Here is a 228,570-nt window from a genome sequence, read left to right as displayed (position 1 = left end):
ACTACTGGGTCACCGTGAACACCAACACCGGTGAAACGAAGTTCGCCAGGACCTACGCCGAACACCGCGTGTACCAGAACGAATTCCGTTCCTGGTGCGCCGCGAACACGGACGTGTGCAAGTGACCGCGGCGCGCCGCGCGGCGGTGCTCGGCCACCCGATCTCCCATTCACGTTCCCCGCTGCTGCACTCGAGCGCCTACCGCGCCCTGGGCGTGGACATCGCCTACACCGCGATCGACACCCTCCCCGGGCAGGCCGAGGCCTTCGCCCGGCGGCTGCGCACCGAACCGGGCTGGGTCGGGGTCTCGGTGACCATGCCGCTGAAGGACGCGCTGATCCCGCACCTCGACGAGCTTTCCGAGCGCGTGCAGCGGCTCGGGGCACTGAACACCGTGGTGGTCCAGCACCGTGACGGGGCCGTTCACCTCTACGGGCACAACACCGACGTCGACGGGATCGTGGGGGCGATGGCCGGGGTGCTCCCCGCGCGCCGCCCCGGCGACACGCCTGCTCCCGGTCGCCGCGCCGCGATCCTGGGTGCCGGGAACACGGCGCTGGCCGCGCTGGAGTCCTGCGCCGAGCTCGGGCTCACCCAGGTGGACCTCGTGGTGCGCAAACCGCTGCGCGCCGTCGCCGCCCTGGACCTGGCCCAAACCCTGGGACTGGACTGCGAGGCGATCGACAGCACCGTCGCCGGTCAGCGGCTGGCGCACTACCAGGCGGTCATCTCCACGCTACCGGCGCACGCCGCCGACGGGCTGGTGGCCCCCCTGGGCCTGGACCCGGAACACAGCCCGGACCCCGGCCTCGCGGCGCCCGGCATGCTGGCTCCCGGCGCCGTGCTGCTGGATGTCGCCTACGACCCCTGGCCCTCGGTGCTTGCCACCGCCTGGGAACGCGCCGGCGGCACCGTGGTCTCCGGGCTCTCGATGCTGCTCTACCAGGGAGTGGAGCAGGTCAAGCTCTTTTCCGGTGTCCAGCATGCGGACTGGGAGCACGTCACAAATGTGATGTGCGACGCAGTGGGGCTCTCCCGGCCCTGATCACGGCCCCGGGACATGGCAAGATGGAGTGCATGTTGCGTTGGTTGACGGCGGGCGAATCACACGGCCCCGCATTGGTTGGAATTATCGAGGGACTGCCCGCGGGCATTGCCATCTCTTCACAGGACGTGCGCGATGCCCTGGCACGCCGCCGCCTCGGCTATGGCCGCGGTGCCCGGATGAAGTTCGAGCAGGATGCGGTGTCCTTCATCGGCGGTGTCCGCCACGGACTCACCCAGGGCGGCCCGGTGGCCATCGAGGTCGGCAACACCGAGTGGCCCAAGTGGGAAAAGGTCATGAACCCCGACGAGGTGGACCCCGAGGAACTGGCATCGATGGCGCGCAACGCGCCGCTGACCCGCCCGCGCCCCGGGCATGCGGACTTCACCGGCATGCAGAAATACGGGTTCGACGACGCCCGCCCGGTCCTGGAGCGCGCCTCCGCCCGCGAAACCGCCGCCCGCGTCGCCCTGGGCTCGGTGGCCGCAAACTTCCTGGCCCAGCTCGGCGTCCAGCTGGTCTCCCACACCGTGTCGGTCGGCACCGTCTCCTCCCCGGAGCATTCGCCGCTGCCGCGCGCCGCCGACGTGCGCGCGCTGGATGCCGACCCGCTGCGCTGCTTCGATTCGGAGACCTCCGAGGCCATGGTCGCCGAGGTCGACGCCGCCCACAAGGAGGGCGAGACCCTCGGCGGCATCGTCGAGGTGCTGGCCTACAACCTGCCCCCCGGGCTGGGCTCCTACGTGCACTGGGACCGCCGCCTCGACGCGCGCCTGGCCGGTGCGCTGATGGGCATCCAGGCCATCAAGGGCGTGGAGGTGGGAGACGGCTTCCTCACCGCCTCGCGCCGCGGCTCCGCCGCCCACGACGAGATCGTCCGCGGCGAGGACGGCGTCATCGACCGCTCCGGCAACAAGGCCGGCGGCATCGAGGGCGGCATGAGCATCGGGGACGTGCTGCGCGTGCGCGCGGCCATGAAGCCGATCGCCACCGTCCCGCGCGCCCTGCGCACCATCGACACCGCCACCGGCGAGGAAACCACCGCGCACCACCAGCGCTCGGACGTCTGTGCGGTCCCGGCCGCCGGCGTCGTCGCCGAGGCCATGGTCGCCCTGGTGCTGGCCCAGGCCATGCTGGAGAAGTTCGGCGGCGACTCGATCGCCGAGGTCAAGCGCAACGTGGAAAACTACCTCGGGGCCATCCCGCAGAACCTGGGGTCGGTCCGCACCCCATGAGCACGCCGATCTTCCTGATCGGGCCGATGGCCAGCGGCAAGAGCGCGGTCGGGGCGATCCTGGCGAGCCTGCTGGGTACCACCCTGATCGACACCGACGCCCGCGTCGTGGCGGCCCACGGCACGATCCCCGAGATCTTCGCCGCCCACGGCGAGGCGGGATTCCGCCGCTTCGAGTCCCAGGCGCTGGCCGAGGCCGTGCGCCCGCACGCCAAGGCGGCGCCCGATGCCGACCCGGCCGGGCCCTGCGCCCCGGCGGTCGTAGCCACCGGGGGAGGCTCGGTGCTCGCGCCCGGGAACCGGGAGCTGATCGCCACGGGCTTCTCGGTGTACCTGCTCACCGATGCGGCCACCGTCGGCCCGCGCATCGGCGCCGACACCACCCGTCCGCTGCTCGGCGCCACCCCGCTGGAATCGTGGAGCCGGATCTTCGCCGAACGCAGCGAACTCTACGAGGCGACAGCGACGCTGTGCATCGACACCCGGGGGAGGACCGCGGCACAAATCGCCGAGGCGATCCTCACCGCATACCGTGATGCCGGACACTGAAACCCCAACTCGGACACCCAAACGCGTAGGCTTAAGCCAAGCAACGGGCGCATCCACGCGCCCACTGCACGGCTAATTGGTCACCGGCGAAGAATCGGTTGACGCGTATTCACCCACGCGCCCAAGCCCCCAACCGCACCGACCCCGGTCGGTGCAGGGGGCCCGGCGCGCCACGCAGCACATGGAGGATCCAACGATGAACCCCGCACCCACGACGATCAACGTCACCGGATCGGCTCCTGCCGAGAACTACCAGGTGATCGTCGGCAACGGCCTGCTTGGGCGACTGCCCGGCCTGCTGGGCCAGCGCGTCAAGAAGGTGCTGATCATCCACCCGCGGGCGCTGCGCGCCACCGGCGACATCGTCAAGGCCGACCTCGAGGCCGCCGGCTACGCCGCGATGGTCGCCGAGATCCCCGATGCCGAAGAGGGCAAGCACATCGAGGTCGCTTCCTTCTGCTGGCAGGTGCTGGGCAAGAACGACTTCACCCGCTCGGATGCCATCGTGGCCGTGGGCGGCGGGGCCGTAACCGACCTGGCCGGCTTCGTGGCCGCCACCTGGCTGCGCGGCACCAAGGTCATCCACATCCCCACCTCGCTGCTGGGCATGGTCGACGCCGCCGTGGGCGGCAAGACCGGCATCAACACCGCCGAGGGCAAGAACCTCGTCGGCGCCTTCCACCCGCCGGCCGGGGTGCTGGTGGACCTGGACACGCTGTCCACGCTGCCGAAGAACGAGCTGGTCACCGGCTTGGCCGAGGTCGTGAAGTGCGGCTTCATCGCCGACGAACGCATCCTCGAGCTCATCGAGGAAGACCCTGCCGACGCCACCGACGCCACCTCCGCCCGCCTGCGCGAGCTGATCGAGCGCGCCATCGCCGTCAAGGCCAAGGTCGTCTCGTCCGACCTGCGCGAATCCGGCGAACGCGAATACCTGAACTACGGGCACACCCTGGCCCACGCCATCGAGCTGGTCGAGCGCTACTCGATGCGCCACGGCGCCGCGGTGTCCATCGGCATGGCCTTCGCCGCCGAGCTGGGCCGCAGCGTGGGACGCACCTCGGATGCGGTCGCCGACCGCCACCTGGCCATCCTGACGTCCCTGGGACTGCCCACCACCTATCGCGGGGACCGCTGGCAGGCCCTGCTCGACGGGATGCGCCGGGACAAGAAGACCCGCGGCGACCTGTTGCGCTTCGTGGTGCTCGACGGGGTCGGCAGCCCGCGCATGCTCGAGGTGCCCGACACTTCCCTCTTGTTCGCCGCCTACCAGGAGATTGCACAATGATCACCGCACCGGATTGGGACCTGACCCACACCCAGGCACTGCTGCAGGTACCCGTCGGGGGACTGGACAGCGCCCCGCGCCAAAACATCGAATCGGGCATCCCCGGGGTGCGCTTGAACCCGTCGCTGATGCGCCACGAGATTTCCGATGCGGCCCTGGCCGAGGAAACCCTGCGCACCGGCTCCGCCGCCTGGCAGGTCGTGGTGCTGCTGGCCAAGGGCGAGCTGCGCGCCGCCAGCGAACTGGTCGCCGAGACCCGCCTGAGCGACCCGCAGGACTTCGCCATGCGCGTGCTCGACACCTCGCTGACCCGTGCCGCGGGCGACGCGCCGCGGGCCATCAACCGCCTGCGCGCGCTGCTGACCGAGTTCAAGGACACCGAGCACGAGGCCATCCTGCAGCAGCACCTGGGCTTCGCCTACGTGGAATCCGGGGACCTGCTGGCCGCGGCCAACCGCTTCCGCAAGGCCCTTGACCTGCGCACCGCCGCGGGGGCCGACACCCACCTGGTCGAATCCTCGCGCGCCTGCCTGGCCTCGGTGCTCGAGCACACCGGAACCGGGACCGCTCAGCCGGCCCACCAGCACCCCGCGCCGTAGCACCGGCCCCGCCGGAGCACCCCAGGTGCGCCGGCCGGGCGCCGACGTCCGGCAGATCACCATCGGGTGTTACCCGGGCAACCGCCCCGGTGCGCTAAACTGAATCTTGGATTTTTGACAACACGCCCGGGGTTGCCGCTTTGCGGCGGCTGGGGCCCGCCGACGCGACTCCGCGCCGGGCGAGCCGGCGGCGACATACGGAAGAAGAGTAGATCGTGGCATCAACCACCGACATCAAGAACGGACAGGTCCTCAAGATCGAGGGCCAGCTCTGGACCATCATCGATTTCCAGCACGTCAAGCCCGGCAAGGGCGGCGCATTCGTGCGCACCAAGATGCGCAACGTCATCACCGGGCGCGTCCTGGAGAAGACCTACAACGCCGGCGCCAAGATCGAGACGGCCACCGTTGACCGCCGCGACTACCAGTACCTGTACCAGGACGGCGAAGACTTCGTGTTCATGGACCTGAGCGACTACGACCAGATCACCGTCGCCGGTGCCACCGTGGGAGACGCCGCCGGCTACATGCTCGAAAGCCAGAACGCCACCATCGCCATGCACGAGGGCTCCCCGCTGTACGTCGAGCTGCCCCCGTCGGTTGTCCTGGAAATCACCTACACCGAGCCGGGCCTGCAGGGCGACCGCTCCTCGGCGGGCACCAAGCCGGCCACGCTGGAGACCGGCAAGGAGATCCAGGTGCCGCTGTTCGTCGAGCAGAACACCAAGGTCAAGGTCGACACCCGCACCGGCGATTACCTGGGGCGTGTCTCCTAGTGAGCGCCCGCGCCAAGGCCCGCCGCCGGGCACTTGACATCCTTTTTGAAGCCGAACAACGCGATGTCTCGCCGCTGGCGGCCATGCGTTTGCGCCGTGAAGCCACGGACATCACCATCAACGAATACACCGTGACCCTCATCGAGGGCGTCATGGGCGAGCTGGACAGGATCGACGAGATCCTCTCCTCCTACTCCAAGGGCTGGACCCTGGAGCGCATGCCCACGGTGGACCGCACCGCGCTGCGCATCGGCGCCTGGGAGCTGTTGTTCAACGACGACGTTCCCGACGGCGTTGCCGTCGCCGAGGCGGTCTCGCTGGTCCGCGAGCTGTCCACCGACGAGTCCCCGGAATTCGTCAACGGACTGCTCGGACGCATCCAGCAGATGAAGCCGACGCTGCTGGCCTAGCGGCCCGCGCATCGCACCTCTCCGCCGGCCGGCGGGAACCCGCACTTTTCGGGCTCCCGCCGGCCGCGGTGCGTTAACCGCCGAACGTGCCCGCTGCCGGCCCGGCAGGGCGCTTTTCTCCCCTCCCCGTGGCCGCGGGGCGGCAAGCTTCGGCGTGGGGGCCGCCGCCGCGCCCGTGAATCGTGCCACACTGTGTGCTTGGGTCGCAGAATCCGACAGCCACGTGGTTTCTGTTCCCCGTGTCACTCGCGCCCACCTAAGAACAGAGGAGAACACGTTGAATTGGCTCGACCGCTCCCGCTCCATCGCCCCGCCCGGCTTCAACCGCTGGCTGATCCCGCCCGCCGCCCTGGCCGTGCACCTGTGTATCGGCCAGGCCTACGCCACCAGCGTGTACAAGTCCGCGCTGATCGGCCACTTCGGCCTCTCGCAGACCGCCATCGGGATCATCTTCTCCATCGCGATCGTGATGCTCGGCCTCTCGGCGGCCATCATGGGCACCTGGGTCGAACGCAGCGGGCCGCGCAAGTCGATGTTTGTCGCCGCCTCCTTCTGGGGCGCCGGCTTCCTGGTCGGCGCGGCCGGCATCTTCACCTCGCAGCTCTGGCTGGTGTACCTGGGCTACGGGTTCATCGGCGGCATCGGCCTGGGCATCGGCTACATCTCCCCGGTGTCCACGCTGATGAAGTGGTTCCCGGACCGCCCCGGCATGGCCACCGGCATGGCGATCATGGGCTTCGGCGGGGGCGCACTGATCGCCTCCCCGATGTCCAGCGCGCTGCTGAAGTTCTTCGACGGATTTGACCCGGCCGTCGACGGTGCGGACTGGATCGCCTCCGGTACCTCGGTCGGCAAGCTCTTCCTCACCCTGGGTATCGTGTACTTCGCGGTGATGATGTACGGGGTGCTGAACATCCGCGTGCCGGCCCCCGGCTGGATGCCGCGCGGCTGGGACCCCTCGAAGGCCAAGGTCTCGGCGATGGTCACCACCGCCCACGTCTCGGCGGCCAACGCGATCAAGACCCGCAGCTTCTGGTTGGTGTGGGCCGTGCTGTTCCTCAACGTCACCGCGGGCATCGGCATCCTGGAACAGGCCTCCCCGATGATCCAGGACTTCTTCCGCGGCGCCGACGGGAACTCCGCGGTCAACGCCGCGGTGGCCGCCGGTTTCGTGGGCATGCTCTCGATCGGCAACATGGCCGGGCGCTTCATCTGGTCCAGCACCTCGGATGTGATCGGCCGCAAGCGGATCTACATGGTCTACCTCGGTGCCGGCGCGCTCTTCTACGTGGTGCTGGCCTTCTTCGGAGGCAGCTCGATGCTGCTCTTCGTGGCGATGGCCGTGGTCATCATCAGCTTCTACGGCGGTTCCTTCGCCACCGCGCCGGCCTACCTCAAGGACCTCTTCGGCACCTTCCAGGTCGGCGCGATCCACGGTCGCCTGCTGACCGCCTGGTCCGCCGCCGGCATTGCCGGGCCGTTGATCGTCAACGGGCTGTTGGACGCCCAGGGCAAGCCCGGGACGATGAACGCGCACAACTACCTGCCGGTGCTGCTGACCATGGTGGGGTTGCTGGTCATCGGCTTCGTCGCCAGCACGCTCATCCGCCCGGTCGACGCGAAGTACCACGAGCCGGAGGAAGAACTCGCTTCCGCCAGGAAAGGATCCTAGATGCCAGCGCAACCACATGACGCAGTGAACCCCGCAGGCGGCACCGACGTCCCGGTGAATCCCGCCACCGGTCGGCTGGCTTTCGGCTGGCTGCTGGTCGGCATCCCGCTGGCCTACGGGGTCATCACCACCCTGTCGCGGGTCGGCCAGCTCTTCCAGTAGAACCGGCGGCCGCCGGGCAAGGCATCGGGCGTTCGGCGTGTTGCACCGCGACACGCCGAACGCCCGACCCATGAGTGGCGGTCGGCCTCCCGGCGGGACCCGCACACCCCGGCGGCCCGGCACCGGCCGACACCGGCCGGCACTGACCCGGCCGCCCCGGGCTCAGGCCACGTTCAGCAGCTGCGCCCGCTGCAGGTGCGACTTGTGCAGCAACGCCAGCTCACGAGCGAAATCGGTGCCCGTGGGGTGTCCGGCCGCGATCCGCTGGCGCACCGCGGCCAGGTTCATCGCGGTGGCGGTGAACTCCTTCATCTGCCGGCGGCGCCCGATGCCCGCCGCCCAGCGCCGGGCATCGCGCCGGCCCGCACGGGTGGCAAACATCGCCACCTCCGCGGCGGTGAACCAGCCGCTGGCCCGGTACTCGTCCAGGCGCTGCTCGGTCAGCTTCCGCTCCCCGCGCTGCAGCAGCACCACGGCCACGATCGAGGCGACGAACAAGGGCACCTGCAGCACGAAGTAGAAGCTCAGGAAGTTGTCGAAGAAGATCCCGACCCCGCCGTTCCACAGGAAGTGGCCGACCATCGCCGGAAGCAGGCCCAGCACCAGGTACAGCGGCCAGCGCCCGCGTTTGCCGCGCGCGGCACAGAGCCCCAGTGCGAAACCCGTCCATGCGGTGAACATCACATGCGCGAAGGGCGAGAACAGCCCGCGCAGCACGAAGACCGAGACCAGCTCGCCCGGGGCCGCCGGGTCGACGTAGCTGGAGGCGAAGTACAAGATGTTCTCGGTGAACGCGAACCCGGCACCGACGATGCCGCCGTACACGATCCCGTCAATGGGACCGTCGAAATGCGAGCGGTTGATCCAGAAGATCAGCAGCACCCCGGCGCCCTTGGCCAGCTCCTCCACGATGGGGGCCTGCACCACCGCGCCGAAGAGGTCAAGGTCAAGGCGTCCGGCGGGGTCGAAGAACAACTCCATGAACACGTCCCCGACCAGCAGGGACCCGGCCACCGAGGCCCCGGCGCCCCAGAACAGCCCCAGCGCCAGCAGTGCGCGCGGCTCCGGGTCCCAGCGGTCCACCCAGCGCAGCCCCAGCAGGCACAGCGCCAGGGGCACCATGGCCAGGGCGCCAAGCCACAGCACCGTGCCGGAACCAAAGACCCCGGCCAGGAAGAAGCCCACACCCAGCAGCACCACGGTGCAGGCCAGCAGCGCCAGGGTCACCGCCGTGGACCCGGAACGGTGCCGGCGCCCCGGCGGGGAACCGAAGGGCGCCGGAGCGGACCCGGGCACACCGGGCACGCCCGGGAAAGCGGGGGAGCCGGCGGAGGCCCAGGGATCCTGCGGGGCCGAGTGCGGGGACGATTGCGGGGGGTGTGAGGTAACGCGCATGACTCAAATCCTACGTGCGGCACGGCCTGTGATAATTTTGATCCAGCAAGCAACCTTTAAATTCCGTCCAGTGAGGCGGGGAAGGAGGCCGCACATGAGCAACGAGCAGAACCATGCCCGTGCCACAGCGCCCGTCAGTGCCCGGATAGTCCTCTCCAGCGAGGACATCGACCGCGTTCTCACCCGCATCGCCCACGAGATCATCGAGGCGAACAAGGGTGTGGAGGACCTGGTGCTGCTGGGCATCCCGTCCCGCGGCTTCCCGCTGGCCCAACGCCTCGCGCAGCGCATCGCCGCCACCACCCCGGGCCTTGACCCCGCCTCCATCACCGGACAGCTCGACGTCACGATGTACCGCGACGACCTGCGCCGCTCCACCACCCGCACCCCGGTGCCCACCCGCCTTCCGGCCTCCGGCATCGACGACAAGGTCGTGGTGCTGGTGGACGACGTGCTCTACTCCGGACGCACCATCCGCGCCGCCCTGGACGCCATCGCCGATTTGGGCCGCCCGCGCATCGTCCGCCTGGCGGTCCTGGTGGACCGCGGCCACCGCGAACTTCCCATCCGCGCCGACCACGTCGGCAAGAACCTGCCCACCGCCACCACCGAGAAGGTGCGCGTGCACCTGGCCGAGGTCGACGGGGAAAACAACAACGAGGTCGTCATCGAGGCCCACGCATGAAGCACCTGCTCTCCACCCTTGACCTGTCGCGCGCCGACGCCATCCGGATCCTGGACATCGCCGAGGAAATGGCCGCCGTGGGCACCCGCGAGGTCAAGAAGCTCCCGGCGCTGCGCGGACGGACCGTGGTGAACCTCTTCTTCGAGGACTCCACCCGCACCCGCATCTCCTTCGAGGCCGCCGCCAAGCGGCTGAGCGCGGACGTCATCAACTTCTCCGCCAAGGGCTCCTCGGTCTCCAAGGGCGAATCGCTCAAGGACACCGCCCAGACCCTGCAGGCCATCGGCGCCGACGCGGTGGTCATCCGGCACGGCGCCTCCGGGGCCCCGGCCCGCCTGGCCGCCACCGACTGGATCGACGCACCGGTGGTCAACGCCGGGGACGGCACCCACGAGCACCCCACCCAGGCGCTGCTGGACGCGTTCACGCTGCGCACCCACTGGTCCGCGCTGCACGGGCACACCTCGCTGGGTTCCGACCTTTCCGGGATGCGCGTGGCCATCGTCGGGGACATCCTGCACTCGCGGGTCGCCCGCTCCAACCTCTGGCTGTTGCGCACCCTGGGCGCCGAGGTGACCATGGTCGCCCCGCCCACGCTGCTGCCGCACGGCTCACACGCATGGCCGTGCACCATCAGCTACGACCTGGACGCCACGCTGGCCTCCGGCACCGACGCGGTGATGATGCTGCGCGTGCAGGGCGAACGCATGCACGACTCCTACTTCCCCAACACCCGCGAGTACTCGCGGCTCTGGGGCTTCGACGACGCGCGGCTCGCGGCACTGGATGCCCGCGACACCGGCGAAACCATCATCATGCACCCCGGCCCGATGAACCGCGGCCTGGAAATCTCCTCCGCCGCGGCCGACTCGCCCCGCTCCACCGTGCTGGCCCAGGTGGCCAACGGCGTGGCGGTGCGCATGGCCGTGCTGTACCTACTGCTATCGGGGGACCAGCAGCGTCCCGCCCCCTCGGACGCCACCCGTCCGGCCGGCCTGTAAAGAAACGGGAGTCAATCCTCATGAGCACCAACACCAGCTACCTGATCCGCGGCGCCAAGCCGCTGGGCAACCAGGAAACCGACATCCTCATCCACGAGGGCACCATCGCCGCCCTGGGCGCCGACGCCGCCACCCACCCGGCCGCAGCGCACGCCACGGTCATCGAGGCCGCCGGCCAGATCGCCCTGCCGGGCATGGTCGATTTGCACACCCACCTGCGCGAACCGGGCCGCGAAGACGCCGAGACCGTGGAGACCGGCACCCGGGCCGCGGCGCTGGGCGGATTCACCGCCGTGCACGCCATGGCCAACTCCAACCCCGTGGCGGACACCGCCGGGGTCGTCGAGCAGGTCTGGTCGCTGGGCAGGCGCTCGGGCTGGGTCGACGTGCGCCCGGTCGGCGCGGTCACCGTCGGGCTGGCCGGCACGCAGATGTCCGAGATCGGCGCGATGGCCGACTCCCGCGCCCAGGTCCGCGTCTTCTCTGACGACGGCATCTGCGTCTTCGACCCGCTGCTGATGCGCCGCGCGCTGGAATACGTGAAGGCCTTCGACGGCGTCGTCGCCCAGCACGCCCAGGAGCCGCGCCTGACCGAGGGCGCCCAGATGAACGAGGGGGAGGTCTCCGCGGTCCTCGGACTGGCCGGCTGGCCCGCCGTCGCCGAGGAATCGATCATCGCCCGCGACGTGCTGTTGGCCGAACACGTCGGGTCCCGCCTGCACATCTGCCACGTCTCCACCGCCGGTTCCGTGGAGATCATCCGCTGGGCCAAGTCCCGCGGCGTGAACGTCACCGCCGAGGTCACCCCGCACCACCTGCTGCTCACCGACGAACTGGTGCAAAGCTACGACCCGGTCTACAAGGTCAACCCGCCGCTGCGCCGCGCGGCCGACGTGGCGGCGCTGCGCGCCGGCCTGGCCGACGGCACCATCGACATCATCGGCACCGACCACGCCCCGCACCCCTCCGAGGCCAAGGAATGCGAGTGGGCGGCGGCGGCCATGGGCATGACCGGGCTGGAAACCGCGCTCTCGGTGGTGCAGCACACCATGGTCGAGACCGGCATGATCACCTGGGCCGACTTCGCCCGCATCACCTCCACCGCCCCGGCGGCCATCGGCCGCGTCGCGGACCAGGGCCGCGAACTGGCCGTGGGCGAACCGGCGAACATCACGCTGGTGGACGCCGATGCCCGCTGGATCGTGGACCCGTTCGCGATGGCCACCAAGGGGCGGAACTCGCCGTTCAAGGGCCTGGAGCTGCCGGGCAAGGTCACCGCCGTGTTCTTCCACGGGCACCCCACGGTGCTGGGCGGCAAGCTGGCCACCCCGCGCGTCTCCGAGGCCTTCTAGATGGGCCAGTACACCGGCGCCATCCTGATCACCCTGGCGGTCATCGTGCTGGTGGTGGCGCTGATCCTGCTGGGCTGGCGCAACCGCCTGCGCCGGCAATCCGACGTGCCGGCCCCGCCGCGGATCCCGCTGGACGCCGCCGGGGACCCGGAGCTGGGCGACTTCATCGGGGAACCGGCGCAGGGCGTGTACGTGTGCACCACCACCGCCGGGGACTGGCTGGACCGCATCGCCGCCCACCGCCTGGGCATCCGCACCAACGCCGACCTCTCCATCCACCCCGAGGGCGTGCTGCTGGCCCGCCACGGCGCCCCCGACGTGTTCATCCCCGCCGCCGCCATCACCGGGACGACCCGCTCCAGCGGCATGGCCGGGAAATTCGTGGAGAAGGACGGCCTGCTGGTCATCGGCTGGATGCTGGGCACCATGGCCGTGGACACCGGGTTCCGCCCGCGCTACCACGCAGAACTCCCCGGGATCCTGGCGCGCATCGCCGCGCTGGGCACTGCCGGAACAGACAACAACGAAGAACCACCCGCCGAAACAAAGGAAAACCAGTGACAGCAGTACAGGGAACCGAGCAAGCCCTCTTGGTGCTCGAAGACGGACGGGTTTTCCGCGGCCGTAGCTACGGCGCCATCGGAACCGCCTTGGGCGAAGCGGTCTTCTCCACCGGCATGTCCGGCTACCAGGAGACCCTCACCGACCCCTCCTACGCGCGCCAGATCATCGTGCAGACCTTCCCGCACATCGGCAACACCGGCGTGAACGACGAGGACGCCGAGTCCTCCCGCATCTGGGCCGCCGGCTACGTGGTCCGCGAGGCCGCCCGCATCCCCTCGAACTGGCGCGCCCAGCGCACCCTCGACGAGGACCTCGTTGCCGGCGGCATCGTCGGCATCCAGCAGGTGGACACCCGCGCCCTGACCCGCCACCTGCGCGACCGCGGCGCCATGAAGTCGGGCATCTTCTCCGGGGACGCCGCCAAGGCCCCCGTGGAGGAACTTGTGAAGGCGGTCAACGCCCAGCCGTCCATGGAGGGCGCCAACCTCTCCGAGCTGGTTTCCACCAAGGAGGCCTACACCGTGGAGCCGGCCGACCACGGCTACACCGGCGAGGTCCGGTACACCGTCGCGGCCATCGACCTGGGCATCAAGGCGATGACCCCGCAGCGCTTCGCCGAGCGCGGGGTGCGCGTCCACGTGCTCCCGCACGACGCAAGCTTCGAGGACGTCACCGCCACCGGCGCCCACGGCGTGTTCTTCTCCAACGGCCCCGGCGACCCGGCCACCGCCAACGTGCAGGTGGACCTGGTCCGCCAGGTGCTCGAGGCGAGGATCCCGTACTTCGGCATCTGCTTCGGCAACCAGATCCTGGGCCGCGCCCTGGGCTACGGCACCTACAAGCTGCGCTTCGGGCACCGCGGTATCAACCAGCCGGTGCTGGACAAGGCCACCGGCAAGGTGGAGATCACCAGCCAGAACCACGGCTTCGCCGTCGACGCCCCCCGCGAGGGCGCCGCAAACGCCCCGCTGGAGCGCTTCGGCCGCGTCGAGGTGTCCCACATCTCGCTGAACGATTCCGTCGTCGAGGGCCTGAACTGCCTGGACCTGCCGGCCTTCTCGGTGCAGTACCACCCCGAGGCCGCCTCCGGGCCGCACGATGCATCCCACCTGTTCGACAGGTTCATCACCAACATGGCAGCGGCCAAGAACGCCGCCGCAACCACCGCAGATTCCACCCAGGGAGAGAAGTAATGCCGAAGCGCGAAGACCTCAAGTCGGTCCTGGTCATCGGCTCCGGGCCGATCGTCATTGGCCAGGCAGCCGAGTTCGACTACTCCGGCACCCAGGCACTGCGGGTGCTCAAGGAGGAGGGCCTGCGGGTCATCCTGGTCAACTCCAACCCCGCCACCATCATGACCGACCCGGAGTTCGCCGACGCCACCTACGTCGAGCCGATCACCCCGGAGGTCGTGGAGAAGATCATCGCCAAGGAACGCCCCGACGCGATCCTGCCGACCCTGGGCGGCCAGACCGCCCTGAACACCGCCATCGCCCTGGACAAGGCAGGCGTGCTCGAAAAGTACAACGTCGAGCTGATCGGCGCGAACATCGAGGCCATCGAGCTCGGCGAGGACCGCGAGAAATTCAAGGGCGTCGTGGAGCGCTGCGGCGCCGAGTCCGCCAAGTCCGTCATCGTGCACACCATGGAGCAGGCCTTCGCCGCCGTCGAGGAACTGAACTACCCGGTCGTGGTGCGCCCCTCCTTCACCATGGGCGGCCTCGGCTCGGGCATGGCGTACGACGCCGAGGACCTGCGCCGCATCGCCGGGCAGGGCCTGCAGTACTCGCCGACCACCGAGGTGCTCCTGGAGGAGTCGATCCTGGGTTGGAAGGAGTACGAGCTGGAAATGATGCGCGACAAGAACGACAACGTCGTGGTCATCTGCTCCATCGAGAACTTCGACCCCGTGGGCGTGCACACCGGCGACTCGATCACCGTGGCCCCGGCCATGACGCTGACCGACCGCGAGTACCAGCGCCTGCGCGACATCTCCATCGCGGTCATCCGCGAGGTGGGCGTGGACACCGGCGGCTGCAACATCCAGTTCGCCATCGAACCATCCACCGGGCGCATCGTGGTCATCGAGATGAACCCGCGCGTCTCGCGCTCCAGTGCGCTGGCCTCCAAGGCCACCGGATTCGCCATCGCGAAGATCGCCACCAAGCTCTCCCTGGGCTACACGCTGGACGAGATCCCGAACGACATCACGCTCAAGACCCCCGCGGCCTTCGAGCCGGCCCTTGACTACGTCGTGGTGAAGGTCCCGCGCTTCGCCTTCGAGAAGTTCCCGGCCGCCGACGCGACGCTGACCACCACCATGAAGTCCGTCGGCGAGGCCATGGCCATCGGCCGCAACTTCACCGAGGCCCTGCAGAAGGCCCTGCGCTCCCTGGAGCAGAAGGGGTCCGAGATCGCGTTTGACAAGCCCATGGACTTCGAGATCGAGCAGCTGCTCGAGGACTCGGTCAAGGGCTCCACGGACCGCCTGTACAACGTGCAGCGCGCCCTGCTCGGCGGCGCGTCCATCGAGCAGGTCTTCGAGAAGACCGCCATCGACCCGTGGTACCTGGACCAGCTGTCGCTGATCAACGAGACCGCCGCGATGATCCGCTCCAACCCGGATTTGAACGAGGAGGTGCTGCGCGAGGCCAAGCGCCACGGCTTCTCCGACGCGCAGATCGCCAAGCTCACGCACAAGACCGAGGCAGTGGTCCGCGGCATCCGCCACGCGCTGGGCATCCGCCCGGTGTTCAAGACCGTTGACACCTGCGCCGCCGAGTTCGAGGCCTTCACCCCGTACCACTACTCCTCCTACGACGAGGAGACCGAGGTCGCGCTGCACGAAAAGCCCTCGGTGATCATCCTGGGCTCGGGCCCGAACCGCATCGGCCAGGGCATCGAGTTCGACTACTCCTGCGTGCACGCCACCATGGCGCTGCGCAATGCCGGCTACGAGACCGTCATGGTCAACTGCAACCCGGAAACCGTCTCCACCGACTACGACGTGTCCACCCGCCTGTACTTCGAGCCGCTGACGCTCGAAGACGTGCTGGAGGTCATCCACGCGGAGGAATCCACCGGCGGGGTGCTGGGCGTGTTCGTGCAGCTCGGCGGGCAGACCCCGCTGAAGCTCGCGCAGGAGCTTGCCGACGCCGGCGTGCCGATCCTGGGCACTTCCCCGGAGGCCATCGACCTGGCCGAGCACCGCGGCGCCTTCCAGCGCGTGCTGGATGCCGGCGGGCTGATCGCCCCGAAGAACGGCACCGCGGTGTCCTTCGAGGAGGCCAAGCGCATTGCCGACGAAATCGGCTACCCGGTCCTGGTGCGCCCTAGCTACGTGCTGGGCGGCCGCGGCATGGAGATCGTGTACGACGAGGCCAACCTCGCCCGCTACATCACCAACGCCACCGAGATCACCGCCGACCACCCGGTGCTGGTTGACCGGTTCCTCGAGGACGCCATCGAGATCGACGTCGACGCGCTGTTCGACGGCACCGACCTCTACGTCGGCGGCATCATGGAGCACATCGAGGAGGCCGGCATCCACTCCGGGGACTCCGCCTGCGTGCTTCCCCCCATCACCCTGGGCCAGGACGTGCGCGACCGCGTGGTCGAAGCCACCCGCGCCATCGCCGAGGGCGTGGGCGTGCGCGGGCTGATCAACATCCAGTTCGCCCTGGCCTCCGACGTGCTCTACGTCATCGAGGCCAACCCGCGCGCCAGCCGCACCGTCCCGTTCACCTCCAAGGCCACCGGCGTGCAGCTGGCCAAGGCCGCGGCGATGATCGGGGTCGGGGTGTCCATCGCCCACCTGCGCTCGGTGCACCACCTGCTGCCGGAATCCGGCGACGGGGCCAACCTGCCCGAGGGCGCCCCGGTCTCGGTGAAGGAGGCAGTGCTTCCCTTCGCCCGCTTCCGCACCCCGGAGGGCAAGGTCGTCGACTCGCTGCTCGGCCCGGAAATGCGCTCCACCGGCGAGGTCATGGGCATCGACAAGTACTTCGACACCGCCTTCGCCAAGTCGCAGGCCGCGGCCAACTCGCCGCTGCCGACCAAGGGCAAGGTCTTCGTCTCGGTCGCCAACCGCGACAAGCGCTCGATCGTAATCCCGGTCAAGCACCTGGCCGACATCGGCTTCGAGATCGTTTCCACCGGCGGCACCGCCGAGGTGCTGCGCCGCAACGGCATCCCCTCCACCGTGGTCCGCAAGGTCCGCGAGGGCCAGGTCGAGGGCGAGTCCAACATCGTCGATTTGATCACCGACGGGGAGATCAGCCTGATCCTGAACACCCCCTCGGGCGGCGACTCGCGCGGGGACGGCTACGAGATCCGCGCCGCAGCGGTATCCGTGGGCACCCCGATCATCACCACGGTCGCCGAGTTCGGCGCCGCGATCCAGGCCATCGACGCGATGCGCCACTTCGAATGGTCGGTGACCTCGCTGCAGGAGCACGCCAAGACCCTGCGGGCCGCCGGCATCGCCGAGGCCGACGCGGCGGCCGCCGCCAAGGACGGCGCCAATGCCTAGCCCCGAGGCACGGGCCGCCGCCGCGGCCGGGCGCACCGCCTTCGGGCAGCGCCTGGCCGCGGCGATGGCCGCGCACGGTCCGCTGTGCGTGGGCATCGACCCGCACCCGTCCCTGCTGGCCGCCTGGGGCCTGGAGGACGACGTGGCGGGGCTGCGCAGCTTCTCCCTCACCGTCGTGGAGGCCCTGGCCGGGCACGTCGCGGCCCTGAAGCCGCAGGTTGCCCTGTACGAGCGCCACGGATCGCGCGGCATGGCGGTGCTGGAGGAAACCCTGGCGCTGTGCGCCGCCGGGCACGTGCTGTCGATCGCCGACGCCAAGCGCGGGGACATCGGCTCCACCATGGCCGCCTACGCGGACGCCTGGCTGGGGGAGGGCAGCCCGCTGGCCGCCGACGCGGTGACGCTGAGCCCGTACCTGGGCTACGAGTCGCTGCGCCCGGCGCTGGACCTTGCGGCGGCCACCGGCCGCGGAGTGTTCGTGCTGGGCTTGACCTCCAACCCGGAAGGCAAGACCGTGCAGCACGTCGGCGGCGCCGACTCCGTGGCCAAGGGCATCATCGGTGCCGTGGGCGCGGAGAACGCCGGGGCCACCCCGTTCGGTTCCACCGGCCTGGTCATCGGCGCCACCGTGGGTGACGCGCTGGCGGAGCTGGGCATCGACCTGGCCGCCTCCGCCGCACCCATCCTGGCCCCGGGCCTCGGCGCCCAGGGCGCGACGGGCGCGGACATGAAGGCGTCCTTCGGGGCCTTCTGGCCGCAGGTGCTGGGAACCTCGAGCCGCGACGTGCTCAAGGCCGGCCCCGACGCCGACGCCCTGCGGGCCGCCGCCGCCGCCACCCGGGATTCCCTGCTCTAGGCACGGGAAGCGAAACACCGGCAACCGGCTGCTTTCGACGCCCCCGGCGCGACCCTCAAAAGGGGTCGCGCCGGGGGCATCCTTGTCCCGCCCGGGTCGGCACCGGTGGCCCCTGGGCGACCCGCGTTGGCCCGGGCGGGCGCGATCCATGGCCAGGCTCCCGCCCCGGACGCATCGGTGCATGTGGGGCCGGGATCGGACGCGGAGCGGCAATCCCGGGATGATCTTGGTTACACCCGTGGCGCCGCTTTCCCCCCGATGACCCGAATTTTCCCGTTGTTCACGCATTTGTGGTAGCCACAGCGCGATTAACCATTGCATCGAGGCGCTCGATTGGTTATCTTCAGTTCAGGGCTGTTTGCCCTGGTGCTTGACCCTATGGATGGATTGGCGGCAAGAGGCATGGTACTGCGAGAACTCTCAGACGAGGACCGTATTCGCGCACGGGCAAAGGCGTTGGCGGCACGCACGCGACGGGCCGAGATCAAGAACCAATTCGGCGCCGGCAAGCTCAGCATCACCGACCTGTTGGAGCTGGTACCCGACGACGAGGCCATCGGCCGGCTGCGGGTCATGGACCTGCTGGAGTCCGTTCCCGGCGTCGGCGAGATCCGCGCCCACACGCTTATCGATAGACTAGGTATTTCACCCAGCCGGCGCCTGCGCGGGCTGGGGCGCAAACAGCGCATCGCATTGGTGGAACATTTCCAGCAATCGCCCCCCAAAACGAAAGAGTAACGAAGCACACCATGACGGTTAGCCCCCACCCAACGGTCACAGTCCTCGCCGGTCCCACGGCCGTAGGTAAGGGAACGATCTCGACCTACATTCGCGACAACTACCCCCAGGTGTGGCTCTCGGTGTCCGCCACCACGCGCAACCCGCGCCCCGGCGAAGTCGACGGGGTGCACTACTTCTTTGTCGGCCCCGAAAAATTCGGCGAACTGGTCGAAAACGGGGAAATGCTCGAATGGGCCGTCGTGCACGGGCAGAACAGCTACGGCACCATCCGCACCAAGGTCGAGGAGGCGGTGGCCGCGGGAAAGCGGGTGCTGTTGGAGATCGACCTGCAGGGCGCACGCCAGGTGAAGGCCAACCTGCCGGAGGCGAAATTCGTGTTCCTGGCCCCTCCCAGCTGGGACGAATTGGTGCGCCGGCTTGTGGGCCGCGGCACGGAAACGCCCGAGGAGCAGCAGCGCCGGCTGGAAACCGCTAAACTGGAGCTTGCTGCCGAATCCGAATTTGACGTGACCATCGTCAACGACGAGATTTCGCGGGCGGCTGACGAGCTGGTGACCCTCATGGGGTTGACCCCGCACGCACGCTAAAACTTTTGTGTCAGACCCGTTGACCCCTTGGTGCCGCCCGGCACCCGCGGGAGTGAGCGGGTGCAGTACTTATCGTCTTGATCCACCAACTAGTTATTTGGAGGCTTCGTGAACACGAACCTTGAAGGCATCATCAGCCCGTCCATCGACTCGCTGCTGACCACCACCGATTCGAAGTACGCACTGGTGATCAACTCCGCCAAGCGCGCACGCCAGATCAACGCGTACTACGCCCAGCTGCACGAGGGCCTGTTCGAGTACGTCGGCCCGCTGGTCGACACCCGCCTGAACGAGAAGCCGCTGTCCATCGCCCTGCGCGAGATCAACGAGGGCATGCTCAGCGTCACGAAGATCGAGGAAGTCGCCGAGTAGAAACTCGGACACAAACGATTTACGACGCGTAGGCGCCGGCGCACCCCGACACCCGACCCCTCACCGGGCGGCCCGGGCCCGGCGCCACGCACTAGCATCGGTGGTAGCAGTGAAGCGCATTGTCCTAGGTGTATCCGCAGGGATCGCCGCCTACAAGGCAGCTTTGCTGCTACGGCTGTTTAAAGAGGCGGGGCATCACGTCGATGTCATCCCCACCACCGCGTCGCTTCAGTTCGTCGGCGCCGCCACCTGGGAGGCCCTGAGCGGCAACCCGGTGCACACCTCGGTGTTCGAGGCGGTGGACACCGTCAACCACGTGCGCTTCGGCCAGGAGGCCGACCTGGTCGTCATCGCCCCGGCCACCGCCGACGTGTTGGCCCGCGCCGCCGCCGGGATGGCCAACGACCTGCTCACCGGCACGCTGCTGGCCACCGGAGCCCCGGTGGTCATGGCCCCGGCAATGCACACCGAGATGTGGGAGCACCCCGCCACGGTCGCCAACGTCGCGACGCTGCGCTCCCGCGGCGTGCACATCATCGAACCGGCCGTGGGCCGGCTCACCGGCAAGGACTCAGGCGCCGGACGGCTTCCGGACCCCGAGGAGATCTTCGCCGCCGTCTGCGGATACCTGGAAGACGAGGCGCCGTCGCGCGCCTCCGGTTCCGGTCCGCTGGCCGGGAAAATCGTCGCGATATCCGCCGGTGGCACCCGCGAGCCGCTGGACCCGGTGCGCTACCTGGGCAACCGGTCCTCGGGCCGGCAGGGCATCGCCCTGGCCAAGGCCGCCCTCGCGGCCGGGGCCACCGTCCGCTTCATCGCCGCACACATGGACCTGCCCGCGCCCGAGGGCGTGGAGCTGAGCACCGCCTCCACCGCACGGCAGCTGCAGGGCGCCGTCACCGAGGCCGCGCGCGGGGCCGACGTGCTGATCATGAGCGCCGCGGTCGCCGACTTCCGGCCCGCGGAATACGTGGACGCGAAGATCAAGAAGTCCGACGACCATGCCGACCCGGTGATCACCCTGGTCCGCAACCCCGACATCCTGGCGATGCTCATAGCGCAGCGCGCCGCGGAAGGACGCCCCGGGGACCTCCCGCAGCTGGTGGTGGGATTTGCCGCCGAAACCGGCGACGCCGAAGCCGGAGTGCTGGAATACGGGGCCGCCAAGCTGGCACGCAAGGGCTGCGAGATGCTGGTCGTCAACGAGGTCGGGGAGAACCTGACCTTCGGGACCGACGAAAACACCGTGACCATCCTCTTCGCCGACGGTGCACAGCCCGTGCACGCCTCCGGGTCCAAGGACCGGGTCGCGGCCACGGTCATCGACGCCGTCGCCGGCGCGCTGGGCGACGGGTAACCGAGGCCGGCCGGCAGGCCGCGGGGGCCGGCTGCGATCCTTCCCACACCCCGGTCCGTCATCTGCCGCCGGAACGCGTCGCACGGCGCCGCAACCGGTCACGCAGGCGGCCGCAAGCGGGCATGTGACGGGGAGGAACCGCGAATCTGACCCGGGGCCCGGTTACCGGTAGAGTGGCTGGGTGACTTTAGAATCCCCGCAGCTACGCCTCTTCACCTCCGAATCGGTTACGGAGGGCCACCCGGACAAGATCTGTGACCAGATCTCCGACGCCATCCTCGATGCCATGCTGGCCCAGGACCCCAACTCCCGGGTTGCCGTGGAGACCCTGACCACCACCGGGCTGGTGCACGTGGCCGGAGAAGTGACCACCGACGGGTACGTGGAGATCCCGGAGATCGTCCGGCGCACCATCCTGGACATCGGCTACGACTCCTCGGCCAACGGCTTCGACGGCGCGCGCTGCGGGGTCTCGGTGTCCATCGGGCAGCAGTCCCAGGAAATCTCCGACGGCGTCTTCAACTCCCTGGAGGTCCGCGAGGGCACCGCCGTGGACCCCCGCGACGCCCAGGGCGCCGGCGACCAGGGCCTGATGTTCGGCTACGCGTCCGACGAGACCGCCACGCTGATGCCCACCCCGATCCACCTGGCGCACCGGCTCTCCGAGCGCCTCACCGCCGTGCGCAAGGACGGCACGCTCTCGCTGCTGCGCCCCGACGGCAAGACCCAGGTCACCGTCGGCTACGACGGGGACACCCCGGTCTCCGTGGAAACCATCGTGGTCTCCTCCCAGCACGCCGCCGAGTTCTCCCTGGAGGACCTCAAGGACGGCCTGCTGGCCGAGGTCGTCACCCCGGTGCTCGAGGGCACCGGGCTGGACACCTCCAACACCCGCATCATCCTGAACCCCTCGGGACCGTTCATCATCGGCGGCCCGGTCGGGGACGCCGGGCTGACCGGCCGCAAGATCATCGTGGACACCTACGGCGGCTTCGCCCGCCACGGCGGCGGCGCCTTCTCCGGCAAGGACCCCTCGAAGGTCGACCGCTCGGCCGCCTACGCCATGCGCTGGGTCGCCAAGAACGTGGTGGCCGCCGGCCTGGCCCGCCGCGTCGAGGTCCAGGTCGCCTACGCCATCGGCGTGGCGCGCCCGGTGGGCCTGTACGTGGAGACCTTCGGCACCGAGACAGTGGACCCGGCGAAGATCACCGCGGCCATCAACGAGGTCTTCGACCTGCGCCCGCTGGGCATCATCGAGGACCTTGACCTGCTGCGCCCGATCTACCAGAAGACCGCCGCGCACGGCCACTTCGGCCGCGAGGATGCGGACTTCACCTGGGAGAACCTGGACCGCGTTGACGCGCTGAAGGCGTACTTCAACGCCTAGCACCGTTTCGGCCGGGACATCCGCCGGGCATCGGGTGCCGCGCCGGGCAGGGTGCGGCACCCGATGCGTTCCTGGCCGTTCCCCGGCCGCCGGGGTGTCGGCGGTAGTGTGATTCTCAAGGCGTAGAAACGGGAGGTGGGGTGCGTGGACCAGTCACTGCAGCCCTCGCTGCTGGCCGGCTTCGACCTGTCCGCGCCGCTGCCCGGAATCCCGCACATGGCCAGCACGCTCCCGGTCGCCCGGGTGGTGATCGATTCGGCCCTCCCGCACCTGGACAGGCCCTTCGACTACCTGGTCCCCGTTGAACTCGATGCGGCGGCGCAACCCGGGGTCCGGGTGAAGGTGCGCTTCGGCGGGCAGGAGCTTGCCGGATTCCTCGTCGAACGCCTCGAGCACTCCGAGCCCGGGATCAAGCTGCAGCCGCTGCGCGCGGTCGTGTCCCCGGAGGTGGTGCTCTCCGCCGAGGTGCTGGCCGTGGCCCGCGCCGTGGCCGAACGATACGCCGGCGGGGTGTGGGACGTGCTGCGCTCGGCCGTCCCGGCCCGCATGGCACGGGTGGAAACCGAGAAAACCGAGACCGGGGATGGCGAACACGGCGGCGAACCGCCCGTGACCGACCTCGCCATTGACGCGCCTCCCGTGAAAGGCCCGGCCGGCGACCCCGTCGGCGACCCGGCGGCGCCGCTGCTGTCCGAGTACCACGGCGGAGCCGACTACGCCCGGATGCTGCGCACCGGCCAATCCCCGCGCGCCGTGCTCTCCGCGGTGCCCAACCGCCCCGGGGACTGGCCCGGGCTGCTGCTCGAGGCCTCCGAACTGGTCCTGGCCTCCGGGCGCGGGGTGCTGATCGTGGTCCCCGACGCCCGCGACCTGGCCAGGCTCTGCGCCGTGCTCGACGAGCGGCTGGGCGCACACGCCTATGCCCGGCTGACCGCCGAGGACGGCGCCACCCCGCGCTACCGGAACTTCCTGCGCGTGGCCCGCGGGTCCGCGCGGCTGGTGGTCGGTACCCGCAACGCCGCCTTCGCCCCGGTAAAGAACCTCGGCCTGGCGGTCATCTGGGACGACGCGGACAATTCCCACGCCGAGCCGCGCGCCCCCTACCACCACGCCCGCGAGGTGCTGCTGCTGCGCTGCGGCATCGAGAACGCCGGGCTGCTGCTGGCCGCCCCCGGGCGCAGCGCCGAGGCCCAGCGCCTGGTGCGCAGCGGCTGGGCCCACGAACTCGAAGCCGACCGAAAGCTGCTGCGCGCCCACGCGCCGCGGGTCATCGCCGCCTCGGACGAGTTCGAGGCCGAACGCGACCCGCTGCTGCACGCCGCCCGGCTCCCGGCCGCCGCCTGGCGCGAGGCCAAGGCCGCGCTGGCACGCGGGCCGGTGCTGGTGCAGGTCGCCCGCACCGGGTTCATGCCGGCGCTGCGCTGCGAACGCTGCCGCACCCCGGCCCGCTGCACCGCCTGCAACGGGCCGCTGGCCCTGGGCGAAGCCCGCGGGGCCCCGGCCTGCGGCTGGTGCGGGCTGGTCGCCCACGACTGGAACTGCGCGGAGTGCGGATTCATGCGCCTGCGCGCCGCCTCGATCGGGGCTGACCGCACCGCCGAGGAACTGGGCCGGGCCTTCCCGGGCATCAAGGTGGTGGCCGCGACCGGGGCCAAGCCGCTGCACACCGTGTCCGATGCCCCGGCACTGGTGGTCGCGACCCCGGGCGCCGAACCGGTGGCCGCCAACGGGTACGCCGCGGTGCTGCTGCTGGACGGGGACCGGATGATGGCCCGCGAGGGGCTGCGCACCGGCGAGGAGGTGCTCAACCGCTGGATGGGCGCCGCTTCCCTGGCCCGCGGCCGGGATGCCACCGAGGGGCACCCGGGCGGCGGCACCGTGGTGGTGGCCGGGGAGCCGACCGAACCCATGCGCGCGCTGGTGCGCTTTGACGCCGCGGCCTACGCGCAGGCGGAGCTCGATGAGCGCCGCGCCCTGGGACTGCCCCCGGCGGTGCGCACCGCGATGGTCAAGGGGCCGGCGGGAACCGCGGACAAGTTCATGGACGCCCTGGTGCTGGGCGATCAGGTGCGCCGGCACGGTCCGGTGCTGCTGGGGGAGGGCGAGCACCGCTGGCTGCTGTTCTTCTCCTACGCCCAGGGGCCGGCCGTGACCGCGGCGCTGCGTGCGCTGCGCGCCACCTTCAGCGCCGCCAAGGAACCGGTCGTGGCCATCCGCATCGACCCGGACGGGGTCCTCTAGCTCGTCGGGGTCGTCACGTCCTGATGATTCGACTGCCGTGGCCGGTTCCTTCGTCCGTCGCCCGGGTATAGCGTGCGCGGCATCCCGCGCGGCACCCACGGGTGCTCCGCACCCAGGAACTCCTCGATCAGCGCCGCGGCCTCGGGCGCCTTTTCGTAGTGGATCAGGTGCCCCACGTCCCCGATCACCCGCAGCGTGGCGCGCGGGAAGGTGCGGGCCAGGGAACGCTGGGCCGGCACGGAGCCGAGCTCGTCCTGCTCGCCGACCACCAGCAGCGTCGGCTCGTTGATCCGGGCCGCCACCTCGCGCACCGTGGCGGTGACCGATGCCGCATAGGCCTCGCGCAGGGTGGAGCGCGAGGTGAACCCGGAGAAATAGCGCCGGTGCTGGTCAAAGACGTAGTCGCGCATCGCCCGGTCCCTGGACTTGAGCATGGCCAGCGACATCGCATCGGTGACCAGCCGGGAGCGGAGCAGCGCCTCTCCCAGGGTGGCCGGCAGGCGAGCTCCGGCGGCGTAGTAGGCGCCCGCGGCGCGGGACATCAGCGCCTGGCTGCCCTCGAGCGCCGGTTCGCAGATCGGGTTGACCAGCACCAGCTGCCCGAAGGACCCCGGGTGCCGGGCCAGGTAGGCGGCGGCGACGATGGTGCCGAAGGAATGGCCCAGCAAGATGGTCTCCGGACCCAGGTCCAGCTCCCCGCGCAGCGCGCCGATGACCTCGCCGTAGCCGGCCACGTCGTGGCGCGGCCCGCCGGGTTCCGGGGCCCGGCCGGGCGCCGGAACCCCCGGGGCACCGTCCGGCGCGCCGGGGGCCGACACGCGGGAAAACGGGGTGGAGGAGCCGAATCCGGGCAGATCCGGAACAACGATCGTGTGGCCCGGCAGCTGCTCGATGATCCGCGCCAGGCCGTGGTGGTCGCCGCGGAAGCCGTGCACCGCCAGGATGACGCCGTGGCAGGGGGCCGTGGCCGGGTAGGTCCAGCAGGACACCTCCGAACCGTGCACGTGGTGGAGGCTTTTCAGGGCGCGGCGCGGGGTCTGCGGCGGGGAAAGGGGCATGTTCCCAGCCTATCCCGGGCCGCGGGACGGCCGCCGGACACACGCGGGGCCCGCCGCGGTCCGGCCGGGGTTCGGCAACGATTCGCTTACGCTTCACCGCCTGGGCTAGGCACCGGCACCGGAGCCCCGGTAATGTCGAGAAGACCATGTGAAGCACGCTTTACGCCCACTGCAACACCGAAGGATGGCCCCATCGTGGCAGCCACAGCGTCCCACCGATCCGAACTGGCCGCGCTGCGCGCCCGCCCCGGAGCCAAGGTCCTGATCGTGGGCGGCGGCATCAACGGCGTGGCGACCTTCCGCTACCTGGCCATGCAGGGCGTGGACGTGGCGCTGGTGGAACGCGGGGACTACTGCCAGGGCGCCTCGGGCGCCTCCTCGCACATGATCCACGGCGGGATCCGCTACCTGGAAAACGGCGAGTTCCGCCTGGTCCACGAGTCCGTGCGGGAACGGAACCGGCTGCTGGAGATCGCACCGCACTACGTCAAGCCGCTGCGCACCACCATCCCGATCTTCTCCACCTTCTCCGGGATCCTCGCGGCCCCCATGCGCTTCCTCACCCACCGCAGCTCCGGGTCCACCGAGCGCGGCGCGGTGCTGATCAAGGCCGGGCTGGTGCTCTACGACGTCTTTGCCGGGGCCGTGGGGCGCAACACCCCGTGGCACAAGTTCCGCGGCGCCAAGGCCTCGCTGGCGCAGCTGCCGCTGCTGCGCGGTGACGTGAAGTACACGGCCACCTACTTCGACGCCTCGGTGCACAACCCCGAGCGGCTCACCCTGGATGTGCTGCGCGACGGGCTGGAGGCCAACCCCCACGCCCGGGCCAGCAACTACGTCGCGCTGGCCGGGTTCGGCGCCGGCGGCGCCAGGCTGCGCGACGAACTCACCGGGGAGGAATTCGACTTCGACGCCGACGTGCTGGTCAACGCGACCGGCGCCTGGGTGGACCTGACCAACGAGGCCCTCGGCGCCCCCAGCAATTTCATGGGCGGGACCAAGGGCAGCCACATCGTGCTGGACCACCGGGAATTGCTGGAGGCCTGCGGCGGGCGGGAGATCTTCTTTGAGCACTCCGACGGGCGGATCGTGCTGATCTACCCGCTGGGGGACCGGGTGCTGGTGGGCACCACCGACATCGACGCGGACATGGGCGTGCCGGCACGCTGCACGGATGCGGAGGTGGCGTACTTCTTCGACCTCATCCGGCACGTGTTCCCGTCCCTCGAGGTGCGCGAGGAACACATCGTCTACCGGTTCTCCGGCGTGCGCCCGCTGCCGCGCCACGACGACACCGCCCCCGGCTTCGTCTCCCGCGACTACCGCATCGAACGCACGGCGCTGCCCGGCGGCACCACCGAGCTGTCCCTGGTGGGCGGGAAGTGGACGACGTTCCGCGCGCTGGGGGAGACCCTGGGCAAGAAGGTGCTCGCCGAGCTCGGCGTGGCCCCGGGACCGACCACCAGGAACCTGCCCATCGGCGGCGGGCGGAACTACCCCGGCAGCCCCGCCGCGCTCGAGGCCTGGTATGCGGCCCGCGCCCCGCTGGCCGGACGCCGGCGGCTCGAGGTGCTGCTGGAACGCTACGGCACCCGCGCCGACACCGTCCTGGGGTTCATCGGTCCCGATGACCCGACGCTGCCGGGGTGCGACGAACTTTCCGCTGCCGAACTTGCCTACCTGGGCACCCACGAACACCTGGGATCGCTCACCGACGTATTCATCCGGCGGACCTCGCTGGCCTTCCGCGGGCTGGTCACCCAGGAGCTGCTCGAACAGGTCGCCGCGGCCCTGGCCCCCGTGCTTGGCTGGGACCGGAACCAGGCCGCCGCGCAGGTCGCCGAGTGCCGCCGTTTGCTCACCGAGGACCACGGGGCGCACCCGGCGCTGTCCAACGCGTAGGATTCCGCGCAGGGGGGCAGCGTGGCATCGAACACGCTTCGACCCCCCCTGCCCGAGCCCGCCGCACCGCCCCCACCCGACGCTGAAAGGCACCCCCCATGAACCAGTACGTCATCGCGATCGACCAGGGAACCACCAGTTCCCGCGCCATCGTCTTTGACCACGCGGGCACCGTTGCCTCCACCGGGCAACTGGAGCACGCGCAGATCTTCCCGCACCCCGGCTGGGTGGAACACGACGCGCACGAGATCTGGCGGAACGTGCGGGAGGTCATCGCCGTCGCCCTGGCCGGCGGGAACCTGACCCGGCACGACATCGCCGCGGTCGGGATCACCAACCAGCGCGAAACCACCGTGGTGTGGGACCGGCACACCGGCGAACCGGTCTACAACGCGATTGTCTGGCAGGACACCCGCACCCAGGACATCGTCCAGTCATTGGCCGCCGACGGCGGGACGGACAGATACAAGGCACGCACCGGGCTGCCGCTGGCACCCTACTTCTCCGGCACCAAGGTCAAGTGGATCCTGGACAACGTCGACGGGGCACGCGAACGCGCCGAGGCCGGGGACCTGCTCTTTGGCACCACCGACTCCTGGGTCACCTGGAACCTCACCGGCGGAACCCACGGCGGGGTGCACGTCACCGACGTCACCAACGCCTCGCGCACCCTGTTCATGGACCTGGCGACGCTGGCCTGGGACGAGGAGATCCTCGCGGACTTCGGCGTGCCCGCCTCGATGCTGCCGGCCATCAAGTCCTCCTCCGAGGTCTACGGAAAGGTGGCCTCCTCCCAGCTGCTGCGCGAGGTGCCGGTCGCCGGGATCCTGGGCGACCAGCAGGCCGCGACCTTCGGGCAGGCGGCCTTCGGCGCGGGGGAGGCGAAAAACACCTACGGCACCGGCTGCTTTTTGATCTTCAACACCGGGACGGAAATCGTCCGCTCCGGCAACGGGCTGCTGACCACCCTGGGCTACAAGCTCGGCGACGCGGCCCCGGTCTATGCGCTGGAGGGGTCGATCGCCGTGGCCGGCTCCCTGGTCCAGTGGCTGCGCGACAACATCGGCATGATCTCCACCGCCGCCGAGGTCGAAACCCTGGCCGCCGGCGTGCCGGACAACGGCGGGGTGTACATCGTCCCGGCCTTCTCCGGGCTCTTCGCCCCGTACTGGCGCGCCGAGGCCCGCGGCGCCATCGTCGGGCTGACCCGCTTCGCCAACAAGCACCACATCGCCCGCGCCGCGCTGGAAGCCACCGCCTTCCAGGTCCGCGAGGTGCTCGACGCGGTCAACGCGGACGCGGGGGTCCCGCTGACCGAGCTGAAGGTCGACGGCGGGATGGTGGCCAACGATGCGCTGATGCAGTTCCAGGCAGACCTGCTCGGGGTCCCGGTGGTCCGCCCGACGGTCACCGAAACCACTGCCCTGGGCGCGGCCTACGCCGCCGGGCTGGCCGTGGGGTTCTGGAAGGACCTCGGGGAGCTGGAGGGCAACTGGTCCGAGGACAAGCGCTGGGAACCAGCCATGGAGCCGGCCGAACGGGAGCGGCAGATGCGCCTGTGGAAGAAGGCCGTCACCCGCACCTTCGACTGGGTCGACGAGGACGTGCTCTAATCGGCCGCATCGGCAGCGAAACCATGCAGGGCTTCGCCGCAGCGTCTCGGCTGCATAACGTTGTGGGCCAAAACGCCCGCGCGATGCACCCGTGGCTAGGGTGGAAGGAACCTCGGCCCGCCCGCTTCGGTGATCGGGCCCTCCCACGCTTCCGGCCCTGCGGGCCGGAAGCCGAACGGACAGGCGGGCACGGCATGCGGGCATTGGCGCGGATCCTTGGCGGGGCGGGCGCGGGTTTGGCGCTGTTCGCGCTGCTGGGCTACCTGGGAATGCATTTCGACTGGCTCAACAGGGGCGTCCGGATGGATGCGGCCGGGATTCCGGTCCACGTGCTGCTGCCACGCAGCGCCTGGGAGTTCGGCGCCGCCATCGCACTGACCGTGGCCCTGGCCGGATGGGCCGCGGTGCGGCATCTGCGCTCCGCGACGGATCCCGGGGTCGGCGCGGTGGTGGCGGCGGTCGTGGTCCTGGCCGCCTGCATCGTGCTCTTCGGGACCAGCGGGGCGCAGCAGGCCGCACGGCTGGGCCCCGCATTCGGCGTCCAACCCCCGTTGTTCGCCCGGGTGCTGTGGCATGGGGCATCGAACGCGGGCAGCTACGCGGCGATCGGCGTGCTGGGATGCGTCGCACTGCTGTCGCGGCGCCCGGCACCGGCCCGAGCGCTGCACCGCGACGACACGGCGGCCTACCGCCGCCCCGTGCCCTAGGGGGGTCCGGGACACGGACCCGCGCCCGGCACGGTTCGTGCGGTAGAATTGGCGACATGAACGTTGCGCTCTTGCTAACCTAGCCGTACGGGATACTCCCCGTACGGCCGCCCCTTGATTGCCAAGGGGCTTTTGTGTGTCACGGGCATTTGCGCCAGGCACACCCACTCGGCTCAGCTGGCCAAGAGACGTTCCCCCACAGGCGCACGACAAAAGAAGGCGAAACACGATAGTGAGCACTCAGCCCACCGGCACCGAAACCGCGGACAACGATTCCACCGCAGCGGCCTACAGCTTCCAGGACATGGAAGCCAAATGGGCTCCGGTGTGGGACGAACTAGGGGTCTTCACGCCCAAGGACGACGGCAGTGCCGAGCGCCGCTACGTGTTGGACATGTTCCCGTACCCCTCCGGCGACCTGCACATGGGCCACGCCGAGGCCTTCGCCATGGGAGACGTCGTCGCCCGCTACTGGCGCCAGCAGGGATACGACGTCATGCACCCGATCGGCTGGGACTCCTTCGGGCTGCCCGCCGAGAACGCCGCGATCAAGCGCAACGCCCACCCCTCGGAGTGGACCTACGCCAACATCGACACCCAGGCCGCCAGCTTCAAGCGCTATGCGATCTCCGCCGACTGGGATCGCCGCATCCACACCTCGGACCCGGAGTACTACCGCTGGACCCAGTGGCTGTTCACCCGCTTCTACGACAAGGGCCTGGCCTACCGCAAGAACCACCCGGTGAACTGGTGCCCGAAGGACCAGACAGTGCTGGCCAACGAGCAGGTCGTCAACGGCGCCTGCGAACGCTGCGGCACCCCGGTGACCAAGAAGTCGCTGAACCAGTGGTACTTCAAGATCACCGACTACGCCGACCGCCTGCTCGATGACATGGACGCGCTGCACGGGCACTGGCCCGAGCGCGTGCTGGCCATGCAGAAGAACTGGATCGGACGCTCCGAGGGCGCGCACGTCGACTTCATCGTCGAGGCCACCGCCACCCAGGAAGCACACAAGACCACGGTCTTCACCACGCGCCCGGACACCCTGCACGGCGCCACCTTCTTCGTCGTCGCCGCCGACGCCGAGCTGGCCAACGAGCTGGTCACCGCCGAGCACCGCCAGGCGCTGGAGGACTACCAGGAGCAGGTCAAGGCGCTGAGCGAGATCGAACGCCAGGCCACCGAGCGCGAAAAGACCGGCGTGTTCACCGGCCGCTACGCCATCAACCCGCTCAACGGGGAAAAGCTGCCGGTCTGGGCCGCGGACTACGTGCTGGCCGAATACGGCACCGGCGCGATCATGGCCGTGCCCGCGCACGACCAGCGCGACCTGGACTTCGCCCGCACCTTCGACCTGCCGGTGCGCGTGGTCGTTGACACCGGCGCCGAGGATCCGGCCGAAACCGGCATCGCCACCGCCGGTGAAGGCACCCTGGTGAACTCCGGCGAGCTGGACGGCCTGCCCAAGGCCGAGGGTATCGCCCGCGCCATCGAGATCGTCGAGGCCGCGGGCACCGGCGAGAAGTTCGTGAACTTCCGACTGCGCGACTGGCTGCTTTCCCGCCAGCGCTTCTGGGGCACCCCGATCCCGATCATCCACTGCGAGCACTGCGGCGAGGTCCCGGTCCCGGACGACCAGCTGCCGGTGCGCCTGCCCGATGACCTGCGCGGCGAGGCCCTGGCCCCCAAGGGAACCAGCCCGCTGGCCGCCGCCGAGGACTGGGTCAACGTGCCCTGCCCGAAGTGTGCGGCACCGGCCAAGCGCGACACCGACACCATGGACACCTTCGTGGACTCCTCCTGGTACTTCCTGCGCTTTGTCTCCCCGAACTACACCGAGGGTCCCTTCGACCCGCAGGCGGTGCGCGACTGGATGCCGGTCGGGCAGTACGTGGGCGGGGTCGAGCACGCGATCCTGCACCTGCTCTACTCGCGCTTCTTCACCAAGGTCATCTTCGATTTGGGCCTGATCGACGTGCAGGAGCCTTTCTCCGCCCTGCTGAACCAGGGCCAGGTGCTCAACGGCGGCAAGGCCATGAGCAAGTCGCTGGGCAACGGCGTGGATTTGGGCGAGCAGCTGGACAAGTTCGGCGTGGACGCCGTGCGCCTGACCATGATCTTCGCCTCCCCTCCGGAGGACGACGTGGACTGGGCCGACGTGTCCCCGTCGGGTTCGCAGAAGTTCCTGGCCCGCGCCTGGCGCGTGGCCCAGGACGTTGCCAGCGCGCCGGGAGTCGATCCGGCCACCGGCGACAAGGCGCTGCGCTCGGTCACCCACAAGGCGGTGCACGAGGCCGCCGGCATGCTGGACACCGGCAAGTTCAACGTCGTGATCGCCAAGACCATGGAGCTGGTCAACGCGACCCGCAAGGCCATCGACTCCGGCGCCGGCGCAGCCGACCCGGCGGTGCGCGAGGCCGCGGAGGCCGTCGCGATCATCCTCTCGCTCTTCGCACCGTACACGGCCGAAGACATGTGGGCGGCGCTGGGGCACGAGCCCTCGGTCGCCAACGCCGGATGGCCCGTGGTCGACGAGGCGCTGCTGGTTGAAGACACCATCACCGCCGTGGTGCAGATCAAGGGCAAGGTACGGGCCCGGCTGCAGGTCTCGGTGGACATCACCGCCGAGGAACTCGAGGCGCTGGCAATGGCCGACGAGGCAGTGGTGCGCTACCTCGACGGTGCGGCGGTCGCCAAGGTGATCGTGCGCGCGCCGAAGCTGGTCAACGTGGTCCCTGCCTCCTAGGCACCCGCAAGGTAGCCTGTCTTCCATGGACCAATCGCAGCCCGACCACCAACCGCCGCGGCCCCCGGGCCCCGGCGGTTGGATCGGTCGGCTGCGGGGCCGGAGGCAACGCCCCGGCGTTCCGGGGCAGGGCAAGGCCCAAAACGCGGTCCCGGTGCCCGTGGGCGTGGTGACCGACTCGGCCGCCGCGCTGCCCGAGGACTGGGTGGGGCAGCACGCGCGGTTCCTGCGCGTGGTGCCGATGCCGGTGATGGTCGATGACCAGATCTTCTCCGAGGGCACCGACGACGTGCCCACCGAACTGGCCCTGGGCCTGGCCATGGGCAAGTCCGTGCGCACCTCGCGCCCGGCGCCGGGGCAGATGCTGCGCGCCTACCAGGATCTCGCAGCGGCCGGGGTCAAGGAAATCATTTCGATCCACCTTTCCGGCGCGCTGTCCGGGACGGTGGAAGCCGCACGCCTGGCCGCCGAGTCCTCCCCGGTGCCCGTCACCGTCGTCGATACGCTCACCGTGGCCCTGGCCGAGGGATTTGCGGTCATGGACGTGGTGGAGCTGGCCGCCTCCGGAGCGCCGCTGCAGGAATTGCGGGCCGTGGCCGAAAGGGCCGCGGAGAACCACGTGTACTTTGCCGTGCCCTCGCTGGAGCAGCTGCGCCGCGGCGGGCGGATCGGGGCCCTGGCCTCGGTGCTGGGCACGCTGCTGAACGTCAAGCCGATCCTGTCGGTGTCCGACGGGCACATCATCGCCCACGAAAAGGTCCGCACGCATTCGCGCACGCTGGCCCGTCTGGTGGCCATCGCCCGGCAGGAGGCAGCCGAGCGCGGAGCGGAGGTCCGCCTGGCGGTCCACTACTTCGGCAACCAGGAAGCCGCCGAGGAAATCGTGCAGGAACTGGCTGGTGCCTCCGTATTCGAGGTCCTGGCCATCCCGGTGCCCGCGGTGCTTGGCGCCCACACCGGTGCCGGGGTGCTGGCCGTGGCGATTGCCGGCGGCCGGGAACCTGCCGCGCCGGGTCCGGTCCGCCCCGAACCGAAACCCAAACCCAGGCCCAAGCCCGAGCCGAAGTCGCGCAACGAGGCCCCGCGCCGCGAGGCACGCCGCCGCACGGCCGCGGCGCAGGGGCAAGGTGCACCAAGCGCGCACACCCCGCCCTCGGCGCCCGGCCCGGAGCAGCCCGAAACCCGCTAGCACCGGGGCCGGCAGGTCCGGGCCGCAGCCGGAGGATGGGTCCCCGCAACCAGGGGGTTCTCCACAGCCGGGCACCGATCGAGGCGAGCAACAACGAAGCTCGGGTGCAATGTATTGCATGGGCTCTCACGAATGGGCGGATCAATCCGCCAGGACCAACCTGGGCCCGGCCCCCGGGCACTTGCGTGTGCTCATCGGCAGATCCGCGGCGATAGTCCTGATCCTTGGTGCCCTGACGTGGATCTCGGTGTCGCTGCTGTTCAACCCGCCCCCGCGTGCGCCAAGCGGAGCGGAGTCCATCCCCCTGGAAGTGGCGGAGACCGGTAAAGCGGGGCCCGCGGTGGATCCGAGTGTTCAAGACGCCCAGGGTTCCCCGGCCGAGCCGCGGGGGAACCCGGAGATGGAAGAAAACCCGGCGGAACCGAAAGCCTCCGGCACGTCGGGCAATGGCGCCACTGCAGTGGTCCACGTGGTCGGAGCCGTGAAGAATCCCGGGGTGTATTCCCTGCCGCTGGGCTCCAGGGTGCTTGACGCGGTGAAACTGGCCGGCGGTCTGGCGAAGGATGCGGCGCCCGAGGCGATCAACCTGGCTGCACAGATCCGTGACGGCGAACAACTCCGGATCCCGCGCCGTGGCGAGACCGGACAAGTGTCGGCGCCCGGGACCCATGCTTCCGGCGGATCGGACGGCACGGGCGGGCCAGACGCGCCGCCGGGGAAGGTTAATGTAAACACCGCCGATCTAGCACAACTGGAGGAGCTGCCGGGCATCGGCCCGGCACTGGCCGGGAGGATCCTGGAGTTCCGTCAGGCCAACGGGCCCTTCAAGAACCTCGGCGAACTTGATGCCGTCAGCGGCATCGGACCGGCCTTAATGGGGAACCTGCGCGAACACGTGGTCTTTGATTGAGTGTCCCGGGCCGTGGCCGTGTCGGAGGCGGGGTCACCGGGTTCCTTGGGCACTGAAGGACGGGGTGCTGGCCGGAAATTGCGCGCTCAAGCGCAGGGGTGCCCAGCGTGCAGGCAACCCGTTGCAGCGTGCCGCTCGTGGACGGCGGGCGAGTGGAAGGCTGCGCACGCCGCGTCGGGTCAGCCGGCCGATGTTCGGCGGACCGGCAACTCGTGGCCTGTCGCAATGCGGCCGAGGCGATCGGTGCAACGAATCGAGTGGCGGAAAATATCTAGGTCCGGCGCGTGTCAAGACGCTGCCGAACTGATCGGTCGTTGAATCGGTCGATCGCTGCGATGACGGCCAGGGTTGCCGCGGCGCACACCTGGCGCCGTGGGCAGCGGAATCCACGGCTGAGGGGAAACCAATTGACTCGTGGGTTGATAAGGATTCCAGTACCGACCATGACGTCCACCAAGACGGAGCCGGGCCAGATCCCACCAATGAATGCGGCACCGATGCTCGTTCCACCAGGCGTAGCGAGAGAAAAACAGATCAATAAGTTATGGCGGCAGCGCTCGAATTTGCGTTGATGGTTCTTAGCCAGGAATACGTGGCGCTCCTGACTTCGCAGGCTACCCTTCCGGGTGCTTGGCGACCGCCCACGCCGTGAAGGGGCCGTTGCCCATGCGGTTCAACGAGTCGATCTCGACCCCCGCGGCGATCAGCGTGTCATGAATGCATCTGATGACTTCCTCGCCCATGTAGCCTGTGTGCTTGGTTTCCCACCGCAGTTTCCGATTGCCGGCATGAATTTCCAGGTACAGGCCGTTATGGATCGAGCGAAGCACAACTCGGTCAATACCGGAGAACGGGATCACTTCGGGTTCGCGTCGCCAGGTCCTGGTCAATTCCAGCCGATCCGCGTAGAGCGTCTCGGAATGACCGTGTAAAGCAACAGCTAGACACAGGCATCCAAGGGCAACGACTCCGGTGAATATCCGCCCACCGGGAGTTGTCGTCCCCCCATCAATGGCCATCACCGTGAAAAAGATGAACATGCCCGCGAAAAAAATTACTCCACCATTCCCGTTGGAATGGTGCAGCACTCCGTCTTCTTGTTTCATATCCCTTGTAGCTTATTACGGGATCTGTGAACCTGTGGACGGTCGGGCGTTTGGGGATCTTTTTGCCCGCCCATCCTGTTGATATCCCGCGGCGCATGGCCGGCTGTCCCGCGGCCCAGTTCAGGAAATCTGATCCATCGGCTGTGACGCCCTGGCAAGACGTGACGAGATGCGCTGAGCCCGTGCGCGAGAGATCCGCGCCTCCACGCTCGCCGCCACGGCACGGAACCCCGGCATGCATGCACCAACATTGACCGTTGAGCCGGACCGGCCAAGACCCCCGTTCCACCGTGCAGGACAGGCTGCAGGCGTTCCCCACATGCGGGCACCCTATGGAGCACACCTCAACGGGGATCATGTGACTTCGGGGCGTGGGTTCTCGCAAGTGGGGCGATCATGCCGCGGGCCGCAAGCGGAACCCGGCTTCCGCCAGGGGCAAGCGTACGGATGCCTTGCGCGCCCGAATGGCCCGGCGGCCGCAAGCGGAGCCGGATCCCGAGCCCGGTCGGGTTGATCTCCGCGGGTGCTGGGCGTTGGCCGGTGCCTGGGTTGCGGCGCTGGGAGGATTGCAGCTGCACCAGGTGTTCTGTGCGGTGGGTGTGTGACTGTTTCCGCTTGATATAGTTTTCAAGCGTCGTCCATACCAAAGGCTAAGTGCATATCCTTTGGTATGTTTGGGTGGTGACCACAGATAAGCAGCAGTCCGGCGTCTGGCCGGCGACCGGATACGAAGCACGTCCGTGGGTGCGCTCCGGGAACGAAGTAGCCTCACGTAGGGCCAAGCTCCAGGCCCGCGGCGACTACCGGGCCGCCGTCCCGCCGCTCATCGCTGCAACACCGGTTGCACTGCCCGCCGAGACGATCGCCCTGGCCGATGATGCGAGCCAGGAACTCGCCCGATTCGACGCCGAGGCCGGAACGATCGCCGCCCCGTTCGCATCCATCCTGCTGCGCAGCGAGTCTGCTTCCAGCTCGGAAGTGGAGAACCTCACCTCCAGCGCCAAGCAGGTGGCCCTCGCGGAGATCGGCGAGTCGAAGTCCGGGAACGCGCGCTTGGTCTTTGCAAACGTTCGCGCCATGACCGCGGCCATCGCGCTGTCCGACCAACTGGATGAGCACTCGATCATCGCGATGCACGATGCGTTGCTGCGGGACACTGCGCCCGAATATGTCGGCTACTGGCGCAACGAACAAGTATGGATCGGCGGCGGCAGCATTTCGCCGCACACCGCAGCGTTTGTGCCGCCCCACCACACCCGCGTCTCGAGCTTGATGGCCGACGTTGTCGCATTCGCCCGGCGCACAGACGTGCCGGTGCTCATCCAGGCGGCGATTGCCCACGCGCAGTTCGAGACCATCCATCCCTTCCCCGACGGCAACGGCCGGACCGGGCGGGCACTCCTGCAGGGCATGCTCCGCCACGGCGGCCTGACCCGCAATGTCACCGTGCCCGTCTCAGCTGGGCTCCTCCACGACACCGATGCCTACTTCCGCGCGCTGACCGAGTATCGGGCCGGGAACACAAGCGCCATCGTCACCGCCGTGGCCGAGGCATCCTTTGCCGCGATCCGGAACGGACGTGTACTCGTGAGGGACATTCAAGACGCAGCTGCGCGCTGGGACGACTTGGTCGTGGCCCGAAGCGACTCATCCGTGCACAAGGCGAAGAGCTATCTGCTCCGCCAACCCGTGGTGAACGCAAAGACCCTGGCCGGTGAGTTGCAGATCAGCGACGTCGCGGCCCAGAAAGCCATCGACCGGCTGGTCGACGCCGAGGTGCTCACCCAGATCAGCAGCGGCCGACGGAACCGCATCTGGCAGGCGACGGAAATCCTCGCCGCACTCGATGCATTCGGCGCGCGAGCCCGGCGTCGCCGCGGCTGAGAGGCGCAGAAGGGTCCGGGCCTGCGCTTCCGCCTGCTATCGCGGAGAACGCATCGGCTCACGGAGCAGTATTCGTGTGTCGTCCCGCCACCATGGGTTTATGCCACCCAGCACTGGCCCCGCGAGCATGCAACGTCAGGCGTATGGTCGATTGCCATGCGTGGAATTCCCAACCCCTGGTGGTGTCAAGCACTCGCAAGGAGCCGTGCTGAGGGGCGCGGCGGTTGATGATCAGGCGACGATTCCGGTCCGGACGAATTCACTGGTGGCATGGGTCTTGCCCTGGGTAGGTTTGCTACTGCAGGCGATAGCGTCACCAAGAGAGAGCGTGGGTGAACCACGCGGTGGAGCAGCGCCCGACACAACCACCAAAATTGCCCATGGAACCGGCCAGCCCCGGGAGTGCAGGAAGCGACCAGCACCCCTGCTGTCGGCCTCCGGGTTATCGGCCGTGTTTCTCCACAACCGGGCACCGACCCTGAACGCACGGCAGCGGGATCGTGTGCACTGGAGGGCATGGGCTCTTATAAGCGGCGTGAACAAGCCGCTGGAGGAAAGCGGAAGCCGGCCCGCGCCATGGGTGGGCTCGCGGGCCTGATGCAGGCAGCCTTGGCCCGGCGTTCGAATGGGGAGCCGGATCGGGAGCCCGGCCGGGTTGACCTGCGCGGGTGCTGGGCGCTGGCCGGTGCCTGGAGTGCGGCGCTCGGCGGGGTGCAGCTGGGACAGCTGCACCAGGTATTTTGGGCGGTGGGAATGTGGCTGCTTGCGGGTGCCGGACTGCTGGCCTTGTTGCGCCCGCGGCACGGGCGCCTGGGGCCGGCTGTGACGCCCAGCTTTGCGGCTCCCGCCCTCTGCTGTGCCGCAGCGGCTCTGGTGTTCACGCAGCTGGTGCTGACAGGTGCCGGGACCAACCCCGACGCGCTGGAAGACGCGGCCCGCGACGGGTCCCCGGTGCGGATACAGCTGGCGTTCACCGAGGCCCCGCGGGCATCGATGCAAACGGACAGGTTCTCCGAGGATGCCCGGCCGCACCGGCAGTTCACCGTGGACGCGCGTGCCCTGGTGGTTGCCGGCAATGGCCGATGGAGGGTCTCCGGGGTGCCGGTGCGGCTGAGCTGGCCCGAATCGCGGAGCCCGAAGATCCCGCTAGCCGGCGGCAGCACCGTCGAGGTGCTGGCCACCGTTGCCGCCAGCGAACCGGGGGACAGGCAGCACTTCTGGCTCAATGCCGCGGCCGGCCTTGTGCCGGTGGGCACCCCGCCTGCCCCGGGGGTGTTCCAGGCCATGCGGGAACGCTTTGTCTCCGCCGCCGCGGTGTTGCCACAGCCTGCCCGGGCGCTGCTTCCGGGCATGGTGTTCGGGGACCGCAGCGGGATGGACGAGGCGCTGGGCGAGGCGATGAAGGTCGCGGGCCTGTCCCACCTCAGCGCGGTCAGCGGGGCAAACTGTGCCATGGTGCTGGGTTTCGTCATGTCTCTCGGGCGCTTGCTGGGACTCGGACGCCTGCCCACGCTCGGGCTGGGCCTGGCGGCGTTGCTCGGATTCGTATTCCTAGTGGGCTACGAACCCAGTGTCCTGCGCGCGGCGGTGATGGGCACCATCGCGGCGCTCGGCCTGCACGCCTCCCGCGGCAGGAGCGCCCTCGCGGCACTGCTCCTCGCCGTCGTGCTGCTGCTGGCCATCGATCCCTGGCTGGCCGGCGAGCCCGCCTTCCAGCTTTCGGTCCTGGCCACCGCCGGCATCGTGGTCATCGGCCGGCGGATGGCCGCGGGGCTGAACCGGTGGATGCCGGCCATCCTGGCGGAGGGGACAGCGGTTGCGCTGGCCTCGCAGATCGCCTGCCTGCCGGTCCTGGTGGCGCTGAATCCGGCATTCTCGCTGTACTCGGTCCCCGCGAATCTCCTGGTCTCGCCGTTCATCGCCCTCATCACCGTGGCCGGAACGCTGGCCGTGGTGGTCCTGATGTTCTTCCCGCTGGCGGGCATGGAACTGGTGTGGGTGGCCGGGATGCCCACCATGATGGTGGGTCTGGTGGGAACCTGGATCGCCGCGCTGCCCGGGGCGCTGCGTCCGTGGCCGGTCGGGGCGGCAGGCGTCCTGCTTGCGTGGGGAATCGTCCTGGGAACGCTGGTGGCGCTGGGCCACGTGCATCCGTCCACCGGATCGTGGCGATCGCGCATTGCGCTGGCCGCCCAGGGCGTGGTGACCGGGGTGCTGCTGGGCCTGCTGTTGCCGGTCACCGCGCTGGTGCCGGCACCCGTCGGCGATTGGCTGGTGGTTGCCTGCGATGTCGGCCAGGGCGACGGGTTGCTGATCAATGCCGGGGACGCCGGGGCGGTGGTGGTCGACACCGGCAGGACCCCGGAGGACATCGCGGCCTGCCTGCAGCGGATGCGCGTGAGGAATGTGGCCGCATTGTTCATCACCCACCGCCATGCAGACCACGACGGCGGGATTGCCGGGGTGGGCGAGCGGCGGCCCGTGGAGGACCTCTATTACTCGGCGGCCGATGACCCGGCGGATCCGCCCCGGCTCACCGATTCCCGCGGCATCAAGCCGACCGCCAGCCAGCTCGGTTCCGGGGCGACGGGAAGGGCCGGGACCGTGGCCTGGCGGGTCCTGGGCCCGATCCCCGACGGGGTGTTCACGGGGGAGAACGACGCTTCGCTGGTGATCCGTTTCGAGGTCGAGGTGCCCGGCAACCCACGCCGGATCTCCATCCTGGCAACCGGCGACATGGAGGACGAAGCCATGGACCAGCTCATCGACCAGGGGCTGATCGGGCACGCGGACGTGCTCAAGGTCTCGCACCACGGCGCCGAGAACGGCGGGGTGCGCACGGCGTCGATCGTCCGCCCGGCGGTCGCACTGATCAGCGTGGGCAGGGAGAACACCTATGGCCACCCCTCGGACACGGCGCTTCGGGCGCTGGAGGAGAACCACGTGGTGGCGCTGCGCACCGATATCCGCGGGACCATCATCGTGGGCTGGGACGGAAATGGGTTGGCGGTTTCCTCCCTCGGGCCGGGCCCGGCGTCGGGACCGTGATCGACACGAATACCGGACAACCATAGGGGATATGCCGCTTTCCGGGCTTGGGGATAGGATCGATGGGGTTGTTCAAACACTAGGTAAAGGTCGGTCATGGCAGCGCCACGAGGCACATCCAAGAACGCGGGCATTTCATGGCGGTCCGTGGCTCCCGCGCCGCTGGTCCTGTTGCAGGGTTCCGAGGAATTGCTGGCCAGCCGCGCCTTTGATGCCGTGCGTTCGGCCCTGCGTGCCGGTCCCGAGATCGAGCTGGTCCGCTTCGAAGCCAACAGCTACGAACGCGGCGAACTGCTGCTGGCCTCCAGCCCCTCGCTGTTCAGCGAAACCAAGCTCATCGAGGTACGCTCGATGGCCGCGATGAACGAGGATTTCCTCAACGACGCCCTGGCCTACGCGAAGTCCCCGGCGCCCGATACCACCTTGGTCATGCACCATTCCGGGGGAGTGCGCGGGAAGAAGCTGCTGGATGCGCTCAAGGCCGCCGGAGCGGTCCTCGTTGACTGCCAGCCGCTGAAGAAGGATTCCGAGAAGGTCGACTTCGTCACCCAGGAATTCCGGGCGGCCAAGCGCAAGCTCAGTGCCGAGGGTGCCCGCGCCCTGGTTGCCGCACTGGGCAGCGATCTCTCGGAACTGGCTGCCGCCTGCTCCCAGCTGTTGCAGGACACCACCGGGGCCATCGACCAGGACATGGTCGACAAATACTATGGCGGCCGCGTCGAGGCCACCGGGTTCAAGGTTGCCGATGCCGCCTTGGCGGGCCGGGCCGACATCGCCCTGAGCACGCTGCGCCACGCGTTGGCCACGGGGACCGACCCGGTGCCGATCGTCGCGACCCTGGCCATGAAGCTGCGCCAGGTCGCCAAGGTAGCCGGGGCACGCAAGTCCTCAGGCCAGCTGGCCAGCGAGTTGGGCATGCCGCCGTGGCAGGTCCAGCAGGCCCAGGAACAGGCCCGGCATTGGAACGTCGACGACATTGCCCGCTGTATCCGGCTGGTCGCGGAGGCCGATGCCCAGGTCAAGGGCGCGTCGCGCGACCCCGAATACGCCGTGGAGCGGGCCGTGACCCAGATATCGTTGGCAGCACGCCGCTAGGCAGGCCACACGCGGAGCCGCGAAGCCGGACGAGGCTCAGGTCCCGGACCGCGGCAACGGACCGGCTGCCGGGGGTCTCTGGGGCAAGGGACCGAACGGGCGCAGGAACCCCAGCCGGGAGACCAACGCCATGGCGTAGCGGTTCCATAGTCCACAAAAGAACAGGACCGCGGCACTGGCACTCACCATCGCGGCCAGCACATCCGAGGGATAGTGAACCCCAACGTAAAGGCGCGAAAGCGCCAGTCCGACCACCATCACGGCGCCGAGAACCACCGAGAACCGTTCCCGTCGGGTTCCGCGGGCCAGGAACCAGATGGCGAAGGCCAGGCCCACGGCCAGGCTCACGTGCCCCGAGGGGAATGAGTCAAAGCCGGTTTCGGGTGCCAGCGGGTCAGCGAGCAGGGCCGGGTTCGGCCGCGGCCGTTCCACGACGACCTTGACCAGTTGGGCAGAAAGCCAGCCCACGGAGGCGACGGACCCGAAAGCCATCGCATTGACCGGGGCGCGGCGCACGACCAACAGGAACAGGCAGGCCAGCGCCAACAGGACAGTCCCGCCCACGGGGCTGAAAATCCCACTCAGGGCCATGGCCGCCGCGTTGAGCACCCCGTCGTGGTGCCGGCTGAGCTCCTGGTCCGCCACCAATTCCGCACCGGCAAAGCCCGGGATGAAACGGGCACTGAAACCCAGGGCCAGCACCGCGGCGAGAAGCATGCCGGGAACGATGATCCATCGCCGGATCTGCGGCAGGGATTCCAGTCGCAAGGCCGGATGTGTTCGGACGGGTTCCCGTCGCGGTGCGGTGTCATCGCTCATGGATCGGTGGTAACTCGCTTCCGGGGCCGTTGCTGCTCGAGGCGGCCCCCGAACGGGAACCGGACCGAGCCTATCCGGGCCGGCAGGGTGTTTCCTGCAAGCACCGTGGGGAAAGAAGCGGAAATCGGGTTAAGACACAAAAGGCTTCCGTTCCCCTAGATATGGAGGAAAGGAAGCCTTTTGCTTCAGTGACGCAATCCTTAGAGGGCGTTAACCTTCTTGGAGATGGCCGACTTGTGGTTTGCTGCGTTGTTCTTGTGCAGCACACCCTTCGTGGCGGCCTTGTCGATCTTGCGGCCAGCTGCAACCAGCGCGGTTGCTGCTGCATCCTTGTCTTCGGCTGCAACGGCAGTGTTCACTGCGCGGATTGCGGTGCGAAGCTCGGACTTGACGGCAGCGTTACGCTGGCGCGACTTCTCGTTGGTGAGAATGCGCTTCTTCTGGGACTTGATATTAGCCACTGTATTAAACTCTCTTGCTCATCGCTTGTAATGGTCGGTGAGGGATATCTTCCGGGCCATTGACTGAGCGGCGTGGGGATACCTATGGCGACCCGGGAGAAGTGCCCGTCGACCTGCGCGGACACACAAGAAATAATACTAGCAGGTTCGGATGGCCATCACGAGTCGATACGGCCGGCAGGAGTGTGAGCTGCGCCTGACGCGGCGAAGCGGTGTTCACGGGATTCCCCACGCAATGCAGCACCCCGGAAGCGGAAAGCCCGGCGCCCAGCCTGGAAAGGCAGGGCGTCGGGTACACAGCAGTTTTTCCCGGAATCTAGTGCGCAAGCTCCATCAGGTCGCCGATCGATATGCCGGCATCCGGGGCCGGGTGTCCCAGTATTGAGGCCAACACCTCGAAAAGCGCGGACTGCGGATCCGCAACCATCTGATGGGACCGCCACCCGATGTGCTTGTCCGGTCGGACCAGGATGACGCCGTCCTCGTCGATCTCGCGTTGGCGCATCCAATCGCCGTAGAGATCCTGCACCTCAAGGCCCTCGCCGATGACCACGGCCACCAGGTCGATGCCCAGTCCCGCAGCGACCTCGGCCGCAGCGTCGGCCCACGGCTGTCCGGTGATGCCGGTGAAGAGCGTAAACCCGGTGTCCTTGGCGATGTCGTGGGTGGAGAACTTGGCGTCCCGGTCCCCGATCCAGGCGTGTGGCAGGCGCAGGCCCGGATAGGTGGACTTCTGGTGGCGGAGCATCCGGTCTTGGCTGGCTTCGGGGCGTGTGCCGCCGTCGGAAACCACGGCGCTCGACTCGTAGAACTGGCCGATCTCCGCGCCCTGGGCGTTGAACTCGTAGTCCTTGTTGTCCAGGGCGGCACGCCGGGCCTTGCGGCGTGCGGCGCCCTCGGGCGAGTTTTCCTTGCGCATCTTGAGCTTCGCGACGAATTCCTCGTCGGTGGTGGCGTCGGTGACCCCCAGGGCGTCGAAGATCGGCTTGTACTTGGCCGATCCCGCCCAGGGTTCCAGGTCGGTGGGCCGAATTGCGTGGGAGCTTGGCTTTGCCTCGCAGAGCTACTTCACGCGCGCCTTCAAGGCGCCGTTCGGCATTACACCGCTGGCGCTGCGCCAAGAGGCGTTGCGTGGCACCGATATCTACGTGGTGCCCAGCACGATGCACAGGGTTAGTTGCCGGAGAGCTTCCCGGCGACCAGGGCGAAGCGCTTGCTGTCCAGGATTGCGCCCTCCCGGCGGATCCCGGCTTCGCGCAGGCGGATGACCCGGTCGAGCTTAACCTCGCTGGGTCGGCCCTGCCTGTCCCAGGGCCCGGTGCCGATGTCGACATAGTCGCGGTCCCGCACCTGCTCGTTGCTGTGGTCCTTGGATGTCAGCATCAAGGCCAGCAGGTAGCCGTTCTCGCGGCCCACCAGTAGCACTGGGCGGTCCTTGCCCTGGGCATGGTCTTCCTCGTAGGGGATCCAGGCCCAGACGATTTCTCCCGGGTCCGGGCGTCCGTCGGCCTTCGGGGCGTAATGCGCCCGCACGGCTCCCGTGAAGTCGCCGGGGTATCCGCCGAATTCCCAGGTTCCGGATGCCCCGGGCGCAGGGGACGTCGAAGCAGGGCGGTGCGGGGCGGGCCTGCGCGTCGAGGGTGCCGCGGGACGCTTGCCGGTCGGACGGGTGGTGCCGCGTTGCTGCTTCGAGGCACCCTTCAGGGCGGATTCGAGCACGCGGCCCAGGAAGCGAAGGACCGAGTTGGAGTTGAACTTCATGTGCACAAACTACCAGCTGGGTCCCGCACCCGAGTCGCAGTGCGACAGCGTGGCCCCAATCATGGGAGAATGGCCTGTGCGAAGTATTTTGCACCCCACTTAACATTTTCGTCCCCCTTAGCGAGGTCCCTTACGTGTCACCCATGGCCCGCACCGCACCGGTGCCTGCCGCGACTGATCCGGCGATCATCAGAAACTTCTGCATCATCGCCCACATCGACCACGGTAAGTCGACCCTGGCCGACCGGATGTTGCAGCTCACCGGAATCGTCTCCTCACGCGACATGAAGGCCCAGTACCTGGACCGCATGGATATTGAGCGCGAACGCGGCATCACCATCAAGTCCCAGGCCGTACGCATGCCGTGGGAGGTCGATGGCCAGTCCTACGCACTGAACATGATCGACACCCCCGGACACGTCGACTTCACCTACGAGGTTTCGCGTTCGCTGGCAGCCTGCGAAGGTGCGATCCTGCTGGTGGATGCCGCCCAGGGCATCGAGGCCCAGACGCTGGCGAACCTCTACCTGGCCATGGAGAATGACATGACGATCATTCCCGTGCTCAACAAGATCGACCTTCCCTCCGCACAGCCCGAGAAGTACGCGGCGGAGATCTCCAAGCTCATCGGCTGCGACCCGGAGGACATCCTCCAGGTCTCGGGCAAGACCGGCATGGGCGTCGAGGCGCTGCTGGACAAGGTCGTGCGCGACCTGCCCGCCCCGGTGGGCGACCCGGACGCACCGGCCCGCGCGATGATCTTCGATTCGGTCTACGACACCTACCGCGGCGTGGTCACCTATGTCCGCGTGGTCGACGGGAAGATCTCGCCCCGCGAAAAGGTGCAGATGATGTCCACCGGCACCACCTACGAACTGCTGGAAATCGGGGTTTCCTCCCCGGAGCCCAAGCCCAGCAAGGGCCTGGGCGTCGGCGAGGTCGGCTACCTGATCACCGGCGTGAAGGACGTGCGCCAGTCCAAGGTCGGCGACACCGTCACCAACTTCGCCAAGCCGGCCGAAAAGTCCCTGGGCGGCTACCAGGACCCGAAGCCCATGGTCTTCTCCGGCCTGTACCCGATCGACGGGTCGGACTACCCGGCCCTGCGCGATGCCCTGGACAAGCTGCAGCTCAACGACGCGGCACTGACCTACGTCCCGGAAACCTCGGTGGCGCTGGGCTTCGGCTTCCGCGTCGGCTTCCTGGGCCTGTTGCACCTGGAAATCACCCGCGAGCGCCTCGAGGCGGAATTCAACCTCGATTTGATCTCCACCGCGCCGAACGTGGTGTACGAGGTCATGACCGATGACAAGAAGCTGCGCACCGTGACCAACCCGAGCGAATTCCCCGACGGGAAGATCCTCGAGGTCCACGAGCCCATGGTGGCTGCCACGATCCTGGCACCGAACGAATTCGTCGGAGCCATCATGGAATTGTGCCAGTCCCGCCGCGGCGTCATGCGCGGCATGGACTACCTCTCCGAGGAACGCGTGGAGATCCGCTACTGGCTTCCGCTGGCCGAGATCGTCTTCGACTTCTTCGATGTGCTCAAGTCCAAGACCCGCGGCTACGCCTCGCTGGACTGGAAGGCCGACGGCGAACAGGTCTCGGACCTGGTGAAGGTCGACATCCTGCTCCAGGGCGAACAGGTCGATGCGTTTTCCGCCGTCACCCACCGTGACAAGGCCTACGCCTACGGGTTGATGATGACCCAGAAGCTGCGCGAACTGATTCCCCGCCAGCAGTTCGAGGTGCCGATCCAGGCAGCCATCGGCTCGCGCATCATTGCCCGCGAGTCCATCCGCGCCATCCGCAAGGACGTCCTGGCCAAGTGCTACGGCGGCGACATTTCCCGCAAGCGCAAGCTGCTGGAAAAGCAGAAGGCCGGCAAGAAGCGCATGAAGATGGTCGGCCGCGTGGAGGTTCCCCAGGAAGCCTTCATCGTCGCCCTGTCATCCGACGAGCCCAAGAAGAAGTAGCAATGCCTTCTGCCTTGCCCCTCGGGGACCCGGCGCCGTCCAACGGGTTGCTTCCGGCAACCTGCCTCGACGGCGCCGCGGAGCGCACCTTCTCGGTGTACGTCCACATTCCATTCTGTGCCGTGCGCTGCGGCTACTGCGACTTCAACACCTACACGGCGCACGAGCTGGGCTCCGGATCCAGCCAGGACACCTACGCCGAGGCGGTCTCCGCGGAGATCGCCTTCGGCGCGAAGGTCCTGGAGGAATCCGGCGTTCCCCGCCGCGAGGTGTCCACCGTCTTCTTCGGCGGCGGCACCCCCACGCTGCTTCCCGCCAGCGACCTGGTCCGGGTGCTGGCCGAAATCCGCACCCAATGGGATCTGGCTCCCGACGCGGAGATCACCACCGAGGCCAACCCCGACTCGGTCACCCGCGAGTCGCTGCAGGTGCTCAAGGACGGCGGGTTCACCCGTGTGTCGATCGGCATGCAGTCTGCCGTCCCGCACGTGCTGAAGACCCTGGACCGCACGCACAACCCCGAGCGGGTAGGCATGGCGGTGGCCTGGGCCAAGGATGCCGGCCTGCAGGTGAGCGTGGACCTGATCTACGGCACGCCGGGGGAGTCGATCCAGGATTGGCGCACCAGCGTGGAGACCGCGCTGGGCTATGATCCGGACCACATCTCGGCGTACGCACTGATCATCGAGGAGGGCACCCGGCTGGCCGGGCAGATCCGCCGCGGCGAGGTCGCCAACATCGATGACGACGACCACGCCGACAAGTACCTGATCGCCGACGAGCTCTTTGGCGCCGCCGGCTACAACTGGTACGAGGTCAGCAACTGGTCCAAGGACGAATCCACCCGCTGCCTGCACAACCTTGCCTACTGGCGCGGCGGCGACTGGTGGGGAGCGGGCCCCGGTGCGCACTCCCACGTGGGCGGGCTGCGCTGGTGGAACGTCAAGCACCCGGCCGCCTACCAGCAGCGCATCGACGCCGGGACCTCGCCGGCGGCCGGGCGGGAAACCCCTGACGCCGAGGCGCGCTACCTGGAAAAGGCCATGTTGCTGACCCGCATCGTGGATGGCATGGACACCGCCGAGCTGCTGCCCGAGGGCCGCAAGGCCATCGCCGGGCTGATCGCCGACGGGCTGGTCGTTCCCGAGGAAGCGTTTGCGAAGAAGGTCGTGCTGACCCTGCAGGGCCGGTTGCTGGCCGATGCGGTGCTGCGGCGGTTGCTGGACTTCTAGCTCCTGCCCGGCCCGGGAAACAGAAAAGACGGTGCGTGTACCGGACCCATGGGGGCCGGTACACACACCGTCTTTTGCATTTGCTGGTTGGTGGTGGTCCGGTCTAGCGGAAGAGGCGCAGGTTCAGCCCGTAGCGGTAGGGGCGCGACTTGTTCGCGTTGATGCCGGCGCGCACGCCGCTGATGGTCAGGAAGAGCCAGATGGCCACGACGAGGATCGCAAAGACCCAGCCGATGCCGGGGAGCAGCGAGAACAGGTGCAGCACGATCGCCAGGACGGTCAGCGGGAAGGTGAAGTTCAGCGCTTCCTTGGATTCCTGGGCGGTGAACGGGCCGCGGGCGCGGAAGACCGCGTAGATGATCAACGAGGGGATGCATCCCAGGATCGCGCCAAAGTGGGCGATCATGGCCCACTGCCGGTCCTCGGAAGGCGTCAGGGGCAGGGGTGCGGCCGAGGAACCTTCGAATCGATCCGGCTGGCTGTCGCCACCGGGAGCATTTCGTGCCTCGTTTGCCACTGCTGATGTCCTCTTCGTTGCGTTGGGTGAACCGTTGGCCAGTTTATCCTCAAACGGGGATCGCCGATGAACGCGAAATGCCGTTTGGCCCGCATTCGGGGCAACGGGACGCCTTTGTTGTTGATTCGTAACCATCCCCGCATCTCCACGTGCCCGTTCACCGATCCCCGGGTGAGCAACCTCACCCGCGGGACCTGGCCGGTGACCTGCGCGATCCGGTCAGTGGTCCCCGGCGGTGAGGAAGTCGATGACTTCCTCGACCCGGCCCAGCAGTGAGGGCTCCAGGTCCGCATAGGAGCGAACCTGCCCCAGGATGCGTTCCCAGCCCTGGGCCACATCGACCTGCTCGGCGTGCGGCCAGCCCAGTCCCTTGAGGATGCCGGTCTTCCAGTCGGTTCCGCGCGGGACCACCGGCCAGGCGCGGATCTTCAGCACGGAGGGCCGGATGGCCTGCCACACATCGACGTACGGGTGACCGACGATCAGCACGTTGCCCGCGGCCCCCGGAACCCGCATGGCCTCGGCGGCGATCTTTGCCTCCTTGGTTCCCGGAAGCAGGTGGTCGACCAGGACGCCGAGCTTGCGCTGCGGGGAAGGGGCGAAGGCGCGGATGGCGCCGGCCAGATCGTCGACGCCGTGCAGCGGCTCGACCACAATGCCCTCGACGCGCAGGTCGTGGCCCCAGACCTTCTCGACCAGCTGGGCATCGTGCTTGCCTTCGACCCAGATGCGGCTGGCCCGGGCGGTGCGGGCCTTCAGGTCGGTGACCATGCGCGAGCCCGAGGCGCTGCGGGCCGTGCCCAGGGGAACGGCGGGAGCCGCGGCCGGCTCGATGATCTCCACCGGTTCGCCCTCGAGCAGGAAGCCAAAGCCGGCGCGGAACGACTTGGTGCGGCCATGCCGGTCCTCCAGGACCAGCACGCGCATGCCGCCGGACTTCTCGCTTCGTACGACCTCGCCGACCCAGCCGCTCTCGACGTCCTCGAGCAACAGGCCTAGGGCGAGCGGGACCTTGCGCAATACGCGTTTCTTGGGGGCGCTGATGTCCTGGGCGCCCCAGCCGTGGTAGCTCATCGTGTCACTTTCACCTATGGGTTCACAGGTCCTTGGTCCGCTGCGCGCACGGGCCCCGGCCTCGGGACCGGAGCCACGGGCCTGGTGCAATCGGCAGGTGTGTCGAACGCGGCATCGCGGCCAGGGACCAAACCATGCTAACAAGAGGTTCGGAACGTATTAGACTTAGCAGTTGAACGTGTCGAGTGCCAATGCGCGCCCCCGAACCCCGGAACCCGGCCGGGGCGTGTGCAATGCCATCCCTTGACCATGGTGAACCGGCTTGTCAGGAGAGGTGAGAATGACCGAACCGCGTCGGCTCGAGGTCCTTCGAGCCATCGTTGAAGATTATGTGCAGTCGCGCGAACCTGTCGGTTCGCGTGCCCTGCTCGATCGCCACAACCTGGGCGTGTCGGCGGCCACCATCCGCAACGACATGGCTTCCCTGGAGGAAGAGGGGCTGATCGTTGCCCCGCACACCTCCTCCGGGCGGATCCCCACGGAAAAGGGCTACCGGCACTTCGTCGACCAGATCGGCGACATCAAGCCGCTCTCTGCCGCCGAACGCCGCGCCATTGCCGCGCTGCTCGAGGGTTCCCACGACGTCAACGACGTGCTGGAGAACACCGTGCGGCTGCTGGCGAGCATCACCCGGCAGGTAGCCCTGATCCAGGTCCCGCACTTCTCCAACGCCACCGTGCGCCACATCGAGTTGGTCGGGCTCGGTGCCGGGCAGACCCTGGTGGTGCTCATCGCCTCCAGCGGCAAGGTCGAGCAGCGCGTGGTCCTGTTGCCCGGCGCCCTGGGCGATGAAGACCTGGGCCGGTTGCGCCAGGTGCTGCTCTTGGCGCTTGACGCCAAGCCGATTGCCGAGGTTGCCCGGCTTGCCCAGGGCATTCCGGATCTCGTGGAGCCGCGCCTGGCACCGGCGGTGCGCACGGTCAGCGAGGCCCTGGGCGCGCTGGCACGCAATTCCGCGGTGGACAGGATCCTCACTGCGGGCACCGCGAACCTGGCACGCGCCAACATTGATTTCCCGCTGAGCATCACCCCGGTGCTCGAGGCCCTGGAGGAGCAGGTGGTGCTCTTGCGCCTCTTCTCCGAGCTGGAGCAGGACGCCCATGGCATCGCTGTGGGCATCGGGGCCGAGAACCAGTACGGTGCGCTGACCGAGGCCTCGGTCGTCGCCACCGGCTACGGCCCCGGCGAGCAGGCCATGATCGGCGTGCTGGGCCCCACCCGGATGAACTACCCCACCTCGATGGCCGCCGTGCGTGCCGTCGCCCGATACCTGTCACGAATCCTGGCCGGCTGATGCGGGTCGCCAGCAATTTTTTGAAGTACGAAAGGACACAGCGAGCACTGTGAGCACCCATTACGAAGTCCTGGGCGTCAGCAAGGACGCCACCGGCGAGGAAATCAAGAAGGCCTACCGCAAGTTGGCCCGCAAGCTGCACCCGGATGTGAACCCCGGCGAGGATGCCAGCGAGAAATTCAAGCTGGTCACCCGCGCCTACGAGGTGCTCTCGGATGCGGACAAGCGCGCCAACTACGACGCCACCGGCAACGAGAACGGCAACGGCCAGACCGGTTTCGGCGGCGGCGGCGGTTTCGGCGGGGGGTTCGGGGACATCTTCGAGCAGTTCTTCGGCGGCGGCGGCGGGGCGCAGGGCCCGGCCTCGCGCACCCAGCGCGGCCGCGACGCGCTGATCACCGCCACCATCGACCTGGGCGACGCCGTCGCCGGAACGGTCTACCCGCTGGAGATGGAAACGGCCGTGACCTGCTCCACCTGCCAGGGCAGCTGCTGCCGCCCGGGCACCTCCCCGGTCACCTGCACCATCTGCCACGGCGCCGGCCAGATCCAGCGCCCGGTGCGCTCCTTCCTGGGCCAGATGATGACGGTGGAGACCTGTGCCGCCTGCCGCGGCTTCGGCACCACCATCGAAGACCCCTGCATCGACTGCAGCGGCCAGGGCCGGGTCCGCGAGCGCATCTCCAAGCAGCTGAAGATTCCCGCCGGCGTGGCCAGCGGCACCCGCATCCATCTGGCCAACCAGGGCGAGGCGGGTCCCGGCGGCGGCCCCAACGGGGACCTGTACGTCGAGATCGAGGTGCGGCGCCACAAGATCTTCGAACGCGACGGCGTCGACCTGCACGCCCGGATGAACGTCCCGATGACCGCCGCGGCCCTCGGCGCCGACCTGGACCTGGAGACCTTCGACGGTTCCCAGGTCATCGAGGTCGAATCCGGCGCCCAGTCGGGCGACACCGTGCGCCTGCCCGGGCTCGGGGTCCCGCGGCTGCGCGGCGGCAAGCGCGGGGACATCATCGTGCACCTGCACGTCGAGACCCCCACCAAGGTCGACGCGGCGCAGCGCGAGCTGCTCGAACAGCTGGCCAAGCTCCGCGGCGAGGAATTCGCCGAGGGCCGCATGGAAAACAGCGGCGGCATGTTCTCCCGCCTGCGCGGGAAGCTGGGCAACCTGGGCGCATGAGCAACCAGTGCTTCTTCCTTCCCGCCGGTGAGCTTGCCGGTGCGCGCACGGGCACCGAACTGCACCTGGACGGGCCCGAGGGCCACCATGCGGTGACGGTCAAGCGCGTTCGGGCCGGGGAACTGATCGATTTGGTCGACGGGTCCGGGGTGCGCGCCATCGCCGAGGTCACCGACACGCAGAAGTCCGCGCTCGAGGCGATCGTGCGCGCCCTGGAGGTCGAGGCCGCCGCACCGGTGGGCATCACCTTGGTCCAGGCCCTGGCCAAGGGCGACCGCGACCTGCAGGCCGTGGAATCCGCGGTCGAGCTGGGCATCGATGCGGTGCGGCCCTGGCAGTCGGACCGCGCGATCGTGCGCTGGAACGAGGCCAAGGCGGCCAAGGCGCTGGGCAAGTGGGAATCCACGGTGCTGGCGGCGCTGAAGCAATCCCGCCGCACCTTCCTGCCCGAGGTCCGCCCGATGCTCACCAGCTCCGGGCTGGCCCGGGACATCGCCGCGCGCGCCTCCTCCGGGGTGCCGACCCTGGTGGTGATCCTGCACGAAGCCGGAACCGACTCGTTGGCAGCGGTGGTGGCCCAATGGCTTGAAGTCAACCCGCCGGCACCGTCTGCCGGGGCCGGCGCGCGACCGGAAGTCACGCTGGTGGTGGGCCCGGAGGGCGGGATCTCCGATGCCGAGCTTGAGAAGTTCATCGCGGCCGGGGCCAAGGTCGCGCTGCTGGGCAGCCACGTGCTGCGGGCCTCCACCGCCGGCCCTGCCGCGCTGGTGCTGGTGCGCCACCTGCTCGGCCAGCTCTAGGGAGCCGGCTGCCGGCCCGCTCCGACGAAGAAGCAACATGCACAGAGGGATCCCCCTTTTCGGGGGATCCCTTCCGTGCATGTGGTGGGTATCGTTGCCGCGGTCCGGCTACTTGGTGACGGCGAAGTCCTTGGATTCGGTGCCGGCGTGGCGACCGGTGGCGGCGTCGATTCCCCAGGCGGAGAAGGTGTAGTTGCCCGGCGCCAGCACATAGGTGAAGGAGAACTCGTTGTGGCCCAGCGAATCCCCGCCCGTGTGCAGGTCGCCGGAGGCCACGACCTGGTTGTCCTCGGGGGATTCCCCGCGGCGGGTGATCTCCCAGGACTCCCCGCCGGAGAACGATGCGCTGACCCCGTGGAAGGTGACCTGGCCGGCCTTCTCGGTGCCGCCGAACTGCGGGTCGATGATCCACAGCGGGGCGGCCAGGTGGACGTCACGCACGAAGTTGTGGTCGAGCGGGATCTGGCCGAAGGCCTCGTAGCCCGATTCCCCGTCGACCAGGATCCGCACGCTTGGCTCCAGGCCCTCGGCGAGGATTCCGGCATTCGCGGCGGCGGCGGTGGCGGTGTAGACCAGCTGGGCAATGGAACGCTCGGCCAGGCCCGCATCGACTTCCGAGCCGAAGGCCTTGGCCGAAAGGTCCACGGTGATCACGTTGTCGGGGCTGACGGAGGCCCCCACCGCGGCACTGGGTCGCCAGGCACTGAAGTAGCGCGGGTCTGCGGGCTTCTGGGTGAGCATGTAGCGGACCGAATCGGCGATCGGGTCGGCGGCGTCCTTGACCCGGACAAACTCGCGGTACAGGGACACGGTCCCGTCGTTCTCCGCCAACCAGTACACCGGGACGTGGGGGTTGGTGTTCAACGATTCCATTTCCACGCTCGAGAGCGGGGTGGGGGTCTGCACGCTGGTGGCGGCCTTCGGCATCGAGTACTGGTCGGTCGCCGAGCCCAGACCGCAGGCCGCAAGGGTGCCGAGCACCACGGTGAGGCCCAGCACCGCAAGGCGGGTCCGGGAGGAACTACGTGAACAGGACATCTTAATGGGAAAGCTCTCTGGCAAGTTGCTGGGCGGGGGAACCGGTGAAGCCGGATTCGCGAGGGGGAGACCCGCTTCCGGTTCCAACCCAGCTTGGCATAACTTGATGAACGGTAGGCAGCAAAACCCGTCGATCCGCAGGACTGTTGCCTGATTGATATCTGCCAACCGAAGTTGTGCCCGAATCGTTGCACATTTGCTTCAGATACCTTTCGCGCTCAGGTTTCCGGCCCGCTTGCCGCGGGTTCCGGAGCCCCCGCCCGGCTTCGAAGGCACACCGGCCGCCGGTCGGGGCGCGGCCATCCACGATAGGATTGAGCCAGTGCAGGGAACCATGGCAGCGGAAGGACCGCGGGCGCCATTCGCCGGCACGGAATGCGGAGGCTGCAACAGTCGTATGGACCAACAAGTGAGCCAGGAGGACCGGCCCCGGGGAACCGACGCGCTGGTCCAATTCGACAGTTCGGACCAAATGGTCGCCACCCTCGGCGCGCACGACGAATTGCTGCGCGTGATCACCGGGGCCTACCCGCAGGTGGAGCTCCACGCCCGCGGCAACGACCTGCGGGTTTCCGGGGACGCGACCCAGGCCCACAAGGCCCTGCGCGTCATCACCGAGGCCCGCACGCTGGCCGGCAACGGCACCCGCATTTCCGCCCACACCATCGAGCAGCTCGTGCGCATGCTGGAGAGCTCCGGCTCCGAGAACGGATCGTCGGTGCTGGGCCTGAAAATCCTCTCGGGCCGCGGCAAGGCCATCCGCCCCAAGACCGTGAACCAGAAGTCCTACGTCGATGCCATCGACACCAACACCGTGATCTTCGGCATCGGGCCCGCGGGCACCGGCAAGACCTACCTGGCCATGGCCAAGGCGGTCGCCGCGCTGCAGGCCAAGGAGGTCAGCCGCATCATCCTGACCCGCCCGGCCGTCGAGGCGGGGGAGAAGCTGGGCTTTTTGCCCGGCACCCTCACCGACAAGATCGACCCCTACCTGCGTCCGCTCTACGATGCTCTGCACGACATGATCGAACCGGATTCGATGCCCCGGCTGCTGGCCGCCGGCACCATCGAGGTCGCCCCCCTGGCCTACATGCGCGGGCGCACCCTGAACGACGCGTTCATCATCCTCGACGAGGCGCAGAACACCACGCCCGAACAGATGAAGATGTTCCTCACCCGCCTGGGCTTCGGCTCCAAGATCGTGGTCACCGGCGACATCACCCAGGTCGATTTGCCCGGGGGCACCAAGTCCGGGCTGCGCGTGGTCACCGAGATCCTCGAGGGCGTGGACGACATCGCCTTCTGCGAACTCGACGCCACCGACGTGGTCCGCCACCGCCTGGTCGGCGCGATCGTGGGCGCCTACGAGCGCTGGACCGTGCGCCAGGACCCCAACTTCAACCGTTCCAAGGCCCGCGCCAGGCGGCGCGCCGGCGGCGGACGGAACCCCGAACACCCCACAGAGACGAAGCAGCCGGGCACAGCGCCCGCGAACCAGGAGCACGCCCCATGAGCGTAGAGGTCAACAACGAGTCCGCGATTGCCGCGGACCTGGAGCGCATCAGCGCGCTGGGTCGCCACATCCTGGCCGAACTGTACGTGCACCCGGAAACCGACGTGTCGATCATCCTGCTCGACGAGGAGCCGATTAGCGCGCTGCACGTGGAGTGGATGGACCTCGAAGGCCCCACCGACGTGATGAGCTTCCCCATGGACGAGCTGCGCCCCGGCACCCCCGGCTCGCCCACCGCGGCCGGGATGCTTGGGGACATCGTGATCTGCCCGCAGGTTGCCACCACCCAGGCCGCCACCGGGGGACATTCGGTGGAGGACGAGATCCTGCTGCTGGCCACCCACGGCATGCTGCACCTTTTGGGCTTCGACCACGCCGAACCCGATGAAAAAGAAGTCATGTTCTCCCTGCAGCGGGCGCTGCTCGAAGGTTTCCTGGGCCGCCCCGCACCCCGGGAGACGATGGACTAGTGACCGCGACCATTCTCGCGATCTGTGCGCTGGTGTTCATCCTCAGTGCCGCCATGCTCACGGCCGCCGAGTCGGCCTACCTCTATCTCTCGCGCCAGCAGGCCGAGGCGCTGCGCAGCGAATACGGCCAGAAGCACCTGAGCAACATCCTCGCCGAATCGCTGAGCCACACCCACGCCGTGCGCTTCTGGCGCATCTGGTTCGAGACCGCTTCCGCGGTCGCGGTCGCGCTGTTCTACCACGACCTGTTGGACAACATCTGGGTCGTGGGCCTGCTGGCCACCGTCACCATGGCCGCGGTCAGCTTCGTGCTGGTCGGCGTCTCCCCGCGGCGCTACGGGCGTTCCCATGCCGAATCGGTGGTGCGCCACACCGCGCCGCTGGTCCGGTTCCTGCGCGTGCTCCTGGGCCCGATCCCGGCCTGGCTGGTGGGCATCGGCAAGGCCATGAGCCCGCGCTCGGTCGCCGAGGACGAGGGCTTCCTGTCCAAGGAGCGCCTGCGCGACCTGGTGGACCGTGCCACCGAGGGCGACGAACTGGAGGACGATGCGGCGGAAATCATCAACTCGGTCTTCGACATGGAAGACACCTACGTCCGCTCGGTGATGGTCCCGCGCACCGACATGGTCACCATCGACAAGGGCGAGGGGCTCAACGCGGCCATGGACCTGTTCCTGGCCTCGGGCTGCTCGCGCGTCCCGGTGATCGGGGAGGACGCCGATGACATCTTCGGCATCGTCTACCTCAAGGACGTGGCCTACCGGCTGCACCTGAGTCCGGACTCGACCGACAAGGTCGAGGACCTGGCCCGCAAGACCCGCTACGTCCCGGAATCCAAGTCCGTGGCCGAACTGCTGCCCGAGTTGCAGCAGGAATCTACGCACATGGCCATCGTCATCGACGAGTACGGCGGCACCGCCGGACTGGTCACCCTCGAGGACCTCATCGAGGAAATCGTCGGGGAGATCGACGACGAATACGACCGGGCCAAGATCGAGATCGAGGACCTGGGCGACGGCAGCTTCGTGGTGCGCGCCCACACCTCCATCGACGACCTCGGGGAGCTCTTCGACATCGACATCGAGGAAGACGAGGTCGACTCGGTGGGCGGGCTGCTGGGCAAGGTGCTCGAATCGGTGCCGGTGCTCGGATCGCACGCCAGCTTCGAGGGCATCGAGATGAAGGTCCTCTCATTGAGCGGACGACGCAACCGGATCGGCAAGATCCTGGTGCGCAAGGCAGAAGAACAACCCAAGACCGGCGAACACCTCGCCGACAAGGATGCAGGGCATCACAAGGAGCAATCATGAGCCGGAACATCAAGAAGCCACAGATGCTGCCCACCGGAGGCTGGCCCGAGGACTTCCGCGCCGGGTTCACCTCCTTCGTGGGCCGCCCCAACGCGGGCAAGTCGACGCTGACCAACGCGTTGGTGGGCCAGAAGGTCGCCATCACCTCGGCCAAGCCGCAGACCACCCGGCACACCATCCGCGGCATCGTGCACCGCGAGGACGCGCAGCTGATCCTGGTCGACACCCCGGGCCTGCACCGCCCGCGCACCCTGCTGGGCCAGCGCCTCAACGACCTGGTGGCGGACACGCTCTCCGAGGTCGACGCCATCGGCTTCTGCCTGCCGGCCAACGAGAAGATCGGCCCGGGCGACAGGTTCATCGCCACCCAGCTGGCGCAGCTGCAGAAGAAGCCCATCGTCGCGATCGTGACCAAGGCCGACACCGTGGACCGGGCCGCGCTGATGGCGCAGCTGCTCGCGGTCACCCAGCTCGGGGTCGACACCCTGGGCGAGGGCGGCTGGGCGGCGGTCGTGCCGGTCTCGGCCACCAAGGACTTCCAGGTCTCCGAGGTCGCCGACGTGCTGGTCAAGCAGATGCCGCTGTCCCCGCCGCTGTACCCGGACGGGGAGCTGACCGACGAGCCGGAGGCCAAGATGGTCTCCGAGCTGATCCGCGAGGCCGCATTGGAGGGCGTGCGCGACGAGCTTCCGCACTCCCTGGCCGTGGTCGTGGAGGAAATGGTTCCGCGCGAGGGACGCCCCGAGGACAGCCCGTTGCTGGATGTGCGGGTGAACCTCTACGTGGAGCGCCCCAGCCAGAAGGCCATCATCATCGGCAAGGGCGGGGCGCGCCTGCGCGACGTCGGAACCCGTTCGCGCAAGGGGATCGAGGCGCTGCTGGGCACCCGGGTCTACCTGGACCTGCACGTGAAGATCGCCAAGGAATGGCAGCGCGACCCCAAGCAGCTGGGCAAGCTCGGCTTCTAGCCACCCCGGCGGACCCGGGCGCAACGGGTGTCCCGGTTTTCCGGGGCACCCCTTGCTATGTGACACGCACCCGCAACAATTAGGTGACCTGCTTCATGGGCGGGCGGAGGTCGATGTTATGGTGATCTTGTGCATTTCGGACTACTTCTACTAAGCCGCCGCGGCGAGACCCAGACAGGACTCTAACGCGTCCTTCGGCCGACCCCTCGCTGCGGAGTCACCCATTGTCCCGGCCCACTTTCGCACCACCAAGGAAAAGGCCCACCAGAAATGCAAAACATGCAAAAGCCCTCCGGAATGCCCATCCACAAGTATGTGCCGTTCCAGGACCAGATCAACGTCTCGCTGCCCGACCGCACCTGGCCGGACAAGTACATCACCCAGGCCCCGCGCTGGTGCGCAGTCGACCTGCGTGACGGCAACCAGGCGCTGATCGACCCGATGAGCCCCGAGCGCAAGCACAAGATGTTCGACCTGCTCGTGAAGATGGGCTTCAAGGAGATCGAGGTCGGGTTCCCCTCGGCCTCGCAGACCGACTTCGACTTCGTCCGCCAGCTCATCGAGCGCGGCATCCCGGACGACGTGACCATCCAGGTCCTTACCCAGTCCCGCGAACACCTGATCGAGCGCACCTACGAGGCGCTCGAGGGCGCGAAGCAGGCCATCGTGCACCTGTACAACTCCACCTCGGTGCTCCAGCGCCGCGTGGTGTTCAACCAGGACCAGGACGGCATCGTCGACATTGCGCTGACCGGCGCGCGGCTGTGCAAGAAGTACGAGGAACAACTGGTCGGCACCAAGATCACCTACGAATACTCCCCGGAGTCCTTCACCGGCACCGAGCTGGAATTCGCCAAGCGCATCTCCGATGCCGTGGCCGAGGTCCTCGAGGCCTCCCCGGAAAACAAGATGATCCTGAACCTGCCGGCAACCGTGGAAATGGCCACCCCCAACGTGTACGCGGACTCCATCGAGTGGATGCACCGCAATCTGGCCAACCGCGACTCCATCGTGCTCTCCCTGCACCCGCACAATGACCGCGGCACCGGCGTCGCCGCCGCCGAGCTGGGCTACCTGGCCGGCGCCGACCGCATCGAGGGCTGCCTCTTCGGCAACGGGGAGCGCACCGGCAACGTCGACCTGGTCACCCTGGGCATGAACATGTTCGGCCAGGGCATCGACCCGATGCTGGACTTCTCGGACATGGACGAGATCCGCCGCACCGTCGAATACTGCAACCAGCTGCCGGTCCCGGAACGTTCCCCCTACGGCGGGGACCTGGTCTTCACCGCCTTCTCCGGCTCCCACCAGGACGCCATCAAGAAGGGCTTCGAGTCCATGGAGGCCGACGCCAAGGCGGCCGGCAAGACCATCGACGAGATCACCTGGGGCGTGCCCTACCTCCCGGTGGACCCGAAGGACATCGGCCGCTCCTACGAGGCCGTGATCCGCGTGAACTCGCAGTCCGGCAAGGGCGGGGTCGCCTACCTGCTGAAGAACGAGCACTCGCTGGATCTGCCGCGCCGCGCGCAGATTGAGTTCTCCGGGGTCATCCAGCGCAAGACCGACGGGGAGGGCGGGGAAATCTCCTCGGCCGCGATCTGGAACGTGTTCCAGGACGAGTACCTGCCGGTCACCGAGGGCTCGGACCACGAGCCGTGGGGCCGCTTCAAGCTCGGCTCGGCCACCGCTGACACCGCCGAGGACGGAAGCTTCGAGCTGACCACCACGCTGGTCATCGACGGGGTTCCGCACCGCCGCTCGGCCACCGGCAACGGCCCGATCAACGCCCTGGTGAACATCCTGGGCAACGAGGGCGTGGACGTGCGCGTGCTGGACTTCTCCGAGCACGCCCTGTCCGAGGGCGGCAACGCCTCCGCGGCCGCGTACGTCGAGGCGGCCGTGGGCGAGCGCGTGCTCTGGGGCGTGGGCGTTGACACCAACACCACCATGTCCTCGCTCAAGGCGCTGATCTCCGCGGTCAACCGCGCGGTGCGCGACCTGGCATAGGCCCCATCGACGACGCCGGCCCCGGGCGTGCACACGGACACACCTGCCGTGCACGCCCGGGGCCGGCTTTGTCTGGGATCATGTATACGTGTCACGTTCAACTTTCGCAGCCAAGAGCTACCGCACGCGCGGCATTGTCCTGCGCACCCACAAACTGGGCGAGGCCGACCGGATCATCACGCTGCTGAGCCCCGAGCTCGGGGTGGTGCGCGCGGTCGCCAAGGGCGTGCGGCGCACCAGCTCCAAGCTGGGGGCCACCCTGGAACCCTTCATGGAGGTCGAGGCGCAGATCGTCGCCGGACGCTCGCTTCACACCATCATCCAGGCCCAGCTGCGCCACCCCTACGGGCAGGCACTCGTGGCCGACTACTCGGCCTACACCGCCGGCGCGGCCATGCTGGAGACCGCCGAACGGCTCACCGACTCCGAGGCCGATTCCCTCGGCGCGCAATACCGGCTGCTGCACGGGGCCCTGGCCACCCTGGCCCGCGGCGGGCACGAACCGGGCACCGTGCTGGACTCCTACCTGCTTCGGGCCCTGGCCGCGGCGGGCTGGGCGCCGAGCTTCACCCACTGCGTGCGCTGCGGGGCGGTGGGCCCGCACCAGGCCATCAACGTGCCCCTGGGCGGGGTGGTCTGCCACGACTGCCGGCCCGCCGGCTCGATGTCCCCTTCCGCGGCCACCATCACGCTGCTTGCCGCGCTGCTGGAGGGCGACTGGGAAACCGTGGACGCCGCCGATGCGCCCACCCGCGCCCAGGCCGGGACCATCACGGCCAACTACCTCCAATGGCACCTTGAACGAGCCGTCAAATCCCTCAAACTCGTGGAGCGACAATGAGCAAACCCCCCAAGATCACCGGCAAGCCCGGACCCGGCGTCCCGGCCTCCCGCCCGGGCGACGCCCCGATGCCCTACATCCAGCCCGAGCTGATCCCACAGCACGTGGCGATCGTGATGGACGGCAACGGCCGCTGGGCCAACGCGCGCGGCCTGCCCCGCACCGAGGGCCACCGTGCCGGGGAAGCGGCACTGCTGGACGTGATGGCCGGGGCCGTGCAGATGGGCATCAAGTACGTCTCGGTCTACGCCTTCTCCACCGAGAACTGGAAGCGCAGCCCCGAGGAGGTCCGCTTCCTGATGGGCTTCTCCCGCGACGTGCTGCGCCGCCAACGCAACACCCTGGACGGCTGGGGCGTGCGGATCCGCTGGGCCGGACGCGAACCGCGGCTCTGGCGCTCCGTGGTCAACGAGCTCAAGGCCGCCGAGGAACTCACCGCCTTGAACCAGACCTGCCAGCTGACCATGTGCGTGAACTACGGGGGCCGGGCGGAAATCGCCGACGCCGTGAAGGCCATCGCCGAACAGGTCGCCGCCGGAACCCTGAAGCCCTCGCAGGTCACCGAGAAGACCGTGGCCAGGCACCTGGACGAACCCGAGATGCCCGACGTCGACCTGTTCCTGCGCACCAGCGGCGAGCAGCGCACCTCAAACTTCCTGCTCTGGCAGTCCGCCTACGCCGAGATGGTGTTCATCGACGAGCTGTGGCCCGACGTGGACCGCACCACGCTGTGGGATGCGGTGCGCGAATACGCCAGCCGCGACCGGCGCTACGGGGGAGCGGTGGACAAGCCGGTGCCCGCGGCCACGGCCTCGGGCGCCTGACCCATCGCGCCCGTGCCCGGGATCAGGACCGGGCGGCGTCCGCGCGCGCGGCAAGTCCGGGCAGGTAGCCGGAACCCCACCTGTCGATGGCCGCATAGGCGGCGGCCCGCGGTTCGGGCTGGGACGCGAACACATCATGCATGGCCCCGGCGATGAGTGTGTTTGCCACCTCGGAACCCAGACGAAGGGATCGGTCGCGCACCACCTGCACCTCCAGCACCGAGTCGTGGTGAAGCATCGACTCGTCAAAGTTGGTGCCCAGGTGCGAGGTCTTCGAGGTCAGCACGAGCACCGGCACCTTGATGTCCAGGCCCCGTGAGACCTCGCGGTGCCCGGCCATCACCGCGGTGATCCAGCCGGCGGTCACCGGGAAGGCCACGGCCGGACGCCACAGCGGATGCAGGTCCCAGGAACCCTGGGCCTGCCGGCTCATGGAGCGCCAGTAGTTGTCCAGTTCCGGCAGGTGCAGCTTGGCCCGCGGGCGCCGCCGTGCAATGGGCTCGACCACGCCCTGGGCGGCGTAGCGCACCAGGTAGCTGCCCTGCATCTCCAGCCACGGGCTGTTGAGAATCAGTGCCTGGAACGCGTCCGGGTGTCTGTTGACCCAGAGGCTTGCCACCAGCCCTCCGGTCGAATGCGCCACGCAGATCCCCGTTGCGTCCGCGCCTTCCAGCGAACGGATCATGTCCAGGGCCGCGGCCAGGTCCTCGTCGTATTCGCCCAGGGAAGCGGTGAAGCCGGGGTTCAGGTGATGGGGGCGCAGGCTGCGCCCGTAGCGGCGCAGGTCCAACGCATAGAACGCGTAGCCGCGGTCTGTCCAATACCGCGCCAGTTCGGCGTTGTAGAAGTAGTCGCTCCAGCCATGCACCGCCAGCACGAATCCGGAGGTCCCGGGGGCGTCCGTCGCCCGGGCCGGGGATGCGGAGACCGGCCGGGGCCACCACCTCTCCAGGGCCGCGCCGAGCCGGGAGGTCGCGGTGGGGCGCACGTGCGCGGACTGCGGGGCGGGGAGCCGGTGGCGCACCAGCGTGGCACACAATTCGCCCTCCGCATCGGCGCCCAGCGGCAGGGTCGTGTAGCTGAACCCCTCGCCCAGGATGTCGGGTTCCCACGCGCCGGGCCGGGTCGTTGCGCTGAAGTCCGGCCAGGCGGCGCTGGGGTCGTTCTCCGGCTGGGGCACGGACCTGGAACCGAGGGAGGAGGCGTGCGACATGTGTCGAGCATAACGAACTTGAAGTTGTTAGGAAGCGTGGTTGCGGGGAAGACTAGGAACCATGCGCATCTACCCCACGATTTTCCGCCTCGTTTTCACGAAGATGGATCCCGAAAAGGCACACCACTTTTCCTTCGACGCCCTGCGGCTGGCAGAGAAGCTCGGGGTCTCGGGCATCTACCGGAAACTGTGTGCCCCCGACCCGTCGCTGCGCCGCACCGTGATGGGCATCGACTTCCCCTCGCCCTTCGGCCTGGCCGCCGGATTCGACAAGGAAGGCGCGGGCATCCCGGCGCTGGCGGACCTGGGCTTCGGCCACGTGGAGGTCGGCACCATCACCGGTGCCGCGCAGAGCGGCAACGAGAAGCCGCGGCTCTTCCGCCTGGTGGAGGACAAGGCGGTCATCAACCGCATGGGATTCAACAACGACGGGGCGCACGCGGTGGCCCCGCGCATCCGCGCCGCACGCCTGGCACTGGCCGGCCGCTACGGCGCGCGTCGGCCGGTGATCGGCGTGAACATCGGCAAGACCAAGGTCGTCGAGCTCGAGGACGCCATCGAGGACTACCTGGTCTCCACCCGCGAACTGGCCGTCCACGCCGATTACCTGGTGGTCAACGTGTCCTCGCCCAACACCCCGGGGCTGCGCCTGCTCCAGGGCGTGGAGACGCTGCGGCCGCTGCTGGCCGCCGTGGGCGCCGAGGCCGACCGGGTCGCCGGCCGCCACGTGCCGCTGCTGGTCAAGATCGCCCCGGACCTGAACGACGAGGACATCGCCGACGTTGCCACCCTGGCCACCGAGCTGAAGCTGGACGGCATCATCGCCACCAACACCACCATTGCCCGCGAACCGCTGGCCAGCGACGCGTTCAAGGTCGCCGAGCTGGGTGCCGGGGGATTGAGCGGGGCCCCGCTGAAGGCCCGCTCGCTCGCGGTGCTCAAGGTGCTGCGCGAGAAGCTGCCCGACTCCATGGCGATCATCTCCGTCGGCGGGGTGAGCACCGGTGCGGACGTGATCGAGCGCCTTGAGGCCGGTGCCGACCTGGTCCAGGGCTACACCGCGTTCCTCTACGAGGGGCCGTTCTGGGTCCGCGGCATCAACAAGGCCCTGGCCAAGGCGCAGGCCCAGGGCCGGTCGCTGGCCAGGAAGTAGCGTCCAACACCCTCGCGGGCCCGTTGCACCGAACCGTCGGTGCAACGGGCCCGCGGTGTTTGGGGGCACTGTGCCCGGATGGGCACCGGTCGCCCGGCGCCCCCGGCCCGGAGGCAGGGCCGCCATCCGGGCAGCGAAAAGGCGTGTGGCGCTCCGGGCGGGAATCGGTGTTCCCGGGCCGGGCGCCACACGCCTTGGTGTGGTTTCCTGAACGCTGGTGCGTATCCTTAGCGCGGGGCCTCGCCGCGGCGGACCTGCGGCTTGGGCAGGCGCAACTTGCGGAACTGCATGCCGCGCATGACGGCGTAGTACATCACGCCGCGCTCGACGGAACCGAAGCGCGCAACCAGCGCCTTCTTCAGCATCCGGGTCATGATGAACGAATCGATGGCCACCAGGCCCACCAGGATCCACAGGGCGAAAGTCACGTAGACCGTCACCTGCGGGAACTTCGAGAGGCTCAGCGAGACGATCAGGAAGGCGAACACCGCGAACATCAGGTATTCGCCGACCATGAAGCGGCGGTCCACGAAGTCGCGGGCGAAGCGCTTCTGCGGTCCCTGGTCGCGGGCCGCCATGAAGCGTTCGTCGCCGGTCTCGTTGGCCAGCCGCATGCGGTTCTGCGCCTCGAGGCGCTGGGCACGCTCGGCCGCGCGCGCCAGCTTGCGGTCGGTGGGAACCAGCGGTCGCTGGTTCTGCGCCTGCTGCACGCTGCGCTTCGGGGTAGGGGCATTCTTGCCTACGGGCTTTGTGGTCTCATCTGTGGGCGCTTCCGCGGAAGCTGCCGTATCTTTCTTGCGTCCAAACACCTTGCCAGTCTAGCTTGCGCCCGGCATGCCGCCGGCATCGGCCACACGGTGCGGTTGTAGGCTCTCTGGTATGACTACCAAGAACACCGCCGACCCGGCGTCTTTCGGCGTGGATCGCGATGCACTGAGCACCCACGTCGACCACGACTTCGACCGCATTGTCACCGAACTGCGCAACCTGGTGGCGATCCCCGGGATCGCCTGGGAATCGTTCGACCCGAACCAGCTTGACCGCAGTGCCGAGGCAGTGGCGCAGCTGGTGCGCGACGCGGGCATGGAGCAGGTCGAGATCCTGCGCGTGCCCACCGCCTCCGGCGCGATGGGCGGCCCGGCCATCGTGGCCAACCGACCGGCCGCCGACGGCAAGCCCACCATCCTCCTGTATGCGCACCACGACGTGCAGCCCCCGGGGGACGAGGAGCTGTGGAACACCAAGCCCTTCGAAGCGACGGAAATCGACGGGCGGCTCTACGGCCGCGGCGCCGCCGACGACAAGGCCGGGATCATGGTGCACATTGCCGCCCTGCGTGCGGTGCTGGACACCGTCGCGGACTTCGGCCTGGGCGTGACCTTCTTCCTGGAGGGGGAGGAAGAAGCCGGATCACCGAGCTTCCGCCGGTTCCTGGAGACCCACCGCGACCGCCTCGAGGCGGATGTCATCGTCGTGGCCGACTCCTCCAACTGGAAGGTCGGGGTCCCGGCCCTGACCACGTCGCTGCGCGGCATGGTCGGGGGAGTGGTCGAGGTCCGCACCCTGGGCCACGCGGTGCACTCGGGCATGTTCGGCGGGCCGGTGCTCGATGCGCCGACGGTGGCGGCACGGCTGATCTCCACCTTCCACGACGCGCAGGGCAATGTCGCGATCGAGGGGCTGGTCTCCAACGACAACGCCGTCGTCGACTACCCCGAAGACGCGTTCCGCGCGGACTCCTCGGTACTGGATTCCGTGGCGCTGGCCGGGTCCGGCAACATCGCCGACCGGCTGTGGAACAAGCCGGCACTGTCCATCATCGGCATGGACATCCCCTCCGTCGCGTTTTCCTCCAACACCCTCTTGCCTTCCACGCGCTTCAAGCTGAGCCTGCGCGTGGCACCGGGCCAGGACCCGGAGACCGCCACCGAGGCGGTGCGCGCACACATCATGTCCCAGGACCTGGGCGGCGCGCAGGTCACCTTTGAGTCGGACGAGGCCGGGCAGTCCTTTGCCACAGACACCTCGGCCCCGGCCGCACAGGCGAGCCTCTGGGCGCTGGGGGAGGCCTGGGGCGTACCGGCCGTGGAGACCGGCATCGGCGGCTCCATCCCGTTCATCTCGGACCTGCTGGAGGTCTTCCCTGCCGCACAGATCCTGGTCACTGGCGTGGAAGACCCCGATTCGCGGGCGCATTCGGCCAATGAGTCGCTGCACCTGGGCGATTTCCGTCACGCAATTTTGGCTGAGGCGTTGCTCTTGGCACGCTTGAACAACCACGGGCTCTGAGGCCCTGGGGGCGGTGCCGCGACATCATTTGCTGCAACGCCGTACCATTGGAAGGTGAGGGGCCGCGCTTGAGGCGTAGCCCAAGTGAGCAGTATATGGAGGATCACGCATGACAACTGCAGCCAATGAGACCACCGCAGACACCACCGAGCTTCCGAGCCACGAGGTCAAGCTTTCGGAGGTCGCAGCAGAAAAGGTCCGTTCACTGCTTGAACAGGAAGGCCGCACCGATCTTCGGTTGCGCGTCGCCGTTCAGCCAGGGGGATGCTCGGGCCTGATTTACCAGCTCTACTTCGACGAGCGCCTGCTTGAAGGCGACGCGGTGAAGGACTACGACGGCGTTGAAGTTGTCGTGGACAAGATGAGCGTTCCCTACCTGGACGGGGCTTCGATCGACTTCGAAGACACGATTTCCAAGCAGGGCTTCACCATCGACAATCCGGCCGCCGGAGGCTCTTGCGCCTGTGGAGATTCCTTCCACTAACCCGGAACCAAATGCACCGCCCAAACGTTGAGAAATCTTCGTCCCTGGGCGGTGTTTTGGTCGGCATTCGCGTGCCCGAGAGGGTAAGCTCTACGATAAGTAGTAAAACTATGGTTTTCTTCGACCTCATCAGCGTTGATTCACTTGAGTCCGGCCGCTGGGCGTCGAAGACTCATTCAGCACCAACAAAGAGGAAGGGCCGTCTGTGAGTTCGCAAGACCGAACCAGCAGCCGCCGGAAAGGCGTAGCCAAAGTCTTGGCTATTGCCGGCTCCGGCGCGTTGTTGTTGACGGGATGTTCAGCGGAAGTCCAGCGAGGTTGGCTCCCAAACGTCGAACGTGACACCACCAACCACACCGGTATGATCCAGGATCTCTGGGTCAACACGTGGATTACCGTACTTCTGATCGGTATCCTGACGTGGGGCCTGATGCTTTGGTGCATCATTGCCTACCGCCGCCGCAAGAATGACACTGGCTACCCGCGCCAGCTCAGCTATAACTTGCCCATCGAAATTTTCTACACGGCTGTGCCTCTCGTAATGGTCTTGACGTTCTTTACGTTCTCCGACCACACGGAAAAGGCCATCAACGCCCCGGTGGATTCCGAGCTCGTCGTCGACGTCCGTGCCAAGCAGTGGGCATGGGACTACAACTACAGCTACATGGGCCAGGAAAAGTACGACGCAACCGTTCAGGCCCACCTGACCGGTGAGGCCGGCCGCAAGGCCGAACTCCCGACGTTGTACTTGCCGGTTGGAAAGACCGTCACGCTCGAGCTGAACAGCCGTGATGTCATCCACTCGTTCTGGGTTCCTGCGTTCCTGCAGAAGATGGATATGTTCCCGGGCCACACCAACTACATCTACCTCACCCCGCAGGTCGAAGGGCAGTTCGACGGCAAGTGCGCCGAGCTTTGCGGCGAGTACCACTCCGAGATGCTCTTCAACGTGAAGGTAGTGTCCGAAGGCGAATTCCTGAACCACCTGGCCACCCTGAAGGATGGCCACATCGGTGAAGACCAAGACCGCAAGCCGGGCGAGGTCAACCAGGTTTCGGCCCACACCTCGGAAGGAAAGTAATCCGTCGTGACTACCTATGAATACGCTACAGACGAGGCCAAAACACTTGCGCCTCGCGTGGTTCCGATCTCCAAGGGACGGATCTTCGTCAACTGGATCACTTCCACTGACCACAAGACCATCGGGTACATGTACCTGATTTCCTCCTTCGTGTTCTTCTGCATCGGCGGTGTGATGGCCCTGGTCATCCGCGCCGAGCTGTTCGAACCGGGCATGCAGATCCTGCAGACCAAGGAGCAGTACAACCAGCTGTTCACCATGCACGGCACCATCATGCTGTTGATGTTCGCCACCCCGCTCTTCGCAGGGTTCACGAACGTCATGATGCCGCTGCAGATCGGCGCACCGGACGTGGCCTTCCCACGACTGAACGCCCTGGCCTTCTGGTTCTTCTCCTTCGGCTCGACCATCGCGTTGGCCGGATACCTGACCCCGCAGGGTGCAGCCTCCTTCGGCTGGTTCGCCTACGCACCACTGTCGAACACCACCTTCAGCCCCGGCGTCGGCGGTGACCTCTGGGTCTTCGGCCTGGCCCTGTCGGGCTTCGGCACCATCCTGGGCGCGGTCAACTTCATCACCACGATCATCTGCCTGCGTGCACCTGGCATGACCATGTGGCGCATGTCGATCTTCACCTGGAACGCGTTGATCACCTCGATCCTGGTCCTGATGGCCTTCCCGCCGCTGGCAGCCGCGCTGTTCGCACTGGGAGCGGACCGCCGCTTCGGCGCCCACGTCTTCGATCCCGAAGCCGGCGGCCCGATGCTGTGGCAGCACCTGTTCTGGTTCTTCGGGCACCCCGAGGTCTACATCATTGCGCTGCCGTTCTTCGGCATCGTTTCGGAGATCTTCCCGGTGTTCTCCCGCAAGCCGATCTTCGGCTACAAGGGCCTGATCTTCGCGACCATCTCCATTGCGGCGTTGTCCGTCTCGGTGTGGGCGCACCACATGTACGCGACCGGCCAGGTCATGCTGCCGTTCTTCGGCTTCATGACGATGCTGATCGCGGTGCCAACGGGCGTGAAGTTCTTCAACTGGATCGGCACGCTCTGGCGGGGGTCGATCACCTTCGAAACCCCGATGCTCTGGAGCATCGGTTTCATGGTGACCTTCCTCTTCGGCGGCCTGACCGGAATCATCCTGGCGGCCCCGCCGCTGGACTTCCACGTCTCGGACACCTACTTCGTCGTCGCCCACTTCCACTACGTGGTCTTCGGAACCGTGGTGTTCGCGATGTTCGCCGGATTCTACTTCTGGTGGCCCAAGTGGACCGGCAAGATGCTCAACGAGCGCCTGGGCAAGATCCACTTCTGGTTGCTGTTCGTGGGCTTCCACGGCACGTTCCTGATCCAGCACTGGCTGGGCGTCATCGGCATGCCGCGTCGTTACGCGGACTACATGCCCGAAGACGGGTTCACCACCATGAACCAGTTCTCCACCGTGTTCGCCTTCATCCTGGGCATGTCGATGATCCCGTTCTTCTGGAACGTTTGGACCACGCACCGCCACGCGAAGAAGGTCACCGTGGACGATCCGTGGGGCTTCGGTGCATCGCTGGAATGGGCAACCTCCTGCCCGCCGCCGCGCCACAACTTCCACTCGATCCCGCGCATCCGTTCCGAGCGCCCGGCTCTTGACCTCCACCACCCGGAACTGAGCGCACGCTCGACCCCGGAAACCGCGGTGGCCAAGATCTTCGGCCCGGCTGACCAGAAGGACAAGTAGAGATGAAAGTAGAATCTTGGCTCTTCCTTGGCGGCGTGTTCTTCTTCACGCCGGTGGCCATCGTCTACGGGATCATGACCAAGTGGAATGAACCCGTTGGCGTACTGGCAACGTTCATGCTTGTGGGCATGACGCTCATGGTCGGTTGGTACCTGCTGCACACCTCCCGTCGGGTTGGCGCGCGTCCCGAGGACCGCGTTGACGGCGACATCCACGAGAACGCGGGCGCCATTGGCCTGTTCGCTCCGTGGAGCTGGTGGCCGCTGGTCCTCGGCACCGGTGCCGCAGTCGGTTTCCTCGGCCTGGCCGTGGGCTTCTGGGTCCTGTACATCGGCGTCGGCTTCACGATCATCGGCCTCGTCGGCTGGGTCTACGAGTTCAGCCGCGGCAACCACGCCCACTAACACGGGCATGGCGCACGCACGCTAAATCATCGGAAGCGGTGTTTCCTTCCCCCTCGGGGGAATCGGAACACCGCTTCCGGCATTTAAGCTCCGGGCCCCGATGCGCGAGAATGGAAGCAGGACGGGCCGGGTGACGGCCCGGGGACAATGGAGCAACAGTGAAACCCTATGCGCCGCAGCCCAAGGTCCAGGGCACCTTGGACCCGGAATCTCCGCTCGGGAAGTACCGGCAGATCCGGGAGATCCTTCGCACCCATGCCCGGACCGTCTGCCAACCCGGTTACCGGCTCCCGCCCGAACGCGAACTGGCCGAGGGCTTCAACGTGGCGCGCAAGACCCTGCGCCAGGCCATCGACTCGCTGGTGGAGGACCAGGTCCTCAAGCGCGTTGTCGGGGTTGGCACCTTCGTCGCGCACCCGAAGGTCGACCTGCAGGTCCGGCTGAACTCCTACAGCGAGGAAATGGTGCGCCGCGGGATGGTCCCCGATGCGCACGTGCTGCGCTTCGAGGAGGTTCCGGCCTCCGGCTCGCTGTCGCGGCACATGGAGATCGACGAGGGAGCCCCGGTGATCCGCTTCAGCCGCCTGCTGCTGGCCGACGGGAAGCCGATGAGCCTGGATGAGAACTTCATGCCCAGCGAGCTGGTGCCCGGGTTCCTGAACGATCCGCCGCCGATTTCCCTCTACCAGTCGCTGCACGAACGCTACAACCTGATCCTGGAGTGGGGAGAGGACCAGATCGAAAGCACCGCGGCCACCAGCGAGCACGCCGGGCTGCTGCAGGTCGATGTCGGGTTCCCGCTGCTGCGCATCACCCGGTACGCCTTCGTGGGCGAGGGGCTGGTGGACTATTCGATCTCGCTCTACCGTTCGGACCGCTACAAGCTCTTCGTGCCGCTGGAGCGGCAGGGGAGCCGCAGCCCGCGCTACACCACCCTCAGGTAGTTCCGGGTCGCACAGGGGGCCGTGGGCGGCCGCACACGGGCCATCCCGCCAAGTGCGCGGGCCGCTTCGGCTCCCGCGCGCGCTTGCCGCCCGTGCTCTCCGCAGGGGGAGCGCCGCTCCCGGCAACCACGTGCCGCGCTGGCAGCCAGGCCGTGCGAAGCCGGGGTTCGAATGCCCGGCCGGGACGAGGGCGCGGCGCGCTCAGCCGGCTTCCGCCAGCGGTTCAAAGAGTTCGACGAGGTTCCCCGAGGGGTCTACCACCAGGGCCTGGCTTCCGCCGACGCCGACAACCACATCCATGCGCAAGGGAACCCCACGCGCCACCAACCTCCCAACCAGGGCCGCCAGGTTCGTGACTTCCAGGGAAATCCGGTTCCAGCCGCCGGGGGCGGGCATCGTGCCGTCGGCCATGGCGCTGCCGCCGCCACCGGGAGTCCCATCGGGCCCCCGGGACCCGGGAGCACTGAGCAGCAGCCTCAAGGCGCCGCGTTCAAGGATCGCGAAACCCGGTGCCGGGTGCATCAGGGTGGCGAATCCAAGATCCCCGACGTAGAAGGCGATCGCGGCATCGACGTCGTGAACGATATAGCGGATGCTTGCCTGTTCCATGGTTGTTGTCCCATTGCGTGGTGGTGCACGGATGGTGGACGCGGTGCCCGGATCCGTGGGCCGGGCCCGCGCCGCCACCTGGCAGGGTGTGGGCGTTGTTGCGCCTCACCCCATCTTGTCACCGGAGCCGCCGGAAGGGATCCCGCGCAGCCGGGAAATCCCGATCCCGCCAACGACACCGGCCCCGGAGCGGGGGAGCGGGCCCTGCATGGCGGTGCACCCAGCCGGCGCGGAAACGGCCCGCGAGACGGAAAAGGCGCCTTAAACACCGCTGGGGCCCGCCAATTGGCGGGCCCCAGCGGCCAGGAATGAATCCTGGCAGGTGCTACTTCTCGATGGACTCCGTGGAGGAACCTTCGATTTCTGCCGGACCGTGTCCGTGCTCTGCCTTCAGTGCTGCCAACTCGGACGGCGTCACCGGGGCAACGCGGTCCTCGAAGAAGAACTTGGACAGGGCGCCGCGGCGCTTCTCGCTGCGGCTGATGTGGCCGGCGGCGTTCGGCTGAGCGGGAATGACCTTGCGGTCCTCGTAGTTCACCAGCGTGTGCAGCTTGTACACGTCCATGTCCGCGTGGCGTTCCGAGAAGGCGCCTTCAGGCGACATCTCGATGACGCCGGTCTCGCGACCGTGCAGCACGATCTCGCGGTCCTTGCGCTGCAGCGACAGTGCGATGCGGCGGGCGACGACGAAGCCCAGGATCGGGCCGAGGATGAACAGCACGCGCAACCAGTAGGTGACGTCGTTCAGCGAGACGTGGAAGTGCGTGGCGATCAAGTCGGAGGAGGCAGCTGCCCACATCACGCAGTAGGACACAACGCCGGCAACACCCATGCCCGTACGGAACGGGGCGTTGCGCGGGCGATCCAGCAGGTGGTGTTCGCGCTTGTCCTTGGTGACCCAGCTTTCGATCCACGGCCATGCGAACATGATCGTGAACATGATGCCGGCCGGGATAAGCGCCGGAACCAGGACGTTGAGGCTCAGCGTGTTCACGCCCCAGGGGAACGGGATGTTCCACTCGAAGGAGAAGTTCCCCAGCACGCCGGGCATCAGGCGCAAGGCGCCATCGACGAATCCGATGTACCAGTCCGGCTGGGTACCGGCCGAAACCGGTGACGGGTCGTAAGGCCCGTAGTTCCAGACCGGGTTGATCGTCAGCAATCCGGAGATTGCCGCGACGATGCCGTAGACGATGAAGAAGAATCCGCCGGCCTTCGCTGCGTACACCGGGCCGACCGGGAAGCCAACGACGTTGTCGTTGGTGCGGCCCGGGCCGGGGTACTGGGTGTGCTTGTGCACGACCACCATGAACAGGTGGATGCCGACCATCAGCAGGATGATCGCCGGAACGATCATGATGTGCAGCGAGTACAGGCGCGGAATGATCAGCGTGCCCGGGAATTCCCCACCGAAGAGGAACAGCGAAATGTAGGTGCCAACCAGCGGGATCGACTTCACGACGCCGTCGATGATGCGCAGGCCGTTGCCGGAGAGCAGGTCATCGGGGAGCGAGTAGCCGGTGAAGCCCGCGGCCATGGCCAGGATGAGCAGCACGCCGCCGACAACCCAGTTCAGTTCGCGGGGCTTGCGGAATGCGCCGGTGAAGAACACGCGGAGCATGTGGACCGACACGGCGGCAACGAAGAGGATCGCGGACCAGTGGTGGACCTGGCGCATGAACAGGCCGCCACGCACGTCGAAGGAGATGTCCAACGTCGAGGCGTAGGCGGCGGACATGCCAATGCCCCGGAGCGGGTTGTACGAACCGTTGTAGATGACGTGTGCCATCGACGGGTCGAAGAAGAACGTCAGGAACGTTCCCGAGATCAGCAGCAGGACGAAGGTGTACAGTGCCACCTCGCCGAACATGAAGGACCAGTGGTCAGGGAAGATCTTGCGACCGAATTCCTTGACGATTCCCGAACCGCCGACACGCTGGTCGACGAAGTGGGCGATCCGTCCGGTCGAAGTCTTCGGAGTGTACTCAGTAGTGGTGCTCATGGATTAGCCACGCTCCCAGTAGCTCGGACCAACAGGCTCGTGGAAGTCGCTCTGGGCGACAAGGAAGCCGTTGGCGTCAACCTTGATCGGCAGCTGCGGCAATGCGCGTCCGGCCGGGCCGAAGATGACCTTGCATTCCTGCGTCAGGTCGAAGGTCGACTGGTGGCACGGGCACAGCAGGTGGTGCGTCTGCTGCTCGTAAAGTGCAACCGGGCAACCGACGTGGGTGCAGATCTTCGAGTAGGCAACGATGCCCTGGTAGTGCCAGTCCTCGCGGCCCTCGGAGATTTCCATCTTGTCGGGATCCAGGCGCATCAACAGCACAACGGCCTTCGCCTTTTCGTTGAGTACGTCTTCCGCCTCGTCCAGGCCCTCGGGAATGACGTGGAAGACCGAACCGATCTGCACGTCCGAGGCCTTGATGGGGGTTCCGGAGGGATCGCGGGTGAGGCGAACGTCCGTGTCCCACATGGTGTGGCGCAGCTGCTCAACCATTTCGCCGGCGTTCTTGCCGGTGCGGTCGAGGTCGCGGAACATGAAGATGGCCGGGATCGGGGCCAAGGCAATGGCACCAATGAGGGTGTTGCGAATGAGCGGACGGCGCTTGATGCCGGTCTCTTCGATCACCTGGTTGATGATTTCCTCGGCGTCCTTGCGATCAGCCTCTGGGGTGATCTCGTGGCGCATCTCCGAGATTTCGTGGTCCGGCATCAGGGTCTTTGCCCAGTGAACGATGCCGATACCGATGCCGAGCATGGCAAATGTGGTGCCAAGGCCGAGCATCGCGTTCTGGACACGGATTTCCGAGATGTTTTCCGGACGTCCGAGAACGAAGTAAGCAATAAAGAACGACAGTGTTCCGATGATGGAGATGATGAACAGCAGCGCTACCTGACGCTCTGCTCGCTTCTCTGCATGCGGGTCGGTATCTGCCAAGCGCTTCCGATGCGGCGGAAGGCCGGGGTCCTGGAATTTATCCAGGGTTCCCGTGCCAGCCTTAGCAACGGTGCCCGAGTCGTCCGGACTGCCGTGACTATGGTCGCCCATGTTGTCTCTCATCCTTTTCTCAAGATTCATTAGTACGTAGTGATGTTGGCAGCGCTAGCCGCCAGCGGCCTATGAAGGACGCGAAGTGAGCCAGATGGTGAAGGCGATGATGATGCCCAAACCAGCGGTCCAGATGAAGAGACCTTCAGCGACCGGACCAAGGGAGCCAAGCTTGGCTCCGCCCGGCGAGCCCTGGGATTCAATTTCCTTCAGGAAGGTGATGACATCACGCTTCTCGTCGGGGGTGATGTTCGAGTCGTTGAAGACGGGCATGTTCTGCGGACCGGTGATCATGGCCTCGTAGATGTGCTTTTCCGATACGCCGGCCAGGGCCGGGGCAAACTTGCCGCGCGTTAGTGCGCCGCCGGCAGCGGCGGCGTTGTGACACATTGCGCAGTTCACGCGGAATACCGTACCGCCCGCGGCGGAGTCGCCATGGGACGTATCGAGCATGTCTTCGGACGGGATAGCCGGTCCGGCGCCCAGGCTGGCCACGAATGCGGAGAGCTGGGAGATCTGGGCATCATCGAACTGTACCGGCTTGGCCTGAGCCTGCGGCCCCTGCATCTGCATCGGCATACGGCCGGTACCGACCTGGAAGTCGACTGCAGCGGCGCCAACGCCAATCAGCGAAGGACCGTCAGCCGATCCTTCAGCATTCAAACCGTGGCAGGTAGCGCAGTTTGCGATGAAGAGCTTGTTGCCTTCCTCGATGTCACTTGCGCTGTATCCTGTGGCCGCCTTGGCCTCGTTGACGCTGCCGGCGGCCATGTACAGGCCTCCAGTGATGAGCAATCCCATCAACAGCAGTGCGACGGCGGCGAGTGGATGGCGGCGCCTTTGCGAAAGAGCCTTCACTTGCTGGTTCCTCACTTATTTCTTAGAACGGGGAGTTGCCATTGGTAGGCAACGATGTGGGTTGCGCTACTTCAGGAAGTAGATGATCGCGAACAGTGCGATCCACACGACGTCGACGAAGTGCCAGTAGTACGACACAACGATCGCACCGGTTGCCTCGTAGTGACCGAACTTACGTGCAATGAGCGCACGTCCGATGATCATCATGAAGGCAATGAGGCCGCCAGCCACGTGCAAGCCGTGGAAGCCGGTGGTCATGTAGAAGACGGAGCCGTAGGCGTTGGAGTTCATGGCAATGCCATGAGCCACCAGTTCGGTGTACTCGTAGGCCTGCACGGAAACGAAGATGGCACCGAGGATGACGGTCAGGACGAACCATTCCACCATTCCCCATTCCTTCAAGTTGAACAGTCCGCCGGTGCGGCGAGGCTTAAGATCCTCGGCACGGAAGACACCCAACTGGCAGGAGAATGAGCTCGAGACCAGGATGATCGTGTTAACGAGTGCGAACGGAACGTTGAGTTTCTCGGTTTCGGTCGCCCACATCTCCGGCGATGCAGCACGGAGTGTGAAGTACATGGCGAAAAGCGCGGCAAAGAACATCAGCTCGCTGGCAAGCCAGACGACAGTTCCTACCGACACCATGTTGGGACGGTTCGGCGCAGCTTGCGCCGGGGCATTTAGGGCATGAGTCGCAGTTGTCACAGAGCCATTATGTCTATAAAAGTCCCTCTGACACCAATGCATTGGGCCCCGCGTGGCGGGAAATTTCACTGCTTCACGCCTACAGCCGCGGAAACACGCGGGATTAACATTTCAGATTTTCTACGATTCGTAGATAACCTAGTGGCGTGTCAACGATTCGAACGAAGCAAAAGTTCCCCACATGGCCGACAATTCTCTCTATCTTGATCGCCGGCGGCGACCTGGACAGGGACCAAGCGTATTGGGCCATGGGCGAGGTGATGACGGGCAATGCCACCGATACGCAAGTAGCCGGTTTCCTTGTTGCGCTTCGCTCCAAGGGCGAGACCGTTGACGAACTCACCGGCCTGGTCGAGGCGATGATCGCCAATGCCATGCCCCTGGCGGTCGAGGGCGAGTGCCTGGACATCGTCGGCACGGGAGGTGACCGACAGAACACCGTGAACATCTCCACCATGGCATCGATGGTCTGTGCCGGCGCCGGCGCCCGGATCGTCAAGCACGGCAACCGGGCATCTTCATCATCCTCGGGTTCGGCCGATGTCCTCGAAGCGCTGGGCGTGAGGTTGGACGTCCCGATCGAACGCCTCCACGACGTGCTCGACGCAGCCAACATCACGTTCTGCTTTGCCAACCTTTTTCATCCCTCGATGCGCAATGCCGCCGTGCCGCGGCGCGAGCTGGGCGTGCCCACCGCGTTCAACTTCATGGGTCCGCTGACCAATCCGTCCGAGCCCACCGCATCGGCCATCGGCTGCGCTGACCTGCGCATGGCGCCGCTGATGGCCGGAGTCCTGGCTGCCCGCGGCGTGCGCGCCCTGGTGTTCCGCGGTGAGGACGGGCTGGACGAGTTGACGACCACCGCCGAGAACCGGGTCTGGGAAGTGCGCGACGGGAAAGTGGTGGAAACGAGGTTTGATGCGCAGGCCATCGGCATGCCGAGGGTCACGATCGAGGACTTGCGCGGTGGCGACGCCCGGTACAACGCCCAGGTGGTGCGCGATGTGCTCGACGGCGCCCGGGGTCCGGTGCGCGATGCGGTGCTGCTCAATGCCGCTGCCGGGTTGGTCGCCTTTGATCCGGACGGGTCCGGTTCCTTGTCCGAGCGCATCGAGCGGGCGGTTGTCCGGGCAGCCGAGTCGATCGACTCCGGCTCCGCCCGCCAGGTTCTGGACAAGTGGATCCAGGCGACGGCCTAGTCTCAATTTCCTGCGTGTACCTGTGCACGCGGACCGGCGCCCTTGCCATCCCTACGGGACGGCAAGGGCGCCAGTGCTGTTTCTACGGCCCGGCGGCACTTTCGCCCCCATGGACCCGGGGATCGGTTTTGCGGACGCTGGCGGCCCCGTGGGGGAGCCTTCGACTCCTTCCCCGTCAGAAGGTCCGCTGGATCGAGAATCGGGGCGGACAGCCCGCTTGAGGCCAAATCCACGTAACAAAGGGCCATCGCTGAAATTCTTTTAGTCTCGTTTGCGGACCCGGTTCCCGTTCCGCGCAAAAAGCCGGGCCCCGGTCGCTCCGGACGGCTTCAGCGCGGCCACGGTGGCCGGCGGTTAACGCAACGGCGGGTGCCTGGCGGCCCCGTCGAGGGGCCGCGAGACACCCGCGGAGAGTTTGCTGCGTCGTGCGGACGCCTCCGGGCTACTCGAGACCGAGCGAGAACGCCGCATCCAGGTCGTGGCTGGAATATGCGCGGAACGCGATATGCGTCTGGGTGCCGGTGATTCCGGGCACCTTGGACAGCTTGTTGGCAATGACTTCGGCCAGGTCTTCGTGCCGGCGGACCCGCGCGATGGCGATCAGGTCCCAGTCGCCGGCGACCGAATAGACCTCGGAAATGCCCTCGATGTCCGAAATCTTTTCGGCGCACTCGGGAATGCTGTCAGAAGCGGTTTGGATCATGACGAATGCAGTGACCACGTTGGTACCTCCAGTTGGTTATGGGTGGTGGTTCCCCGAACTTGCGTTGAGCCTAGTTCAGGACGCGAGGTTGCGCACGCGGCGGCGCGCAACGAGCGAGGTGACGACACGGCGGCCCAGCAGGAACACTCCGAGCACAATCGTTGCCACGATGATGAACGGCACCGCGGCCGTGGCGCCGAACAGCACACGCAGCGCCAAGCCCAGGGCAACGGTGCCGAGCCAGACCAGAACGCCGGTGGGCCAGATCCGCGAATGGTTGGTCCAAGGGCGCGAGAGCAACGTCAGCGTCGCCAGCGCCAGCAGGAAAGGGGCACCGGTCTGGAGCACTCCGAGGACGGTCAGTGAATGCTGGTGGGAACCCCGTCCGCTCAAGGCAAAGATCAGGACGAGGACCACGTCGACCGCGAAATACGCGATCCAGGTCTTACGAGAGGTCATGGATCGATTCTACCGCTGGTAAAACAGGTGCTCGTCACCCGGCTCCGCGGCGCGGGCCGGAACACGATTCCATGCCGGGCCCGGTGCGGGCACGGGGGAGAGGACTGCCGGCAGCCAGGAAGGGTGACACGCTCGGCTCCTACCCCCGGGGCTCCACGCCGTAGGAATGGATGACGATCCCGTTGGCCATCGTCCGGGAATCCTTCAGCCGCAGCTGCGCTGCCGGTGCCTGGTCGTGGAGGAACACGGAGCCGGGGCCGGGGCCGATGAAGAACGGGTGGATCCAGAGCCGAAGCTCGTCCAGCAGCCCGTGGTCCATGAGCGTGCGGGCCAGGCGGCCGAACCCATAGGAGAGGATGTCCTGACCGGGGTCGGCCTTGAGCGCGGCAACGGCGCCGGGGACGTCGTCGCCGATGATGGCGCTGTTCTCCCAGCTCGCCTGGGTCAGCGTCGTGGAGACCACATGCTTGCGCACGGCGTTGATGCGTTCGGTGAACGGGTCCCCGTTTCGCCCCTGCCAGACCCCGGCAAAGCTGAGATAGGTGTCCTTGCCGAGCAGGATCGCATCGCATTGGTCGATCAACTCTTGCTGGATCCCGGCACTCTCGCCGCCGGGGTCATCCAGGGCGGGCCAATCCTGCGGGTTGCTGATGATCCCCTCGAGCGTGACATAGGTGGAATTGATGATCCGTCGCATGGGAAGCGCCTCCTTGGGTGATGCCGAGCGTGCATCGGATACCGCAAGGCTTCCACGCGGCAGGCCGCAGGGGAACCCGTTGCGGCGGATTGCCCGCAACAGGCCTTGGGGGCACGGCCTAAGGCCTGTTGCGGGACACCGCCTCTGAGGCTTTCGGCACGCGGATCATGCCGGCACCTGGGGATGTTGCGAGGCGGCGGCCGCGGCGCCAAGCTGTTCGAGCCGGATCTTCCGGCGTGGAGGCTGTGCGAAGGAAAGGTTCGAGCCAATCGCCAGGTCTTGGTTGACATGAAGCAATTCGCCCGGTTCCAGCAGCCGCCAATCCGGATGGGCCGTCATGATTTCCGTCGCCACGATCACGACGCGCCGCGTGGCCAGTTGCCGGCTGTGGGCGCGGATCCTGCGGCTGTGTGCGACAAGTGGTTCGGCGTCGGCCACGGGACCCGGGGGCCGGTCCAGGACGTACAGTTCGTGGGTCTCGGGATAGCGCAGGGCCCACAGGTCCGTGGCGGTGGTGAGGATGAAGTTCAGGCTGTAGACGGGCAGGTGCTGCGCGATCCAGTTCACGGCGGCAGTGATCCCGGCAGCGACATCCCCGTCCGCGCGGCGGATTTCCGCGGTGACCAACGCGAACATCCGCTCGCTGTCGGTTTGCCCCTGGACCAGGTCCCGGGTTCCGACCGAAGCGAGCCGGTCCTCAAGCATGGCCATGCCGCCCAGCACCCCGTTGTGGGCGAAGAGCCGGTTGTCCTGTTCGAACGGGTGGGTGTTCACCCGGGTGTGTCCGCCGGTGCTGGCGTAGCGCACATGCGCCAGGAACGTCGTGCTTTCCAGGCGCCGGGCCTCAGCCGCGAATTCCCGGTCCTGCCAGGCCGTGAGCGGCTGTTTGTTGACCATGGCCTTCTCCCGGGCATCGAAGGTGCCGATGCCGGTGCCGTCCGGTTCGTAGTGGCTTTGCAGGGACAGGCTGTTGGGCGCCTCGAGCAGCCAAAAGGTTGCCTTGGCCCGGTCCAGTCCGGCGTGCAGTCCAAAAAGTCGACACATGATTCCTGCTTTCCCCTGCCCAGGGACCCGCACCCCGCCGCCGGATTGCCCCCATTCCCCACCTTGGATGATGCCGGTGGACATATCAAGGGGCAGCGGAGGCCGACTCCGGTGCGGAAGTTGTTGACCTGCGGTTCCGGCTGCACGGGTGAGGACCGAGACGCCGGTCCACGGATGCCTGCCTTCCAGGCCGGGGTCGAGGTCCAGGTCGCACACGTGATTCTTGGGTTCATCGCCAAGGGGCAGGACTAACGTTGGATAGTGACAGCGGCGCGCGATCGCCCCTGCCCCGTCATCTGGAAGAGGGGCCGTCAAGAGTGTTTCAGGACAAGGTTCGAACCGAAGAGCACACATCGAGCCGGCGTTCGAGGAACGTCGGGAATCCACGCTACAAGTGGATCGTCCTGTCCAACACCACCCTGGGCGTGCTCATGGCCTCGATCAACGCCTCGATCTTGCTGATAGCCCTGCCCGACATCTTCCGCGGGGTGGGCATCGATCCGCTGCAGCCGGAGAACACCAGCCTGCTGTTGTTGCTGATCATGGGGTACATGGTGGTCACCGCGGTGCTGGTGGTCAGCTTCGGCCGCTTGGGGGACATGTACGGCCGGGTCCGGATGTACAACGCGGGATTCGCAAGCCTACGTAAAACATACTTTTTAGCTCGGTCAAAAAAATGCCCCCGCCTGCTCATGTTTGAGCTGGCGGGGGCTGGTGGGGCTAGGTGGCAGTAACTCGATAGCGCGGCGCGTCTTTATCGCGGCGTTCGCGCGCTGCGCGGGCGGCGGCAAGTTTCTTGGCCAAGGTGCTTTCGTCGCGCTTGGCCTCGCCGGTCAGAAAACCGACTAGTTCCTGTCGCCGTTTCGACAGGGCCGGGACCTCACGGGGTAACGCGGACTCCAGCGCCTTGTTCACGATGGCAAGGTTTTTTCGTGCATCCTCCATGGGGTCCGGAATTTCAGTAACCGGGACGATATCGGCCGGGTTGACGACGCGGGCGGCAAGCGGCGGGGTACCGTTACGGGCGTTGGCTGCGTCGCGGTTGGCTTGCTTGCACGGCTCGCATGGCGTTTCGTGGTAGCGCAGGTGGCGACGGTAGGCGGCGCGGGTGCCGCAAGGCTGGAGGGTGGACATGGGCAAAATGTGCCTTTCAAAATGGGAGTTGAGGCTAATTTGTCAGTGTGTCTGACTTGGAACGATGCAATGTGTCTGGACACATTTAGCACCATGGCCCGCGCGTAGCGTGCCAAGTCAAAATGGGATGGATAACAATTTTTTGAGCGTGTCGCATGGGCTAATGCGAATCATTCACAAACAGATTTCCGGCTAAGCCGGTGAGAGCCGGAGCGGCCCCGGGGGGAGGGTCTGGTCCCACCCCCACGCGGAGCGGTTTATTCCTAGGCCCGGGGGTGGTGCACTGCTCGCCACGGCGGGGGCCGTTCCGCTCGCGGCGTTTGGGGCTGGTTGTCCGTCGTTGCCTGTGCTTGGCTCCGGCACGCGGCAGTCGTGCAATTGCGCTTGTTCTCGGCGTGGGTCGTGGCGTGGTTGCGGCTGAATGGCTCCATTGCTCCAAGCGCGTTGCTTTTGAGCAAGTGGAGTAAGTGGCGCAAGGCGATGAAATGAATAAATAATATAAATTATCATTTATAATATTCTTGTTTCTTCATGGTCATCACGTCGATGACGCGCGGCGACGAACGCGTCAGCACCAGCACAGCAGCAGCACAGCAGCACCAGCACAGCAGCAGCAGCACAGCAGCACAGCAGCACCAGCAGCACCACAGCAGGCAGCACCAGCAGCAGGCAGGCGGGCCACTCGCCGGGCGCGGGCAGCCCTCCGCGGGCGGGGTCTGTAGCTCGGCGGGCAAGCCGGGCACGCTGTGCCGGGGGTGTCCGGGGTGGGGCCACGGCGCGCATAAATCGCCGGATGCCGCTATCTGCGGGCGCGCCAGCGGCAACGAGCTGCGGGAGGTCCGCGGGCATAGGCAAGGCCCCTAGCCACACCCGGCTAGGGGCCTTGCTTCGGGGCGGTTTAGGTCGCGGGAGTCCATCCGGGGCAGTAACTGTAATCATCAAAGAAAGTCACGGTCAGGGTCTCGTTTTTGGCAATCGGCGGCAGGTGGACCCATTGGCCCTCTTTGGCGTCAGTGCGAGTGGCGGTTTCGGGGCTGGTGTTTTTGTCCATAGCCCAATAATCCCGCGGTGCATGGGGCTCGGGAAGTGCGGAATCCGACAACAAATCACCCTTGATATTTGATTAATTTGGCGTCTCACTAGGCGCTTCACGCAAAACGCCACGCGTGGAACGCTTCACGCGGCGTTGGTGCGCGAGGTGTCCATATACCGTTGGGTGTTTTCGGCGACGATGTATAGCGACGTGGGCCAGCCATAGGGTGGCGAGGTGTCGCGCGTCCCTTGGAAGTCGTAAATGTTCCCGGGGATGCAGCGGACCACCACGCCGGGATAACGTGCCCTGATTTTCCGGGCCAGTCCCGCCGGGATGGGGTCGCCCGTGACAGCCAGTCGCGGGAGAAACACCTCTACTAGCTGGGTCCTCGGAACGCGGATTGTGCCCGTCGGGTCGTTGTGCCGCTTGGCAGATGCGGCGGCAGAATCGTGGGCAAGGACCCGCGTAAGCACCATGGGGTAGCGTGCGCCCTCAACGCCCCGGACCTCGCCTAAGCCCGGCACCTCCGTCGCTTGCGTTAGCACTGACTGATCGGCAACAAACTGGAGCAACGTATAAACATCCTTGACGATGCGATACCCGCACAAGCAATGCGGATCATGTTCCACGGCGACATGCCACGGGACGGAGCCACCGGACAGTAGCCAAGTCCGGCCCTTGCAGTACCCGGTACGCATGGCGTCCGGCCCATAGCCTCCAATAGTGCCGTCGGGTTGGACACGATCAACACGCCATCCCGGTAGGGGCTTGACGATCTGCGTATAGCCAAAGCGCTTCACTGCGTCGTATGCCGCCCACACAGATGCCGTTATGGCAGCATCCGGCGGGACAGGTGCCGGACGCCGTGCCTCAAACGCAACGACGGCGGTGCGGATACGGTCGGCGGCTGCCTGTTCGCTCTTGGGTGTCGGCGGGTCTGGGGGCAGGTGGACGGGGTCTAGGGGGTTGAATAAAGCGGACATGGTTTCCTAAGTGATGTTGACGGGACACGGCGGCAGCTCGCGGACGATGCAAGGCCAGTCCTTGACCAGTTCGTAAAGCTTGGGCCGCCACTCGAAAAGGTCGGCGTCATGCTTGGACAGGTTGCACGGGGCACAAGCCCACTGCATATTCTCGGGTGCGTCCGCACCGCCTCGGGCAAGGGGGTGTATATGATCCACATGCTCGACGGGGGTACCACAATAGGCACATGCATAGTTGTCCCGGTCGTCCATGTGCACGGCAGCGTTGCGGACGTGACCGTCGGGGTCGTGGCAGGTACGGCAGATAACTTTCAGGCCGGTTGGTGTGCTCACATCCCTAGTGAAGTGCTCAAAGGGAAGAAACTCGTGGCACTTTCGGCAGCGGTGGACACCGTCCGGGCGTAGGCGGTCACGGTCGGCGGCTACCTGTTCGGGTGTGCGGTCGGTACACGCGGCACGGTAGCGGCGTGAATCGGCAGCGGGGGCACCGGAGGCCACACGGCGGCGGTGGCGCTCACGACTGGCGGCCTTGCCCTCGGGTGTGCCCTCGTAACGGCGCTTGGCCTCCAGCCGTGCGGCGCGATTGGCCGCGTAGTTGGCAGCGGCGGCAGCGGTGTTACACGCCCAACACCGTAGCTCCCGCCCGCCGGGGCTGGCCGTGGTGGCAACCAGCGCCTTGGCAGCGGTTAGCTCGCCGCATAACCGGCACGTTCCGGCTCGCAGCTCTCCACGGGCCGGGGAGTCCCAAACGCGGATGCTGCCCGGGCATTTCTTGGACCGGACGGCCTCGACATAGTCGCCGGGCTGGATGACGTAGGGCGCGGAGTCAGTGCGGTTGGACAGTGCAACCGGAATAGGTTTATTTGCCATGGCAGGACCTCGGGGAACAATTCGGATTGGGCAGCATGGCCGCGCCGCCGGGAAGGATGGCCCGGCGGCGGGGCCTGCACACGTTGCGGACGCGGGGCCGTGCCCCGCCGGTACCCGCGGCGGGGCGGTGCCCCGGCGAAAAGGAAAGAGAAACGCCGGGGCAGTCGGGAAAATTAGGGGCAGCCGCCCGGCTGTTGGGGCCGGGTCGGCTGCGGGGTGTGGGTCAGCCGAAGGACGGCAGCCAGTCGGCGCGGGCTGCCTCGCGGCGGGCCTTGGCCTCCTCGATGTAGTCGGCGCGCCGGGCGTTGGCCTCGGTGGGCAGCGGGCACCACGGCTCGGCACCGTTGGCGATGGCAGCCAGCATGTTGGCCAGCCGATTGCGCTTCGGGTCCCACACCGCGGCGGCAAGGTCCGGGCTGCGGAATTGGTCCAGCTGGGCCACGTTGTAGAGCTGCCCGCCGCTGCCGTCGGCAATGGCACCGCCAAAGAGCGCTGTTCGCAGCTCCAGCGCCTCGGCCATTTTGTCTAGGACGACTTCACAGGCCACGTACTCCTGTGCAAGCTCGCCGCGTCCCGCGCGCAGCAGGTCGGCGGGCGTGGTCCCCGGGGTCACCTCTTCGCCAAGCGCCTTGATGCGTTCCAGCGCCGGGGTGTACAAGACCTTTCGAACTTCGGAGATGATGGCCTTGGCCTCGGCTTGGATGGCCATGTAGACGGCGTTCAAGTGGGTTTCCTTGGCCTCCTCGACAGTGGCGACCTTGACGGGGTACAGCGCGACCTCAGCCAAGGCCTCCATGTCAACGGTCAGGTTATTGATGGTGTTGTCCACCAGCGCGGTGCGGGACGGAACGGTGCGCTGGAGGTCCAGCGCCATAGCCTCCAGCTTGGCCAGCTTCTCGAAGTCGGCCTTGAGACCCTTGGAAAGTTTGAGGTCCTGTCGCTCGCGCAACGCCGCGACAGCGGAGCGGGCGGGGTTGTAGAAATGGGGGTTGTTGTTGGTCATTGCGGGCATTCCTTTGGGTGTTGGGTAATGGGGTGTCGGGTCAGCCAAACACGGTGTCTGGCAGGCCAAGGTCCTTGGCGGCCTTGTTGATTGCCTCGGCGCGGGCGGCGAGGTCCGGGACGGGTGCGCCGACGGCCAGCGCGGCGACGATGGCGGCGGTCTCATGCAGAAATTCCAATTGCTCGGCGGGGTCGATCCCGCGTTCCTGCAAGGCGCGGGCCAGCGGCTGCACAGCGCTGGGCAAGTCGCCCACGTCCGCGACCAGCGCGGCGGCATGGTCCCTAGCGTCGGACGCGGCTTGCATCCAGTCGGCGGGGATCGTCTCGGGCGTCTCGGTGTTGCCAGCGGGCGGGGCCGCTGCGGCGGCCTCGGCGCGGCGGTCGGCGTCGAACATGGCGCTGGTGGTGGTGTCTTGCAAGCCGTGTGCGGTCGCAGGCGGGGAGGGCTGGCCCTCGGTGTCGGCGGGCGGCGTGCCTGCGGGCTGGGTCCCGCGGTTCAGCTCGCTAAACAGGTCCTCGGTCGTTTGCTCTTTCGAGGGGAACCCGCCCAAGTCGAACATGAAACGGGCCGCCTGTTGTTGATAGTCGTCGTCGTGGTTTTGCATGGGTCATTCCTTTGGTGGTGTTTGGGTGGCAGGCCAGCACAGGGGGGCCGTGTCGTGGGGCCGCGGGGCACCGATGGCGATGCGCGCGGCGACGTCCTCGCGGATCATGCGCGCGCGTCGGGTCTGGCGGGCCTTGGCGCGGGCGGCGGTGCGCTTGGCTGTCGCCTCGGGGGCGTACCAAGCGCGCAGCCCTTGGTCGTAAAGCAATCCGTAACGGGTGTTTTCATCCAAGGCACGCCACGCGTCGGCCGTGTACTCGGGCAGCATGTACGGCGAGACGCCGGGGGCCGGATCGTGCAACAGGAACCACAGGCGGCCTTGGGGGTGTAGTTGTTGTTCTATTTGCCGGATGGCTCGGTTAGACGGGTGGGTGGGTGATAGTGCCACGGCTTATTCCTTCACGCTTACGGGCGCGCGGTGCCAAGCGGGCTTGCGCTCGGCAACCCGCGGCGGCTTGGTGAAGATGGCGCGGGTTGCATCCACGGGCGTAACGCCCTTGAGTGTCAGCACTTCGGTGGCCAGCGCCTCGGCCTTGGCCTGCCAATGGCGGCGTTGCTCGGATTCGTGCACAAGGTGTTCGATCAGCACCGCCGCGACCTCGTCGCGGGAATTGGCGCGGGAAAGGTCCGGGATCACGCCGCGGGCGCGGGCGTACGTGGTGCGGTTAGGGGCGTAGTATGTCACCGCCATAATGACTTGTTCGTTGGTCACAGCGGGGTCCTTTCAAGGAGAGACGGGGGCGCGGCGACGGGCTGCGCCCCCGGGTGGGTCAGGTACAGGCCGGGTCTAGGACCTCGCCCAGCTTGGCGGCGGTGTCAGACACGCGGAGGGTGGACGGCTCGGGCATCGGCTCGGGCGCGGGGTCCCCGCTGCCGTCGGCCTCCGGCACGGCGGGATCGGCGCGGAGGATGATGCTGCGGACCCCGCGCACCTTCTTGCGCTCGACCGTCAGCCCTGCGGCGCGTAGCGTTTCCTGGCCTCGGGCCATCGCGCCGCCCAATGATGCGGGAGAGGTGGGCCACGCGGCCTTGAAGTCGTCGGGGCGGAACGGCTCAAGACGTTTCAGCAGGTCCTCCACGGGACCGCGCCACGTCCCGCCCTTGGCGCGGGCGATGGCCAGCAGACCCATGGTCAGCGGATCGTCTTGGGCGCGGTCGGCCATGACGTTATGCACGCTCGCGGCGTAGGTAGCGGCGTAGCCGTCGGCGGCATCATTCCCTAGGTGGGTGTCAAGGGCGGTCAGCACGTCGGAATAGTCGGCCATGCGAGGGCGCGGGCGTTCCTCGGCGCGCGTGGCGGTGAGGTTGGCCAACACGCCCGCGACGTCGTCCAGCAGCGCGCCTAGGATCATTGGTTGGAGGTCGTGAAACTCGGACCACAACCGGGATTCGGACTTGCGCCGGGATTCGTCCACGCGCTCCAGCTCGACCAGCACAAGGCGCTCCAAGGCGTCCGGGCCAAGGCCGAAGGGCAGGACAATGGAGGTTGCCACGCCGGAACGCCGGATTGTCTGGATATGCAATCCGGCGTCTGTGAATAGCTTCCGGTGGTCGTTGCTGATTCCGGTCACCAGCTGGCACAGCCAATTGGAGGTCTTGGCACTCAGCGAACCAATGTTGTCCCAGCTTGGCACGAAACGGCCAGCCGCCGACGTGAAGTCGTCGCGCTCGGAGTTGCCCGGTGCGCGGCCCAGCGCCTCGGCAGGGTCAACCATGCAAAGGGCCATGCGGGCGATGGTGCTCTTGCCGGAACCCTGCGGGCCAAGGGTCCAGAGGATCGGGCGCGGATAGCCGGAAAAGAACGCGGCCACCTGCCAGCCCCAAATCAACTTCCATTGGTTGCTGTCGGCTTCCAGTCCCATGAGCTTGCGCAGGGCGTCGCGGGAGCCACCGGTCACAGGCACCGGCAGGGCCGCGGTCGCGGCGGTGCGCAGGAAGATCGGGCGGGTGGCCTCCATGGCCGCCGGGTCGTCCTCGCGGTCCTCCAGCGGGTCGCAGACGGTCCAGCCGCAGGGGCTTACCTCGACGTAGCGGCCGTGGGGGTCGCCTAGGTCGATGTGCAGCGCGATGCCTACCGGGGCGGTACGCAGGTAAAGGCGCGTGCTGGCGTGTTCCTTGGCCTCGGCGTCCAGAATGTCCAGCGTCTTTGTGATCGTTTCGCGGCTCACCATGACGCCCGCGTCTCGATGCATGGCTAGCATCAACTCGCCGGACAGGCTGGCAATGGGCCGGGCCACCTTGGGCAGGCGCGGATTGTTCGGGACCGCAAAGGGCAGTCCGTCGGTGGAGATCCCAAGGTTGTATTTTTCGCGGGCAACCTTGTACACGGCATCTTGGGCCTTGGCGCTGTCGTCCTTGGGCTTGGGCTTGGCGGCCTCGGGGGTCTTATCGGCCATTGGTCAGCGCCTCCACAACGGTGATGCCGTCGAAGGGGCTGTAATCGTCGGCACCGAGCGCCGACCACGGGACACGCTCTTGTGGGAACCTCCCGCTTTTCAGCGGTTCGGCGTGGGTGTTCACGCGGTAGACCGGGGGAGTGTCGGGGGCGGGGGCAATGGTCAGGACATAGCCCCCGGCGGGGTCGGTGCGGTGGTCTAGGAATGGGAGGATCGGATCACCGACGGCCCCAAGGCCGTGCACGTGGCGTTTGCCGTCGGGGCCTGTCACGGTCGCCACGCGTGCGCCGTCAAAAATGGAAATGCCGGGAATAGGCAAAGTGAGCATGGGGTGTCCTCGTGAATTTGAGTTGGGAGTGATGATTTGCAGCGGTTCCGCGCTGCGCGGGGGGTGCGGGGGTGCGGGGGTTCGGTCGTTTGCCGTCTCTTTCCCCTACCTAGTGAGTACGCCACGGTCCGACAACATATTGCCGAGAACCCCGGATTCATGCGGATGTTTCGATCCTGGGATTTGCCTGTGAGTGCATCCCGGGCGTGTCGCAGCGACGCGGGACAGGTTGTGCCCGGCGGGCTAGGAATATGCCGGGGCGTTGGTGGCGACGTAGGCCCGCGCGTCGGCCAGATTGTAGGCAGGGGCGTTGGTGTACGCGTGGGCGTCGGCGTACGCCTCGGCGTAGCTGCGGGCCACGTCGTCCGGGGCGTTGGCGTCCTTGGCGGCGGCGTAGGCCTGCGGCCTCACGTACGCCGGGACAGCGGCGGCGGCGTCTAGCGCCTCCTTGAAATACCGGTGGGCAATGGCCTTGGTGGACTTGCCCCGGGCCATGGCGTTGTAAACGACTCGCAACCGGTCGTCGGCGTAAGCGCCCAGCCGCTCGGCCTTGCGCCGGAGTGCGCCGCTGCGCAGCATTTCTTCATGGCTGGCGAGACCGGCAAGGAACCGCGGGCGGTAGGTTTCGTAGTCGGCTAGAAACTCGTCGCGGGCGCTGCGCCATGCCGCCTCGGCCGCGTCAAGGTTGGCCAGTCCGGTGACGATGCTCGGGGACAGTTCGACCCCGGAGGATCGGATGGCGTCCACGGCTTTTTGTTGGTAGGGGGCGGGCATGGCAGGTCCTTTCGTCTAGTGGGGATACTGGGTAAGTAGGCCAGCGGGGGCGGGTTGCTCACGAAACAAGGGGCCAAATTTTTTCGGAGCCGGGTGTGCTCACAGACAGAAAAAGGGGGCGGGCTGGGACCTGAAATAGCCCCTACCCGCCCCCTGCCCGCCCCCCCTGCCCGCCCCCTCATTTAGTCGCAGAGACCCAAGTCAGACCCAATTTTATAAGTTACCGAACCGTAGGGGGCGAGGGGGGCGGGCAAATCCGGAGCGCTGTGGGCGGTGGCGGTGTTCGTGTTCTTTTATATAATTTCAAAAAAGAGTTCCATATAGAAAAGACACTGAAAGCCCGCCCTAGCGCCCCCTCTTCGTCACCGCCGCGTCCATGGGCAGCGCCGCCGACGCGGACGCACGCCCCGCTCCAGCGACGTCCCGGGAATACCCGCCCCCACCCGCCCCCCCGCCCCCTACTGGTGAGTAAGTTAGGGAAAATCCCTATTGACTTGGGGTAATAGAATTTCGTCGTGACCAAGAAGGGGGCGGGTAGGGGGGCGGGCAGAGTGAAAAGGGGGCGGGTACGTGCCCCCTCGGTGCGGCGACAAGCGCGGGCATGCCCGGCGGTGTCCGCGGGCGTGCCAATGCCCCACCAGCGGGCGCTGGCGGGGCACTGGGGGCTGTGGAGTTTTGGGGTGGCGCACTTGGCCGTGCGTGGCCTACGGGGCCGCGTACGGGGCGCGTGGGGCCTCAGTGGTTCCAAACAATGTCTAGTCGGCTGGAATCCCACCGCCCGCGCGTGGGTGCGGGCAAAAGGACCACGCGCGCTATCGCGGACCGTAGCAAGGCGCGGCGCGCGTTCACGTCGTCATCGTATGAATGCCACGTCTCGGCGAAGGTTAGACCGGTCTCGACCATTGTTGACTCAACCGGCGTTCCCGCGGCTTCCAGCTCGGCCCGGCGCTGTCGCAGGTCGGTCAGCCGTTCGACCAATTCGCCAATGTCGGCATCTCGCGCAGCCATTGCTAGGGAAGTGGCTTGAATGGCATCTTCGACCTCGGCCAGCCCGACCGGCGCGGGCGTGGATAACAGCTCTTCCATGACGGGCCAGTTGCCGACGACGGCGAGGAACTGCTCAGTCACGTAATCGTCTGTTGCATCGGCCTCGATGGCCACCGGTCGTTCACACTTCACACCGCTCCCACGGCGTGAACAGGTGTATTTCACGCCGTGATGCACCGGCCCATCGTCAACACGTGATTTCGTGGTGAACTTTTGGACGGTGAGGGGAAGCCCGCATGAGTGGCAGATGATTACGCCAGATAGCAGACGTGAGGCCTTGCGGCGGGCCTTGGTCAACTTTTGCGGGGAGAGGATGCGGCGGAGGGCCAGCGATTCCTCAACGGTGATGATCGCGGGCCATGCCGTGATGGGCAGGCCGTCGGGGCCAGTGACCAATTCACCGCGCGAACGGACCCGGCCTAGGATGGCGTCGCCGGTCAGGATGCCGCGTAGTGCTTGGACGCTCCAGCCCTTGCCGCCAAACTTGGGGGGAATGCCTCGCGCGTTCCAATCAAGAATTACTGCGTACATGCTCGTGCCGTGCATGACGCGTTCCACGGCCTCCAAAATCAGTTTGGCCTCTTCCGGGTCAATCTCCAGCGCCCGGCCAATGCCAGACGGGTGCGGAGCGGACCGATAACCCACCGGTGCACGCCCGCCGGGGAAACGGTTGTTGCGGCGGAGGTAATCAACGGACATGGAAATGCGCGCGGAAATGGTCCGGGCCTCCATACCCGCGAACACTTGTAGGACTTCCGCCATGGCGCGACCCATGGGCGTAGTGGTGTCCAGTTGCTCAGTGCATGAAACGATGGCTAGGCCTTCGTCTAGAAGTGTCCCGTAGTCCACCACTGAGCGGGCTATCCGGTCTAACCTCCAGACTAGGACGGCCTCAGCTTGGCCACTTGCGAGATACTGGCGAACACGGGTAAGCCCCGGGCGGTTCAGGCGGAGCTTGGACGCGCTGGCGTTTGGGTCCTCGATGATTTCCACCAACTCCCAATCATGCTTGGCGGCGTGCGCTGTGATGATTTCCCGCTGGCGTGCAATTGACGTTGATTCTTCGCTGGCAGACGATAGCCGTGCATACCCGATGACTCTCATATCTAAAGTATGTATCCTTCAACGCGGGATTCGCGATCTTCACGGTGTTCTCTGTCATGCTGGCCGTGACCTGGATGCACGGCGTTGCGGCCGTGTACTGGATGATCTTCATGAGGGTCCTGCAGGGCGTGGGCGGAGCAATGCTCTTCGCCACATCGAACGCCATCATCACCGATGCCTACCCCGTGGACCAGCGGGGCCTTGCCCTGGGGCTGAACCAGGTCGCGGGCATCGCCGGATCGTTCCTGGGGCTGGTCATCGGCGGGTTGCTGGGCCCCATCGATTGGCGCCTGGTGTTCCTGGTGTCGGTTCCGGTGGGCATCTTCGGAACGGTCTGGGCCTACCTGAAGCTCCATGACAACGGCATCCGCGAACCCGCCCGGCTCGACTGGTGGGGGAACGTCAGCTTCGCGGCGGGGTTGATCGCCGTGCTGGTCGGGATCACCTACGGAATCCAGCCCTATGCCGGGCACACCATGGGCTGGGAAAACCCGTGGGTGCTGGGCGCGCTGGTCGGTGGCACGCTGGTGCTCGTGGTGTTCGTCCTCGTCGAACACCGGGTCGCCGAGCCCATGTTTGAACTCTCGTTGTTCCGGATCCGGGCGTTCACCGCCGGCAACCTGGCGAGCCTGCTCTCGGCCATCGGGCGGGGCGGGTTGATGTTCATCCTGATCATCTGGCTCCAGGGCATCTGGCTTCCGCGCCACGGCTACGGCTTTTCCCAGACCCCGCTGTGGGCGGGAATCTACATGCTGCCCCTGACGGCGGGCTTCCTGATGGCCGGACCGGTGTCCGGGGCGATCTCGGACAAGCACGGGGCCAGGCTGCTGGCCACCGGGGGCATGGTGGTGGCCGCGCTGAGCTTCGGTTGGCTGCTGGTGCTGCCGGTGGATTTCAGTTACTGGACCTTTGCCCTGGCGTTGCTGCTCAACGGCATCGGCATGGGATTGTTCGCCGCCCCGAACCGCGCCGGAATCATGAACAGCCTGCCGGCCAACCGCCGCGGAGTCGGTGCGGGCATGAGCACCACCTTCCAGAACTCGGCCATGGTGCTTTCCATCGGGATCTTCTTCTCGTTGATGATCACCGGCCTGGCACGCGACCTGCCGAGCACCCTGGTGTCGGGGCTCACCGCGCACGGGGTCGGCATTGCCGATGCCCGCCGGGTCGCCGGCCTGCCGCCGGTTTCCGTGCTGTTCGCCTCCCTGCTGGGTTACAACCCGGTGCAGTCCCTGGTGGGGCCCACCGCGCTGGCGCAGCTGCCTCCGGCGGACTCCGCCTATCTGACTGTGCGGGGCTTCTTCCCCACCCTGATATCCGGACCGTTCTCCGACGGGCTGGCGGTGGCCTTCGGGTTCGCCATCGTGGCCTGCCTGGTCGCGGCGGTGGCCTCGGCGCTGCGCGGAGGCAAGTACGCCTATGGGGATCCCAATGGCGAGGTTTCCGCCGCGGTCCAAGACCCGGCGGCCTCGCCCCGAACCACGATGGAACCGGCGGCGCCGCTCGGGGAGCAGCAGCCGAACGCGGGGAGCGCGCCGATCCTTGTCCGCCGTCGGGGACGACACAGGACCCGCCCCTGAGCGATGTTCCCGCATCCGGCGGGCGAAGCTGAGGCCTGCGGCTCCCGCCGGCGGCTTCGACTGCCACGAGATGCCGGCCCTCGCGCCCGCCCGACGCACACTGAACGGCCGCCACAACCATGGACGGAGGGCCCCGTCGCTGCTTAACATGATGACCCCAAAAAGCCTCGACGAGACGAACACCGGAGGAAGCATCGCATGGCACGGATAGAACGTTTCGACCACGTCGGCGTCACCGTGGCGGACCTTGACACCGTGGCGAAGTTCTTTGTCGACCTTGGTCTCGAGGTCGAGGGCCGCACATTCGTCGAAGGCGAGTTCCTGGACACGGTGTGCGGCATACCCGATTCCCGCACGGAGATCCTGATGCTGCGGTCCCCGGACGGCGCCCGGCTGGAGTTGGCGCGTTTCGTCCGGCCCGACCATGTGTCGGGATCCCCGGACGCGATGGCCAACGAGTTGGGGCTGCGCAACGTGTGTTTCGAGGTCGACGACCTGCCGGTGCTGGTCGATCGGCTGGCCGCGCAGGGATACGGACTGGTCGGCGGCGTCGGCGAGTACGAGGATTACTGGCGCATGGCCTACGTGCGGGGACCGGAGGGGATCAACGTGTCCCTGACCGAAAGGATCCACTGACAACGGCGCTCCTCCTCTACCTTGCGTGCGAGGCACGAGCTTCCTGTACGGGATTGCTGAGTGTCTCGACCCCAGGGTTCGACCGGGTGCCACACCCACATGTGGCACCGGAATTGTGCCGGTGCATTTGGGGGAACGTCCCGCGGACCGATGGGCGCCGGAAACCATTTCTTCGCGTTTCGGTCCAAGGGGCACGTCCGTGGCCCATACTCGGAGCATGAGAATGGATGGCATCCTTCCCGAAGACGCACCCGATCCGCGGATCGAGCAGGCGGAACAACTCAAGCTCATGCCGGTCCCGGTGAGGGGGCTCGTTCCCCAGCCCTCGTTGGAGGACCCGGGCTGGGTCGGCCTGGCATCTGGCCTGGACGATCGCGGGTACAGCGACATGACGGCGAGCCTCAGCTATGTTCTGTGGCGGAACCCGGATGACCGCTCGGATCCGGTCAATCTCGCGGACCTCGACGAACAGACGCGCCTGGCCATCGAGGACGTCCCGCCGTGGCCCCGTCCCGCATGGCTGCTGGAGCACGTGGAACGCATGCGATATCCGCAGCTCTGGGAGGCCGTGCGAACCACCTGGAACCGCGACTCCTCCGACCGTTCTTCGGTCGGCAGCGTGCTGGTCGAGCACGTCAACTCCATCCTCGTGAACCAGTTCCGCGAGAAACGTGGGCTTGGAGGCAACCCGTGGGACCACCCGGCCCCCGAGGTGACCCCCGGCTCGGTTAACGGCCGGGTCACGGTCCTGGTCGATCGTGTCGAGGCGCCGGCCGCGGAGATCGACACGGATCCGTTCGTTTACGGCATCGGCGCGGCACTCGAAGGGGGAGCCGTGGTGACTGCGGTGCTCCCGCGCGCCGAGCTTGGGCGGATTCGCATCGAGTTCACGACGAGGAAATAGGAGTCACTGCTGCGTGCACCGGACGGATGCCCGCAGTCCACAGGGGCATTGGCTCGGCATGAGGTGGGTTCCTTGTCTGTCCCTGGCTGCCGGCATCGCGCGGGAGCAGCGTGGAACCGACGCGCGGGGTGACCGATTCGATGTGCGTTTCGGCTGGACGGCGCCCGAAGACGAAATTTTTCGCTCCCTCATGGACGGGGCTCGAAGGGATGGCCTCCACCTATTTGGACGCAGGCCGAACGAGACGAAGTTGCACCGGGGGAGTGCAGGGCAGGACCTGTTGCTTGAACGCGCCAGGCGCGAGTGGGCAAGGGGCCGTGCAGCATCCCGATCGGCGACGCGACACTTGCCGCCCGGGCGGCAACGATGGGTTTGATTGGTGAGAACCGGGCCAGGGTCTACCCGGTGCCGGGTGGCGCACTGGGTGTTCTTGGCCAGGGTCGCACGGCAATTGCCGGGGCAAACGCCAACGCCCAGGCCAGGGACCGCTGGGCCGCCGGAGGCAGGCGCATCGCGCTCTACGCGGGGAGCCCGTCGAGGATTTCGTGCGGCCATTCCTTGTGCAGGACCTCTGCCAGGTCCAACTGCTCGCTGTCCACGCAATAGGGGGTGTGGTCAATGTCCTTGACCTCCAAGACAACCGGCGCCCCCAGCAGCCCCCACGGGCCGACGGCGTTCGCCAGGTACCCCTGAAGGTGCAGATCCGCGTATTCGGGTGTCCACCAGGTCGAAAAGGTCTCCAAGAATTCGGCGGGGTTGATCGCCACCCATACGCCGAAGGTGAGCCGGTGGCCCCCGCTGAGGGAGACCGGCAGCAGCGCCCTGACGAACGCACCGATTCCCTGGATCTGCATCATGACCGAGGTGTTCGGTGTGTCATGGCTCAGCCAGGACCCCGGGGCGTGGTGTTGCTCGGCGGTGTGCAGTACGGGATCGGGAAGCGCAAAGCGGATGTGCCGATCGTGGTCGCTGACCTCGCGACCGCAGGCGCTGCAAGAATGTTCGGCTGCCATGATCCAGTGCCCCCTGCCGATCGGCTCCTGCTTGAACCCTATCCGGAATCGGGAATATTGGAAGCCTGCGATGCTCCGCACAAGCACCGACCGCCGCTGCCCAACTCGACAACGGCGATCCAGGCTTCCCTCTTCAACCCTGGAAGTACAGCTCGCTGTGCAGCTTGCATCCCGGGTTGAACGATGCGGCGCAATCCGGGCACGAGTCGGTGCCGAGGTACTCGGTGATCGCCAGCAGGTGCCCGCAGACGCCGCAAAGCACGGCCGGCTCGCCGCGGGAATCCAGCGGCCACTGCGTTGCGAGGTGGTCGGCTGTCTGGGCGTGGCAGAGGTGGCACGGGTAGAACTCGCCGCAGCACGCGAACTTGACCGCAATCACGTCCAGCTCGGTCCGGTAGTGCACGCAGCGCGTCTGGCCATCGACGACCGGACCAAGGACGTTCGGCCGGTCCGGGCTCATCGCACGCCCCTGGCGGTGAGCGCATCGCCCAGCTCGTCCGCGTGCTTGAGCGCCACGATCAGGAACGGGACGACGAAGGTGCGCGGGTTGTTCCGTGCACCCCGCGCCCGCTGCGCATCCCGCACCTCGGACGCCCGGCGGCCGAGCACCGGGATGGTGCTGATGGTCACCGTGAGCAGCAACGCGATCCGCTGCGGGTCCAGGCCCAGCCGTGCCAGGGGGCGCAGCCCGGTTTCGATGGCGTCCAGCAGCTCCGTGACCCGCGTGGTGAGCGCGAGCAGTGCGGCGAGCACGATCGCGGCCCCGACCCGGGCGGCGTTGGCCAGCGCGGGTTCCGGGCCCATGAAGACCAGCTGGCTGGCGAGCGTGACCACGATGATCCAGCGGATGGCGAACACCTGGCGGCCCAGTTCCCGGATCCCGTGCAGCCCGGGACCGAGTCCGGCCAACGCATAGCCCAGGATGCCCGCCGCCGCGGCGAGGCCCGCCGAGAACCAGTGCGATGGCAGCAGCGACACTCCGAGCACCACCGACAGGACCAGCAGCAGCTTCGGGCCGGCTGGCATGCGGTGCAGCCATCCGGTTCCCGGCTTGTAGAGCGTCAGCATGCCAGCACCGCCTCGTACCTGGCGATGATCCCGTCCGGTTCGCCGTGGGCAACCAGGGAACCGCCGGCGAAAAGCACCGCTTGGTCGCAGCGCGCGGCCAGCGCGAGATCGTGGGTGACCAGCACCAGGCGGTGGCCGGTGTCCTCGAAGAGGTGGTCGGCGACCCTCCGGGCGTTGCGCGCATCCAGATAGGCGGTCGGCTCGTCCGCGATGACCAGTTCCGGGTTGCGCACGAACGCGCCGCACAGCGCGAGCATCTGCTTCTGCCCGCCGGAGAGGTCGTGGGAGGCGCGCTCGGCCAGGTCGGTGAGGCCGAACCGCTCCAGCGCCGCGGCCACCCGCTCCTCGAGCTCTGCCGTGGGGAGCCGGTCCGCGCGCAGCGAGAAGGCGACGTCCTCGGCGACGGTGGGCATGATGATCTGGGCGTCCGGGTTGCTGAAGACGATGGCGATGCGGCGGCGCAGCTCGGCTGCCCGGCGGGCCGGGTCGAGCCCCAGCACGCCCAGTTCGCCCGAGGCCCGGGGGAGCAGGCCGCCGACCAACCGGGCGAAGGTGGATTTGCCCGAGCCGTTTTCCCCGATGACCGCCACGGTGCGCGCGTCGAGATCCAGGGAGACGTCGTGCAGCACGTCCGTGTCTCCCAGGCGCACCCCGACGTTCTTGAGGTGGAGTCCGTTCCGGCTCATCGGACGACCTCCAGCACGGCGGCGATCCCCATGCCGCCGCCGATGGACGCCGCGGCAATGCCACGGGTCCCAGCCGGTGCCCCGGCGCGCACGAGGCGGCTGAAGAGCCGCACCACGGCGATCGCACCGCTGGCGCCCCACGGGTGGCCGAGCGCCAGGGCGCCGCCGTCGGCCGACAACCGCGGATCGTCCCCGGCGAGACCGATCCGATCCAGCACCGCCAGGCTCTGGGCGGCGAACGCCTCCACGATTTCCAGTGCCGCGATGTCCGCCAGGACCACTCCGGCCGATTCCAGGGCCGCCTGGATGGCAGCTGCGGCACCGATGCCCGGATACGCCGGATCGCAGCCCACCACGGCGGAGGCCCGGATGGCGAGGCCTGGCCCGGCCCCGGCCGGCGCGAGCACCAGGGCGGCGGCACCGTCCCCGATCCTCGTGGACGTGCCGGCGGTGAGCGTGCCGCCGGGGAACAGCGCGGGCAGGCGGGGGAGCAGCCGCTCTGCGCCGCCGATCGCGTCGTCGTGCCACAGCCCGGCCAACGGCACCAGCTCGGCCTCGAAGCGGCCGGCGTCCCGTGCCGCCCGGGCGCGGGCGTGGCTGCGAGCGGCATGGGCATCCTGCCGGGCGCGAGAAATCCCGTCGCGCGCGGCGAGGTCCTCGGCGGCCCGGAGCATGCCCGGGTCGCTGAAGCCCGCCGGGGCGAACGGCGCCCGGTCGTAGGGAACGCCGCCCACCGAGCGCACCGGAGCCGTCGAGGCGCTTTCCACACCTCCTGCCACTCGCATCCGCCGGTCCCCGGTACGGATCGCTGCCGCGGCATCGAGCACGGCAGCCAGTCCGCTGCCGCATTGCCGGTCCACGGTGGCGCCGGGAACCTCGTGGCCCAGCCCGGCCGCAAGCGCGGCGATGCGGCCGGGGTTCCCGCCCGGTCCCATGCAGTTGCCCAGGACGACATCGGCCACCGTGACCGGCGCGCCGTGTACCGCTGCGGCGTCTTCCAGGGCCGCCCGGATCACCGGCGCCGCCAGCTCCTCGACGCGCAGGAGCGCCAGGGCACGGCCGCGGGTGCCGATCGGGGTGCGCCGGGCGGAAATCACCACCGGATCATTCTCAGCATGCAAGGGAAACCACCTCCCCGGCGAGGACCAGGCGCAGGGCCTCGGCGCGTGCGGGCTTGCCCGAGGCGGTCCGCGGGATCCTGCCGGTGAACCAGCGCCGCGGCCGGTGCGCCGCTCCCAGCCGGCCGGCGGCAAGCTGCCGGACATCGACCGGTGCCTCGCCGTCCAGTTCCAGCAACGCCGAGACCAGGGCGCCGACGAGACCGCGCGGCAGCCCGAACACGAGCGCATCGCGAACGCCCGGGATCGCGCGCAGCACCGCCTCCACTTCCTCCGGCACGATCGTCGCCGAGGCGCTGAGGATCGCGTCGTCGGCCCGTCCCAACAGGCGCAGTCGGCCGTCGAGGAGTTCCGCCCGGTCCCCGACCGTGGCCCAGGCCCCGTCCCGGCGCAACGGGCCGGGCGCGCCCGCATACCCGGAGGCGATGAAGGGCGAGCGCACCCACAACTCGCCATCGCGGATGTCCAGCTCGACCCCGGGGAAGGCACGCAGCCCGTCGCCCGTGTCGCAGGCCACGAAGGACAGCTCGGCGGCGCCGTAGTAGGCCGTGACCCGGATGCCCGCGGCTTCGGCACGCTCGCGCAGCGCCGGGTCGAGGTGGGAACCGCCGACCAGCGCCGCACGCAGCCGCGGGGGCGCGCCGGCGTCGAGCACGGCCCGAAGCGCCTGCGGAGTGCCGTGCAAGGCATCGGCGTCCGGGCCGATGCGCAGCAACGGGCGGGGGCCGCCCGCAAGGGCGTGGGCGAGCGAAAACAGGGTGAGCGAGGAGGACGGCGGCGCCGGAAGCGCCACGTGCTGACCGCTTCCGGCACCCAGGAATCCGCACACGGCAGCGAACGAGGCCGCCCAGGATTCCGCGCTGCGCAGCACGATGCGCGGCGCACCGCTGCTGCCGGAGGTGAGCGTCGCCCACGCGGTTTCCCCGGGGAGCTCCGCCTTCGCGGCCGCGGCGGCCATGGCGGCGCGGTGCGCCGGCGTCCATCTGGGATCCGTGACCAGCGGAACGTTTCCCGCTTCGCGGATCCGCCTCAGTTGCTCGAGCAGGCCGGGATCCGCGCCGTCGACCGTGGTGATCACTTGGCCGGCTCCAGCACCGGGGGCTTCTTCGTGGCCCACACGCGGTTGAAGGCACGCGGGTAGGCCCGGACCAACGTCATCACGATAGCCGCCGCGGTCACGGCCTTGATGAGGTCGCCGGGGATGAAGGCCAGGCTCAACACCGCCGTCTCGCCCAGCGGGAGGCGCGTCACCAGGCTCTGCACGGGGACCCCCACGGCGTAGATCACCAGGATGCCGCCGACCAGCATGCCGAGGAGGGTCCGCCACAGCACCGGCTTGCGTCCCCCCGCATGCACGATGAGGCCGATGGTGAAGGCGCCAAGGATCCAGCCGGCAAGGTATCCCGCCGAAGGCCCGAAGAACACTCCGATGCCACCGCGGCCGCCTGCCAGCAGGGGCAGGCCGATCGCGACAAGTGCCATCAGCACCGTCATCGAGAGGGCGCCAAGCCACGGCCCGAGAATGGCTCCGGCGATCATCACGCCGAGGGTCTGGAGGGTGATGGATACGCCGCCCGCGACAGCAAACCCGCCGGGCATGCCCATCACGGCGACAATCGCCGCAAAGATGGCGACCCGTGCGAGGCTGGTGGCGTCGAGTCGCCGCGGGGCAGGGCGATTTGGAAGGAGGCTGTTCTTGGTCATGGGAAGGATCTTTCTGGGTTTCAACCCTGGTCGGCGTCCAGTTGAACACCGTCCAATTGAACGGTGTTCAAAGGGGTGGTGTCCACTATAGTTAAGCCATGGCGAAAGCCACAATGGCCGCGGCAACACTTCGGCCCCACAGCCCCGCGCGTTCTCGATGAAGACGGGCCGGCCAATCCCCGGGATGGGCCCCATAACCGGCGATACCCGCAAGCCGGTGCCGGAGTGGCAAGCTTGTGCCAAAGCCCCCAAACCAGGCTCCAACCTCGTGATACATCGACGAACGAGGCCCTTTCAACCGAGCCGGCCGTGCAACGTGGCAGTCGGCGGGCGGGGGAGTGCTACTACAAATTGCGGGCCGGGGGAAGGGCATTTGTTGGCGCACGGTGATGCGCCACCCAGAACGAACCCCCACGGTCGTGGCCATGCCCCACGCAGGCCTCTCCGCGGGCGACCCATGGCCGCTTACGTCCAAGCCGAGCCATGGAAGGCGCGGGCCCGGTGGGTCGGACCGCATGCGCTGTGCCGAACCCGTTGCAGCGATCCCACCCCACGCGGACCGAACGCCGAATGGAGCCGCATGGGGCATCGCTTCAGCACAGTGCGCCCGGATCTCGTCCATTTGCGATATCTAGGACCGGTCCACTTGGTGTCCGCCCATGCCGGGCGCTCCTGGGGCCGGCTCCCAGACGGCCAGGACCCGGCGCAGCCGCGGGTCGTTGTCCGGACGCATGTCCACCAGCGCCGCCTGCCGAATCCGGATCCGGCCCCCGGGCCGCAGACGGCTTTCGGCATGGGTGACGTGCGGGCGGTAATTCGGTCCGTTGTGCTGCGCGCCGGGCAGGTGGACCTGCGGCCCCAAGGCATCCAGCGCGGCGATGTGGAGACGCTGCATGGCCGGCTCCGGCTCCACCAGCGATACCGGCACCGACGCGTTTCGGCCGAACTGTGCATCCGCTCCGATGCGAACCCCGAAGCCAAGCAACGCCGGCAGCGCAACATCCAGACGGGCGCGCACGACGTCGGCGGATTCCCGCGTATCAAAACGCACCACCGTGATGTGCAGCGGCCAACTGCTCCGGGGAAAGACCAGACCTACCGGCACGGGGACCACAAAGGCCACCAGAACAAATGCACCCATGCTTCAGGATAGGCCTCCGACCACCGTGCGGACCCGGCCAATAGCCCAAGCGCTCTATGGCCGGCGGGGCGAAGCGTTGGCGATGGGCAGGCAGCCCGCGGCGTGCAACGTGCAGGGCGGTTCACGGGCGGTCGGATCTTCCCTCCGCACGGTGACCAACGAGCAGGGTCACCATGGCTGCCACGCGCTCGGCACCGGTCCGGAACAATCGGGTGCCACCGGAGCATTGTTGCTAGGCTCGTGCCTGGTGGACATCCCTTGACGGGGGATCCCGTACTCCGGGTCGCACCAACGGCCCGGGGGATCTTCCCGACCAGGAAGCCACGTTATGGCGGGACAGATGAAAATCCATGGCCAAGGTCAACGGGAGAGGAAAGAAATGGTTAATTGGGCCACGAATGGTCTCCGTGCAGCCAGTTGCGGACTAGCCCTTGTTCTCGTAGTGGCCGGGTGCACGGCAGCGGAGCCGAGGGGCGAGGCAGGAGCCTTCGGCTCACAATCGGAGAAAACCCGCGACGTCGTGGTGTTGGCCGATCCCGTGCCTGGCTTCGGCCGGATTGGCGGGGACACCGAAGACATGGCCCTGGAATCCAGCCAGGCGTTCTTCGAGAAAGCACCCGCTGTTGTCGTCCTGGGCAAGGACGGTGCGCAGGACGACGCCGCCAAAATGGCCCGCACGTTAGGTGTTCCGTTGCTCGTGGCACCCGACGGCGCACCGGAAGATGCTTCGGATCAGCAGGACTTTGGCTCCGAGTTGGGGCGTCTGGGCGCACGCACCCTCATTGCCTACGGAGCCCTGTCCGATTCGTTGGCGGGCGGCCTGGACGTCGTCGACGGGTCGGCCTCCAACGCCGACCTGCCTGAAGTCGACCACGCCGAAGGCACCACGGAGTCAGGCTTCGCCGTCGTCGTGCGCGCGGGGGAGAAGGCTGCGAAAGCTGCAGGTCCCGCACTTGCCACGGCCCAAGCAGCAGGGGCGGACCTCCACACCATGGACTCGGACGACCCGCGGGCTGCGAAGAACCAGGAATTCTTCCAGAACCATGCGGCCTCGGAGCTGTATGCCATCGGCAACGGGTTCGGGAAAACCAAGGATTTCTCGGCACTGGCGGCAACGGCTGCCGAAGGAAAGCAGCTCCCGGGCGGCGGGCAGATCGTGTTCCCGGACCGGCGCATGGTCGCGCTGTACGGGACACCAGGAACGGCTTCCCTGGGGTTGCTCGGCGAACAAGACGTTGACGGGGCCATCAAGCGCGCCAAGAAGTACGCGGAGGAGTACCAGCCCCATAGCAAGGAAAAGGTCCAACCTGCCTTCGAGATCATCGCGACCGTTGCCTCGGCGTCCGCCGGCAAGGACGGGAAGTACTCCAGCTACGTTCCCGTGGAGCGACTCGAGCCCTGGGTGAAAGCTGCCCAGGAAGCCGGCGTGTACGTGGTGCTTGACCTGCAGCCGGGCCGCAACGACTTCCTGACCCAGGCCAAGCACTACGAAAAGCTGCTCACCTACCCCAACGTCGGCATCGCCTACGACCCCGAGTGGAGGCTCAAGCCCGGCCAGCGCCACATGGTCCAGATCGGCTCCGTGGATGCCGCCGAGCTCAACCGCGCCAATGACTGGCTGGCCGAGCTGACACGCAAGCAAAAACTGCCGCAGAAGATCGTCATCCTGCACCAATTCACGCGGAGCATGATTCGCGACCGGGCCGCGCTGGACACATCGCACCCCGAACTGGCGATGGTCGTGCACGCCGACGGCAACGGGACACCGGGGATGAAGATGGCCACGTGGAAGAGCTTGCGCCTCGACCTGCCCGACGGGATCTGGATGGGGTGGAAGAACTTCATCGACGAGGACTCGCCGACGTTCACCCCGAAAAAGACCTTCGATATCGACCCGAAGCCGTGGTTCGTTTCCTACCAGTGAACGTCCCTCTCTTGAAGGTGCGGCTTCCGCCGAAACCTTCAAAAGAGGGATTGACGCGGTGAGGGGCCTGCGGAAGGGCCGATTGTGTGCACAGGGTTCGGATTTCCCCGGGGGCTTGGAGCCGGCGTTTCCAAAGCGCCGTCGTCCAACGCCGATGGCGTCATCGGCCGGGACCAGTATGGCTCCGACACTGGCGGCACCGCCCCTGCCTTCCGGAGGCGACCAGGAATGTCGCGTGGCAGGACAATTTCAAAGAACCTGCCGACAACTGTCAGGACCCAACCGGCGGCCATTGGGTCTTGTCGGCGGCTTTTAGGCCCATTGCTGTCTGCCCGCTGGCGTTGATTGGTAGGATCCTGAGCATGTCCAGACCGCGAGCCGTCATGCTTCGTTCCCGTTCCGCAGACGACTTTGACGTCTTGTTCCGAATCGCTGGCGATCTAGCCACCTGGGAGGAGCGCAGCGCGGCATCGCCTGCGCCGCTGACCAGGGAGGTTTTCAAGAGCCGGCTGGCGCAGGGCGATGCTGATGATTCAAGCCAGAACGTGCGTTTCGTGGTCGACGTGGATGGTGCCGCCGTCGGCAGTGTTTCGCTATTCGATTTCGACGAGCTCGCCCGCCACGCGGAAGTCGGTATCGCATTGGTTCCCGAAGCTCGTGGACAAGGCATCGGGAGCGCAGCCATCTCACAAATCGTTGAGTTTGCCTTCGTGCGCTGCAACCTGCGTCGAGTCCACCTGCAAGTGATCGAGTCCAACCTTGGGGCGATCCGCGCATATGAGAAGGCGGGATTCGTGGTCGAGGGTCGTCAGCGCCAGCACGCCTGGGTTCGCGGAAAGTACGAGGATATCGTCATCATGGGAATACTTCGCTCGGCATAGGATTTCACAGCCCGGGAGATGGCGGCCTTCCCCGGGACCGGGCGTCGCCGCGCGGAACTGTACCGGAGCGCAACCGAGCCGCGACGGGCGGGACCCTGTCAGGAAATCCCGGCACCACTGGAGCAGGGCGCAGGCAGGGCACGAGCGGCAACGGTACGCCGTGCAGGCACCGCCTTATCGGGTCAGTTTCTTCAGGCCCTTCTTCGGCGGCACCCGCACCGGATCGGGCCACCGGGGGCTCAGGGCGTCGCCCAGCGTGGTCCCCCGGAGCTTGCGCCCGAACATGGGCAGCACCCACTGGGTGACCCAAGCATGGTGTTCCCGAGCCCGCTGCCGGACGCCGCGCGGTGCCTTCTGTTTGTCCCGATGCGTGATGCCGTGCGGCACCTCGAGGACATCCAGGACCCTCGCTGCCATGTACTTGTGCCCGGCCTTGGACATATGCAGCCGATCGGGACCCCACATTCGGGTGTTCGCATAGGCGGCAAAGGTCGCGTAATCCACCAGGACGGCACCGTACTTCTCGGCGATGAGCCGGACGCCGTCGTTGTAGGCATGGTTCTTGCGGCGCAAGGGCCCCAAGATGGGTGAAACCTCCACGTCGTAACCGGTGAAAAGGACCAGTGTTGCACCCGTGCGTGCCAGCCGGCGGACCAATAATTCATAGTCGGCCAAGATGTCGGCAATCTTCGTCCCAAGGTCCATGACATCGTTGCCTCCGGCGTACAGCGTGATGAGCGTTGGTTCCAAGGCGATGGCCGGTTTCAGCTGTTCCGCGATGATGTGCCGAAGTCGCTTGCTGCGGATGGCGAGGTTCGCGTATTCCCAGCCCGGACAATCGCTCGCGAGGGCCTCGGCTACCCTGTCGGCCCAGCCCCGGACGCCGTTGGGACGCCGCTTGCTGATATCCCCGACTCCCTCCGTGAAGGAATCGCCCAGGGCTACGTAGCGGCCCGGTTCATGGTCAAGCATGCGGGGCTAGCCTGCTGGCCGTGACGCCGGCGCCTTCGGTTGCGGCAACCGAGTGTCAATCGAAGACGCCAGGAACTGCAAATCACTCTCGTCAGCCGCCTTGGGCCGCAGATTCCCAACGCACAGGACGTGCACCTCCTCCAACCGGTCGGCAACGCCGGGCGGAAGGAAGGAAACTGCGCCCCGGCCCGTCTGCGCGCCTCGAGCCGCATCCGTGTCGGCGCCAACGCGCACTCGATCCACTTGAGTTTGGGCCAGCGTGAGCGCGCGCCCCGGGCCAAGAAATCCTGCACCGCTAGCTGTAATTCTCATTTGCATGGTCACAGGGCGAGCCGAAGCCGCGGGTGCTCGGCAATGGCTTCGGCGTAGAGGTTCATGAGTTGTTCGCAAACCACGTGCCAGCTGCGGCCTTGGACCTGCTGGAAAGCTGCGGCCGCAAAGGCCGCACGTTTGGCGTCGTCACCGATGAGGTCCATGGCGTAGGTGCGCATTTGCTCCAGGTTGCCCGGTGCGTATAGCCAGCCCGTGCGCGAGGAATCCACGAGATCCACGGGGCCGCCCCGCCCGGTGGCGACGACGGGGACCCCCGAGGCCATGGCTTCCTGAATGGTTTGGCAGAAGGTTTCGAGTTCCCCCGGGTGCACAAACAGGTCGAAGGAGGCCATGGCGGTGGCTAGTTCATCGCCGCCCAAGAAGCCCGCAAAATGGGTCGTCGGAAGAAGCGACTCGAGCGCCTCGCGCTGCGGACCGTCGCCGACGATTACCAGCCGGGTGTCGGGGATCTCGGCCAGGACGGCCAGGTCTTCCACCTGCTTTTCGAGGGCCAGACGCCCCACATAGCCGATGATCTTTTGTCCTTGGGGCGCAACCTTGCGGCGGAATTCCGCGCTTCGCTTGTCGGGGTGGAAGCGTGCGGTATCCACACCGCGGCGCCACAGCTCCAGCCTCGGGATGCCGTGGCCCTGCAGCTTTTGCATCGAGTCGCTCGAGGGGACAAGAGTCTTGGTCGCTGCCACGTGGATCCGCTTCACACGCTGCCACGCCCAGTTTTCCAAAAACGGCATGCCGTAACGGGCTGCGTAGCCCGGAACGTCGGTCTGGTAGACAGCCACGGACGGAATACCCAGGGCCGCGGCGGCCCTGACGGCACGCCAGCCCAGGACAAATGGCGATGCCAGGTGGACGACGTCGGGATTGAACTCGGCCAGCAGGGCCTTCACCCGCACCACCCCACCAAAGGCAACCCGGATGTTCCGGTATCCGGCCAGTGGGACGGCCGGCAGCCGCCTCACGGTTGCGCCTTCCACTGTGGGAGGCGCATTCTCCAGCGTCGACGGGGCGATGACCAAGACCTGGTCCTCGCGGGCATCCAAGTGCTGCAAGACCTTTAGCAGCGAATGGGTGACCCCGTTCATCTCGGGAAAGAACGATTCAGCAACTATGGCAACCTTCACGCCTCAACCATGACCGCCGAAGGTTGCCACCGAGCGTTGCCATAGGTACGTGGCGGTGAAAAGTGGGTGAACGGCAGCACCTGGAGCTGCATCTTCCGGGTACCTTGCACCGACCCGGCGGCGGGTTGACGTCCGGGTGAGGGCAGGAGAAATCCTGGCCATGGACAAGCAGGGACCCCGATTCCAGCTGCAAAGCGAAGTTGGCCCTGGTACCCCGTGCGCAGGGCGCGAGTCCCGCAAGGGGAATTTCCTGCGGGACAGCGATCCCGCCCCGAACTCGAGAACCCGCAGCGTGGTCATCGTCGAGCGAATCAGGGGCCGGTTATTGCCTGGCTTCAACCATCCGAGGGCCGTTCGGGTAGGTCCCAGCCGTACGTTTTGGCGATCCGGTCTTGGATCTCCGCTATCACTGGTAGGCCGTTGTCGCCGTTGGTCATGATCACCGCGCCGTAGCCCTTGGCGACGTGTCCGATTAATTGAGCCTTGAAGCCCCAATTGTCGCCGTCGTGCTCGAAGTACCATCCCTCACCTTTCTTGGACACGATGAAGCCGACTGCGAATGGGCCTACGCCGACCGGTGTGACCATGTTCCGCATCGTCGATTGGTTCAGGACAAGCGACGACCGTCCGGCCAGCGTCCGTTGAATCTCGACGACGAATTTGGCGAGGTCGCCGGGCGTCGTCCACAACCCAGCTGCAGCCTGCTCCGGATATACGTGCCAAGGTGCTCCCATCGTCGCACCCGTGTGGTTGTGGGCGCGGGCAGCCCCGCGTTCGAGCTCGGCCGGCAAAGGCTGCTCGTAGGTGCTGTTGGTCATGCCGATCGGTCGAAGGACCCAGTCGAGCATGATCTGTGTGAAGGGTGCCCCCACGGTATCTGTGAGCGCGAGCTGCTGTACCTCGATACCGCCACCTGAATACTGGTAGGCCGTCATGGCCGGACGGACCAGCCGTACAGCAGGTAATGGCGAGGGCGATTGGCCGTCGAGGATTTGCAGCACAGTCGGTAGCGGCTTGCCCGGTTCATATCCGGGGAAACCATATCCGTCGCCGAGGCCGGAGGTGTGGCTCATTAGCATCCTCGGTGTGACGGCAACCTCTCCGCCGAACGGAGCATCCGGAAGCTTCCAGCTCTTGAGGATTGTGTTGATGTCCTGGTCGATATCGAACAGCCCGAGCTGAGCGGCCTTAAGCGACGCCATCGCTGCCAGTGGTTTAGTAATCGATGCTGCCTGGTAGAGCGTCTGGTCGGTGGCGGTCATGCCAGTCTGAGCGTCCGCCACGCCCCACGACTTCGTCCACGCAACTTCGAAGTCGTCTACGACGGCCACGCCGACACCAGGGACTTGGTTGTGGTCCAACAATTGCGGAATGCTCAAGGCGTCGGACCGCTGGCGGTCAGGCGAACGTATGCCCTCGATCTGAAGGATCCTCGCGGCATGCGTCCTTGATGGTTCGAACTCGCTGCTTGCCATGCTCACGAAAGTACCATAATGCTCCGTGCGCAACCGTCGGATTTCTGACCATCCATGTGCCAGTCAACGCCGCATTCGGGGCCGAGCGCTTGCTTGGGGCGCTCAGGACGGCAGATCAATTCGGGATGCCCGACAAAGACCTTGACGGGAAACCGTGAAGGCGTTTGGAAGCGGGTTCAGGATGGATCAGCCTCGGCGTGGATCGATTGGCCCAACTAGTTCTGCATGAGATCAATAAAGACTGACAATCGGCGCTGATCGTTAGGGCTAGCATTTTGCCCTGGCATCGCATCGGTGGGCGTACCAGGTCTTGGTTCGCTTGACGACCCAGCGGGTCCCGGCCTGCAGTGGTCCCCGCGGTTGCTGAACACCCAGTCGCACCCGACTTCGGTGGGTAGGGTCCGTTGCTTGGAGATGTTGAAGCCGACGACCAGGTGCACGGGGAACATCGGCACCAGGTGGAGCCAGAAACGGCAGAGTTTTCCGGGGTGGGACGCAACAGCGGGGACTCGTGACGGTTAGCCGGTTAATGTCGAAAACGTGTCGATTGTTGGTGCAGTGGTGGACGCTTTTTGGCACATTTCATATCGTCCATTGGCCTTCATCTTTGAACTCACAGAATCAATCGTGTCGCATAGGAACCGCCCGAGAGAATGCGCGGAGCGCGGGCCGCCAAGGCTATCTGTTCACACAATTTTGGCCATCCAAAGCATTTCGTTGGGGATCCAAATCAAGTGCGACTGGGCAGAACAAGGCGTACATTGCTGGCCGGGCATGCCGTGTGGAGAAAACCCGGTGCGTGAGTGCCATTTGACTGCCATGAGCTGGACGCTTACCGGGATGAGTGGCGTTTGATGGAAACTGGCGACGACACTACCGTGAAGACTGCGAACCCCTTCCCGTGGCAACGGGTTTCGCGAATGTTTGTGCTTCTCACGCGAGCTGGGTCGGTTGGTATGTCGCCATCAGGACTCCCGTGGCGGTGGGAGTACAGGCGACAAGCCGCATCCGGTGCGCTTCGTCGTCCGGACCGAACAGGCGGTGGCCGGAACCGAGCACGAGAGGGTGAATCATGAGAAGCAGCTCGTCGACGAGACCGTGGGGAAGTAGGGAACGGATGAGCTGGCCGCTGCCCATGATTACTAGGTTGCCGCCGGGCTGTTCACGTAACGCAGCCACCTGAGCGGGGACGTCGCCGCTCAGGAGCGTGGACTTCGGCCACGGCAGTTCGGCGTCGGGGGTGGAGGAGGCGACGTATTTCCTTGTCTGGTTAAGACCGTCTTTGAATGGTCCGCCGATACGGTTCCAGTATGTGAGCATGTCGTCATAGCTGCGTCGGCCAAAAAGCCAGGAGAAGCCTTGTCCCATCCGTTCGCCCATGGCGGCTCGCATTGCCGGGTCGTTGTCTTGTTCGGCCCAGCCGCCGTGCCGGAAGCCGTCACGGATATCTTCGTCAGGTCGCCCCGGACCTTGCAAAACACCGTCGAGACTGATGTGGTTTACGACCAGAATGCGCATGGGGACTCCTTGGATAAATTGATGCAACAGTGTGTCATTGACACGTTGATCTTGATTGGTATCGCTTTACCGTGGTTTGCGGGAGAGACCGAGTGAGTTCGGGAGCCTGCCGGCGACTCTCCGGGGGAGTGGGGACGTTGACGACTGGGCACAGGTCGCCCGGAACCGAACGGTTGCACCTGGCCAGAAATTCGTGGGTTGCGCACAGACCCCTTGATTGTGCTCGAAACTCCAGTCCGAGGGCCGGAGTTTCGAGCAGGACATGACGGTCACGAATCTTGGTAGTTGGTCTCGTTCGCTCCAAGACTCAAACCTGATGTGGTGCTGATTCGTCGCCCACCACAGACCCTCAAAATAGAGTTGCCCTGTGAAGATTGTGCTGTTGTGGATTGGGAAGCCACCTTCGAGCGCAATCATCCAGGGATCTAATTGTCGGCCACTGGCCGAGACAGAGGAAAATTGCACCCTGAAGATCAGGGAGCCAGCAGGATCCTTGGGTCCGGCATCTCCGTCGGACGCCAGCAGCGCGCGTCCCATGGCACCCAGTGTAAAAGAAAAACACCCGGATGCTTCGGGTGTATTGAGATTGCCTCACCTGTTACGAGATAGGACAACAGGAATCGGGCCCTGCATCGGCTCTGGGGAAGCGCCCTCGAAAGGTAACTTGACATAATGTAGATTATCGGCGAAATATCCATGGTTCTGAAAGTGGTGAAATTCGCACATTCCAGCACATCTAGCTGCCCGCCTCGACTGCGTCCGACTCCCCCGAAATTTCCGTTTTTCGCGCTTCCGGTTCGCGGCTCGTCGGCAACCGCCCGCGGTCCCGCGCCGAGCGCACCCACGGATTTCGATGCACGCCGGCACCCGAAGCTGACCGAAAGTGGAAAATCCCGAAGTATCTCTGCGAAATCTACGTTTTCGTGCCGCTCCTCCGCATCTTTGGGAAGGATAACTATTGGTTGACATAACTACTTTTCCGCCTGTTTTGGCGCTTGCATAGTTATTCAGGGAAACTCGATGGTATGCCACATCAATATTCAGACGTCCATGCAGGTGCACATACCGGCGCCACTCGAGGAATCCAGGACGTCATTCTCGATCATGCCGTGGTCGAGGGCTTGGAGATCGATCCGCAGCAACTCGGCACGATCGGATTACTGGCACGAAACGCGGAGCGTCACCTGTCCCGGCAGCATGGCTCCCCCTCCGGTGACCATATGTACCTTTGGGGACCTCCCGGCCGGGGAAAGACCTGGATCCTGGGTGCCTTCTTCGACGCCCTTCCAACAGAAAACAAACGTCGATTCCACTTCCATGAATTCTTCAGGGAGTTACACGCCACCGCGCACAAGGCCACGGCGACGGCCTTGGCCCAGATCGAGGAGCCAGAGGCGCTCGGCAGTGACCGGAGGCGCATGGACCGGGTGGTGGCTCGCACCAGCGCCATTGAACAATCCATCGAGTCGATCCTGGGCAACGTTGAGGTTCTTTGCTTCGACGAGTTCCACTGCAACGACCCCGGCGATGCGATGCTTTTGGCGCGGATGTTCAAATTCATCATGGGCCGTCGGATCCTGTTGGTCACCACCTCGAACTATCCGCCCGAGGAACTTCTGGCCGACGAGTACTATCACCACCTGATCTTGCCGACCATTGCCGAAATCCGCGAGCACATGGATGTCCACGAGCTCGATGCCCACCGGGACTACCGCAGCATCGATGTCGACGATGCCCAGCGCCACGGCTACAACACCGGCAGCCTCCTGGTGGCCCCGGCCGCCGCTGAATTGCACCGGATTGGACTCATGGCACCGGCGCAACACGAGGTGGCTACTCTCAAACCCACCAGCCATGACATCCGAGCACTCCGGGCTGTTCCCGGGCAACTTTGGTTCGAATTTGGCGATCTATGTGAATCGTTGACCTCGACGCTTGACTACCTGGAACTGGCCAAGGAATTCAACCACTGGGTTATTTCCGGCGTACCAGGTGCTGCCGCCATGACCCCGTTTGGGCTGCGCCGACTCGCCAACGCCATCGACGTCCTGTACGACCACAACATCCGCCTCGACCTGCTCGCGCAGGAGGACTTCTCGGAGTCGCTGAGCCACCTCCCGGAACTGGACGCTGCACGCCTGGCCAGCCGGCTGAACGCCTTGCAAACCACCGCCACACGACCAATCACCCAAGGTGCCAACGCATGAGCAACGAATCAATGGCGGACCTCCATGACGAGGAATCAGCCATCTACTCCCCCGCATGGATCCGGAGCGAAGTCACCCGCCTCGTTGGCCTCAGGGACTCTGGCGAGATTCCGCCGATCGTCCAGCTCGGGCACCCGGTGTTGAGGATGCAGGCCAAAGAGCTCGACGTCCAACTCGGGCCCGAACTGTTGCGAGGATTCCTGGAGACAATGCGCGCAGTGATGCTCGATGCTCCGGGCGTCGGCCTGGCCGCACCGCAGCTGGGCATCCCCTTGCGGATTGCCGTGCTTCAGGATCTCTACGAAACCAGCCCCGAAATCTCAACGGTGCGAGAGCGCGAGCCGCTGGACTACCTGGAAATCATCAATCCGCATTACGAGCCGATCGGCGACCGCACGGCCGCCTTCTACGAGGGCTGCCTGTCGTTCAACGGATACCAGGGCGTGGTGGAGCGGCCAGCCGACATTTCCACCAGTTTTCTTGACGCCGACGGAATCCCCCGGCGGAGGAACTTCTCCGGATGGCAAGCGCGGATCTTCCAGCACGAGACGGACCACCTGGATGGCACCGTTTACATCGACAAGGCACTGACCCGGTCGCTGTGCGCCAACCACGAATATCCGCGTTGGGCGAATCCCGGAATCGACCAGGCACGCCACGCGCTGGGCTTTTAGCTCCCGGGCTTGGGGTGAACGATCCGCAACGCTCTCCCAAAGCCCGGCAGGGTGCTCGAAGCGCCGGTGAAGCTCGGAGCCGGATCGTGCGTAGCCAGCAACGACTTCCGCCGAGCCCGGTAAAACCCTCGGTGGCAAGGCGGCGTTCACCGGGCCCCCGCCACCGACGCCGAGCACCTTCGGGTGGTTACGGGGCCGTTTGGTTCGAGGATCCGTCAACCGGCAGATACCGGTTGAACCACCGCAGGATTGCCTCAAAGCGCTGGCGGCGGTGCCACGGGGACCCTCCCCGGCTGAGCCCGTGGCTCTCCCCCGGGAACAGCACGAACTCGGTCGGCACCCCGCGCTGCTTCAAACCCACATAGTACCGCTGGGCCTGTTCCACCGGACACCGGTAGTCGCCCTCGGAGTGCATGACCAACGTCGGGGTGCGCACCTGCCCGATCTTGGCCATCGGCGACTGGGCGGCAACCCGCTCGGGATCCGACCCGGTGTAGGCATCTGCGAAGAACCAGCCGATGTCGCTGGTGCCCACGAACGACAGCGGATCCAGGAACCCGCGTTCCACCAGGGCAGCGGCAAAGCGATGCTCATGGGCAATCGTCCAGGCGGTCAGGTAGCCGCCGTAGGAACCACCCAGGACGCCCACGCGCCCCTCGTCCAGGTCGGGCTCGCTAGCACAGGCGCCGTCAAGGAAGGCCATGACGTCCTGCAGGTCCACGGTGCCCATCGCGTGCCTGATGGCCGTCCCGTGCGCCCGGCCGTAGCTCGAGCTGCCACGCGGGTTGCATTGCAGCACCGTGTACCCGGCCGCCGCATAGACCTGTGCCTCGTCAAAGTAAGCGGGCCCGTACTGCGAGAACGGGCCACCGTGGATGTTCAGCAGCACCGGGTGCGGGCCGGGGCCCTGTGGCAGGTGGATCCAGCCGTGGACCGGGTACCCGTCAGGGGCGGTGAAGCTGACCTCGCGCGGGGCGCTGAGCGTGGTTTGCCGCCGCAGGGCGTTCCCGAACCCGGTGAGCTGGCGCAGCGAACCGCCCTCCAGTGCGGCGCACTCCCCCGGCGAGTCCGGGGACGCGTAGGACACCACGATGGTCGCACTGTTCGAGGCCGCCCCGTGGATGACCTGCGGGCCGGAGCCCAGCACAGAGCTGTTGCCGCCGGCGGTGACCAGGTGCAATTCCCCGGTGCCGCGCACCCGGGCCAGTGCCAGGACCCCGGATTGTCCGTGGGGAACCAGTTGCTCGCATTCGGTGTAGTCGACGGCGTCGGTGTCGGTCAGCACCGCGGCCTCGCGCACGCCCGTAGCCCGGGCGTCCATGGCACAGACGGCGACCTGGCGGGCCAGGAAGTCTGTGCCCGACTCCCCCACGAACTGGCCGAGGGCAAAGAGGGTTGCCCCGTCGTTGCTGAACCGCGGGGCCCGGTAGGCCCAGGGTGAGTCCGCGGCACCGAGGACCAGCTCGGGCGCCGCCGGCGCTTCCCCGACCGCCGGCACGCGGTAGAGCTGCGACCGCAGGTCGGTGTCGTGCCCCTCGTGCAGGGCGGCGGCAAAGTAGATCCACCGACCATCGGGGCTGTAGCAGGGATCGGCCACATCCTGCCCGGCCAGTGCGCGCGCCGTCGCCTCGGGCAGTCCACCGGGCACCTTGTGGAGCCCGTGCGCGGCCCGGCCCCGGGGCCGGACAAAGGGCTCCTGCTCAAGGCCCGGAACATCCAGCGTGAACAATTCCTGTACCTTGTCCCCGGTGAAGCCCACGCCGTCGCCGCGGTAGTTCAAGGTGGTGATGTGCCGCGGGGCCTCGGCCCCGGCTCCGACATCGTCGATGGAGCCGTAGCGGCCGGGTTCGGGGGTGCGGGAGAGGAAAGCAATCGAGCCGCCGTCCGGGGACCAGGCAAAATCGCCAACGCCCAGCGTTCGCTCGGTCAGTACCCGCGGCTCGCCGCCGGCCGCCTCGACCACCGCCAGCTGGGCGACGCCCTTAGCATCGGCGCGCAGGAAGGCGATCCACATGCCGTCCGGGGAATGCCGGGGCCCGCTGTCGGATTCTCCGCGGGTCAAGCGCCGGGGCGGGGCCGAGCCGTCGAGCTCCAGCAACCACAACTGGCCCACGTATGAATCGGAGGCGAAGCTGGGGCTGGAGGCGGACACCACGGCACGGCCTGCATCCGGGCTCAGGCTGGGCGCAGATACAGTAGTCAGTAGTTCTAGTTGCTCTGGTTTCACTGCGCTAGCCTATCGAATTCACCTGAGACGAAGGACACACGTGCAGCAGCCAACACCTCTCGATTCGGGGCTTCGCTGCCCCGTCTGCAAGTCGGGGCTGTCCCTGCAGCACCGCCCGGGCCGCCCGGCGCGCCTGGGCTGCGAGGCCGGGCACGGCTTCGACGCCGCGAAGCAGGGCTATTTCAACCTGCTCACCGGCAAGGGAACCAACTTCACCGAGGACGGGGCCCCCATGGTCGCTGCCCGGGCCTCCTTCCTGGACGCCGGGCACTACGAGTCCCTGGCCGAGGCCCTGGGCCACCGGGTCCGCAACGCCCTGCAGGGAATCGAGCACCCCCGGATACTCGATGCGGGTGCCGGGACCGGCTACTACCTCCGCCAGGTTCTCCAGGCCCTGCCCGGGACTTCGGCAGCCAGCGCCGTGGCCCTGGACATCTCCCGCTACGCAATGCGCCGCGCGGCGAAGCTCCCCGACACCCTGGCATTGGTGTGGGACCTGTGGCGCGAACTGCCGCTGGAAGACGAATCCTTCGATGTCGTGCTCAACATCTTCTCCCCGCACAACGGTGCCGAATTCGCCCGGGTGCTGCGTCCGGGCGGAACCGCCCTGGTCGTGACCCCGCTGCCCGGCCACCTGGCCGAGGGCGCGGCCCTGCTGGGGCTGCTGGGGATCGCCGCCGACAAGGCCGCGGGCGTCGTGGCCTCGATGGGCGGGGGCTTCGAACTTCGCGCCACCGAGGAGGTCAAGATCCCCCTGGTGCTGGATCCGGAGGCCGCCTTCGAGCTGGCCATGATGGGCCCGGCCGGACACCACCTGGACCCCGAAACCCTGCGCATCCGCCTGGCGGATTCCGGAAGTGCCACCCTGGTCACCGCGGCGTTCCGCATCCAGGAATTCCGCAAGATCGACTAAGCGCCCATAACGCCGTCGCCGGGCGGTCCCTCATCGCAGTGATGAGGGGCCAGCTCGGGAACATCGTCCCTTGTGCTGATTCGATTTGGCATGCCCATCGGGCAAAATGGAAGGCATGGAGGTTGGTGTGTATCCAACACATCTTGACTTAGGGGGCAACAATGTACGACTGGCTCATAACGAACGCATGGGTCGTTTGGCTGGCGCTCTTCCTCTTGCTGGCCATCATCGAAATGATCTCCCTCGACCTGTACTTCATCATGCTTGGGGTCGGGGCCCTGGGCGGCGTGGCCGTTGCGCTGCTTGGCGGGGAATTCTGGTTGCAGATGGTGGTCTTCAGCATTACGTCCCTGCTCATGATCATGCTCGTGCGTCCCATCGCACTGCGGCACCTGCGCAAGGATCCGGAAGGGCTGCGCACCAATGTCGATCGGCTCATCGGTGAAGACGCACTGGTCCTGGAGCCCACCTCCAGGATGAATGGACGCGCAAAGATCGGCGGAGAGACCTGGTCGGCGCGAACCGACGACGATGTTGCGCTGCAGCCGGGAACCTACGGTTCGGTGGTCCGCATCGAAGGGGCAACGGCCTACATCACGCTGCGCACCCAAATGCCCGGCCTGGACTAGCAACTCCCAGACAAGTTTTCGGCGTCTGGAACATGGCGCCCCAACGAAAGAGAGAAGAGATGCAAACATCGGGCCTTGGCCTCACGGTCGTCCTGGTAGTACTGGCAATCTTCGTGATCATCGTGCTGCTGCGCTCCGTGCGCATCGTGCCGCAGGCGCGGGCCGGGATCGTGGAGCGGCTGGGCAAGTACCATCGCACATTGCTTCCCGGGCTGACGATCTTGATTCCGTTTGTTGACCGTTTGCTGCCGATGCTGGACCTTCGCGAACAGGTTGTGAGCTTTCCGCCGCAGCCGGTGATTACGGAGGACAACCTGGTGGTCTCCATCGACACCGTGGTCTACTTCCAGATCACCGAGCCGCGTGCAGCGACCTACGAAATCGCCAACTACATCCAGGCTGTGGAGCAGCTGACAACCACCACGCTTCGTAACGTCGTCGGCGGGCTGAACCTCGAAGAGGCACTGACCAGCCGCGACCAGATCAACGGCCAGCTGCGTGGCGTCCTTGACGAGGCCACCGGCAAGTGGGGCATCCGCGTCTCCCGTGTCGAACTCAAGGCCATCGATCCACCGCTGTCGATCCAGGACTCCATGGAGAAGCAGATGCGCGCCGAGCGCGACCGCCGTGCCGCGATCCTCACCGCCGAAGGCACCAAGCAGTCGGCAATCCTCACCGCCGAAGGCCAACGCCAGGCATCCATCCTGAAAGCGGAGGGCGACGCCAAGGCGGCCATCCTGCGTGCCGACGGCGAGTCGGCGGCCATCCAGAAGGTCTTCGACGCGATCCACGCCGGAAAGCCGGACCAGAAGCTGCTGGCCTACCAGTACCTGCAGATGCTGCCGAAGATCGCCGAAGGCACCGCCAACAAACTGTGGATCATTCCCAGCGAGGTCGGCGAGGCCCTGAAGGGGATCGGCGGCGCATTGGGCAACTTCAACGAAGGCCCGGACGACGACCAGAAGCCGGAAGGCACCAGCAGCACCCTGATGTAACGGCCTGTTTCAGGCGGCAAAATATCGGGCGGGCGACCTCACAAGCGAGGATGCCCGCCCGAAGCCGCGTTTGGGCCGTATAATGGAAACTTCGAGACTTGCGCCCCGCGGGAATTTTATGCTGGACCGGGACGTTGAAATCGGTAGCCGAACCCGTATGTAATCGCAGTAGGGAGACAATATGAGCGATCGCAGCCTGCGAGGAATGCGCCTTGGCGCACAGAGCATGGAAACTGAGGCTGGCGTCGAGCCAGCAGCGCGCCAGCGCGTTGAATACCGTTGCGAAGACGGCGAGCAGGTGTTCGTGATTTTTGCCGCAGAGGCAGACATCCCGGCAACCTGGACTTCCAAGACCGGCAAGATTGCATCGCTGGTCAACGGCGACGCACAGCCGGAGGAGACCAACGAGAAGCCGGTGCGCACCCACTGGGACATGCTCCTCGAGCGCCGGTCCGTCGAAGAACTGGAAACGATCCTGAAGGATCGCCTGGACAAGTTGCGCGCCACCCGTGGTGCAGCCCAGGCAGCATTGAAGGGCTAACAACACCCCTCTGTTTGCTGCAATGGCGAGGGCCCGAATGGATGATCCATTCGGGCCCTCGCCATGTCCGGCCGCATCCGGGATGCGGCCGGCGGGTACTACTTGCGTCCGGTGAGCTTCTTCCAGCGGGCGCTCAGGCCCCACCGGGTCACGTTCAGCATGGCCTCGACAACGATGTTTCCGCTCATCTTCGAGACGCCAAGTTCGCGTTCGACGAAGGTGATCGGCACCTCGACGATCTTCTTGCCCAGCTGGGCCACGCGGAAGGTCATGTCGACCTGGAAGCCATAGCCCACCGACTCGATGGCGTTGAAGTCCAGGGCCTCGAGGGTCTCGCGGCGGAACGCGCGGAAGCCGGCGGTGATGTCGCGCAGGTTCACGCCCAGCATGGTGCGGGAGTAGAAGCTGCCCACGCGGGAAATCATCTTGCGGTGCAGCGGCCAGTTGACGACCGAGCCGCCCTTGACCCAGCGCGAACCGATGACCAGGTCAGCGCCCTTGGGGATTTCCGCCAGCAGCAGGGGAAGCTGCTCGGGCTTGTGTGAACCATCGGCATCCATCTCCACCAGGACGTCGTACCCGGCGTCCAAGGCCCAGCGGAACCCGGCCAGGTAGGCGGCGCCCAGGCCGGCCTTGCCCGTGCGGTGCATGACGTGGATGGATTTGTCCTCGGCAGCCATCTTGTCTGCCAGGGCGCCGGTGCCGTCCGGGGAATTGTCGTCAACGATCAAGACATCCGAATCAGGCACCGCGGCACGCAAGCGGCCCACGGTGATGGGCAGCGATTCAAGCTCGTTGTAGGTCGGAATGATCGTGACTACGCGCACGCGGCAGTCCCTTTCTGCTGATGGAACGATCCGCGGAAAAAGGCCGCAAGGGGCCAGGTACCAAGGTGCCGCGTAGGGTTAACCCGCTGCGACTGGTTTCAGGGATCGGGTGGGGGTCAGTGCACAATTATACGCAACCGCTCCCCCGAAACCCGGCTCCCAGCCGTGTGACGCGCAAGACGATTCGACCCACCGGCCGGACACACAAATCGACCCCGCGGCTTCGGTCCGTCCCTCCCGGCCGACGAGCGGCCAGGAAGGTGTTATCTAATGCCAACGGGGTCAATTTGTTCTTGCGGACCGGAATACCGGTAAGCCGGATCGAAGGATCAGACACTGGTAACAGCCTACCGTCCAGTTTTTAGCTGTCAACCGTTTCCGGACCACTGGCTACGTGAATTCAATCAGGTCAACCGATATATGGCGCGCTGACCAGCATTCAAGGAACTTGACGAGGCCTCGCGCAAATACTTCGATTCCGGCCTTGCCAAAACACTTTTTCTCTGAACCCAACGGCGGGGGAGCCCCGGTCCGCCTAGGCTCCGCCCATCGCGTCGAAAATCACGTTGCCGGCACGCACCGTGCGCAGGCAATTGGGCAGCTCGTCTTCCAGCACCGGGAGCATCGGGGTGCCGGCGCGGGCATCGGTGCTCCAGGACGAGACACGAAGGTCCGGTGTCTGTACGGAAAGCTCGGTGGCATCCCATACCGCAAACGTGGCCTCGGCGCCGTTGACCAACTGCCCCGCCATCGGGTTCGGCGATCCCAGGGCACGGAAACCGGAGCGGGTGTGGGCCATGAAAGCCGCCCTGGCCGAGATCCGTGCCTGCGGATCGCTCAATTCCAGGCAGGCCTTCACCGCTGCCCACGGGCTGGCCGCGGTGACAGGGGCATCGGAGCCGATGACCACCGGGACCCCGGCCGAGAGGAACTGTCCAACGCCGTTCATGGCCGCCGCCCGGGCATCGCCCAGGCGCTGGGTGTACAGCCCCCCTGCCCCTCCCCAGGCAGCATCGAAGCCCGGCTGCATGGATGCGGTCAGAGCGAAGTCCAGCATGCGGCCGCGTGCGGCCGCATCGACCATTTCCACGTGCTCCAGGCGGTGCCGCCCGGCCTGGACCTTGGCCAGTCCCACGGATTCGGCCGCCTTGGCAAAGCCCTCGAGGGCCACGTCGAGACCGGCATCGCCGATGACGTGGAAGGAAGCCTGGATCCCGGCCAGTGAACACGCCGCGACGTGCGCGCTGATCTGTTCGACGCCTAGGTAGGAGGTGCCCCGTTCGCCGGCGGCGTCTGCGTAGTCCTCGCGCAGCAACGCGGTGCGCGAACCGATCGAACCGTCGATGTTCAGGTCCCCGCCCAGTCCGACGACCGCAGCGGAATTGAACGAGGCCAGCAGCGTGCGGGCTTCTTCCTCGGTGCCCACGAGTTCCGCCCAGTAGGCGAAGACCTCGGGTGTTGCGGCCTTGTCCGCGTCGGTGCGGGCCAGCAGCGCCTCGAGGTCCGCGCGGCCGGAGATCTGCCCGGCAGCCATCTCCACGACCGTTCCGTGCCCGGTGGAGGCCAGGTGCGCCAGGGCGCGATTGCGGTTTTCGGAGTTGGTGGCTTCGTCAAAGGCGAAGATCGCATCCCGGATGCGCCCGTGGGCCTTCCCGCGGACCAGGGCGCCGGTGTATTCGAGACCTTCGGACAGGCCGAAGCGCATGGCCAGCTTGGGACTGATGAGGGCCGAATGCACGTCGACGCGCGCCAGGTAGACCTCGCGGTCGGGAGCCGCCTGCTGCAACTGCTCGCTGGTGGGCAGCGTGCCGTCGCCAAAGGTCGATTCGTCCCAGCCGGCGCCGAGGAGCAGGCCGCTGCCCTGCGCCGCCGCGGCGACGGCCTCGAGCACCTCGCCGGTGCTGCGGGCATTGCCCAGGTCCAGTCCGTTGAGCGAGGCACCGAGCGAACCCAGGTGGACGTGGGAGTCCACGAAGGCCGGGGTGATGAGTGCGCCTTGCAAATCGATCTCCGTTATCCGCGCATCCAGCAGCGCGCCGGCGGCGGATTCGGTCCCGATCCACGCCACGGTGCCGTCCTCGACCAGCATGGCGGTCGCAAAGGGATCGGCCGGGGAATAGATGGAACCATTGCGGTACAACTCAACAGACATTTCTTACCTTTGCTTTAAGCTGGCACGCACGAAAATCCCTCGGCGTGCTTCGATCCAACAGATGCCGGGCCGGGCCCGGGAGAGTGTGGTCCTAGTCGACCACGTTTGAATAGGAGACGACCCCGCGGCGGACGCGTTGGACCGCGCGGTTGCAGGACCGGGCCAATCCCGCATCCAGGTCGGGGATCTTGGCCAGCTGGTCCAGCACGTCGATGACCTGCTTGGCCCAGCGCACGAAGTCCCCGGCCGCCAGGTCCGTGCCGCGCAGGCACTCGCGCAGGTCCGAGCCCCGCGCCCACTTGTAGATCGGCCAGATCAGCCCGGAATCCGGGGCGGCGGTCTCGGGCAGCCCGGCATTCGCCTCGACATCCGAGAGCCGCGACCACAGGTTCACCGACGCTTCCCAGGCGATCTGGATCTTCGTGGTGGGCATGCGCGGGTCGGGCCCGTGGTCTTCGCGCCTCGCCTGGAAGACCAAGGCGGAGATGAACCCGGCCAGCTCCTCCGCGGTCATTTCGTTCATGGCCCCGGTCTCCATGACCAGCGAGGTCAGCAGGTCGCGTTCGCCGTAGATGCGGCGCAGCCGCTGCCCGGCGGCGGTGATCTGGGCCTGGCCCAGGTCGTCGGACGCGGGCACCAGGTACTCGAAGTCCTCCAGCACCTTGGCCACCTTGTCGAAGGTCTTGGAAATGGTGTTGGTGCGGCCACTGATCTGGGAGCGCAGCTTGTTGGTGTCGCGCAAGAGCTTGGAGTAGCGCTCGCCCCAGCGGGCGTGGTCTTCGCGTTCCGGGCACCCGTGGCAGGGGTGCGCCTTCAGGGTGGCGCGCAGCTGGGTGATGCGGGCTTCCTCCTCGTCGCTGCCGGTGAACCTGTACTCCGGGGCGTCCTCGCGCGGCGGGCGGGACTCGGCCAGCGCGCTGTGCAGCGAGGCGGCCAGGTCCCTGCGTTCCTTGGGGCTGCGCCCGGTGAAGCCCTTGGGGATCCGGATCCGGGAGATGACCTCGACCGGGCCGTTGAGGTCCTGGACGCCGACACGGCGGATGTGCTTGTCCTCGGTCAGCACCGTGGGGCGCGGGTCGTTCCAGGCCGAATCCTGTTCGATGACCACGCAGCGCCCGAGCCGCCGGGTGCCGGTGACCTCGATGATGTCGCCGCGGACCAGGGATTCCAGGGATTCGGTCGCCGACGCGCGGCGCAGCCGGGATATGGTTTTCGCCGCGTCTTTTTCGGCCGTGGACAACTCGGCCCGCAGCACCGCGTACTCGGTGAAATCCCCCAGGTGGCAGGTCATCGACTTCTTGTACCCCGCCAGCGATTCCTCGCGGGAGCGGACCTGGCGGGCCATGCCCACCACGGAGCGGTCGGCCTGGAACTGGGCGAAGGAGGTCTCCAGGATGCCGCGGGCCCGTTCCCTGCCGAATTGCGAGGTCAGGTTCAGCGACATGTTGTAGGTGGGACGGAAGCTCGAGTTCAACGGGTAGGTCCGCTTCGAGGCGAGCCCGGCCACTGCGGCCGGGTCGGTGTCCTGCTGCCACAGCACCACCGCGTGGCCCTCGACGTCGATGCCGCGGCGCCCGGCGCGGCCCGTCAGCTGGGTGTACTCCCCCGCGGTGATGGCCACGTGTGATTCGCCGTTGAATTTCTCCAGCTTTTCCATGACCACCGAACGGGCGGGCATGTTCACGCCCAGTGCCAGTGTTTCGGTGGCGAACACGGCCTTGACCAAGCCGCGGACGAAGAGGTCTTCGACGACTTCCTTGAAGATCGGCAGCAACCCGGCATGGTGGGCCGCGAAGCCGCGCATCAGGCCCTCGCGCCATGGCCAGAAGCCCAGCACCTCCAAGTCGTCCGGCGGCAGCTTGTGCGCCACCAGGTCGATGCTCTGCTCGATTTCGGTGGCCTCGGCGATGGTGGTCAGGGCCAGGCCCGAACGCACGCACTGCGCAACGGCCGCGTCGCAGCCGTTGCGGGAGAAGATGAACACCAGCAAGGGCAGCAGCCCTGCCTGGTCAAGGGCCATGATCATGTCGGGGCGCGAAACCCGGGTGCTGAGCTGCTCGCGCTGCGCCCCCCATGATCCCCCGCCACGGCGCGAGCGGCCGCGCTGCGAGCGTGGGCCGGCCATGGCGCGGTGTGCCATCTTGGTCAGCTCGGGGTTGACCTCCGCGGCGCGCTCCGGTGCATTGGCGACCTGGTCGAAGGACACGTCCTCGGCGAACAGGTCAAGGAGCCGGCCGCCGACCATGACGTGCTGGAACAAAGGGATGGGGCGGTGCTCGGAGACGATGATGCTGGTGTCCCCACGCACGGTGTCGAGCCAGCCGCCGAATTCCTCGGCGTTGGAGACCGTGGCCGACAGCGAGATCACCTGGACGTCGTCGCGCAGGTGGATAATCACTTCTTCCCACACGGCCCCGCGGAATTTGTCGGCCAGGTAATGGACCTCGTCCATGACCACGAATCCGAGCGAGTCGAGGGTGTCTGAGTCCGCGTAGAGCATGTTGCGGAGCACCTCGGTGGTCATGACAACGATCTCGGCCTCGCCGTTGATGGTCATGTCCCCGGTGAGCAGCCCGACCCGCTCGGGGCCGTAGGTGGCCACGAGGTCGGAGTACTTCTGGTTGCTCAGCGCCTTGATGGGTGTGGTGTAGAAGGCCTTGCGGCCGGAACGCAGCGCCTGGAAGATGGCGAATTCGCCGACCACGGTCTTTCCCGCGCCCGTCGGGGCGGCGACCAGCACACCGGAACCGGTGGCAACGGCACGGCAGGCCTCTTCCTGGAAGGGATCAAGGTCGAAGCCCAGGGTGGCGCGGAACTCGGCAAGCCCGGTTCCTTCCTCCTGCGGTTGTTCCTTGGCTGCGGTGTATCGCTCGGCCGGCATGCTCACGCTGCGACCCCTTTCAGGAGGGTAGTAGGTGCGCCCGCGTCCGTGTTGCGGACGCGCGCGTTCCTATGGAAGATCCGGCGAGTCGGGAATGCTGGACCCCTCGCCTGCGTTGGCGGCGTTTTCCGCCTCAAGTTGTGCACGTTTCTTGTCGCGCTTCTTGTCGTTCAGGTGGCAGATCAGCGTTGCCGTCGCAAAGGTCACGAACAGCGGGCCGGCCAGCGCAAACATGGTGATCGCATCGCCGCCGGGTGCCGCCATGGCTGCCACGAGGGCAATGAGGAAGACCGTGATGCGCCAGTGCTTCATGATCAGCTTGGCCTTGAGCACTCCGACCATGTTCAGCCCCACCATCAGCACCGGAGCCAGCATGGCCAGTCCGAAGGCGATCAGCAGGCGGAAGACGAACGGGAGGTAGGTGTCGGTGGTGAGCCAGGACTGCGCGTTTTCCGGGGTCAGCGAGATGAAGAACTTCAGGGCGTGCGGAAGCACCCAGTAGGCCATGCCCACGCCGAGGATGAACAGCGGTGCCGCCGCGGCGGCGAAGCCGATGGCGGTGTTGCGTTCCTTCTTCTTCAGGCCCGGGACGATGAAGGCCCAGAGCTGGTAGATCCAGATGGGCGCGGAGAAGACCAGGCCCAGGAGGAGCGATGTCTTGAGCATGATGTCGAAGGGTGCCATCACGGAGGTGAAGTTGACTTCGCCGCCGTACGCGCGCACCGGCGCGATGATCAGCTCGAGGACATTGTCATAGAGGAAGAACCCTCCGACCGTTCCCAGCACCAGGGCAATCAGCGATATGAAGAGACGGTTCCTGGCCTCGACCAGGTGTTCCTTCAGGGCCATGCGGCCCTCGGGATTTTTCTTCCGCCCCTTGGTGGCAGCAGCTTCTTGTTCGCTCACGAAATATTAGGCGTTGTTCTCACGACGGTCGGGATCAACGATCTTGCCCTCGACGGTTTCGTCGCCGGCAGCAGGACCCTTGTCGTCGTCCTTCATCTGGCGGACCTCGGACTTGAAGATGCGCAGGGACTGGCCGACGGAGCGTGCCAAACCGGGAAGCTTCGGGGCACCGAACAGCAGCAGCGCCAAAATTACGATGATGACCAGATGCCATCCTTGGATTCCACCCATGGGGAACCTACCTTTCAATCGTGTTAAGTCTACGTCAGAAGAGTTCTAAATCGCTTACGCGCTGGGGTTGTCCGCGCAGGGCTTTGCGCTTCACGCGTGTGTTGCGGCGGGCGGTGGCGCGACGAAGCTTGCCGGCCTCGTATCCCTGGCGTGCGGCATCGGGAGCCTGGAACAGGGCGGCCACCCCGGCCGGGGTCCTGTCGGATGGCTGGGGGTAGTCGCGGTCCTCGGCCTCGGCATCCATCGAGGCGCCGCTGCGGTCCATGGCCTCGCCGACCTCGTGGGCCAGTGCCATGAAGCCGCGAAAGAGCCTGATCCCGGCCAGCACCAGGAAGAGCAGCGTGGCCAAGGCCAGGACGGTCCACAGCAGGACCCAAAACCACCAAGGCAACATCGCTACTTCACTTCCTGGGAGTCGACGGCCGCACGAAGCCAGGTCTCGACCTCGGCGCGCAGGGAATCGGGGCCGATGACCCGCAGGTCCCCGCCGTGGTAGGCGACCATGCCCGGCATGGTCGAGGTGGAGGGCATCCGGATCTCGGCAATGTGCTCTTCCCCGGCCTTGGCCCAGCTCTCCGGTGCGTACTCCTCCACCAGGGCCGCCAGCCGCGGGGCAAAGCCCAGGACCACGAGCTCGTCGGCGGGGCCGGGGGTGAAGAAGATGTCGGCCTCGTCCTCGTGCCGTTGCGCATCGAAGTCGAAGAGAGTCCCGGGGAGGGACGCGGACTGGATCCGGTCGATGCGGAAGGACCGGATCTCGTCGTTGGGGATCGAGAAGGCGCGAAGGTACTGGCGTCCTGCGTTCTCCAGGAGCCGGATCGGCTCGACCCGCCGGACGGTGACGGCATCGCTGGAGGCACTGTAGTAGGTCAGTTCGACAACCCGGCGTTCGCGGATGGCCCGGGCCAGGGTTGCATGGATCTCGTTTTCCTCGGCGGAGCGCAGGGTGATGGACAAAACCGCTTCCAGGCCCTCGAATCCGACGGCGGCGGCCTGCAGCTTCGCGTGGGCGGAATCGACGGCAGCGGCGTGTTCGAATCCCGGGAGCCCGCGCAGCGAGGCCAGTCCCGCGAGCATCGTCGCGGCCTCGGGAAGGCTGAGCCTGATCGGTGCGTTGAGGGCCTCGGCGTTGTTGATGCTGATGGTCCCGGCCTCCCATTCCACGTCGATCAGTTCGTCGGGCAAGCCGTTGGGCACCCCGCACATCATGATGGTTTGCAGGTGGGCCAGCAGCTGCTTTTCAGTCAACCCGAAGTGGGTGGCCGTTTGCACAACGCTTGGTGAACCGTGGCTGGCCACGTAGGAAATGATGTCGAGGTTCCGTGCCACGGCCTCGGTCGAGGGCGGCCGGCCGGCGTTGCGGCGCTTGCCGAGCTTGTAGTCGGGGACCGGGAGGTTCGAGGCAGCCAGCGCCCCGTCGAGCTTCCGGCGCACCACGGCCGCCAGCGATGCCGGTTCCAGCACGCGGGCGTTGCCGCCAAGCTTGGCCACGTCGGCCGCCAGTGCCATGAGATCGTGGAATTGCAGGGAAAGTTCGTCGCGGTCCTGGCCCGGGGTGATGGATGCGGCGCGTGAGCGCAGTGCCCAGCCGGTGTCCTTGGCCACCGAGATCCTGGCGGTCTGCCCGGCGATGTCGGGATCCAGCCGGCCCAGGGTTTGGGCCATGGAGAACCCGGCGGGGCGGGAGTCGTGGGCCTTGCCGGTGTGGATGGGGCTGAGGATGCGGGTGAGCCGGAACATCCGCACGTCCTGGCGCTTGTGGTCCAGGCCCACCAGGTACCAGTTCCCGAAGCGGGATCCGATCCCCCAGGCATCGATGGTCCGTTCGCTGGTGCGGCCCTGCGCATCGAAGTACTCGAAGGAGACTACCTGGTGTGCCCAGACAGCTTCCAGGCAGGCGGCGAAGGCCGGCCCGGCGGCGTGCAGGCGCGGGACGTATTCGGTGAACCGGACCCCGTGCCCGGTGTCTTCCAAGCCGGCCGAGAGCCTGCCGTTGGCCCGGGCGGCGGAGGATTCCAGGTCGGTGTCCTTCCACAGCTGTGCCGCCAGGCCCAGCACCGCGGCTTCCTCGGTGCTGAAGCTGACTTCGGGCAGCCTGTAGCTTTCGGGGGTGATCAGGTAGCGTTCGTCGGATCCGGTGCCCAGGGTCTTCACCGGAACGCCCATCTCGCGAAGGTCCTTCTTGTCCCGGTCGAACTTCCTGTCGAAGGCGGCGTCGTTCAGCCCCTGGTAGTCGTCAACGATCTTGCGCAGCTCACGCTTGGAATACCCGTGCGGGGTGTTGATCAACGCATAGGTGAGACTGACGAGTTTCTCGGCACGGGAAGGACCGCCGGAATTAATTTGAGCCACGTCCGCAAGATTACCCCGTGGCGACGAACCCGGGCCAATGCAACGCCGCGTTAACGGCCCTTGGCCGTGTTTTCCCGGTTCAACATGGGAAAACACGGCCAAGGGCGTCGATCGGTGAAGCCGTGCCTAGCGCACTGCCACCAGGTCCACGACGAAGATCAAGGCTTCGTTGGGGCCGATGGCCCCGCCGGCGCCACGGGAACCGTAGGCCATTTCCGAGGGGATTTCCAGGCGGCGGCGGCCGCCGACCTTCATCCCGATCAGGCCCTGGTCCCAGCCCTGGATGACCTGGCCGACGCCGGCACGGAAGTCCAGCGGGGCGCCGCGGTTCCAGGAGGCGTCGAATTCCTCGCCGGTGGACCAAGCCACGCCGACGTAGTGGGCGGAGATGTTCGAGCCCGGAACGACCTCGGCACCGTCGCCGACGGCGATGTCCTCGATCTTCAGCTCGGTCGGGGCATCGGTTCCCGGGAAATCGATCTCGGGCTTGGTGCGGTCGTATTCACGCTGTCCAAAAGACATGGGTGAAGTCCTTTCGGTTGTTTGCTAGAAGCGTCCTAGCTACTTTACTTCCTTGAGCTCCACGAAGAACACCAGCGGGCCCTCGGGGGCTCCAGGGGCCCCGTCGTAGGCCAGGTCCGTCGGGATGGTCAGCATGACCTGGGTGCCGGCCTTCAGCCCGGTCAGGCCCTGGGTCCAGCCGGGGATGACGCCGTCGAGGCCGAAGTCCGAGGCCGCCCCGCGGTCGTAGCTCGAGTCGAACTGCTTGCCGTCTTCCCAGCTCACACCGGTGTAGTTGGCCGAGACCTTCGAGGTGGCGGTGGCAACCTTGCCGGTGCCCTCCTTGACGATGTCAACGACCAGTCCGGCCGGCACGTCCTTGTCCTTCGGGATGGTGATGGCCGGCTTGCCGTCCTTCATCTCGAAGGTCGGCAGCGCTCCGGCGTCCTTGAGCTTCTTGACCTCGTCGGCGCCGAGCTTCTTGGACGGCGGTGCTTTCGGCGGGATCTCCTCGGTGGAGACGACCTTGAGCACAACCACGGTTTCGGCCGGGGCCGCTTCCGGGCTTGCCGAGGGCGAGGCGCCGCCGGTTGCCGCTGCCTCGGCCGCAGGTTCGACCATGGCGATCCAGGAGCCGACCTTGGTCTGCATCAGCGTGTCGTAGAGCGCCGGGAGCTGGGCCTTGAATTCCTCGTTGGTCGGCAGCGTCACCGGCTCGCCGGCGAAGCCGGAGCCGAGCAGGCTCGCATCCGTTGCCTTGTAGGCAATGGACTTGAACTTGATGTTCTGGTTTTCCGTGATTTGATCGCCCTTGCCCTCGACGAGGACCTTGGCCGCGGTTGCCGTGGCAACCAGCGGGGTTTCGAAGGTGACCGTGGGATCGGACGCATCATCCGAACCCGGGGTGACCTTGATCGATTCCAAGGGGGCGATGTCACCGCTGGAGGCCGTCGTGGTTGAACCACAGGCCGTGACCAGCAGCAACGAGGCCGTTGCAACGAGTGCCATAACTTTGCGCACGAAATCAACTTTCATTTGGGGATTTTGGGACTTGAAACACCCACACTGAATGGTGAGCTTTCGAAAGAGGTTATAAACAGCCTAAATGCCGAATCTGTGAATCTCCTTATTGCAGGCGGCCGGATGCAACCTGGGGCGACCCGCCCATCGAGGTGATCATCTCCTGGACCCGCGGGTCCTCGTTGACGAAGGGATCCTTGCACAGCACCGTCTGGCCGGGGTGGTCGTTGAGCTTCAGGTGCACCCAGTCCACGGTGAAGTCGCGCTCCGCGTTCTTGGCGGCCCGCACAAAGTCCCCGCGCAATTTCGCCCGGGTGCTTTGCGGCGGGTTGTCCACCGCGAAGGCGATGTCCGCGGGATCCACCACGGTGGCGGCGCGCCCGCGGGCCGCCAGCAGGTGGAAAAGCCCGCGCTTGGTGTCGATGTCGTGGTAGGTCAGATCCAGCTGGGCCAGGCGTTGGGCGCCCATGTCCAGGTTGTGCCGGTCGGCGTAGGAAGTGATCAGCTTGTGCTTGATCGCCCAGTCGATTTCCGTGTCGATGCCCGAGAAGTTTCCCGATTCCACGGCATCCAGGGTCCGGGTCCACAGGTCCAGCACCGCGGGGACCTGGTCGTGGTGTGCCCCTTCGCGCTCCACGAACTCGGTGGCCAGGGTCAGGAAGCGGCGTTGCAGGGCCAGGGCGGAAAGCTCGGTGCCGTTGGCGAGCCTGACCATGGTGGTGCCGTTGAAGTCGTGGGAAATCTCGCGGATGGAGCGGATCGGGTTTTCCAGCCGTAGATCCTCCATGATCTTTCCCGACTCGATGATCCGCAGCATCAGGTCGGTGGCCCCGAGCTTGACCAGCTGGGTGGTCTCGGACATGTTCGAGTCCCCCACGATGACGTGCAGGCGGCGGAAGTACTCGGCATCCGCGTGCGGCTCGTCGCGGGTGTTGATGATGGGCCGGGAGCGGGTGGTCGCCGAGGAGACGCCCTCCCAGACATGGTCGGCGCGCTGCGAGAACGCGTAGAGCGGCTCGCCCTCGATGTTCACGATCTTTCCGGCCCCGGCAATCAGCTGCCGGGTGACCAGGAACGGGATCAGGATCTCGGCGAGCCGGGCGAACTCGAGCTTGCGCGGGATCAGGAAGTTCTCGTGGCAGCCGTAGGAGTTCCCGGCGGTGTCGGTGTTGTTCTTGAACAGGTAGAGCCGGCCGTTGTAGCCGTCGGCGGCCATGCGTTCCTCGGCGCTTTGCACCAGGTCGTTCAGGATCGCTTCCCCGGCCCGGTCGTGGGCGATCAACTGGGTCAGCTCGTCGCATTCGGCCGTGGCGTATTCGGGGTGCGATCCGACATCCAGGTAGAGCCGGGAGCCGTTGGTCAGGAACACGTTGGAGCTGCGCCCCCAGGCCACCACCCGGCGGAAGAGGTAGCGGGCCGATTCCTCCGGCGTGAGCGGGCGCCCGGTGGGGTCCGAATAGTTGATCCCGTATTCGGTTTCGATGCCGAAGATTCTGCGGTCCATGTTCTGTCTACTTCCCTGCTCCCAGTATCCGGGCGATGGTGGGGGTGTCGAGGCGGCGGAAATGGCGGTGCGAGCCGGTGGAGGTGGTCCGTTCGAGCATCGCGACCTCCAGGAGGTGGGCGTCCCCGGGGTCCTCCCCCACGCCCGGCAACACCAGTGCCGCGGCGCGGATGACCTCGTCGATGCCGGCGGCCGCCAGGTCCTTGCCCATCCAGTAGGCGTTCCAGGCCTCGCGCAGCGCCGGGGTGTCCCCGCCCATGATGATGTGCCCGGGCTGTTCGGCGATCGAGCCGTCGAAGTTCAGCGAGAACAGCGTGTCCTCGGGCGGGGTCGCCCCGAGTTCAAGGACCGCCAGTTCCACCTCGAAGGGCTTGGCCTCGGCGGTGAACACCGCACCCAGGGACTGGGCGTAGACGCTGGCCAGGCCGCGGCCGGTCACGTCGTGGCGGGAATAGGAGTAGCCGCGGGTGTCGGCGTAGCGCACCCCGGCCTGGCGCAGGGACTCGAACTCGTTGTACTTGCCCACCGCCGCGAAGGCGATGCGGTCGTAGATCTCCCCGATCTTGTGCAGCGAACCCGAGGGGTTCTCCGCGATCAGCGCGATCCCGTCGATGCAGGAGGCCGTGATAACGGCCCGTCCGCGGGCGATGCCCTTCCGGGCGAAGTCCGCCCGGTCTTTCATGAGCTGTTCGGGCGATACGTAGTATTGGGCGCTCATCTAGGACTCCCTCCCGCTGGCGGTGCGTGTGGCGATGATGTCGGCTGCCATGTCGGCCAGGATGGCGTCCTCGACGCGGTGGGCCCCGGTGGCATCCACGGTGTAGACCACCGGCCACAGGCCGCGCACGGTGTCAGGTCCCCCGGTGGCCGAGTCGTCGTCGGCGGCGTCGTAAAGCGCCTCCACGGCGACCTGCACCGCGGCGGTGGCGCCGAGGCCGGGCTGCCAGAGCTTCTTCAGCGCGCCCCGGGCATACGGGGAGCCGGAGCCGATCGAATGGTGCTCGACCTCCTCGTAGAGCCCGCCGGTGATGTCGAAGGAGAAGATCCTCCCGGTGCCGGAGAAGGTGTCGAAGCCGGCAAATAGCGGAACGACACTCATGCCCTGCAGGGCCATGGGCATGTTGGAACGGATCATCGAGGCCAGCCGGTTGGCCTTGCCGTCCAGGGACAGGCGGGTGCCCTCGATCTTTTCGTAGTGCTCCAGTTCCACGGTGAAGAGCTTGGCGATGTCGATGGCCAGGCCCGCCGCGCCGGCGATCCCGATGACCGAGTAGCTGTCGGTCTCGAAGACCTTCTCGATGCGGCGGCTGGCGATCACGTTGCCCATGGTCGCGCGGCGGTCCCCGGCCATCACGATCCCATCGGCGTAGGACAGAGCGACGATGGTGGTTCCGTGGGGCACCTGGGCGCCGGCGTCCGCCGGCAGCACGGCGCGGGTGCCGGGCAGCAGGTCGGGGCGGTCCCGGTTCAGGTGCTCCAGGAAGGAGGGCCCGGGACCGAGTTCGGTCACTGCCCGCCCTTTTGGATGAAGCCGCGCACGAATTCCTCCGCGTTTTGCTCCAGCACCCCGTCGATCTCGTCGAGCAGGTCATCGACCCCGGCGTCCTGGCCGGCGGCGGCCGTGGCTTCCTGCTCCTGCGCCTGGGTTTCTTCGCGGCGTTGTCCCGAGTGGTGTTCCTGTGTCATGGCGGTTGCGCTCTCTTCCCTCTGCTCCGGGGGCCGGTAGCGGCGACGCCGCGGCCTGGGCCCCTTGGTTGTGCTGTTACTTACATCTTGCCACTGGGTAGGGACTTTAGCTCCGCAGCGTGGCAATGAACTCGCGGATCGACAACTCCTGGTCCAGCAGCTCCCCGACCAGGGCCTTGGTGCCGCGCAACGGTTCCAGGGTCGCGATGCGCTCGAGCTTCCGGCCCCCGGGAACCGTGAAGGAGACCGAGTCCCAGCTGGCCGCCACCACGTGCTCCGGATACTGGCTGAGCACCCGCCCGCGGAAGTACGCGCGGGTGTCCTCCGGCGGGTTGGTCGCGGCGTGGGCGATCTGCGCCGGGGAATACAGGGTTTCGACCAGCCCGCGTGCGGCCAGCCGGTGGTAGAGGCCCTTCTCCGGGCGGATGTCCGCCCATTGCAGGTCCATCGCCGCGATCCGCGGGTCGGTGAAGTCCAGGCCGTGGCGCTGCGCGTAGGAGCCCATCAGCTTGTACTTGGCCACCCAGTCCACGGTGGAGGCCGCGGAGAAGACGTCGGTTTCCAGCTGGTGCAGGGTTTCCTCCCAGCGCCGCTGGATCTCCACGGTGGCCTCGTCGGTCGCATCGGTGGCGCCGCTGTGCCGGGCCGCGGCCTCGGCGTAGATCCACTGGATCTGAAGCGCGGTGAGCCGGCGCCCGTCAACCAGTTCGACCTTGGCGGTGAGTGTGGGGTCGTGGCTGATGGCCTGCAGTGCGGCGACCGGATCGCGCAGCTCGATCTCCGGGGCGGTGCCGGCCTCGATCATCGACAGCACCAGGGCCGTGGTGCCGGTGCGCAGCAGCGTGGAGATTTGCCCGAGGTTCGCGTCCCCGATGATCACGTGCAGCCGGCGGTATTTTTCCCAGTGCGCGTGCGGCTCGTCGCGGGTGTTGATGATCGGGCGGCGGATGGTGGTTTCCAGGCCGATCTGCGCCTCGAAGAAGTCCGCGCGCGCCGAGACCTGGAACCCGGGGTAGGAGCCGAGCATGCCACGGCCCACCCGCCCGGAGGCGCAGATGACCTGGCGGGTGGCGAAGAACGGGATCAGCCCCGCGGCGATCGAATCGAAGGGCACCGAACGGGGCATCAGGTAGTTCTCGTGCGCCCCGTAGGAGACCGACTTGTTGTCGGTGTTGTTCTTGTACAGGTGCACATCCGGCACCCCGGCCAGCGACTCGATGCGGCGCACAGCGGCCAGCGCCACGTGGTCCCCGGCCTGGTCCCAGAGCACCGCGTCGAACGGGTTGGTGGTTTCCGGGGAGGAGTACTCCGGGTGCGCGTGGTCCACGTAGAGCCGGGCGCCGTTGCCCAGCACCATGTTCATCAGCACCTCGTGGTCGTAGGGCCCGGCCTCGTAGAGGGTGTCCCCGATCCTCACGTCCCCGCCGGCCAGCGCCACCTGCTCGGCGTCAAGTTCCGGTTCGACGTCGGTGAGCTGGGAGGGGTCCGCCTGGGCACGCGGCTGGGTGAAGCCCCGGGCGTCGTTCAGCGGGGACTCGTCCGCGTAGTCCCAGCGGGTTCCGGCGATCTTTCCGCGGGCCTCGCGGACGGTCGCGGCATAGGCGTTGATGACCTGGGCCGAGAGCATCGTGGCGTTCGCCCCGGGCATGGAGGGGGCCAGCACCCCGTACTCGGTCTCCAGGCCCATGACCCGGTGGACGCTCACAGGTACTGCCCGGTCTCGTCGGCGCCGGGGGCCTGCAGTGTCTTGCCGCGCCCGTTCTTGTCGGCCACGATGGTGCGGATGAAGGTGATGCGTTCGCCCTTGCGCCCGGAGATCCGCGCCCAGTCGTCGGGGTTGGTGGTGTTGGGCATGTCCTCGTGCTCGTGGAATTCCTCCACGACAGCGGCCAGCAGGTGCTCCATGCGCAGCCCGCGTTCGGCGCCGGTGAGCAGCGCCTTGATGGCGGACTTCTTGGCGCGGTCCACGACGTTGCGGATCACCGCGCCGGAGGAGAAGTCCTTGAAGTAGAGGATCTCGGTCTCGGTGTTGGCGTAGGTGACCTCGAGGAACTGGTTTTGTTCCCCGGTGGAGTACATCGCATCGACGGTCGCCTGGATCATGGCGCGCACCGTCGCGTCGGCATCGTTGCCGTGTTCGGCCAGGTCGTCCGGGTGCAGCGGCAGATCCGCGGTGAGGTACTTGGCGAAGATCTCCGCGGCGCCCTGGGCGTCGGGGCGGCGGATCTTGATCTTCACGTCCAATCGGCCCGGGCGCAGGATCGCCGGGTCGATCATGTCCTCGCGGTTGGAGGCGCCGATGACGATGACGTTGTCGAGGCGCTCAACCCCGTCGATCTCGGCGAGCAGCTGCGGGACGATGGTGGTCTCCACGTCGGAGGACACCCCGGTGCCGCGGGTGCGGAACAGCGAGTCCATCTCGTCGAAGAACACCACCACGGGGTTGCCGCCGGCGGCCTTCTCCCGGGCGCGGGCGAAGATCAGCCGGATGTGGCGCTCGGTCTCCCCGACGTACTTGTCCAACAGCTCGGGGCCCTTGATGTTCAGGAAGTAGCTCTTGGCCGTGCCGGTGTCGCCGTTGCGTTCGTTGGTGCGCTCGGAGAGCGAGTGCGCGACGGCCTTGGCGATCAGCGTCTTGCCGCAGCCCGGGGGGCCGTAGAGCAGGATGCCCTTGGGGGCGGTGAGCCCGTGCTCGCGGTACAGGTCCGGGTGCAGGAACGGAAGTTCCACCGCGTCGCGGATCGCCTCGATCTGGTCGGACAGCCCGCCGATGTCGGCGTAGGAGATGTTCGGGACCTCCTCAAGCACCAGGGACTGCATGTCGGAGAGGTGCACCTTTTCCAGGCCCAGCCCGGTGCGGGTGTCCAGGGTCAGCACGTCACCGACGCGCACGGTGTCCTTGACCAGGGGTGCGGCCAGGCGGATGACGCGCTGGTCGTCGGCACGCCCCATGGCCACCACCCGGTGGTCCTCCAGGACCTCCTTGACGGTGACCAGCTCCCCGGATTTCTCGTAGCCGAGCCCGGCGACGATGACCAGGGATTCGTTCAGCAGCACCTCCTGGCCGATGGCCAGCTTGGCGAAGTCCAGCAGCGGGGAGATGCCCACGCGCAGCTTGCGCCCGCCCTGGACGATGTCCGCGGACTGCACGCCGGTCGAGGAGATCGCGACCCCGGGCACCGGGTGGGTGCGCGGGTGCAGGTCGACGACGGTGCCGTGGCTGAAGGGGGTGTCCCCGTCCTTTTCGAGCCCGGACTTCAGGTTCAGGATTTCCTCGCGGGTGCGCTCGAGCATGGCGACCAGGCGGGTGTTGTTGGCACCGGCCGTGGCCAGCTGCCGGTCCAGTTGGCGGTTCTTGTCCCGCACGATGTTCAGCTGCCGCTCGGCCGCAGTGACCTGGCCCTCGAGCCGTGCGCGATCCGTATCTTCGCCCATCATCCACCTGTTTCGCTTGATCCGGAGGGTTTGCGGGTGCCGGGGTGAACCGGCACCTTTCTTTGCTTCCATCCTAGGCATGGGCGCGGCGGAATGAACGAAATGTGACCGCGCACCTTCGCGGGCAGGTGGGCCCGGAAAGGTGCGCGGCCACGGGGGGCGCGCTCGGCTAGTTGCCCTCGGTGCGCGTTTCCGGCCCGGTGTCGGTCGCGGAATCCGGCTCGGTGCCGGCGGGCAGCGAACCGCGCTGGATCATCGACTTGGCGTCCTTGGCGGCGCGGCGCAGCTTGCGGTCCGAGACCCCGCGCTCCCCCAGGGCCTCGTGGTGCCAGGCCTCCGGGTTCTGCGAGCGGGTCCAGGTTTCCAGGTCCTCGGCGGAGTAGGTGTGTTCCTTCACGCGCTTGGCGCCGGGGATGCCCACGGCGCCGTCGGCCAGGCGCCGGCAGGTGATCAGGAAGGCGGTGTGCGCGACCATGCGGTGGTCCGGGCGCACGGCCAGGCCCTCGACGTGCCAGCCGCGGACCATGGTCTCGAAGGACTCGGGCTCGGTGTACAGCCCGGTGGCGCGGATGGCCTCCACGGTGCGGGACATCTGCGTCACGGTGGCCACGTAGTTGACCCACACCCCGCCCGGGGCCAGCACGGTGGACACGGCGTCGACACACTCCCACGGGGAGAGCATGTCCAGCACCACGCGGTCCACGGAGCCGGGTTCCTCGGTTTCCAGGACCTTCTCCTGGAAGTCGCCGATGGAGATCTGCCAGGCCGGGTGCGGGCCGCCGAAGACGGTGTCCACGTTGCCGCGGGCGATGTCGGCGAATTCCTCGCGGCGCTCGAAGGAGTGCAGGTAGCCGGAATCGCCCACGGCGCGCAGCAGCGACATCGACAGGGCGCCGGAGCCGACGCCGGCCTCCACGACGCGGGCGCCGGGGTAGATGTCGCCCATCTGGATGATCTGGGCGGCGTCCTTGGGGTAGACCACGGTGGCGCCGCGCGGCATCGACAGCACGAAGTCCTTCAGCAGCGGGCGCAACGCCTGGTAGCGGACCTCGTTGGTGTTCTCCACGATGGAGCCCTCGGGGGCGCCGATCAGCGCATCGTGGAAGAGCACGCCCTTGTGCGTGTGGAATTCCCCGCCGGCGGTCAGGGTGATGGTGTGGATCCGGCGCTTCTGGTCGGTGAGCTGGACCCGGTCGCCGGGGCGGAAGGGGCCGCGGCGGTTCTCGGCCCCGTGGGGTGTTGCTGGCTTTTCGCTCATGGGGGTGGAAATGTCCTTACGTTCTGGATTGGTGGGTGTTCGTCGGTGGCGGCCGCGAGGCGGCGCCGTGGCTAGTGCGGCTTGCCGGTGATGGCCGCGACGATGCGGGCCTGGGAGAGCAGTCCGATGACGCGGTGGGATTCGTCGATGACCGCGTACTCGCTGCCCTGCAGCGTGGCCAGGTACCCGATCAGGGCGCGGCCGTCGGCGTTGGCGTCGACCACCGCCCCCGGTCCCAGGGCGCGGGCCGCGGAGAGCGCCGGGGACCCGGCCAGCAGCGAGGGGTCGATGGAGCCCAGGGCCTCCTCGTCGATCACCGCGACCGGGTTCCCGGCCTCGTCGACGAGGATGACCCGCCCGCCGCGGCTGGCCAGCCGGGCGGCGACCTGGGCGAGAGTGGAGTCCTGGCGGATGGCGGTGGCCGGTTCCATCAGGGCCCGCACCTTCACCAGCGGCAGGCGCAGGCGCAGCTTGGCATGGGTGATGCCCTGCGAGGCGCCGACCCACATGAAGCCGCCGACCAGGACCGCGACGATGAGCACCTGCAGGTCCAGGGGCTCGTTGCGGGTCAGCGGGCGGATCACGAAGTATCCGACCACCAGGATCACCAACACGCGCCCGGCCCAGCCCGCGGCAATGGTGCCGCGGTCCTGGGATCCGGTGTAGCGCCAGACGGCCGATTCGACCAAGCGCCCGCCATCGAGCGGAAGCCCCGGCAGCACGTTGAAGATCGCCACCAGCAGGTTCGCCCAGACCAGGATGAACCACAGCAGGTACAGCACGCCGGTTGGCTGCACCCAGAGCAGCAGCGAGTAGCCGACCCCGGCCAGCACGAAGTTCGCGGCCGGCCCGGCCATCGCCACGGCCAGCGAGCGGCCGGGGGTGGCGTTGAAGGAGGAGAACTGGGTGTGCCCGCCCCAGAGGTTCAGGGTGATCCGCGCCCCGGGCCAGCCGAAGGACTTGGCGACCAGGGCGTGGGCGAGTTCGTGGATGAGCACCGAGACGGCCAGCAGCACCGCGTAGGCGAAGGCCACCAGGTAGGCCATGGCCCCGAGCCCGGGGATGGAGCTTGCGACGTTGGGCCCGAAGAGCAGCACGATGACCCCGGTGATGACGAACCAGGACCAGGCCAGGGAGACCGGGACCCCGAAGATCGATCCGAGCGGGATCCCCGCGCGCTTGGTGCCCGCTTCGCTCATGTGCGTGCCCCCGCGGACACCAGGGTGCCCAGGGCCTGGAGGTCCAGCTCTTGGAGCGAGCCGACGCGGTGCCAGGACGCGGAGTCCGGGACCGGGGCGATGTGCGGGATGAGCACCGCGGTGATGCCGCTGGCTGCTGCCGAGGCGATGCCGGGGGCCGAGTCCTCCAGCCCGATGACCCGGGCCGGCTCGAGATCCGCCACGGAGCGCCCGAGCATGTCCAGGCCCAGCAGGTACGGGTCGGGGTGCGGCTTGCCGCGGGAGACCATGTCGCCGGTGACGCGGAAGCCGAAGTAGGGGTGCGGCAGCTGTTCGAGCACCAGCGCCGCGAGCGGCTCCTCGGACATGGTCACCAGCCCGCAGGGGATGTTCGCCCGGTGCAGGGTTTCAAGCAGTTCCAGGGCGCCGGGGCGCCAGTTGACGTGGCGGCGCACCCCGGCCAGGACCTCGGCGGTGAGCCGGTCGATGATCTCGCGCTCGGGAAGGGCCACCCCGGCGCGCTGCAGCGCGGCCGCGGCGTCGGGCAGGGCGTTTCCGACCAGGGCCATGGCCTGGTCTTCGCTCCAGCGGCCGCCGAATTCGGCCACGAGGGCCGCCTCGGCGGCCATCCAATAGGGTTCGGTGTCAAGCAGGGTTCCGTCCATGTCCCACAGCACGCCCTGGATCTCGGTGTTCAGGGCAGCACTGGGCAGGGGGTCGCAATTCTGGGTTGGCATGAGCCAATTCTAGTGTGTGCGCCATTGCCCCGGCGACCGGTGCGCGCGCTAGGGTGAGGATGTGAGCGAAGATATGAATGAACCAGTGACACTTTCCTCGCTGGTGGCAGCGTCCGCGACGCCCGCGCCCCTGCGCCCGGCGATCATGGTGGTGGCCTTCGAGGGATGGAACGATGCCGGGGACGCCGCAAGCTCGGCGCTGAAGACCATCAAGTCGGCCACCGGCGCGGTGAAGGTCGCGGGCATCGGCGACGACGACTACTACGACTACCAGTTCTCCCGGCCGCAGGTGCGCCGCAATGCCGCAGGCAAGCGGGTCATCAAGTGGCCCACCACCCGCATCTACCGTGCGTCGCTGCCCGACTCGCCGGTGGACCTGCTGCTGGTGCGCGGGGTGGAGCCGACCTACCGGTGGAAGGCGTTCATCACCGAGATCCTCACCCGCGCCGAGGAGGAGAACGTGCAGGGGGTCGTGGCGCTGGGCTCGTTGCTGGCCGATGTGCCGCACACCCGCCCGATCCAGGCCTCGATTTCTTCCGACGACCCGAAGGTGCGCGAGGCCCTGGGCGCCGGGCAGGCGAGCTACGAGGGTCCGACCGGGATCCTGGGGGTGCTGGCCCAGTTCTCCGAGGCCGCCGGGCTGCCCACCCTCTCGATCTGGTCCGCGGTCCCCCACTATGTGGCGCAGCCGCCCTCGCCGAAGGCCGAACTGGCGCTGTTGCACCGGGTGGAGGAACTGTTGCCGCTGACGCTGGACCTGCACGAGCTGACCGAGGACGCCTTGGCCTGGGAGCGCGGGGTCAACGCGCTGGCCACCGGGGACGCGGACGTGGCAGCCTATGTGCAGCAGCTGGAGCAGGCGCAGGACGAGACCGAGCTGCCCGAGGCCACCGGCGAGGCGATTGCCCGGGAATTCGAGCGCTACCTCAAGCGCCGGCACCGCCCCGGGGCGGCCGGGGCGCACGAGGAACACGAATCGCCCGACAGGAACGACCCTGCCACCGGGGGGCCGCAGACCCCGCAATCACCGGATACGCCCGAGACGCCGGACACCCCCGGGACCCCCGACTAGCGGTTCCCGCAAGGCCCCGGGGGTACGCAAAACGCGTCCCGCACGCAGCCACTGCCCCTGCAAGGGGTGTGGCGGTGCGGGACGCGTTCCGGTTTCCGTGCCCGCTGCCGAAGCGGCGGGCACGGATCGCTAGGAGAGCTTCAGGCCCAGCAGCGCATCGAGCGCATCGGTGAGCAGCTGCCCGCCGGCACCGTTTTGGCCGTCGTCCTCGGCCGGGTCCTGTGCGGCGAAGGCGTCAAGCACGGCCAGGGCCGCGGGTGCGTTGATGTCGTCGGCCAGCCTCGAGCGGATCCGGGTGATCACCGCGGTGGCCTCGGCCAGGGTGGCGGAATCGATGCGGGCGCGCCAGCGGGCCAGGCGGTCGTGGGCCTGGGCGAGCAGCTCGTCGGTCCAGAACCAGTCGCTGCGGTAGTGCTGGCCCAGCAGCACCGTGCGGATCGCCACCGGCTCCACGCCGGCGGCGCGCAGCTTGGAGACCAGCACCAGGTTGCCCAGGGACTTGCTCATCTTTTCGCCGTCCAGGCCCACCATGCCGGTGTGCACGTAGGACTGCGCCAGCGCCTTGCCGTCCAGTGCGGCGGCGTGTCCGGCGGAGAACTCGTGGTGCGGGAAGATCAGGTCCGATCCCCCGCCCTGCACGGTGAAGGGGGCGGGCAGGAAGCGGCGGGCGATGACCGAACACTCGATGTGCCAACCCGGGCGCCCGGCGCCCAAGGTTCCGCCGTCCCATTCCGGTTCACCGGGCCGGGCCACGCGCCACAGCAGGGGATCCAGGGCGTCGCGCTTGCCCGGGCGTGCCGGGTCCCCGCCGCGTTCGGCGAAGAACCCGAGCATGGTCTCGCGGTCGTACCCGCTGACGGTGCCCAGCTCCCAGGCGTCGGAGGCCGCGGCCGCGGCGTCGAAGTAGATGTCCCCGTCCGGTTCCCCGTTTTCACCGGGCACCGCGTAGGCCAGGTCCTTGGCGACGAGCTCCTCGACCAGCGGGACGAGCCAGGTAATGGATTCCACGGCGCCGATGTAGTGCTTCGGCGGGATCACGTTCAGGGCCTCCATGTCGGCGCGGAACAGGTCGGTCTGCTCCTTGGCCAGCACCTGCCAGTCCATGCCGGTGGCGGCGGCCCGCTCGAGCAGCGGGTCGTCGATGTCGGTGACGTTCTGCACGTAATTCACTTCGCGCCCGGCGTCGCGCCAGGTGCGCAGCAGCAAATCGAAGGCCACGTAGGTGGCGGCGTGCCCCATGTGGGTGGCGTCGTAGGGGGTGATGCCGCAGACGTACATGCTCGCCGGTGCGTCGGACTTCTCGGCGGGGGCGGTGTCAACCAGCCGCTGCCTGGCGGTGTCGTGCACCGCCAGGATCGGTGCGTTTCCCGGAACGTGCGGGACGGTGGGCGCGGACCATGCAAGCACGGGGCGTCCTTTCTCTTAGGTTTTCCCCCGGAACAGGCCGGGGCGCAATGCAGTTACTTGGAACAAGTCCAAAGGACCCCGCGCTTATTCCACGATTCGGGGCCGGGTTTGCTAGGCGTTGATCACGTTGAAGCCCAGCAGCAGGTACAGGGCCAGGCCCAGGGCCACGCGGTACCAGACAAAGAGGCTGTAGCTGTGCGAGGAAACGTACTTCAGGAACCAGCCGACAATGACAAAACCGACGATGAACGCGATCAGCGTTGCCAGGCACGTCTGCGGCAGCGACTACACGCCGGGCTCGTCGAAGGACTTGGCCAGCTTGTACAGCCCGGAGGCGAAGACCGCGGGGATGGCCAGCAGGAACGAGTAGCGGGCCGCGGCGCCGCGGGTGTAGCCCATGAACAGCCCCGCGGTGATGGTGCCGCCGGAACGCGAGACCCCGGGAATCAGGGCCAGTGCCTGGGCGAAGCCGAAGAGGATGCCGTGCTTGGGGGTCAGCGAGGCCAGCTCGCGGTCCTGCTTGCCGTAGTAGTCGGCGACCGCCAGGATCAGGCCGAAGACCACCAGGGTGGTCGCCACGATCCACAAGGAGCGGAAGGACGTGTCGATCTGCTCTTCGAAGAGCAGGCCCAGCACCGCGATCGGGATCGAACCGACGATGATCAGCCAGCCCATCTTCGCGTCCGGGTCGCTGTGCGGAATCCGGCCGCGCAATGCGTTGAACCAGGCGCCGATGATCCGCACGATGTCTTTCCAGAAGAACACCAGCACGGCGGTTTCGGTGCCCAGCTGCGTGATCGCGGTGAACGCCGCGCCGGGATCGGAGGCACCGGGCAATAGCTCTCCGACAATGCGCAAGTGGGCGCTGGAAGAGATGGGGAGAAATTCTGTCAGACCCTGGATCAGCCCCAGGAATGCCGCTTCAAACCAATTCACGTACCGACACTACTTCACCAAGGCGCACCGAGGCCCGTTGGCTCTCCACGGTGAGGCGAAGTTAATACCGTGGTCCCACCCGCCGAGGGCCGCCACCGGCACCCTGGTACCGGTTCGGCGCACCGGCCGTGTCCCGGTCCTATTGCTCGCTTCCCTGAAGCGGCCCGTCCTCGTCGTAGGGGTCGTTGTCGTCGTCCTCGTCGACCACGGTCAGCGGCAGGAACTCCTCGTAGGACTCATACAGTGCGTCCTCGTACTCCTCGTAGGCGTCTGCCACGGCAAGGAATGCCGCGCTGATCGAGGCGTCCTGGGCACCGCGCTTTGCCGCCACCGCCGAAAGGTGTTCTTCGAGGCAGCTGATCAATACACTGAGGGCAACACGCGGGTCTGTACTCATGTGTTCGACGTTACATGCACAAGCCACACTATGGACAGGGTCATGATCGAAAAGAAAATCACGGCACCAAGCCCCCTCGAGGCGATGCCCGGGGACCCCGGACACCGCTTCGAATACCTGGTCATCACCGCCCGCCCCGGCGAGCACCGGTCGGTGGCCCGGGCCGCGGTGCGGGAGCACTCCGAATACGGCAAGTGGGAACTGGTGCGCACTTGCCTCTACGAGGGCGGCGGGCAGAAGTACTGGATGCGCAGGCGCATCATGCGGGTCAAGCCGACCCTTGACATCCGCGCCTGAGCTGCGCAGCTTCCCCGCGGACGATCAACGCCGGCGGTCGGCAGGAAACGTCCCGCCCATGGATCAAGCCCGGTCAGGACCTTGCGAGGCAGGCAGGCTCGCTGGAGACCGCTGCGGGCTTTCCGTCCGGGAGGTTGTCGACCTGCCGCGAGATGTACCGACCGATCCGTTCGCCGGCCTCGAGCGGATCGATCGACTAAACGGCACCGAAAAGCTCCTCCGGAATCCCCCACGCCAAGCCCTCGTCAAGCGGTGCCGGCCCCACCAGTCCCTCCTGGAAGTGGAGGATTGAAAGGTTCCTTGCGTAGGCGTCGGTGCTGCAGCTGGCCGCATTGAAGGAGGCGGCAGGGCAGCGGTCGATGCCGGGGCCCCTGCCGTGCGTGGCCCTTCCCAGTGCTTCAGATCGCCCGGTGCCCTCGCGGCCTACTCCCTGACCGGCCCCAGCAACCAGGACGCCACCGTGGAGTGCGCCGACTCGGCGTCCGAGGGGTGGTAGAGGCTGGCCAGCGCGTCGCGGTAGAGCCGCTCGAGCTCCGAACCGCGGAAGTACTGCCCGCCGCCGGAGACCTTGGCGGCGACATCGATGCAGTAGCGGGCCGCGTCCCCGGCCGCGGTGCGCAGCGTGACCAGCCGCGGGAACCAGGATCCCCCGTGATCCACCAGGTCGTCGAGGTCGCGGGTGGTCATCCGCAGCATCGCGTCGAGCCGCAGGATCTCCATCCCGGCGTTGGCTACCTGCCACCTGATGTCCGGGTCCTGGTCATAGGTCCGCCCGTCGTTCTTCAGCGATTTCCGCCGCACCGGGTTGGCCGCGGCCAACTGCATGCCGCGCTCGGCCAGCCCCACGTAGACCGAGGCGGTGAGCGAGAGGAACGAGGCGAAGATGCCGAAGACCAGCAGGTCCGGAACCGGGCCCACCGGCAGGGTGCTGTGGATGTGCTCGGCCGCCACCGGGGCCCCGGTGAGGACGGTCGAGTTCGATTGGGTGGCCCGCATGCCCAGGGTGTTCCAGTTTTGCGGGATCTCGATGCCCGGCGCATCCCGGTGCAGGAAACCGTGGACCAGCTTCGGCTCTGGGCCGCTTTCGTCCTTGCCGAAGACCCCCAGCCGGGTCCAGACCGGGGCCAGCGAGGTGAAGATCTTGGTGCCGGTGAAGGCGTAGGAACCGTCGGCCGCCGGCACGGCCCGGGTGACGGAGTCGAAGAGGACCTGGTCGTTGCCGGCCTCGGAGACCCCGAAGGCCATGACCTCCCCCGCCTGCACCCAGTCCAGGACCATGTCCAGCCGGTGGTCTCCGCGGGCGGCGAGCAGCGTTGCCACCCCGCACCAGACATGGTGCATGTTCACGGCCAGTGCCGTGGCCGGGGCGTAGGAGCCGAGCAGGCGCTGGGCGGCGGTCATCGTTTCCATGCCCCAGCCGAAGCCGCCCCGGGATTCCGGGAGCATGGCCCGCAGGTACCCGGCCTCGGCAAGTTCGGCAAAGTCCTGCGTGCAGAAGGTGTTCTGTTCGTCGTAGCCTCCGGCACGTGCCCGGAATCCTTCGAGCATGTCGGTGCCGAGCACCTGGTCAATCGTCTTCACGTGGGTTTCGCTTCGCTTTCCTGTTGCTGGGGGTGTGGATCATCCCGCGGCGGCCGGTCACCGGCCTCGGCGGGCATAGCCCGGGAGGGTGTCAGTAGGTGGTCAACAGGTCGCGCAGGACCCGGGTGCCGAACTTCAGCGAGTCGACCGGGACGCGCTCGTCGACGCCGTGGAACATGCCGGTGAAGTCCAGTTCGGCCGGAAGGCGCAGCGGGGCGAAGCCGTAGCCGGTGATGCCCAGCCGGGAGAGCGACTTGTTGTCCGTGCCGCCGGAGAGCATGTAGGGCAGCACGACGGCCTCCGGGTCCTCGCGATTCAGCGCGGCGACCATGGAATCGACCAGTCCCCCGGCGAAGGGAACCTCCAGCGCCCGGTCCAGGTGCAACGAGGACAGTTCGACGTCCGGCCCGGCCAGGGCGCGCAGCGTTTCCATGACCGCCTCGTGCTGCCCGGGCAGCGTGCGCACATCCAGCAGGGCCTCGGCGGACCCGGGGATCACGTTGTGCTTGTACCCGGCGGAGAGCACCGTGGGGTTGGCGGTGTTCTGCAGGGTCGCCCCGACGAAGCGTGCCACGTTGCCCAGCTCATTCAGCAGCACCTGCGGGTTGTCCTCGGTGAACTCGATGCCGGTCATCCCCGAAACACCCTCAAGGAAGGCGCGGGTGGTGTCGGTGTAGGAAATCGGCCAGTCGTGCTCGCCGATGCGGGTAATGGCCGCCGCCAGCCGGGTCACCGCGTTCGCCTCGTTGATCTGTGAGCCGTGCCCGGCCCGCCCGTTCGCGGTGAGCTTGAGCCAGGCGATGCCCTTCTCGGCGGTCTGCAGCAGGTAGGCGCGCTTGCCGTCGATGGTCGCGGAGAAGCCGCCGACCTCGCTGATGGCCTCGGTGGCGCCCTCGAAGAGCTCGGGGTGGTTCTCCACCATCCAGCGCGCGCCGTAGTCGCCGCCGGCTTCCTCGTCGGCGAAAAACGCGAAAACCAGGTCGCGGCGCGGGCGGGTGCCGGTGCGCTGCATCTGGCGCATGACCGCCAGGATCATCGCGTCCATGTCCTTCATGTCCACCGCCCCGCGGCCCCAGATCATCCCGTCCTTGATCTCGGCGCCGAAGGGGTCCACGGACCATTCGTCCTTGAACGCCGGGACCACGTCGAGGTGCCCGTGCACGATCAGTGCCGGCAGGGACTTGTCGGTGCCCTCGAGGCGGGTGACGACGTTGGCGCGGCCCTGGGCCGATTCAAGGACCGTGGCCTCGAGCCCCACCTCGTGGATGAGTTCGGCGACGTATTCGGCCGCCTTGCGCTCCCCCGCGCCCTCGTTGTTGCCGTAGTTGGTGGTGTCGATCCGGATCAGCGCCTGGCAAATGCGGGCGACCTCGTCCTCGGCAACAACGATGTCCGGGGTGCTCTGCGCAGCTGACATGGGGGAATCCTTCTGCCTTCTCGTGACGAAACCTGGTTCCCCCACCCTATCCAGACCGGCGCACGCAGGCGAGGGCGAGGCGCCACGAGTCGTGGCGCGGGGGGCGTTTGCCGGGAACGAGAAAACCCCCGACCGGATTCTCATCCGATCGGGGGTTTGTCTGTGCGAAGGAGGGGACTTGAACCCCCACCCACTTACGTGGACTAGCACCTCAAGCTAGCGCGTCTACCATTCCGCCACCCTCGCTGGTGGCCGCTGCACCGGAGGAAGTTCGTGAAGAACTTTGTTTCCGTTGTCCGCGGCGAGATAAGACTCTAGCACGGGTCTGGGGCACACTTCAATTCGGCGGTTCCCCGCCCCGAAAACCCCGTGTTTACAAGGCTATTTGCGTGCTTCGGAGCCAAAACATGCAGTCGGGGCCGCTATTTGTGAGCAGGGTCATATTCCGAAGGGGGAAATCGTGGATTTCGGGCCCGTGGCAGGCCATGATCCGGGGCGGGGCTTGTTGCGTAGGATGAAGGTGTTGGGCCGCCACCTCCCGAGCATGTCGGGAGGTGGCGGCCGCATTGATCGCACATTTCTCGTTTACAGGCGGCAGAGCACCGATGTCCGAACCCACGAACACCCCCCAGCGCATCGCGATGATTTCACTGCACACCTCCCCGCTGGAACAGCCCGGGTCAGGGGATGCCGGCGGAATGAACGTGTACATCAGGCACCTGGCGTTCGCACTGGCCGATCTCGGGGTGGAAGTCGATGTCTTCGTCCGCGGCGCCGAGACCAGGGCCACCGACATGGCCCCGGGCGTGGTGTGCCACGAGGTGCAGGCAGGCCCGCCCGGGAAGCTGGCCAAGGAGGAACTGGCCGGGCACTTGCCGGAAGCCGCCTCGGCGATCCAGGACTATGCCTCGGGCCTCGGACCCTACGACGCGATCCATTCCCACTATTGGCTTTCCGGGATCGTCGGGCTGCAGCTACGTGATGCATGGGGCGTGCCGCTGGTGCACACCATGCACACCATGGGCAAGGTCAAGAAGCTCTCGGCGCACACCGAGGAGTCCGCCGCCCGCATCCGCGGGGAAATGCTGCTGTGCCTCCAGGCCGACCGGCTCACCGCCAACACCCCGGTGGAGGTCGAGGAGCTCATCCACCTCTACGGTGCAAAACCCGCGGCGCTTGACGTGGTGGAGCCGGGCGTGGACCTGTCGACCTTCCACCCCGGGGTGTGCGAGCAGCGCGAGAGCGCACCGGGTTCCTTGCGGGTGGTCTTTGCCGGGCGCATCCAGAAGCTCAAGGGCCCGCAGATCCTGGTGCGGGCGCTGGGGATCCTGGCCCGTGAACGCCCGGACCTCGATGTGAAGCTTTCGGTGATTGGTGCGCGCTCCGGGGCCAAGGAGCTGGACCTGCAGAAGCTGGTCGAGGCACAGGAAGTGGAGCACCTGGTGCGGTTCTCGCTGCCGATGCCCGCGGAGCACCTGGCCAAGGCGTTCCGCTGCGCCGACCTGGTGGCGGTCCCCTCCTACAGCGAGTCCTTCGGGCTGGTGGCGCTGGAGGCGCAGGCCTGCGGCACCCCGGTGCTGGCCCGCCGCGTCGGGGGGCTGCCCCACGCGGTGCGGGACGGGCACACCGGAATCCTGGTCGATGGCGCCGAGCCCGCCGCCTGGGCCGTGGCACTGGCGAAGCTTGCCGCCGACGCGCCGCTGCGCCGGCGGCTGGGCACCCAGGCCGCCGCATTCGCCGCCGGGCACGGCTGGGAAAAAACCGCCGCCGCGGCGCTGTCGTCCTATGCCGGTGCCATCGCGCAGCGCAGCGCGGACAGGTCAAGCACCTCCCCCGCCCCTTAGCGCGCCCCCGCCGGGGACCCGCTCACGGTTGGCCGGTGGCCGATGCCGCGTCGGCCAGTACCTCCTCGAGCCCATCGAGCAGATCCTGCAGCCCGCGCTCCTCGAAGGGAAAATGGCCGCATCCGCGCAACAGCCGGCTGACCGTGGGACCGGGCAAGGCCTGCAGGGTTCCCTCGCTCAGCGCCGCCGGCGTCCACGCGTCGAGCTCGGGATGCATCAGGTGCACCGTGACCGCCCGTGTTCGTGCCGCGGTGTGCGGGTGCCTCAGGTACGAGGCGAGTAACCCCAGGGGCAGCCAGGCGCCGCCGCCGCGCCGGTCCCTGGCGCAGAGCCGCCCCAAGAGGGGATCTCGCCCCATGCTTCGAAGATCGGCGATCCAGGAGATCTTGACCGGAATCCGGGCCACAGGTCCGCGCACCAGGGCGAGCAGCGGCATGAAGGGAAGTGCGAGCGACCCGAACCGCGTCATGGCCGCGCGCGCCTCGCGCTCCAGGGGGTCAAGCAGGCAGGTGGCGATGACCGCGGCAACGCCGCCGGCACGGGCAGCAGCCTCCACCGCGAGGAGACAGCCGATGCTGGCCCCGAGCAGGACCACGGGACGCCCGTCGTCCTCGGCCTCGAGGAGATCGGCCAGCAGGGCGATCCAGTCCTCGTAGACCACCCGGGCCCGCGAGGCCGTGACGGTTCGGCCGTAGAGCGGCAGGTCGACGGCGGTGATGTCCACGTCGCTGTCAGCCAGCAGGCCGGCGACGGGCCACAGCGCAGCCGCATGGGCACCGGCACCATGGACGACGACCAGACGCACCGGGGCGTCGGGCTTGCGCAACCGGGGGAGGTGGACGCGATGTCTCCGCCAGGACCACCAGGTCGACGCCGGGGAAACCTGCCGCTGGTTCCGGGCGGGCGGCAAGAAGGCCGCGTAGTCCTCGACGCCGGCTTCTGTTGGTTTATGAAAGTTCATGGGCGCTGCCTTTTCCGCGGGCCGTCAACGGCTCGAGTCTTCCATGAAGGACCCGGGCAGTTGCCGCGGCGAAGGACGTGTCGTGGACCTGTCCAGTTGGGTCGACCGGTCCGTGCGTCGAGGACCCAAGGCGTGGCGGCCGGCGCCGCGGCCTTCTACGCCCGGGAGGCAGGCCCGTCCGGACGCGTGGTGATCGATCCGGAGAAGTGCGGCTTGCCGCTGCGTGCGCCCCACCCGCTGAAGACCATGTGGTCCCCGCGGTCCTCGTAGCCGACATCGACGGTGGAGGGCAGGAACACCGGGGTGGCGAACTCGATCTCCCAGTCGTAGCCAGCGTCCTGCGGCGCGGCGCCGGCCAGTGCGCGTCCGGCCAGGTACATCCCGTGCGCAATGGCGCGCTTCATGCCCAGCGCCTTGGCCGAGGCGGCGGAAAGGTGGATGGGGTTGTAGTCCCCCAGCACCGCCGCGTAGGTGCGCCCGGTGTCGGCGGCCAGCTTCCATGACGCGGTGCGTGCCGGGATGGTGAAGGGAGCCCGGGCCTCGGAGGGGGCTCCGGGCCGGCTGCCGGGCCAGATCCCGCGGGCCAGGTAGGTCGAGACCCCGCGCCACACCGGTTCGCCGCCCTCGGAGACCTCGACGACGAGATCCAGTTGGGTGCCGGCGCGGTGCTCGCGCAGGTTGGCCGCCCAGGCGGTGGCCGAGAGCGTTGCCGAGGCGGGGATCGGACGCAGGTGGTTGACCCGGTTGGACAGGTGCACCATGCCCAGCAGCGGCAGCGGGAAGTCCTCGCGCACCATCACCGACATCGCCACCGGGAACACCATGCCGTGCACGAAGACGCTGGGCAGGGTGTCGCGCACGGTGTCGCCCATCAGGCGCTGGTAGTCGACCAGCCGTGCGGGATCGGCCACCAGGGCCTCGAGGCGGTGCTCGATTTCCGGCAGCGTGCCGCCTGCGGCCTGGCCGCCGGGCAGCAGGGCGCGCAGCCGGCTTCCGGCGGCCTTGGCGTAGAGCGCGCCCAGCGAGGGTGCAGCATCCAGGACGACCCGTTCGCGGGCGCTCATGCCCCCACCAACGACTGCCCGCACACCCGCAGGGTGCGCCCGTTGATGCCGGCGGCCGCATCCGAAGCCAGGAATCCGATGGCTTCGGCCACATCCAGCGGCAGCCCGCCCTGCATCAGCGAGGGCATCAGCATCCGCGCCACGGCGCGGGTCGCCAACGGGATCTTCGCGGTCATGTCGGTCTCGATGAAACCGGGAGCCACGGCGTTGATGCCGCCGCCGTTTGCGGCGAATGCGGCCGCGGAGGCCCGCACCATGCCGATGACCCCGCCCTTGGAGGCCGCGTAGTTGGTCTGCCCGCGGTTCCCGGCGATCCCGGAGGTCGAGGCCAGCGAGACGATGCGCAGCCCCGGCAGCTTGGCGGCCAGGAACGCCTCGTTCATGGCCAGCTGCGAGGAGATGTTCACCGCGATGACCGAGTCCCAGCGGGCCGCGTCCATGTTGGCCAGCAGCTTGTCGCGGGTGATCCCGGCATTGTGGATCACGATGTCCAGTGCCCCGTGGCGGGAGCGTGCATGCTCGATGATCTTTTCCCCGGCGTCGGCGCGGGTCACGTCCAGCTGCAGGGCGGTGCCGGAAACCCGGTTGGCGACCCTTGCCAGCGCGTCCCCGGCGGCCGGGACATCGACCACCACCACGGTGGCGCCGTCGCGGTGCAGCGTCTGCGCGATGGCCGCCCCGATGCCGCGCGCCGCGCCGGTGACCACGGCGACCTTCCCGGCCAGGGGCTTGTCGAAGCTCTCCGGCAGCGTCCCGTCGACCGAGTCGACGGCGATGAACTGGCCGTCGACGTAGGCGCTGCGCCCGGAGAGCAGGAAGTGCAGGGCAGCCAGTGCGGAGGGTGCCGTGGCCGAGATGCCCTCGGCGAGCACGATGCCGTTGGCTGTTGCACCACCGCGCATCTCCCGGCCCAGGGAGCGCATGGTCCCGTCGATGCCCTGGCGCACGGCGGCCACGGCCGGGGCGTCGGTGTCCAGCGCGGGCCGGCTGAAGGAGACCACGCGTCCGCCGGGGGCCAGCCGGCGCAGCGCCGCGCCGGCGGCGAGCATGGGCTCGGAGAGTTCGGCGGGGTCCGCCAGCTCGTCGAGCAGCAGGATGATCCCGCCGAGTTGGCTCTCGCCGGAGGCGTGCCGGCGCACATCCAGGCCCCAGCCCAGCAGCGTGTCGGCCAGGTCCTGGGCGGCGGAGGAGTTTCCGAGCAGCAGCAGCGGGCCGGGCAGCAACGGGGCCCCGGGTGCGTAGCGGCGCAGGATCGCCGGGCGCGGGGCACCGAGGGACTTGGCAAGCTTCTTGGTGAAGCCGGAGTTCACGAGTTCCAGGTACTTGTCGGCCATGATCAGCGTGCCTCCAGGATCGCCACGACGCCCTGCCCGCCGGCGGCGCACACGGAGATCAGGCCGCGGCCTGATCCCTTCTCATGCAGCATCTTCGCCAGCGAGGCCACGATGCGTCCGCCGGTGGCGGCGAACGGGTGCCCGGCGGCCAACGAGGAGCCGTTGACGTTGAGCCTGGAGCGGTCGATGGCCCCCAGCGGGGCGTCAAGGCCGAGCTTGTTCTTGCAGAATTCGGCATCCTCCCAGGCGGCCAGCGTGGCCAGCACGGTGCCGGCGAAGGCCTCGTGGATCTCGTAGAAGTCGAAGTCCTGCAGCGAGAGGTTGTTGCGTTCCAGGATGCGGGCCACGGCATAGGTCGGTGCCATGAGCAGCCCCTCGGCCCCGTGCACGAAGTCCACTGCGGCGGCCTCGAAGTCCACGAAGTTCGCCAGCATCGGCAAATCGTGCTCACGGGCGTAGTCCTCCGAGCCCAGCAGCACCACCGAGGCCCCGTCGGTCAGCGGGGTGGAGTTGCCGGCGGTCATCGTCGCCTCGGCGCCCAGGTTCTTGCCGAAGGCCGGCTTGAGCGTGGCGAGCTTCTCCAGGCTGGAATCCGCGCGCATGTTGGTGTCCTTCGAGACCCCGGCGAACGGGGTGATGAGGTCGTCGAAGAAGTTCCGCTCGTAGGCGGCGGCGAGATTCTTGTGGCTGGCCAGGGCGAGCTCGTCCTGGGCGGTGCGGGAAATGTTCCAGGCCTTGGTGGTGATCGCCTGGTGGTCGCCCATCGACAGGCCGGTGCGCGGTTCGCCGGTGCCCGGCGCGTTCGGTGCCAAATCGCGCGGGCGGAACCTGGAGACCGCCTTGAGCTTCGCGCCGGTGGTGCGGGCGCGGGAAAGATCCATCAGGACCGCGCGCAGGCCCTCGGAGACCGCGATCGGGGCATCCGAGGTGGTGTCCACGCCGCCGCCGATGCCCGAGTCGATCTGGCCCAGCTTGATCTTGTTGGCCAGCGAGCCGATGGCTTCCATGCCGGTGGCACAGGCCATCTGGACGTCGTAGGCCGGGGTCTGGGCCGAGAGCGAGGTGCCGAGCACGGATTCGCGCACCAGGTTGAAGTCCTTGGAGTGCTTGAGCACCGCGCCGGCGGATACTGCGCCGAGGCGCTGGCCCTGCAGGCCGAAGCGGGCGATGAGCCCGTCAAGTGCGGCGGTGAGCATGTCCTGGTTGCTGGCCTTGGAGTAGGCGCCGTTGGAACGGGCGAAGGGGATGCGGTTTCCGCCGATGATGACGGCCGGGCGAATGGCTTGGGTCTGGTCGGACATGCTGTGGTTGCTCCTGGGGGCAGATGTGAGGTGAGTTACTGATACCCAGCGTACCTGATACGCTGGGTATCGTGAACAACCCTCAAGCCCCCGACACCGCGGGCACCCCGATGCAAGCACCAGGCGATGGCCGCTCGGCGCGCTGGGATGCCCACCGGGCCGCGCGGCGCCTGGAACTGATCAAGCTCGCCCGGCACACCATCCACCGGCTGGGCCCCGGTGCCTCCATGGAGGAGATCGCCGCGCAGGCGAACACCTCCAAGTCCGTCTTCTACCGCTACTTCGGCGACAAGGAGGGACTGCGCCAGGCGCTGGGCCAGTACGTCATCACCAACTTCCGCACCGAGGTGATCGCCGCGGCCCTCAAGTCCAGCGGCGAGGGCGACGCATTGCACGCCATGGTGCTGGCCTACCTGCGGATGGCCGCGACCTCCCCGAACATCTACTTCTTCGTCACCGCCAGCCCCGCAACGGACGTACTGACCGACCCGGCCGGTGCCGGGGGGCAGGTCCGCGACGGGGCACTGAACGACTTCTTCGAGGACCTGGCAACGATGATGCGCGAACGCATGCACGCCTACATGGGCGTCGGGCCCGGGGAGCAGGCCAGCCCCGCCCTCGAGCTCTGGCCGCGCGCATCGATCGGCATGGTCCGCGCCGCCGGCGAATTGTGGCTGCGCGCACCCGAAGGCCCCGGGCGCCCCGGCATCGAGGAACTCGCCCGGAGCCTGACCCTGTGGCTCACCCACGGCGTCGCGTCCCAGGCCTCGCTCGACCTCCCCTAGCCCGCAAGCTCCTTGCTCCACGGCAAGACGACCACCAAACATCCAAGAAATCCAGCGTCAGTTCCCCCGCACCGCGAGGGCAGCACAACCGAAAGGCAGATACGCCAGTGACCCAGGAACAAATCACCCTCGACACCGCCGACGTCACCATCGACGTGGCATCCCTCGGCGAACAGCTGCTGGGCCGCTGGGCGGAGATCCGCAAGGAAGCCCGCGCCCTGGCCGGCACCGAGGCCTTGCGCGGAACCCCCGGGCTGCCCATGGACGAGCACCGCGAACGCGTCTTCACCCAGCTGCACGAACTGGTCAACGCCAAGGCCGTGCACCGGGCCTTCCCCGCGCGCTTGGGCGGGCAGGACAACCACGGCGGCTCCATCGCCAGCTTCGAGGAACTGGTCACCGCCGACCCGTCCCTGCAGATCAAGGCCGGCGTCCAGTGGGGCCTGTTCGGCTGCGCGGTGCTGCACCTGGGCACCGCCGAGCACCACGACAAGTGGCTGCCGGGTATCATGTCCCTGGAAATCCCCGGGGCCTTCGCGATGACCGAGATCGGGCACGGCTCGGACGTGGCCTCCATCGGCACCACCGCCACCTATGACGCCCAGGCGCAGGAATTCGTCATCAACACCCCCTTCAAGGCCGCCTGGAAGGAATTCCTGGGCAACGCGGGGGTCCACGGCAAGGCCGCGGTGGTCTTCGCCCAGCTCATCACCGGCGGCGTGAACCACGGCGTGCACGCCTTCTACGTCGACATCCGGGACGAGAACGGCTTCCTGCCGGGCATCGGCGGACAGGACGACGGACTCAAGGGCGGGCTGAACGGCATCGACAACGGACGGCTGCACTTCACCAACGTCCGCATCCCGCGCACCAACCTGCTCAACCGCTATGGCGACGTTACCGCGGACGGCACCTACTCCTCGCCCATCCACTCCCCCGGCCGCCGCTTCTTCACCATGCTCGGCACCCTGGTCCAGGGCCGCGTGTCGCTGGACGGCGCCGCCACGGCCGCCTCCAAGATCGCCCTGCAGATCGCGGTCACCTACGCCAACCAGCGCCGCCAGTTCAACGCCTCCTCCGACATCCAGGAGGAGAACATCATGGACTACCAGCGCCACCAGCGCCGGCTCATCCCCCGCCTGGCCCGCACCTACGCCGCGTCCTTCGCCCACGAGGAACTGCTGGCGAAGTTCGACGACGTCTTCTCCGGGGCCACCGACACCGACGCCGACCGCCAGGACCTCGAGACCCTGGCCGCAGCCCTGAAGCCGCTGAGCACCTGGGACGCACTGGACACCCTGCAGGAGGCCCGCGAGGCCTGCGGCGGCGCCGGATTCATCGCCGAGAACCGCTTCACCGCCCTGCGCGCGGACCTGGACATCTACGTCACCTTCGAGGGCGACAACAACGTGCTGCTGCAGCTGGTGGGCAAGCGGCTGCTGACCGACTACGGGCAGGAATTCCGCAAGCTCGACGCCGGGGTACTGGCCCGCTACGTGGTCAAGCAGGCCGAAAACGTCGCGCTGCACCGCACCGGGCTGCGCTCGGTCGGCCAGGCGTTCGCGGACACCGGGGATGAGCGCAAGAGCGCCAACTTCTTCAAGGACGAATCCAACCAGCGCGCCCTGCTCACCGACCGGATCAACACCATGGTCGCCGAGATCGCCGACGCGCTGCGCGGGGTCAACACCAAGGACCGCGCGGCCTCCGCCGCCGCCTTCAACGAGAAGCAGGACGCGCTGATCGCCGCGGCCCGCGCACACGGCGAACTGCTGCGCTGGGAGGCCTTCACCACGGCCCTGGGCAACACCTCCGACGCCGGGACCCGCACGGTGCTGACCTGGCTGCGCGACGTGTACGCGCTGACCCTCATCGAGGAGAACCTCGGCTGGTACCTGATGAACGGGCGCCTGTCGATGCAGCGGGCCCGCACGCTCACCGGCTACATCAACATCCTGCTCGCCAGGTTGCGCCCGCACGTCCAGGACCTGGTCGATGCCTTCGGCTACGGCCCGGAGCACCTGCGCGCGAAGATCGCCGACGGAGGGGAAGCCGAACGCCAGGACGAGGCCGCCCAGTACTACCGAAAGCTGCGTGCCAGCGCCGATGCCCCGGTTGACGAGAAGGTGCTGATCGCGCGCGAGAAGGCCGCCAAGAAGGCCGCGCACCACGCGGCGGCCAAGAAGTAGCCCGGGCACCCATCCCCGACGGGGAGTGCGGCGCGGACCAACAGGCAATCGACTGCCCTTCGGTCCGCACCGCACTCCCCGTTTGGCTTTCCCTGAACCCTTTGGGGCCCGCATCAGGCGCGTTCCGCAGTTGATCCCCGTGGATCAAGGACTTCCGAACCCGCGTCAGGATCCTGCGTGCGTCGCGAAGGCCGCCGCACCCGGTCCGGAGATTTCATCCACCGCCAGGGGGCGGCCGGAAACGGCCAGCAGCAAGGAAATCGCCGGGCCGCGGACCATCAAGTCCCCGGAACCGTGCTCGAACCCGGTGTCCGTGGCAACCAGCCGGAACCCGGCGGCGCGTTCCTTGCCGCCGCCCAACTTGGTGCTGGTCCGCACCTGGTATTCCAACGCCGTGGCCACGTGTGCGGCTTGGTAGTCGCTCCGGAGGCCCAGTGGACGGCGAATGTCCTCCCCGTGCACGAACGCCTCCACCAGGCGGGTGGGCAAGGCCGCCGGCGGGGTGCTGGTTCGCGTGAGCACCGTGCGGAACCCGGCCAGCGTCCGTGCCGGGTCCGCGCAGCGTTCCCCGGCGATTCCCACGGCATTGTCCTGGTCGAAGTTGAAGCCCGCAGCGAACATGCGGCGGATGAATCCCAGCCGGGTGGTCTTGGCGGAGTCGACAAGGTGGGCCAGCACGTCGTGCACGGACCAGCCGGGGCACAGCGACGGCGTCTCCCAGTGCCCGGGCGCCAGGCTTTCGAGGTCGTCGGCCAGGGCCAGGCGCTCCCGGTGAACGACGGGCCAGATCACGGAGCTCGGTGCAGGGGTCATGGTTCCACCCAAGCAGTTGCCACGCGCCGAGGCAACAATCCCTGGTCGCCCGATCCACCGGATGGCCGCGGATCCGTCCCGTTCCGCGCGACGCGCACGCCCCTCGACCTGCCGGGAATCCTTGGTCCCGGGTTCAGTCGGGGCCGCCTGTCGCATAGAGTTATTCCAACGCGGCTTATGAAAGGGCAACGCTCCCCCCATGAAGAAGAACTCGATTTTTGCACGACTGTTCCGCATCGGAAAGTCCAACGCCAACGCGGCATTGGATGCGCTGGAAGATCCGCAGAAGATGCTGGACCAGAACGTGCGTGACTACTCCGACAACATTGCCAAGGCCGAAACCGCGGTGGCCCAGACCATCGGCAACCTGCGCATGCTTGAGGACGACTACAAGACCGCGGTCAACGACGCCCGCGAGTGGGGCGCCAAGGCACTGGCCGCCTCGAACAAGGCCGAGGAATACGCGGCCGCCGGCGACGGCGCCAACGCCGAGAAGTTCAACAAGCTGGCCACCGTGGCCATCCAGCGCCAGATGTCCAGCGAGAAGCAGGCTGCCAACGCCGAGCCGAACATCGCCTCGCAGCGCCAGGTCGTCGAGCAGCTCAAGACCGGCCTGAACACCATGTCGACCAAGCGCCAGGAATTGGTGGCCAAGCGCGACGAGCTGGTGGCCCGCGCCCGCAACGCCAAGACCCAGAGCCAGATGATGGACGCGGTCAAGGCCCTGGACATGAGCGACCCGACCTCCGAGATCGGGCGCTTCGAAGCCAAGATCCGCTCCGACGAAGCGCGCGTGCGCGGTGCGGCCGAGCTTGCTTCTTCCTCCCTGGATGCGCAGTTTGCCTCCCTGGAGGATCTGGGCGAGTCCACCGAGGTCGAGGCACGCCTGGCGGCCATGAAGGCCGAGAAGAACATCCTTGAACAGGCACCTGCCGCCGCGCAGCTTGAGGACGCCCCGGCGGCGTCCGAGATCGAAGCCCGCCTGGCGGAGCTTAAGGCCAAGAACCAGGGCTAGTTTTCCTGCCGCGGATACAGCTTCCATGCTGCTTTTCGGGCTATGACGCGGGGTTGGACACCGGTTGTCCAACCCCGCGTTCGTGTCCCCGGCGGCGGAGCGCCGTGCAGATGGTTCCGTTTCACCACAGGTCAAGCATTTTTTGTGGGCCGCCTGTTGCGTCATGTCAATACCTCCGGGAAGGTTGATACGTTGCCTCACCAAGGAACCTCCGCGCAGGCCGATACGTTGCCCCAGAAAGAAACCTCCGGGAAATGACTGCTTCATGACTGGACCTCCTTGAGGTGGTTGGTGGCGGTGCCGCCCTTGGCCTTGGACAGGGTTTCCAGACGTCCGGTCAGGGCGAGGATCTGGCGCGAGAGCGCCATGACCCGGATTTTCTTGAAGGCCGCGTTCATGCGGATGATCGGCATCTTCTTCACTTCGGGGTGGACGGTGGCTCGCTGGTGCGGGGTGGCCGGCTTGTCATGGACCTTGGTGACCTTGGCCCCGATCCTGGTCTTCTTCACCAGCTTCTGCTGGGGCAGGAGGTAGTTGGTGAAGACGCGGTCCAACTCCCATATCTCGTTGAGTAGTTCCAGTTCGGCCGGGGTGTCGTAGCGCAGGTAGCCGACCAGCTCACGGACCCGTGACCAGTTCTTTTGCTCCACGTGGGCGCCGTCGTTCTTGTTCCCGGAGCGTGAGCGGGTGAAGGTGATGTGTTGCTCGTCGCAGTAGTTCTTCAATTCGTAATTGATGAATTCGCTGCCGTTGTCGCTGTCGATCCCGATGATGGGAAACGGGAAGACGCCGGTGACGTATTGCAGGGCCTCGAACACCCATTTCTGGGCCTTGTTCTTCACTGCCCGGTTCACCGTCCACCCGGTGGAAATGTCGGTCACCGTGAGGGTGAAGCAGAACTCCCCGCTGTTGTTCCCGCCTTCGTGTCCCACCAGGTCGATCTCGACGAAGCCGGGCACCGCATCGTCCCATTCGGCCCAGGTGCGTATCGGGATCTGGGACTTGAGCAGGGAGCCTGGCTTGGTGTGTGAGCGTCCGCGCAGGCGCATCTTGGCCCGCTCACCGGCCAGCCGGCGGTCGATGGTCGAGGCGCTCATGCGCGTCAGCAGCGCGGCCTGCGCCTCGGTGACGTCCAGAGCCTTCTCGGTGCGCAGCATCGGCACGAGGTAGTGCATGGAGGCGGCCAGCAGCTTCGAGGCCGGCGCCCGCAGCACCGCCCAGCAGAGAACGAGTCCGGGTTGCAGGTCCGCCGGGTAGGTCGGCTTGCGCCAGGCCGGGGCCTTGCGTGGCCGTGCCGGCAGCAGGGCCTGGCGCAGGGCGGCACGGGCGTGGTCCCGGTGCCAGCCGGTCAGGGCCACCAGTTCGTCGAGCATGGTTCCCTTGGCCTTGCGACTGGCGGCGTGGTAGCGCGTGGCCAGCTGTTTGGTTACTGCCTTGCGAGCCCTCATGTTCAGTCCCATGCCAACGACGAAATACGGGGGAAACCCGAATATCAAGAGCCACGGAAGCGGAGGTTTCCTTCTGGGGCAACGTATCGGCCTGCGCGGGGGTTTCTTGGTGAGGCAACGTATCGATCTACGCGGAGGTTTTTTACGAGTCAACGCGGGCCGTTGACTGCCAGCCTCATCGTGGTTGAATGGACAGACTTGATCGGGAGGGCCACGAATGCGCACGAGTCGCGGTTTTGCAGCAGGAATCTTGTTCGGTTGGGGAATTCTCCTGATGGTCAGTCCCGTTGCCCTGTATCTGTTCATCCATGCCGAAGCCCGGCGTTACGCCTGGATCCTCGCCGGACCCGAACCCTTCAGCAATTTCGGCAGCGCTCCGTACCAATTGCGCATGTATGTCGGCCTGTTTGCCGTTGGGATCGTCTTCCTGGCCGGCGGCCTGATCCTGGGCTCTGCCCGGCGACGGGCAGACATCAGACGACATAGCGCATGGCTTGCGTAGCACGCAACCACCCCTTCTCCAACGGATGGTGGCAGGCCTGACCTTCCGGAATGAGTGCCCGGAATCCGGCCTCGTGGGCACATGGCATCGCACCTAAGGCCCGAGAAGCAAGGACCGTGTTTCGGTGGGCAAGCATGAACCGCGATGGCGGCTTGGTCTGGCGGCCGGCGTGCTGCTCGGGATCGTTCTTCTGCAGCCCCTGCCGGTGGCTGTTTCATGAATCGTCGGACATTCCATGGCCAGGACCACAGCGGCCGTCTTGGCAGGCACCAGCAGGCAGAAGAGCCACTGGCGTGACTACCCGTCCACCGCGGGAATTGACCCCGGGATGTTTTGCAAAGCCCTTCCCCAGTGGAAGGTTCGGCCCGGGCCCGGCCATCATCTTGGAAATCAAGGTGGCCCGGGACCAGGATTTCTCGTTGGAATGTGGGGACGGCACCTAAGCCGCTCGGCCGGAACCCTTTCAACGCTTCGGTGAACAACGAGTTGGGAGGCAACTCGTTGTTCACCGAAGTCAGCGGATCAAGGTCAGAACGAACCCCGGTGCCCGAAGCTTCATCGGGCCGAGATACGGAGCCGACGGCTTGCTGCCCGGGAACCATCGGGACGAGATCGGAAGGCGCCTTGACGCCTTTCGCGGCCTCGCTGCTCCGCCGCCGGTATGGAGGTGGACCGCCGCTGCAGTTCCTAGGCCCGATGATCCCCGATCCCGTTTCAATAGGCCGTCATCATCGCCCTTCGCACCTCGTCGAGCGTTGCCTCGGCCTCGGCATTGGCGCGCTCGTTGCCTTCCTTGAGGATGTTGCGCACGAAACCGCGCTCCCGCGCGAAGGACATGCGCCGCGCCCGTATCGGGGCCAGGTATTCGTTGACGGCCTCGGTCACCGTCCGCTTCAACTCCCCGGCACCCCCGGCTCCGATCCCATCGGCAACCTCACGGGGATCACGCCCCAGGCACAGCGCGGCAAGCAGGACAAGGCTGGAGACCTCGGGGCGGGTGGCCGGCTCGTAGGTGATGTGCCTGATGGAGTCGGTCCTGGCCCCGCGGATCAGTCGCGCGGTCTGATCGGCATCGTCCGCCAGCGCCACGGCATTGCCCCGGCTCTTGCTCATCTTGCCGCCGTCGGTGCCCAGAAGCAGCGGGGCGGCCGAGAGCAAGGCCTCGGGCTCCGGAAAGATCCCGGTCTCGGGCGCGTAGCGGGCGTTGAACCGCCGCGCAATGGTGCGCGTCAGCTCGAGGTGGGGAAGCTGGTCTTGGCCGACGGGCACCAGGTTGGCCTTGCAAAACAAGATGTCGGCCGCCTGGTGAACCGGGTAGGTGAACATCAGCCCGCTGACCGATGCCTGCCTCGAATGCGCGATCTCGTCCTTGACCGTGGGGTTCCGTCCCAGCTCCGCCACCGTCACCAGCGACAGGAATGGAAGCATCAGTTGGTTCAGCGCGGCGACGGCGCTGTGGACGTAGATCGTGGTGCGCGCCGGGTCGATGCCGACGGCCAGGTAGTCCAGGACCAGCCCCTCGACGGATTCGGGCAGGTTGTCGGCCACGTCCCGGTTGGTCAGCACCTGGTAGTCGGCGACGAGAACGAAGGACTCGACGCCGAGGTCCTGGAGCCGGACCCGGTTCTGCAGGGTGCCGAAATAGTGGCCCAGATGCAGCCGGCCCGTTGGCCTGTCGCCTGTCATGACCCGGAAACGGCCCGGATCGGCGAGGATCCGTTGTTCGAGCGCGGCATTCTTGTCGACGGCATCGGTGCCGGCCAGACCGGCCTCGTGTCGGGGCGATTCGGGTTTTCCGGATGAAGTGGTTTCGGGGTGTTCTTGCATGTTGTGCTCCTTGTTGCGGGAAGGTTGCGGCCGGTCCGGCCGATATCCCGCCCCTTGTTGCAGGGCACAAAAATGGCCGTCCAGTGCGAACGGCCGTGGTCTTTCACGAGGCAGGGCTGTTCCTAGTCAGAACGCCACCAAGCCAGCTGTGAATGATTCATGGGATCACGCTACCGCATGTCAGCGCCATCCGTCCCCTGGACGACGTTGCTGCCTCCGAGCGCTGGCGTGCCGGCGGCGGCCCGCGGCCGGTGTGCCGTTCGGATCTTTCCGAATCCGGAAAATCCTCCGGCGGCCGCTGCCGGTAGACTTGATGACGACATGACTGAGAATTATCCTGCGGCCGATGCGGCCGGCAATGACGAACTTTTCACCGCCGAGGAACTTGAGACGGCACTGAAGGTGCTGGGCCAGGTGCACCGGCTGGACGCCGAGGACGAACGGCACATTGCCGTGCGCCGGGCCACCGGCAAGATGTTCAAGTCCGCCAAGAGGCACCGCAAGAACGAGAAGCGTTCGGCCATCAACGCCGCCGACCGCGCCGTGGTCGAGCGCACCGCCACCGGTTCCCCGCAGCGCCTGGACGACGAGACCCTCGGCCTGGACTTGAGCACCCCGACCGACGAGCACACCGCCGGCGAATACATCAAGCCGCGCGGCTGCTACATCTGCAAGCAGCGCTACACCACCGTGGACGCCTTCCACCACTACCTGTGCCCCGAATGCGCAGCCGCAGGCCGCGAACGCCGCGACGCCCGGGCGGACCTCACCGGCAAGCGCGCGCTGCTCACCGGCGGGCGTGCCAAGATCGGCATGCACATCGCCCTGCGCCTGCTCCGCGACGGCGCGCACACCACCATCACCACTCGTTTCCCGCGCGACGCCGCCCGCCGCTTTGCCGCGCTGGAGGACTCCGCGGACTGGATCCACCGCCTGCGCATCGTCGGCATCGACCTGCGCGATCCCTCCCAGGTGATCTCGTTGGCCGACCGCGTCGCCGCCGAGGGCCCGCTGGACATCCTGATCAACAACGCGGCGCAGACCGTGCGCCGCACCTCGAACTCCTACCTGCACCTGATCGAGTCCGAGAACCAGCCGCTGCCGGCCGAACTCGAGTTCGCGCACGGAGGCCCGGAGGTCTGGGGCGAGGCCAATCCCCCCTCCGAGCACCCCAAGGCCCTGGCCAGCGCCTTCCGCCTGGAGGACTCGGCACTGCTCGTCCCGGCAACCCCGACGAACTACGACGCGCAGGCCGTGGCGGACCTGGCCATGACCGCCGGCTCGGCCACGCTGGAGCGCATTGCCGCCGGCACCGCAATCGATGCCGGCGGGATGGTCCCGGACGTGGTCACCGAGAACTCCTGGACGCAGATCCTGGGCGACGTGGACGCGCTGGAAATGCTCGAGGTGCAGCTGTGCAACGTCACCGCGCCATTCCTGCTGGCCTCGCGCCTGCGCCCGGCGCTTGCCGCCTCCGACGCGCACCGCAAGTACATCGTGAACGTCTCGGCCATGGAGGGGCAGTTCTCCCGCCGCTACAAGGGCGCCGGGCACCCGCACACCAACATGGCCAAGGCCTCGCTGAACATGCTCACGCGCACCAGCGCCGAGGAGATGCTGCAGACCGACCGGATCCTCATGTCGGCGGTGGACACCGGGTGGATCACCGATGAGCGTCCGCACGATTCCAAGGTCCGCATGGTTGCCGAGGGCTGGCACGCGCCGCTGGATTTGATCGACGGAGCGGCCCGCGTCTACCAGCCGATCGTCGACGGGGAACGCGGCATCGACCTCTACGGCTGCTTCCTGAAGGACTACGAGCCCTCCCCCTGGTAGGAGCTTGATGCGCCCGGTGGCCGGCCGCCGCTCGACGGCCGGCCACGAGGCGGCGCACGTTCCCTCTGCGGCCAATACGCGGGCCCGGCACCCGGACATTGTCAAACGCTCGTTTCATGTTTGAATGGTCTGGTGGATCACATGACCAGAACCCCGGGCCCGAACGAAAACCTCACGCGCGACGAGGCGGCATGGCGCGCCCAAACCCTGAAGGTGCTCTCCTACCGGGTGGAGCTCGACCTCTCGGCCGCGCAGGACCCGGCCGTGACCGGATACCGCTCCAGGACCACGCTGGTGCTCGAGGCCCACGGCACCACCGGCACCTTCCTGGACTTCATCCACGAATCCATCGAGTCGATCACGCTCAACGGCGCCCCCGTCGACCCGGGGCAGGCCGTCTCCGGCTCCCGCATCCACCTTGAGGACCTTCACCAGGGCGCGGACTCCCCCAACACGCTCATCGTCGACGGGCACGCACGGTACTCGCGCAGCGGCGAGGGATTGCACCGCTACGTGGACCCGGCCGACGGGCAGACCTACTGCTACACCCAGTTCGAACCCGCAGATGCCCGCCGCGTCTACGCAAACTTCGAGCAGCCCGACCTCAAGGCGCCCTTCACCTTCGTCGTGCGCGCACCGCAAGGCTGGCACGTCGGGTCCAACCAGGCCCCCGCCCGCGTCGAGGAACACGGCGACGGCTCCGCGACCACGCACTTCGCCCCGACCCTGCCGATCTCCACCTACATCACCACGGTGCTCGCCGGACCCTACTTCGTGGCCACCGATACCTACACCCGCACCCTGGATGACGGCACGGAACTGGTCATCCCGCTGAACGCCACCTGCCGCGCCTCGCTCGCGGAGCACTTCGATCCGGAAAACATCCTGGAGCTGACCCGCACCGGGCTGGACTACTTCTACGAGCTTTTCGACTACCCCTACCCGTGGGGCAAATACGACTCGGCGTTCGTGCCCGAATACAACCTCGGCGCCATGGAAAACCCTGGGCTGGTCACCTTCACCGAGCACTACCTCTTCACCTCGCGGGCGACCGAGGCGCAGCACGAGCAGCGCTCGAACACGCTGATGCACGAGATGGTGCACATGTGGTTCGGCGACCTGGTCACCATGAGCTGGTGGGACGACTTGTGGCTCAAGGAGTCCTTCGCCGACTACATCGGGACCCTGGCCAACGCCGAGGCCACCGGATTCACCACTGCCTGGACCACCTTCGCCAACCGCCGCAAGGGCTGGGCCTACGTGGCCGACCAGCTGCCCTCCACGCACCCCATCGTCGCGGACATCACCGACCTGGAGGCAGCGAAGCAGAACTTCGACGGCATCACCTACGCCAAGGGCGCATCCGTGCTCAAGCAGCTGGCCGCCTACGTGGGGGCCGACGCCTTCCGCGACGCCGCACGCACCTATTTCCGCGCCCACGAATACGCCAACACCACGCTCACCGACTTCCTCTCCGCCCTTCAGGCGGCCTCGGGCCGCGACATGGGCGCGTGGGCCGATGCGTGGCTGAAGACCGCCGGGGTCCCGCGCCTGGGCCTGGACCTGCAGCTGGCCGACGGGAAGATCACCGCCGCAACGCTCACCCAATCGGGCACCGACCCGATCACCGGGACCCCCATCACCCACCCGCACGTACTGAACGTGGGCCTGTTCAAGATCATCGACGGCGCCCTGGCCCGCACCGCAACCCACCGGGTGGAATTGGCCGGAAGCGGCGTGGACCTGCCCTTCCTGGCCGGGGCCGAGCGCCCGGACCTGATCCTGCCCAACGACGGGGACGACACCTACGCCATGGTGGACTTCGACGAGGTCTCCCTGGCCACGCTGCTGGGCCACCTGGGCACGCTGGCCGATCCGCTGGCCCGGGCCACCTGCTGGGCCGCGCTGTGGAACATGGTGCGCGACGCAAAGCTTCCGGCCCCCGAGTTCCTGGCCGCGGTGCGCGCCCACGCCGAGTCGGTCACCGAGGTCTCGGTCTTTGCGCAGCTGCTCGCCCAGGCGACCACCGCCATCAACCACTACCTGCCCCCGGAGCTGCGGGATGCCGAGCGCCGGGCCCTGGCCGAGGCCATCACCGCATGGCTGGATCGTGCCGCACCGGGAAGCGACGCGCAGGTCGCCGCGGCCCGCGCCCTGGCCGTGCTGGCCCGCGGCTCGGTTGCCGGGGACATCGTCGATTCCCTGCTCGCCGGCGAGGAACGCTTCGCGGGCCTGGAACTTGACGAGGAGCTGCGCTGGGCCCTGTGGGCGGCCAAGGCCGCCGGCGGAACCCTGGACGAGGCTTCCCTGGCCCGGCTCGAGGCCGACGCGCTCGCGCACCCCTCGGCCGTGGCCACTGCCGGGCGCCTGCTGGCGCTGGCCGCGCGCCCGGAGCCTGCCGTGAAGCAGGCCGCGTTCCACGCGGTGCTCACCGGGGTGGACGCCGATGGCTCCGCCCTGTCCAACGAGGCGGTCTCCGCGACCGCCGCCGGTTTCCTGCTCGGGCCCCACGAGCTGCTCGACGGGCACTACGAGGAGTACTGGCCGGCGCTCGAGGGCATCTGGGAGTCGATGAGCATCGGCATGGCCACGCGCGTGATTTCCGGGCTCTTCCCCGCCGCCCAGGACCTGGCCGGCGACGGCGTGCACCCGGTCATGGCCCGGCTGGATGCCTGGCTCGAACAGAACCCCGACGCCCCGCGGGCGCTGCGCCGGATCCTGCTTGAGCAACGCGACTCCCTCGCCCGTTCCCTGGCCGCCCAGGCCCTGAGCGCCGGCTAGCTTCGCGACGTTTCGGGAACAGCGCGCCGGCCGGACCCCGGAGCCCGGCAGGCGCGCCGGCCGCGGCTCAGCGGATGATCTTGAAGTTGAACTCCGAGGTCCCCAGCGCGCCCCAGAGACGCAACCAGATCGGCATGAGCATTTCGGCCCCGCGTGCGGTGGTGATGTCGCCCAGGTCGATCACGTCCCGGTGGCCGAGGTCGGCCAGGAGCCCGGTGACGGTGTCCTTGGCGTCGGAATCGTTCCCGGAGACGAAGACCGTGCCCGGTTCGGGCAACCGCGCCGGGTAGGCCATCAGCCCGGCGGTGAGGGTGTTGAGGGATTTGACGACGCGGGCCGCGGGATGGGCGCGCTGGATCTGCTCCCCGAGCGAATCGCTGTCCTTGACCAGGAGGGTCGGCGGCATCCCGTGGCCGAAATCCAGCGGGTTGGCAACGTCCAGGATGATCTTTCCCCCAAGGTTTCCGGCCCCGGCCAGGGCCAGCACGTCCAGGGAGGCGGCCCCGTGGGTGGCGTTGACGACCAGCTCCGCGCCGGCAGCGGCGTCGGCGAAGGACTCCAGGAAGATGCCGGGGTTCCCCGCCGCCCAGTCTGCAAACGGCGCGGCGCCCATGGCCCCGGGCCCGGTGCGCGAGGTGGTCGCCGCCGGGTCGCGCGTGCCGACGGTGACGTCGTGCCCGAGCTCGGCCAGGCGCGCCGCGAGCGTGCGTCCGACGGTGCCGGTTCCCAGCACTGCAATCTTCATGGCGGCAACTTCCAGTTTGGCATGGCGGTTTTGGGTAGGTCCACGGGAGGGCCTAGCGGATGCAGAACTCGTTGCCCTCCGGGTCGGCCAGCGTGTACCAGGTAAAGGGGCCCTGCGCGGCCGCGTGCAGGAACGTGGCCCCGCGGGCCAACAGCTTGCCGCGCACCTCCTCGATGTCGCCCAGGTCAAGGTCGAGGTGGACCCGGTTCTTCACGGTCTTGGCCTCGGGCACCAACTGGAAGAGGATCCGCTGGCGCGGAACCTTCCCCAGCTGGTCCAGCGGGCAGATCCCGGCCCCGCTGCGCCACGCGAGTTCCCCGTCGAAGATCAACGTCTCGTCCTCGCTGGCATGGCCCTCGTCGATCATTTTCTGGATGAAGTCCGGGTCGCTGGGTTCCACGGTCCAGCCGAGCGTTTCGGCCCACCACACGGCCTGCCGGTGCGGGTCGGCGCTGTCGACGGTGATTTGAATAGAGAGGTCCATGGGCACACGCTATTCCGCAGGGCCTCCCGGCACAAGGGCTGCCGCCGGGCATTGCCGCACGCACCGGCCGAACGTAGTCTGGGCGCTGTAACGCGCCGGAGGCACCACGGCACGCGCCGACCGGCAACGGGAAGAAGGCGGGCGAACCATGTCACGGGTCAGGGTCCACAATTTCAGCGTCTCGATCGACGGCTACGGCGCCGGCATCAACCAGGGCATCGACGACCCGCTCGGCGTGCGCGGGGAAGAACTGCACGGATGGGTGTTCTCAACCGCATGCTGGCACGAACGCAGCGGCGAACCCGGTGGCAGCACCGGAACGGACGATGCGTGGCTGCGCGCCGGGGATACGGGGATCGGCGCCACCGTCATGGGCCGGAACATGTTCGGGCCCATCCGCGGACCCTGGGACGCCGACGACGAAGCGGCCTCCTGGCGCGGCTGGTGGGGCGAATCCCCGCCCTACGGGCACGACGTCTTTGTGCTCACGCACCATCCACGCCACCCGCTTCCGATGTCCGGAGGCACCACCTTCCACTTCGTGGCCGACGGGTTGCCCGCAGCGCTCGAAGCGGCCCGCAGCGCCGCGCACGGAGCCGACATCCGCCTTGGCGGCGGTGTGGCGACGGTGCGCGAGGCGGTGGCCGCCGGGCTGGTGGACGAGTTGCACCTGGCCTTCGCCCCGGTGCTGTTGGGCGCCGGCGAAAGGCTGTTCACCGGAAACTGGGTCGCGGACGGCTACCGGGTGGCCGAGTCGCAACAGGGCGAAGGGGCCTTCCACGTGCGGTTGCTGCGGGCCTGATTGGATTGCTCCGGGGACCGGGGTGCTCCCAAGCCCCGGGCGGAGGCCGGTTGCCCGGGCTTCCGGTTCACTCCGGGGGTAGTCTTGGCCCCATGTATCTGGAAAACATCGTTTTCGACGCGGTCGACCCGCGGCGCCTCGGACTGTTTTGGCAGGAACTGCTGGGCTGCGAACAACTCACCGACACCCCCGAAGGGTTTGAGACCCGGCTGTCCGTCCCGGGCGGCCCCACCCTGGATCTGTGCTTCCAGCCGGTTCCCGAGCCGCCGCGCGACCCGGTGAGGCTGCACCTGGATCTGCGCGGCGGACCGGAACAGGAGTCGGTGGTGGCGGCGGCACTGGCGCTCGGGGCCACACGCCTGGACATCGGGCAGGGCGAGGTCCCGTGGGTGGTGCTGGGAGATCCGGAATCCAACGCGTTCTGCGTGATGGAGGACCGGGCCGCCCACCGCGGCACCGGGCCGATCGCCGCCCTCCCGCTGGACAGCGCCGATCCCGAGAGGGACGCCGGGTTCTGGGCCTGGCTGACCGGGTGGAGCGCGCCGGACGAGGACCAGCGGACCCTTCGCCACCACTCGCGGCGCGGTCCCCTGTTGGCCCTGTGCCAGGAACCTGCGCCCAAGGCGGAGGCGAAGAACCGGACGCACCTGGATGTGCGCCTGGAAGCGGGCGACGACCCCGAGGCGGTGGCGGCAGGAATCGTTGCCCGCGGCGGGCGGGAACTTCACCCGGATTGGGGCGAGATTCGCTGGCGCATCTACCAGGACCCCTCGGGCAACGAATTCTGCGTGCTGCCCGCAAGCTAGCGTGGAGGCGCCGCGGCGGCCACGCCGCGCCAGGGGCCGGTTGGTGATCGGGCGCACACGTGGCATACGGTGGCAGGACAACCCTGTTCTGCCGTTCCAAGGAGTGCCCATGAGTGTTTATGCCGTCACCAACCCCGCCACCGGCGTCGTCGAGGCGACCTACCCCACGGCCACCGATGCCGACATCCAGGCAGCCCTGGGCCTCGCCCATGCGGCCTTCGGCGCCTGGAACACCTCCCGGATCGCCACCCGCGCGGCCCTGCTGGACCGCGTCGCGGACCTCTACGAGGAGCGCCGCGACGAGCTGGCCGCGATCATCACCCGCGAAATGGGCAAGCCGGTTTTCCAGGCCGGCAAGGAAATCGACATCACCGTGTCGATCTACCGGTACTACGCGGCCAACGGCGAGAAGTTCCTCGAAGATGAGCAGCTGGAGGTCGCCTCCGGCGGCACCGCTGTGATCCGCAAGGAGGGCGTGGGCGTGCTGCTGGGCATCATGCCGTGGAACTTCCCGTACTACCAGGTCGCCCGCTTCGCCGCGCCGAACCTGATGAACGGCAACACCATCCTGCTCAAGCACGCCCCGCAGTGCCCCGAATCCGCGCTGGCCATGGAGCGGATCTTCACCGACGCCGGGGCCCCGGAGGGCGCCTACGTGAACGTGTTCGCCACCAACGACCAGGTCGCCGACGTGATCTCCGATCCCCGCGTGCAGGGCGTCTCGCTCACCGGCTCCGAGCGGGCCGGTTCCGCGGTGGCGGAAATCGCCGGGCGCAACCTGAAGAAGGTCGTGCTGGAGCTCGGCGGCTCCGACCCGTTCCTGGTGCTGGAGGACGCCAACGTGAAGCGTGCGGCCAAGCAGGCCATGATGGGCCGCTTCGGCAACACCGGCCAGGCCTGCAACGCCGCCAAGCGCATCATCGTCGACGCCTCGGTGTACGACGAGTTCGTCGAGGACTTCACCGGCGCGGTCGCCGGCATCAAGGTCGGGGATCCGGCACACCCGGAGACCTTCCTCGGCCCGCTGTCCTCCGCCGCGGCCCGGGACGGCCTGGCGGCCCAGGTGCAGGATGCCATCGACAAGGGAGCGACGGTGCTCGCCGGCGGCGCTCCCCTTCAGGGCGAGGGGTCCTTCTTCGCCCCGACGGTGCTGGCCGATGTCACCCCGCAGATGCGCGCCTACGCCGAGGAGCTCTTCGGCCCGGTCGCGGTGCTCTACAAGGTCTCCGGCGACGAGGAGGCGGTGGCCCTGGCCAACAGCTCGGCCTACGGGCTGGGCGCCTCGATCCAGACGCAGGACATGGACCGGGCGCACGCAATCGCCCGGCAGCTGGAGGTCGGCATGGTCTCGATCAACCAGACCAGCGGGTCCGCCGCCGAGCTGCCCTTCGGCGGTGTGAAACGCTCGGGCGTCGGCCGGGAGCTGGGCAAGTACGGCATGGAGGAGTTCGTGAACCGCAAGCTGGTCACCTTCCGCGGCTAGCCCGGGATCCCGCCGTGCCACGCCCGGTCCGGGCGTGGCACGCCGGTGCGCGGGTCCGGGCGGGTGTGAGGCAATCGGCATCCGCCGCGCAGCCGGCGCCGGATAGAATTGGGGAAACACGTCCCGCGCCCGGGCAGGCCCGGGACCACAACACCGGCAGGAAAGCGCAACCATGAACCCTGAACGCATGAATGTTGAGTCCTTCAACCTCGACCACCGCACGGTCGCGGCACCCTATGTGCGCGTCGCGGACCGCAAGGTGCTCCCGCAGGGGGACGTCATTACCAAATATGACGTGCGATTCACCCAGCCGAATGTCGCCCACCTGGACATGAAGGCCATCCACTCCCTGGAGCACCTGTTCGCCGAGTCCTCCCGCAACCACTCGGACTCCGTCATCGACTTCTCCCCCATGGGCTGCCAGACCGGCTACTACCTGATCCTGCAGGGCGAACCCGACGTCCCGGGAACCGCGAACCTCATCGAGGCCACCCTCACCGACGTGCTCAAGGCCACCGAGGTCCCCGCCGCCAACGAAATCCAGTGCGGCTGGGGCGCCAACCACTCGCTCGCCGACGCCCAGGACGCCGCCCGCGCCTTCCTGGCCGCCCGAGCCGTCTGGGAACAGGTCACCGCGTGAGCCCGATCGACGTCGTTATCATCACCGCCATGGAGGAAGAAACCCTCCCGTTCCTCGAGCGGGCCTCCGCGGTGGGCGAAGAAGTGCGCATCGGCAACTCGATCCAGCGCTCCGGCACCCTTGACGGGCTGAACGTGCTCTTCGTGCGCGGCGGCATCGGCCTGGTCAACGCGACCGGCGCCGCCACCGCGGCCCTGCTGCGCGCGGGCCGGGAGGCCCCCGGGGCCCCCGCGCCGCTGGTCATCAGCGCCGGCAGCGCCGGCGGACTGGGAGAGGCCGTGCGGGTGGGAGACGTCGTCGTCGGATCGGTGGTCATCAACGCCGATGCCGACGCGCGCGCCTTCGGCTACGAACTCGGGCAGGTCCCGGGCATGCCCGCCTCCTACCCGGTGCCGCAGGCCCTGCTCGAGGCCAGCGACATCGGCACCCCCGGGCACGGCATCGTGGAGACCGTGCACCACGGGCTGCTGGTCTCCAGCTACTCCTTCGTCGGCCACGAACGCTCCGCCGTCATCAAGGGGCAGTTCGACGGCGTGCTGGCCACCGACATGGAATCCTCGGCGATCGCCCAGACCTGTGCCTCGTTCGGCGCCCCGTTCCTGGCGATCCGCGGGATCTCCGACCTCTGCGGGCCGGCCTCAGACGCGGACTTCCTCACCCACGTCGATGACGCCGCCGAACGCTCGGCGGCCATCACCTACGCGGTGCTTGGTTCATGGCAGCTGGCCGGATCCCCGCGCGCGGACGCCGTGCCGGCCTTCGCCTGAGACCAGGAGGCCCACGCGGGTCCGGGCGGTTGATCCCCGGGCCCGCGCGGGCCTTTGGGCAGCCCCCTTACGGGACCCGCGCGGTCCAGGCCTCGGTGGCAAACTTCGAGGCAGCCAGCTGGCGGGCTGCCTCCCGCGTGGCCGCATCGACCGCGCCGGTGGAAGCATCGTAGCGGCGGGTGAAGGTGTCGATCATGGCGGAGATGATTTCCTCGCGGCCGAGCCGCGACTGGCTCTTGAGCGGATCCACGCGCTTGACCGCGGAGGCGATGCCCTTGTCGGAGATCTTCTCCCGGCCGATGCGCAGCACCTGCAGCATCTTTTCGGCATCGATGTCGTAGCTCATGGTCACGTGGTGCAGCACCACGCCGCCGGCCAGCCGCTTCTGCGCGGCCCCGCCGATCTTCCCGGAGTCGGTGGCGATGTCGTTCAGCGGCTTGTAGTGCGCCTTCACGCCCACCGTGGCCAGGGCCTCCATGACCCAGGCGTCAAGGAACGGGTAGGAGTCGGCGAAGCTCATGCCGTCGACCAGCGACGAGGGCAGGTAGAGCGAGTAGGTGATGCAGTTTCCCGCCTCCATGAACATCGCACCTCCCCCGCTGATCCGCCGGATGACCTGGATGCCGTGTTCGGCCGCGGCCTGCGCATCGACCTCGTTGCGCACCGACTGGAAGGATCCGATCACCACGCCCGAGTCGTTCCAGTCCCAGATGCGCAGGCTCGGCCCGCGTTCCCCGGAGGCGACCTGGCGGGCCAGCACCTCGTCGAGGGCCACGTTCTCGATGATCGGCATGGTCTCGGGTCCGATGACTTCCCACCGGTGGTCGGCCCAGGAGGTCGCGTGGCCCAGCGCGCGGCGCACCACCCGGGCCACGGCATCGGCGTCGAACCCGAACATCACCGCTCCCTCGCGCAGTCCCGCTGCCACGGCATCGCGCACCACGGAGTGTTCGACGTTTTCCGGCAGGCCCACCAAGGCCTCGTTCAGGTCGACCAGCGCCTCGTCGGGCTCCAGGAAGAAGTCCCCGTTCAGCGAAGCGACGGCGATCTTCCCGTCCGCCACGACCAAGTCGACGACCACCAACTTGCCGCCGACCACCTTGTATTCACCATGATGCGTATAGCCCTGTGTCATGGACTCCATCCTATCCACCGGGCACCGCACCCCGCCAAGCGGCGCCCGGTGCCCGTCCGCCGGGGCCGGTTTTCGGGGTGGGACGTGGCGGGTTAAACAGCAACGGGACCCTCCCGAAGGGAAGGTCCCGTGTGCAGGCGTTGCGGGGGGAAGAATTACTTCTTGCCGCCGAAGCCCTTGAAGCGTGCGTTGAAGCGCTCGACGCGGCCGGCCGAGTCCATGATGCGCTGCTTGCCGGTGTAGAACGGGTGCGAGGCAGCCGAGATTTCGACGTCAATGACCGGGTAGGTGTTGCCGTCTTCCCACTCGATGGTCTTGTTGCTCTTCGCGGTCGAGCGCGTCAGGAACTTCTCGCCCGAGGCGAGGTCGTTGAACACGATCGTGTTGTACTGCGGGTGGGTATCAGCCTTCATGGAAAAACCTTTGTTCACGTCACTGGATTTTGCCAGCGACCAAATGTGCAAAACCGGCTTGCGGGATCACGAAGCCGACGTTCCAGTGTAGCCGAACAACCCAAGGATTTCGCAATTCGCGCGCAGGTCGCAGGGCGGTTGCCGGCCGCCGAACCTTCGCTCAGGGGGTGCGGAGACGCAGTTCCCAGAAGGCGACCGCAGCGGCGGCAGCCACGTTGAGCGAATCCATGCCCGGTCGCATCGGGATCATCACGTGGCGGTCGACGGCCTCCAGCACCGCGTCGGACACCCCGGCGCCCTCGGTGCCCAGCACCAGTGCGAGCCTGGGGATCTCCAGCGCGGCCACCGCGTCGATGCGCTCGGCGCGATCGGTCAGCTCCATCGCCGCCACCTGGAATCCGGCCGCGGAAAGCGCCTGCAGGTCCCCGGGCCAGGATTCCAGGCGCACCCACGGGACCTGGAACACCGCGCCCATCGACACCCGCACGGCCCGGCGGTAGAGCGGGTCGGCGCTGCGCGGGGTCAGCAGCACCGCATCGAGGCCCAGGGCCGCCGCGGAGCGGAAGATCGCACCCAGGTTGGCATGGTCGACCATGTCCTCGAGCACCGCGACCCGGCTTGCCGTGCGCAGGACCTCGGCAAGCTCCAGCGGTGCGGGCCGGTGCATCGCGGCCAGGGCACCGCGGTGCAGGTGGAACCCGGTGACCGCCTCGAGCACCTCGTCGGGCCCGACGAAGACGGGCACCCCCGGGTGCGCCTCGAGCACCTCGGCGAGCCCGGCCAGCCGCTTGGGCGCCATGAAGAAGGAGCGCGGGCTGTGTCCGGCGGCCAGGGCGCGGCCGATGACCGTGGCGCCCTCGGCGATGTAGCGACCGTTGGCCGGGTCCGCCTGCCGACGTAGCGCCGCGTCGGAGAGCGCCGCGTAGTCGGCGATCCGCGGGTCCTGGGCCGTGTGCAGGAACACCAGCCGCTCCCCCAGGCGCGGGCCCGCCCCCGCGCGGAGGGCCGCCTCGACGTCGAAAACCGGGGGCATCAGGAACCCATGAAGAGCTTGGCGACCATGTTGGCCAGGGCCACCAGGCCCAGGACCACGATGACCGCGCGCAGCCAGCCCGGGGAAAGCCTGCGCCCGACCTTCGCCCCGATGAAGCCGCCGATGAGCGAACCCACGGCGATCAGCAGCACCACCGGCCAGTGGATGCGTTCGGGAGCGAAGATCAGGTAGGAGATCGCCGCGACCAGGTTCACCACCAGGGACAGCACCACCTTGATGGCGTTGGACTGCTGCAGCGAGGCATGCAGGAAGATCCCGAACACGGCCATCAGCAAGATGCCCTGGGCGGCGGTGAAGTAGCCGCCGTAGATGCCGATGAGGAACACCAGGATGTAGAGCGTTGGCCCGATGCGCGTCCGGTCGGCCTCGTCCGGGTTGACCCCGACACTGGCGGCCTGCCGCGACTTCGCCCAGGCCGAGAGCCGCGGCTGGAAGATCACCAGCAGCAGCGCGAGCACGATCAGCACCGGGGCGACGTAGCCGAACACGGTGTCGGGCAGGTGCAGCAGCAGCCAGGCGCCGATCAGCCCGCCGACCAGCGAGACCGGGACCAGCTTGAGCATCGTGCGCCAGACGCTGGCTGCCTCCCGCCGGTAGCCCCAGGCCCCGGAAAACCCTCCGGCGACCAGGCCCATGGCGTTGGAGACCACCGCGTTGACCGGAGCGAACCCCAGGGCCACCAGCACCGGGAAGGTGACCAGGGTTCCGGATCCGACGATGGTGTTGATGGTCCCGGCCCAGAGGCCCGCGAAGAAGATGATGATGTCGCGCCACAAGTCCACGCCGGATACAGCTCCTGAAATAGTTGAAAGTGCGTCGTAACAGGTGTGCCGCACCCCGGAAGCGGGATGCGGCACACCTCAAAAAGGCTGCCGGGGCTAGCGCTTGGCGACGGCGCTGTAGCGCCCGCCCTCGGCCCGCAGGCTCAGGGGCGTGTTGAAGGTCTCCGAGAGGTTCTCCTCGGTCAACGTCGTCTCGAGGGGGCCGGCGGCGACCACGCGGCCCTCGCGCAGCAGCAGCACGTGGGTGAAGCCCGGCGGGACCTCCTCGAGGTGGTGGGTGACCAGCACCATCGCCGGGGCCTCCTCGTCGGCGGCCAGCTCGCTCAGCCGGGCCACCAGGTCCTCGCGGCCGGCCAGGTCGAGTCCGGCTCCGGGCTCGTCGAGCAGCAGCAGTTCCGGGTCGGTCATCAGCGCCCTGGCGATCTGCACGCGCTTGCGCTCCCCTTCGGACAGGGTTGCGAAGGGGCGGTTGATCATGGTGGACATGCCCCAGTCGTGGAGCAGGGCGAACGCACGGCGCTCGTCCATCTTCTCGTAGGCCTCGCGCCAGCGCCCGGTCATCCCGTAGGAGGCGGTCAGCACGACGTTGAGCACGTTCTCGCCCTCGGGGATGTGGCTGGCCAGGGCCGCGGAGGACAGGCCGATGCGCGGGCGCAGCTCAAAGACGTCGACGGCCCCGAGCACCTCGCCCAGCACGCCCGCGACACCGCGGGTGGGGTGCATGCGGGCACCGGCGATCTGCAGCAGCGTGGTTTTTCCGGCGCCGTTGGGCCCCAGCACCACCCAACGCTCGCCCTCCTTTACCTGCCAGTTGATATCGGTCAGTAAGTCTTTGCGTCCGCGTACCACGGAGACGTCGGCCAGGCCCAGCACTTCATTCATGGGTAAAACACTAGGCCAGTGACCCGGTTTTGGCCCAACCGGACCCGGCCGGACGGCTGCCGCGGTGTTCCGCGCAACAAAGCGCACCCCGTTTTGGGCCAACGTGCCACGCCACGGGAGAATACAGGAATGCAATCCACCGCCTTCATCGTCTTTTATTCCGCCGCAGCCTCCTGCCCCGAACCCGTCGGGCTGCGTCGCACCCTGGCCGCGGCCGGCCACGAGGTCATCGAGGAGGCGGGGTTCACCGGCACCGGGCGCAGCGGGGCACGCTGGGAGGTTGCCGGCACGGTGCGCCAGCTCCGCGCCCTGGTGAACCCGCTGGACGCCCAGCTGGCCCGCTCCGAGGATCCCGCGGTGCGCGGCACCGCGATCGCCGTGGTCCCGGCCGAACTGGTGCGCGCCAAGAAGCTGTTGCTGGTGATGGACGTGGACTCGACCCTGATCAAGCAGGAAGTCATCGAGCTGCTCGCCGCCCACGCGGGCCGCGAAGCCGAGGTCACGGCGGTCACCGAGTCCGCGATGCGCGGGGAGCTGGACTTCGCCGCCTCGCTGCACGCCCGCGTGGCAACGCTGGCCGGGCTTGACGCGGCGGTGATCGACGCGGTGCGTGCGCGCCTGGAACTTTCCGACGGGGCCGCCGAGCTGATCGCGGCCTTCAAGGCCGCGGGGCACCACATCGCGGTGGTTTCCGGGGGCTTCGCCCAGATCCTTGATCCGCTGGCCGCCGAGCTCGGCCTGGACTTCGCCCGGGCCAACGACCTGGTCATCGCCGAGGGCAAGCTGACCGGGACCGTGGACGGCACCGTCGTGGACCGCGCCTTCAAGGAAGTGATGCTGCGCACCTGGGCCAAGGAGCTGGGCATCTCGATGGAACACACCATCGCCGCCGGCGACGGTGCCAACGACCTGGACATGGTCGGGGCCGCGGGGCTGGGCGTGGCGTTCAACGCCAAGCCGTTGCTGCGCGATGCCGCCGATGCCCGCATCGACCTGCCGCGGCTGGACATCATCGCCAACTTGGTAGGGATCTCATAACGATTTGCTACTAATGACCGGTTAATTACTCCGTCGTTTGGAGCCCCCCGGTAGGATGCAAAGGGCGGCACGGCCACGGTGCTGTGCGTCGCCGCCCAAGTCACGGTACGCCGGCGTGCCCCCGATGGAAGAGAAACCAGTCGTTTTGCTTAGTGAAGAATTGGGTCGCAGACAGCGCGGCCCGGAACGCAAGTCGCGCCGCGGCTGGCTCATAGCCGGCGCGTCCGTCGCACTGGCCGCAGGCCTCTACGCCGGCGCCGCCGCCTTTGTAGGATCGCAGATCCCCGCCAACACCACGGTGCACGGGGTCAACGTCGGCTCGCTCTCGGCGGAGGCCGCACGCCAGGTGCTCGAGCACAAGCTCTCCCCCGAGGCCGCCAAGAAGATCACCGTGGCGGTCAACGGGAAGGAAGAAACCCTCGATCCGGCCACCGCCGGCCTGGGCCTGGACATCGACCGGACCCTCGACGGGCTCACCGGCTTCGACCTGAACCCGGCCAACCTCATCAAGCGCGTCACCGGGCAGCTGCACATCGAGCCGGTCCTGGACGTCGACGACGCCAAGCTTCGCGGCGCCGTGGAGGCGCTGGCACCGAAGTTCGCAGCCAAGACCACCGAGGGCAAGCTGGCCTTCGACGGCGCCAAGCCCGTGCTGACCAAGCCCGTCACCGGCGTGGAGCTGAACCTCGACGAGTCGGTGACGGTGCTTGCCAACGGTTGGTTCGACGCCGCGGACCCCATCGCGCTTCCGGCCACGCTCACCGCCCCCAAGACCTCCCAGGAGACCCTTGAAAAGGCGCTCGAGGAGACCGCCAAGCCGCTGGTCGAAGGCCCGATCAAGCTCACCGACGGGAAATCCAGCGCCTCGCTGTCCCCGGCCCAACTGGCCGCGGCCGCATCCTTCAAGATCGCCGACGACGCGGTGACCATGTCCCTGGATCCGAAGAAGCTGGCCGAAGCCGCCAGCGAGGGTTCCGACGGGTTCAAGTCCTCCGCCAAGGACGCACGGATAGTGCTCTCCGGCGGCAAGCCCACCGTGATACCCTCGGCAACCGGCAAGTCCATCGACGCGGAGGGCCTGGACAAGCTGGTGCTGGCCGCCTCCCTGGACAAGGACCGCACCGCCAAGGTCAAGCTGGCCACCACGGTTCCGAAGCTGACCACCGAGGCGGCGAAGAAGCTGGGCGTGAAGGAAGCCATCGTGAACTTCTCCACCCCGTACCCGGCCTCCGACACCGTGCGCACCAAGAACCTCTACGCCGGCTCCAAGCGGCTCAACGGCGTGCTGGTGATGCCCGGGGAGACCTTCTCGCTGGAAAAGGCCCTGGGCCCGATCACCACCGCCAACGGATACTACGGCTCCGGCGTGGTGGTCAACGGCTTTGCCACCGAGGCCGTGGGCGGCGGGCTCTCGCAGATCTCCACCCAGATGTACAACGCCGGGTTCCTGGCCGGCTACGACGACATCACCCACAAGCCGCACAGCCGCTGGTTCGAGCGCTACCCCGCCGGCCGCGAGGCCACCCTCTGGGAGGGCCAGGTCGACATGGCGTGGAAGAACAACACCCCCTATGCCGTCATGATCGAGGCCTGGGTCGGCGGCGGCCGGGTGCACACGCGCCTGTGGTCCACCGACTACTGGACCGTGAAGTCGACCTCGAGCGCGAAGTACAACTTCACCAACCCGCGCACCACCTACAACCCGGCGGAAAAATGCGTGCCGGAAAGCGGCGGCAAGAAGGGCTTCTCCATCAACGTCACGCGTTCGCGGACCTCGGCCGAGAAGACGCTTCCGGCGGAGACCAAGTCCTGGACCTACCAGCCCTGGAACAAGGTCGTCTGCGGCAAGAAGCCCTAACCGCGGCCCGCATCGCCCGCCCAGGAGGCGTCCGACACCCGACACCGGGCGACGGGCGCCTCCTGTGCGTCTGCCCCCCCAATTCTTCGCACCACTGCATTGCCCCCCATGTCGGCAACGGGTCGTTTCACGTAGTCTGGACCCGTGGGCCGCAGGAGCGCACCTGTCACGGCCCGGTTCTTCTCCTGTCGTCTACCCACCTGGAGCCCGAGATTGGATCCGACCGGCACCCCAGCGTTCCTCCCCCTCCTGCTGCTCTCCGCGGTCCTGACTGTGCTCTTCGCCTTGGCCGCGGCCTTTGCCGTGCGGCGCATCCTGGGAGTCCCGGTCGGATGGCCCCGCTCCTTCGGCGTCGGCCTGGTCGTCTGTTTCGGCGGCGCCCCGCTGACCACCGTCTTCCTGGCCAACTCCGGGATCGTCGATGCCGAGGACGCTGCCCGGGCGGTGGTGCCCACGCTCATGCTGTTCGGCCTCTCGATCGCCTGGGCCTTCGCGCTGGGCACCGGGCTGCTGGTGGCCGTGGAGGTGCTGTGGCCCACCGGCAGCCTGGGAACGCCGTGGGGCATGGTGAGCTCGCTGCGGGCATCGGGCGCGCGGCGCAAACGTTACCTGCAGGTCACCAGGACCGCCTTCCGCGAGGGCCTGCTGCGCCCGGTCAACGCACGGTCGATGCAGGGCGGGACCCCGGAGGCGGCCCGGACGGCCCGGTCCCTGGCCGCCACGCTGGGCAAATCCGGGGTCACGTTCATCAAGCTCGGCCAGATGCTTTCCACCCGGGCCGATGCGCTGCCCCCGGAATACATTGCCGAGCTGTCCCTGCTCCAGACGCGCGCCGAACCGGAACCCTTCGGCGCCTTGCGCCCGCTGCTGGAGGCGGCCCTGGGCCGGGACGCAGACGAGGTCTTCGCCTCGATCGACCCCGAGCCGCTGGCCTCCGCGTCGGTGGCGCAGGTGCACGCCGCGGTGCTCAGGACCGGGCAGCGCGTCGTGGTCAAGATCCAGCGTCCGACGGCCCGCAAGCAGGTCAAGGTCGACCTGGACATCATCGAGCGGTTCGCGCGGATGCTCGAACGGCGCACCACCTGGGGCCGGGCGCTCGGGCTCGAATCCCTCGCGGTGGGTTTCGGGGTCTCGCTGCGCGAGGAATTGGACTACACCGTTGAACTGGCAAACATGCGTGCGGTGGCGGCGGGCAATCCCGCGTTGAAGATCCCGGCGGTCTACCCGCAATACTCCTCCAACAAGGTGCTGGTCATGGAGCGCCTCGACGGCGAGCCGCTGGGCGAGGCCTGCCTGGAGGCCGAAACCCCCGAATCCCGCCGGAGGCTGGCCACGGAGCTCTTTGACGGAATCCTGCAGCAGGTGATCGTCGCCGGCGTCTTCCACTCCGACCTGCATCCGGGGAACATCCTGGTGCTGCGCCCCTCCGCCCCGAGCCGCGATGCTCCCGCAGGGCCCGCCCTGGCACTGCTGGACTTCGGCGCGGTGGGACGCCTCGGGCGCGACACCCGGATGTCGCTGGCGGGATTCATCGTGGCCGTCCAGGCCGACGACAACGTCGCGGCCACCGACCGCCTGCTGGAAATGGTGGAGCGGGCACCCGCGCTGGACCGGCGCGCCCTTGAGCGGGGCATGGGCATCCTGCTCACGCACCTGGACGGTTCGCCCGGTGTGCTCTTCACCAAGCTGTTCGGGCTGCTCCACAGACATTCCCTGGGCGTCCCGCCGCAACTGGCCGGCGCCTTGCGGGCCATCGGCGCACTGGAGGGAACCATCAAGCTGCTGGATCCGGGTTTCAACGTCATCGCAGAGGCACAACGGCGGTCACTGACGTGGATCTCGGCCATGACCACGCCCGAGGCGCTTCGAAACATGCTGGCCTCAAACGCGATCGGCTTCATCTCGACGCTGCAGCGGCTGCCGCGCAACCTGTCCATGCTGAATGAAAAAATCGAGAACGGGAACCTGCAGGTCAACGTCCGGCAATTCGCCTCCCCCGCGGACCGCGGCTTCCTCACGGGGCTGGTCCACGAGGGCATCATCGCCGGGATCTCCATCGCCGCGATCATCGGCAGCATCCTGCTGATGGTCTCCGAATCCGGACCCATGCTGGCGCAGAACCTGCGGCTCTACCAGTTCCTGGGCTACACCCTCGCCCTGGGCGGATTCGTCTTCGGCCTGCGCTCCCTGGTGCGGATCCTGAACACCGCGAAGTGACACCCGTCGGCAGGTTGCCCGCAGCGGCACCGGTGAAGGCCCCCCTTGTCGGGGCCTTGCCCCGCGCGTAGAGTCTGGGAACCGAACCACAACCGAGGTGTGCCATGCCCAGGTCCGATGACCGTGTCGCCGCGTTCCACCGCTTGCACTCCGGCGGGTGCTTCGTGATGCCCAACCCGTGGGATGCCGGCAGCGCCCGCGCCCTGGAACAGCTGGGCTTCAAGGCGCTGGCGACGACCAGTTCGGGGTTCGCCTGGACGACCGGCCACCCCGACCGCTCGGGCAACATCGACCAGGTGCTCGCCCATCTGCGCACCATCGTGGATTCCGTGCGCGTTCCGGTGAACGCGGACTTCGAGGGCGGCTACGCGGTCGATCCCGACGAGGTGGGGGCAAACGTCGCCAGGGCCGTGTCCACGGGGGTCGCGGGGCTGTCCATCGAGGATGCCTCGGGCGACCCGGAGGATCCGCTTTTCGATTTCGAGCTGGCCGTGGCGCGCATCCGGGCCGCACGCGAAGCGATCGACCGCAGCGGAACGGGTGTCTTGCTCACCGGGCGCTCCGAGGGCTTCGTCCATGGCCGCCCCGACATCGACGAGACGATCCGCCGCCTGCGTGCCTTTGCACAGGCCGGCGCCGATTGCCTCTACGCCCCGTGGATCGTGTCCCTCGCGCATGTCTCGGCCATCGTTGCCGCGGTGGCCCCCAAGCCGGTGAACCTGCTGGTCAACGCCCCCTTCACCACCGTCGCACAAGCGGCGGAGCTCGGGGTGCGCCGGATCAGCGTGGGCGGCACGCTGGCGCGCACCGCCTGGGACGGGTTCCTGGGGGCCGCGCGGGAGATCGCGGAGCAGGGCACCTTCACCCGGTTCGAGGGCCTTCCCAACGTCGATGGCCTGCTCGGCAGCTGAACCGGTCCTGGTCCGAAGGCGCACACGTGCAAGGATCCCCGCCTCCGTGATCGGAAGCGGGGATCCTTGGGTTGCCGGCCGCGGGCCGTGCGGGAGGGAACCGCGGAGCTACTTCTTGAGGAAGTCGCCGGCCCCGCCGACGTACTCGGTGTGGCCGGTCGGGACATCGGCGGTGACCATCGCTGCGACCTCGCCGCCGAACTCCACCACGGAGTACAGCTTGCCGGCGGCGGCACGGCGGGCCTCGATCGCGCCGGGCTCGGCACGGTCCAGCAGCGTCGCGGTGATGGTGCCCTCGATCATGTCGCCGGAGACCACCACGAAGGTGATGCCCTTGGCCTCGAGTGCCGGGATGAATTCGCGCAGCGCGAGCTCCCCGGCGCGCTTGGAGCGGGCCACCGGCTCGTAGGCGTCCATGGTTTCGACCTGGTCGATGAAGTGTGCCTGGTGGCTGGTGACGAACACGACGCGGGAGCCCGGGGCCATCTTCGCGGTGGCGGCCTCGAGCATGGCGACCTGGGCGTCGCGGTTCAGGCGCAGCGCGTAGTCCTCGCCGAGGCCCGATTCCATGCCGCCGGAGGCGTTGAGCACCAGCACGTCGAGCGAGCCGAAGTTCTCGATGGCCGCATCGACCAGTGCCGCCGGTCCCTCGGGTCCGGTCAGGTCGGCGCCCACGGCCACCGCGCGGCCGCCGGCCTCGGTGATGCCGGCAACGATCTTGTTGGCGCGCGGTGCCTTCTGGCGGTAGTTGATGACCACGCCGGCACCCTGTGCGGCGAGGATCTTGGCTACTTCGGCGCCAATGCCCCGGGACGACCCGGTGACGATCGCGGACTTGCCCGTGAGATCGGTCATTTACACTCCTTGTGCATCACTGCTTGAAAATTACTGGTTCCCCGCCGGTGCTGGGGGAACTTGGGGTGTCCGTACAAATACCCGGACGCTGGTTCCAATCCTGCCAGCACTCCATGGGGAGCAGACTTGTAGGAATCCTCCAAACAAGTCTAGTCCAGGGCGGCCTGCTCCCGGGCAGGTGCCGCCTACTGCGCCGGCGGCACCTGCCCGGGGCTGTACCAAACCACGTCGTCGCCGAACGCGTTCTTGTAGGCCAGGCGCGGAACGGAAAGGTCGACGCCCTTGAACACCAGGTCCCCGACGGCGCATTGGCCCTGGGCCAGGGTGTCCCGGCGCAGCTGCGAGTCGCTGTCGACGAGCCGCGCGTACGCATATTCCTGGTTGAGCATCACAAAGTCCGCGGGTGCCACGCTGCGTTGCGTTTCCGGTGGAAATTCCGCGCCCTTGGTGTCGGAGCCGGCGCAGAAGCGCACCTGGACTGCCACCTGGGACTCCGCGTCTTCCGCTGCCGTCGGCCGGCGTTCGAAGCCCGTAGCCGTGATCGTGGTTCCGTTGCCCAGCTGGGCGGTCTCGCCGATGGTGATCCGCCCGGTGACCTGCGGCTCATCGATGTTGGTCACCGCGATCATCACCGCCAGGCAGGCAACGAGCGCCGCGGAGCCAGCCATCAGCCAGGCCGGCCACCGCTTGGCACGCCCGCGGCGCTGCCGCATGGATGCCGGGTCGGCGCCGTTGTTGATCAGCAGGCGCGGCAACCCGCCGAGCACCGGATCGAGGGACCGTTGGAGCACTTTGTGTCGCTTGAACAGCTGCGGGTGGAAGGTGAGCACCCGTTGGTCCTCGTCGATGATGGCCAGGGTGCCGGCCGGATCCTCCAGGACCGCAAGGATCGCTTCAATCTCCATGCGCGTTTCATGCTTGGTGCCTCCCCCGTGCCCCGCCGACCGGGTGCCCAGGGCAATCGTGCCCTCGCCAATGGCCAGCGTCGCGGACCTGTCGGTGGCCACGTCCCCGCCGGGCAGGGAACGAAAGATGCGTTCACGTCCGGATTTCCCGTCCCTGCCCCGTTTCCCGGCATCGAGCGGGCCGGGTGACCCCAGCTCCAGGGCCAGGTGCAGGCACTGAGTGGCCTGGCTGAGCACTTGGCGCACCCCGGCGGTGTCGGTGCCCGGATCGTCGTCAAGGCCCACCACCCTGCGTTCGCGGGCCAGCCGGGGGGAAAGCCCGTGGTGGGTCTCCCGCACCGCGTCCTCGACCCAGGGATCCGGGACCAAGGCCATGGTTCGGCTGAAGTCCATGAGCACGCGCTGCCGGGCCGCTTCCCCGAGCGGATTCTCCGCAACGAGGAAGACGCAGAACTCCGCGCCGATGCCCAGCATGTCGATGCCGATCGCGGCGGGATCCTGCCCCGCGTTGGCTGCCGTTGCCGCCAGCTGGGCGCGCAGCAGTTCCGCTGCGGCCAGCCCGGCCGCGGAGCGTGGCACCAGGGTGGAGAGCAGGACCGGGTCCTCGCTGACGGGCAGCGAACCGGTGCCGTTGCCCGTGGCACGCCGCACCAGTGTGGCCGGGCCTTCCGGCAGGGGCCCCGCGTCCGAACCGCCGACGTGTTTGGCCGTGCCGTCGGCCCATATCCGGGAAGGTTCCGCGCCCGAGTCGGTTTCGCGGACCGGGAACCCGAGACCCACCAGGGACTGGTCGGTGGTGAAAAACACCGCTCGAATCCGTTCGGACTTGGGGTCGAGCAGGGGCAGCAGCACGCGGGCACGTTCACGTGCATCGGGTGCGCTCACCTGGATCCCCGCCAATGCCGCCGCGTTGCGGCCGGTGCGCCGCAACAGGTCCGCCGGCCACACCGGGTGCTCCGGGCGCATCGCGGATGTCTGGTCGGTGACGATCCAACCGTCGAAGAGCCCTGGCAGCCGCCGCCAGGCGGCGGCGACCGTATCGGTGGCGCCACGGATCAGCAGTGTCGAGGTGTCTGTCCCCGCTTCGGCAATGACCTCGGGGAAGCCGGTGCGTCCTGCGCCCAGTTCCACGGGCCGTGCCAATTCGGTGCGCAAGGCGGAAAGTGCCATCGACAGCGAGCCGGTGGCCGCGACTTCTTCGTCAAGCAGGCCGTAGCCAAAGGTGACTCCGATCCGGGTCTGGGTGTCCTCGTCGTCGAAAAATTGCCAGTTCGTTCCGGCCCAGCCAGTCATCCAGATCCCGCATCGTGTCGAAGTGTTTACCGGTGCGTGGCCGCATCGGCTCATCAAGGCTACCGGGGCATGCGGAACGGTTTTGGTCTTCCGACCGGCCCGGCGCGCCGAAACCGATGCCCGCAGCGCGCTCCGGTGGGCCTAGCTAGGCCAGTGCAGCGCGGACCATGTTGCTCAGGGCCTTGCCGTCGAAGCGGCCGGCGACCTTCTCGGTGACCAGCTTCATGACCGAACCCATCTGGCGCATGCCCAGTTCGTTGCCCTCGGCGCGCAGCGTGGCGACGGCCTCGGCGACGATGACCTTGGCCTCGTCCTCGCTCAGCGCGGCGGGCAGGTACGCCTCGATGATGGCGGCTTCCTGTTCCTCGGCGGCCGCGCGATCTCCCTGGCCGGCGTTGGTGTAGGTGACGGCGGTTTCGCGGCGGCGTGCGGCTTCCTTCTGGAGCAGGGAAATCACGGCGGCATCGTCGAGTTCAATGGGTGTCTTGCCGCCCTTTTCCCGGGTGTTGATCTCGCCGAGCAGGTTCCGCACGGTGGTGAGTTCGACCTTGTTGCCGGCCTTGAGGTGTGCGGTCATGTCCGCGCGGAGGCGGTCCTTGAGGGTTTCCATGGTGGCGTCTTCTTCCCGTCGTGGCCCGGCAGGCACGCGGTGCGGCTGCACGCGTCTTGATGCCGGTATCCCCAACAGTTTATTCGTTGCAGCGCGGGCAGGTCCCCTCCGGCGGACCGCGCCGCGGAAATCGCGGGCATTTGCACCAGGGAGCCGGAACGGCGGGGTCCCGGCTCCCCGGGCCGGGACCCCGGTGGCCGAGAACGGCCTTCCGGTCCGGGCTTTCTTTGGCGGAGGGGTCGCGCATGGCGCACGCGGCCTTAAAGCGGACTAACTCAAAAATTTACCTAGATGTTAATCCTGAATATGGTTTTGAACATGCCGCAGCCGGGCGCGGAAACCGGGATCGAGGCTTTGCCCGGATGACGCGTCCGCAGCGCTGCCGGGTGCACGGAGATGCGGCCGCCACGGATGCCGTGACGGCCGTCGATCCCTGCTGTTGGCTATCCCCCGATGGCGGGGCTGCCGACTTCGCCCGGGGTCAGTGGCCCATGCCCAGGCCGCCGTCGACCGGGATGACGGCGCCGGAGATGTAGGCGGCCTCGTCGCTGGCCACCCAGCGCACCACGTTTGCCACTTCTTCGGCCTCGGCGAAGCGGTTCGCCGGGATCGAGGCCAGGTAGCCCTTCTGCGTGGCCTCGGGCAGCGCGGCGGTCATGTCCGTGTTGATGAAACCGGGCGCCACGACGTTTGCCGTGATGCCGCGCGAGCCCAATTCGCGGGTCAGCGAGCGGGCCATGCCCACCAGGCCGGCCTTGGAAGCCGCGTAGTTGATCTGCCCCGGGGAGCCGTAGAGGCCCACGACCGAGGAAATCAACACCACGCGGCCCTTGCGCATCTTGATCATGCCCTTGGACGCGCGCTTGATGACGCGGAACGCACCGGTGAGGTTGGTGTCGATGACCGAAGTGAAATCGTCCTCGTTCATGCGCAGCAGCAGCATGTCACGGGTGACCCCGGCGTTGGCCACCAGCACCTGGACCGGACCGTGCGCGGCCTCGACCTCGGTGAACGCGGCGTCGACGGACGCGGTGTCGGTCACATCCGCCTTCACGCCCAGCAGGCCCTCGGGGACCTCGCCGCTGCGGTAGGTGATGGCGACCTTGTCGCCGTTGGCTTCGAAGGCCCGGGCAATGGCCAGGCCGATACCGCGGTTGCCGCCGGTGACCAGAACGCTGCGGCCGGTGGGGGTTTCGGACATGGATCCTCCATAAGGAATTGTTGGTTGTGGGTGGTGGGCTGCGGATCCAATCCTAGCCCGAGCGCGGTCCAGGTGTTCCGGCACCACGTCCGCCGCGCTTGTTGCCTGCACCCCGCCACGGCCACGGCCACCCCCGCTGCCGTGCCCGGTGAACCGCGGGGCGGACGTTCGCTGCCCGCGCACCGGGCCGATTCGTACCCCGGCGCAGGTCGGTGAGACAATGATGGGTGACGGATCGACGGAAGAACTATGAGCGAGCCACATAGCAATCATCACCACCATGACCAGGGCCCACCGGTCCACCGGATCACCGAGGCCCAAGAGTCCCATGCCGCGGAGCAGCATTCCCGCGTGCTGAAGTACACCATCTCGATGTCCGTGCGCCTGGCCTGCTTCATTGCGGCCTTCTTCGTGCACGGATGGCTGCAGTGGGTGTTCCTCGCCGGGGCCATCGTGCTGCCCTACATCGCGGTGGTGATCGCCAACGGCGGTGCCGACCTGACCAAGCGCCAGCCCCCGGCGGAGTTCTTCGAGGGCGATGATCCCCGCCTACTCACCTCCGGAACCACCGTCCCCGAAGAGGAATCACCGGCCGCCGATGCCGCGCCCCGCGACGGGGAGACCTTCGAGGTCGACGAGGACGGCGAAATCATCACCGAGCCCGCCACCAACCCGGAAGCCGTGCACCCGGCGCCGGCCGCATCCGCCACCTACGAATCGGATGCCGCGGGCCCCTTCCCGGCCGACGCACCGACGACCATCGACGGGACCTTCCTGGAAGAGCCGGAACAGCCCGAACAGCCGTTGGCCGGGCACCACCACCGCGGCGGTTCCCAGTGAGCATCTTCGATTCCCTGGGCGGCGGGGCACCGCAGGGTCCCACCGGTCCCCCGCGCTGCTCCCGCAAGGGATGCCGGGCCGACGCCACCGTGCAACTGCTGTGGAACAACCCCAAGATCCACACCCCGGAACGCCGGAAAACCTGGCTGGCCTGCGGCGAGCATGCCGACTGGCTCGAAAACTACCTCTCCGAGCGGCTGCTCTTCAAGGAGCGCCTGCCGCTCGTTGACCCTGCCCCCGGCACCACCACCTAAGGAGAACAAAGCAGCGTGTATCGATTCCTGGCCAGCACCCGCTGGATCGGCTGGTTGCTCCTGGTGTGCCTCTTCGCCACCACCTTTACCTTCCTGGGCAAATGGCAGATGGACCGCCGGGAGGGCGCCCTGACCGAGATTTCCCATGTGAAACGCAACTACGACGCCGAACCGGTCCCCTTCGCCGAGGCAAAGCAGCTCTTCGAGCAATTGCCGGCCGATGGCAAGTGGACCCCGGTTTCGCTGCGCGGCAGCTACCTGGCCGAGGACCAGGTCGTGGTGCGCAACCGGATCTCCGGATCCCGCCCCGGCTACGAGGTCCTGGTCCCCTTCCGCACCCTCGAGGGGACCGTGGTGATCGTGGACCGGGGGTTCCTCCCCATCGGCAACAACAACGCCGGGCGCCCGGATTCGATCCCGGCTCCCCCGGCCGGCACCGTCGAGGTAGACGTCCGGCTCAAGGGCGGCGAGCCGAAGCTCGACCGCGGTGCTCCCGAGGGCCAGCTGGCCTCCATCGACCTGCCCACCTACGAGCAGCAGCTCGGCTACCCGGTGGCCACCGGAAGCTACGGGCTGATGTACCTGGAGGATCCGGCCGCGGCCGAGGCTCCGATCCAGCTGCAGCGTCCCGAGGAAGACGAGGGCCCGCACCTGTCCTACATGTTCCAGTGGTTCGCCTTCGGCGTGCTGGTCTTTGTGGGCTTTGGCTATGCCGCCAAGCAGCAGGCGCGGATCAACCGCGAGGACCGCGAGGAGGTTGCCGCGGCGGCCCTGCGCGGCGAGGAACCGGTGCTGCACCAGGCGCACCACATGCGCAAGAAGCCCAAGAAACTGGTCCGCCGCGACGGCAGCCCTACCGACGAGGCCACCGAGGACGCGTACCTCGACGAACTCGAACGCCAGGCTGCCGAACGCGACGCAGGCATCTCCGGGACCAAGTAGCCTCGTCCCGGCGGATGGTTCCACCCGTTCAGGGCTTATCCGGCGCCTTCAAGGTCGCGAAGGATGCGCCCAGCGAGTCCCATTCGACGAACACCGATTCGGCGTCCACGACCGCACCCAGCGAACGATAGGTCGCCAGGGCCGCGGCGTTCGCGCGTTCGGTGCCGGTCCACATTCCCGTGCAGCCCAGCTCCAGGCCGAGAGCGGCCAGGGCGCGCAACAATGCCGTGGCGATTCCCCGCTGCCTGAACGAACCGTCCACGCCCAGTTCGTAGACGAACATCTCCGCATCCTTGTCCGGGTGCCGCATCTCCACTCCCGAGACGAAGCCGACAGCGGTACCGTCCCCGCTGCGCGCCAGCAGCAGGTGGTGTCCGGGCATCCCCAGGAAGGCCCGCGCGCCGTGCTCGGAGACCGGGTTGTCGAACAGCCCCGAGGCCGCGACCAGCTCCGCCGCATCCGCCGCGGGGCCGATGTTCCACTGACTGGCGCCCATCGGTTGCTTCCTTTCCGTCGCCGGGGTTGGTTTTCGTTCCCCCTGAACGCACGGGGGCCGGTATGCCGAAGCTACCGCGGGTCCGTGCCGCGCGCAAGATGCCGGCGAGGGGCCGGCCCGGGACACGGAAAAGCCCGCCCTCGCCCCGGAGTGCCACTGGCACAAGGGGGAAGGCGGGCCGAATCCGGGTTAGGCCAGGGTGACAAGCTCCAGGTAGGAGTCGTTCCACAAATCCTCGTCGCCGTCGGGCAGCAGCACCACGCGGTCCGGGTTCAACGCGGCAACCGCGCCCTCGTCGTGGGACACCATGACCACGGCGCCCGTGAAGTTGGACAGCGCGCCGAGGATCTCGGCGCGCGAGGCCGGGTCCAGGTTGTTGGTGGGCTCATCGAGCAGCAGCACGTTGGCGCTGGAGGCTACGATCGTGGCCAGGGCCAGGCGGGTCTTCTCGCCGCCGGAGAGCACCCCGGCCGGCTTGGAGACGTCGTCGCCGGAGAACATGAAGGAACCCAGGATGCCGCGCACCTCCGCGTCGCCCATGTGGCTCGGGGCCGCCGAGCGCATGTTTTCCAGCACCGAACGGTCCACGTCCAGGGTGTCGTGCTCCTGGGCGAAGTACCCGATCTTCAGGCCGTGGCCCGGAACCAGGTCGCCGGTGTCGGGGCTGGACACCCCGGCGAGCATGCGCAGCAGCGTGGTCTTGCCCGCGCCGTTCAGGCCCAGGATGACGACCTTGGAGCCGCGGTCGATGGCCAGGGAGACATCGGTGAAGATCTCCAGCGAACCGTAGGACTTCGACAGGCCCTCGGCCATCAGCGGGGTCTTGCCGCATGGGGCCGGATCCGGGAAGCGCAGGTTTGCGACGCGGTCGGCGACGCGGACCTCGTCCAGCCCGCCCATCAACCGGTCCACGCGCTTGAGCATGGACTGCGCAGCAGAGGCACCCGAGGCACGGGCCTTCATCTTGTTGGCCTGCGCCAGCAAGGTGGTGGCCTTCTTCTCGGTGTTGGCGCGCTCGCGCTTGCGGGCCCGCTCGTCGGTCTCGCGCTGCTGCAGGTAGCGCTTCCAGCCCAGGTTGTACACGTCCATGCTGGCGCGGTTGGCGTCCAGGTGGATGACCTTGTTGACGGTTGCCTCGAGCAGCGAGGTGTCGTGCGAGATGACCAGCAGGCCGCCCTGGTGGTTGGCCAGGAAGCCGCGCAGCCAGGTGATCGAGTCCGCGTCAAGGTGGTTGGTGGGCTCATCGAGCAGCAGCGTCTCGGCATCCGCGTACAGGATGCGGGCCAGTTCCACGCGGCGGCGCTGGCCGCCGGAGAGGGTGGACAGTGCCTGGTTGAGCAGGCGCTCGGGCAGGGCCAGGTTGTTGGAGATCGCCGCGGCCTCGGACTCGGCCGCGTATCCGCCGCCGGCAATGAACTCGGCCTCGATGCGGTCGTACTGGCGCATGGCCTTCGCTGCCACCGCGGCGTCCTCGGAGGCCATGTCGTCCTGGCACTTCTTGAGCTTGCCGACGATGACGTCCAGGCCGCGGGCCGAAAGGATGCGGTCGCGGGCCAGCTGCTCCATGTTGGGGGTGCGCGGATCCTGCGGCAGGTAGCCGATGGTTCCGGTGGAGGTGACCGAGCCGCCTGCGGGCGCCGTTTCCCCGGCAAGCACGCGGGTCATGGTGGTCTTTCCGGCACCATTGCGCCCGACGAGGCCGATCTTGTCGCCCTTGTCGATGCGGAACGAGACGCCCTCCATGAGAAGGCGTGCGCCGGCGCGCAGCTCCAAATCGGCAACGGAAATCACGGTGACCCTTTCGGTAAAGTTTTGGGGCCCTGTTGGGCAACCTACCCAGTCTACGCGGGTCAACCGCACTTTGGCCCGAAGATGCGTCGAATCTCACGCCGCCGGGGCACTTCAGGACCTGGCGCTGCCGCCCTTGGTTGGCTGCGGCTCGGCCTTCGCTCCGGCGGACTTGGCAGCGCCCTTGGCGTCCGGCTTTGCGTCGGCCTTGGCATCAGCCTTCGCTTCTGCCTTTTCCACCTGCACGTCGTTCGGCTTGGCCGGGGATGCCGAGGACCCGGCCGCGGGCGCCGGGACGGGCTTGTCCGCAGCCTGCTTGGCCCGGTACGCATCCATCTGCACCAGGCGGCGGCGCAACGAATCGGCGCGGTGCGCGTCCCCGCCGCTGGTGGCCTGGATGTGGTGGGTGCCGAAGTGCCACAGCAGCACATCGTCGAGCAATCGGTCCGGGCCCGGCGAGTAGCGGTGGTCCAGGGCCGCACGCACCGAGGTGATGACATTGGGCTGGAGCAGCGCGGCGAATTCCCGGGTGCCGGAGAGGTCGTGGGCGGCCAGCAGTTCCGCGGCCCAGCCCCAGTCGTCGTCGGACTTGCGGTCCACGTGCGGCAGCAGCGTCTGCCAAATGAACTGGATGCGCTCGGCAGTCAGCGGAACGGCGCCCTCGCCCTCGGCGTCCCAGAACCCGGTGACGGTCTGGAAGCGTTCGTGCAGCTCGGAGAACTGGTCTTCCACTGCCTCGAGCATCGCGGCGGTGGCGGTGAACTGCCTGTCGATATGCGGGCTCCAGGCGCGCGGCTCGGCGTTCTTGAAGCGGATGTCGTGCTCGATCTCGCTCCAGGCGTGGGACAGGATAGTGCGGATCTGCACCTCGAAGACGAAGTTCCCGGTGATGCGGATGTCCCCGCCGAGCTTCGCCTGGAAGTCGCGGACCACTTCCTCGCCACGGGTCTTGAGGATCAGGTGGCGCGAGGAATATCCGTAGGTGCCCGACTCCACCGAGCCGATGTCCTTCTCCCGGTCCGAGCGGCAGTCGAAGTCGGAGCGGCGTCGCTTGATCAGGTTGGCCGCCTCGCGGATCTCGTGCGGCAGCTTCACGATCACGCGCACACCCACCAGGTCGTGGATCTCGCGCACCGGGTTGGGGAACTCCAGGGCCGGCTCCTCGCCCTCCTCCCCCACCAGCATGCGGGAGGCCTTGTCACGGAACGACGCCACGGTCTTGACGCGGCTGACGACGAACAGCGGGGTGTTCTCCGTCTCGTCGAAGAGCGACTCGATCCGGGTCCGCATGGACTCTGCAACGCGTTCGAGCATCGGGCGGGCTGCGGCATAGCGCTCCACACTGGCGCTGACTTCTTCACGCAATGATTCGTCCAGGGTTTCCCAGGGGGTGCCCACACGTGCCTCCTACATACAAACGGCTGGTTGGGGGTGCTCTTCGATCAGCCTATCAACCGGCACCGGCCCGGCACCGCGAAGGCACGGCGCAGGACGCAATTCCCGTCCCGACATGACGACGCGTCCCGGCACGGAAAAGCCCGCGGCCCGGTGCCGGGGGCAATCCCCCCCGGCAACACCGGAACGCGGGCCTGGCCGGCCTGCCTCGGCCACCCACCTCGCCGTTGCGGCAAGGTTCCCTGATGGATCAGTTCTTGGAATCCAGCGACTGCGCAACCTCGTCGTAGAGCGGGGAGGCGCCGGTGCCGGCCATGGCCTGCACCTTGCCCGAAGCTCCCGGCTTGGCTCCGTTGGAGGAAGCCGCCTGGTTCTTCGCAGCGCCGGCCTTGGCTGCGGCGTTCGGCGCGGTGCTTGCACCGGCCATCGCGGCGACTGGAGCCTTCTTGGCTTCGGCTAGGCCCTCGGCGCGTGCCCGTGCGGTCGCCTCGGCCAGCTGGTCCTTGGCAGCGGCGAGGCGCTCGGCCTCGGCGGCCTGCGCATCGTTCATGGCCGCCTGGAAACCGTCGTCGTAGGCCAGCCCGTATTTCTCGGATTCGACGGCTTCCTCGTCGTAGTCCGCAGCCGCGCGCAGCTCGGCGGCTTCGGCCTTCTTCTGGTACATGTGCACCGTCAGGTGGGTGATGGCCAGCAGGACCACCGGAGGCATCGCGGCCACGAGCGCCGAGACCAGCGGGGGCACGCCGTTGGAGATGGAGTCGACCGTGAGGATCGCGTGGGTCGAGTTGGCTGCGGTGGAGACGATGGCACCGAAGAACAGCAGCGTCCAGGGGTAGATCATTGCGCGGCGGTTGTGGCCGTTGAGCGCGACGATGGCCACGGTGGAGGCCACGATCATGCCGTCAATGATGATCGGCCAGATCCATGCCAGGTTCGCGTCGATGCCCGAACGCTGCGCCAGGTCGGTCAAGGCCGCGAAGGACAGCACGAACGCGCCCACGGCGATCAGGACGGTGGCGGCCACCGCGGTGCGCAAGACGGCCTTGTGCGGTTCGTTCGGGATCTTTTCATTCATCTGGCTTCGATGCCTCAATCATTTGTGGGTCTGGTGTTGCGCTAACAGTGGTCGGCCGAACCTGCCCAGGGCATGGTTCCCCCATGGCGGACCAGACCCAATTCTATGCGCTGGCTTCACCCGTTCCGGACCAACGATCCTTTCGGCGTCCGCGGCAACCGCCGTCAAATGCCGGTCCGCCATCGAGGAACCGCTCCCCTGCCCGAATCGCCGAAGAACGCTTTCCACGCGGGGCGCACCCTGCGTGGAGCTCCCGCCACCGGGAGGCGGCGGGAGCGGGCCGCCATCCCGTGCGCGGATTAGGCCATCAATTGTGCGGCGAGGCCCCGGAGCTTGTGCCAATGATCACCACCGGCCGCCCACGGCCAAGCCTGCCCAAAGCGGCCCGGAGCGGCTATTGTTAAGCGTGGATCAACCTTGCGTTCACCATGGGGCACGCCAGCCACCGGAACCACCTCGATCCCACTCCCCACCCCAGCTCTAGCAGCATTGACACGGTAATCGACGTGCACCGCCCTCGGCGGCGCGCGCTTGATGCGATCGGCCGTGCCTTACGTACCACAGCAGGAGAAGCTCACCTTCATGACAGCAATTGCCCCGGACCACGTCGAAAATTCCCTCATGGAACGCCGCTACGAGGACCAGATCGAACCCGTCAACCGTCTTCTGGACGAGACCCGGGCCCTTCGACCTGAGACCTCCGTGTCCTTCGTTGATCCGATGCACAACATCGAGGAAGCACGCATCATCTCGCTGTTCTCCAACATCGGCGTCGCCAACGAGACCGGTTTCATCGACGCCGGGTCGCAGGAAGCCTCCACCCGCATGCTGGGCATGCAGTGGCAGCTGGGGCTGCGTCCGGAGTACATCCTGCCGTGGAACGTGCACCCGTGGCACACCCCGGGCGAGGCCAACGGCAAGTTCACCCCGCCGCAGATCACCTCCGGCCTCAAGCCGCTGCTGCGCCTGCTCAAGGTCGTGCCGCGCGCATCGGTCCTGATCGCCCACGGCACCGAGGCACACCGCCTCTCCGAACAGCTGGTCAAGACCCAGAACCCGCTGCTGTGGCGCCGCGGCTTCAAGACCTACAAGGTCAAGTCCCTCGACGGCCGCGCCTTCGCCGGTTCCCCGGAACGCCAGCAGGCACACCTCGAGGAAATCTACGCGGCCTACGCCGACGCGATGGCCCGCACCGGTCTGGCCCCCGCCAAGTAACACCATCGAATCGCCCGCGCAGCGACTTGCGGATAAACTCGAGTCCATGCCCCACAACACCCCCGCTTCCGTGAGCCGTGCCCAGAAACTCCAACTGGGACTGGCAATGGCCCTGGCGGGGGTGTTGTACGTTGCGCACTCCTTCCTGCGCTTTGCCAACTTCGAGTCCCGCGGCTACGACCTGGGGATCTTCGACCAGGCGGCGCGGCAGTACGCCATGTTCAAGGCACCGATCGTGCCGATCAAGGGCGTGGACTTCAACCTGCTCGGCGACCACTTCCACCCGATCCTGGTGCTGCTGGCCCCGTTCTACTGGATCTGGAACGACCCGCGGATGCTTTCCATCGTGCTGGCACTGCTGCTGGTCTCCACCGCGATCCCGGTCTACCTGTTCACCCGCACACGGTTCGGGCACCTCGGGGCGCTGCTGACCGCCTCGGCGATGCTGCTGTGGTGGCCGTTCCAGGCGATCGTGAACTGGGAATTCCACGAGGTCGCCTTCGGCGTGCCGATCATGGGGTGGATCATCTGGGCCTTCGACCGAGGCCGTTATTGGCTGGTCGTCGGGCTCTCGGCCTCGCTGCTGCTCGTGCGCGAAGACATGGGCATCACCATGGTCGCGGTAGGCATCGTGCTGCTCTTCCACCGGCAGTGGGCCAAGGCCGCGCTGACCGCGGCCCTGGGCCTGGGCGGCTATGTCGTGGTGACCAGCTACCTGATTCCGCTCTTCTCCCCCGCCGGCGAATTCACCTACTGGCAGTACACCGCGCTGGGTGCCGGCGCCGGGGCTGCCATCGTCTTCCTGCTCACCCACCCGTTCCAGTCGATCGCGATCCTGTTCAACCACCAGCTCAAGGTGGCGTTGTGGCTGCTGAGCTTCGTGCCGCTGGCGCTGCTGCCGCTGGCCTCCCCCTACGTGATCCTGGGTGCCCCGTTGCTGCTCAGCCGGCTGTTCAACGACCGGCTGAACACCTGGGCCCCGGTCTACCAGTACGACGCGATCATGGCCCCGATCCTGATCCTCTCCGCCGTGCACGTGCTCGGCAAGCTCATGGACCGCTTCGGCTGGAAAAAAGTCCGCATCATCGGCCCGGCCTGGCTGCTGGCCTTCGGGCTGGTCGGCACGCTGTTCTTCCATTCGGTGTTTCCGCTCGGGCGCACGCTCACCGGGGCCAACTGGGCGCCGGGCACGCTGGTCGCCGCCAAGGAACGCGCCGTGGCGATGATCCCCGACGGGGTGTGCGTCGAGGCCGCCGACACGTTGGTGCCGCACCTGACCACCCGCACCTATGTGGGCCTGCACGGGGACATCGGCACCGACCTGTCCAGCTGGATGATCATCGACTTCAACGAGCAGGAACTCGGCGGCTGGGACCCGCTGAACCCTCCCCAGGCCCTGGACCGGGCACACGCCCTGGGCTTCACGCAGGTGGCACCGATCGACGACGGGCTGCTGGTGCTGCACCGCGACATCCCGGTGAACCCGGTCTGCTCGGACTACCTCAAGCGCTGAGGACGCCAGGGACGCAATCCAGCACCTGCCCAAGGCGTCGCTTCCCGGACCTGCTGCTCCACCCAGTGACCGGCACCGAGCCTCCCGGACGCGCCGGGAATCGCCACTCACCGCGTCGTGCGCGGCCGCTCCGCCAGGCGAGAACGGCCCCCGGCCAGCAGACGGCAGAGCAGGATCAGCAGCGCGATGCCGCCGCCGAGAACCAGGTTCATCGCCAGACCACCCTGGGCCGGGGCTTCGCCCTCGGATGCCACCACGTGCGCCATCCCGAAGCCCATCACCGCGGCCGGATAGTAGATCCCCAGGCCAATGAGGCCACATGCAACAAGGGCACCGGAGACTGCACCGAGCCGTGAACGATGGATGGCGAAGAGCACCAGGGCGCTGGCGAGGGTGAAGAGGCTTCCCGCCACGAGGTTCCCCAGATGTGAACCTGGCTGAAACGCCGCATAGGCGTCCCACAGGCTGCGCCCGCTGGACAGGATGCCCGCCCGTGGCATCACCAGGTACACGGACACCATTCCGGCCAGCCACAGGGTTGCCCCCACGCCGGTTGCCAGCGGCCGGGTACGGAAACGCAAAGGCAGGATGGGACCCGTTTTCTTCATGGGTACCATCCTGCCAGTGCCACGCGCCGATCCGTGCCGAGGCCCGCGGGCCCCCGGTGAGGGTGCCGGCCAGGGATCCTCAGGCCAGGGCATCCGGAATCAGAGTTCGGATCCGGCCTTGCGCCCCAGCACGAACTTGTCCCCGAGGTTTTCCAGCGGCCCGGCCAGCGGGTCGTCGACCCCCTCGGACCTGACCACGTCGCGCTCCGGGTTGCGGATGTCCCCGATGATCTTCACGCACAGGTACACCAGCATCCCCATGTGCGCGACGATGCCGATCCCGTAGAGGATCTCGATCGCCCAGGAATCCCCGAAGTACTTCAGCCCGGAGACCCACTTGGCGCTCCAGAGCCAGACGAACACCCAGTGGAACACCTCGATGCCCTGCCACAGAAGGAATTCGCGCCACTTGGGGCGGGCCAGCACGTAGAGCGGGATCAGCCACATCACGAACTGCGGCGAGTAGACCTTGCCGAAGAGCAGGAACGCGGCAACGATCAGGAACGCCAGCTGCGCCATGCGCGGGCGGCGCACGGCGCTCAGGCCCAGCCAGGCGATGCCCAGGCAGGCGATCCCGAAGAGCCCGTTGGACAGGTAGGACATGGTCGAGCCGTCCATCCCGGTCCAGACGAAGGCCAGCCACATCGAGGAGTTCCCCGCCGGGCGGTCCCCGGAGAAGGTGTAGAACCGGCTCCATTCGTCGAACGCCGTGAGCATGAACGGCACATTGACCGCCAGCCAGGCCACGACGCCGGAGGCCAGCGAGACCCAGAAGTGCCGCATCCGCCCGGTGCGCAGGCACAACACCAGGATCGCCCCGAAGAGGAAGAACGGGTAGAGCTTGGCGGCGGCGCCCAGGCCCAGCAGCACCCCGGCCAGCACGATGTGCCTGCGGGAGAACGCCAGCAGGCCGGTCATTGCCAGCATCACCGCCAGCAGGTCCCAGTTCAGCTGGCTGGTCAGGATGATGCCCGGGGCCAGCGCCACCATGATCGCATCCCGGCTGCGGTGCCGCGCTGCGTAGGCCACCGCGACGACGACCACGGCCCAGCAGATGAAGGACACCGCGGAGTTCACGTCGAAGTAGGCCAGCTGGCGTTCGGCGCTGAACCCGATGCCGGGGATCACCATGGCGGTGAGCCCGGCCATGATCGCCAGCAGCACCGGGTATTCCAGGGCCTGCTCGGCTGGCAGCCCGGTGAAGTAGGGGAAGAGCTTGTCGGCCATGCCGCGGGTGCCGAAGAGCTGGGTGAAGTCCGAATAGCACATGTGCAGGTGCTGTTCGGCGTCGGGCCAGCCGTTGATGCGGCACCATTGTTTGGTGAGCACCGCCAGCGAAGCGCCAATCACGGTGAGGACCAGCAGCCCGATGATGACCGGACGGGTTGCCTCGCGGGCGGTGAACAGGTTCTTGACCGGTTGCATCACGATCCGGTTGCCTCGTTTCTGGGTGTTGGGGTGGAAAGTCGGTGTGTGGGCGGCGGTGCTAGTTGCTGCCCTGGCGCAGCGGCCGGCGCCTGTCGGCACCGAAGATGGCCGCCGTCTTGGGGTCGATGAACACCAGGTAGGCCATGTAGGCCAGGGTGGTGGCTGCTGCAAAGAGGCGCACCGCCAGCAGCGAGAACCACTGGCCGATGGACAACTGGTCCACCACCCCGGAGAGCAGCACCAGCAGGCACAGGATGTACAGGGCGCGTTCCCAGTTCACCGGGTAGCGGCGGGACAGCGCGAAGAAGGGGATCAGCCACAACAGGTACCAGGGCTGGATGATGGGCGCCAGCACCACCGCGGCGCCCAGGGCATAGCCGGCGTAGAGCAGCGGGGGTCCGGCCGGGCGGCGGATGGCCAGCCAGAAGACGATGGCCAGGGAGGCCATCCGGAAGACCGTGAACACGATCCCGGCGATGAACCACAGGTCCCCGCCGGCCAGCGAGCCGATCCAGCCCGCGAGCATGCCCAGCAGCCCGACCGGCGCGTACGGGAAGGCCGCGGACCCGGCACCGGCCATCGCGGGGATCCAGCCGAACCACAGGCCCGAAGCCCAGCCCAGCAGCGCCATCACGGCACCGGCCACGGCACCGGTGTAGGCCCAGGCGCGGATCTTCGCGCCCAGGCCGGCGTTGGCCGCCACCATCGCCAGGCCGAGGAAGGGCAGCACCAGCACCACGATGGGCTTGATCGCGATCGCGGCGCTGGCGGCGAGGATCCCGGCCAGGCGGCGCTTGCGTGCCACCAGCACGAAGCCGAGCAGCACCCCGCCGACCATCAGCCCGTCGTTGTGCACCCCGCCGACCATGTTCAGCAGGAACAGCGGGTTGGCCACCGAGATCCACAGCGGCCAGGCCGCATCCCGGCCCGCGGCGCGGGCCAGCGCCACCACGGCCCAGGCGCACAGCGCCACCCCGCCCACGGCCACCAGGCGCATCAGCGCCACCCCGTACTCGGGCACCCCGCCGGAGACGAAGTACACGAACCGGGCGTACATCAAGAACAGCGGCCCGTAGGGCGAGGTGGATTCGGCCCACAGCGAGTCCGAGCCCTGCGCGAACCAGCCCGGCAGCTGGGAGACCCACTCGGTGTAGGGCGAGAGTCCGGCATGCATCAGCCGGCCCTGGCCCAGGTAGGAGTAAACGTCCTTGGACAGGATCGGGAAGGAGAACAGCAACGGGATCGACCAGACCCAGATGGACTTGGCGACCACCGCCACCGGGTTGGCCTCATCGGCCTGGGCGCGCTGGCGCAGCCGCAGCCAGGCGCGGAAGAGCAGCATCGAGCCCAGGGCCAGCAGCAGCGTGCAGACGATCACCCCGAGCATTTCCACGCGCAGCGGCAGCAGCACCTTCGCCCGGGCCAGCAGGGATTCCTGCGAGCTGGGGATCCAGCCCACGCCCCAGGACCCGACCATCACCATGATCGAGGCGAGCAGCCCCTGGGCGATGGCGATGTCCGGGGTGTTCTCCCCGCCGCCGGTGAGGTGGCGCAACCCCGGGACCCGGGAGCTGCGCTGGCGCAGCGTCTCCAGGGCGCGGGTGGCGCGAACGAAGCGGCGGCCGGGTGCCGGCGGCGAAGCCGGGCGCGGGGCGGGGCTCACGGCGTAGGCACCCCGGGATCGCGGCGCACCGGTCCGGTTCCGCGGCGCAGCCGGGCCGGCAGCGTCGCGGCAAAAAGTTGCTTGGTGCGCGGGTCCAGGAACGCCAGGTAGGCCATCGCCACCCAGGAGATCCCCGTGGACAGGTGCTTGACCCAAGGGTCGAGGTCGGAGAGGAACTGCCAGATGAAGATCTGGTCCGCGGCGCCGAAGGCGATGAAGAACGCGGTGGTGAAGTAGACCCAGAGCAGCTGCCAGTCGTCCCGGATGCCGGTGATGGCGAAGAAGGGCAGCAGCCACAGGATGTACCAGGGCTGGATGATCGGCGAGAGGACCACCAGCGCGGAGAATGCCAGGGCCATGCGCTGGACGAGGTGCGAGTGCTTGCCCTTGAAGATCAGCACCAGCACGAGTCCCACCGAGGCGAGCCGGCCGACAAGCTTGAGGACCGGCAGCAGCCAGTCGGTGGGCAGCCCGATGGTCCCCAGCGCGCCCGAGAGCACGGAGTTCAACGCGCCCACCGGGGCGAAGACGACGGTGCCGGTGCCGGTGCCCAGCATCACGGTCAGCCAGCCGAAACCGTACCCGTTGGCCCAGCCGATGATCGCCATGATGATGCCCACCAGCGACGCGGTGTACACCCAGTAGCGGATCTTGCGTCCCCAGCTTGCCCCGGACCCGGCCCAGAGCAGCCCGATGAACGGCAGCAGCACCAGGGTGATGGGCTTGACGCCGATGGACGCGGCGATCAGCACCACCCCGAGCACGCCGCGGCGCGTGGCCGCGTAGTAGGTCCCGGCCAGTGCCAGGCCGACCATCAGCGAGTCGTTGTGCGCGGAGGCGACGAAGCTGATCAAAAACAGCGGGTTGGCCACCGAGATCCAGGTGGCCTTGGCGCCGGAGACGTTGTGCAGCGCGGCGATCTTGGGCACGTAAACCATGCACAGGATCACCCCGAGGAAGGCGACGAGGCGGAAGAGCAGCACCGAGGCGTCCGGGCTCGTGCCCACCAGCCGATTCACCCAGTACTCCACGTTCAGGTAGAGCGGGCCATAGGGGGTCTCGGATTCAGCCCAGGTGATGTCCGCGCCCAGTTGGAACCAGTTGTTCAGCGTGGAGATGCCATCGACGTAGGGATCCTGCCCGGCGGCCACCAGCCGGCCCTGGCCGATGTAGGCGAAGACGTCGCGGGAGAAGATCGGCAGCGCGGCCAGCATCGGGACGCTCCAGGCCCAGACCGCCTTCTTCACCACGGCCAGGGACCCCTCGGGCCAGCCGGCCAGTTGCTGGCCCAGCCGCAACCAGGCACGGAACAGGATCCAGCAGCCCAGGGTCAGCACGACGGTGCCGGTGATGACCCCGGAGTACTCGGTGCGGATCGCGATCAGCAGCGGGTAGCGGTTCAACGGGGAGGCACTGGCCAGCCAGCCGATGGCGTAGGAGCCCAGCAGGATCATGACCGATCCGATGGTGCCCTGGATCAACGGGGACAGGTGCGGCCCGCGGCCCGCACGGACCTTGGCGCCGGCGGTGGATCGCACGTCGTTCATCTGCGCCCCGCTCCTGGTTCGTCGTATCTTGGCTGTAGGTTCCGGCCGGCGTGTCCCATGGGGTGCCGACCCGGAAATTTGCGCGCTTCCGTGGCGCGCAAGGGCGCGGCGGTCCGCGCAAAAATCAAGTCCGATCCTAGCACCGCAAGCAGGGTTTGCCCGGGAGGCAAGGCCCGGGTGCGCGCGAGCTCACACCACCATTCTCTCCCTGTGCGCCCCGGGCGGACCCCCTTGCCGACGCATCGGCCACCCGCCGCGGCCCGGATGCTGGCGTGGCTAACAAGCCGGCGCCCGGGATGCCTGCATAGGCTTGGAGCAGGTACATCGATCACAAGCGGAAACGAGGCCACACCGTGGGCAGGCGTGCAAAGAGCGTACGGAATCCGGTGCGCAACCATTCGCTGCTGGGATGGGGCATCTTCCTCTCCCTGCTGCTGGGCATCGCCTCCCCTCAGTTGGGCATGAGCCTGGTGGCCTCGATGGCGCTGGCCGGAACGGGACTGGCGGTCTTTGTGATGCTATGGCTGCTCTCGGCAACGCGCGGCTCCTCCGGGCAGTAGCCGGGCCCCCGCCGGGGTGTCATCGGGTAAATTGGGGTCCGTGCCTATTTCAGCTGAAAAAATTGTGTGGATCGACTGCGAGATGACGGGCCTTAGCCTGGAATCGGACGCATTGATCGAAGTTGCGGTCCTGGTGACGGACGCCGAGCTCAACATCCTGGGTGACGGGGTCGACGTGGTGATCAAGCCCCCCGCGGCCGCCATGGAGCAGATGGGCGACTTCGTGCGCAACATGCACACCAGCAGCGGGCTGATCACCGAGCTGGATGCCGGCCTGGAGATGGCCGACGCGCAGAAGATCGTCATGGACTACATCCGCTCCCACGCCCCGGAGCCCAACAAGGCTTTGCTGGCCGGAAACTCCGTGGGCACCGACAAGAACTTCCTCGCCCGGGACATGCCCGAGGTCACCGACCACCTGCACTACCGGATCCTGGATGTCTCCACCCTCAAGGAGCTGGCCCGCCGCTGGTACCCCCGCGCCTTCTTCGCCGCCCCGGCCAAGACCGGCAACCACCGCGCCCTGGGCGACATCCGCGATTCCATCGAGGAACTGAAGTACTACCGGGCCACCGTCATGGTCCCCGCCCCGGGCCCGGATTCCGCGTCGGCAAAGGCCGCCGCGGCCCAAATCGTTGCCCAAAGGCCAGCTGATTAGGCACTGTGTCGCACAACACAGGCCCTGAGGCCCTTTTCGAGTTGGCACTCCACCTCGATATGTGTGTAAGATAGTTCTCGTTGCCCAGCAGTTCGGAAGAGATTCCGGGCCAGGGACAACTAGCCTCAGGGCGAACTTGGTGGGTATAGCTCAGTCGGCAGAGCGTCTGGTTGTGGTCCAGAAGGTCGCGGGTTCAATCCCCGTTACTCACCCCAATGAAGCCGCTCCGGATCAATCCGGGGCGGCTTTTGCCATTCCGCCGTGGTTCCGGTTTTTCCGGCGGGCGGGTCAGGCACCAGCCCACCCGGCGTCCGGCGTTGTGATTCAGCGCGGGGCAGGGCTATCGTCGTGGTTGGCCACGCACCTGCGTCGCGCCCGGGGCCTCCCGCTCCCCCATCCGCACACCGTTTTACGAAAAAGCACTGAGGAGAAGTCTTGAGCATTCGTCCGGTCACCATCTACGGCGAACCCGTGCTGCACACGCGCGCGAAGGAAGTCACCGAGTTCAACGACGAACTTCGTGCCCTGATCACCGACATGTACGACACCATGGATGCGGCCAACGGCGTCGGGCTGGCCGCCCCGCAGATCGGCGTGGGGTTGCGCATCTTCACCTACGAGTACGCGCACGACGACTATGCCCCCACCCGTGGCGTGGTCGTGAACCCGGTGCTGACGCTCTCGAAGATCTCCGGTGCCGCCCCGGACCCGGAAGAGGACATCGAGGGCTGCCTGTCGGCCCCGGCCCTGAACTTCCCGCTCAAGCGCGCCGAGTTCGCCCGCATCGAAGGCTTCGACGGCGACGGCAACCCGGTGGCCTTCGACGCCACCGGCTGGTTTGCCCGCATCATGCAGCACGAGTACGACCACCTCGACGGTTACCTCTACGTCGACAAGCTGCCCGAGAAATGGGCCAGGCGCTGGAAGAAGGCCAAGAAGTCCCTCGAATGGGGGGTTCCCGGGCTGACCTGGATGCCCGGCACCGATGAGGACCCGTTCGGCCACTAGCCCGAGCGCCGTATCCCGCCGCCGGCATACCTCGCGGCACACGCCCCCCGTCGATGCACCCACAGGCGCTCCCCGCCAGCAAGCAGGTCACCATGATTGAGCAGCTTCACCCGCGAATCGTTGCGGCGGTCCTCGAATTGTGCGCCGTTCCGGAACCCGACGTTGCCGCTTGCACGGCCATGCTGCGCACCGAAGCCGGGGAACCGGTGCTCAGCGCACTGGCCGCCCTTGATGCACGCTGGGGCTCGTTCCCGGCCGAGGGGCTGCGGACGCTGCCCGGCGTCGATTCCCGGGCCTGGATCGAGGCGCTGCTGCGCTTCGCCCCGGTGGCGGCCGCACGCATGGAAGGGATGCGGATTCCCGCAGCGGTGATCGAGGCGACCCTGGCGGATATCGGTGCGCAACTGCACTGGCACCGCCGCACGCACGGGGGCTTCGGGCTCGACACCGCGTGGTGGACCACCCTGCACCTTTCCGGTTCGCTGTTCCGGCTGGGACGCCTGCAATTCCACCTGCACCGCGACCCGGCACACGGTCCCTGGGCGGTGGGCCTCCACATCCCCGAAGACGGAGCGCTGGATCCCGGCTCCGTCGATGCGTCGCTGCGGCTTGCCGCCACCTTCTTTGCGGAGCACTTCCCCGCACAGCGCATCGACCATGCCTACTGCGATTCCTGGCTGCTCGATCCGCATCTTGCCGACGAACTGCCGAACTCGAACATGGCCGGATTCGCCGCCCGCTTCACGAACGTCGAGCTGCGCGAGGAGCCGGGCGACGCGCTGTACTTCACCTTCCGGGTACCCGCGGACACGGAGATCTCAACGCTGCCGAGGGACTCGTCCCTGCAGCGGGTGGTGCTCGAACGCATCGAGGATGGCGGTTCATGGCAGGTGGGCAAGGGTCTTGCGCCCTGGCCGATGCCCGTCGGCTGAATCCCGCCCGCTATGCGTGGGGTTCGAAGGGCAACCGGGTGGGGAAAACTCGCTGTCCCGCCCCTCGGGCCCGGGAGGCAGCCCCGCCCAACCGCTTCCAGGCGGCCGCCGTGCCCGCACCCAGGATCCCGGCGGGCAACGCCACCGATGCCCGGGTTTCGGCGTTAACGCCGAAGCGGGCCGCACCCTCCTTCGATTCTGAAGAAGGGTGCGGCCCGCCTTGCGGACGTGCTGCTAGACGCCTGCGACCTGGACCGCGGCGATGGCGGGCACGGCGACCGGGTGGGTGCCGGCCATGGTTTCGATGACGCGCACCACCTGGCAGGAGTAGCCGAATTCGTTGTCGTACCAGACGTAGACGACGGCGTTCTTGTCCGAGACGATGGTGGCCAGGCCATCAACGATGCCCGCACGGCGCGATCCGACGAAGTCGGTGGAGACCACCTCGGGCGAATCGATGTAGTCGATCTGCTTGTGCAGTTCGGCACCCAGCGAGGTCTCGCGCAGGTAGCTGTTCAGCTCTTCCTTGGTGGTCCCGTTTTCCAGGTTCAGGTTCAGGATCGCCATGGAAACGTCCGGGGTGGGGACGCGGATGGCGTTGCCGGTCAGCTTGCCCTCGAGTTCCGGAAGGGCCTTGGCAACGGCCTTGGCGGCACCGGTCTCGGTGATGACCATGTTCAGCACCGCCGAGCGTCCACGGCGCTCGCCCTTGTGGAAGTTGTCGATCAGGTTCTGGTCGTTGGTGAACGAGTGAACCGTCTCGACGTGTCCGTGCACGACGCCGTAGCGGTCGTTCAGCGCCTTGAGCACCGGGGTGATGGCGTTGGTGGTGCAGGACGCGGCGGTGACGATCTTGTCCTCGGCGGTGATATCGGTGTGGTTGATGCCGTGGACGATGTTCTTCAGGTTGCCCTTGCCCGGTGCGGTGAGCAGCACGCGGGAAACGCCCTTGGCGGCCAGGTGCTGGGACAGGCCGGCCTCGTCGCGCCAGCGGCCGGTGTTGTCAACGACGATGGCGTTGTCGATGCCGTAGGAGGTGTAGTCGACGGTGGCCGGGTCGTTCGAGTAGATGACCTGGATCAGCGTGCCGTTGGCGAGGATGGTGTTGTTTTCCTCGTCCACGGTGATCGATCCGTCAAACGGGCCGTGGACCGAGTCGCGGCGCAGCAGCGAGGCGCGCTTGACCAGGTCGTCGTCCGAGCCCTTGCGCACGACGATGGCGCGCAGGCGCAGGCCGTATCCGCCGCGTTCGATGAGGATGCGGGCCAGCAGCCGGCCGATGCGGCCAAAGCCGTAGAGGACCACGTCGGTCGGCTCGGCATCGGTGGCGCCGGCCTTGCCGACCTTTTCGCCCAGTTCCTCGACGAGGAAGGCGTTCAGGTCAGTGGAACCGGATTCGACGAACTTCTTGTTCAGGCGGCCCAGGTCGACCGCGACGGCGCCGACGTTCAGGGCGTCAATGGCCTGCAGCAGCGGCATGGTCTGCTCGATGGAGAGCTCTTCGCCCTCGACACGGCGAACCACGCGGTGTGCCTTCAGGATGTTGATGACCGACTGGTTGATCAGCTTGCGGCCATAAATGGAGGTCACCACGTTGTTGTTGCGGTACAGGCGCCCGATCAACGGGATCATGGCCTCGGCGAGCTCTTCGCGCCCGCTCCATTCCTGTAGGGCTTCGACAGACTGCTGGGTCACTGAAAATCCTTCCGATTCAGCCGGCTGGCGATCCTCTAGCCGGTTGTTACCGCTAAAGCACCTTTGCAGAAGCGGTTGTTTGAGGGGGTAGCAGGATCATTCCCCCGTGGAGCGCTATGGCCCACCATCCATTCTAGTATGCGTGCGCGGCGATCTTCGGCACGGGCCGGTGAGGTCTCTCACACCCGTCGTGGCGCCGGGCCCGCGCCGCTGCTGGGCGGGAACCTCTCCCCGGTGCCGGGCAGGTTTCCGCTTGCCGCCCACGGGTCGATGCCGTGCTCGAGCCAGGAGACGGTCTGGCGCCAGAACGTGTCGCGGTAGCTGTCGTGAAAGAGCCCGAAGTGCCCGATGCCCTCGCGCCCGTAGTCCCGCGGTTCCAGGTGGTGCGTGCTGGCCGGTGCCCGCGGGGTCCCGGCAAGCGCGCGGGCCATGGCCGAGGCGGTGGCATAGGGGTCGTCGGTGGGTGCCACCGCGAGGATCGGTGTGCGCAACGCCCGCTGGGCTTCGCGCATCCGTTCGCGTAGGCCGGCCGGTGCGTTTCCGGTGAAGTCCTTCCGGCTGCGCGCCCAGTCCAGGGCGACTCCCCGGGGCAGGTCCTCGAGCCAGCCGCGCCGCTTGCCCGGGAAGAACCCGTGCACCAGCGTGGACAGCGGCATGGACAGGTGCCATCGGGCGAGGAATCGTGCGCGGTGCCCCGTGGCGTAGTCGCGCCAATGGGCGTGCTGTGCCCCGACGGTCAGGATGCGGGTGAGGTGCCGGGATTCAGGTGCCAGGCCCACGCCGAATCCACCGAAGCTGTGGCCGACGAAGAACAGCGGGAGGCCTTCGTGGCCGGTCCGTGCCCAACGCAGCGCGGCATCGATGTCCCGGGCTCCCCAGTCGTGCCAGCGGGCCCGGAATCCGCGCAGGGTGGCGGGCGCGGAGGCGCCAATGCCGCGGTAGTCGAAGGTCACCGCGATGAATCCGTTCGCGGCAAGGAAAGCAGCGTAGCGGCGGTAGTAGCGGGCGAGCACGCCGGTTGCCGCAGCAATGACGACGACGCCCTGGGGTACGGCGCCGGCGGGAGCGACCTGGGGCACCGTTGCTTCGAACACGTGCCCGTGCAGGACCTGGCCATCATCGCAGGTGATCTCGATTGGCGCGGGACCAGCCGTGTTCCGGTGCGCCCGCGCGGGATCTAGCGCGGGGTCCATGGTTCCCCGGGCGTGTCCTCGGAACCGTCCGCGGCTTCGTGCGGGTGCTTGGGAGGGCTGTGCGGGAAGCCAGCCAGCGGGTCGCGGTCCTGCCCCTGGGCGGACTCATGGACCTGGCGCTTTTGCTCCTCCCGGGCCTGCTGGGCGGCCGAGCCGGAGGGTTGGTAAAAGTTGTTCAAGGCATCGAAGACGCCACCGGCGCCGCTTCCTCCACCATCGGTGGGGAACGTGAACTTCGAGGCGGCCCAGAGCAATCCGAGGCACAGCACCGGTATCGCGATCAGCCAGAAAAGCCACTCCATGACTTGAGTCTAATGCCGGGCCCACCTGCTGGCCGCTCGGCTCCCTGCTGCCGCCCGGTTCCGGCTCATGCGACTTGCAACCTACGGGGCGTCACCTGTGGTTCTTCCGAAGCGGCCAGCTGGGCGGCTTGGGCGGCATCCGAAGCCTGGGCGGCGGGGATCCCGTGGTCCAGGGCTGCAGCCATGATGGCCTCGAGGGCCTCGATTCGTTCGTTCAGGAGAATCCGTGCGGAGGCCACGTCCTCGGCGGCGGCACGGATCAATTCCAGCTGGTGCACGGTGGAGTCCTTTCAATCGCGTCGAAATCTGCAGGCAAAATTGTAGCCAAGGCATCGACCCTGCTCAACCCGTCACCGGCTGACTGAAGGCAAGTCCGCGTTTCTGCCTGTGCGGGAAGGTGCGCCGGCATGAGTTGCTCGATGATTGGGCGTGCCGGGCGGCCTTGATACGGCTCTTCCACATCCGCCGGGCGAAGATTCGTGGCGGTTTCATGGCGTTCAGCCCGTGATGCGCCGGGCGTCCTCGGGAATCCCGGCGGCATGCTGGACCACGCAAGAGCCGCTGCCCCCGTTGCTTGCAAGTGATGCGGCGGCGTTGAATGGACGGGATGACACGTACGCCGGGTTTTGTGCCGCGGTCGGTTACCCGAATCACGGTGACGATCATCTATCTAGGAGTGCCGTTGCCGACACCCTCAAGCGGTCCACCCGACTGCATTGAGCGAACAACCCAGCAGTCTGTCTGACCTTGCTCCGGGTGGGGTTTACCAAGCCACTCCAGTCACCTGGAATGCTGGTGGTCTCTTACACCACCGTTTCACCCTTACCCGCACGAATGCGGGCGGTCTATTCTCTGTGGCACTAGCCTGCGGGTTACCCCGAGTGGGCGTTACCCACCACCCTGTTCTGCGGAGCCCGGACGTTCCTCGGGCCACTTGCGTGGCACGCGATCGTCTGGTCATCCCGTCCAGCAAACAAGTCTAGTCGCTTTTGGGCTGCAGCTTGACACCAGGCAGGCGGGGAAACGCCATCTCCTGGTTGGCGGCGTAGCGGAGTCAGGGGAAAGGCCACGTGAAGACTAAGCTGGATCGGTGCTGATTCTGCTTCCGCCCTCCGAGGGCAAACAACCTGCCGGGAACGGCTCCCCGTTCAACCCCGACGAGCTGCAGTTCCCCGAACTGAACCCGCACCGCCATGAGCTGTTGAAGGCACTGGCAGAGGTGTCGGGTGCCGAAAACGCGCTCGAGGTGCTCGGCGTGGGCAAGTCGTTGGTCGCCGAGGTGACACGCAACATCGAGTTGCACACCGAGCCGGCGGCCGCAGCCCACACGGTATACACCGGTGTGCTGTTCGAAGCCTTGGGCTATGAGCGGCTCGATGCCGCGGCCCGGGCACGTGCGGATTCCAGCATCCTGGTGATTTCCGCGCTCTGGGGGGCCGTTGGATTTGCCGACCGGATTCCGGCCTACCGGCTGTCGATGTCCGTGAAGCTGCCCGAGATCGGGAAGCTGGCCAGCTGGTGGAAGCCGAAGTTGGCTCCGGTGCTCCAGGAGCGGGCCGGCGATTCGCTGGTGGTTGATTGCCGCTCCAGCACCTATGCCGCCGCCTGGGTTCCGCCGGCGGCCAACACCGTCAGCGTCTCGGTGTTCCAGCTGCGCGGCGGGGTGCGCAAGGTCGTGTCCCACTTTGCCAAGCACACCCGCGGGGAGTTGGCCTCGCACCTGCTCACCCGCGGCACCGAGGTGACCACCCCGGAGGAATTGCTGGCCGCCGCCTGCGAACGCTGGGAAGCGGAACTGGCGCCCGGCACCGCACGCAAGGCGCACCAGCTGAACATCATCCTGCCCGAAGACCACGCCTTCAGGGCAGTCGGCGACTAGCTCGCCGGATTGCCGCCGGCGGCAGCAGGTTCGGCGCCCCGGGGTCCGTCATTGACCGGCGCCTCGGCAACCAACTCGATTTCAAACCCGGCCGGGTCCTCCAGGTAGGACGCGTAGTGTGCCGGACCACCGGCATGCGGGTGGGTCTCGGCAAAGAGCAGCGCAAAGCCGCGGGACAGCGCCTGCGCGGTGAGTTCGTCGACCCTGCGGCGCGATCCGGCGGCGAAGGCTAGGTGGTTGACGCCCGGCGCCTTCCGTCGATGGGGTTCTTCGAGCACGTCGGGACCCGATTCCAGCACGATGTAGTCATGCGCCCCGACATAGCTGGTTCCGTCCTTCCAGGAGTCCCCCGGCGTGTAGCCAATTTCCTCGAAGAGCCAGCCGAGCGTGGCCCGGGACGCAGCAAGGTCGCGGACCCAGATCTCCGTGTGGTGCAGCCGACCGGAACGAGGCGAAATCACCGAGTCCTGGGCCGCGTGGGTGCCTACGCTCCCCATTCGTCGCTGCGCACCAGGATGGCGCCGGTGTCGGGGCAGAAGACCAGTTCGTCGGCCGGTGCCGCCTTGATCTCGCCCAGGTCGCCCGCGGACAACGCGATGCCGCTGGCCTCGGAGGTGCCGTGGAAGAGGCGGGCCGCACCGATACCGTTGCGGGTGCGCAGCCGCTCGTAGATGGTGATGAGTGCCTCGTCGAAGGTGGCCACCAACGTGGCTCGGGCCGCCCGGGATTCGGCAAGCTGGTCTTGCAGCGCGGCAACGGCGGCATCGCGGCGGGCCAGGTGTTCCGCATGTTCGCCGGTGCGGGTGGCGGTGAGGGATTGGGCCTGCGCTGCCCGCTCCTGCACGTCCTCGAGAGCGGACATGAGCTCAAGCTGGGTGTCTTCAAGCTCGTTGCGGCGGGCGGTGAGCGAGTCGATCTCGTGGGACAGCGCCATCAAGTCCTGGTGCGTGCCTGCCCCGGCATCGATGCGCTTCTGGTCCTTCCCGATGTGGGCCACGACCTTTTCGACGGCCCGCTCGGATTCCTTCAGTGCCGCGGCCGCGGCGTCGACCTCGAGCTGCACCTCGGACTGCGCTGCGCGGGCTTCGGCGAGGGCGGCTTGGGCTGCGGCCAGCTGTGCGTCGGCGGTGGCCTCGGCGATCTGTCGGGTGAGCTTGGTGGCCTGCGAGTCGAGCGCCGCCACGTCCAAGAGTCGAAGCTGTTCCGCCGGTGCTGCCTTTGCCATGGTGTCCTCCGCTGTGCGCGCTGTGGCGCTGCCGTTCCTGGTGAGCCGTGGCGATCAGTGACCGCCTAGGCCCAACCCTAGTCAGTCCGGGTACGTCGTGGTGATTGTGACCCGCCGGTATCTGCGGAAGGCGCACGTTCCTGCCCGGACGTGGGCCGCGAGGCGGGCGCGGAGAGCCGGTGGCAAGGCGTTGGGGCAAGGCCGTTGCCTGGGCGGGAGTCGGTTTCAGGCGGCTGCGGCTTCGGGGTGGAAGACCCAGTTCCGCCGGGGTCTTTGAAGCGGGTCGCGTGACTTGGGCAGCACGACGAGCGGGATTCCGTCGACGACCCGGATGCTGAAGTGTCCCGCGTGAAAGGCTGTGTGGCACCGGATGCAGAGCAACAGCCCGGAGCTCACGTTGGTCTCTCCCCCTTCGGAGAAGGGCTTGATGTGGTGGACCTCGGTGCGGTGCACGGGCATGGAACAGCCGGGGTTGGCGCAGCCGCGATCGCGGGCGGCGATGGCGCGCTTCTGGCCCTTGGTGAAGAAACGCTTGCGCCGGCCCAGGTCCAGGGGCTGGCTTTCCCCGCCCACGACCACCGGTGTGATCCCGGCGTTGCAGGCCATGCGGCGGGCCGAAGCGGCTGAGATGTACTGGCCGTGGCTGGTGAACCCGGCGGCTTCCAAGGCCCCGGTGAGCGCGGCGTAATCGATCATGACCAACAATTCGATGCGGGAGTTCAAGGGCATCCCGGGATCCGCGGCGGCGGGGTCCATCCAGGCGCGAAGTGCCTCGAACAGGGCGGTGGAGAGGCGTCGGGCGCGGCGCCTGGCGTTGGCCTCGTCGCGGGTCTCGCCGGGGTACAGGTCGTTGTCGGGAAGCCCGTAGGGGTTGGCGCAGGGCAGTGGCTTGCCCACGTCGTTGAATCCCGCACGCGGGCGCTGCCCGGCGGGAGTGTCCGGGTTGGCGGCCCAGTCGGGAATCGGCAGGGCGTCATCGACGCGTTCGATGGCCTCGGCGGCGCCGACAGTGCCCTGGAGTCCCGAATCCCCACGCAGCGTCGGTGCGGAAGCGGGTTCCGGGGCGGTTTGGGTGCCGGAGTCGGTGCGCGGATTGTTCAGGTCGTCGGCCAAGGTGCAAAGGAACTCGTGCCCCTCGGCGTCGGTGGTCAGCTCCCAAAGGTGCCCGGCGGGCCGGAGGCCACGGTAGCGCAACCCCTCGAACCGGGCCATTGCGGCCTCCTGCCGTTGAATGCTGGTGTGTCCAAGATCGACGGCCGCCTGCTTGAGGAACTTGCCGACGGCTGCCTCATCGGCGGTGTGCAGGGCGCGGGCAACCTGTGCCTCCAGGGCGGCCCGTGCCGCGTCCGGGTCCGGTTGCGCCTCCAAGACCGGTTCCAGGGCGGCCAGCTTCGCCGCGGCGTTGGCCAGGGATTTCGGATCCGAGGAGCCGCCGACCAGCTGCCGGCCCAGGTTCGGGAAGGCCGGCGGGCGCGTGGTGCCGTCCGGGCCGGGGTGCTCCATGAGGCGGGCGTGGGTGCGGACGCGGTGGGCGGCCTGGAAATAGCTCAGGTGCAGCTGGTTCTTGAGGAACTCCGCGGTGTCGCGGTGCAGGGGCTTGCGGTCGGGTCCGGTCACTGCATCCGCCGGCAACCCAACGGCACCGCTGGCGAAGCCGACCGGGTCTTCGAGCGCCGCGTTGGTTTGGGCCAGGGGTGCCTCGGTGAGGGTGTGGACCTCGGCGGCCTCGCAGGCGCCTGCGGCCAACATCTGCCCGTAGGACCCGGTGCGGAACAGGCCCTCGGCCACACGCGCCAGTGCCGCGGCCCGGACCGGGGATCCGGCCGTGGAGGCGGCCGCCTCCTCCAGCACGCGGCGGGCGGCCAGGTCCACGATGGTGAGCAGCCGCAGCGGATCGACGGGGGTGCCGGGCCCGGAATCTTTTCCGGTGCCCGCCCCCAGGGCCCCGCCGAGTGCGGCGAGGGCCGTGTCGATGATGCCGGCCGGTGAGTCCATGGGATCCATCGTGCCCCCCGCCTCTGCGCCCGCCACCACCTGCGGCAAATCTGTGGATAACCGGCGAAGGCCGTCCAATCGGCAGGGAACGGCGCGGACGTAAAAGATGCGGTGCGCTCTCCCCTGCGCCCGGGTGGTCCGGGCGGGGAGCGCGCACCGCATCGAGGCCGGTGGGCCGGGAAAGTCGGTTACGGGGTCAGGATGAAATCCCAGGGGTCGGTGTTGATCGCCGAGACCCCGATCTCCACGTCGTGCCCCAAATCATGCAGCACGTTCTTCAGCGCGTCGGCGGCGGAGGGCAGCCAGAGCCACTCCGAGGCGAAGTGCGAGACATCAATCAGGTACGGCTTGCCGTTCAGCGCGGCCTCGCGGGCCTCGGAGGCCGGATGGTGGCGCAGGTCGGCGGTGACATACACGTCCGCCTCGGAGGCGCGGACCGCGTCGAAGAGCGAATCCCCGGCCCCGCCGCAGACCGCGACCTTGCGCACGATCCCGGCGCGTTCCCCGGCCACGCGCACTCCCCCGGCCACCGCCGGCATCGCGGAGAAGACGCGGGAGGCGAACTCGTGCAGCTGCATCGGCTCGGGCAGCATGCCGACCCGGCCTATCCCTTCCTCGGGCAGCCCGTCCCTGGAGGGCGCCAGCGGCTGGGTTTCGGTGAGCCCGAAGATGTCCGCCAGCACGTCGGAGACCCCGCCGATCGCCGAGTCGGCGTTGGTGTGGGCGGTGACCAGGGCGCAGCCGGATTCGATGAGCAGGTGCACGGCCTCGCCTTTGAACCCGTTGGCGGCCACGGAGTTGACGGGCTTGAGCAGCAGCGGGTGGTGGGTGATCAACAGGTCAGTGCCGCGGGCCACCGCATCGGCCACGACTTCCAGGGTGGGGTCCACGGCGAACATGATGCGCTTGACGGGCCGCTCGGGGCGCCCGACGACTGGTCCCACCGAGTCCCAGGGCTCGGCCAGCGACGCGGGCCAGAGTTCCTCGACGGCGACGAGCACCTGTCCGAGCGTTGGGGTGGACAGTGGCGCTTCGTCGTCGGCCGGTGCCGGATCGGGCGCCTCGGGGTCCGGGCCCGGGGCCGCGGTGTCCTGTCCCTGCTGCGCGACGGGGACCTCGGCGGTGCCCGGTCCGGGGTTGGGTTCCGTTGCCGTGGCGCTGCCGGCAGCGCCGGTCCCCTCGGGGTCCGCAGCCATGTTTGCGGTGTCGGCGGATGCTGGCTGGCCCGAATCGGACCCGGAGACGATACGCATGCCGTGCGGCTGCTGCTTGTTGCTCTGCATGCCTCTACCGTAACTGCCCCGGCCCCGAATGGACGCATGTGCGGCCCGGAAAATGCGCATCCGCGTGCCGCCGGGGGCCGCTGAAACGGCCCGGGAATGAAATCCAGGTATCGGCGCTTGAACACAGATGTGAACGACTTCTCAATCTCCAGCACCCCCATCCGCTTCGCGCCCCGCACGCAGGGCCCCGACGGGCAGTTCCTGAGCACCTTTGTGCTGGCCGGGGGCTGCTTCTGGTGCCTGGACGCTGTCTACCAGCGCACCCGCGGGGTGTCCTCGGTCATCTCCGGCTACACCGGCGGATGGGATCCGGCGCCGCAGTACCGCACGGTGTGCGGCGGCAATACCGGACACGCCGAGGCCGTTGCCGTAACATTCGACCCCGCGGTGGTTCCGGACGACGTCATCCTGGACATGTTTTTCACGACCCACGACCCCACCACGCTGAACCGGCAGGGCTATGACGTGGGCACGCAATACCGCTCGGCAATGTTCCCGCTCGACGCCGCCCAGGAGGCCTTGTTCCGCGAAAGCGCGGGCAAGTTCGCGCAGCTCTACCCGGATCCGCTGGTGACCTCCTTCGAGGAGCCGGCCGACTTCTTCGTGGCCGAGGGGATCCACCAGGACTACTACAACCGCTTCCCTTCCGAGGGCTACTGCCGCGTCATCATCGACCCGAAGCTGGCCAAGGCGAGGAAATATTACGCAACATGGCTGGATGAGCCCGCCGCCGAGCGGTCCTGACTAGGCTTGTGGATCAAGGACACCGGCGCCTCGCAACGCCCCGGAGCCCAGCTGCACGCCATTATCCCGCACCGCTTGACCCCAAGGACAAAGGACACCATGTCGAAGATCTACAACGATGTCACCGAAATTGTTGGCCGCACCCCGCTGGTGCGCCTGAACCGACTGGGTGCCGGGCTGCCGGGCAAGATCGCGGTGAAGCTGGAATTCTACAACCCGGCCAACTCGGTCAAGGACCGCATCGGCGTGGCCATCGTTGACGCCGCCGAGGCCTCCGGGGACCTGCGCCCGGGCGGCACCATCGTCGAGGGCACCAGTGGCAACACCGGCATCGCGCTGGCCATGGTGGGCGCGGCCCGCGGCTACAAGGTCGTGCTGACCATGCCCGAGACCATGAGCACCGAGCGCCGCGTGATGCTGCGCGCCTTCGGCGCCGAGATCGTGCTGACCCCGGGCTCCGAAGGCATGCGCGGCGCGGTGGAAAAGGCCAAGGAAATCGTCGCCACCACCGAGAACGCGATCTGGGCGCAGCAGTTCGCCAACGCCGCCAACCCGGATGTGCACGCGACCACCACCGGCCCGGAGATCTGGAACGACACCGCGGGCGAGATCGACATCTTCGTCGCCGGCATCGGCACCGGCGGCACCATCACCGGCGCCGGGCGCTACCTCAAGGAGCAGAAGCCCGGCCTGCAGGTCGTCGCGGTGGAGCCGAAGGACTCGGCGATCCTCAACGGCGGCAAGCCCGGACCGCACAAGATCCAGGGCCTGGGCGCGAACTTCATCCCCGAGGTGCTGGACACCGAGCTGTACGACGAGGTGCTTGACGCGTCGATCGACGACTCGGTCGCCATCGCCCGCGCGCTGGGCACGCAGGAAGGCATCCTGGGCGGCATCTCCGGCGGCGCCGCCGTCTGGGGCGCCCTGGAAATCGCCAAGCGCGAGGAAAACGCCGGCAAGCTCATCGTCGCCGTGATCCCGGACTTCGGCGAACGCTACATCTCCACGCTGCTCTTTGATGACATCCGTGGCTAAGACAGCTGATCCATTCGGTGCCGGGGCCGGCTCGCGGGAAACCGCCGCCACCGGCACCGTTTCGGGTTTCACCCGCGGTGGGCCGGCGAAAAGCCGGAATGCCGCACGAACAAAGGCCAAGGTGTGAGATTCTTTTCCCGACTAGCCGAAGACCTGCGCGGGGCAAGTGCGCATGATCCCGCGGCACGCGGCAAGACCGAAAACTTCCTGGCCTACTCCGGCCTGCATGCGATCTGGATCCACCGGCTGACGCACCGGCTCTGGCAGAACCCGAAGACGCGCTTTCCGGCCCGGCTGATTTCACAGGCCGGCCGGTTCCTGACGGGGATCGAGATCCACCCCGGGGCCACCATCGGCCGGCGCTTCTTCATCGACCACGGCATGGGCGTGGTGATCGGGGAGACCGCCGAGATCGGCGACGACGTGATGATCTACCACGGGGTGACCCTGGGCGGGCGCTCGCTGGCGAAGGTCAAGCGCCACCCGACCATCGGGGACCGCGTGGTCATCGGCGCCGGCGCGAAGGTGCTGGGCCCGATCGTGATCGGCGCGGACTCGGCCATCGGCGCCAACGCCGTGGTGGTCAAGGACGCCCCGGCGGACTCGATCATCACCGGGATCCCGGCGAAGAACCGTCCGCGCACCGCCGAGGAGCACGCACCCGCGGTGGACCCGGCCGAGTACATCGACCCGGCCATGTGGATCTAGCTCCACCCCGGTACCCCCGGCAGCAACTCCCGCACGGCGGGCGGAACATTCCCTCACCAGGGAACCTGTTCCGCCCGCCGTGTGCGTTAATCGACGGGGCGCGCCTTGGGCTTGAGCCGGGACGAGGCCAATGATGAACAGCCCGTTCGAACCGATGGGTTCAGGCACTTGGTGGACGCCGGGAAGGCACGGCGCGAAGCGTGACGGAAGTGATGCACGCCGCGTTCCTCGGGGCCCTGGGCCGAGACGGGCCGGTGCCAGATGATGCGGCTTGCTTCCGGTGCCCGTACCGGGTCCGGAGCCGAGAGCCCGCCACTGGTCCGCTCGGGCATTGGTGAGTCTTCGAACTCGGCGATCGAGCCGGTGATCCGGAAGAACGCCGCCCCGGTGCGGTGACGATGCCATGGTCCAGGACCACGAAGTCCACGCCTCACTCCTGCGGTGTCTTGGACCGGTCGATGAGGTTTTCCAACGCGCGGCCGGGCCCGTCCGGCCGGGTAACGGCGCGCTGGTCGCCGGGCCGGACGGCCGAGAGCGGAACTTTGTCGGGTTCGGGCCTACAGGCGGGTGTTCCCGATGCGCCGCCGAGGAACATCTGTCCGCACCCGGACGCGGGCAGGGCGTCGTGTTGGGTCTCGGGATGTTGATCGCGTCCTGAGATACGGGGTCTAGTTGGTGTGTGGCTCGGCGTCCGTGACGTGGATGGAGAAGTTCCAGGGGCCCTCGAAGGACAGCATCCGGCCGTCTTGGCGCGTGCTGATCCGGTGGTCCTTGAGTCGGGATTGAAGGGCTTCCAGGTCATCGACGGTGTGAACGTCGATGTCGACCCGGCCGCGTCCGAGGGAAGCGGCCCGCGCTTCGGCTCCCAGGCTGTTGCAGGTGTTCATGCCGATGTGGTGCTGGTAGCTCCTGATTGATAGGAACCGGGCGACGTCCATCTCCCCGGTGACTTCGATGCCGAGGATCCCTGGGTAGAAGCGGAGGTCCGTGCCAAATAGCGTCCACCTGCAGGTGTACGTGCCCAAGGGTTAGCCTTCCGCTGCCGCATTGGCCGGTGCCCCACATAGGTGTCGTCAGGCGGTGTTGATGCGAACGAACTCCACGTTCTCGTGGGGCTCGATCGTTCCACTTGCACTGACCAAGCCTGCCCGCACACGCTGGTGGCCGTCCCGCGTCACCGGAAGCACACTCAAACCTCGCTCTCGCGGGAGGTGTTCCTCGCCCCATTGCTGCATTGCTATCAGAACGACCTTCAGTTCGTTACCTGCTGCGGTCAGCCCATAGCCATCGCGCGTGCGTTGCCCTGCCTCCTGGTAGGGGATCCTCTCGAGGATCCCGTGCTCCACCAGCGCGTCCAGTCGCGCACTGAGCACGTCGGTTGCGATGCCCAAGGAATCCCGGAATTGCGCGAAGGTGCGCTTGCCAAGGTGTGCCTCGCGAAGCAGCAGAAAGCTCCACGAGTCGCTGAGAACCCCCAGACTGCGGGCGATGGCACATTGGCCCATCAATGCATCCGTCAAGGCTTGCGACTTTCTAGGCATGTTCCAATTCTAACGCTGGCTCCCGACGGCAATTCCACGGCCATGCGCTACCCAGCTCGCGTTGGGCACCCGACTCAGTTGCCCGATGCAAGCTGCAGCTCTCCCCTGCCGAAGGAGAAATTCTCCTTCGGCACCGGAATCAGTGCGATGAATACGTCGTCGGCACGGATGCCCAGCGCTTCGACGACATTCTCGCAAATCGCCTTCGTGAGCAGTCTCTTGTCCGCCAGGGGTCGCTCGGCAGTGAACAGCACGGTGATGATCACTGCATCGCCGCTGCGATTCATCCCCATGTATCCGGGGTCCAGGTAGAGCTCGTCCGGGTTGTGCGAGGTGATTGCGACGAACTGATCCTCGGCAGGAATCCCCAGGGCCTCGTTTAGCGCCCTCGGCAGCACCGCTGCCAGCGCACGCTTCTGTGCGGAGGTGAATCGACCCTCAGGGACATGGACCTGAAATACCGGCATTGCCAACAACCCTTCATGTTGCCTAATGTCACGCGTTGCAGCCCGACCTGGGTTGCTATAACAAAGCTAGCACCAATAGGATCAAAACAATCGCTCGCACCATATGACTTGCCTTCTAATCGGGAGGTGATGCGTGCGTTGCAGGACATCGAGTGACCGGTGACTTCATCCACATGCCGGCACCTATCAGTTCGACCCGTGGGAGAAATCGGTCGGCGAATGCTTCCGCACGGACCAAGACAATCTGGTGCCGATCACTTATCCCCCGTCGCATCGGGATTCCCCTCCCTTATCGATCACCCCAAGGACAGCCAATGACATCACCGCCCGACCCTTTGACGAACCGTTCGCGCACCATCCGCTACCACAGCCCCGAGGAAGACAAAACGAAGCTGTTCATCTGGACGGGGCTGGAGCAGCTGCGGGCGCTGGCCGACGGCCGGACCCCACCGCCACCGATCAGCAGCCATATCGGGCTGGAATTCGTCTCCGTCGCGGATGGCGATGTCGTGATGACAGCCCAGCCCGACGAGTCGCATTACAATCCAATTGGCTCGGTCCATGGCGGATTCTTTGCCACGCTTCTTGACTCGGTGTGCGGGTGCGCCGTGCACAGCACCCTGCCTGCAGGAGTCGGGTACACGAGCCTGGAAATCAAGGTCTCCTTCCTGCGGCCAATCACCGCAGAAACAGGCCCCGTCACCGCCCACGGCTGGGTCACCCGCCGCGGCAAGAGCGCCGCTTTCGCCGAGGCCGACATCCGGGACAGTGAGGGCAGGGTGTTGGCCACTGCCTCGAGCACCTGCTTGCTCATCCATCCGGATCCCGCCAGATGACCCGGCCAAACCCGGTCTTGCCTGAGAGCATTTCCCCTCCCGGCCGCCGCATGGGCAGGCGTGGGGCGTTCTGGGCGGCGGCATCCGTGCTCGCTTTGGTGCTTTGGTCCTCGGGAGCCCCAAGCACGCTGTATCCGATCTATGCGGCGCAGTGGGGATTGACACCGGTCATCGTCACCACGGTATTCGCGGCCTACCCGCTCGCGCTGCTCGTCGTCCTTCCGATCCTTGGGAACCTCTCCGACCAGTTCGGAAGGCGATTGGTCATGGTAGCCGGCGTCGCACTCATCGCCGCTTCTGCCCTGATCTTTGCCTTCGCTCCCAATGTGGCATTCCTGTTTGCCGGGCGCGTGCTGCAAGGAGCCGGCGCGGGATTGGCGATGGGCGCCGGGACCGCTGCGCTCATGGAGAACAACCCCACGAGCAGCCCTCGTTTCGCCAGCTCCATGGCGACCGTGGCCACGGCGACCGGCCTCACCCTGGCCCTCGTGGTCAGTGGCGCGTTCGCGCAGTACTTACCGATGCCCTTGTTCTCGAGCTACGCAGTGCTGCTCGTGTTGTCCTTCGCATCCATCACGACGCTGTTGTGCACTTCCGACGACAGGCCGGCCCGGAACCGAAGGTGGCGACCCCAGGCACCCAGCGTGCCCCCGGGCATTCGGCTCCGTTTTTCGATCGCCACCTTGTCGGTGGCCCTGGCCTATTGCGTGGGTGCCATTTTCCTCTCCCTCGGCGCGCACATGATCACCGAGTTCACCCAAACCGCGAACACCGCGATCGCTGGCCTCCTGCTGGGATGCTCGGCAGCGGCCATCGGAATCACCGCACTTTTCTTGTCGCGCGTCCCGGCTCACGCCTCGGTCTGGGTGGGAGCATCCCTCACTGTCCTGAGCCTCGGGCTCATGGCCGCCGCCAGCATGTTCGGGTCGATCTCGCTGTTCCTGGGCTGGTGCATCGTCGGCGGGATCGCCTACTCCTTCGCTTTTACCGGAGGTCTCGGTCTCATCAACCAAGCCGCTCCCGAAGGCCACCGCGGTGCAACACTGTCGCTGCTCTATTTGATCGCCTACGCCTTCCAGGCAGGCACCGCCATCGGCGTTGGCGCACTTGCGACCAGCAACAGCCTAAGCGCCGCTGTTGGGATCGCTGCACTGTCGCTGGCAGGCTTGAGCACATCGCTATTCGTTCTCATGATCGTCGATATCAGGAAGCGACAATCGGACCGCGACCCATCCCCCGCATCAACCGAACGCACTTGACCCACTCCGGTCCATGCTTCCACGGGCCGCACCCGGGAAGAACGCCGCCGCCAAGTCACTGCGCGACTTGTGACGCCGCGTACGTGCTGTGGAGCTGTGCGCTCCAGTGATGAAACACGCTCGGCCGTAGCAACTACGTGTCCGCCACTGGCGCCTCGGCTGCGTCGAGGAAGCACAGCGTTCTGTCCAAAGCCGTCAGTGAGTCCCACTTGAATCAAAACATGAGTATACTCAGTTATGAGCATACTCGGGCATGTCTTGTTGTGGAAGTTCGGAGTTGGGCATGCACGGGTACTTTGCCACTGATCCCCTTAACGCCAATTCTGCAGTTCCGGTTATCGCTGGCAGGCACTAATCATCGAACGTGAAGGAGCCATATCATGAAGGCTTTCGCTATTAGCCGGTACAAGGGTCCGCTGAAGGCAGTGGAAATCCCCGAGCCCGTGGTCGGCGAGCATGATGTCCTCATCCAGGTGCGAGCCGCGGGACTGAACCAACTTGATGAGAAAATCAGGGCCGGCGAGTTCAAGCAAATACTTCCCTATCAACTTCCACTAACCCTTGGACACGACGTTGCAGGTGTCGTACAACAAGTTGGTGCGAAGGTGCAGGCGTTCAAGCCTGGCGACGAGGTGTTTGGGCGCCCACGCAAGGACAGCATTGGGGCTTTTGCCCAACGAATCGCGGTGCCCGAAGCGGATTTGGCACTGAAACCGGCATCGATCAGCTTCGAGGAAGCAGGCTCAGTGCCGCTGGTGGCCTTGACCGCATGGCAGGCCATGGTTGAGCGGGGCAGTGTCCAGCCCGGACAAAAAGTACTCATTCATGCAGGTGCCGGCGGGGTGGGCTCGTTTGCCATTCAGCTTGCCAAGCATCTTGGAGCGAGCGTAGCCACCACGGCCAGCGCATCCAACGCAGATTTCGTTCGCGAGCTTGGCGCCGACACCGTCATTGATTACCGGAGCGAGAACTTTGAACAGCTGCTCTCCGGTTATGACTTGGTGCTCGATAGCCTCGGCGGAGAAAACCTCAAGAAGTCCCTCCGTATCCTCAAGCCAGGCGGGAAGGCTATCGGTATCTCCGGGCCGCCGGACCCGGCCTTTGCCCGCGAGGCGGGCCTGAACCCGGTACTGCGCCTGGCGATCACCGGACTCAGTGCCGGAATTAGGCGCCAGGCCAAGGGCCTTGGGGTGAGTTACGAGTTCTTGTTTATGAAGGCCAGCGGCGAGCAGCTAAGTCAGCTCGCTTCCCTCATTGATGCGGGCGCAGTACGCCCGGTGGTTGGACGGGTCTTCCCCTTCGACCAGACCGTTCAGGCACTGGAGGGTCTTGCTCAGGGCGGTACCCGCGGCAAGGCCGTGATCAGCTCGCTCTAAGCGCGAACACCTGCCGAGCTCGGTTGAACCCGTTCGAAGCCCGCACACCAGGAAAGTCTCATGAACACAAATAGTCATGCACCCAGTGGCACAGCTGCATCCTATAGGGATGCTCCGGGACGGAGCATCACCGCCGACGGCGTTGGCTATGCCTACCGCGAGTTGGGCCCCAAGGGTGGAGTCCCGGTCATCTTCCTTGTCCATTTGGCGGCAACGTTGGATAGCTGGGACCCGCGCGTTGTTGACCCCATTGCCCGGGATCACCACGTCATCACCTTTGATAATCGCGGGGTGGGCGCATCCACGGGTCAGGTACCCGGCAGTGTCGAAGAAATGGCCCAGGATGCGTACTCGTTCATCAAGGCCCTTGGTTTCGACACCGTAGATGTCTTCGCGCTTTCCCTCGGAGGGATGGTCGCCCAGAGCCTGGCGGACATGCACCCCGAGTTGGTCCGCAAGCTCATTCTCATGGGAACCGGCCCCAAGGGCGGCAAGAGCACGGACAGGGTAACGCCAACCACCTACCTTGACATGGCCCGTGCGGCGTTGAGCAGGTCGGACCCCAAGGAGTACCTGTTCTTCACTCGGGACGCCGACGGCAAGCGGGCAGCGAAGGAATTTGTGAAACGTCTTCAGGAACGCACTGCGGATCGCGATGCACCCATATCATTCAAGGCGTTTCAGGCTCAGCTGAAGGCCATCAAAAACTGGGGCCGTGCGGCACCCATGGATCTGGCCATGATTACCCAGCCCACCCTGATCGCCAACGGTGACAATGACCGCATGGTGCCGACCCGTTTCTCCGAAGATCTGCACCGACGAATCAGCGGCTCCGAGCTGGTCATCTACCCGGGAGCGAGCCACGGAAGCATCTTCCAGTTCCACGAGCAATTCACTTCCGCAGCCATTGAATTCCTCGACCGGCCGCCTGTCAACAAAAACCTTACCCTCGGGGGCCGCTGACCCAACCACGTTTCCCTCCTGCCCTGAGGTTCGCATTCAACGGCATGACAAGTAGCCAGCCCCCAGAGTTTGGGGGCTGGCTACTTGTCATTGGTCATCCGTCGAAAGCGTGGGGCTCTGCAACCCGAGCGCTCCGCCGGCGTTCTTCATCACCGGCGGTGCACCCATTTACGTCGTCGTGCGGGCCAGCTGCGGATACAGCGCTTCGAGCGGGGCGCTAAGCCCGGCCTTCAGCTGTTCCGACGTTTCATCGGCAAGAACCTCGTGCTTGCCGGTAGCAACGGCATCAAAGACGATGTTCACCAGGTCCGCCGGGGCGGTCTTCGGATCGGTCGAGTTCGCGGCCATGGGCGTGTCGACATAGGCAACGTGCACCCCGACGACGTGCACGCCGGCGGGGGCAAGCTCCAGGCGTAGCGAGTTCGTTGCCGACCACAGGGCCGCCTTGGTGGCGCTGTAGATTCCTGCGACGGCATACCAACTCAGTGCGGAGTGCATGTCGATCAGAACCGAGTTGTCGTTTGCCGACAGAGCAGGGGCAAACGCCCTGGCAACAAACAAGGGTCCGAGGAAGTTGGTTTCCACGTTGGCCCGGATTTCTTCGTCGGTGTGGGAAAGGATTCCGGCGCCGGCCACCGAGGCTCCGGCGTTGTTGATCAACACCGTCACGTCCCCGGCAGCGTCAACTGCTCCCTGGATGGATGCATGGTCGGTGACGTCCAGGGCCAGCGGAACGATCCGCTCGTCATCCCAGACACGGGGATTGCGGGCGGTGGCATAGACCTTGCTCGCGCCACGGGCGAGGGCTTCGTGGACAAAATGGGTTCCGATGCCACCGTTTGCACCGGTAACAAGGACGACTGCGCCGTGAAGTGGAGACATGTTCTTGGGCTTTCTTTTGGTTGGGGGTGGGGCGAGACTAGGCGTGCGCCAAGGTGGGGTAATCGACGTATCCGGCTTCGCCGCCTCCGTAGAGGGTGGCCGGGTCCAGCTCGTTGAGCGGAGCATCGGTGCGCAGGCGTTCGACAATGTCCGGATTGGCCAGGGCGAATCGGCCCAACGGGGCAATATCGGCAAGGCCTGCGTCGATGTCGTCGGCAATCTGCTCGCGGGTGCGACCGTAACGGACAACCAGCAGCGCGGTGGGCCAAATCTCCCGGAGCGAGCGCAGCAGCTCGTCGTCGCCAACGTGGTGCAGGTGCAGGTAGGCAAGGTTCAGGTTCGCCAGTTCCCCGACCAGGTGGCGATACTGTGCCCGCACGCTTTCGGTCTCACCCTCGTCGATTCCACCCAGCGGCATGGCCGGGGAGAGACGAATGCCGACGCGGTCGGCCCCGATCTCCTCAACAATCGCCCGGGTGACCTCGATGACGAACCTGGACCGGTTCTCCACCGAGCCGCCGTATGAGTCGGTGCGGTGGTTGGCATTCGGTGAGAGGAACTGGTGCAGCAGGTATCCATTGGCCCCGTGGATTTCCACCCCCTCGGCGCCTGCGGCAATCGCGGAGGCCGCGGCATGGCGGAACTCGGCGATCACGGTGCCGATGTCATCGGGGCTGAGCTTACGCGGAACCGGTATCTTCTGCGTCCCGGTCGGCGTCACGATGTCCTGGTCTGCGGAGATCGCCGAGGGTGCCACGGGCACGCGGTGGTGGGTTGTGTTGTCCGGGTGCGCCGAGCGGCCGGCATGCATCAGCTGGATGAACAGCGAACCGCCGCCGGCGCGCACGGCATCGGCGACCTTGGCCCAGCCTGCAATGTGCTCGGGCGTGTAGATACCCGGGGTGTTCAAGTACCCCTGCCCGTCGGACGAAGGCTGCACGCCTTCGGTAATGATGAGGCCGAGGGAAGCACGCTGCCCGTAGTACGCCGGGGCAAGATCGCCGGGAATGCCGTCAGGATTGGCTCGATTGCGGGTCATGGGGGCCAGCGCGAGTCGGTGCGGAAGCTCTACGCGGCCGAGGGCGAACGGTTGCCAGAGAGAGGTCATGGCCATGGTGCAGAAGTCCTTTACTTGGGTGGATCGTGGACATCGGTACAGCAAGCGGCCAAGATGAACGCCTTGGGCCCTCGTGGGAGAATGAATGGACACATGCCCACGCCCATACCGACTCCACTCATAACTGAGTGTAGTCACATTTTATTCCCGAAAGGACCCTGATGCCAGTCGTCTCCCAGCCGATCGGCCGACGCGAGCGAAACAAGCAGGCCAAGCTCGACCGGATCGTGGCTGCCGCTCGAGAGCTCTTTGCCGAACATGGGGTGGATGAGGTCACCACGCAGCAAATCGCCGACAAGGCGGACATTGGCACCGGCACCCTCTTCCTCTACGCCAAGTCAAAGGGCGAACTGCTCCTGCTCGTGCAAAACTCCGGGTACGCGGATGCGCTGGCCAGGGGCAGGAGCGCCGCCGAGTCAATCACCGATACCATTGAGGCGGCCATGGCGATCGTCCGTCCGGTGCTGGAATGCAATCGAACCCAGGTCGACAACGGTCGGACCTACCTGCGGGAAATGGTTTTTGGCGACCACGAGGAACCGCACCACCGCGACGCACTGGAGCTCTCGGCCCAGACCGAGGAAGCCGTTGCCGAGGTGTTGCGGCGGGACAAACGCATTCAATCCGAAAATGCCCCCGCGCTCGCTCGGATCATCTCCGCGATCATGTTCCTGGCCATGGCAGCCAGCGTCAACGCAACCAAGACCGTCGATGAGCTCGCACAGGACCTCCGGGCCCAGATCCGGGTCCTGTTGCAGGGCTGACACCGCCTGCGGTGTGCTGACGATGAAGACGCCGAAGGCGGCCCGCAAGTGGCAGGCCTGGGCCGCTACCGGCAAGTCGCCCAACGCCACGCTCGCGGATCCGGCCGCCCCGAAGTACCTGATCCGCCTTGACGTGCCGCGGCACGGGCTCGGCCGGAAGATCATATGGGTGGCCGAGGCCCGGTAGCCGGCGGAGTGCAAGCCTGTTCGGACCCGGCTCAGGCCGGGCGCTGCTCCGGGCTGGTGGTCTTGGCCGGGTCCCGCTCGATCGAATCGCCCAGCGCCGCGTCGATGTCTGCCATCATTTCCGGCGGGATGACCACACCCGCGGCCTGCGCGTTTTCGGTGACCTGTTCCGGGCGCGAGGCTCCGACGATGGCCGAAGCCACGTTGGGATTCTGCAGCACCCAGGCGATGGCCAGCTGCGACATCGCCAGGCCCAAATCGGCGGCGACGGGACGGAGCTTCTGCACGCGCTCGAGCACCCCGGCATCCAGGAACCTGGCGATGGTGTTCATTCCGCCCAACGCGTCCGTGGCACGGCTTGCGGCCGGCGGCGGCTGGCCCGGCAGGTATTTTCCGGACAGCACACCCTGGGCCATGGGCGACCAGACGACCTGCGAGATTCCCAGTTCAGTCGCGGCCGGGACCACCTGTGCCTCGATCACGCGCCAGAGGGCCGAGTACTGCGGCTGGTTCGACACCAGGGAGAAGCCCGCCTCCCGGGCCAGCGACTGGCCCGCGCGCAGCTGCTCGGCGTTCCACTCCGAGACCCCGATGTACAGGGCCTTGCCGGAGCGCACGACATCGGCAAAGGCCGAGATGGTTTCCTCCAGGGGCGTGTCGTGGTCGTAGCGGTGGGCCTGGTAGAGGTCGACGTAGTCCATGTGCAGGCGCCGCAGCGAACCGTTGATGCCCTCCATGATGTGCTTGCGCGAGAGCCCGGTGTCGTTGGGCCCCTTGGGCCCCACGGGCCAGTAGACCTTGGTGAAGACCTCCAGGGACTCTCGGCGCCGGTTTTTCAGCGCCGCTCCCAGCACCTGCTCGGCGACCCCGTTGGCGTAGACGTCGGCGGTGTCGAAGGTGGTGATGCCCGCATCCAGCGCCGCCTGCACGCAGGCGGTGGCCACGTCGTTGTCGACCTGGGAGCCGTGGGTCAGCCAGTTGCCCAAGGTGATTTCGGTGATCTTGAGCCCCGAGGCCCCGAGGAAGCGGTAGTCCATGGGGCCGAGCCTATGCCCGGGCCCCGGGACGGACAAGGGTCCGGATGTCAGTCGGCCAGGGCGAGGTATTGGTGGGTGAAGGCAATGGACATGCCGCCCTCCCCGACCCCGGCGGCCACGCGCTTGACCGATCCGGAGCGCACGTCCCCGATCGCGAAGATCCCCGGCACGCTGGTTTCCAGCGCGAACGGGCGGCGCGACTGGTCCCAGGCGGCGGCGTCGGCCGCATCCGGCCCGGTGAGGATGAACCCGTGGCCGTCGCGCGCGATGTGCGCGGGCATCCACCCGGTGACGGCATCGGCGCCGATCATCACGAACACCGCCGGGCTGGGGCGCAGCTCGCTTGTGCCGCTCGAGGTGTCCAGGATTTCGATGGCGTGCAGGGACGTGTCCCCCTCCAGCGCGGTGATCCGGCAATTCGGCTGCACGTGGATGGCGCCGGTGGCCTCGATCTGCTCGATGAGGTAGCTGGACATCCGGGCGGCCAGCGAGGGCCCGCGCAGCAGCATGGTGACGGTGCGGGCATGCCGGGCGAAGAAGATCGCCGCCTGCCCGGCCGAGTTCCCCGCCCCGACGATGAAGATGTCCTGGCCCTGGGCCAGCGGCGCGTCGCTGTGCGCGGCCCCGTAGTACAGGCCGTTGCCCAGGAAGCGCTCGGCCCCGGCGATGTCCAGTGTCCGCCAGGCCACGCCGGTGGCCACGATGAGCGCGCGCGCCCGCAACGTGTCTCCCCCGTCGAGCTCGACCCGGAGGGACTCGGCGTCGATGCCGCAGGCGGTGCGGGTGACGACGATTTCCGCGCCGAGGCGGGTGGCCTGGGTCAGCGCGCGGGAGGCCAGGTCGTCCCCGGAGATCCCGTAGGGGAAGCCGGTGTAGTTCTCGATGCGGGTGGAGGTCCCGGCCTGCCCGCCGGGAGCCAGCTGCTCGATGACCACGGTGCGCAGGCCCTCGGCCGCGGCGTTGACGGCGGCGGTCAGCCCTGCCGGTCCCCCGCCCAGGATCACCACGTCGTAGTCGGTGGCGGCCGGCACCACCTCCAGCCCCACGGCCTGGGCCGCAAGGCGCATCGGCGGGTCCGCGTACCGGGTGCCGTCGCGCAGCTCGAGCACCGGGTACGCGGCCCCGTCCTGGGGAGCCTCGAGGGTGGTGGTTTCGAAGGCTACGTGGTTGCGGGTCAGGAAGGTGGAGAGTTCGCGCACCTTTCCGTGGCGCCGCGGACCAATCACGCGGGCCACCGCATCGGGTTTTTCGGCCGCGAGCTCCTGCAGCGAGTCGAGGTAGCGCCGGGCCAGCGAACCGACCTTCTCCGGGACCGAGGGCGCCATGGCGGCCAGCGTGTAGTAGCCGGCCACGTCGAGCTTGATGATCCTCGCGGCCCCGGCTGCACGCCCGCTGGCCGGGAAGTTGGTGCTCAGGGTCAGCGGGACCTCGCCGAAGAACTGGCCGGGTTTGCGGGTGCCGATGACCCGTTCGATGCCGGCGACCACCTTGGTGA

210 protein-coding genes, 2 tRNA genes, 1 other RNA gene and 1 pseudogene (1 of these 214 only partly in view) are annotated in these 228,570 nt (G+C 67.4%); 103 read left to right on the top strand and 111 right to left on the bottom strand.

Going from position 1 to position 228,570, the window contains the following annotated elements; genetic code table 11:
* From mltG to BLJ79_RS23375, 10 genes are all read left to right on the top strand, one after another.
* Positions 1-125, top strand: partial view of an endolytic transglycosylase MltG gene (gene mltG, locus BLJ79_RS12645; protein WP_071215098.1) — the 3' portion only. 2,101 nt of this gene lie to the left of the window's left edge; only the last 125 of its 2,226 coding nucleotides appear in the window; the start codon falls outside the window, past its left edge; its stop codon occupies positions 123-125.
* Entirely contained in the window at positions 122-1,045 is a 924-nt protein-coding gene (locus tag BLJ79_RS12640; protein WP_071215197.1) for a shikimate dehydrogenase family protein, read from the top strand. Before mltG ends, BLJ79_RS12640 begins: the two co-directional genes overlap by 4 nt.
* Positions 1,046-1,077: 32 nt before the next feature.
* A complete protein-coding gene (gene aroC, locus BLJ79_RS12635) occupies positions 1,078-2,280 on the top strand; it encodes a chorismate synthase (RefSeq protein WP_071215097.1) in 1,203 nt (400 codons plus the stop codon).
* Entirely contained in the window at positions 2,277-2,828 is a 552-nt protein-coding gene (locus BLJ79_RS12630; RefSeq protein WP_071215096.1) for a shikimate kinase, read from the top strand. Before aroC ends, BLJ79_RS12630 begins: the two co-directional genes overlap by 4 nt.
* A 196-nt stretch (positions 2,829-3,024) precedes the next feature.
* The gene (gene aroB, locus BLJ79_RS12625) at positions 3,025-4,116 is read left to right on the top strand and encodes a 3-dehydroquinate synthase (protein WP_071215095.1); all 1,092 of its coding nucleotides are present in this window, start codon (positions 3,025-3,027) and stop codon (positions 4,114-4,116) included.
* Positions 4,113-4,715: a tetratricopeptide repeat protein gene (locus BLJ79_RS12620; protein ID WP_071215094.1), complete on the top strand. Its 603-nt coding sequence runs from the start codon at positions 4,113-4,115 to the stop codon at positions 4,713-4,715. Before aroB ends, BLJ79_RS12620 begins: the two co-directional genes overlap by 4 nt.
* 215 nt (positions 4,716-4,930) lie before the next feature.
* Complete coding sequence (gene efp / locus BLJ79_RS12615) at positions 4,931-5,491, top strand: elongation factor P (protein ID WP_071215093.1); 561 nt, start codon at positions 4,931-4,933, stop codon at positions 5,489-5,491.
* Positions 5,491-5,901: a transcription antitermination factor NusB gene (gene nusB / locus BLJ79_RS12610; RefSeq protein WP_071215092.1), complete on the top strand. Its 411-nt coding sequence runs from the start codon at positions 5,491-5,493 to the stop codon at positions 5,899-5,901. The genes efp and nusB overlap by 1 nt, the downstream gene beginning before the upstream one ends.
* Positions 5,902-6,178: 277 nt before the next feature.
* Entirely contained in the window at positions 6,179-7,573 is a 1,395-nt protein-coding gene (locus BLJ79_RS12605) for an OFA family MFS transporter (protein ID WP_071215091.1), read from the top strand.
* On the top strand, positions 7,574-7,735 hold the full coding sequence (locus BLJ79_RS23375; protein WP_175475469.1) for an MFS transporter small subunit: 162 nt from the start codon (positions 7,574-7,576) through the stop codon (positions 7,733-7,735).
* A 162-nt stretch (positions 7,736-7,897) separates the two neighbouring features.
* On the opposite strand, the gene BLJ79_RS12600 is transcribed toward BLJ79_RS23375, so the two are convergent.
* Positions 7,898-9,130 carry a PrsW family intramembrane metalloprotease gene (locus BLJ79_RS12600; RefSeq protein WP_139194850.1) on the bottom strand — a complete coding sequence of 411 codons (1,233 nt, stop codon included), beginning with the start codon at positions 9,128-9,130 and terminating at the stop codon, positions 7,898-7,900.
* 94 nt (positions 9,131-9,224) lie between these two features.
* Here BLJ79_RS12600 and pyrR point away from each other — a divergent pair, with 94 nt between their 5' ends.
* The 13 genes from pyrR to BLJ79_RS12535 all read left to right on the top strand — a co-directional run bounded on the left by pyrR (position 9,225) and on the right by BLJ79_RS12535 (position 24,804).
* Positions 9,225-9,815 carry a bifunctional pyr operon transcriptional regulator/uracil phosphoribosyltransferase PyrR gene (pyrR, locus tag BLJ79_RS12595; RefSeq protein ID WP_071215090.1) on the top strand — a complete coding sequence of 197 codons (591 nt, stop codon included), beginning with the start codon at positions 9,225-9,227 and terminating at the stop codon, positions 9,813-9,815.
* Positions 9,812-10,816 carry an aspartate carbamoyltransferase catalytic subunit gene (locus BLJ79_RS12590; RefSeq protein WP_071215089.1) on the top strand — a complete coding sequence of 335 codons (1,005 nt, stop codon included), beginning with the start codon at positions 9,812-9,814 and terminating at the stop codon, positions 10,814-10,816. Before pyrR ends, BLJ79_RS12590 begins: the two co-directional genes overlap by 4 nt.
* 20 nt (positions 10,817-10,836) lie before the next feature.
* Positions 10,837-12,168, top strand: a complete 1,332-nt coding sequence (locus BLJ79_RS12585) for a dihydroorotase (RefSeq protein WP_071215088.1) — start codon at positions 10,837-10,839, stop codon at positions 12,166-12,168.
* A complete protein-coding gene (locus tag BLJ79_RS12580) occupies positions 12,169-12,729 on the top strand; it encodes a PH-like domain-containing protein (protein ID WP_071215087.1) in 561 nt (186 codons plus the stop codon). It begins immediately after the preceding gene.
* A complete protein-coding gene (carA, locus tag BLJ79_RS12575; protein WP_071215086.1) occupies positions 12,726-13,925 on the top strand; it encodes a glutamine-hydrolyzing carbamoyl-phosphate synthase small subunit in 1,200 nt (399 codons plus the stop codon). The genes BLJ79_RS12580 and carA overlap by 4 nt, the downstream gene beginning before the upstream one ends.
* Positions 13,925-17,263, top strand: coding sequence for a carbamoyl-phosphate synthase large subunit (gene carB, locus BLJ79_RS12570; protein WP_071215085.1), 3,339 nt, complete (start codon positions 13,925-13,927; stop codon positions 17,261-17,263). The genes carA and carB overlap by 1 nt, the downstream gene beginning before the upstream one ends.
* Positions 17,256-18,119: an orotidine-5'-phosphate decarboxylase gene (pyrF, locus tag BLJ79_RS12565; protein WP_071215084.1), complete on the top strand. Its 864-nt coding sequence runs from the start codon at positions 17,256-17,258 to the stop codon at positions 18,117-18,119. Before carB ends, pyrF begins: the two co-directional genes overlap by 8 nt.
* Positions 18,120-18,452: 333 nt before the next feature.
* Positions 18,453-18,857, top strand: coding sequence for an integration host factor, actinobacterial type (gene mihF / locus BLJ79_RS12560; protein WP_344032252.1), 405 nt, complete (start codon positions 18,453-18,455; stop codon positions 18,855-18,857).
* 11 nt (positions 18,858-18,868) lie between these two features.
* Complete coding sequence (gene gmk, locus BLJ79_RS12555) at positions 18,869-19,447, top strand: guanylate kinase (protein ID WP_071215082.1); 579 nt, start codon at positions 18,869-18,871, stop codon at positions 19,445-19,447.
* A 108-nt stretch (positions 19,448-19,555) separates the two neighbouring features.
* Complete coding sequence (gene rpoZ, locus BLJ79_RS12550; RefSeq protein ID WP_071215081.1) at positions 19,556-19,819, top strand: DNA-directed RNA polymerase subunit omega; 264 nt, start codon at positions 19,556-19,558, stop codon at positions 19,817-19,819.
* A gap of 109 nt (positions 19,820-19,928) precedes the next feature.
* On the top strand, positions 19,929-21,176 hold the full coding sequence (gene coaBC, locus BLJ79_RS12545) for a bifunctional phosphopantothenoylcysteine decarboxylase/phosphopantothenate--cysteine ligase CoaBC (RefSeq protein WP_071215080.1): 1,248 nt from the start codon (positions 19,929-19,931) through the stop codon (positions 21,174-21,176).
* A 181-nt stretch (positions 21,177-21,357) separates the two neighbouring features.
* On the top strand, positions 21,358-22,563 hold the full coding sequence (gene metK, locus BLJ79_RS12540; protein WP_071215079.1) for a methionine adenosyltransferase: 1,206 nt from the start codon (positions 21,358-21,360) through the stop codon (positions 22,561-22,563).
* A 144-nt stretch (positions 22,564-22,707) separates the two neighbouring features.
* Positions 22,708-24,804 carry a primosomal protein N' family DNA-binding protein gene (locus BLJ79_RS12535; RefSeq protein ID WP_071215078.1) on the top strand — a complete coding sequence of 699 codons (2,097 nt, stop codon included), beginning with the start codon at positions 22,708-22,710 and terminating at the stop codon, positions 24,802-24,804.
* On the opposite strand, the gene BLJ79_RS12530 is transcribed toward BLJ79_RS12535, so the two are convergent.
* Positions 24,801-25,862 carry an alpha/beta fold hydrolase gene (locus BLJ79_RS12530; RefSeq protein ID WP_071215077.1) on the bottom strand — a complete coding sequence of 354 codons (1,062 nt, stop codon included), beginning with the start codon at positions 25,860-25,862 and terminating at the stop codon, positions 24,801-24,803. The genes BLJ79_RS12535 and BLJ79_RS12530 overlap by 4 nt on opposite strands.
* A gap of 195 nt (positions 25,863-26,057) precedes the next feature.
* Between BLJ79_RS12530 and BLJ79_RS12525 the strand changes: the two genes are divergently transcribed.
* The 6 genes from BLJ79_RS12525 (at position 26,058) to BLJ79_RS12500 (ending at position 34,932) form a co-directional block, all read left to right on the top strand.
* Complete coding sequence (locus BLJ79_RS12525) at positions 26,058-27,764, top strand: glycerol-3-phosphate dehydrogenase/oxidase (protein WP_071215076.1); 1,707 nt, start codon at positions 26,058-26,060, stop codon at positions 27,762-27,764.
* 98 nt (positions 27,765-27,862) lie between these two features.
* Positions 27,863-29,377, top strand: coding sequence for a glycerol kinase GlpK (gene glpK, locus BLJ79_RS12520; RefSeq protein WP_071215075.1), 1,515 nt, complete (start codon positions 27,863-27,865; stop codon positions 29,375-29,377).
* A gap of 194 nt (positions 29,378-29,571) precedes the next feature.
* Complete coding sequence (locus tag BLJ79_RS12515; RefSeq protein WP_071215074.1) at positions 29,572-30,084, top strand: hypothetical protein; 513 nt, start codon at positions 29,572-29,574, stop codon at positions 30,082-30,084.
* A 232-nt stretch (positions 30,085-30,316) separates the two neighbouring features.
* Positions 30,317-32,833: a leucine--tRNA ligase gene (gene leuS / locus BLJ79_RS12510; RefSeq protein WP_071215073.1), complete on the top strand. Its 2,517-nt coding sequence runs from the start codon at positions 30,317-30,319 to the stop codon at positions 32,831-32,833.
* Between the two features lie 25 nt (positions 32,834-32,858).
* Positions 32,859-34,022, top strand: a complete 1,164-nt coding sequence (locus tag BLJ79_RS12505) for a DegV family protein (protein ID WP_071215072.1) — start codon at positions 32,859-32,861, stop codon at positions 34,020-34,022.
* Positions 34,023-34,140: 118 nt separating this feature from the next.
* Entirely contained in the window at positions 34,141-34,932 is a 792-nt protein-coding gene (locus tag BLJ79_RS12500) for a ComEA family DNA-binding protein (RefSeq protein ID WP_139194849.1), read from the top strand.
* A 614-nt stretch (positions 34,933-35,546) separates the two neighbouring features.
* Here the strand turns inward: BLJ79_RS12500 and BLJ79_RS12495 are convergent.
* Entirely contained in the window at positions 35,547-36,038 is a 492-nt protein-coding gene (locus BLJ79_RS12495) for a hypothetical protein (protein WP_071215071.1), read from the bottom strand.
* Between the two features lie 681 nt (positions 36,039-36,719).
* Between BLJ79_RS12495 and BLJ79_RS12490 the strand changes: the two genes are divergently transcribed.
* From BLJ79_RS12490 to holA, 3 genes are all read left to right on the top strand, one after another.
* On the top strand, positions 36,720-37,922 hold the full coding sequence (locus BLJ79_RS12490) for a Fic family protein (RefSeq protein WP_083411280.1): 1,203 nt from the start codon (positions 36,720-36,722) through the stop codon (positions 37,920-37,922).
* 576 nt (positions 37,923-38,498) lie between these two features.
* Positions 38,499-40,970, top strand: coding sequence for a ComEC/Rec2 family competence protein (locus tag BLJ79_RS12485; protein ID WP_071215070.1), 2,472 nt, complete (start codon positions 38,499-38,501; stop codon positions 40,968-40,970).
* Positions 40,971-41,066: 96 nt separating this feature from the next.
* The gene (gene holA, locus BLJ79_RS12480) at positions 41,067-42,065 is read left to right on the top strand and encodes a DNA polymerase III subunit delta (protein WP_071215069.1); all 999 of its coding nucleotides are present in this window, start codon (positions 41,067-41,069) and stop codon (positions 42,063-42,065) included.
* Between the two features lie 36 nt (positions 42,066-42,101).
* On the opposite strand, the gene BLJ79_RS12475 is transcribed toward holA, so the two are convergent.
* The 3 genes from BLJ79_RS12475 to BLJ79_RS12465 all read right to left on the bottom strand — a co-directional run bounded on the left by BLJ79_RS12475 (position 42,102) and on the right by BLJ79_RS12465 (position 44,264).
* Positions 42,102-42,884: a phosphatase PAP2 family protein gene (locus BLJ79_RS12475; protein ID WP_083411260.1), complete on the bottom strand. Its 783-nt coding sequence runs from the start codon at positions 42,882-42,884 to the stop codon at positions 42,102-42,104.
* Between the two features lie 200 nt (positions 42,885-43,084).
* Positions 43,085-43,345: a 30S ribosomal protein S20 gene (gene rpsT / locus BLJ79_RS12470; protein WP_071215068.1), complete on the bottom strand. Its 261-nt coding sequence runs from the start codon at positions 43,343-43,345 to the stop codon at positions 43,085-43,087.
* Between the two features lie 316 nt (positions 43,346-43,661).
* Positions 43,662-44,264 (bottom strand): aromatic-ring hydroxylase C-terminal domain-containing protein, encoded by a 603-nt coding sequence (locus BLJ79_RS12465; RefSeq protein ID WP_286135377.1) that lies wholly within the window; start codon positions 44,262-44,264, stop codon positions 43,662-43,664.
* Between the two features lie 28 nt (positions 44,265-44,292).
* Here BLJ79_RS12465 and BLJ79_RS22430 point away from each other — a divergent pair, with 28 nt between their 5' ends.
* Positions 44,293-44,613 carry a helix-turn-helix domain-containing protein gene (locus BLJ79_RS22430; protein ID WP_353615476.1) on the top strand — a complete coding sequence of 107 codons (321 nt, stop codon included), beginning with the start codon at positions 44,293-44,295 and terminating at the stop codon, positions 44,611-44,613.
* Here BLJ79_RS22430 and BLJ79_RS12460 read toward each other — a convergent pair.
* Positions 44,519-45,106, bottom strand: a complete 588-nt coding sequence (locus tag BLJ79_RS12460; RefSeq protein WP_071215067.1) for a type II toxin-antitoxin system PemK/MazF family toxin — start codon at positions 45,104-45,106, stop codon at positions 44,519-44,521. The two genes, BLJ79_RS22430 and BLJ79_RS12460, sit on opposite strands and share 95 nt — an antisense overlap.
* Before the next feature lie 134 nt (positions 45,107-45,240).
* Here BLJ79_RS12460 and lepA point away from each other — a divergent pair, with 134 nt between their 5' ends.
* Positions 45,241-47,085, top strand: coding sequence for a translation elongation factor 4 (gene lepA / locus BLJ79_RS12455; RefSeq protein ID WP_175475473.1), 1,845 nt, complete (start codon positions 45,241-45,243; stop codon positions 47,083-47,085).
* A gap of 2 nt (positions 47,086-47,087) precedes the next feature.
* Positions 47,088-48,317 (top strand): radical SAM family heme chaperone HemW, encoded by a 1,230-nt coding sequence (hemW, locus tag BLJ79_RS12450; RefSeq protein WP_071215065.1) that lies wholly within the window; start codon positions 47,088-47,090, stop codon positions 48,315-48,317.
* 103 nt (positions 48,318-48,420) lie between these two features.
* Here the strand turns inward: hemW and BLJ79_RS12445 are convergent, their stop codons facing one another.
* Positions 48,421-48,834 (bottom strand): DUF4870 domain-containing protein, encoded by a 414-nt coding sequence (locus tag BLJ79_RS12445; protein WP_083411259.1) that lies wholly within the window; start codon positions 48,832-48,834, stop codon positions 48,421-48,423.
* 219 nt (positions 48,835-49,053) lie between these two features.
* A complete protein-coding gene (locus BLJ79_RS12440; protein ID WP_071215064.1) occupies positions 49,054-49,908 on the bottom strand; it encodes a DUF3097 family protein in 855 nt (284 codons plus the stop codon).
* 280 nt (positions 49,909-50,188) lie between these two features.
* On the opposite strand from BLJ79_RS12440, the gene hrcA reads away from it, so the two are divergent.
* Genes hrcA through BLJ79_RS12425 form a run of 3 tightly spaced genes read left to right on the top strand, consistent with a single transcriptional unit; the run spans position 50,189 to position 53,185 of the window.
* Positions 50,189-51,202 carry a heat-inducible transcriptional repressor HrcA gene (hrcA, locus tag BLJ79_RS12435; RefSeq protein ID WP_071215063.1) on the top strand — a complete coding sequence of 338 codons (1,014 nt, stop codon included), beginning with the start codon at positions 50,189-50,191 and terminating at the stop codon, positions 51,200-51,202.
* 49 nt (positions 51,203-51,251) lie between these two features.
* A complete protein-coding gene (gene dnaJ / locus BLJ79_RS12430; RefSeq protein ID WP_071215062.1) occupies positions 51,252-52,385 on the top strand; it encodes a molecular chaperone DnaJ in 1,134 nt (377 codons plus the stop codon).
* Positions 52,382-53,185 (top strand): 16S rRNA (uracil(1498)-N(3))-methyltransferase, encoded by an 804-nt coding sequence (locus BLJ79_RS12425; RefSeq protein WP_071215061.1) that lies wholly within the window; start codon positions 52,382-52,384, stop codon positions 53,183-53,185. Before dnaJ ends, BLJ79_RS12425 begins: the two co-directional genes overlap by 4 nt.
* Positions 53,186-53,293: 108 nt before the next feature.
* Here the strand turns inward: BLJ79_RS12425 and BLJ79_RS12420 are convergent, their stop codons facing one another.
* Positions 53,294-54,223 (bottom strand): GerMN domain-containing protein, encoded by a 930-nt coding sequence (locus BLJ79_RS12420; RefSeq protein WP_083411258.1) that lies wholly within the window; start codon positions 54,221-54,223, stop codon positions 53,294-53,296.
* A 397-nt stretch (positions 54,224-54,620) separates the two neighbouring features.
* Here BLJ79_RS12420 and BLJ79_RS12415 point away from each other — a divergent pair, with 397 nt between their 5' ends.
* From BLJ79_RS12415 to BLJ79_RS12385, 7 genes are all read left to right on the top strand, one after another.
* The gene (locus tag BLJ79_RS12415) at positions 54,621-55,736 is read left to right on the top strand and encodes a PhoH family protein (protein ID WP_083411257.1); all 1,116 of its coding nucleotides are present in this window, start codon (positions 54,621-54,623) and stop codon (positions 55,734-55,736) included.
* The gene (gene ybeY, locus BLJ79_RS12410; RefSeq protein WP_071215059.1) at positions 55,733-56,206 is read left to right on the top strand and encodes an rRNA maturation RNase YbeY; all 474 of its coding nucleotides are present in this window, start codon (positions 55,733-55,735) and stop codon (positions 56,204-56,206) included. Before BLJ79_RS12415 ends, ybeY begins: the two co-directional genes overlap by 4 nt.
* Positions 56,206-57,516: a hemolysin family protein gene (locus BLJ79_RS12405; RefSeq protein ID WP_071215058.1), complete on the top strand. Its 1,311-nt coding sequence runs from the start codon at positions 56,206-56,208 to the stop codon at positions 57,514-57,516. The genes ybeY and BLJ79_RS12405 overlap by 1 nt, the downstream gene beginning before the upstream one ends.
* Positions 57,513-58,484 carry a GTPase Era gene (gene era / locus BLJ79_RS12400; protein WP_071215057.1) on the top strand — a complete coding sequence of 324 codons (972 nt, stop codon included), beginning with the start codon at positions 57,513-57,515 and terminating at the stop codon, positions 58,482-58,484. The genes BLJ79_RS12405 and era overlap by 4 nt, the downstream gene beginning before the upstream one ends.
* A 270-nt stretch (positions 58,485-58,754) precedes the next feature.
* Positions 58,755-60,494 (top strand): 2-isopropylmalate synthase, encoded by a 1,740-nt coding sequence (gene leuA, locus BLJ79_RS12395; RefSeq protein ID WP_071215056.1) that lies wholly within the window; start codon positions 58,755-58,757, stop codon positions 60,492-60,494.
* Positions 60,495-60,582: 88 nt separating this feature from the next.
* Positions 60,583-61,335 carry a DNA repair protein RecO gene (gene recO, locus BLJ79_RS12390; protein ID WP_071215055.1) on the top strand — a complete coding sequence of 251 codons (753 nt, stop codon included), beginning with the start codon at positions 60,583-60,585 and terminating at the stop codon, positions 61,333-61,335.
* The gene (locus BLJ79_RS12385; protein ID WP_139194848.1) at positions 61,332-62,159 is read left to right on the top strand and encodes an isoprenyl transferase; all 828 of its coding nucleotides are present in this window, start codon (positions 61,332-61,334) and stop codon (positions 62,157-62,159) included. Before recO ends, BLJ79_RS12385 begins: the two co-directional genes overlap by 4 nt.
* Before the next feature lie 22 nt (positions 62,160-62,181).
* Here BLJ79_RS12385 and BLJ79_RS12380 read toward each other — a convergent pair whose 3' ends face one another.
* Positions 62,182-63,372, bottom strand: a complete 1,191-nt coding sequence (locus BLJ79_RS12380; RefSeq protein ID WP_083411256.1) for an alpha/beta hydrolase — start codon at positions 63,370-63,372, stop codon at positions 62,182-62,184.
* Positions 63,373-63,433: 61 nt separating this feature from the next.
* On the opposite strand from BLJ79_RS12380, the gene BLJ79_RS12375 reads away from it, so the two are divergent.
* The gene (locus BLJ79_RS12375; protein ID WP_071215054.1) at positions 63,434-64,525 is read left to right on the top strand and encodes a quinone-dependent dihydroorotate dehydrogenase; all 1,092 of its coding nucleotides are present in this window, start codon (positions 63,434-63,436) and stop codon (positions 64,523-64,525) included.
* A gap of 227 nt (positions 64,526-64,752) precedes the next feature.
* On the opposite strand, the gene BLJ79_RS12370 is transcribed toward BLJ79_RS12375, so the two are convergent.
* Positions 64,753-65,334: a DUF3043 domain-containing protein gene (locus BLJ79_RS12370; protein ID WP_071215053.1), complete on the bottom strand. Its 582-nt coding sequence runs from the start codon at positions 65,332-65,334 to the stop codon at positions 64,753-64,755.
* 70 nt (positions 65,335-65,404) lie between these two features.
* Here BLJ79_RS12370 and BLJ79_RS12365 point away from each other — a divergent pair, with 70 nt between their 5' ends.
* From BLJ79_RS12365 to BLJ79_RS12340, 6 genes are all read left to right on the top strand, one after another.
* Positions 65,405-66,814, top strand: coding sequence for a dipeptidase (locus BLJ79_RS12365; RefSeq protein WP_071215052.1), 1,410 nt, complete (start codon positions 65,405-65,407; stop codon positions 66,812-66,814).
* A gap of 109 nt (positions 66,815-66,923) precedes the next feature.
* Positions 66,924-67,298 (top strand): HesB/IscA family protein, encoded by a 375-nt coding sequence (locus tag BLJ79_RS12360; protein WP_071215051.1) that lies wholly within the window; start codon positions 66,924-66,926, stop codon positions 67,296-67,298.
* Positions 67,299-67,503: 205 nt separating this feature from the next.
* Positions 67,504-68,379 carry an aa3-type cytochrome oxidase subunit II gene (ctaC, locus tag BLJ79_RS12355; protein ID WP_071215050.1) on the top strand — a complete coding sequence of 292 codons (876 nt, stop codon included), beginning with the start codon at positions 67,504-67,506 and terminating at the stop codon, positions 68,377-68,379.
* A gap of 6 nt (positions 68,380-68,385) precedes the next feature.
* Complete coding sequence (ctaD, locus tag BLJ79_RS12350) at positions 68,386-70,104, top strand: aa3-type cytochrome oxidase subunit I (RefSeq protein WP_071215049.1); 1,719 nt, start codon at positions 68,386-68,388, stop codon at positions 70,102-70,104.
* A 2-nt stretch (positions 70,105-70,106) separates the two neighbouring features.
* Positions 70,107-70,508, top strand: coding sequence for a cytochrome c oxidase subunit 4 (locus BLJ79_RS12345; protein WP_071215048.1), 402 nt, complete (start codon positions 70,107-70,109; stop codon positions 70,506-70,508).
* Between the two features lie 158 nt (positions 70,509-70,666).
* Complete coding sequence (locus BLJ79_RS12340; protein ID WP_071215047.1) at positions 70,667-71,452, top strand: GntR family transcriptional regulator; 786 nt, start codon at positions 70,667-70,669, stop codon at positions 71,450-71,452.
* 201 nt (positions 71,453-71,653) lie between these two features.
* Here the strand turns inward: BLJ79_RS12340 and BLJ79_RS12335 are convergent, their stop codons facing one another.
* From BLJ79_RS12335 to ctaE, 5 genes are all read right to left on the bottom strand, one after another.
* The gene (locus BLJ79_RS12335) at positions 71,654-72,061 is read right to left on the bottom strand and encodes a VOC family protein (protein ID WP_071215046.1); all 408 of its coding nucleotides are present in this window, start codon (positions 72,059-72,061) and stop codon (positions 71,654-71,656) included.
* A 325-nt stretch (positions 72,062-72,386) separates the two neighbouring features.
* On the bottom strand, positions 72,387-74,063 hold the full coding sequence (gene qcrB / locus BLJ79_RS12330; protein ID WP_071215045.1) for a cytochrome bc1 complex cytochrome b subunit: 1,677 nt from the start codon (positions 74,061-74,063) through the stop codon (positions 72,387-72,389).
* A 3-nt stretch (positions 74,064-74,066) separates the two neighbouring features.
* Positions 74,067-75,110 carry a cytochrome bc1 complex Rieske iron-sulfur subunit gene (qcrA, locus tag BLJ79_RS12325; RefSeq protein WP_083411255.1) on the bottom strand — a complete coding sequence of 348 codons (1,044 nt, stop codon included), beginning with the start codon at positions 75,108-75,110 and terminating at the stop codon, positions 74,067-74,069.
* A gap of 69 nt (positions 75,111-75,179) precedes the next feature.
* On the bottom strand, positions 75,180-75,968 hold the full coding sequence (qcrC, locus tag BLJ79_RS12320; RefSeq protein ID WP_071215043.1) for a cytochrome bc1 complex diheme cytochrome c subunit: 789 nt from the start codon (positions 75,966-75,968) through the stop codon (positions 75,180-75,182).
* 66 nt (positions 75,969-76,034) lie between these two features.
* Positions 76,035-76,673 carry an aa3-type cytochrome oxidase subunit III gene (ctaE, locus tag BLJ79_RS12315; protein ID WP_071215042.1) on the bottom strand — a complete coding sequence of 213 codons (639 nt, stop codon included), beginning with the start codon at positions 76,671-76,673 and terminating at the stop codon, positions 76,035-76,037.
* A gap of 146 nt (positions 76,674-76,819) precedes the next feature.
* Here ctaE and trpD point away from each other — a divergent pair, with 146 nt between their 5' ends.
* The gene (trpD, locus tag BLJ79_RS12310; protein WP_071215041.1) at positions 76,820-77,872 is read left to right on the top strand and encodes an anthranilate phosphoribosyltransferase; all 1,053 of its coding nucleotides are present in this window, start codon (positions 76,820-76,822) and stop codon (positions 77,870-77,872) included.
* 442 nt (positions 77,873-78,314) lie between these two features.
* Here the strand turns inward: trpD and BLJ79_RS12305 are convergent, their stop codons facing one another.
* From BLJ79_RS12305 to BLJ79_RS12290, 4 genes are all read right to left on the bottom strand, one after another.
* The gene (locus BLJ79_RS12305; RefSeq protein ID WP_071215040.1) at positions 78,315-78,593 is read right to left on the bottom strand and encodes an Lrp/AsnC family transcriptional regulator; all 279 of its coding nucleotides are present in this window, start codon (positions 78,591-78,593) and stop codon (positions 78,315-78,317) included.
* A gap of 57 nt (positions 78,594-78,650) precedes the next feature.
* Entirely contained in the window at positions 78,651-79,034 is a 384-nt protein-coding gene (locus BLJ79_RS12300) for a DUF3054 domain-containing protein (RefSeq protein ID WP_071215039.1), read from the bottom strand.
* A 139-nt stretch (positions 79,035-79,173) separates the two neighbouring features.
* Positions 79,174-79,731 carry a dihydrofolate reductase family protein gene (locus BLJ79_RS12295; RefSeq protein ID WP_071215038.1) on the bottom strand — a complete coding sequence of 186 codons (558 nt, stop codon included), beginning with the start codon at positions 79,729-79,731 and terminating at the stop codon, positions 79,174-79,176.
* Between the two features lie 165 nt (positions 79,732-79,896).
* Positions 79,897-80,775 (bottom strand): class II glutamine amidotransferase, encoded by an 879-nt coding sequence (locus BLJ79_RS12290; protein WP_071215037.1) that lies wholly within the window; start codon positions 80,773-80,775, stop codon positions 79,897-79,899.
* A 317-nt stretch (positions 80,776-81,092) separates the two neighbouring features.
* Between BLJ79_RS12290 and BLJ79_RS23570 the strand changes: the two genes are divergently transcribed.
* The gene (locus BLJ79_RS23570) at positions 81,093-81,509 is read left to right on the top strand and encodes a hypothetical protein (RefSeq protein ID WP_071215036.1); all 417 of its coding nucleotides are present in this window, start codon (positions 81,093-81,095) and stop codon (positions 81,507-81,509) included.
* Here BLJ79_RS23570 and BLJ79_RS12280 read toward each other — a convergent pair.
* The 11 genes from BLJ79_RS12280 to BLJ79_RS12230 form a co-directional block, all read right to left on the bottom strand.
* Positions 81,496-81,909 carry a hypothetical protein gene (locus BLJ79_RS12280; protein ID WP_071215035.1) on the bottom strand — a complete coding sequence of 138 codons (414 nt, stop codon included), beginning with the start codon at positions 81,907-81,909 and terminating at the stop codon, positions 81,496-81,498. The two genes, BLJ79_RS23570 and BLJ79_RS12280, sit on opposite strands and share 14 nt — an antisense overlap.
* A 1,176-nt stretch (positions 81,910-83,085) precedes the next feature.
* Positions 83,086-83,313 carry a hypothetical protein gene (locus BLJ79_RS22915; protein WP_139194847.1) on the bottom strand — a complete coding sequence of 76 codons (228 nt, stop codon included), beginning with the start codon at positions 83,311-83,313 and terminating at the stop codon, positions 83,086-83,088.
* Between the two features lie 618 nt (positions 83,314-83,931).
* Positions 83,932-84,177, bottom strand: coding sequence for an HNH endonuclease (locus tag BLJ79_RS23925; protein ID WP_083411279.1), 246 nt, complete (start codon positions 84,175-84,177; stop codon positions 83,932-83,934).
* An 841-nt stretch (positions 84,178-85,018) separates the two neighbouring features.
* On the bottom strand, positions 85,019-85,798 hold the full coding sequence (locus BLJ79_RS12265; protein WP_071215032.1) for a hypothetical protein: 780 nt from the start codon (positions 85,796-85,798) through the stop codon (positions 85,019-85,021).
* Positions 85,799-85,838: 40 nt separating this feature from the next.
* On the bottom strand, positions 85,839-86,402 hold the full coding sequence (locus BLJ79_RS12260) for a hypothetical protein (protein WP_071215031.1): 564 nt from the start codon (positions 86,400-86,402) through the stop codon (positions 85,839-85,841).
* 3 nt (positions 86,403-86,405) lie between these two features.
* Positions 86,406-86,789, bottom strand: coding sequence for a hypothetical protein (locus BLJ79_RS12255; protein WP_139194846.1), 384 nt, complete (start codon positions 86,787-86,789; stop codon positions 86,406-86,408).
* Between the two features lie 3 nt (positions 86,790-86,792).
* Positions 86,793-87,113: a hypothetical protein gene (locus tag BLJ79_RS12250; protein WP_071215029.1), complete on the bottom strand. Its 321-nt coding sequence runs from the start codon at positions 87,111-87,113 to the stop codon at positions 86,793-86,795.
* A 58-nt stretch (positions 87,114-87,171) separates the two neighbouring features.
* Positions 87,172-88,797 (bottom strand): AICE element replication initiation protein, encoded by a 1,626-nt coding sequence (locus BLJ79_RS12245; protein ID WP_071215028.1) that lies wholly within the window; start codon positions 88,795-88,797, stop codon positions 87,172-87,174.
* Positions 88,787-89,125, bottom strand: coding sequence for a hypothetical protein (locus tag BLJ79_RS12240; protein WP_071215027.1), 339 nt, complete (start codon positions 89,123-89,125; stop codon positions 88,787-88,789). Before BLJ79_RS12240 ends, BLJ79_RS12245 begins: the two co-directional genes overlap by 11 nt.
* Positions 89,126-89,368: 243 nt before the next feature.
* Positions 89,369-89,899, bottom strand: a complete 531-nt coding sequence (locus tag BLJ79_RS23370; protein ID WP_071215026.1) for a hypothetical protein — start codon at positions 89,897-89,899, stop codon at positions 89,369-89,371.
* A 735-nt stretch (positions 89,900-90,634) separates the two neighbouring features.
* Positions 90,635-92,050 (bottom strand): recombinase family protein, encoded by a 1,416-nt coding sequence (locus BLJ79_RS12230; RefSeq protein ID WP_071215025.1) that lies wholly within the window; start codon positions 92,048-92,050, stop codon positions 90,635-90,637.
* Between the two features lie 35 nt (positions 92,051-92,085).
* Between BLJ79_RS12230 and BLJ79_RS12225 the strand changes: the two genes are divergently transcribed.
* The 3 genes from BLJ79_RS12225 (at position 92,086) to BLJ79_RS12215 (ending at position 95,170) form a co-directional block, all read left to right on the top strand.
* Positions 92,086-93,630, top strand: a complete 1,545-nt coding sequence (locus BLJ79_RS12225) for an MFS transporter (protein WP_286135395.1) — start codon at positions 92,086-92,088, stop codon at positions 93,628-93,630.
* Positions 93,631-93,828: 198 nt separating this feature from the next.
* Positions 93,829-94,266: a VOC family protein gene (locus BLJ79_RS12220; RefSeq protein ID WP_071215024.1), complete on the top strand. Its 438-nt coding sequence runs from the start codon at positions 93,829-93,831 to the stop codon at positions 94,264-94,266.
* A gap of 223 nt (positions 94,267-94,489) precedes the next feature.
* Positions 94,490-95,170, top strand: a complete 681-nt coding sequence (locus tag BLJ79_RS12215; protein ID WP_286135375.1) for a hypothetical protein — start codon at positions 94,490-94,492, stop codon at positions 95,168-95,170.
* Between the two features lie 518 nt (positions 95,171-95,688).
* Here BLJ79_RS12215 and BLJ79_RS12210 read toward each other — a convergent pair.
* The 8 genes from BLJ79_RS12210 to BLJ79_RS12175 all read right to left on the bottom strand — a co-directional run bounded on the left by BLJ79_RS12210 (position 95,689) and on the right by BLJ79_RS12175 (position 101,900).
* Positions 95,689-96,183: a DUF2199 domain-containing protein gene (locus BLJ79_RS12210; protein ID WP_139194845.1), complete on the bottom strand. Its 495-nt coding sequence runs from the start codon at positions 96,181-96,183 to the stop codon at positions 95,689-95,691.
* Positions 96,184-96,316: 133 nt separating this feature from the next.
* Positions 96,317-96,643 (bottom strand): CHY zinc finger protein, encoded by a 327-nt coding sequence (locus BLJ79_RS12205; RefSeq protein ID WP_071215021.1) that lies wholly within the window; start codon positions 96,641-96,643, stop codon positions 96,317-96,319.
* Positions 96,640-97,251, bottom strand: a complete 612-nt coding sequence (locus tag BLJ79_RS12200; protein ID WP_071215020.1) for an energy-coupling factor transporter transmembrane component T — start codon at positions 97,249-97,251, stop codon at positions 96,640-96,642. Before BLJ79_RS12200 ends, BLJ79_RS12205 begins: the two co-directional genes overlap by 4 nt.
* Positions 97,245-97,937: an energy-coupling factor ABC transporter ATP-binding protein gene (locus BLJ79_RS12195; protein ID WP_071215019.1), complete on the bottom strand. Its 693-nt coding sequence runs from the start codon at positions 97,935-97,937 to the stop codon at positions 97,245-97,247. Before BLJ79_RS12195 ends, BLJ79_RS12200 begins: the two co-directional genes overlap by 7 nt.
* A complete protein-coding gene (locus tag BLJ79_RS12190) occupies positions 97,934-99,058 on the bottom strand; it encodes a thiolase family protein (RefSeq protein WP_071215018.1) in 1,125 nt (374 codons plus the stop codon). The genes BLJ79_RS12195 and BLJ79_RS12190 overlap by 4 nt, the downstream gene beginning before the upstream one ends.
* Complete coding sequence (locus BLJ79_RS12185; protein ID WP_071215017.1) at positions 99,048-100,133, bottom strand: AMP-binding protein; 1,086 nt, start codon at positions 100,131-100,133, stop codon at positions 99,048-99,050. Before BLJ79_RS12185 ends, BLJ79_RS12190 begins: the two co-directional genes overlap by 11 nt.
* Positions 100,130-100,759, bottom strand: coding sequence for a biotin transporter BioY (locus tag BLJ79_RS12180; protein WP_071215016.1), 630 nt, complete (start codon positions 100,757-100,759; stop codon positions 100,130-100,132). Before BLJ79_RS12180 ends, BLJ79_RS12185 begins: the two co-directional genes overlap by 4 nt.
* A gap of 631 nt (positions 100,760-101,390) precedes the next feature.
* Complete coding sequence (locus tag BLJ79_RS12175) at positions 101,391-101,900, bottom strand: 2'-5' RNA ligase family protein (protein ID WP_071215015.1); 510 nt, start codon at positions 101,898-101,900, stop codon at positions 101,391-101,393.
* Positions 101,901-102,342: 442 nt separating this feature from the next.
* Between BLJ79_RS12175 and BLJ79_RS12170 the strand changes: the two genes are divergently transcribed.
* Together BLJ79_RS12170 and BLJ79_RS12165 are read left to right on the top strand one after the other, a co-directional pair.
* Positions 102,343-103,824, top strand: a complete 1,482-nt coding sequence (locus tag BLJ79_RS12170) for a hypothetical protein (RefSeq protein WP_139194844.1) — start codon at positions 102,343-102,345, stop codon at positions 103,822-103,824.
* Between the two features lie 362 nt (positions 103,825-104,186).
* Positions 104,187-104,705 carry a GNAT family N-acetyltransferase gene (locus tag BLJ79_RS12165; protein WP_071215013.1) on the top strand — a complete coding sequence of 173 codons (519 nt, stop codon included), beginning with the start codon at positions 104,187-104,189 and terminating at the stop codon, positions 104,703-104,705.
* Between the two features lie 174 nt (positions 104,706-104,879).
* Here the strand turns inward: BLJ79_RS12165 and BLJ79_RS12160 are convergent, their stop codons facing one another.
* From BLJ79_RS12160 to BLJ79_RS12145, 4 genes are all read right to left on the bottom strand, one after another.
* Positions 104,880-105,677 (bottom strand): SGNH/GDSL hydrolase family protein, encoded by a 798-nt coding sequence (locus BLJ79_RS12160; RefSeq protein ID WP_071215012.1) that lies wholly within the window; start codon positions 105,675-105,677, stop codon positions 104,880-104,882.
* Positions 105,678-105,997: 320 nt separating this feature from the next.
* Complete coding sequence (locus BLJ79_RS12155) at positions 105,998-107,131, bottom strand: glycosyltransferase family 4 protein (protein WP_071215011.1); 1,134 nt, start codon at positions 107,129-107,131, stop codon at positions 105,998-106,000.
* A gap of 335 nt (positions 107,132-107,466) precedes the next feature.
* Positions 107,467-108,606 (bottom strand): serine hydrolase domain-containing protein, encoded by a 1,140-nt coding sequence (locus tag BLJ79_RS12150; RefSeq protein ID WP_083411277.1) that lies wholly within the window; start codon positions 108,604-108,606, stop codon positions 107,467-107,469.
* Between the two features lie 933 nt (positions 108,607-109,539).
* On the bottom strand, positions 109,540-110,124 hold the full coding sequence (locus BLJ79_RS12145) for a dihydrofolate reductase family protein (RefSeq protein ID WP_071215009.1): 585 nt from the start codon (positions 110,122-110,124) through the stop codon (positions 109,540-109,542).
* A 1,025-nt stretch (positions 110,125-111,149) separates the two neighbouring features.
* Between BLJ79_RS12145 and zapE the strand changes: the two genes are divergently transcribed.
* Positions 111,150-112,331: a cell division protein ZapE gene (zapE, locus tag BLJ79_RS12140; protein ID WP_083411252.1), complete on the top strand. Its 1,182-nt coding sequence runs from the start codon at positions 111,150-111,152 to the stop codon at positions 112,329-112,331.
* The gene (locus BLJ79_RS12135) at positions 112,328-113,005 is read left to right on the top strand and encodes a peptide deformylase (RefSeq protein WP_071215007.1); all 678 of its coding nucleotides are present in this window, start codon (positions 112,328-112,330) and stop codon (positions 113,003-113,005) included. Before zapE ends, BLJ79_RS12135 begins: the two co-directional genes overlap by 4 nt.
* 187 nt (positions 113,006-113,192) lie before the next feature.
* On the opposite strand, the gene BLJ79_RS12130 is transcribed toward BLJ79_RS12135, so the two are convergent.
* Positions 113,193-115,232 (bottom strand): S9 family peptidase, encoded by a 2,040-nt coding sequence (locus BLJ79_RS12130; RefSeq protein WP_071215006.1) that lies wholly within the window; start codon positions 115,230-115,232, stop codon positions 113,193-113,195.
* A gap of 40 nt (positions 115,233-115,272) precedes the next feature.
* On the opposite strand from BLJ79_RS12130, the gene BLJ79_RS12125 reads away from it, so the two are divergent.
* From BLJ79_RS12125 to BLJ79_RS12110, 4 genes are all read left to right on the top strand, one after another.
* Positions 115,273-116,145: a methyltransferase domain-containing protein gene (locus tag BLJ79_RS12125; RefSeq protein WP_071215005.1), complete on the top strand. Its 873-nt coding sequence runs from the start codon at positions 115,273-115,275 to the stop codon at positions 116,143-116,145.
* A 161-nt stretch (positions 116,146-116,306) separates the two neighbouring features.
* Positions 116,307-116,774 carry an NfeD family protein gene (locus tag BLJ79_RS12120; RefSeq protein ID WP_071215004.1) on the top strand — a complete coding sequence of 156 codons (468 nt, stop codon included), beginning with the start codon at positions 116,307-116,309 and terminating at the stop codon, positions 116,772-116,774.
* 59 nt (positions 116,775-116,833) lie between these two features.
* A complete protein-coding gene (locus BLJ79_RS12115) occupies positions 116,834-117,769 on the top strand; it encodes an SPFH domain-containing protein (RefSeq protein WP_071215003.1) in 936 nt (311 codons plus the stop codon).
* Between the two features lie 181 nt (positions 117,770-117,950).
* On the top strand, positions 117,951-118,310 hold the full coding sequence (locus BLJ79_RS12110; RefSeq protein WP_071215002.1) for an RNA polymerase-binding protein RbpA: 360 nt from the start codon (positions 117,951-117,953) through the stop codon (positions 118,308-118,310).
* Between the two features lie 98 nt (positions 118,311-118,408).
* On the opposite strand, the gene BLJ79_RS12105 is transcribed toward BLJ79_RS12110, so the two are convergent.
* The 18 genes from BLJ79_RS12105 to BLJ79_RS12020 all read right to left on the bottom strand — a co-directional run bounded on the left by BLJ79_RS12105 (position 118,409) and on the right by BLJ79_RS12020 (position 138,978).
* A complete protein-coding gene (locus tag BLJ79_RS12105) occupies positions 118,409-119,137 on the bottom strand; it encodes a polyprenol monophosphomannose synthase (RefSeq protein WP_071215001.1) in 729 nt (242 codons plus the stop codon).
* Positions 119,138-119,672: 535 nt separating this feature from the next.
* Positions 119,673-121,289: an amidohydrolase gene (locus BLJ79_RS12100; RefSeq protein ID WP_071215000.1), complete on the bottom strand. Its 1,617-nt coding sequence runs from the start codon at positions 121,287-121,289 to the stop codon at positions 119,673-119,675.
* A 91-nt stretch (positions 121,290-121,380) separates the two neighbouring features.
* The gene (locus BLJ79_RS12095) at positions 121,381-124,170 is read right to left on the bottom strand and encodes a DEAD/DEAH box helicase (protein WP_071214999.1); all 2,790 of its coding nucleotides are present in this window, start codon (positions 124,168-124,170) and stop codon (positions 121,381-121,383) included.
* Positions 124,171-124,239: 69 nt separating this feature from the next.
* A complete protein-coding gene (gene tatC, locus BLJ79_RS12090) occupies positions 124,240-125,076 on the bottom strand; it encodes a twin-arginine translocase subunit TatC (RefSeq protein ID WP_342592443.1) in 837 nt (278 codons plus the stop codon).
* Between the two features lie 6 nt (positions 125,077-125,082).
* Positions 125,083-125,307, bottom strand: a complete 225-nt coding sequence (gene tatA / locus BLJ79_RS12085) for a Sec-independent protein translocase subunit TatA (protein ID WP_071214997.1) — start codon at positions 125,305-125,307, stop codon at positions 125,083-125,085.
* A gap of 34 nt (positions 125,308-125,341) precedes the next feature.
* Positions 125,342-125,701 (bottom strand): hypothetical protein, encoded by a 360-nt coding sequence (locus BLJ79_RS12080; protein ID WP_139194843.1) that lies wholly within the window; start codon positions 125,699-125,701, stop codon positions 125,342-125,344.
* A 2-nt stretch (positions 125,702-125,703) separates the two neighbouring features.
* On the bottom strand, positions 125,704-127,659 hold the full coding sequence (locus BLJ79_RS12075; protein ID WP_139194842.1) for a helix-turn-helix transcriptional regulator: 1,956 nt from the start codon (positions 127,657-127,659) through the stop codon (positions 125,704-125,706).
* A gap of 126 nt (positions 127,660-127,785) precedes the next feature.
* Positions 127,786-128,181 (bottom strand): FKBP-type peptidyl-prolyl cis-trans isomerase, encoded by a 396-nt coding sequence (locus tag BLJ79_RS12070; protein ID WP_071214995.1) that lies wholly within the window; start codon positions 128,179-128,181, stop codon positions 127,786-127,788.
* A gap of 39 nt (positions 128,182-128,220) precedes the next feature.
* Positions 128,221-129,180, bottom strand: a complete 960-nt coding sequence (locus BLJ79_RS12065; protein ID WP_175475471.1) for an FKBP-type peptidyl-prolyl cis-trans isomerase — start codon at positions 129,178-129,180, stop codon at positions 128,221-128,223.
* Positions 129,181-129,286: 106 nt separating this feature from the next.
* Positions 129,287-130,684, bottom strand: a complete 1,398-nt coding sequence (gene pafA, locus BLJ79_RS12060; RefSeq protein ID WP_071214993.1) for a Pup--protein ligase — start codon at positions 130,682-130,684, stop codon at positions 129,287-129,289.
* 7 nt (positions 130,685-130,691) lie between these two features.
* Positions 130,692-131,402, bottom strand: a complete 711-nt coding sequence (prcA, locus tag BLJ79_RS12055) for a proteasome subunit alpha (protein ID WP_071214992.1) — start codon at positions 131,400-131,402, stop codon at positions 130,692-130,694.
* On the bottom strand, positions 131,403-132,194 hold the full coding sequence (gene prcB / locus BLJ79_RS12050; protein ID WP_071214991.1) for a proteasome subunit beta: 792 nt from the start codon (positions 132,192-132,194) through the stop codon (positions 131,403-131,405).
* Positions 132,191-132,370, bottom strand: coding sequence for a ubiquitin-like protein Pup (locus tag BLJ79_RS12045; protein ID WP_071214990.1), 180 nt, complete (start codon positions 132,368-132,370; stop codon positions 132,191-132,193). The genes prcB and BLJ79_RS12045 overlap by 4 nt, the downstream gene beginning before the upstream one ends.
* A 106-nt stretch (positions 132,371-132,476) precedes the next feature.
* A complete protein-coding gene (dop, locus tag BLJ79_RS12040) occupies positions 132,477-134,057 on the bottom strand; it encodes a depupylase/deamidase Dop (protein ID WP_083411249.1) in 1,581 nt (526 codons plus the stop codon).
* 14 nt (positions 134,058-134,071) lie between these two features.
* Positions 134,072-135,808, bottom strand: a complete 1,737-nt coding sequence (gene arc / locus BLJ79_RS12035; RefSeq protein ID WP_083411248.1) for a proteasome ATPase — start codon at positions 135,806-135,808, stop codon at positions 134,072-134,074.
* Positions 135,809-135,974: 166 nt separating this feature from the next.
* On the bottom strand, positions 135,975-137,063 hold the full coding sequence (locus tag BLJ79_RS12030; RefSeq protein WP_071214987.1) for a tRNA (adenine-N1)-methyltransferase: 1,089 nt from the start codon (positions 137,061-137,063) through the stop codon (positions 135,975-135,977).
* A gap of 71 nt (positions 137,064-137,134) precedes the next feature.
* A complete protein-coding gene (locus tag BLJ79_RS12025) occupies positions 137,135-138,262 on the bottom strand; it encodes a site-2 protease family protein (RefSeq protein ID WP_071214986.1) in 1,128 nt (375 codons plus the stop codon).
* The gene (locus BLJ79_RS12020; protein WP_071214985.1) at positions 138,259-138,978 is read right to left on the bottom strand and encodes an HAD family hydrolase; all 720 of its coding nucleotides are present in this window, start codon (positions 138,976-138,978) and stop codon (positions 138,259-138,261) included. The genes BLJ79_RS12025 and BLJ79_RS12020 overlap by 4 nt, the downstream gene beginning before the upstream one ends.
* A 61-nt stretch (positions 138,979-139,039) precedes the next feature.
* Here BLJ79_RS12020 and BLJ79_RS12015 point away from each other — a divergent pair, with 61 nt between their 5' ends.
* Complete coding sequence (locus BLJ79_RS12015) at positions 139,040-140,050, top strand: PAC2 family protein (protein WP_502686099.1); 1,011 nt, start codon at positions 139,040-139,042, stop codon at positions 140,048-140,050.
* 129 nt (positions 140,051-140,179) lie between these two features.
* On the opposite strand, the gene mshC is transcribed toward BLJ79_RS12015, so the two are convergent.
* The 3 genes and pseudogenes from mshC to BLJ79_RS12000 form a co-directional block, all read right to left on the bottom strand.
* Positions 140,180-141,457 carry a cysteine--1-D-myo-inosityl 2-amino-2-deoxy-alpha-D-glucopyranoside ligase gene (gene mshC, locus BLJ79_RS12010; protein ID WP_071214983.1) on the bottom strand — a complete coding sequence of 426 codons (1,278 nt, stop codon included), beginning with the start codon at positions 141,455-141,457 and terminating at the stop codon, positions 140,180-140,182.
* Between the two features lie 111 nt (positions 141,458-141,568).
* Positions 141,569-142,393 (bottom strand): annotated as a pseudogene (locus tag BLJ79_RS12005) (undecaprenyl-diphosphate phosphatase).
* A gap of 139 nt (positions 142,394-142,532) precedes the next feature.
* Positions 142,533-142,790: a hypothetical protein gene (locus BLJ79_RS12000; protein ID WP_071214982.1), complete on the bottom strand. Its 258-nt coding sequence runs from the start codon at positions 142,788-142,790 to the stop codon at positions 142,533-142,535.
* A 42-nt stretch (positions 142,791-142,832) separates the two neighbouring features.
* Here BLJ79_RS12000 and BLJ79_RS11995 point away from each other — a divergent pair, with 42 nt between their 5' ends.
* Positions 142,833-143,087, top strand: coding sequence for a DUF5703 family protein (locus BLJ79_RS11995; protein ID WP_071214981.1), 255 nt, complete (start codon positions 142,833-142,835; stop codon positions 143,085-143,087).
* A 423-nt stretch (positions 143,088-143,510) separates the two neighbouring features.
* Here BLJ79_RS11995 and BLJ79_RS11990 read toward each other — a convergent pair whose 3' ends face one another.
* The 3 genes from BLJ79_RS11990 to BLJ79_RS11980 form a co-directional block, all read right to left on the bottom strand.
* Positions 143,511-144,635 carry an acyl-CoA dehydrogenase family protein gene (locus BLJ79_RS11990; protein ID WP_071215188.1) on the bottom strand — a complete coding sequence of 375 codons (1,125 nt, stop codon included), beginning with the start codon at positions 144,633-144,635 and terminating at the stop codon, positions 143,511-143,513.
* A gap of 124 nt (positions 144,636-144,759) precedes the next feature.
* Positions 144,760-146,085, bottom strand: coding sequence for a M20/M25/M40 family metallo-hydrolase (locus BLJ79_RS11985; RefSeq protein WP_071214980.1), 1,326 nt, complete (start codon positions 146,083-146,085; stop codon positions 144,760-144,762).
* A 163-nt stretch (positions 146,086-146,248) separates the two neighbouring features.
* Positions 146,249-146,331: transfer RNA gene (locus BLJ79_RS11980), tRNA-Leu, on the bottom strand.
* A gap of 359 nt (positions 146,332-146,690) precedes the next feature.
* Between BLJ79_RS11980 and BLJ79_RS11975 the strand changes: the two genes are divergently transcribed.
* Positions 146,691-147,929, top strand: coding sequence for a glycosyltransferase (locus tag BLJ79_RS11975; RefSeq protein WP_071214979.1), 1,239 nt, complete (start codon positions 146,691-146,693; stop codon positions 147,927-147,929).
* 22 nt (positions 147,930-147,951) lie between these two features.
* Here the strand turns inward: BLJ79_RS11975 and BLJ79_RS11970 are convergent, their stop codons facing one another.
* The 4 genes from BLJ79_RS11970 to BLJ79_RS11955 form a co-directional block, all read right to left on the bottom strand.
* On the bottom strand, positions 147,952-148,890 hold the full coding sequence (locus BLJ79_RS11970) for an alpha/beta fold hydrolase (RefSeq protein WP_071214978.1): 939 nt from the start codon (positions 148,888-148,890) through the stop codon (positions 147,952-147,954).
* A 155-nt stretch (positions 148,891-149,045) separates the two neighbouring features.
* Positions 149,046-149,954 carry a MaoC family dehydratase gene (locus BLJ79_RS11965; protein WP_071214977.1) on the bottom strand — a complete coding sequence of 303 codons (909 nt, stop codon included), beginning with the start codon at positions 149,952-149,954 and terminating at the stop codon, positions 149,046-149,048.
* Positions 149,951-151,288: a 3-oxoacyl-ACP reductase gene (locus BLJ79_RS11960; protein ID WP_071214976.1), complete on the bottom strand. Its 1,338-nt coding sequence runs from the start codon at positions 151,286-151,288 to the stop codon at positions 149,951-149,953. Before BLJ79_RS11960 ends, BLJ79_RS11965 begins: the two co-directional genes overlap by 4 nt.
* Positions 151,289-151,290: 2 nt before the next feature.
* Positions 151,291-152,589: an acetyl-CoA C-acetyltransferase gene (locus tag BLJ79_RS11955; protein WP_071214975.1), complete on the bottom strand. Its 1,299-nt coding sequence runs from the start codon at positions 152,587-152,589 to the stop codon at positions 151,291-151,293.
* Between the two features lie 71 nt (positions 152,590-152,660).
* On the opposite strand from BLJ79_RS11955, the gene BLJ79_RS11950 reads away from it, so the two are divergent.
* Positions 152,661-153,374 carry a TetR/AcrR family transcriptional regulator gene (locus tag BLJ79_RS11950; RefSeq protein WP_083411246.1) on the top strand — a complete coding sequence of 238 codons (714 nt, stop codon included), beginning with the start codon at positions 152,661-152,663 and terminating at the stop codon, positions 153,372-153,374.
* Between the two features lie 107 nt (positions 153,375-153,481).
* Positions 153,482-155,563: an acyl-CoA dehydrogenase family protein gene (locus tag BLJ79_RS11945; RefSeq protein WP_071214974.1), complete on the top strand. Its 2,082-nt coding sequence runs from the start codon at positions 153,482-153,484 to the stop codon at positions 155,561-155,563.
* Between the two features lie 165 nt (positions 155,564-155,728).
* On the opposite strand, the gene BLJ79_RS11940 is transcribed toward BLJ79_RS11945, so the two are convergent.
* Complete coding sequence (locus tag BLJ79_RS11940) at positions 155,729-156,376, bottom strand: maleylpyruvate isomerase family mycothiol-dependent enzyme (protein ID WP_071214973.1); 648 nt, start codon at positions 156,374-156,376, stop codon at positions 155,729-155,731.
* A gap of 199 nt (positions 156,377-156,575) precedes the next feature.
* On the opposite strand from BLJ79_RS11940, the gene BLJ79_RS11935 reads away from it, so the two are divergent.
* A complete protein-coding gene (locus BLJ79_RS11935; protein ID WP_071214972.1) occupies positions 156,576-157,391 on the top strand; it encodes a PspA/IM30 family protein in 816 nt (271 codons plus the stop codon).
* Positions 157,392-157,654: 263 nt separating this feature from the next.
* Here BLJ79_RS11935 and BLJ79_RS11930 read toward each other — a convergent pair whose 3' ends face one another.
* Entirely contained in the window at positions 157,655-158,839 is a 1,185-nt protein-coding gene (locus tag BLJ79_RS11930) for a DDE-type integrase/transposase/recombinase (protein ID WP_083411275.1), read from the bottom strand.
* Positions 158,840-159,056: 217 nt separating this feature from the next.
* Between BLJ79_RS11930 and BLJ79_RS11925 the strand changes: the two genes are divergently transcribed.
* Entirely contained in the window at positions 159,057-159,341 is a 285-nt protein-coding gene (locus BLJ79_RS11925) for a hypothetical protein (protein WP_071214971.1), read from the top strand.
* A gap of 714 nt (positions 159,342-160,055) precedes the next feature.
* Here BLJ79_RS11925 and trpS read toward each other — a convergent pair.
* Positions 160,056-161,168: a tryptophan--tRNA ligase gene (gene trpS, locus BLJ79_RS11920; protein ID WP_083411245.1), complete on the bottom strand. Its 1,113-nt coding sequence runs from the start codon at positions 161,166-161,168 to the stop codon at positions 160,056-160,058.
* Between the two features lie 321 nt (positions 161,169-161,489).
* Between trpS and BLJ79_RS11915 the strand changes: the two genes are divergently transcribed.
* Positions 161,490-163,004, top strand: coding sequence for an SDR family NAD(P)-dependent oxidoreductase (locus tag BLJ79_RS11915; protein ID WP_071214970.1), 1,515 nt, complete (start codon positions 161,490-161,492; stop codon positions 163,002-163,004).
* Between the two features lie 141 nt (positions 163,005-163,145).
* Entirely contained in the window at positions 163,146-165,785 is a 2,640-nt protein-coding gene (gene pepN / locus BLJ79_RS11910; protein ID WP_071214969.1) for an aminopeptidase N, read from the top strand.
* Between the two features lie 67 nt (positions 165,786-165,852).
* Here the strand turns inward: pepN and BLJ79_RS11905 are convergent, their stop codons facing one another.
* Positions 165,853-166,530, bottom strand: coding sequence for an NADPH-dependent F420 reductase (locus tag BLJ79_RS11905; RefSeq protein WP_071214968.1), 678 nt, complete (start codon positions 166,528-166,530; stop codon positions 165,853-165,855).
* A gap of 52 nt (positions 166,531-166,582) precedes the next feature.
* Positions 166,583-167,014, bottom strand: a complete 432-nt coding sequence (locus tag BLJ79_RS11900; protein ID WP_071214967.1) for a VOC family protein — start codon at positions 167,012-167,014, stop codon at positions 166,583-166,585.
* Positions 167,015-167,162: 148 nt separating this feature from the next.
* On the opposite strand from BLJ79_RS11900, the gene BLJ79_RS11895 reads away from it, so the two are divergent.
* From BLJ79_RS11895 to mtnN, 5 genes are all read left to right on the top strand, one after another.
* Positions 167,163-167,816 carry a dihydrofolate reductase family protein gene (locus BLJ79_RS11895; RefSeq protein WP_071214966.1) on the top strand — a complete coding sequence of 218 codons (654 nt, stop codon included), beginning with the start codon at positions 167,163-167,165 and terminating at the stop codon, positions 167,814-167,816.
* 92 nt (positions 167,817-167,908) lie between these two features.
* On the top strand, positions 167,909-168,622 hold the full coding sequence (locus tag BLJ79_RS11890; protein ID WP_071214965.1) for a VOC family protein: 714 nt from the start codon (positions 167,909-167,911) through the stop codon (positions 168,620-168,622).
* A 109-nt stretch (positions 168,623-168,731) separates the two neighbouring features.
* The gene (locus BLJ79_RS11885) at positions 168,732-170,105 is read left to right on the top strand and encodes an NAD-dependent succinate-semialdehyde dehydrogenase (RefSeq protein WP_071214964.1); all 1,374 of its coding nucleotides are present in this window, start codon (positions 168,732-168,734) and stop codon (positions 170,103-170,105) included.
* Between the two features lie 172 nt (positions 170,106-170,277).
* Positions 170,278-170,745, top strand: a complete 468-nt coding sequence (locus BLJ79_RS11880) for an S-ribosylhomocysteine lyase (protein WP_071214963.1) — start codon at positions 170,278-170,280, stop codon at positions 170,743-170,745.
* Complete coding sequence (mtnN, locus tag BLJ79_RS11875) at positions 170,742-171,512, top strand: 5'-methylthioadenosine/S-adenosylhomocysteine nucleosidase (protein ID WP_083411244.1); 771 nt, start codon at positions 170,742-170,744, stop codon at positions 171,510-171,512. Before BLJ79_RS11880 ends, mtnN begins: the two co-directional genes overlap by 4 nt.
* Before the next feature lie 67 nt (positions 171,513-171,579).
* Here mtnN and lplAB read toward each other — a convergent pair whose 3' ends face one another.
* The 5 genes from lplAB to BLJ79_RS11850 form a co-directional block, all read right to left on the bottom strand.
* Positions 171,580-172,647 carry a lipoate-protein ligase LplAB gene (gene lplAB, locus BLJ79_RS11870; protein WP_071214962.1) on the bottom strand — a complete coding sequence of 356 codons (1,068 nt, stop codon included), beginning with the start codon at positions 172,645-172,647 and terminating at the stop codon, positions 171,580-171,582.
* Positions 172,648-172,802: 155 nt separating this feature from the next.
* Positions 172,803-173,060 (bottom strand): type B 50S ribosomal protein L31, encoded by a 258-nt coding sequence (locus tag BLJ79_RS11865; RefSeq protein ID WP_071215183.1) that lies wholly within the window; start codon positions 173,058-173,060, stop codon positions 172,803-172,805.
* Positions 173,061-173,220: 160 nt separating this feature from the next.
* Complete coding sequence (locus tag BLJ79_RS11860; protein ID WP_083411243.1) at positions 173,221-174,093, bottom strand: TrmH family RNA methyltransferase; 873 nt, start codon at positions 174,091-174,093, stop codon at positions 173,221-173,223.
* Positions 174,093-174,896, bottom strand: a complete 804-nt coding sequence (locus BLJ79_RS11855; RefSeq protein ID WP_071214961.1) for a sulfite exporter TauE/SafE family protein — start codon at positions 174,894-174,896, stop codon at positions 174,093-174,095. Before BLJ79_RS11855 ends, BLJ79_RS11860 begins: the two co-directional genes overlap by 1 nt.
* A gap of 96 nt (positions 174,897-174,992) precedes the next feature.
* Complete coding sequence (locus BLJ79_RS11850; protein ID WP_071214960.1) at positions 174,993-175,778, bottom strand: ABC transporter ATP-binding protein; 786 nt, start codon at positions 175,776-175,778, stop codon at positions 174,993-174,995.
* Between the two features lie 129 nt (positions 175,779-175,907).
* Between BLJ79_RS11850 and serB the strand changes: the two genes are divergently transcribed.
* From serB to BLJ79_RS11830, 4 genes are all read left to right on the top strand, one after another.
* Complete coding sequence (serB, locus tag BLJ79_RS11845; protein ID WP_071214959.1) at positions 175,908-176,816, top strand: phosphoserine phosphatase SerB; 909 nt, start codon at positions 175,908-175,910, stop codon at positions 176,814-176,816.
* A gap of 160 nt (positions 176,817-176,976) precedes the next feature.
* Positions 176,977-178,674, top strand: coding sequence for a VanW family protein (locus BLJ79_RS11840; RefSeq protein WP_071214958.1), 1,698 nt, complete (start codon positions 176,977-176,979; stop codon positions 178,672-178,674).
* 213 nt (positions 178,675-178,887) lie between these two features.
* Entirely contained in the window at positions 178,888-180,891 is a 2,004-nt protein-coding gene (locus BLJ79_RS11835; RefSeq protein ID WP_071214957.1) for an ABC1 kinase family protein, read from the top strand.
* 104 nt (positions 180,892-180,995) lie between these two features.
* Positions 180,996-181,802: an isocitrate lyase/PEP mutase family protein gene (locus BLJ79_RS11830; protein ID WP_071214956.1), complete on the top strand. Its 807-nt coding sequence runs from the start codon at positions 180,996-180,998 to the stop codon at positions 181,800-181,802.
* Positions 181,803-181,910: 108 nt separating this feature from the next.
* Here BLJ79_RS11830 and BLJ79_RS11825 read toward each other — a convergent pair whose 3' ends face one another.
* The 4 genes from BLJ79_RS11825 to fabG all read right to left on the bottom strand — a co-directional run bounded on the left by BLJ79_RS11825 (position 181,911) and on the right by fabG (position 186,666).
* A complete protein-coding gene (locus BLJ79_RS11825) occupies positions 181,911-182,657 on the bottom strand; it encodes an SDR family oxidoreductase (protein ID WP_071214955.1) in 747 nt (248 codons plus the stop codon).
* Between the two features lie 185 nt (positions 182,658-182,842).
* Positions 182,843-184,855, bottom strand: a complete 2,013-nt coding sequence (locus BLJ79_RS11820) for a hypothetical protein (protein WP_071214954.1) — start codon at positions 184,853-184,855, stop codon at positions 182,843-182,845.
* A 145-nt stretch (positions 184,856-185,000) separates the two neighbouring features.
* Positions 185,001-185,465 (bottom strand): GatB/YqeY domain-containing protein, encoded by a 465-nt coding sequence (locus tag BLJ79_RS11815; RefSeq protein WP_071214953.1) that lies wholly within the window; start codon positions 185,463-185,465, stop codon positions 185,001-185,003.
* A 481-nt stretch (positions 185,466-185,946) separates the two neighbouring features.
* Complete coding sequence (gene fabG, locus BLJ79_RS11810; RefSeq protein WP_071214952.1) at positions 185,947-186,666, bottom strand: 3-oxoacyl-ACP reductase FabG; 720 nt, start codon at positions 186,664-186,666, stop codon at positions 185,947-185,949.
* Positions 186,667-186,915: 249 nt separating this feature from the next.
* Between fabG and BLJ79_RS11805 the strand changes: the two genes are divergently transcribed.
* From BLJ79_RS11805 to BLJ79_RS11795, 3 genes are read left to right on the top strand one after another with little or no spacing between them, the layout of a single operon-like run.
* Positions 186,916-187,506 carry a DUF3099 domain-containing protein gene (locus BLJ79_RS11805; RefSeq protein WP_071214951.1) on the top strand — a complete coding sequence of 197 codons (591 nt, stop codon included), beginning with the start codon at positions 186,916-186,918 and terminating at the stop codon, positions 187,504-187,506.
* Positions 187,503-187,760, top strand: a complete 258-nt coding sequence (locus BLJ79_RS11800; protein WP_071214950.1) for an acetone carboxylase — start codon at positions 187,503-187,505, stop codon at positions 187,758-187,760. Before BLJ79_RS11805 ends, BLJ79_RS11800 begins: the two co-directional genes overlap by 4 nt.
* Positions 187,761-187,775: 15 nt before the next feature.
* Positions 187,776-188,702, top strand: coding sequence for an SURF1 family cytochrome oxidase biogenesis protein (locus tag BLJ79_RS11795; RefSeq protein WP_071214949.1), 927 nt, complete (start codon positions 187,776-187,778; stop codon positions 188,700-188,702).
* A 28-nt stretch (positions 188,703-188,730) separates the two neighbouring features.
* On the opposite strand, the gene BLJ79_RS11790 is transcribed toward BLJ79_RS11795, so the two are convergent.
* The 4 genes from BLJ79_RS11790 to BLJ79_RS11775 form a co-directional block, all read right to left on the bottom strand.
* On the bottom strand, positions 188,731-189,198 hold the full coding sequence (locus BLJ79_RS11790; protein ID WP_071214948.1) for a GNAT family N-acetyltransferase: 468 nt from the start codon (positions 189,196-189,198) through the stop codon (positions 188,731-188,733).
* Between the two features lie 189 nt (positions 189,199-189,387).
* Positions 189,388-190,989 carry an ABC-F family ATP-binding cassette domain-containing protein gene (locus tag BLJ79_RS11785; protein WP_071214947.1) on the bottom strand — a complete coding sequence of 534 codons (1,602 nt, stop codon included), beginning with the start codon at positions 190,987-190,989 and terminating at the stop codon, positions 189,388-189,390.
* Between the two features lie 111 nt (positions 190,990-191,100).
* Entirely contained in the window at positions 191,101-192,384 is a 1,284-nt protein-coding gene (locus BLJ79_RS11780; RefSeq protein WP_071214946.1) for a GTP pyrophosphokinase, read from the bottom strand.
* Positions 192,385-192,631: 247 nt separating this feature from the next.
* The gene (locus tag BLJ79_RS11775; RefSeq protein WP_071214945.1) at positions 192,632-193,456 is read right to left on the bottom strand and encodes a DUF2637 domain-containing protein; all 825 of its coding nucleotides are present in this window, start codon (positions 193,454-193,456) and stop codon (positions 192,632-192,634) included.
* Between the two features lie 582 nt (positions 193,457-194,038).
* On the opposite strand from BLJ79_RS11775, the gene BLJ79_RS11770 reads away from it, so the two are divergent.
* Both BLJ79_RS11770 and BLJ79_RS11765 read left to right on the top strand, forming a co-directional pair.
* Positions 194,039-194,671: a uracil-DNA glycosylase family protein gene (locus tag BLJ79_RS11770; protein ID WP_071214944.1), complete on the top strand. Its 633-nt coding sequence runs from the start codon at positions 194,039-194,041 to the stop codon at positions 194,669-194,671.
* A 46-nt stretch (positions 194,672-194,717) separates the two neighbouring features.
* Entirely contained in the window at positions 194,718-196,184 is a 1,467-nt protein-coding gene (locus BLJ79_RS11765; protein WP_083411242.1) for a DUF2079 domain-containing protein, read from the top strand.
* A 107-nt stretch (positions 196,185-196,291) separates the two neighbouring features.
* Here BLJ79_RS11765 and BLJ79_RS11760 read toward each other — a convergent pair whose 3' ends face one another.
* The 4 genes from BLJ79_RS11760 to mptB (BLJ79_RS11745) form a co-directional block, all read right to left on the bottom strand.
* Entirely contained in the window at positions 196,292-196,792 is a 501-nt protein-coding gene (locus BLJ79_RS11760; RefSeq protein WP_071214943.1) for a hypothetical protein, read from the bottom strand.
* A 99-nt stretch (positions 196,793-196,891) separates the two neighbouring features.
* Positions 196,892-198,217, bottom strand: a complete 1,326-nt coding sequence (locus BLJ79_RS11755; RefSeq protein ID WP_071214942.1) for a glycosyltransferase family 87 protein — start codon at positions 198,215-198,217, stop codon at positions 196,892-196,894.
* Positions 198,218-198,278: 61 nt separating this feature from the next.
* Positions 198,279-199,883: a polyprenol phosphomannose-dependent alpha 1,6 mannosyltransferase MptB gene (gene mptB, locus BLJ79_RS11750; RefSeq protein WP_071214941.1), complete on the bottom strand. Its 1,605-nt coding sequence runs from the start codon at positions 199,881-199,883 to the stop codon at positions 198,279-198,281.
* Positions 199,880-201,430, bottom strand: a complete 1,551-nt coding sequence (gene mptB / locus BLJ79_RS11745) for a polyprenol phosphomannose-dependent alpha 1,6 mannosyltransferase MptB (RefSeq protein ID WP_071214940.1) — start codon at positions 201,428-201,430, stop codon at positions 199,880-199,882. Before mptB (BLJ79_RS11745) ends, mptB (BLJ79_RS11750) begins: the two co-directional genes overlap by 4 nt.
* Positions 201,431-201,783: 353 nt before the next feature.
* Here mptB (BLJ79_RS11745) and BLJ79_RS22905 point away from each other — a divergent pair, with 353 nt between their 5' ends.
* The 5 genes from BLJ79_RS22905 to BLJ79_RS11725 all read left to right on the top strand — a co-directional run bounded on the left by BLJ79_RS22905 (position 201,784) and on the right by BLJ79_RS11725 (position 204,588).
* Positions 201,784-201,990 carry a hypothetical protein gene (locus BLJ79_RS22905; RefSeq protein ID WP_139194840.1) on the top strand — a complete coding sequence of 69 codons (207 nt, stop codon included), beginning with the start codon at positions 201,784-201,786 and terminating at the stop codon, positions 201,988-201,990.
* 40 nt (positions 201,991-202,030) lie between these two features.
* A complete protein-coding gene (orn, locus tag BLJ79_RS11740; RefSeq protein ID WP_083411241.1) occupies positions 202,031-202,648 on the top strand; it encodes an oligoribonuclease in 618 nt (205 codons plus the stop codon).
* Positions 202,649-202,787: 139 nt separating this feature from the next.
* Positions 202,788-202,863, top strand: a tRNA-His gene (locus BLJ79_RS11735).
* Positions 202,864-203,083: 220 nt separating this feature from the next.
* A complete protein-coding gene (def, locus tag BLJ79_RS11730) occupies positions 203,084-203,656 on the top strand; it encodes a peptide deformylase (RefSeq protein WP_071214939.1) in 573 nt (190 codons plus the stop codon).
* A gap of 92 nt (positions 203,657-203,748) precedes the next feature.
* Entirely contained in the window at positions 203,749-204,588 is an 840-nt protein-coding gene (locus BLJ79_RS11725; RefSeq protein ID WP_071215179.1) for an acyltransferase domain-containing protein, read from the top strand.
* 234 nt (positions 204,589-204,822) lie between these two features.
* Here the strand turns inward: BLJ79_RS11725 and BLJ79_RS11720 are convergent, their stop codons facing one another.
* The 5 genes from BLJ79_RS11720 to rnpB all read right to left on the bottom strand — a co-directional run bounded on the left by BLJ79_RS11720 (position 204,823) and on the right by rnpB (position 208,743).
* The gene (locus BLJ79_RS11720; protein WP_071214938.1) at positions 204,823-206,283 is read right to left on the bottom strand and encodes a glyceraldehyde-3-phosphate dehydrogenase; all 1,461 of its coding nucleotides are present in this window, start codon (positions 206,281-206,283) and stop codon (positions 204,823-204,825) included.
* A gap of 179 nt (positions 206,284-206,462) precedes the next feature.
* The gene (locus tag BLJ79_RS11715) at positions 206,463-207,476 is read right to left on the bottom strand and encodes an alpha/beta hydrolase family protein (protein ID WP_071214937.1); all 1,014 of its coding nucleotides are present in this window, start codon (positions 207,474-207,476) and stop codon (positions 206,463-206,465) included.
* On the bottom strand, positions 207,461-207,778 hold the full coding sequence (locus BLJ79_RS11710) for a hypothetical protein (RefSeq protein ID WP_071214936.1): 318 nt from the start codon (positions 207,776-207,778) through the stop codon (positions 207,461-207,463). Before BLJ79_RS11710 ends, BLJ79_RS11715 begins: the two co-directional genes overlap by 16 nt.
* A 65-nt stretch (positions 207,779-207,843) precedes the next feature.
* A complete protein-coding gene (locus BLJ79_RS11705; protein ID WP_071214935.1) occupies positions 207,844-208,056 on the bottom strand; it encodes a hypothetical protein in 213 nt (70 codons plus the stop codon).
* Positions 208,057-208,377: 321 nt separating this feature from the next.
* Positions 208,378-208,743: RNase P RNA component class A (rnpB, locus tag BLJ79_RS11700), an RNA gene on the bottom strand.
* A gap of 125 nt (positions 208,744-208,868) precedes the next feature.
* Here rnpB and BLJ79_RS11695 point away from each other — a divergent pair.
* Positions 208,869-209,657, top strand: a complete 789-nt coding sequence (locus tag BLJ79_RS11695; RefSeq protein ID WP_071214934.1) for a YaaA family protein — start codon at positions 208,869-208,871, stop codon at positions 209,655-209,657.
* Here the strand turns inward: BLJ79_RS11695 and BLJ79_RS11690 are convergent.
* The 4 genes from BLJ79_RS11690 to BLJ79_RS11675 form a co-directional block, all read right to left on the bottom strand.
* Entirely contained in the window at positions 209,654-210,154 is a 501-nt protein-coding gene (locus BLJ79_RS11690) for a VOC family protein (RefSeq protein WP_071214933.1), read from the bottom strand. The two genes, BLJ79_RS11695 and BLJ79_RS11690, sit on opposite strands and share 4 nt — an antisense overlap.
* Positions 210,142-210,882, bottom strand: a complete 741-nt coding sequence (locus BLJ79_RS11685) for a zinc ribbon domain-containing protein (protein WP_071214932.1) — start codon at positions 210,880-210,882, stop codon at positions 210,142-210,144. The genes BLJ79_RS11690 and BLJ79_RS11685 overlap by 13 nt, the downstream gene beginning before the upstream one ends.
* Before the next feature lie 225 nt (positions 210,883-211,107).
* Complete coding sequence (locus BLJ79_RS11680; protein WP_071214931.1) at positions 211,108-212,877, bottom strand: HNH endonuclease signature motif containing protein; 1,770 nt, start codon at positions 212,875-212,877, stop codon at positions 211,108-211,110.
* A gap of 188 nt (positions 212,878-213,065) precedes the next feature.
* Positions 213,066-214,160, bottom strand: a complete 1,095-nt coding sequence (locus BLJ79_RS11675) for a Nif3-like dinuclear metal center hexameric protein (RefSeq protein WP_071214930.1) — start codon at positions 214,158-214,160, stop codon at positions 213,066-213,068.
* A gap of 201 nt (positions 214,161-214,361) precedes the next feature.
* On the opposite strand from BLJ79_RS11675, the gene msrA reads away from it, so the two are divergent.
* The 3 genes from msrA (at position 214,362) to epsC (ending at position 216,647) form a co-directional block, all read left to right on the top strand.
* Positions 214,362-214,904: a peptide-methionine (S)-S-oxide reductase MsrA gene (msrA, locus tag BLJ79_RS11670; protein ID WP_071215178.1), complete on the top strand. Its 543-nt coding sequence runs from the start codon at positions 214,362-214,364 to the stop codon at positions 214,902-214,904.
* A 99-nt stretch (positions 214,905-215,003) separates the two neighbouring features.
* Positions 215,004-215,939: a cysteine synthase A gene (gene cysK, locus BLJ79_RS11665; RefSeq protein ID WP_071215177.1), complete on the top strand. Its 936-nt coding sequence runs from the start codon at positions 215,004-215,006 to the stop codon at positions 215,937-215,939.
* Between the two features lie 123 nt (positions 215,940-216,062).
* On the top strand, positions 216,063-216,647 hold the full coding sequence (gene epsC / locus BLJ79_RS11660) for a serine O-acetyltransferase EpsC (protein WP_071214929.1): 585 nt from the start codon (positions 216,063-216,065) through the stop codon (positions 216,645-216,647).
* A gap of 668 nt (positions 216,648-217,315) precedes the next feature.
* Here the strand turns inward: epsC and BLJ79_RS11655 are convergent.
* The 3 genes from BLJ79_RS11655 to BLJ79_RS11645 form a co-directional block, all read right to left on the bottom strand.
* The gene (locus BLJ79_RS11655; protein ID WP_071214928.1) at positions 217,316-217,672 is read right to left on the bottom strand and encodes a VOC family protein; all 357 of its coding nucleotides are present in this window, start codon (positions 217,670-217,672) and stop codon (positions 217,316-217,318) included.
* Between the two features lie 48 nt (positions 217,673-217,720).
* Complete coding sequence (locus tag BLJ79_RS11650) at positions 217,721-218,188, bottom strand: winged helix-turn-helix transcriptional regulator (RefSeq protein ID WP_083411239.1); 468 nt, start codon at positions 218,186-218,188, stop codon at positions 217,721-217,723.
* A 74-nt stretch (positions 218,189-218,262) separates the two neighbouring features.
* Positions 218,263-218,655: a tautomerase family protein gene (locus BLJ79_RS11645; protein ID WP_071214927.1), complete on the bottom strand. Its 393-nt coding sequence runs from the start codon at positions 218,653-218,655 to the stop codon at positions 218,263-218,265.
* A 314-nt stretch (positions 218,656-218,969) separates the two neighbouring features.
* On the opposite strand from BLJ79_RS11645, the gene BLJ79_RS11640 reads away from it, so the two are divergent.
* The 4 genes from BLJ79_RS11640 (at position 218,970) to BLJ79_RS11625 (ending at position 223,089) form a co-directional block, all read left to right on the top strand.
* A complete protein-coding gene (locus BLJ79_RS11640) occupies positions 218,970-219,491 on the top strand; it encodes a PaaI family thioesterase (protein ID WP_071214926.1) in 522 nt (173 codons plus the stop codon).
* Positions 219,488-220,750 carry an MFS transporter gene (locus BLJ79_RS11635; protein ID WP_286135369.1) on the top strand — a complete coding sequence of 421 codons (1,263 nt, stop codon included), beginning with the start codon at positions 219,488-219,490 and terminating at the stop codon, positions 220,748-220,750. The genes BLJ79_RS11640 and BLJ79_RS11635 overlap by 4 nt, the downstream gene beginning before the upstream one ends.
* A 380-nt stretch (positions 220,751-221,130) precedes the next feature.
* A complete protein-coding gene (locus BLJ79_RS11630; protein WP_071214925.1) occupies positions 221,131-222,126 on the top strand; it encodes an NADP-dependent oxidoreductase in 996 nt (331 codons plus the stop codon).
* A 60-nt stretch (positions 222,127-222,186) separates the two neighbouring features.
* The gene (locus BLJ79_RS11625; protein WP_071214924.1) at positions 222,187-223,089 is read left to right on the top strand and encodes an alpha/beta fold hydrolase; all 903 of its coding nucleotides are present in this window, start codon (positions 222,187-222,189) and stop codon (positions 223,087-223,089) included.
* Between the two features lie 168 nt (positions 223,090-223,257).
* Here BLJ79_RS11625 and BLJ79_RS11620 read toward each other — a convergent pair whose 3' ends face one another.
* Positions 223,258-223,971, bottom strand: coding sequence for an SDR family oxidoreductase (locus tag BLJ79_RS11620; RefSeq protein WP_071214923.1), 714 nt, complete (start codon positions 223,969-223,971; stop codon positions 223,258-223,260).
* A 37-nt stretch (positions 223,972-224,008) separates the two neighbouring features.
* On the bottom strand, positions 224,009-225,085 hold the full coding sequence (locus tag BLJ79_RS11615) for an alkene reductase (protein ID WP_083411238.1): 1,077 nt from the start codon (positions 225,083-225,085) through the stop codon (positions 224,009-224,011).
* Positions 225,086-225,249: 164 nt separating this feature from the next.
* On the opposite strand from BLJ79_RS11615, the gene BLJ79_RS11610 reads away from it, so the two are divergent.
* Together BLJ79_RS11610 and BLJ79_RS23365 are read left to right on the top strand one after the other, a co-directional pair.
* Positions 225,250-225,852, top strand: coding sequence for a TetR/AcrR family transcriptional regulator (locus tag BLJ79_RS11610; RefSeq protein ID WP_071214922.1), 603 nt, complete (start codon positions 225,250-225,252; stop codon positions 225,850-225,852).
* A gap of 22 nt (positions 225,853-225,874) precedes the next feature.
* The gene (locus tag BLJ79_RS23365; RefSeq protein WP_175475470.1) at positions 225,875-226,039 is read left to right on the top strand and encodes a hypothetical protein; all 165 of its coding nucleotides are present in this window, start codon (positions 225,875-225,877) and stop codon (positions 226,037-226,039) included.
* Positions 226,040-226,070: 31 nt separating this feature from the next.
* Here the strand turns inward: BLJ79_RS23365 and BLJ79_RS11605 are convergent, their stop codons facing one another.
* Together BLJ79_RS11605 and BLJ79_RS11600 are read right to left on the bottom strand one after the other, a co-directional pair.
* On the bottom strand, positions 226,071-227,075 hold the full coding sequence (locus BLJ79_RS11605) for an aldo/keto reductase family protein (RefSeq protein WP_071214921.1): 1,005 nt from the start codon (positions 227,073-227,075) through the stop codon (positions 226,071-226,073).
* Positions 227,076-227,122: 47 nt separating this feature from the next.
* A partial coding sequence (locus tag BLJ79_RS11600) for an NAD(P)/FAD-dependent oxidoreductase (protein WP_071214920.1) occupies positions 227,123-228,570 on the bottom strand: 1,448 nt, incomplete at its 5' end.

It is taken from the genome of Arthrobacter sp. UCD-GKA, assembly GCF_001863355.1.
Taxonomy (GTDB): domain Bacteria; phylum Actinomycetota; class Actinomycetes; order Actinomycetales; family Micrococcaceae; genus Paeniglutamicibacter.
This window is presented reverse-complemented; position numbering and strand designations above follow the sequence as displayed.

Coding starts and splice junctions, on each gene's coding strand:
- fabG (WP_071214952.1), bottom strand. CDS start 186,666: ATGTCCGAAACCCCCACCGGCCGCAGCGTTCTGGTCACCGGCGGCAAC.
- BLJ79_RS11825 (WP_071214955.1), bottom strand. CDS start 182,657: ATGACCGATCTCACGGGCAAGTCCGCGATCGTCACCGGGTCGTCCCGG.
- BLJ79_RS12110 (WP_071215002.1), top strand. CDS start 117,951: ATGAGCGATCGCAGCCTGCGAGGAATGCGCCTTGGCGCACAGAGCATG.
- BLJ79_RS12290 (WP_071215037.1), bottom strand. CDS start 80,775: ATGTGTCGACTTTTTGGACTGCACGCCGGACTGGACCGGGCCAAGGCA.
- BLJ79_RS12000 (WP_071214982.1), bottom strand. CDS start 142,790: ATGAGTACAGACCCGCGTGTTGCCCTCAGTGTATTGATCAGCTGCCTC.
- BLJ79_RS11815 (WP_071214953.1), bottom strand. CDS start 185,465: ATGGAAACCCTCAAGGACCGCCTCCGCGCGGACATGACCGCACACCTC.
- qcrB (WP_071215045.1), bottom strand. CDS start 74,063: ATGAGCACCACTACTGAGTACACTCCGAAGACTTCGACCGGACGGATC.
- BLJ79_RS12515 (WP_071215074.1), top strand. CDS start 29,572: ATGCGGGCATTGGCGCGGATCCTTGGCGGGGCGGGCGCGGGTTTGGCG.
- BLJ79_RS12095 (WP_071214999.1), bottom strand. CDS start 124,170: ATGCCGGCCGAGCGATACACCGCAGCCAAGGAACAACCGCAGGAGGAA.
- BLJ79_RS11990 (WP_071215188.1), bottom strand. CDS start 144,635: ATGCTCGAAGGATTCCGGGCACGTGCCGGAGGCTACGACGAACAGAAC.
- aroC (WP_071215097.1), top strand. CDS start 1,078: ATGTTGCGTTGGTTGACGGCGGGCGAATCACACGGCCCCGCATTGGTT.
- BLJ79_RS12375 (WP_071215054.1), top strand. CDS start 63,434: ATGCGCATCTACCCCACGATTTTCCGCCTCGTTTTCACGAAGATGGAT.
- BLJ79_RS12100 (WP_071215000.1), bottom strand. CDS start 121,289: ATGTCTGTTGAGTTGTACCGCAATGGTTCCATCTATTCCCCGGCCGAT.
- aroB (WP_071215095.1), top strand. CDS start 3,025: ATGAACCCCGCACCCACGACGATCAACGTCACCGGATCGGCTCCTGCC.
- BLJ79_RS12475 (WP_083411260.1), bottom strand. CDS start 42,884: ATGAGCGATGACACCGCACCGCGACGGGAACCCGTCCGAACACATCCG.
- BLJ79_RS12295 (WP_071215038.1), bottom strand. CDS start 79,731: ATGCGACGGATCATCAATTCCACCTATGTCACGCTCGAGGGGATCATC.
- BLJ79_RS12415 (WP_083411257.1), top strand. CDS start 54,621: ATGGACCAACAAGTGAGCCAGGAGGACCGGCCCCGGGGAACCGACGCG.
- lplAB (WP_071214962.1), bottom strand. CDS start 172,647: ATGACACAGGGCTATACGCATCATGGTGAATACAAGGTGGTCGGCGGC.
- BLJ79_RS12200 (WP_071215020.1), bottom strand. CDS start 97,251: ATGCTGACGCTCTACAAGCCGGGAACCGGATGGCTGCACCGCATGCCA.
- BLJ79_RS12195 (WP_071215019.1), bottom strand. CDS start 97,937: ATGAGCCGGAACGGACTCCACCTCAAGAACGTCGGGGTGCGCCTGGGA.
- pepN (WP_071214969.1), top strand. CDS start 163,146: ATGACCAGAACCCCGGGCCCGAACGAAAACCTCACGCGCGACGAGGCG.
- BLJ79_RS11915 (WP_071214970.1), top strand. CDS start 161,490: ATGACTGAGAATTATCCTGCGGCCGATGCGGCCGGCAATGACGAACTT.
- BLJ79_RS12590 (WP_071215089.1), top strand. CDS start 9,812: ATGAAGCACCTGCTCTCCACCCTTGACCTGTCGCGCGCCGACGCCATC.
- BLJ79_RS12150 (WP_083411277.1), bottom strand. CDS start 108,606: ATGGCAAGCAGCGAGTTCGAACCATCAAGGACGCATGCCGCGAGGATC.
- BLJ79_RS11765 (WP_083411242.1), top strand. CDS start 194,718: ATGCCCCACAACACCCCCGCTTCCGTGAGCCGTGCCCAGAAACTCCAA.
- BLJ79_RS11955 (WP_071214975.1), bottom strand. CDS start 152,589: ATGTCCGACCAGACCCAAGCCATTCGCCCGGCCGTCATCATCGGCGGA.
- BLJ79_RS11790 (WP_071214948.1), bottom strand. CDS start 189,198: ATGGGCGCCAGTCAGTGGAACATCGGCCCCGCGGCGGATGCGGCGGAG.
- leuA (WP_071215056.1), top strand. CDS start 58,755: ATGCAAAACATGCAAAAGCCCTCCGGAATGCCCATCCACAAGTATGTG.
- BLJ79_RS12500 (WP_139194849.1), top strand. CDS start 34,141: ATGGGCTCTCACGAATGGGCGGATCAATCCGCCAGGACCAACCTGGGC.
- BLJ79_RS11940 (WP_071214973.1), bottom strand. CDS start 156,376: ATGACCCCTGCACCGAGCTCCGTGATCTGGCCCGTCGTTCACCGGGAG.
- prcA (WP_071214992.1), bottom strand. CDS start 131,402: ATGAGCGCCCAATACTACGTATCGCCCGAACAGCTCATGAAAGACCGG.
- glpK (WP_071215075.1), top strand. CDS start 27,863: ATGAACCAGTACGTCATCGCGATCGACCAGGGAACCACCAGTTCCCGC.
- BLJ79_RS12485 (WP_071215070.1), top strand. CDS start 38,499: ATGGGTGGGCTCGCGGGCCTGATGCAGGCAGCCTTGGCCCGGCGTTCG.
- BLJ79_RS12425 (WP_071215061.1), top strand. CDS start 52,382: ATGAGCAACCAGTGCTTCTTCCTTCCCGCCGGTGAGCTTGCCGGTGCG.
- BLJ79_RS12205 (WP_071215021.1), bottom strand. CDS start 96,643: ATGAGCCCGGACCGGCCGAACGTCCTTGGTCCGGTCGTCGATGGCCAG.
- BLJ79_RS12335 (WP_071215046.1), bottom strand. CDS start 72,061: ATGGAACAGGCAAGCATCCGCTATATCGTTCACGACGTCGATGCCGCG.
- BLJ79_RS12460 (WP_071215067.1), bottom strand. CDS start 45,106: ATGAAGTTCAACTCCAACTCGGTCCTTCGCTTCCTGGGCCGCGTGCTC.
- BLJ79_RS12215 (WP_286135375.1), top strand. CDS start 94,490: ATGGATGGCATCCTTCCCGAAGACGCACCCGATCCGCGGATCGAGCAG.
- BLJ79_RS11645 (WP_071214927.1), bottom strand. CDS start 218,655: ATGCCGGTATTTCAGGTCCATGTCCCTGAGGGTCGATTCACCTCCGCA.
- BLJ79_RS11710 (WP_071214936.1), bottom strand. CDS start 207,778: ATGGAGTGGCTTTTCTGGCTGATCGCGATACCGGTGCTGTGCCTCGGA.
- BLJ79_RS12495 (WP_071215071.1), bottom strand. CDS start 36,038: ATGAAACAAGAAGACGGAGTGCTGCACCATTCCAACGGGAATGGTGGA.
- BLJ79_RS12385 (WP_139194848.1), top strand. CDS start 61,332: ATGAGCAAACCCCCCAAGATCACCGGCAAGCCCGGACCCGGCGTCCCG.
- BLJ79_RS12240 (WP_071215027.1), bottom strand. CDS start 89,125: ATGCTCACTTTGCCTATTCCCGGCATTTCCATTTTTGACGGCGCACGC.
- BLJ79_RS11770 (WP_071214944.1), top strand. CDS start 194,039: ATGACAGCAATTGCCCCGGACCACGTCGAAAATTCCCTCATGGAACGC.
- BLJ79_RS11625 (WP_071214924.1), top strand. CDS start 222,187: ATGAACACAAATAGTCATGCACCCAGTGGCACAGCTGCATCCTATAGG.
- BLJ79_RS12115 (WP_071215003.1), top strand. CDS start 116,834: ATGCAAACATCGGGCCTTGGCCTCACGGTCGTCCTGGTAGTACTGGCA.
- holA (WP_071215069.1), top strand. CDS start 41,067: ATGGCAGCGCCACGAGGCACATCCAAGAACGCGGGCATTTCATGGCGG.
- BLJ79_RS23365 (WP_175475470.1), top strand. CDS start 225,875: ATGAAGACGCCGAAGGCGGCCCGCAAGTGGCAGGCCTGGGCCGCTACC.
- BLJ79_RS12265 (WP_071215032.1), bottom strand. CDS start 85,798: ATGACCAACAACAACCCCCATTTCTACAACCCCGCCCGCTCCGCTGTC.
- BLJ79_RS11865 (WP_071215183.1), bottom strand. CDS start 173,060: ATGAAGGCTGATACCCACCCGCAGTACAACACGATCGTGTTCAACGAC.
- BLJ79_RS11995 (WP_071214981.1), top strand. CDS start 142,833: ATGATCGAAAAGAAAATCACGGCACCAAGCCCCCTCGAGGCGATGCCC.
- BLJ79_RS12030 (WP_071214987.1), bottom strand. CDS start 137,063: ATGAGCGAAAAGCCAGCAACACCCCACGGGGCCGAGAACCGCCGCGGC.
- BLJ79_RS12345 (WP_071215048.1), top strand. CDS start 70,107: ATGAAAGTAGAATCTTGGCTCTTCCTTGGCGGCGTGTTCTTCTTCACG.
- BLJ79_RS12025 (WP_071214986.1), bottom strand. CDS start 138,262: ATGAGCGAAGCGGGCACCAAGCGCGCGGGGATCCCGCTCGGATCGATC.
- era (WP_071215057.1), top strand. CDS start 57,513: ATGAGCCGGAACATCAAGAAGCCACAGATGCTGCCCACCGGAGGCTGG.
- BLJ79_RS12175 (WP_071215015.1), bottom strand. CDS start 101,900: ATGGGTGCATTTGTTCTGGTGGCCTTTGTGGTCCCCGTGCCGGTAGGT.
- BLJ79_RS12465 (WP_286135377.1), bottom strand. CDS start 44,264: ATGCGCAAGGAAAACTCGCCCGAGGGCGCCGCACGCCGCAAGGCCCGG.
- BLJ79_RS12360 (WP_071215051.1), top strand. CDS start 66,924: ATGACAACTGCAGCCAATGAGACCACCGCAGACACCACCGAGCTTCCG.
- ybeY (WP_071215059.1), top strand. CDS start 55,733: ATGAGCGTAGAGGTCAACAACGAGTCCGCGATTGCCGCGGACCTGGAG.
- BLJ79_RS12585 (WP_071215088.1), top strand. CDS start 10,837: ATGAGCACCAACACCAGCTACCTGATCCGCGGCGCCAAGCCGCTGGGC.
- hemW (WP_071215065.1), top strand. CDS start 47,088: ATGCCTTCTGCCTTGCCCCTCGGGGACCCGGCGCCGTCCAACGGGTTG.
- BLJ79_RS11680 (WP_071214931.1), bottom strand. CDS start 212,877: ATGGACTCACCGGCCGGCATCATCGACACGGCCCTCGCCGCACTCGGC.
- arc (WP_083411248.1), bottom strand. CDS start 135,808: ATGATGGGCGAAGATACGGATCGCGCACGGCTCGAGGGCCAGGTCACT.
- trpS (WP_083411245.1), bottom strand. CDS start 161,168: ATGCAAGAACACCCCGAAACCACTTCATCCGGAAAACCCGAATCGCCC.
- BLJ79_RS11675 (WP_071214930.1), bottom strand. CDS start 214,160: ATGCAGAGCAACAAGCAGCAGCCGCACGGCATGCGTATCGTCTCCGGG.
- BLJ79_RS11605 (WP_071214921.1), bottom strand. CDS start 227,075: ATGGACTACCGCTTCCTCGGGGCCTCGGGGCTCAAGATCACCGAAATC.
- BLJ79_RS12245 (WP_071215028.1), bottom strand. CDS start 88,797: ATGGCCGATAAGACCCCCGAGGCCGCCAAGCCCAAGCCCAAGGACGAC.
- BLJ79_RS11725 (WP_071215179.1), top strand. CDS start 203,749: ATGATTGAGCAGCTTCACCCGCGAATCGTTGCGGCGGTCCTCGAATTG.
- BLJ79_RS11880 (WP_071214963.1), top strand. CDS start 170,278: ATGAACCCTGAACGCATGAATGTTGAGTCCTTCAACCTCGACCACCGC.
- pyrF (WP_071215084.1), top strand. CDS start 17,256: ATGCCTAGCCCCGAGGCACGGGCCGCCGCCGCGGCCGGGCGCACCGCC.
- BLJ79_RS11900 (WP_071214967.1), bottom strand. CDS start 167,014: ATGGACCTCTCTATTCAAATCACCGTCGACAGCGCCGACCCGCACCGG.
- BLJ79_RS23925 (WP_083411279.1), bottom strand. CDS start 84,177: ATGGACGACCGGGACAACTATGCATGTGCCTATTGTGGTACCCCCGTC.
- BLJ79_RS11820 (WP_071214954.1), bottom strand. CDS start 184,855: ATGACTGGCTGGGCCGGAACGAACTGGCAATTTTTCGACGACGAGGAC.
- BLJ79_RS11970 (WP_071214978.1), bottom strand. CDS start 148,890: ATGAACTTTCATAAACCAACAGAAGCCGGCGTCGAGGACTACGCGGCC.
- hrcA (WP_071215063.1), top strand. CDS start 50,189: ATGACCGAACCGCGTCGGCTCGAGGTCCTTCGAGCCATCGTTGAAGAT.
- BLJ79_RS12230 (WP_071215025.1), bottom strand. CDS start 92,050: ATGAGAGTCATCGGGTATGCACGGCTATCGTCTGCCAGCGAAGAATCA.
- BLJ79_RS11775 (WP_071214945.1), bottom strand. CDS start 193,456: ATGAATGAAAAGATCCCGAACGAACCGCACAAGGCCGTCTTGCGCACC.
- BLJ79_RS12120 (WP_071215004.1), top strand. CDS start 116,307: ATGTACGACTGGCTCATAACGAACGCATGGGTCGTTTGGCTGGCGCTC.
- BLJ79_RS11615 (WP_083411238.1), bottom strand. CDS start 225,085: ATGGCCATGACCTCTCTCTGGCAACCGTTCGCCCTCGGCCGCGTAGAG.
- BLJ79_RS11935 (WP_071214972.1), top strand. CDS start 156,576: ATGAAGAAGAACTCGATTTTTGCACGACTGTTCCGCATCGGAAAGTCC.
- BLJ79_RS11975 (WP_071214979.1), top strand. CDS start 146,691: ATGTCCGAACCCACGAACACCCCCCAGCGCATCGCGATGATTTCACTG.
- BLJ79_RS12180 (WP_071215016.1), bottom strand. CDS start 100,759: ATGACCAAGAACAGCCTCCTTCCAAATCGCCCTGCCCCGCGGCGACTC.
- BLJ79_RS12045 (WP_071214990.1), bottom strand. CDS start 132,370: ATGACACAGGAACACCACTCGGGACAACGCCGCGAAGAAACCCAGGCG.
- BLJ79_RS23375 (WP_175475469.1), top strand. CDS start 7,574: ATGCCAGCGCAACCACATGACGCAGTGAACCCCGCAGGCGGCACCGAC.
- BLJ79_RS12135 (WP_071215007.1), top strand. CDS start 112,328: ATGAGCAACGAATCAATGGCGGACCTCCATGACGAGGAATCAGCCATC.
- BLJ79_RS12160 (WP_071215012.1), bottom strand. CDS start 105,677: ATGCTTGACCATGAACCGGGCCGCTACGTAGCCCTGGGCGATTCCTTC.
- BLJ79_RS12220 (WP_071215024.1), top strand. CDS start 93,829: ATGGCACGGATAGAACGTTTCGACCACGTCGGCGTCACCGTGGCGGAC.
- BLJ79_RS11760 (WP_071214943.1), bottom strand. CDS start 196,792: ATGAAGAAAACGGGTCCCATCCTGCCTTTGCGTTTCCGTACCCGGCCG.
- BLJ79_RS12365 (WP_071215052.1), top strand. CDS start 65,405: ATGACTACCAAGAACACCGCCGACCCGGCGTCTTTCGGCGTGGATCGC.
- BLJ79_RS11640 (WP_071214926.1), top strand. CDS start 218,970: ATGACATCACCGCCCGACCCTTTGACGAACCGTTCGCGCACCATCCGC.
- serB (WP_071214959.1), top strand. CDS start 175,908: ATGCAATCCACCGCCTTCATCGTCTTTTATTCCGCCGCAGCCTCCTGC.
- BLJ79_RS11830 (WP_071214956.1), top strand. CDS start 180,996: ATGCCCAGGTCCGATGACCGTGTCGCCGCGTTCCACCGCTTGCACTCC.
- BLJ79_RS12600 (WP_139194850.1), bottom strand. CDS start 9,130: ATGCGCGTTACCTCACACCCCCCGCAATCGTCCCCGCACTCGGCCCCG.
- BLJ79_RS11860 (WP_083411243.1), bottom strand. CDS start 174,093: ATGCCCCCGGTTTTCGACGTCGAGGCGGCCCTCCGCGCGGGGGCGGGC.
- BLJ79_RS11925 (WP_071214971.1), top strand. CDS start 159,057: ATGCGCACGAGTCGCGGTTTTGCAGCAGGAATCTTGTTCGGTTGGGGA.
- BLJ79_RS12020 (WP_071214985.1), bottom strand. CDS start 138,978: ATGCCAACCCAGAATTGCGACCCCCTGCCCAGTGCTGCCCTGAACACC.
- BLJ79_RS11895 (WP_071214966.1), top strand. CDS start 167,163: ATGTCACGGGTCAGGGTCCACAATTTCAGCGTCTCGATCGACGGCTAC.
- BLJ79_RS11685 (WP_071214932.1), bottom strand. CDS start 210,882: ATGGCAAAGGCAGCACCGGCGGAACAGCTTCGACTCTTGGACGTGGCG.
- BLJ79_RS11715 (WP_071214937.1), bottom strand. CDS start 207,476: ATGGACCCCGCGCTAGATCCCGCGCGGGCGCACCGGAACACGGCTGGT.
- BLJ79_RS12210 (WP_139194845.1), bottom strand. CDS start 96,183: ATGGCAGCCGAACATTCTTGCAGCGCCTGCGGTCGCGAGGTCAGCGAC.
- BLJ79_RS11885 (WP_071214964.1), top strand. CDS start 168,732: ATGAGTGTTTATGCCGTCACCAACCCCGCCACCGGCGTCGTCGAGGCG.
- BLJ79_RS12630 (WP_071215096.1), top strand. CDS start 2,277: ATGAGCACGCCGATCTTCCTGATCGGGCCGATGGCCAGCGGCAAGAGC.
- cysK (WP_071215177.1), top strand. CDS start 215,004: ATGTCGAAGATCTACAACGATGTCACCGAAATTGTTGGCCGCACCCCG.
- BLJ79_RS12165 (WP_071215013.1), top strand. CDS start 104,187: ATGTCCAGACCGCGAGCCGTCATGCTTCGTTCCCGTTCCGCAGACGAC.
- BLJ79_RS11690 (WP_071214933.1), bottom strand. CDS start 210,154: ATGGGGAGCGTAGGCACCCACGCGGCCCAGGACTCGGTGATTTCGCCT.
- BLJ79_RS12530 (WP_071215077.1), bottom strand. CDS start 25,862: ATGCCCCTTTCCCCGCCGCAGACCCCGCGCCGCGCCCTGAAAAGCCTC.
- BLJ79_RS12260 (WP_071215031.1), bottom strand. CDS start 86,402: ATGCAAAACCACGACGACGACTATCAACAACAGGCGGCCCGTTTCATG.
- BLJ79_RS12420 (WP_083411258.1), bottom strand. CDS start 54,223: ATGTCCTGTTCACGTAGTTCCTCCCGGACCCGCCTTGCGGTGCTGGGC.
- BLJ79_RS12070 (WP_071214995.1), bottom strand. CDS start 128,181: ATGTCTTTTGGACAGCGTGAATACGACCGCACCAAGCCCGAGATCGAT.
- BLJ79_RS11610 (WP_071214922.1), top strand. CDS start 225,250: ATGCCAGTCGTCTCCCAGCCGATCGGCCGACGCGAGCGAAACAAGCAG.
- BLJ79_RS12505 (WP_071215072.1), top strand. CDS start 32,859: ATGGACCAATCGCAGCCCGACCACCAACCGCCGCGGCCCCCGGGCCCC.
- tatA (WP_071214997.1), bottom strand. CDS start 125,307: ATGGGTGGAATCCAAGGATGGCATCTGGTCATCATCGTAATTTTGGCG.
- BLJ79_RS11620 (WP_071214923.1), bottom strand. CDS start 223,971: ATGTCTCCACTTCACGGCGCAGTCGTCCTTGTTACCGGTGCAAACGGT.
- pafA (WP_071214993.1), bottom strand. CDS start 130,684: ATGGACCGCAGAATCTTCGGCATCGAAACCGAATACGGGATCAACTAT.
- BLJ79_RS12580 (WP_071215087.1), top strand. CDS start 12,169: ATGGGCCAGTACACCGGCGCCATCCTGATCACCCTGGCGGTCATCGTG.
- BLJ79_RS11805 (WP_071214951.1), top strand. CDS start 186,916: ATGAGCGAGCCACATAGCAATCATCACCACCATGACCAGGGCCCACCG.
- zapE (WP_083411252.1), top strand. CDS start 111,150: ATGCCACATCAATATTCAGACGTCCATGCAGGTGCACATACCGGCGCC.
- BLJ79_RS23370 (WP_071215026.1), bottom strand. CDS start 89,899: ATGCCCGCCCCCTACCAACAAAAAGCCGTGGACGCCATCCGATCCTCC.
- pyrR (WP_071215090.1), top strand. CDS start 9,225: ATGAGCAACGAGCAGAACCATGCCCGTGCCACAGCGCCCGTCAGTGCC.
- mptB (WP_071214940.1), bottom strand. CDS start 201,430: ATGAACGACGTGCGATCCACCGCCGGCGCCAAGGTCCGTGCGGGCCGC.
- dop (WP_083411249.1), bottom strand. CDS start 134,057: ATGGGCCTGGAGACCGAGTACGGGGTGCTGGCCCCCTCCATGCCCGGG.
- BLJ79_RS11905 (WP_071214968.1), bottom strand. CDS start 166,530: ATGAAGATTGCAGTGCTGGGAACCGGCACCGTCGGACGCACGCTCGCG.
- BLJ79_RS11850 (WP_071214960.1), bottom strand. CDS start 175,778: ATGAATGAAGTGCTGGGCCTGGCCGACGTCTCCGTGGTACGCGGACGC.
- gmk (WP_071215082.1), top strand. CDS start 18,869: ATGACGGTTAGCCCCCACCCAACGGTCACAGTCCTCGCCGGTCCCACG.
- BLJ79_RS12280 (WP_071215035.1), bottom strand. CDS start 81,909: ATGTCCACCCTCCAGCCTTGCGGCACCCGCGCCGCCTACCGTCGCCAC.
- BLJ79_RS11630 (WP_071214925.1), top strand. CDS start 221,131: ATGAAGGCTTTCGCTATTAGCCGGTACAAGGGTCCGCTGAAGGCAGTG.
- BLJ79_RS12440 (WP_071215064.1), bottom strand. CDS start 49,908: ATGAGCTACCACGGCTGGGGCGCCCAGGACATCAGCGCCCCCAAGAAA.
- carB (WP_071215085.1), top strand. CDS start 13,925: ATGCCGAAGCGCGAAGACCTCAAGTCGGTCCTGGTCATCGGCTCCGGG.
- BLJ79_RS12145 (WP_071215009.1), bottom strand. CDS start 110,124: ATGCGCATTCTGGTCGTAAACCACATCAGTCTCGACGGTGTTTTGCAA.
- BLJ79_RS12380 (WP_083411256.1), bottom strand. CDS start 63,372: ATGTCGCACGCCTCCTCCCTCGGTTCCAGGTCCGTGCCCCAGCCGGAG.
- BLJ79_RS11635 (WP_286135369.1), top strand. CDS start 219,488: ATGACCCGGCCAAACCCGGTCTTGCCTGAGAGCATTTCCCCTCCCGGC.
- BLJ79_RS11960 (WP_071214976.1), bottom strand. CDS start 151,288: ATGGCCGACAAGTACCTGGAACTCGTGAACTCCGGCTTCACCAAGAAG.
- BLJ79_RS12300 (WP_071215039.1), bottom strand. CDS start 79,034: ATGACCTCTCGTAAGACCTGGATCGCGTATTTCGCGGTCGACGTGGTC.
- BLJ79_RS11890 (WP_071214965.1), top strand. CDS start 167,909: ATGTATCTGGAAAACATCGTTTTCGACGCGGTCGACCCGCGGCGCCTC.
- BLJ79_RS11755 (WP_071214942.1), bottom strand. CDS start 198,217: ATGCAACCGGTCAAGAACCTGTTCACCGCCCGCGAGGCAACCCGTCCG.
- BLJ79_RS12080 (WP_139194843.1), bottom strand. CDS start 125,701: ATGTTGCCTTGGTGGTTTTGGGTCCTGCTGTGGACCGTCCTGGCCTTG.
- BLJ79_RS11965 (WP_071214977.1), bottom strand. CDS start 149,954: ATGAGCGCCCGCGAACGGGTCGTCCTGGATGCTGCACCCTCGCTGGGC.
- BLJ79_RS11985 (WP_071214980.1), bottom strand. CDS start 146,085: ATGTCAGCTGCGCAGAGCACCCCGGACATCGTTGTTGCCGAGGACGAG.
- BLJ79_RS12620 (WP_071215094.1), top strand. CDS start 4,113: ATGATCACCGCACCGGATTGGGACCTGACCCACACCCAGGCACTGCTG.
- BLJ79_RS11930 (WP_083411275.1), bottom strand. CDS start 158,839: ATGAGGGCTCGCAAGGCAGTAACCAAACAGCTGGCCACGCGCTACCAC.
- BLJ79_RS11650 (WP_083411239.1), bottom strand. CDS start 218,188: ATGCCTAGAAAGTCGCAAGCCTTGACGGATGCATTGATGGGCCAATGT.
- qcrA (WP_083411255.1), bottom strand. CDS start 75,110: ATGGGCGACCATAGTCACGGCAGTCCGGACGACTCGGGCACCGTTGCT.